The organism is Arthrobacter sp. S39 (assembly GCF_004320525.1).
Classification (GTDB): Bacteria; Actinomycetota; Actinomycetes; order Actinomycetales; family Micrococcaceae; genus Arthrobacter.
The window spans coordinates 224,754-391,678 of the sequence record NZ_SIHX01000005.1; the positions used below are offsets into that span (position 1 = coordinate 224,754).

Below are 166,925 nucleotides of genomic sequence, written 5' to 3' on the forward strand. Positions count from 1 at the left end.
GATAGGCGTGGTTGACCCGGTTTTTCCGCAGGGCCGTCATCAGCGGCTCCGTGACATGTTCCTGCCCGATAACGTCTGCGAAGGAATCCGGACGGTATCTGCGGTAAAGGGCGGTTGTAACAGTCACAGAGGAAACCCTACCAATCCGGGCTGACAGTTTGCCGCCCTGTGGGGGAATAGTAAAGACCCCCCATGCACCCGCCAGAGCCCGTCTACCCTTGCTACCTTCCGGTCCTGGGGGAGTTCAACAGGATGACGCCACATGAGGGGCCGCAGATAAGTTTACCCGAAGATTTGAGGAGGTTGGCACGCGGCGGTGACCGCCCCGGCACCCCGATGGTTTACCCGCGCCAGCCGTCCACCGGCCAGCTCATGAACGCGGGCTCCTCATAGGGGTGGGCGGCCCGCAGGGCCAGCACTACGGCGCCGAGCAGATCCTCCTCGACCACGCATTCGATCCTGTCCTCGGCCACCTCCGTGGCCCGGTTCGCGTCTCCGATGAAGGGCGCCGCCCCGTCCAACGCTGTGAAACGCCCGGTTCCGGCTGTGACGAACGAGCAGTGCGAATAGTTGCCGATCCGGCCGGCCCCGGCGTCGCCGACGGCGGCGAGGACTGCCTGCGTGCGGGTCCGGGGAACGTAGGCCACCAGTGTGTGCAGCTGTGTCATGGCTTCATCGTCCCAAAGCCGCCGCATTAAGGAGGAGGTAACGGGGGCGCTTTTCATTGCTAATCCGGCGGACAGGCCTGATCATGGGTATGTACACCGATTGGGGCAATCTCAAGGTTGTGAGCTGCAGGGCCTGGCTGGAGGGCCGGACCCGGCAGCTCAACGGTGTTCCGTAGGAATGGACGCATTGGGGGCGTCCATTTTGACGTTAACGGCACCCTCCTGAGGCCAATTGGGCGTTGCTGAAAAGTTCAGGTAGTCTAGTATCTGCTTTTGATTCAGAAGCAGCTGGAGAATTCGCCTAGCGGCCTATGGCGCACGCCTGGAACGCGTGTTGGGTTAACGCCCTCGGGGGTTCAAATCCCCCATTCTCCGCCAGCCAGAAACCCGGTCCTGACCTTGTCAGGGCCGGGTTTCTGCATTCCATCCCGGTCACAACGGGGTATGCCCAAGCCTGCGGAGCCGCTGCCGGGCCGCCTGCTCACTGGGTCCCGGGCCGCGCCCAAGAGCGAGATGCACGACGCCGAGAGTCACCCTGGTTGCCAGCCTCACCGGGAGGGGCAACGGGCCAATCCGTGGCGTCCGGAGTCCCAGCATCCGGCGGTACTTCGGCTCGAGGCTGTAGACGGCGGCAGCGAAAATGATCCGGTAGCCCGGGCGCAACAGCGGGTGCAGGGGAGGGTTGCGGATAAATTCGACTGTCTCGGCGACCCTGCTGTCCGCCAGGAGCTCCCCGCTGTTGTACCAACGGTCCAGCTGCCGGCGCATGTCGGCTTCGGTGAGCGGCGGATCCTGTACGCCCATCAACAGCCCGGCCTGGGCCCACTCGCGGACGTAGGCGTCGGGGCCGCCGGGGATGGTGCCGCCCCAGATTTTGTGGGCTGTGAGGAAGGCGTCCACGAAGGCCAGATGGACCCAGCGGGCCGCCTCGGGATCATTGGCCGAGTACCTCCGTTCGCTGCCGCGCCCGTCGCTGTAGCTGCCGTGGACGGGCTCGTGCAGCCGGCGCACCCGGGCGGAGGCTTCGTCGGCGTCGGCTTTTGACCCGTAGGTGACGGTGAAGATCCACTGGATGGTGCGTGCCAGGCGGCGGAGCGGATCCTCGCGGAAGTCGGAGTGCTCAAGGATTCCCGCCAGCGCAGCGGGGTGAAGCGCCTGCATGAGCAGCGCACGGATCCCGGCCACGATGGGCGTCATGGAACCGTGCACCGCCCAGACGGCCGAGCCTGGCAGGTGATAGCCGGCGTCGTTCCCCTCCGCCAGCCGCGGCACCCAGCCGGGCAGCACATCAGGACTCCCAGTGAACACGCGTTTGAGTTCGCCCTGCCATTCCCGGAGGAGATTGCGCATAGGACCATTGTTGCCCACGCCTGGCGTGCAGCGGACCCCCCACGCAGATCCACATAATGTCCGCAGTGGTGCTGAGCCGGGGTTCACAGGCCCCCGGCTTTGTGGTCCCATGGGAGGGTAAGTCCGTCCGGAGACCTGGGGTCTGACGGGCCAACCCGGGAGTCAACTAGTGGGCAATCATTGGGGAGCCGGCCGCGACAAGGCGCCTGCCGGCGCCTGCGCGGCAGCCGTTCGCGCACTGGCCGCGACCGGCGTTGCCGCCACGGCCTTTTTTGCCCTGGAATTCCCCGGAACTTCCGCGCGGCCGGCCGCACCCGCGTCACCTGCCGGGAGTGTCAGCCTTCCCGGCCTGGCCGGTGGCTTCCTGACGGACGGCCGGGCGCTGGTCCCGTTCAGCCGGACGATCGTCACCACTGTCGCCAAGGACGGGCACGCCCAGCTCAACGTCGCCTCCGCCGAGCTTCAGCGCCCGCCGGAAGGGTCACTGATGGCACCCCTGGAAGTGCTGAGGCCAAGCTCGCCGTTCGGATACCGGGTCAGCCCACTCTCCGGCTCCGCAGGGGACTTCCATCTCGGCCAGGACTATGCCGCGGCCTGCGGCACGAGGGTATATTCGGCCGACGCCGGCGTGGTGCGGGCCGCCGGCTGGCACCCGTGGGGCGGCGGGAACCGGGTGGAAATCGACCACGGCAACGGGCTGATCACCACGTACAACCATTTGGAGGCCATCGCCGTCCGGGCGGGCGACTCCGTGCAGGTGGGCCAGGTCATCGCCCGGGTGGGCACCACCGGCTGGTCCACCGGCTGTCACCTGCATTTCGAAACCATCCTCCACGGCAAGCACACCAGCCCCCTGAACTGGACGCTGCTCGCCATCCGCCAGGTGGACGAGCTGAAGGACCTGGTGATGGTCAGTTACGACGGCACGGCCCCGGATGCGTCGGCGGCGCAGCGCTGGGCCATCCCGGTGGCCACAGACAACAGCCACGCCGTCCTGAACGGCGAAGCGGAACTGTCCCAGGCGCCGGAGCCTGCTGTCCCAGCTCCCTCCACTCCGGGGACGGACCCAACTGGAGTGCCGTCGTCGGACCCCACAGCATCCGCGACCGGGACACTGACGGCATCCCCGACAGCAACCCCGACGGCAACGCCGACGGCAACCCCGACGGCAACGCCGACAGCAACCCCGACAGCAACCCCGACAGCAACCCCGACAGACAGTTCGACGGCGTCGCCCTCACCGACGTCCGCGTCGCCCGCCGCAACCACCTCGCCGACGGGCACCCCAACGGCTGAGCCCACGACGGCGTCGCCGACGCCCGTGTCCACCCTCACGTCCCCATCGCCCACCCCGTTGCCGACGTCGCCGTCCTTGCCAACCCTGACAACCACCGCGGTGCCCGAGCCGGCGCCAACTGTCACCGAATCCACGACGGCAACGTCCACGGCAGCACCCACGGCGACGGAACCCACGCCCACGGTGACGGAGCCCGCGCCCTAAGGACTGACAGAAAACTCCCAGACTGCACCCGTACCCTTGATGGTTGGCAACGAATCACCTGCATAACCAACCTTTCAAGGACGGCGCTGTGACCAATCTGTACACGATCCCGCTCACGCTCAACGACGGCACAGAGACCGACTTCGGCCGGTTCACCGGAAACGTGGTGTTGGTGGTGAACGTGGCGTCGAACTGCGGGTTCACGCCTCAGTACACGGGACTGGAGACGCTGTACGAGAAGTTCCGGGACCGGGGCTTTGAAGTTCTTGGAGTGCCATGCAACCAGTTCGCCGGCCAGGAACCCGGCAGCGACAGCGAGATCGCCGAGTTCTGCGAGCGCAATTTCGGCGTGACCTTCCCGCTTACCGCTAAGGCCAACGTGCGGGGCAAGGACCAGCATCCGCTGTATGCGGAGCTGACCAGGTTCAAGACCGGCGTGCTGCCGGGGCTTGTGAAATGGAACTTCGAGAAGTTCCTGGTGAACCGCGCGGGCCAGGTGGTGGCACGCTTCGCCCCAACCGTCGAACCCGACTCCGCAGAAGTCATTGATGCCATCGAATCGGCATTGGCGGCGCCTGCCGGGCCGGCCGGTCAACTTGGATTTTCCGGCGAATAAAAACTTCTACCTTTTTCCAACTTGGCCGCGGCAATTTACCCAAAATTTGCCAATTATCTGGTTTGATAAAGGTTACTGAAGGGTAGAAGGGAAACGCCGTTTCCCACCGACCAACTGAGGCAGCAATGGAGCACATCGAGGCCGAACATCCCCGGCCACGCCACTTCCTTCTACACCTGAGCGACCCCCACATGATGGGGGGTCCAGATCCCCTTTACGGCGCTGTAGACAGCGAAGCCAGGCTCATTCAGCTTTTCGAAGAAGTCAGGGCGTCCGGGGCGCGGCCCGAGGCCGTGATCTTCACGGGTGACCTCGCCGACCAGGGAGATCCCGACGCCTACGCAAAATTGCGGGCCATCGTGGAACCTGCGTGCGAAGACATGGGCGCCAAAGTCATCTGGGCCATGGGCAATCACGACAACCGTGCCAATTTCCGGACCGGTCTGCTCGATGAGCCTGCCAATGACGCTCCCGTGGACCGCAGCTACTTCATCAATGGCCTGCGCGTGATCACCCTGGACACCTCCGTTCCCGGGTACCATCACGGCGAACTGAGCCAGGCGCAGCTTGAATGGCTGGCCAGGGAGCTGGAAACCCCTGCTCCCGACGGCACCATCCTGGCGCTGCACCACCCGCCGGTCCCGTCCGTCCTGGACCTGGCAGTGCTGGTGGAACTCCGCGACCAGGCCAAACTGGAGGCCGTTGTCCGCAACTCGGATGTCCGGACGATTCTCGCCGGGCACCTGCACTACTCAACCACCGCGAGTTTCGGCGGAATTCCGGTCTCCGTGGCTTCCGCGACGTGCTACACCCAGGACCTCAACGTGGCCGTCGGCGGTACCCGTGGCCGTGACGGCGGCCAGGCATTCAACCTGGTCCACGTCTACGAGCACACCATTGTCCACTCGGTTGTCCCGCTGGGCAGCGCACCCACCGTGGGGGAGTACGTGGCACCTGAGGAGTCCGCCGAGCGCCTGGCCGCCGCAGGCATCCGGATCCCCCAGAAGGCCAAGACTGTGGCAGCCGCAAAGATCGGACTCGGGTCCAGCATCTAGCCGGACCCGCGTCACTCAGATCCGGCAGGGCCGTAGGTCCTGCCGGGCCTCAGATCTCCCAGGGCGCCTTGATGGGGAAATACTTCTCCAGGAATCCGGTCACCAGCTGCGCCCTCTCGTCGGCGGGGACTTCCGGGAAGCTGCCGTCGTTGAGGCAGAAGAAGTCCATGTTCCGCTTGGCCAGCAGCTTGGGAAGGTAGTTCACCCCTGCCCGGGCGGTGGTGTCCACATAACGCACCTTGGCGGCCGTCTGGGTCACGGCCCGGCCGGTCAGCAGCGCGTAATAGTGGTAGAAGGAATTGGTCACGGAGATGTTGTCCGCCGCCCGGAACCTGCTGGCCGCCGTCTTGCGGAACTCTTCCGGGAACTCACGCTCCATCCGGGATACCACGCTGCGCCGCAGCGGCGCTGCGGTGTGCTCCAGGTGGCGTGTGGTGATCCGGCCGAAGCGGTTCCACAGCAGCTTCCGGTTCACGCGGGCGGCGTTCTCGAAGCCGCTGCGTTCGGCAGCGTTGTCGCCCAGCCCGATCCGGGTCTCGGCTTCAATGAACTTGGTGATGCCGCCGGGCGTGAAGAACATGTCCGGTCCGACGGGCCGTCCGAAGAACATGTCGTCATTGGAGTAGAGGAAGTGCTCTGAGAGCCCCTCGATGTTGTGGAGCTGGCATTCCACGGCCTGTGAGTTGTGCGTGGGCAGCACCGCCGGATCGGAGAAAAATTCCTCGCTCCGGACAATGGTGACGGACGGGTGCTCGGCGAGCCACTCCGGCGCGGGGGAGTCGGTGGCGATGAAGATGCGGCGGATCCAGGGAGCGAACATGTAGACCGAGCGCAGGGCGTACTTCAGTTCGTTGATCTGCCGGAACCGGGCTTCGTGGTCATCGCCTTCGCCGAGGACAACGCCCTGCTGCTGGGCGCGGCGGGCGGCGATGTACTCGGGCGAGCTGCCGTCAACCCAGGAGAACACCAGATCGATGTCGAAGCTGATGTCGCTGGCGTGGTCAGCAAACATGTTTTCGATGGTGGGCCAGGTGTGCCCGTACCTTTCAACGGTCCCGCGGACGGCGTCCTGCGTCAGCATGGTGCGGCGGGTGAGGGAATTTTCGATGGGCAGGATCAGCTGGTCGCCCTCGAAGCTCCACAGCTCAATCTGGACACCGGCCGAGGACCCGAATTCGAAGCCGCCGTCCGGCTCGACGCGCGGACGGTAAAGGCGGAAGATGCGCGCCTGGCGGTTGGGGGACAGCTCGCCGTCGGCCACCAGGACCGAGGACTTCTTCTTCGCATCCACGGTCATGGAATAGACCGGCTCATTGCGGCAGGCTTCAACGAGCGCCGCCCGCAGCTTCTTCCGGTCCTTCCAGTCCAGCGCGATGACCGGGCGGTCGCTGTTGCCGCGGACCAGAAGGTAGTCCAGCCCGGCACCTGCGAGCACGTTGCGCAGGAAGAGCAGGTCCTCCACCATCGCCTGGTACGGGGTGCGGTTGTGGTTGATCAGGGCAAACCTGCCCTTGTGCCTGACAACGTCCGGACGGTGTTTCAGGCGCGCCTCAGCCGCAGGCGAAGTCACCTCCGCATGGGCACCTGCCTCTACGGACGCCTGGCCGCCGTAATAAATTTCGTCCTGAACCGGTGTTTCTGTAATGGTTTTCTCCGCAGCTAAATGGTAAGCGTTCCTACTTGCATAATAGCCCTGCCACTGAAACAGCAGGTTTCAATCCGGCCGTACCGGGACGCATCCGCCCGGCAGGGACTCAGCTGCCCAGTGCCTCGCGCCAGCTGCGGAGGAAGGCCCCGCCGGCGTCGTCGTGGATCACATCATCCCCCAGGCCAAGGTCCGCTGCCGTCAGGACCGGGTAGGGCTTCTGCGGAATTCCGTCCGCAGGGCGGACATCCACATGCTTCACTTCATGATCGTTGTGGTGCAGCCAGTCTGCCATGGCGTAGTCGGTGCGGGAGTCCCCCACTGTCCGCCAGGCCTGCGGCGTGATGCCCTGGGCGGCGAGGAGTTCAACCGCGCGGCTTGCCCCGAGGTCCTTGCCCAGCCGGACCGACTCGATGTCCGTGGAGATGATGGTGGGGTCCACGCGGTAGTCCACCTCGTCGTCGGAATTCGGCGCATGGTGGTCCAGCCGGACCACGCCCAGGCCGTGGCGGGCCATCAGCCCCATGGCGTCGGCGTCGAAAAGCCTCTGCTCGGCCAGGTAGTCGGTGCTGGCCACCTCGATGTGCTGCTCCACGGACACCATGGCCCGCTTGGTTTCGTCGAAGAACATGTGTGCCGAGTAGTCCTCTGCAACCAGCCGGCGGACGTCGTCGCCATAGGCTGCCGGAACAGCCAGCTCATGGTCCACATGGATGGGCCCCGGGCCGGCGGCGGTGTAGCTGAACCAGACGGCCCCCTTCTCGCAGACGGCGTGGATGACGGTCCCGGCCGGTATCCCGGCGGCAATCATCGGCTCCATGACCTGTTCCCGGATGAAGGCGTCGGAGCGGCCGGTGTTAAAGATGACGGGAATTCCGGCGGTGGCCAGCGCAACCAGGTCGGCGATGATCCCGGGCTGCACGTCCCGGGTGACGGGACTCGCCACCGGGCCGTCGACGTCGAGCAGGAGGGCCAGTGGCGGGGCGGACGGCAGGCGGACGCCTGGCGCGGTGCCGGCAGGGAATTCGGTTGCAGTCATGGCTCCATTGTGTCAGCAGGGCGCTCTGCGGCCCGCGACGTCGGCTAAAGATCACCGCATGTGACACATGGTCACTGTTTGGCTACAACCTTGGGAGGGCGCGGTGCAGGCACTTCTCATGGGCCGCCAAGGTGCCTAGGGTGGCATGGTGATATTCAAAGCTGTGGGCGAGGGACGCCCTTACCCCGACCATGGTTTCAACACGCCCAAGGAGTGGGCATCGCTCCCGCCCCGGCCCGTCCGCCTCGACGAGCTGGTGACCACCAAGCGGACCCTGGACCTGGAAGCGCTCCTGGCCGAGGACTCCACGTTCTTCGGCGACCTGTTCCCGCACGTTGTGCAGTACAAGGGGATTCTGTACCTGGAGGACGGCCTGCACCGCGCCGTCCGCACCGCACTGCACCAGCGCACCGCCATCCACGCCCGCGTGCTGGTCATAGATGGCTAGGAAACCCAAGGACGTCAGCGTCCTTCACGGCCACCACGTTGTTACTGGCCCCGAACTGCGGGCCACCTTTGAAGCGGCGGAGCCCGACAATCCTGTCCGGCTCCGCCGCCGCGTGGTCCATGGAGTGGTGCTTGTCGTGCTGCTGGGACTGATCGTGGCCGCGATCATCACCGCCCTGGCGATCATGAGCGGCCAGCTCAGGATTCCGACGACGGAAGCCAGTGACAAACCGGCGGCCGTCTGTCCCGCGGCCACCTTCGACTACACCCCCAACGACCAGATCAACCTCAACGTCTATAACTCCACCAGCCGGCCCGGCCTGGCCAGGTCGGTTGCGGACGAGTTCCTCGCACGGAAGTTTGTGGTGGGCGCCGTGGCCAACACCGACGCGGCGTACCGGGGTGTCGCCGCCGTGGTGTCCGGGGCCGCCGGACAGTCTGCGGCGTTCAGTGTCCAGCGCAACCTGCCGGGCTCGGACTACTTCCAGGACGGCCGGACGGATGCCAGCGTGGACGTGATCCTGGCCGGGGACTACGAAGCCCTCGCCGCGCCGGAACTCGTTGACCAGACGCCCGGCCAGCTCAGCTGCCCGCGCGAAAGCCGCCGGATCGCCGACGACGACAAATGGCCGGTCATCCCGACTGCGGGCGCCACGCCCTGAGGTGCGCTGCCGTCGTTGCCCTATCAGGCACGGTCGCTAAACCGGCCTGTTAGCGACCGGGAGTGATAGGGCAAATCAGCCGGCCACGGCGGGGAGCGGGCTGACGCGCACTGGCTGGCCGTCGCCGTCGAACTGTGCCCCGGCACCGAGCTGGATAAAGCGCACCGTGCGGGAAATCCGCGCTTCGAGTTCCGCCGGCTCATCGCTTCCGCGGGCCGCACTGGAAGACAGGGTCCCGTGGATCAGTTGCGCCTGCTGCCCGATGTCCGCGGCGGGGAGGTAGCCCTGGTCCATGCCGTCGCGGAGGATTCCCTGCAGCAGGATGCTGAGGTCACCCACGTGGTCCGCCAGTTTGGCAAAGGACGACGGCGACAGCACCGCAGCCATCGCCGGCCCCGGGGGGAGGTGGCGGCGGGAGAGGTCCTCCACCTGGGCGCGCACGTACAGCGCAAGCCGCTCCACCGGGTTGTCCAGCCTGCCCAGTGACTCGCGCAGTTCCGAGAGGAACCGCTCGGTCTCGTCCAGGGCGTAGGAGATGAGGAGCTCTTCGATGTCGGCGTAATAGTTGTACACCGCCGTGCGCCCGACGCCGGCATGCCGGGCAACGTCGGTCATGGTCAGGCCGGGCAGGCCATGGGTAAACAGCAGCTCGCCGAAAGCCGTGAGGACACGGCGCTGGGTATCTGCGCGTTGCGCGGCATTGCTGGCCGCCGAAATCCTGGGCATGCAGACACTTTACCGCGATGTGTCAGTAAAACGCGTGCGCGCCGGGCTGACCTGCCACGGAAATCAGACGGCGCAGCCGTCCGGGCCGCAGGTTTCACCGTCGGCGGCGTTGACAAGGACCAGTGGGTGCGTCTCCTGCCAGGCCTGGTCCAGGGCGGCGGTGAAGGTTTCGGACGGCTGCGCGCCCGAGAGCCCAAACTTCCGGTCAATCACAAAGAACGGGACGCCGCTGATGCCGAGGGCGCGGGCTTCCTCGAAGTCGAAGCGGACGTCATCGGCGTACTTGTCGGTGGAAAACAGTTCGGCCACCTCGGCAGCGTCGAGGCCGAGGTCCTTGCCGAGGGCGGTGAGGTATTCCTGGCTGCCGATGTCCTTGCCGTGCTCGAAGTGGTCGCTGAGCAGCCGCTCCTTGGCGGCATCCTGCTGTCCGTGCGCGGCGGCAAGGTGGATCAGGCGGTGGGCGGTGAAGCTGTTGGCCACCACTACCTTGTCGAAGCGGTAGTCCAGGCCTTCGCCCTTGGCCTGCGCGGCAACGTGCTCGAACATCTGGGTGACCTGCTGCGGCGCCATTCCCTTGCGCGTGCTCAGGTAGTCCAGTTCGGTGCCGTCGTAGTGTTCGGGAAGGCTGGGATCCAGCTGGTAGCTGCGCCACTGCACCTCGACGGAATCGCGGTGCGGGAAGTCTGCCAGCGCGGCCTCGAACCGGCGCTTGCCGATATAGCACCACGGGCACGCAACGTCTGACCAGATCTCAATCTTCATGCTTGCCACAACCCTGCCGGTCCCGGGGCCATTCCCCGGCGGGGTGTTGGCTTGGTCACCCTTAAAGCGCGAACGTACACTTGGGGCCCTTGTTTTAAGGGCCTCAAGTGTACGTTCGCGCTGGGTGGGCTCGGGCCGGGTGGATCAGACGGGGCCCTCCAGGACGAAGTCATGTTCCACCGTGGTTCCCAGCCGGAAGGACTTTGAGCCGACCTTCCTGAACCCTGATTTCTCGTAGAAACGGATGGCCCGGGCGTTCTGGCTGTTCACACCCAGCCAGATCCCGGCCCCACCGGCCGCTGCGGCAGACTCGAGGCTCGCGTGCATCAACTCAGCCGCGGCGCCCAGCCCGTGATGCTCCGGGTGGACGTAGCACTTGCTCAGTTCCACCGAGGGCAGCAGCGTCAAAGCCGAGGCCACGTCAGGGTCCTGGGCCGGCCGGTTCACCAGCAGGCTGTAGCCGCGAAGGTCGCCGCCGACGTCGATCACCAGGACGGTGACGTCCGGGTCAGCCAGATAGCCCTGGAAATGCTTTTCGCTGAGCGTATTGGCCAGGTGCGTGGCGATGTCCTCAGGGGACGACGACGGCGGGCACGCCAGCGGGAAGGTGACGGCCGCCAGCGCGGCGAGGCGGCCGGCGTCGTCCGCTGTTGCTTTCCGAATGGTGGAGGTCATGCAGGGATTCTATTTGGCTACTGCTTGAAGGCCGCGTCGAAGGAGGTGTTCGAGGCGGGGTAGTCGAACTTTTTGAGGGCGGCGAGGGCTTCGGGGGCGCCGTGCAGGCGGTCCATGCCGGCGTCTTCCCATTCGATGCTGATGGGTCCGTTGTAGCCGATCGCGGTGAGGGCGCGGAAGGAGGATTCCCAGGGGACGTCGCCGCGGCCGGCGGAGACGAAGTCCCAGCCGCGGCGGGGGTCGCCCCAGGGCAGGTGGGAGCCGAGGACGGTGTTCCGGCCGGTGGGGCGGAGCTTGGTGTCCTTGCAGTCGACGTGGTAGATCCGGTCCTTGAAGTCCCAGATGAACGAGACGGGGTCGATGCCCTGCCACATGAAGTGTGAGGGGTCCCAGTTCAGGCCGAACGCTTCCCGGTGGCCGATGGCTTCGAGGGTGCGGACGGTGGTCCAGTAGTCGTAGGCGATTTCGGAGGGGTGGACTTCGTGGGCGAAGCGGACGCCGCATTCGTCGAAGACGTCCAGGATGGGGTTCCAGCGGTCGGCGAAGTCCTGGTAGCCGGCGTCGATGACTTTTTCCGGGACGGGCGGGAACATGGCCACGTACTGCCAGATTGAGGAGCCGGTGAAGCCGACGACGGTGTCCACGCCGAGGGCTTTGGCGAGCCGGGCGGTGTGTTGCATTTCCTCGGCGGCGCGGGTGCGGACGCCTTCGGGGTCGCCGTCGCCCCAGACCTTGGACCCGACGATCGCTTCGTGGCGGAAGTCGATGGGGTCATCGCAGACGGCCTGGCCCTTGAGGTGGTTGGAGATGGCCCAGACCTTGAGGTGGTATTTGTCCAGGATGGCGAGTTTGGATTCGACGTAGCCGGGTTCGTCCCAGCGCCAGGCGTCCAGGTGGTCCCCGGACACGGCGATTTCCAGGCCGTCGTAGCCCCAGCCGGAGGCGAGCTTGGCGACTTCCTCGAACGGGAGGTCGGCCCACTGGCCGGTGAACAGGGTATAAGGGCGGGGCATGTCAGGCTCCTTCAGGGACAGTAACGGGGGTGGCGGACGCGGTGCCGGCGGTGGCAGCGGTGCTGTCTTCGAGGTGGATGGTCGAGCTTTTCGTGGCGCCGGATTCCTCGATGGCGTTCAGGATCCGCTGGACCTCCAGTCCGTCTTCGAACGACGGCGAAGGCTCGGTTCCGCCGTCGACCGCGAGCAGGAAGTCGCGGATTTCGTGCGTGAAGGTGTGTTCCCAGCCGATGATGTGGCCCTGCGGCCACCAGGCGTCCAGGTAGGGGTGTTCGGGTTCGCTGACCAGGATCCGGCGGTAGCCCTGTTCGCGGGCGGGGGCGGTGGCGTCCAGGAAGCGGAGTTCGTTCAGGTTTTCCAGGTCAAAGAGGATGGAGCCTTTGTCGCCGTAGATTTCCAGCTGCAGGGAGTTTTTCCGGCCGGTGGCCACCCGGGAGGCCTCCACCGAGGCGATTGCGCCGGAGGCGAGGGACAGCGTGGCCCAAGCGGCGTCGTCGACCGTGACGTCCTCCAGCCCCGAGGCGCCGGGGCGGCGGGTGGTGAAGGTGTGGGTCCGGCCGGAGACTTCGGTGACCTTGTCCCCGAGCAGGAACAGGACCTGGTCGATCGCGTGCGAGGCGATGTCCCCGAGGGCGCCGGATCCGGCGGTTTCCTTGGTCAGGCGCCAGGTCATCGGAGCGGTTTCGTCGGCCAGCCAGTCCTGCAGGTACGCGGCGCGGACCTGCCGGACGGTTCCCACCCGGCCTTCGGCGATGAGGTCCCTGGCCAGGGCGAGGGCCGGGACGCGGCGGTAGTTGAATCCCACCATCGACTGCACGCCCTTCGCCCGGGCCGTCACGGCAGCGGCCGTCATGGCTTCGGCCTCAGCCAGGGTGTTGGCCAGCGGCTTCTCCAGCAGCACGTGCTTGCCGGCTTCGAGGGCGGCGGTCGCGATCTCGGCGTGCATCCAGCCCGGCGCGCAAATATCCACGATGTGGATGTCGTCGCGCTCCAGGACGGTGCGCCAGTCCGTGGCGGTCTCGGCCCAGCCGTACTTCGCCGCGGCTTCCTTCACGCCGGCGGCGTTGCGGCCCACGAGGACCTTCTGCTCAAAGAGCGGCACGTCGAAGTAGGACGCCACGTTCCGCCACGCGTTGGAGTGGGCCTTGCCCATAAAGGCATAGCCGATCATGGCCACGCCCAGGGGGCGCCGGCTGTTTGTTGGGGTCATGGTTGTGTTCCTAGAGCGTGGCGGTTTCGGGTGCCCAGTCCTCGGGGAGGGCCGGGGACGCGGGGGCGGAGCTTGCGACGTCCACGAACGTGCCGGAGTCCACGGACTCGGAGATCGAGACCATGCTGTCCAGGACGTGGTAGGCCAGGTTGCCGGTGGCGCGGTGCGGAACGTTGGCGCGGATGGAACGGGCCATGTCCAGGACGCCCATGCCGCGGCCGTTGGCCGGTCCGGTGGCGGGAATGGTGGTCCAGTCCTCGTCGCCTGCCCGCCAGAGCTTCAAGTCGCCGTCGAAATTGTTGGGGTCCGGCAGCGAGAGGGTGGCCTCGGTTCCGGTGATCTCCACGAAGCCCATCCGGGAGCGGGGGGACTCGAAGGAGAACACGCTGTGGGACGAGGCTCCGTTCTCGAACTGGGCCATCGCGGACACATGGGTGGGCACCTCGACGGTGAACTCCTCGCCGGCCTTGGGACCGGAGCCGATGACGCGGACCTCCTTGGCCTTGGAGCCGACGGCGGCGACCCTGCGGATGGAGCCGAAGGTCTGGACCAGTGCGGTGAGGTAGTACGGGCCCATGTCGAAGAGCGGGCCGGCCCCGTGCTGGAAGAGGAACGCGGGGTTGGGGTGCCAGGATTCCGGACCGGCGGTCTGGAATGTGGTCATGGCGGTCAGCGGCGTGCCGATGTCGCCGCGTTCGATGATCCGGCGGGCGGTCTGCAGGCCGGCGCCCAGGAAGGTGTCCGGTGCGGTGCCGAGCCGGATCCCGGCGGCGTCGGCGGTCTTGAGCAGGCCGAGCCCGGATTCGCGGTCCAGGGAGAAGGGCTTCTCGGTCCAAACGTGCTTGCCGGCGTTGACCGCGGCCGTGGCCACCTCCACGTGGGCGGCCGGGATGGTCAGGTTGACGATGATTTCGACGTCGGGATGGTTCAGTGCCGCGTCAACGCCGCCCCACTCCGCGATGCCGTATTCCTTGGCGCGGGCTTCGGCGGCTTCCTCGAAGAGGTCGGCGATGACGTGGACCTTGAGGTCCGGGAAGGTGGTGAGGTTGTCCAGGTACGCCTTCGAGATGTTGCCTGCGCCGATGACGGCGACGCCGACCGGGCCGGTGCCGGTGGTTGCCGGGCTCATGCCTTGGCGCCTTCGGTTGCTGCTGCGGCGTCGGCTGCGTTCAGGTAGGCGAGGCTTTCTGCGATGCCTTCGAAAATATCCCCGGCGTAGTCGTCGAACTCGACTACTCCGACCTCGAGGGATTTCGCTGCGGCGACAACGTCCAGGACCGCCACCTTGCCCTTGCCTGCCGGCAACTGGGCCTTGGTGTCCGTGTTCAGCGGGCCGTCCTTGATGTGGATGAGCTTCACCCGGTCCCCAAGCTTGGCGAGGATGTCCACGGGGTCCTGGCCGCCAACGGCCACCCAGTAGGTGTCCACCTCAAGGACGAGTTCGGGGTCGAGGAGGTCCGCGAAGTACTCCAGGGCGGTGCGGCCCTCGATGGTGGACTCCAGCTCCCAGGCGTGGTTGTGGTAGCCCACGCGGATGCCGTATTCGGCGCCCTTCTTGGCGGCAGCGTTGAGCGCGGCGGCGGTGGCCTGGATGTCCTCAGCGGACTGCCAGCGATCAGCCGCGATGAACGGGTCGATCACCGTGGTGATGCCAAGTTCCCTGGCCGCGGCGAAGATTTCGTCCTGGTCCTGGCTGAGCAGCGGGGCGTGTCCGGACGGCGCGGTCAGGCCGTTTTCCTTCAGCGCGGCGCCGAGCTCTTTGGCCGTGGCCACGAAGTTGTAGGGCTCCACCTGGGTGAAGCCGATGTCCGCGACCTTGCGGATGGTGCCGGGCAGATCTTCCTGGATGGCGTTGCGCAGGGTGTAGAGCTGGATCGAGTACGTCATGGGTTCTCCTGAGCTGAAGAGGGTTTCCACTAAAGCTAGAACTACTTTTGACGAGCGTCAAGCAAAAGTTGGATGTTGGTCGCCGATCTTTGTTCAGGGTGACAGGCAGAAGCGTGGTGTGTTATTCATAATCCATGAGCCTCACCCCCGATAAGTCGCCCGCCAACCCTGACAGCGGTGGCGGCCTGGCGCGCGCCGGGGACCTGTTCCAGCTGCTGCGGGACGGCCAGGCGCGGACCCGCGCGGAACTGGCCCTGACAACCGGGCTGGCGCGTTCCACCGTCGCCGCCCGGATCGACGCCCTGATCGCGTCCGGCCTGGTGGGCGCAGCGGGGGAGGCTAACTCAAGTGGCGGCAGGCCGCCCTCGCGCTTTGCCTTCAACCCGGCCGCACGCGCCGTCCTTGCTGTGGACGTCGGGGCCACCCACGTGATTGTTGCCGTGACTGATCTCAGCGGACGGGTCCTGGCGGAGCAGCGGCTTGCCCAGGATGTGGCCGACGGCCCGGAGCCGGTGCTGGACAGTGTGGTGGAGGAGGGCCTCGCGCTGCTCGATCAGGCCGGCCGGGGGCCCCAGGATCTTGCCGGCGTGGGAATCGGCCTGCCCGGTCCGGTGGAACATGCCACCGGCAGGCCCGTGAAGCCCCCCATCATGCCGGGCTGGGACGGGTTTGACGTCGTCCGTTACGTACAGCGCGCCCTGCCGGTGCCGGTGCTGGTGGACAACGACGTCAACATCATGGCGCTGGGGGAGCGGACGGCACACTGGCCGGACCACCAGAATTTTCTGTTCATCAAGGTTGCCACCGGCATCGGCTCAGGGATCATCAGCAACGGGGAGCTGCAGCGCGGCGCCAACGGGACGGCGGGCGACCTCGGCCACGTCCGGGTTCCACGCGGCGATGACGTGCTGTGCCGCTGCGGGAACTACGGCTGCCTCGAAGCGCTCGCCTCCGGGCCGGCTATCGCCGCGGAACTAACGCGCCAGGGAGTGCCGGCCACGAAGGGCAGCGACGTGCTGCGGCTGGTGGCCGGCGGAAACGTGCAGGCTGTCCAGGCCCTCCGCCAGGCCGGACGGGACGTGGGCGATGTGCTGGCCACCGTGGTGAACCTGCTCAACCCGTCAGTCATCGTCATCGGCGGAAGCCTGGGCCAGGCAGGCGAACACCTGATGGCAGGTGTCCGTGAGGTCGTGTACCGGCGGTCCCTTCCGCTGGCCACCTCACACCTGCGGATAGCGCTGTCGGTGGCCGGTGACCAGGCCGCCATCCTCGGCGCCAGCCAGCTGGTCACCCAGTATGTGCTGTCCCCGGCAGCCATTGAGGCCACTCTCCAGGCCGCCGGCTAGTTCCTTAGGGGGTGGCAGGCACTTAAGGGGTGATCACCCGGACGGGCGCTCCGGCCAGCCATGCCCTGACGTCCTCGACCGCTCCGCCGTAGAACTGCCGGTAGCTTTCGGCCGTCACGTAGCCCAGGTGCGGGGACAGCACGGTGTTTGGCGCGGTCAGCAGAGGGTGGCCAGCGGGGAGCGGCTCATGGTCGAAGACGTCCAGGGCAGCCCCGCGGATCCACCCCTCGGCCAGTGCTCGGACCAGCGCGTCCTGGTCAACCAGCGGCCCACGGGCGGTGTTCACCAGGATGCCTTCGGGGCCAAGGAGCCGCAGCTCGGGTTCGCCCACTATTCCCTCGGAACGGGGAGACAGCCGCAGATGGAGGGTGGCGACGTCGGAATTCCTGAAAAGCTCCTCCTTGCTGACCTTCCGGACACCGGCCTCGGCGGCGGCCTCAGCGGTGAGGTTCTGGCTCCAGGCGAGCACCTCCATCCCAAAGGCCTGGCCGTAGGTGGCAATCCTGCGGCCGATCTTGCCGAGCCCCACAATGCCCAGGGTCTTGCCGGCGAGTTCAAATCCCACCGTGGTCTGCCACGTGCCTGCCCGCAGCGAGTTTTCCTCGGCGGGGATGTGGCGGGCGGCGGCAAGGAGCAGTGCCCAGGTCAATTCCGGTGCCGCGGCAGGGGACCCGGCCGTGCCGCAGACGGTGATGCCCAGTTCGGCGGCAGCACCGACGTCGATGGACGCGTTCGCCATGCCGGTGGTGACCAGCAGTTTCAGGGCGGGCAGCCTTTCCAGCACCGAACGCGGAAACGGAGTCCGCTCCCGCATGGCGATGACGATCCCGACGCCGGCGAGGGCAGCCACCAGGGCGTCTTCGCCGGTGAACGGTTCACGGAAGGCCGTGACGGAGACGCCGTCGTCCGCGAGCGCGGCCCAGTCGGCGAAGCCGTGGGCCACACCCTGGTAGTCGTCCAGGATGGCAAGCCGGTGCTGCATGTCTGTTACCTTCGTCCCATTCTTGGCGCGTTCCCCTCGGGGGCTAGGGCCTATCGTAGCTTTGGCGCTTCCGGCAGCGGTCGACCGGGGCGCGCGGCGTGATAGCAATGGAAGTGATGAAATCACTTTTAATGCCAACGGGCGCCCCATGAGCGGCCGGCTTTTGGCCAAGGTTCCGGGCGCGTGGATCCTGCTTGCCTGCATCGGCCTGCTCGCGCTCAACCTGCGTGGTCCGTTTGTGGCGGTGGCCCCCGTTGTCGACATCATGCAGGCTGACCTGGGATTCTCCCCGGTGGTGCTGGGGCTCCTGACCAGCATCCCGGTGCTCTGCTTCTCGCTGTCTGCGCCGCTGGCATCCATGGCTGCGCGCCGGCTCGGGGCGGAGTTCGCCGTCACGCTCACCATTCTTGGTGTTTTCGCCGGGGTGGTTGTCCGCTCGGCCGGTGGGCCTGCCCTGGTGGTGGCGGGCACGGTCCTGATCGGTCTCGCGATCACGGTGGGAAACATCGCCGTTCCGCTGATCATCCGGCGCGACTTTTCACCGCTGCGCCAGGGGACCGCCATGGGCGTGTACACCGCTGCGCTGAATATCGGTTCCTTCCTGACCTCCGTGGTCACCGCGCCGCTGGCCGAGCTGGCCGGCTGGCGGACGGCGCTCGCGGCCGTGGGAATCCTGGCCGTGGCGGCGATCGCCTTCTGGACCGCCGCCGTCGGGGTCCGCAGCGCCTTTGTGCCGACAAACGTGGAAGTGGCGGGCGGCCAGGAGCGGCCCGCAGTCAAGGGCTCCGGCTGGATCACCGCGGGGCTCACGGCCGGATTCGCAGGCCAGGCCTTCTCCTACTACGCCGTGACCGCCTGGCTTCCGAGTTACCTTAACGACGAACTGGGCATGTCCGCCTCGGCGGCCGGCGCCGGTTCGTCCATCTTCCAGATCCTCGCCATTGTGGGCGGCCTGGGCGTCCCGTTCGCTGCCAAATACTCCAGTACGACGGCGGTGGCGGTCACCCTGGGCGTGCTGTGGACGGCCGTGCCGGCCGGGCTGCTGCTGGCGCCGGGCCTGTGGTGGCTGTGGTCCGTGTGCGGCGGCATCGCCCAGGGCGGAGGGATCACGCTGATCTTCATCGCCATTATCAAGCTGGCCCGGGACCAGGCGTCCGCGGGACGGATGTCCGCCATCGTCCAGGGCGTGGGTTACTGCTTCGCGGCGGTGGCCCCGCCGCTGGTGGGATTTGTGCACGACACGTCGGATTCCTGGACCCCGGCGCTGCTGGTGGTCCTGGCATCAGTCCTGACGTTCTTCCTGAGCACAACCCTCGCCGTGCGGCTGGTACCGAAGGGCCGCTGAGGCGACGTCCCGCCGTCGTCGTCCGTTTTCTCCTGTCTGCCCCCACCCGCCGCCAATCTCCGGCGCGAACGTACAGTTGAGGCCCTGAAATCCTTCGATTTTGGGGCCTCAACTGTACGTTCGCGTCGTATGGAGGGTGTTCCGTCGCCGGGCCGGCCCCCGGATTTCGGGGTTCCTGTTGCGAAGGGTGTGCCTGCCCGGCGGACGGAAATCGGTTACGCCGCCGCGAGTTCCTCCTCGGTGGCCTTTTCGCGGGCCTCCGTCAGGTACCTGGCGTAGGCGGGGAGGGTCAGGAAGGACGGGAAGTCCTGGGCCAGGGTGACTTCTTCGAAGATGTCGCGGGCGTCGTCGAAGCGGTCGCCGTCAAAGCGTTCCAGGCGTGCGAATTCTTCGTCGAGGAGTTCCTCGATCCAGTGGTGGGTGATGATTTCGCCGTGGTCGGTGATGGCCCGGGCGTACATCCACTGCCAGATCTGGGAGCGGGAGATTTCGGCGGTGGCGGCGTCTTCCATGAGGTTGTGGATGGCGACGGCGCCGTTGCCGCGGAGCCAGGACTCGATGTAGCGGATCCCGACTTCGATGTTGTTCCGGATGCCCTGTTCGGTGATGGTCCCTTCCGTGGCGGCCACGTTGATCAGTGCCCGGTCATCCGGCGTGACGTCCTCGCGGAGCTTCTCGAGCTGGTTGGGGCGGTCGCCGAGGATGGTGTCGAACACCTCGCGGCATACCGGCACGAGGTCCGGGTGGGCCACCCAGGAGCCGTCGAAGCCGTCGTTGGCTTCACGGGTCTTGTCCGCACGGACTTTCTCGAAGGCGTTGGTGTTGGCAGCCTCGTCCTTGCGGTTGGGCACGGCTGCGGCCATCCCGCCGATGGCCATGGCGCCGCGCTTGTGGCAGGCACGGACCAGCTGTTCGGTGTAGGCGCGCATGAACGGCTGCGTCATGGTCACCTGGGCGCGGTCCGGCAGGACGAACCGGGGCCCGCGGGTGCGGAAGTTCTTGATCAGGGAGAAGATGTAGTCCCAGCGGCCGGCGTTCAGGCCCGAAGCGTGATCGCGCAGCTCGTAGAGGATCTCCTCCATTTCGAAGGCCGCGGTGATGGTTTCGATCAGCACGGTGGCTCGGATGGTGCCCTGCGGGATGCCGAGCAGGTCCTGGGCGAGGATGAAGATGTCGTTCCAGAGCCGGGCTTCGCGGTGGTTTTCGATCTTGGGCAGGTAGAAGTACGGGCCTTTGCCCTGGGCCAGGAGGCGGCGGGCGTTGTGGAAGAAGAACAGGCCGAAGTCCACGATGCCGCCGGCCACGGGGGTCCCGTCGATGAGCATGTGCTTCTCGGGCAGGTGCCAGCCGCGGGGGCGGACCACGATGGTGGGCAGTTCCGCGGCTGGGCGGAGCCGGTATTCCTTGCCCTCTTCGGTGGTGAAGTCGATCCGGCGCTCCAGCGCATCGGTCAGGTTCAGCTGGCCTTTGATCACGTTCCGCCATGTCGGGGTGGAGGAGTCCTCCATGTCCGCGAGCCAGACCTTCGCGCCGGAGTTCAGGGCGTTGATGGTCATTTTCTTGTCCACCGGCCCGGTGATCTCCACCCGCCGGTCCTCCAGGCCCGGCGCCGGGGGAGCGACCCGCCACGACGGGTCATTGCGGATGTCCTCGGTCTCCCGCAGGAACCGCGGATCCTGGCCGCCGGCAATGTCAGCCCGCCGGGTCCGGCGTGCCTGCAGCAGCTCCTGCCGCCGCTCGGCGGTGGCCCGGTGCAGTTTGGCCACGAACTCCAAAGCATCCGGAGTCAGAACCTCGTTCTGCCGGCAAATAGGCTGCGCGGTCAACGTAATGCCATTGATAGTGAAGTTGTCAGTGAAGCTGTTCATCTCAGTCTCCTTAAAGACGAAAGGGAAGTTCGACGGCGGCTGCCGGGCATTAGGTGAGATACGCACGAGGCCGAAAGGAGCCGGTAACGCGGCAGCCTGCGTAAAAGGGGCCCTGTGCCCGCCCCCGACCGAGTTCTACGAGGTCATGGGGCGGGCATGGGGAATAGCAGGCAGAGCGATGCCGGTCCGAAGGCCGGACGCAAGCGCCGCCGTCGGAAGTTGCTAGTGGAACTGGCCTTCTTCGGTGGATCCCACCAGGGCCAGCGTGGATGCGTTCGGGTTGAGCGCAGTTGCGATGTCGTCGAAGTAGCCGGTGCCGACTTCGCGCTGGTGCTTGGTCGCGGTGTAGCCGCGGGACTCGGAGGCGAATTCCTTTTCCTGGAGCTCGACGTAGGCACTCATGCCTTCACGGGCGTAGCCGTGGGCGAGGTCGAACATCGAGTAGTTCAGGGCGTGGAAGCCGGCCAGGGTGATGAACTGGAACGTGAAGCCCATGGCGCCCAGTTCACGCTGGAACTTCGCGATCGTGGCGTCGTCCAGGTGCTTGCGCCAGTTGAACGACGGCGAGCAGTTGTAGGAGAGCATCTGGTCCGGGAAGTCGGCCTTGACCGCCTCGGCGAACTTGCGGGCCAGTTCGAGGTCCGGAGTGCCCGTTTCCATCCAGATGAGGTCGGAGTACGGGGCGTAGGCCTTGGCGCGGGCGATGCAGGGTTCGATGCCGTTGCGGACCTTGTAGAAGCCTTCCGGGGTGCGTTCGCCGGTGACGAATTCCTGGTCGCGGGGATCGACGTCGGAGGTGATCAGGGTGGCTGCCTCGGCGTCGGTACGGGCGATGACCACCGAGGGGGTGCCGGCGACGTCGGCGGCCAGGCGGGCAGCGTTCAAGGTTCGAACGTGCTGCTGGGTGGGGATCAGGACCTTGCCGCCGAGGTGGCCGCACTTCTTCTCCGAGGCGAGCTGGTCTTCCCAGTGCACGCCCGAGGCGCCGGCCTGGATCATGGATTTCATGAGTTCGTAGGCGTTCAGCGGGCCGCCGAAGCCGGCCTCGGCGTCGGCGACGATCGGGACCATCCAGTCCTCAACAGTCTGGATGCCTTCGGAGAACTCGATCTGGTCGGCCCGGAGCAGCGCGTTGTTGATGCGGCGCACCACGGTGGGGACCGAGTTGGCCGGGTACAGCGACTGGTCCGGGTACGTGTGGCCGGAATTGTTGGCATCGGCTGCAACCTGCCAGCCCGAAAGGTAGATGGCGCGAAGGCCGGCCTTGACCTGCTGCACGGCCTGGTTGCCGGTCAGCGCGCCCAATGCGTTGGTGTATCCGCCGGTCTTGTGCTCCTCCGTCAGCTGCTTCCACAGCTTCTCCGAGCCGCGGCGGGCCAGGGTGTGCTCTTCGGAGACACGGCCGCGGAGCCGGACGACATCCGAGGCCTTGTAGTCACGGGTCACACCTTCCCAGCGGGGATTGGCGGCCCACTCGAGCTCCAGGGCGGCGGCCTGCTCTTCGGGCGTCTGCTGGGTGGGCTCAAATGCTGCAGTCATCGTTGTCTCCTTGATTGAGCTCCGGGGTGGTAATCCGCCGGCCGGGGCTGCTTCCTTGCAGTCCCGGCCGGCTACCCCGGTGCGGTGTTTCTTTCCGTGATCACTACTTTTCAGCACTTCCAAATACTTCTCTAGAGCAAAACCATGGAAAGAAACGCACTTCTTCGCGTATCCTCAAGAAATGCCCCCTTCAAGCTGGAACCGCAAAGCCGCCGCACCGCCGTCGTCCGCCGCCGCCCCGGAACTGGACGTCATCAGCCTGGGCCGCCGGGTCCGCCACCTGCGCAAGGCGGCCGGCATGACGCTCGATGACCTGAGTGCCGCCGTCGGGACCGCGCCCAGCCAGCTGAGCCTGATCGAGAACGGCAAGCGCGAGCCCAAACTGGGGCTGCTGCAGCAGCTCGCCGCGTCGCTCAACGTGGGCATTGACCAGCTGCTGGGCGCGGAGCCGCCCAACCGGAGGGCTGCGCTGGAAATCGAGCTGGAACGGTACCAGCGGAGCCCCATCTACGAATCCCTGAACCTGCCGAAAATCCGCATCAGCTCGCGGCTCCCCATGGATGTGCTTGAGTCCATGGTGGGACTGCAGCATGAGCTGGAGCGCAAGCTGAACGAGCAGATCGCGACGCCGGAGGAGGCCCGCCGCGCCAACGGTGAACTGCGTGCCATGATGCGGGAGCGGAACAACTACTTCCCCGAGTATGAGGCGGAGGCCCAGAAGGTACTGACGAGCGTGGGGCACACCACCGGCCCGCTGTCCCAGCACGTCATCGCCGACATCGCTGCCCACCTCGGATTCAGCCTCCACCACGTGGGCGACCTGCCGCATTCAACGCGGTCGGTGACCGATCTTAAGAACCACAGAATTTATCTCACGCAGAACCAGCGGACGGACCACGACCCCCGTTCCGTGCTCCTGCAGGCGTTGGGGCACTACGTCCTGGGCCACCAGACGCCCAAGAATTACGGCGATTTCCTGATGCAGCGCGTGGCCACGAACTATTTCGCGGCTGCCCTGATGCTGCCGGAGAAGGCCACCGTGGAGTTCCTGCAGCACGCCAAGCAGGCCAAGGAAATCGCGGTGGAGGACATCCGGGACGCGTTCGCGGTCTCCTACGAAACCGCCGCGCACCGCTTCACGAACCTCGCCACCGAGCACCTGGACATCCGGACCCACTTCCAGAAGACCCACCAGAGCGGGATCATCTACAAGGCCTACGAGAACGACGGCGTGACGTTCCCGCAGGACCATACCGGCGCCATCGAGGGCCAACCGTCGTGCAAACAGTGGACCTCCCGGGTGGTGTTCGACGTCGCCGACAAGTTCCGTGCGTACAACCAGTACACCGACACCCCGGCCGGGACCTACTGGTGCACTGCGCGGACCGAACGCTCAGCCAACGGTGAGTTTTCGCTCTCGGTCGGCGTCCCGTACGCGCACGTGAAGTGGTTCCGCGGGCGGGACACCACGGAGCGGTCAAAGTCCACGTGCCCGGACGAAAACTGCTGCAAGCGGCCGCCGGCGGAGCTGGCTTCGGAGTGGGCCGGCAACGCGTGGCCGTCTGCGCGGGCCCATTCGCACCTGCTGGCCGCCATGCCGCCCGGGGCGTTTCCCGGCGTCGACGAAACCGAGGTCTACAGCTTCCTGCAGGCGCATTCGGGGAGTTGACCCCGGACGCTCGTTACCTAACGCAGGTTTTTGACCGACGCTCTATCACTCTCCCAAGGAAAGTGAGAAAGCGTTCGCGCATTTCTTGCGTTAAGTGAGCGAGCGTTTCCGTCACCCATGGAGTTCGCGGTAGGCGGCTGCGGCGGCCGGGTGCAGCGGCAGCCCGGCCGTGTTGATCAGCGATTCCGGGCTCAGGAACTGCACCCCCAGACTGGAACGTGGAATCAGTTCGTCGGCGTGCCCCACCAGCAATTCGACGGTCCTCTTCACTGTCCGCCCGTCCAGGTCGTTCCGGCACAGGAGGAGATTCGCCACGCCCACGGTCCAGACTGCCGGAACGCCCTCGTAGCTGCCGGCGGGGATGAGCACGCGGTCGTAGTAGGGGCCGTACCGGCTCCGGATCGACGGAATCAACGACGAAAGGTCGAGGAATACCAGCGCGGCTGCCTTGTTGCTGTCGGCAATTGCCGCTGTGGGGACACCTCCGGACCAGAACAGGGCATCCACTGACCCGTCCTGCAGCGCGGCGAGGCCATCGTTGAGCCCGAGGTTCAGCACGGTGACTGTCTTCTCCGTGGCCGGGGCAGGTGCCGCGCCAACAGCCGCCGAGCTGAGCCCGGCCGCCTCAATCAGGCGCGGGGTGGTCAGCGACGTTCCCGAACCGGCCTCGCCCACAGCGACTGTCCGGCCGGCCAGCCCGGCGAGATCCCTGATGCCGCTGTCCTTCCGCACAACGCAGTGGACATAGTTCTCGTAGACCCGTCCGAGGGCCTTGATTCCGTTGGCCGAGATGCTGTCTGCCCCGATCTTTTGGGCCGCAGCATCGGCCAGCGCGACGGCGAAGGTCGCCTGTCCGGTCAGCAGCTGTCCCAGGTTGTCCAGGCTGCCCCCGGTTGTCAGTGCCGTCGCCTGGTCCGCCACGCCATGACGCTGGAGGGACGACGCCAGCAAGGTGGCGAACTCAAGATAGAACCCGCCGGGCTCACCCCCGGCCACGGTCACCGTGCCGGGACGGTCGCCGGGAGTGCAGGCGCTGACAGCCTGCAAGAACAGCCCCGCCAGTCCGGCGGCCAGTCCTGCCTTGAGCGCGGTCCGCCGCGGCGGAAGGCCTCCGGACAGGCCGGTCATGCCGGTAAGCCCAGTCATGCCGGGGCTTCCTCTCCCGGGTGGACCACGGCATGTGGAAACTCGATGCGCGCGATCAAGCCGTGCGGCGAGGCTTCCGTAAGCAGCAGTCGGCCCCCGTTGGCTGCGGCAAGTTTGTCCACAATGGTCATGCCCAGGCCGTTGCCGCGGATCTCCCGGTGCTCCGGGGAGCGCCAGAAACGGGCTGTGGCAGCAGCCCGTCCTTCGGCGGAAAGTCCGGGACCGTCGTCGGAAATCACGACGGCGACCGCCTCCTTGCGTACGCGGACCGCCACTGTGATGCCGGCGCCGGCCGCGTATTTGACGGCGTTGTTGATCAGCTCGCCCACCATCTGGGCCAGCTCGGCGGCGTTGCAGGCGATGTGCACCGCAGGGTCCGGCGGGCCCGCCAGCACGATCGAGGACCCGCTACGCCGCGCCGCAGGGCCGGCGCGTTCGGTTTCCTCCTGCAGGACCGGGTAGGGATCAATGACGGCAGCGAGTCCGTGCGTAGGGGTCCCCGGCGGGCTCCCGGCCGAGTCTTCGAACGCCCGGTGCTCGGCCGCCGCCAGCCGCAGCACTCCGTCAAGGATCTCTTCCACACGTTCGAGTTCCGCGAGAACCCCACCCGCCGCCTTCCGTTCCCGGGCTGTCTGGAGTTCCAGCTGCAGCAAATCGATCCTCAACCGCAGGGCCCCGACAGGATTGCGTAACTGATGGGACGTGTCGGCAATCAGCTGGCGCTGGGAGTCGATGCTCTCGCTGACCGTCCGGGCCATCCTGGTGAAGGAACGGCTCAGTTCGCGCAGCTCCGGCGGGCCGGCCTCCGGAAGGTTGCCGGCCTTGCCCGTTGCCTCGAGCTCCGTTACTGCCGAATTCAGCCGGTGCACGGGACGGAGCACCCATCCCGTCACGCGGGCGGCACCGACGAGGAGCACCGCAGCAAGGACGGCCGCCGCCACTGCGACCAGGAGCCAGCGCTCCCGCAGTTTCTGCCGCGCCGCGTCGGAATTTACCTCCAGCACAGCCTCGCCCAGGACCTGGCTGGCGCTGCCGAACGACCGCTCGATCACCTCAGAACCCGTTCCGAACGGCTGCAGCGGAGCGAGCGTTGTGTCGCTGAGGTTGAGGTTAGCCCTGGCTACCGCGTCCCTCACATCGGGCCTGTCCTCGCTCAGGCCGCCCGAGCGCAGCGTGCCCGTCTGGAGGCGGACCAGGACCCCCTCCCCGTACAGTTCCGAATATCTGTCCATCTCGGTCTGCAGTTGCGTGGCATCGCCTCCGTCCGTCGCGGCGTCGAACGCCACTTGCGCGAGGCGGTTGAGCGAAGCGGCCCGGTTGATCTGGAGTTCCTGGGTGAGCTCCCGGCTGGCCGAGGTCAGGATCGCGGTGGAGGCGAAGACGACGATGAGGACGGACAGGACGCTCAAGACGCCGAGGACACGCAGCCTCATGCAGGATCGGCCTCGATCCGGTAGCCCACGCCGCGGACGTTGATGATGAAGCCCGGCATCTGGAGTTTCGCCCTGAGGCCCGTCAGGTGCACGTCAAGGGAGCGGGAGGAGGCAAGGAACGCGTCGCCCCACAGCGCGTCCAGGATCTGCTCCCGGGTGACCACCGAACCGGCATGGCTCGCCAGGAGGGCCAGCAGGTCGAATTCGGTGGCGGTCAGAGGCAGGACTTTGGGGCCGATGGCGGCCACGCGCCGTTCGAGGTCCACTTCGAGTCCGCCCAGCACGATGTTCCGCGGCCTGTTGTCCTTGGCGCGGCCTGCCCGCCGGGTGACGGCTTCGATGCGGGCGAGCAGCTCAACGAGTTTCACCGGCTTGACGAGGTAGTCGTCGGCGCCGGACCGTAGCCCAAGCACCACGCTGCGTTCGTCGTCGCGCGCTGTGAGGATCAGGATCGGGACCGGTGTGACCTGGCGAAGCTTCCGCAGGACGTCGAGGCCGTCCATATCGGGGAGCCCCAGGTCCAACAGAATGACCTCAAAGCGCCGGTGTTCCAGGAGCGCGTCGGCCCCGCGGGCAACCCGGAAGGCTGTGTGTCCGGCGGAAACGACTGCCGCGTCGAGGGCGGACGCCATGGCGTCGTCGTCCTCGACGATGAGCACATCCATGGCCTTTTCCTGTTCCGTTTGAGCGGTGTTTCTTTCCCCATCCCGCCTTTGGAGATTACCCCGTCCGCCGGTTTTCCGCCCTGCACCGGTCCCTGCGCCGGGCCCTGCATGGGAAAGACCTCGGGTGCGGGGCGCCGGCCGGAGCAAAACCTAAGGAAGTGTTAGGACTTCCCCCTTCGCGTTGGTTGTGCGGTGGATCACGAATAGCTTGGATGGGTCCCCGGCTTTCCGGGGACCGTCAATGTCGAGGAGGAACCATGGGCAACGTAGCCGTGGACAGCAAGGAAGTATGCCGGGGACCCGTGGCGACCCCGGCCAGGAAGGTTCAGCGATGAGCACCCAGGAAACCGAAGTCCAGAGCGAGTCAGCACAGACCCGCCGGGCCGTGAGCAACATCCTCAAGGGCTCGGCCGGCAACCTCGTGGAGTGGTACGACCTCTACGTCTACACAGTCTTCGCCGCCTACTTCCAGGCGCACTTCTTCAACTCCAAGGACGAGCTGCAGGCCGGCCTTGAGGCGATGGCCGTCTTCTCGACGTCGTTCCTGATGCGCCCCATCGGCGCCTGGTTCTTCGGCCGGTACGCGGACCGCAAGGGCCGCAAGGCCGCGCTGACCCTTAGTGTGACGCTGATGTCCGCAGGCTCCTTTGCCATCGCGATCCTGCCCACCACCCAGCAGGTCGGCGTCTGGGCTTTGGTGCTGCTGATCCTTATCCGCCTGGTCCAGGGCTTCTCCGTGGGCGGCGAATACGGCACCAGCGCCACGTACATGTCCGAGGCCGCCACGTCCAAGCGCCGCGGCTTCTTCTCCAGCTTCCAGTACGTCACCCTGATCGGCGGCCAGATGATGGCCCTGCTGGTGCTGGTGATCCTGCAGAACTTCATGCCCAAGAGCGACCTGACCGAGTGGGGCTGGCGTATCCCGTTCGCCATCGGCGGCGTCGCGGCGCTGGTGGTCCTGTGGCTGCGGCGTTCGATGGAGGAAACCGTCTCCGACGAGCAGGTCCGTGCCGCCAAGGCGCCGCTGGCTCCCGGCGAAGCCCAGCCGGGCACCATGAAGCTGCTGTTCACGCACTACTGGAAGCCCCTGCTGATCTGCATCGGCGTTACGCTGGGCGGCACGGTGGCGTTCTACACGTACACCAACTTCATCCTGAAGTTCATGAACGATACCTCCGGCATCGCCAAGACCGACACCTCGGTCATCAACTTCTGGGCACTGTTCATCTTTATGCTGCTCCAGCCCGTCTACGGCATCATCTCGGACAAGGTCGGCCGCAAGCCGTTGCTCCTGTGGTTCGGCATCACCGGCGTCCTGTTCACCTGGCCGCTGCTGTCCACGCTCTCCAACACCAAGGATCCCTTCACCGCGTTCCTGCTGATGATGGGCGGCCTCCTGGTCGTTGGCGGCTACACCTCCATCAACGCCCTGGTGAAGGCTGAGCTGTTCCCCGCCTCCATCCGCGCCCTCGGTGTGGGTCTTGGCTACGCGGTGGCCAACTCGCTCTTTGGCGGCACGGTGCCGCTGATCGGCGCCGCGTTCCAGAAGGCCGAGCGCGTGGACCTGTTCTTCACCTACGTCACCGTCGCCATCGCCATCTCGCTGGTGGTCTACATCTTCGCGCTGCGGAACAAGAAGGCCACCCACCTCGACCGCGAGCAGGGCGACGCCTGGAACCGGCCGGCCAAGGACGACGACAAGGACAAGGACCTCGTGGACGCCTAGCGTCCAGCGGCAGAGGCACCCAGGGAGTACGACGGCGGGTGCCCGGCAATGCGGTTCCGTCCGGGACCGTGCCGGGCACCCGCCGTCGTACCCGCCCACGACGCTCTCGCAGATCCTGCAGGAAAAACCCGGATGCTCTCTCACTCTCCTCAAGAAAGTGATAGAGCGTGCCGGGTTTTCCTGCATTAAATGAGAGAGCGTCCTGGTGGGGGAGGGGCCCGGTGGCGACCGGCAACCCATACAACCGCGCCGGTCCGGCGAGACCAAAATGAGTGCAAAGCGTGACCGTACAGGCATCGTGTGCCGCCGCCGTCGCTGTTTCACTGGGAGCAGGCGGATTCCCGCCCTGGTGTGCCGGGGGAGGCAACAGAGTGTTTCGTTTTCAGCGGGCGATGGCGTTGGGTGCGGTGATGGGACTGGCGGCGTGTGCCGCCCCGGCGCCGCCTGGGTTGCTCACGGCCGACGGCGTCGAACGGGTTTCGGTGGACCGCACGGCCTTCCCGGACGAGATGGCCACGTTCCGGGACTCCGCCCTGAGGCTGGGCGACGCCCTCCTCGCCAGCGGAGACGGGAACGTCATCGCGTCGCCGGGCAGCCTGCTGATTGCCCTGGCCATGTTGCGGGCCGGCGCCTCGGGGGAGGCCGCCGCAGAAATGGATGCCGTACTGGGGCTTCCGGACGCGGACCGGGACGAGGCCATGAACGCACTGCTCGCGTCCCTGGAAGAGTACGACGGCGACCCCGGCTCAGTGGACGAGGACAACCCGCCTGCCAAACCGCTGGTCCACACTGCCAACGGACTGTTTGTGGATAAGAACGTCCCTGCCGGCCCGGGCTACCTGGACACCCTGGCGGCGAATTACGGCACCGGCGTGTATCCAGTGGACTTCCGTGACGAGGCTGTCACCAAACCGGCGATCGATGCGTGGGTCAACAAAAACACCGGCGGCCGGATCGAGAAAGCGCCGGCGCCCTACGACCCAGACAACACTTTCAGCCTGCTCAACGCCGTCTATTTCGCCGCCGCCTGGGACGTTCCGTTCGACGCCAACGACACGTCGGATGAGCCGTTCACCACGGCAGGCGCCGGAACGGTTGATGTGCCGATGATGCACGGCCTGCAGGAGATGGCCTACGCCGAGGGCCCGGGCTGGCAGGCCGTGGACCTGCCCTACGGTGAGGGCTTCGTGATGCGGCTGGTGCTCCCGGCTGGAGATTCCGACGGCGGTGCTGCCGCCCTCACAGCGGACCGGCTGGCGGAGGTGGCGCGTGCCCTCGACGCCGCTGGCACTGAGGACATTGACCTTGCGTTGCCCACCTGGGATCACAAGAGCCACTTTGATGTGCGGGCCATTCTTGAGCAGCTGGGGCTGGCGAGGACGTTGACCACCACCAGCGACTTTGACGCGATCCAGCCGGGACTGATGATCACCCAGGCCGCACAGGACGCCAACATCACCGTGGCGGAGAAGGGGACGGTGGCCGCAGCCGTGACCCAGATCAACGGCATGGCGACGAGCGTCCAGCCACAGCCGGCGCGGTCCATCAGCTTCGACCGGCCGTTCCAGTACCAGATCGTGCACGTCGGGACGGGCCTGCCGCTGTTTATGGGGAAGGTCGCCGACCCGCGGTAGGCGCCGCCCGGCCGCATGAAGTTAGGAGCCGGAGCCTAGCGCGCCGTCGTGCGGAAACTGCGGCGGCGTACCAGGGCACCGTAGCCGGCGAAGAGGCGCGGCAACACCAGGTAGACCGCCACCGGGACCACCACGAGCGTCAGAACCAACGCGCGGAGTACCGGGTGCCAGCCCTCTGTAAGGGGCGCCACGCCGATCATGCCGACGGCGACCAGCGGGAAGATGGCCAGCCAGGTGATGACGGCCCGGACGTGGATGGACGGGGCAGGCGGCCCCTGAACAGGGACCGGGGCGGGAGCCGGAGCCTGAACCGGGGCATCGGACGCGGGAGCAGTCGTAAGGGGGTCGAGCGTGCTGTTCATGGCTAACTCCAACTGTTTAGTTGCTTTTGATAAAACGAGACTAATGCGGGCTCTGCAAAAGTGCAACTACTTAGTTGGAAACGGGTAGAATCGTGGCATGGCCTGGAACACTGACCGCACCAAAGCCCTGCTGCTGACTGCCGCCACCGAGGAGTTCAGCGACAAAGGCCTTGCCGGTGCCCGGGTGGACCGCATTGCCGCGGCGGCCGGCGTGAACAAGGAACGCATCTACCAGTACTTCGGCAAGAAGGACGACCTCTTCGACGCCGTGCTGGCCGCGGAACTGGTCCGGGTGATGTCCGAGGTCCCCATCGAGGGGCATGGCGCTGCGGACGTCGGAGAATACGCCGGCAGGCTTTTTGACCGTCACACGAAAGACGGTGCCCTGGCCCGGCTCCTGTTCTGGGAAGGCCTGGAGCGGGGGAGGAACACCGTGGACCGGGCCACGCGTGCGGACCACTGCGCCGCAAAAGTGGAGCAGATGCTGACAGTCCTGCCCGGTATCGGCCGCACGGACGCAGCCGACCTGGTTCTCACCATCGTGACCCTGTGTGACGGCTGGACGGTGCTGCCCCAGATCGAAGCACTTTTGGCGGGGTCCGCCCCGGACCGTCTGGACCGCCGTCGGGCTTTCATCGTGCGGACCGCCACACTCGTGGCCGAGGACTTGCTGGAAGCGGCCCGGGCGGAAGACTCGCCGCTGGAAGACTCAAAACGCTAGCGCGGACCGCCCTGCCAGAGCGCGTCGAACGGAGCTCCTGAGGCCACCCGGTTGCGGATCCCCGCCGTGACAAAGTCCTTGGCCGCCCGGGCCGCTTCCAACGGAGTGGAGCCCTTGGCAAGTTCCGCCGTTACGGCCGCAGCGAGCGAGCAGCCGGCGCCCGACACCGCCACCTCGCCCACCTTGGGGGCGCTGAGGACTTCGAGCGTCTCGCCGTCGTAGTAAACGTCGACGGCGTCCGGACCTTCCAGCCGTACACCGCCCTTGGCCAGGACCGCGGCGCCGCTGAGCTCATGGATACGGACGGCCGCGGCCTTCAGTGACTCGACGTCGGTGATCGCCAGGCCGGACAGCGACTCCGCCTCGAACTGGTTGGGCGTGACGAAAGTTGCCAGCGGCAGGATCTGCGACTTCAGGGCCTGGTCGGTGTCCAGGGCATGGCCCGGCTCCTGGCCTTTGCAGATCAGCACGGGGTCCAACACCACGTTGCGGAACCGGCCGTTTTTCAGTGCCGCCGCCACCGTGCCGATAGTGGCGGGGCTGCCGAGCATGCCGATCTTCACGGTGTCCAGGACGGGCCGCTCCGGCACTGACGCTTCGTCCGCAGGTACGCCCGACGCCGGACCGTACGCCGCCGTCGTGGCCTCCAACTGGTCCGCGATCACCTGCTGGTCCACCGGCACAAAACGGTGGTTCCAGCTGTCGTTCGGGTCGAAGGAGACGATGCATGTCAGGTTGGCGATGCCAAACACGCCCAGTTCCTGGAACGTCTTCAGGTCGGCCTGCGCGCCGGCACCGCCCGTTGCTTCGGAGCCCGCGATCGTCAGGACAACGGCGGGAGCGGCAGCGGGGGACTGGACATCAGCTGAAACGGGAGTCATGGCACTATCCTGCCATCCGGCCTCGGCCGCCCGCTTTGTGTTCCTGAACAGCGGAACCCACCGGGCAGCGGTCAGGTCCACAACACGTGGGAGAATTTGCGGTGACAGTGCTAATACAGCCGGCGTCCCGCGAAAGTGCCCTTCAGGCAGCGGAAGGCCGAGCGAACCACTACGAACGGACACTCCCATGCCTTCCCCCTCAGGCCCTGATTCCCTGCCCCTGACCCATGCCGGAACGGCGCCGAAATTCGCCTCCATCGGTTCGCCCTACTTCGGCATCATGCTCGCGTTTATGGCCGTGGTGCTGATCCTCTCCAACATCGGCGCATCCAAGGGCGTGGCGATCGGCCCCATCATCACCGACGGCGGCTTCTTCCTCTTCCCGCTGGCGTACATCCTGGGCGACGTCATCAGCGAGGTCTACGGGTTCAAAGTGGCGCGCAAGGCCATTTTCACCACCTTCGCGCTGTCTGTCTTCGCCTCAATCTGTTACTGGGTGATCATCGCGCTGCCCGGCTTCGACGACGAGTTCGGCACATCCAAGCAGGCAGCACTGGAAGGCGCGCTGGGCCCGGTTCCGCAGATCGTCCTCGCCTCCCTGCTGGCGTTCCTGGCCGGCCAGACCATCAACTCCTGGATCCTGGTGAAGATGAAGGCCCGTTCCGGGGAGAAGTCCCTGTGGGCGCGGCTGATGGGGTCCTCAGGTGCCGGCGAATTCGTGGACACGCTGATCTTCTGCAGCATAGCTGCGTCCGTCATCGGCATCACGGACTTCGGCACGTTCCTGAACTACGTGGTGGTGGGCTTTGTGTACAAGACGCTCGTGGAGTTCCTGTTTGTGCCGGTGACGTCCCTGGTGATCGGCTGGATCAAGAAGCGCGAGCCGAGCTACGGCGTCGTATAGCGGACGCCGTTTCGACGGTTCCCTGCGCACACGATGTTCGATGTCGTCGAGTGGGCAGGGAACCCTCTAAATGGAGCCCACCTCTACGCGGCCGATTGCTTCTTCAGTGCCTGGAGGACGGTCATCTTGAACTCCTGCTCGCGGAAAAGGTGTTTCCACTCGACCCGGATGAATGTCCAGCCAAGGGCCATCAACGCCTTTTCGCGCTGCCGTTCGGCGAAGATGGCCTCATCAGTAGGCTGGAAGTCGAAGTACTTCACCCTGCCGTCGAATTCCAGGGCCACTTTCTTGTCCCGCCAAGCGAAGTCGAGCCGGTGCTGGCCTTCTACGGACCAGATGACCACTTGGAGCTCAGGGGACTCGATGCAGAGCCGGTGGAGCAGTTCGCGGGAGAGCGTTTCGCCGGGAGATTCAGATCGGGAATCGCTGTCTTCGATGGCCCGGCGAAGCGCCACGACTCCGTTTCTTCCAGTCAAGGCAGAGCACATCTTCCGGAGTTTCTCCACATCCGCACCCCTCCGCAGGGCATGGTCCATCAAAACCAAGGACTGCCTGTAGCTCAGCATCAGGCAGCAATCCACCACCGTCCGCTCCAGCGAAGTGCAGGGTAGGCCGTCCACGAAAGTGACGTCCCCAGCATCCAAAACGCGGGTGTGAGCCACGACGTCCTTGCCGTGGGATATCCGCGATGGACAGGTCTGCTGTGTGACGTGAACCAGATCGTCCACGTCCCAGAGGAACAGGCCATGGAGCCGGGCACCCGAGGTGTGGCTGTAGACAAAGCCACCGGCCGACGTCGTCAGCGTTCCATGGGCATGGGCGGCGATCAGTTGCCGGCTGCGCACCCATGGCTTTTGCCTCGCCCAGATAGTGCCTCGGATGTAGCAGCCGCGTCTGAGCCGGACCAAGGCTCCGGAGCGTACCGAAGCGGCTATGGCGCGGGAATTCAGGCCGGCTTCCAGAAGCTCCTCGGTTCGCCACAGGTCCACTCCAACCGGAAGACCGCGGCGCGATGCATTTGACATAGGTTCAGCCTTTGCGAGGTGCGTCGCCGCGACAAGACAGAGGTGTAGCTATGTGGACAATCCCGTTTCGACGGTTCCCTGCGCACTAGAGGGTTCCAAACATCGAGTGCGCAGGGAACCGTCGAAACGGCGCGAAGGACGCGGTCCGGCGGGTCAGGAGTAGTACTGCGCCAGGGTCTCGGCCTTGAACTCGAAGAACCTGCCGGACTCGATGGCAAGCCTGGCGTCGTCCACCATCTTCACCACAAAGCGTTCGTTGTGGATGGAGATCAGCGTGGCCGAGAGCATCTCCTTGGCCTTGAACAGGTGGTGGATGTACGCCCGCGAGTAGTTGGCGCAGGCATAGCAGTCACAGCCGTCCTGCAGCGGCCCGAAGTCGCGCTTGTACTTGGCACCGGAGAGGTTGTACCGGCCGGTGGGGGTGTAGAACGCGGAGTTGCGGGCCACCCGGGTGGGGGAGACGCAGTCGAAGGTATCCGCGCCGTTCTCAATGGCAGTGAAGATATCGTCCGGTTCCGAGATGCCCAGCAGGTGCCGCGGCTTGTCCTCCGGCAGCTCCTCGTTGCACCAGCGCACGATGGTCCCGAGGTTCTCCTTCTCCAGCGCCCCGCCGATGCCGTAGCCGTCGAAATCCATGGCTCCCAGGTCCCGGCAGGCCTTCCGGCGCAGGTCTTCATACTGCGCACCCTGGATCACGCCGAACAGGGCCTGGTACGGCTTGCCAACCCGGGAAGCGGTGAGCCGGAAATGCTCGTCCAGGCACCGCAGGGCCCAGAGCCTGGTCCGCTCCAGCGACTCCTCCTGGTAGCCGCGGGAGTTCTGCAGCGTGGTCAGCTCGTCGAAGGCGAACATGATGTCCGAGCCGATCTGGTGCTGGACCTGCATCGAAATTTCGGGGGAGAACCGGTGCCGGTCCCCATTCAGGTGAGATTTGAACCAGACACCGTCGTCGTCGATGTGGGCCAGCCGCTCCTTGCCGGGGGCGACGGCGTCGTCCGGCCCGGAGGTGTCCACCGATTTCATGTCGATGACCTTCTTGAACCCCGAGCCCAGGCTCATCACCTGGAACCCGCCTGAGTCCGTGAACGTGGGCCCGGACCAGTTCATAAAAGCCCCCAGCCCGCCGGCTTCGTCCAGGATGTCGGCGCCCGGCTGCAGGTACAGGTGGTAAGCGTTGGCCAGGAGCGCCTGCGCACCGAGGTCCGCCATGGATTCGGGCAGCACGGACTTCACGGTGGCTTTGGTTCCGACGGCGATGAAGGCCGGCGTCCGGATCTCGCCGTGCGGGGTGGTGATGGTGCCGGTCCGGCCGAGGAATTCGCCGCCGTTGTCCAGGACCTGCGCGGCCGACGGCGGGCAGCTGTCGGCGAGGCGGGTGCCAACCGTGAAGCCGAACTGCGACTGCTCGGCGGGCGTACCGGTGGCGGGCGCAGACAAAGGCAGGGCGGAGGCGGGGTTGGCTGGCACGGTACCAGTGTGCCAGCTGTCAGCCCGGATGCTTCAGTTCAGCGCCTCTGATGTGGGGTAGTTCTCAGCCCGCCAGCCGTCCCACAGCGCCCGGACGGACTCAAGCTTGGACGCACCCAGATCGTACGTGGAGATGATCACCAGCGATCCGCCGTCGGGCCTGATCTCCTCGCTGACGGGCTGGTCGGCCACAATCAGCAGCCCGTCGCCGTGTTCGGCGTAGCCGTGGACCGTGAGCCCCACCTGGTGGTTGCTGCGGAACCAGACCCTCCCGGCGATTTCCTCACCGGTGCCGAGCGTCAGCTCGTAGGTCTCGCCGGGTTTGGGCACGTTGGAGAGGCCGAGCTTCTCGATGGCGGAGCCATGCTTCCCGGGTACCTGGAAGGACGACGTATGCCGTTTGCCGTGCGGGTGCCGCTCCAACGCGAACCGGAGCTGCTGCAGGAAGGTCAGCCAGCCCTGGGTGATGTCCTCATCCCAGGCGGCCCACTCGGAATTGTGGTCCATCGCCGCACGCGTCACGCTGACCAGGGTCCCCGTTGGCACGGGTTTCAGATCGAAGATGTCCCCGCCATCGGTGGTCAGGCTGGTGTGGTCCGGGGCCTCGGCAACGTTGTCGCCAAAATAGATTTTGTCGATCTCGTCGGCCAGCTCATCGGTGTCCCAGCCGTGCCACTGGGCTACCTTGGACGGTTCGCGCAGCATGGTCCAGACCTGCGGCGCGTCGGCATTGATTACCACGCTCAGATTGTTCGTCATAGCCCGAATGTACAACTGACGGGCACGGCCGGGTAGGGGGAATTTTCCCCCGTCCCCAGGAAGGGCAGCCTCAGGCGCGGACGGCCTCGAGCTCGTTGCTGATCCGGCGCTGCAGCTCGCCCGCGCCGATGGTCTCCGAGCCCCCGTGTGCCCGCAAGAACAGCAGGGATTCGAGCCGCAGCAGCCGCCATTCGCGCTCGGCCTCGTGGTTGGAGTTATCGATCGAGCGGAAAATCTCTTTGTCGTAGAGGTTGGGCTCATTGAGTGAACGCTGGCGGACCTTGGCGTTCATCCGGGCCTTGAAAGGATCCGTCTCCTGGCTCTCCGGCGTGCGCAGCAGCTTCTCGTACACCTCCGCGCGGTCCACCTGGCCCTCCTGCCGGCAGATGTAGCTGGACAGCGCCAGCGACGCCTCCACCGATCCCCACCGGCCGGGGTTGCCGTCGTACGGCAGGACGTTGAGCAGGTCGGCCACGGCCAGCGAGCCTTCGGGGTCCTTGAGGGTGATGAACAGCTCGTGGGCGAGGTCGCTGAGGTCCTTCAGGCAGCTGCCGGATTTGACGTTGATTCCCTTGGCCAGCCTGTCGGCCAGCAGCATCACGCCCTCGGAGTCCGGGTGCGATTCGGCAGCGGCTTCCACCACGGCCTCCGGCGTTCCCTTCGGCGCGGGAATCAGCGCGAGCTCCTCCTCTGACGGGCCGCTCACCGCCGGCGGGATGGCGGGCAGGGGAGGTACGACGACGGCGGGAGCCTCCGCGGCTGCCTCCGCCGCTTCTGCGGCCTTCCCGGCGACGGGAAGCTGGGCGACGGCGTCGGGCGCGGTGTCCAGCACCTTGACCGACGAGCCGGCGGCGATGCGCACGGTGCCGCCGCCGGAGAGGCTGGCGAGGACGATCGCGGGGGTGCCGAAATCGTCGGACTCGACCTCCACATGCTGGATTTCGGCGGTGCGCTCGCCGTCGGGCAGCAGGAGTTCATCACCGGTGGTCAGGGATCCAGCCTGCTGTTCGCTGTAGTGCCGGGCGGCTGGGGTTTCGGTCATGGGAGTCCTTAAGTTCTCTTGCGGTCCGCCCTACAGTCTACAAAGGCGGGCGCCGGAAGTTGGGGACGCCGGGATATCCGAGAGGGTCAGAAGCCCACGCCGGCGAACGCGAGTGCCTGGCGGATCAGGGCGCCGCGACCCCCGCTGAATTCGAGCTGGACACCCGGGCTGAGCACTTCCTCGGGGGTCATCCAGGTCAGTTCCAGGGCGTCCTGGCGGGGCTCGCATTCACCGGTCACCGGGATGACGTAGGCCAGCGACACGGCGTGTTGGCGGTCGTCGGTGAAACCGGTCTGGGACGGGGCAGGGAAGTATTCGGCCACGGTGAAGGGCACGGGGCTGATGGGCAGCTGCGGGAAGGCCAGCGGGCCGAGGTCCTTCTCCATGTGGCGCAGGAGTGCCGCGCGGATGGTTTCGCGGTAGATCACGCGGCCCGAGACCAGCGAGCGGATCATGGTGCCGTCTTCGTCGGCCTGCAGCAGGGTGCCCACTTCGTTCACGAATCCCAAAGGATCCAGCCTGACCGGAACTGCCTCCACGTAAACCATGGGGAGCCTCCCGCGGGCCTCAAAGAGGTCCTCTTCGGAGAGCCAGCCGGGATTGGGGTCAGGTGTGCGAACGTTCATGGTTAAGTTCTACCCCATCGGAGCGCCGTGGACCGGCGAGGACCGGCGGGGAGTGAGCTCTCGGCGTAAAGCGTCGTCCGAAACGCCGAAACCTCACCCCCTCGATTCAGCGCTTCGAGACCCAGATGGTGGCAGGCGCTGAGGACGCTCCGCCCTCCGCGTCCGGTCCAGCATCCGGGCTGGCCACGTGCAGCGTCCGCCCGAACGCCTCCTCCGTCAGCCGGACCTGAAGCCCCGCCTCGGTGAGGCGGCCGTGTAAGGCGGCGAGGTCGCCGTCGTACTCAAAGCCCAGGCCGGCCCGCGGCGCTCCCTCGGCGGGTCGCACCATCAGCACTCCGCCGTTCTTGGCCGCGAAGTCGGCCGTTTCGTCGTCATCCGGGAAAGGGCGGAAGCGGGCGCCGATATCGCGCAGCGTCTGGGCCGCGGATCCCGGATCCTCGGTGAACCAGACCTCGACGACGGCGAGTCCCGGGTCCGCGTCGGGCGAGGTCGCCCAGGTGCCGTCGGCAGCCCGGGCGGCGGGATCGGCGAGGAAGCTGAAACCGTCGCGGCCGGTGATCCGGCACGACTCGCCGTGGTCCGCCTGGACGAGTTCGGCCGGAACGGTGCCCGATTCCTCGCCGGCCAGGTTGGTGCGCCGGGCAAACTCCGCCAGGTCGCCCACCTCCACGCCGAAAACGGTGGTCCCGTCCTCCGCGGAGCCCGGCGCTGCCTCGTGCAGCGCCAGCCGCCCCGAACCGGCATCAAACTCGCGCCAGGAGCCGTGATCCGCGGTCTTGGCCAGTCCCAGTCCGGTGAGCAGCCGCTCCCAGGAGTCCAGCCGGGACGTGAAATGGACAGGGCGCGAACGCAGCATGTGATTCTCCTGGACGGAAGGAAACGGCGCAGATACGGCCATCATGCCATGACTTGCTTCGGGTGGCACCGGGGGCAGAATGGGTCCATGGCCATTGAACTGGAGGAACTGCTGGTGCCGGACGCTGCCGCGTGGCGGACCTGGCTGGAAGCGAACCACACCGACAGCCCGGGCGTGTGGCTGGTGCTGCATAAGAAAGGCGGCGGCGTCACCGAACTGGACTACGAGGCAGCCCTTCTTGAGGCGCTTTGTTTCGGCTGGATCGACGGCCAGGCCAGGAAACGCGACGCCGAAAGCTCCTTCCAGCGCATGACCCGCCGCGGTCCCAAAAGCCCCTGGTCTGAACGGAACGTGGCGCGGATTGCGCGGCTGGAGGACGCCGGGAGGATGACCGACGCCGGCCGGGCCGCCGTCGGCAGTGCCAAGGCGGACGGCCGCTGGGAAGCCGCGTACGCCGGGCCGGCCACAGCTGAAATGCCGGCGGACCTGACCGCTGCCATCGCCGCCGTTCCAGCGGCCCAGGCCATGTTCGACGTCCTCACCTCCGTGAACCGCTTCGCCCTGATCTACCGGACAAATTCGGCCAAACGGCCGGAAACCCGGAGCAAGCGGATTGCCGGTTTTGTGGACATGCTGGCCCGCGGCGAGACGCCGTATCCGCAGAAAAAACGCCCTGCAGACACTCCGTGACTGCAGCAGGCTGATGGTTCGGATCCCGCCGCCGTTTTAGGGCGGCCCCGCAGAAGCCTGTAGAATTGATGGTTCCGTAGCGCTGGTGCCGTCTCCCGACATGGGGGACGGCACTTGTGCGTTTACCGACCGATTGGCTCAACATGGTCCGCATGTTCCCGAAAATCAGCCCCCGCCTCAGCCTGCGCCGCCCGCTTCCGTGGGTGCTCGCCGCCGCCGTGGCTGTCCTCGCCCTGGTGGTTTCCGTCCTGGTGGTCTCCAACACCAGGACCGGATCCGCGGCCACTGCCCACGGCGTACTGGACGAGGTCTCAGCAGCCCAGGACACCGCCCGCGGGAACCACGGCACCTACGCGTCCCTGTGGCTCAAGGGCAACGACCGGACCCTCGAACAGCGGGCCGGGACGCTCCGCGCCGAGGGCGCCGACGACGTCCGCGTCATCGAGTGCGGCGCCGGCTGGCTGGCCGGGACACGGGTGGACGGGCAGGTCTTCCTCCGCAGCAGCGAGGCACGCGACGCCATCGAACAGGACCCCGCGAAGGTCCGGCTGCCGGACTGCATCAGCGCCGAAGCCCGTGACTCACTGCTGGCAGACCTGGGCGTGCCGCGGGAATGGCCCGAACCGGATGCCGCCCGGCTGGCGGCGCCCGCTGAGGACCCCGGCTATCGGCCCGCCTACCACCTGACCCCCGAGCAGCGTTGGATGAACGATCCGCAGCGGCCGTTTTTCCTCGACGGCGCCTGGCACTATTACTACCTCTACAACGCCGATTACCCCGAAGGGAACGGCACCGAGTGGTTCCACGCCACCAGCACAGACCTCGTCCATTGGAAGGATGAGGGCGTGGCCATCGGGAAGTTCCGGAACGGCCTGGGCGACATCGAAACCGGCACCGCCGTCGTCGACACCGAAGGGACCGCGGGCTTCGGCAAGGGCGCCGTAATCGCCGTCCTCACCCAGCAGGACGCCGGTGTCCAGCGCCAGTCAATGTTCTATTCCACGGATCAGGGCCACACGTTCACCAGCTACGAACAGAACCCCGTCATGGACAACCCGGGGGAGGAGCACTGGCGGGATCCCCGTATCCTCCGCGACGAGGACCACAACCAGTGGGTCATGCTGCTCGCGGAGGGCCACAAAATCGGTTTCTACACGTCCACCGACCTCAAGGCCTGGACGTACGCCTCCAGCTTTGAACGGGACGGGCTGGGCATCCTGGAATGCCCGGATTTCTTCCAGCTGGACGTAGACGGCGATCCCGCCAAACGCACCTGGGTGCTGGCCGCCGGCGCCAACGGTGCCGCGGAAGACCGGACCACGGGAACGGCCTATTGGACCGGATCCTGGGACGGCAAGGCCTTCACAACGTCAAATGAACAGCATCAGTGGCTCGACGCCGGCGCGGACTTCTACGCGGCCGTGACCTGGGACGATCCGCGGCTCACGGACGGGCAGCGCAAAGCATCCCGGCATGCCATCGGCTGGATGAACAACTGGGCGTATGCCCGCCAGCTGCCAACCGAAGGCTGGTACGGCGCCGATTCGGTGGTGCGGGACATCCGGCTGCAGTCCGACGGCGGCCGGCCCACCCTGGTTTCGGTCCCGACGCCGGCCCTCGGGTCCCTGGAGGGACCGCCCGAGCAAGTGCCCGCGCAGGAACTGGACGACGGCGCCGGCGCACCGCTTCCGGTTCCGGAGACCGGGGCCTTTAAAATCGACGTCGAACTTGAGAACAGCGGAGCCGACGCCGAGGCGCGGGTCCAGCTGCAAAACGGCGAAGGGACGTACGCCAGCGTGGGCTACGACTTCCGGAACGGAACCGCGTTTGTGGTCCGGGACGGGGATGCGGCGTCCACGGGCGAGGGCGCGAAACGGTCGGCACGCGCCGAGGCCGCTCCCAACAATGCGCGGGCCGCCGGCAAGACGCAGGAAAAGGTGGACGACGCCTACCGCCAGGTCCGCTCGGTGGCGAGTCCCGCCGTCGACGGAAAAGTGAAGCTGACCATTTATGTTGACCGGTCCTCCGTGGAGGTTTTCGTCAATGGCGGGCAGCGGACCCTGACGTCACTCGTGTTCCCGCAGGAGGGCCCGGCCGGCGCCAGGCTGGCTGGGGTGGGCGGCACCGTTTCACTGACCGCAGCGACGGTCACGCCGCTGGCCGCCACCAGATAGCCGCCACCGGGTAGCGGCCACCCGTCAGCGCAGCCCGCCCAGCGCCTGCGCCAGGACCACGGCCGACGCCGAGGACCACGCCTGGGGGTGGCAGGATGCCGGGTAGGGCACGGCCAGACTCGACTCGGTGGCGGTGACGCCGGCAAAAAGCTCCGGCAGGCGGTACCCGAAAGCAGCCGACGCTGCCAGCAGGCCGTCGGCGAGGGCCTTGGCTTCGGACGTGAAGCCTTCGGCCAGCAGGCCGCGGACGGCAATGGCCGTGTCATGGCTCCAGACCGAACCGCAGTGGTAGCTGAAAGGCCAGAAACCGGCCGCCCGGTGCGAGAGGGTGTGCAGGCCAAACCCGGAAAACAGCTCGGGGCTGAGCAGCCGGGCGGCAACATGGCGGGCTTCGGTCGGGCCGAGGATGCCGGTACCCAGCAGGTGGCCCATGTTGGAGCCGGGGATGTCCAAAGGCGTGCCCCGGCCGTCGAGGGCCATCGCCGGGTAGGGGCCCTGGGCGTCCTCCACCCAAAAGTGCTCACGGAACCGCTGCGCCAGGGCAGCGGCAAAGTCCCGCAACTCACCGGCCCCCGGTTCGCCCAGCGCGTCCAGCAGCTCGGCCATCGAGGTGGCCGCCTGGTGTGCGTACCCCTGCACTTCGGCGAGGGCGATCGGGCCCGCCGCCAGCCGTCCGTCCCGGAACTGCATGGCGTCGCCGGAATCTTTCCAGCCCTGGTTGCTCAGGCCGTGACCGCTGACATCCTGGTATCTGAGGAGCCCGTCGCCGTCTGCCGGGCCGGCGGAGGCGAGCAGGCATTGTGCTGCCCGCTGCGCGGCGGGCAGTAGGGCGCGGACGGCGTCGTCCGCCTTCCCCGTGCGCCACAGCTCGCCCAGCAGGCACAGCCACAGCGAGGTCGAGTCAACGGCACCGTAGTAGACCGGGGGCAGGCGCAGGCCTTCGCTTTCGAGGACCAGTTCCTTGGCCCGCAGTTCATGCAGGATCTTGCCGGGCTCCTCCGCCGAGTCCGGCACTGTGGCCGAGCCCTGGAACTCCGCAAGCGTACGCAGCGTCCCGGTGGCCAGGCCGGCATCCAGGGGCAGCAGGAACCGCGCCGCCCACAGGGAATCCCGGCCAAAGAGCGTGAAATACCAGGGGGCGCCGGCCGCCATGAAGGGCGCATCGGGCAGCCGCCGCGTTGCCATGCGCAGGCCGTCCAGCTCGTCGAGCGAGTTCTTCAGTAGCGTTCGCAGGGGCCCCGCCGGGAGGGCCATGGCGGGAACGGCCAGGGACGACGGCGCGGCGGCCACCACAGCGCTCTCCGTCTCGTCCAGCACGGCCTGCCACTCGGCGTCGAAGGGCCGTCCCCGGCCGGCGGTGCCGTGCCACACGAGGCGCGTGACGTCACCGCGCGCATCGCCCGAAGTCCCGGCCGCAGCGCCGGCCGCCGAGGCGGACGCTCCGCCGTTCCTCCCCGGCGCGGAAACGGAGAGGGTGCGGCCGTCGTTGTGCCAGCGCAGGGAGTGGTCGTCGGCCGGCTCCGGGCGCTGCGGCTTCGCGAACCGGCTGAGGCGGATCGCCGCCATGTCGGTGAAATCGGCGGCCAGGTCCACGGCCAGTTCCAGGTCCAGTGAGTCCAGCGAGGTGCCCACCTTCAGCGAATGGCGGACCACGCCCGGGGTTACGGTCCAGGTCTGGAGGACCTCGACGGCGGGATCGGCCGTGTGCCCTTCGATGCCGCGGATGAGTCCCCGGACGCGGAGGACGCCGCCGGGAGCGGATTCCACCGTGACTTCCTCGGGACTGAAACCGTTGACGGTCACGGTGGCCTGGCACAGCATGCGGGTGTCGCCGTGGAGGAGGCCGCTGAAGCCACCGTCCTGGGCCAGCCGGCCGTTGGCGTCCAGCCAGAGCTGCGTGGGTGCGGCGACGGTGCAGTGCTGGCGGTGGAGGCCGGGCTGAACACTCATGCGCCCCACCTTACGCCCGGCCGACTCCCGCGCTGCGGACCCGTCCGGGCCAGTCGCCGGGCGGAAACCCGGCGGCCGGGCGGCACGCGGCTCCCCGGTGGACTTTCAGTCGTCCAGCGGGAAGGCCACGGCCTCGCCGACCACGCGCAGGCAGAGCTCCATGCCCGGCCGCGCAATGGATGCGTTCCAGTGGCGGATGGTGATGACCTCGCCGCCACCGGGGTAGCGGTGGTCGGCACCGGACGCCAGTTCGGGAGGAACGGCCAGCTTGAGGCGCACGGTGGTCTCGGGGCCGAAGTAGTCGGTATCCACCACCACGCCGCGGATGGGGCCGTCCTCGGCGATGCGGATCTGTTCGGGCCGCAGCATCAGCTGGACACGTCCCTGGGCCGGCGGCCTGCGGACAGGGATGCCGCCCAGGGAACACGTGGCCAGGGAGCCTTCCAGCCAGGCATCCAGGATGACGGCGTCGCCCAGGAACTCGGCGGTGGCCCGGTCCGCCGGACGGGTGTAGACCACAAAAGGGTTGCCGATCTGGGCCAGCTTGCCGCCGCGCATCACGGCGACCTGGTCAGCGAAGGACAGGGCTTCGGCCTGGTCGTGGGTTACCAGGATGGTGGTGACGCCTGCCTGGTTGAGAACCTTGGCCACCGCCCGCCGGGTGGCCACGCGCAGGCCTGCGTCAAGGGCGGAGAAGGGCTCGTCCAGCAGCATCAGCTCAGGTTCGCGGGCCAGGGCGCGGGCCAGGGCAACCCGCTGCTGCTGGCCGCCGGAGAGCTGGTGCGGCCGCCGCTTGGCCATGGCCGGATCCAGGGAGACCATTTCCAGCAGTTCGCTGATCCGGCCCGCCACCGCGCGGCGCCCGCCGTCGAGCTTTCCTGCGTCCAGGCCGAACGCAACGTTCTGGCCTACCGTCAGGTGGGGGAAGAGGGCGCCGTCCTGGGCCACGTACCCCACCTGGCGTTTATGCGCGGGCAGCCAGACGCCGTCGCCCGCCACCTTTGCCCCGTTCAGCGAGATGCTGCCCGTCGCGGGGTGCTCAAAGCCGGCGATGAGCCGCAGCAGGGTGGTCTTGCCGGATCCGGACGGACCCACGATCGCGGTGGTTCCGCCCTTGGCAACGGACAGGTTCACGCCCTTGAGGACGGCCTGGGAGGCGAAATTCTTGGTGACGTCCGTGATCTGCAGGTGGCTGTTGGTGGTGGGCGCCACCGACGCCGCGATCCGCGGTTCCGGGAGCCGGGAAGGGGATTGTTCGGTCACTGTCCGGCCACTTTCTTGGACTGCTGGAAGAGGAGGTAGGTCATGGGGGCGGAGAGCAGGATCATCAGCAGGGCGTAGGGTGCCGCGCCCGCGTAGTCGATCTCGCTGCTTTTGCTCCAGAATTCGGTGGCGAGCGTCCGCGTGCCGTTGGGGGAGAGCAGCAGCGTGGCGGTCAGCTCGTTGGCGATGGCCAGGAACACCAGGGCCGCGCCGCCCGCCGCGGCCGGTGCCGTGAGCCGCAGCGTCACCCTGACGAAGGACAGGAGCGGCGGTTTGCCCAGGGCCTGCGCGGCTTCGTCCAGCTCCTTCGGGGCCTGGGCCAGGCCGGCGCGCAGGTTCACCAGCGCCCGCGGCAGGAACAGCAGGACGTAAGCGGCCACCAGCACCCCGCTCGTCTGGTAGATGCCCGGGACCACCCGGATGCTGACGGTGACGAACGCCAGCCCCACCACGATCCCCGGAAGGGAACTGGTGACGTAATTGGAGAGCTCCAGGGCCTTGCTGAACCACCCGGGGTGCCGCACGGCCAGGTAGGCCATGGGGAACGCGACGGCGGTGGTGGCCAACGCGCCGGCCAGGCCGTACCCGAGGGTGGTCAGGAGGGCCGGCAGGAATTCGTCGGCCGCCCAGATTGCGGTTCCTCCGGCGGTGATCCAGCGCAGGACAAAGAACACCGGCAGCCCGAAGGCCAGGGCCGTCAGTGCCAGCAGGGACAGCTGCGCCGGGACCTGGTACGCGTGCAGCGGCAGGCGCAGGGCCCTGGCCTGGGCTCCGGAGCCGATCCGGGCGTAGCGGGCGGTGCCGCGGCTCCGCACCTCCATAACCAGCAGGACCAGGCAGAAGAACACCAGGACGCTGGCGAGCATGTTCCCCGCCGTGCCGTTGAAGGTGGACTGGTACTGGACCATGATCGCGGTGGTGAAAGTGTCAAAGCGGATCATGGCGAAGGCGCCGTATTCGGCCAGGAGGTGGAGAGATACCAGCAGCGCGCCGCCGGACATGGCGATCCTGAGCTGGGGGAGGACCACCCGGAAGAACACCCGCCAGGCACCGAGCCCCAGCGCGGCGGCGGACTGTTCGATGGCCGGGTCCAGCCGGCTGAGCGTGGCCGCGGCAGGGATGTAGACCAGCGGGAAGTAGGACAGTGTGGCGATCAGCACGCCGGAGCCCAGCCCCTCGAGTGACGGAATGGCGGACACCCAGGCGTAGCTGTTCACAAAGGCCGGGATGGCCAGGGGCGCGGCCAGCAGGACGGCCCAGATCTTGTGCCCGTGCAGTTTGGTGCGTTCCACCAGCCAGGCACCGCCCACCCCCAGGACGAGGCAGAGGGGCACCGTCACCAGCGTCAGCAGCACCGTGTTGAGCAGCAGTTCGCCCACCCGGGGCCGGAAGATCAGGCCGACGGCGGTGTCCCACCCGGTTGCCGCCGTCATGTAGATGACGTACCCCAGTGGGACGAGCGAAAACAGCGCGATCAGCACCGCGAGGATGGACACCGCGGAAACGCCGAAAGGCGGGCGGGGGCTGTTGCCCCGGCCCGCCGTCGTCGTGCTCTTCCTTGAAGGAGGAGCCGATAGATCAGATGTCACAGAATTACAGGAGTCCTGCCTTGGTCATCAGCTCGGTGACCTTTTCGGAGTTCAGCTTGGCCGGATCAACGGTGGGAGCCTGCAGTTCCTTGAGGGGAACCAGCTTCTCGTTGGCCGGAACGTCAGAGGCGATGGCGTACTCGAAGGACGTGCCCTTCTGCAGGACTTCCTGGCCCTTCTTGCCGGTGATGAACTTCAGGAACGACTGGGCCGCCGCAGCGTTCTTGGACGTCTTCAGGACGCCGCCGCCGGAAACGGACACAAACGCGCCCGGATCCTGGTTCTTGAAGTAGTACGGCGTGACGTTCTTGGAGTTTTCGCCGGTCTTGGCCTGGTCGCCGTAGTAGTAGTAGTGGTAGATCAGGGCGGCGTCGACTTCGCCGGCGTTGACTGCCTTCATGGCGGTGCTGTTGCCCTTGTAGGCCTTGAAGTTTTCCTTCATGCCCTTGAGCCATTCCTCGGTGGCGGCCTCGCCCTTGAGTTCCAGCAGTGCGGAGACGATGGCCTGGAAGTCGGCGCCGGACGGTGAAGCGGCCCACTTGCCCTTCCACTCCGGGTTGGCCAGGTCCAGCATGGACTTGGGCAGCTTGTCCTCGGTCAGCTTGGCCTTGTCATAGACCAGGACGGTGGAACGGGCGGCGATGCCTGTCCACTTTCCGGTGGAGGGGCGGAACTCGGCCGGAACCTGCTCAACGGTTGCCTTGTCGACGTCTGCGAACAGTCCGGCGTTTTCCACCTGCGCCATCGCGGGCGAATTCTCGGTGAGGAAAACGTCGGCAGGCGATGCGGCGCCTTCCTGGACGATCTGGTTGGACAGTTCGGTGTCCGACCCCTGGCGCATGGTGACCTTGATGCCGGTCTCGGCCGTGAAGGCGTCGATCCATTCCTTGGTCAGGCTTTCGTGCTGGGCGTTGTAGACCGTGATCTCGCCGGCGGCGGCGGCGCCTGCCGAGGAGGAGCCGGTGGCTGCCGGCGTGGTGCTGCCGCCGCAGGCGGTCAGTCCGAGGGCTGCGGTGGCGGCGAGTGCGATGCCGGCCAGCGCGCTGTTGCGGATCTTCATTGAGGGCTGCTTTCTGGGGAAAAGTCTGCTGGACCGGAGGGTCCGCATGGGCCGGGATCGGGGGGAGTGCCCACCCGAGAAACTGTAGGTTAGCCAAACCTAAGCGTCCAAGCCCACAAGGGCTTAAGTGAGCAGGATCACATCAATTACGGAACTGTTGCATGACTTAATTACCCGGTGGCTGTTGGCGGACTGTCGCGGCCGCTTCCAGCACCATCCATGCCTGGAGCTGGGTGGAGAGTTCGACGGCGGCACCGGGCGGATACGTGTCGGCTGCCGATGTTTCCGGCAGGGACGAAAAGACCAGCTTCCCCGCGTGCCCCGCCAGCGGTTCGGCGTCATTGATGGGGCGGCGGCCGTTCCAGAAGGCGTCCGCAGTGTCCAGGACCAGCCGGGCTGCGGTGGCCCGGACGGCCGCTGGGAGGCGGGCGTCGGCGGAGGCGAGTGCCAGGTAGCGGGCCAGGATCCCGGTGAAGAGTCCGCCGTCGCCCGTTCCGTCACAGCGGAGGACCTGCGTTCCGGGCCTGTCCGGGGATGGGCGGGTCAGGTGCTGTTCCACCGCCTCCACCACCGTGGCTGCGCGGGCCAGGTTTGCCTCACCGCCGAGCTCCAGCAGCGCGCCCAAAACCGGGCCCTGATTATACGTGTACACGGCGCTCTCCACCATGACCTCGCCGGTGCTGCTGATCCGCACGCCGTCCAGGTAGAGGCCCTGGTCCGTGTCGAAGAGCCTGGCATCCAGCCAGTCCAGCAGGTCCTGGGCCTTCGCCGGGCTGCCGGTGCGGGCGTAGTACAGGGCCACGGGCGCGGTGGCGGGGGTGTTCTTGAAGTCCCGCTTTTTGCTCCAGAACGTGCCGCCGCCAAGGTCGTCCGTGGAGGCGGAATCAAACTGCAGGGTGAGGGTCCTGCGGATACGGGCGTTGCGCCGCCGGCCGGGCCTGCGCGTCTCCTCGGCCAGTTTCTCCAGCCGGAGCGTGGACAGGGCCAGCCAGGCCATGTCGTCGTAATAGTTGTTGACGAACGTGAGCAGGTTCCGGAGCCGGATGCCTGTCACCAGCCGCGAAGCCAGCCGTCCTGCGCTGGGGCGGTCCGGTCCGTCAAAGCGGGCAGCGGGTGTGGCGCCGTTGCCCAGTTCGCGGCGGCCGGTGTCCACCAGGCAGTCAACGTAGTGCGCCTGCCACCAGTAATGCCAGGGGCGGAAGAGGTTTTCCACCCGCTTTGACGGCCGCTGGATGGCGGCGATGTGGGTGCCGGGCAGGAAAAACAGCCGCTGCCCGAAGATGGCGGTGACCGAGCGCGCGGCCTCATTGGCCCGGTAGGCGCGGTCGGCCGGCCCGTCGGCGGGCGGAACTTCGGCATCCGGCGGCGTCATGCCCTTCAGCCTAGCCGGGCCGCGGGTCCGCCCGGGTAGGCGGCCGATAGTGCGCCGCGTCACAATTTCAGTTAACATTCACTAACTAATGTTCCCAGTCCGGCGGGTATGCCCGCCGCTCGCATCAAGGAGGATGGATGGACATCAACGGTACTGTCGCGCTGATTACGGGCGGGGCTTCCGGGCTGGGCGCGGCCACGGCCCGGCGCCTGTTCGACGCCGGCGCCTCAGTGGTGCTGATCGACCTGCCGTCCTCCGCGGGCGCGGCGTTTGCCGCCGAGCTGAACGGAGCCGGCGGTTCCGGGGGTGGCGGTGGTGACCGTGCCGGCAGGACCGCCGTCTTTGTCCCCGCGGACGTCACCAGCGAAACAGACGTCCAGGCCGCCGTCGACACCGCCGTCGCCCTCGGGCCGCTGCGAATTGTGGTGAACTGTGCCGGCGTAGCCACGCCCGGCAAGGTGCTGGGGCGTGACGGGGTCCTTCCGCTGGATGCATTCAGCCGGGTGATCCAGGTGAACCTCATCGGCACGTTCAACGTGCTGCGGCTGGCCGCCGCAGCCATGGCCGCCACGGAACCCGCCAGCACGGAACTCGGTGGCCCGGAACGCGGTGTCATCATCAACACGGCGTCAGTCGCCGCCTTCGACGGGCAGATCGGCCAGCCCGCCTACGCAGCCTCCAAGGGCGCCGTCGCCGCCATGACCCTGCCCATCGCGCGGGAACTGGCGCGCTCGCTGGTGCGCGTGGTGACCATCGCCCCTGGCATTTTCGAGACGCCCATGATGGCCGGGCTGCCGCAGGATGCACAGGAATCGCTGGGCCGGCAGGTCCCGCATCCCTCCAGGCTCGGCAAGCCGGCCGAATACGCAAACCTTGTGGCCCACATTGTGGAAAACGCGATGCTCAACGGCGAAACCATCCGGCTGGACGGCGCCATCAGGATGGGCCCGAAATGAGCCTCGCTCCCACGGCCGCGCAGCTGCCCTCGCCTGAGGCCCTTCCCACGGCAGACTTTTTCGACTTCGAAGCGCTCCTCAGCCCTGCCGAACGCAGCAAGCTGGCGGAGCTCCGGGAGCTCCTGGCCACGGAAATCGCCCCCTACGCGACCGACTGGTGGAACAACGCGGAATTCCCGGCCCATATCCTCCCCAAGCTCGCTGCGCTTGAACTGAGCACACCCGCCCAGCGCGGCTACAGCCACCTGTTCGCGGGGCTGGTCATCGCCGAGATGACCCGCGTTGACACGTCCATCGCCACGTTTTTCCTGGTCCACCACGACCTCTTTGTGGAGTCCCTCTACGCCTTCGGTTCGCAGGAACAGAAGGACCGGCTGCTCGCGGACGCATCGGGCCTTCGCACCACGGGTGCGTTCGCGCTCACCGAGCCCGGCCACGGGTCCGACGTCGCCGGCGGCATGGAGACCCGGGCCCGGCGCGTTTCCCGGGCCACCGGACAACCCGACGACGACGGCGACACCTGGGTGCTCAACGGCGCCAAACGCTGGATCGGCAACGGGACGTTCTGCGACTACCTGCTGGTGTGGGCCCGCGACGAGGCGGACGGCGCCGTGCGCGGTTTCATCGTGGATGCCGCACTGCCCGGAGTCAGCCGGAGCCGGATCGAACACAAAATCGCCCTGCGGACCGTCCAGAACGCCGACATTGTCTTCGAGGACGTCCGCGTCGCCGAAGCTGACCGCTTCGCCGGAATCAATGGCTTCGAGGACACCAACCAGCTCCTCAAGGGGTCGCGGATCATGGTGGCCTGGCAGGCGGTGGGGCAGCAGCTGGCGGCGTTCGACGTCGCCCGGCAGTACGCCGTCGAACGCCAGCAGTTCGGCCGGCCGCTGGCGAAGTTCCAGCTCATCCAGCAGCAGCTGGTCACGATGCTGGGCAACGCCGTGGCCAGCATGGGCATGATGGCCCGGCTCGCCCAGCTCCAGGACGACGGCGGCGCGGACATGGCCCAGGTGGCGCTCGCGAAGGCGTACTGCAGCGCCCGGATGCGGGAGACCGTGGCGATGGGCCGGTCCATCCTGGGCGGAAACGGCATCGTCACCGACTACCGGATGGCGAAGATTTTCGCGGACGCCGAGGCCATCTACACCTACGAGGGCTCGTTCGAAATCAACACCCTCATTGTGGGCCGGGCCATCACCGGGGTCTCCGCCATCGTCTGACCCCCGGCCCGCTCACCCCCCGCGAACTGGCAGCTAATACCCTCAAAACGCGATTTTGCGGGTATTACCTGCACGTTCGCGCTCAGTCGGTGAGCATAGGGTCCTTCTCACCGGCTTCGATCCGGTAGTCCAGGCTGTTGTTCTTCACCGGCATGGGGCACGTCCCGTACGGGGTAAACGCGCTGGGGTAGTTGATGGCGCGGTTGAAGTCCAGGACCACCGAGCCATCCGGCCTGGGCCGGGCTGTGGACACCTTCCGCCAGTCGTCGGTGGAGTCGCCGTTGGTCTCGTCGTGGAACGTGACGGTGAGGGCGCCGAGCTTCTCCTCCTCCGCCTGCAGGTGGAACTCGTGGTCCTTGCCGGGCAGCCGGAACACCAGTTCCCCCACGGACCGGTGCACGCCGTCCACCAGCGGGTTTGCCGTGCTGATGGGTACGTCCACCGGCTCGGGATAGGGCCGGAAGCTGGCCTCCACCACCAGGTCCGGCCGGTGTTCGAAGGCGGGTACGCCGTCGAACCCGGTGAAGACCGGCGAGCCGGCGTCCCTGGTGCGGATGGCATACTTCCCGGCACGCATGGCCAGCTCCACCACCACCTGCCTGCCGTCAGCACCGCCAAACTGCACCCACATCAGCGATTCCTCGTCCTGGAGTGCCGCCGTCACCGTGCCGTCAACCGGCTGCCCTGTCTCCACGAACGTCAGTCCGTCCTCCGCGGAGGCGGTGAGTGCCGCCGTCGTACCGTCCGTTGACCACAGGCCAGGGACGAGTTCGACGCCGGCGGGCCGGGTTTCGAGCCACTGGAACGACGTGAGGGTCAGCCAGCCGTGCGGTGCCGCGAGTGCCTTGTTGCGGTTGGCGCGGAAACGCTGCCAGCGTTCCAGCTGGGCGGCGGGTGCGGTGTTCATGGTGCCTCCTGGACGTCGTGGCCCCGGCTACAACCCCGGCGGCCAACGATTCATTCCATCACTGACCGGGCCGTTTGCCTTGCGGCGCGGGCGGAGTAACGTCGGAACCGGAAGCGGCTTCGCGCCACGCCGAAACGGAGGAACCATGAAGATCGCGGTCCTGGGAACGGGCACCGTTGGCCGGGCCCTGGCGGGGGCGCTGGCCGGGCTGGGGCACAGCGTGGTCATGGGCACGCGGGATCCCCAGGCAACGTTCGCGCGGTCCCGCCCGGATGCGATGGGCGCCGCGCCGTTCAGCGAATGGCACGCCGCCAACCAGGAGATTCCGCTGGAAACGTACGCCGACGCGGCCGCCGCCAGCGAGCTGGTGGTCAACGCCACCAACGGGGCCGGTGCCCTGAATGCCTTGGGCCTGGCCGGGTCTGCCAACCTCTCCCGCAAAGTGCTGATGGATGTATCCAACGCGCTCGATTTCTCCCAGGGCAGGCCACCGGTGTTGAACCCGGTCAACACCGACAGCCTCGGCGAAAGGATCCAGCACTCCTTCCCGGATGCCCGCGTGGTCAAGACACTCAATACGATGAACGCAGGCCTGATGGTTGATCCCATGCGGTTGGACGGCGGGGACCACTCGGTGTTTGTGTCAGGCGACGACGCGGAAGCCAAAGCGGTGGTCAGTGGCCTCCTGCAGGAGCTGGGGCACCAGGACATCATCGACCTTGGCGACATCAAGTCCGCCCGCGGCGCCGAAATGATGCTGCCGGTGTGGTTGCGCCTTTCCGGAGCCCTGGGGACCTTTGATTTCAACTTCAAGATCGTGCGCTGAAACACCAGGAACGGCAGTGACACTATCTGAGACGGATTCCCCGGAGGCGGCCCCGTGCGGGTAGCATCTTTAGCTAGTAACGTGGCTCACAGGTATCCAGCGCAGTGTACGAGCCAAGTCCGAACCCTCGAAAGATAGTTTCCATGGCTGACACTGCAATAAATTCTGAAACTGACCTCGCTGCCGAGCTGCGGGCAGACGTCCGGCGCGTCTCCACGCTGCTGGGCGAATCCCTGGTGCGCCAGCACGGGCCCGAGCTCCTGGACCTGGTGGAGCAGGTGCGCCTCCTCACCAAGGAATCCAAGGAAGCCGCCCGCGGCGGCGCGGATGCCACCGGACCGTGGAGCGCGCACGACGTCGTCGCCCAGGTCCGCGAACTGCTCGGCTCCCTGCCGATCGAGCAGGCAACCGACCTCGTGCGGGCGTTTGCCTTCTACTTCCACCTCGCCAACGCGGCCGAGCAGGTCCACCGCGTCCGCGGCCTCCGGACCCGGGCGGAGAAGGACGGCTGGCTCGCGAAGGCGGTATCCGACATCGCCGGCCAGGCCGGACCGGCCGTGCTGCAGGAAGTGGTGAACGGACTCGACGTCCGCCCCATCTTCACCGCCCACCCCACCGAGGCGTCGCGCCGCTCCGTGCTGGACAAGATCCGCAAGCTGTCCGACGTGCTGGCCCAGCCCACCCACGAGGGCACCACCGCCCGCCGCCGGCAGGACCGTCAGCTGGCCGAAATCATTGACCAGATGTGGCAGACGGACGAGCTCCGCCAGGTCCGGCCCACCCCCGTGGACGAGGCCCGCAACGCCATCTACTACCTCGGCAGCATCCTCACCGACGCCATGCCCGAGATGCTCACCGAGCTCTCGGAACTGCTCGGCGAACACGGCGTCACCCTCGCACACCAGAACGCGCCCATCCGCTTCGGTTCCTGGATCGGCGGCGACAGGGACGGCAACCCCAACGTCACGGCGGCCGTCACCCGCGAAATCCTGCAGATCCAGAACCAGCACGCGGTGCGCATCAGCATCGGCATGATCGACGAACTGATCTCCATCCTCTCCAACTCCACCGCGCTCGCCGGCGCCGACAAGGAGCTGCTGGAATCAATCGACGTCGACCTGAAGAAACTCCCGGGCCTGGACCGCCGCGTGCTGGAGCTCAACGCACAGGAGCCCTACCGGCTGAAGCTGACCTGCATCAAGGCCAAGCTGATCAACACGGGCAAGCGTGTGGCCTCCGGCGCCGTGCACGAGCACGGCCGGGACTACAGCGCCACCGACGAACTCCTGGCCGACCTCGAACTGCTGGAACTCTCGCTCCGGAACCACTCGGCGTCGCTCGCTGCCGACGGCGCCCTGGCCCGCGTCCGCCGCGCCGTGGCGTCCTTCGGCCTGCACCTGGCCACCCTCGACATCCGCGAACACGCCGACCACCACCACGACGCCGTCGGCCAGCTGATGGACCGGCTCGGCGGCCCGGGCCTGCGCTACGCGGAACTGAGCCGGGAGGAGCGCTTCGAGGTGCTGGGGTCTGAGCTTGCCTCACGCCGACCGTTGTCCGGGCACCCGATCAAGCTCGACGGCGTGGCCGACGGCACGTACGACGTCTTCCGCGAGATCCGCCGCGCCCTGCGCATCTACGGCCCCGACGTCATCGAGACCTACATCATTTCCATGACCCGCGGCGCGGACGACGTCCTGGCCGCCGCCGTCCTGGCCCGCGAGGCCGGCCTGGTGAACCTGTTCGGTGAGAACCCGCACGCCAAGATCGGGTTCGCCCCGCTGCTGGAAACAGTTGAGGAACTCCGGGCCTCGGCGGAGATCGTGGACCAGCTGCTGTCCGATCCGTCCTACCGCGAACTGGTGCGGCTGCGCGGAGACGTCCAGGAAATCATGCTCGGCTACTCGGACTCCAACAAGGAATCCGGTGTGATGACCAGCCAGTGGGAGATCCATAAGACGCAACGGAAACTCCGCGACGTCGCCGCCAAGCACGGGGTCCGGGTCCGCCTGTTCCACGGCCGCGGCGGTTCCGTGGGCCGGGGCGGCGGACCCACCTACGACGCCATCATGGCCCAGCCCAACGGCGTGCTCGAGGGCGAGATCAAGTTCACCGAACAGGGTGAGGTCATCTCGGACAAGTACTCGCTGCCGGAACTGGCCCGCGAAAACCTTGAGCTGTCCCTCGCGGCCGTGCTGCAGGGTTCGGCCCTGCACCGTGACCCGCGCACGTCCGATGACCAGCGCGAACGGTACGGGCACGTGATGGAGACCATCTCCGACGCCGCCTTTGACCGGTACCGGAAGCTGATCGACGACCCGGACCTGCCCGCATATTTCATGGCCTCGACCCCGGTGGAGCAGCTGGGCTCCCTGAACATCGGCTCCCGCCCGTCCAAGCGCCCGGATTCCGGCGCCGGCCTCGGCGGCCTGCGCGCCATCCCGTGGGTGTTCGGCTGGACCCAGTCGCGGCAGATTGTGCCGGGCTGGTTCGGTGTGGGCTCCGGCCTGAGGGCTGCCCGCGAGGCTGGAAACTCCGCCCAGCTGGTGGAGATGATGGAGAACTGGCACTTCTTCCGCTCGGTCCTCTCGAACGTGGAAATGACGCTGGCCAAGACGGACCTGGATATCGCCGGGTACTACGTGGCCACCCTGGTCCCCGAGGAGCTGCACCACCTCTTCCGTGCCATCCGCGAGGAGTACGACCTCACGGTCTCCGAGATCCAGAACCTGACCGGCGAAAACGTGCTCCTCGACGCCCAGCCCACCCTCAAGCGGTCCCTCGAGATCCGCGACCAGTACCTTGACCCCATCAGCTACCTGCAGGTGGAGCTCCTCCGCCGCGTGCGGGCCGGCCAGGGTGCCGAGGGCGAAACCATCAGCGGTGCCGAGATCGACGAACGCCTCCAGCGGGCCATGCTGATCACCGTCAACGGCGTCGCCGCTGGCCTGCGCAACACCGGCTAAACCCGGTTGCGCTATCACTTGTGGTCCTTCTGAGTCCTGGGAACGACCATAAGTGATAGCGCATCGGGGATTTGGATAAGGTTGACGGCATGCCTTCATTCCAGACCCGCCTGAAAATTACCGGACTGAAGCCTGGCAATCCGCCGGAATCAGTGATGGCGGCCGCCGTCGAGGCACTGGAGACCCGCCACCATGTGGAGTCCAACCAGCTGGAGCTTGCCGGCGGCGTTCCGCAGCTGAACCTCCGCTTCCTGGTGGAGGCCACCGAGTACCACGGTGAGAACCAGCAGGCGCGGGAGTCGGCAGCGATGATGCGCGACGCCGTCGAACGGGTTGCGCTGACAGGTTCGCTGATGGTGCTCCGCCGGAACCGCGGCCGCTGGGCGCCGCTCTAAACTCAGGCGCCGGGGGCTTCAGTCGCCGGGCGCTGGCTCGTCCACGGGGGAGCGGGTGCCGCGCCGCCGGGTCACAATGATGCCGACGACGATGCCGATCAGCAGGCCAAGCACCACGCCGATCAGGGAGCTGGCCCAGAACGGCAGCTTCGTGGTCGACCCCGTGAAATAGCCCAGCCCCACCAGCCAGCACGCCCAAAGGACTGCCCCGAGGCCCGCGCAGAGGCTGAAGCCCCGGACCGAAACATCAGCGATGCCCGCGGCTGCCGACGTCGCCAGCCGTCCGCCGGGGATGAAGCGGGCGCCGATGATGGTCCCGTAGGTGGAGGAGCGGCCGGCTTTGGCGATGCCCGCATGGATGCCGGCGTGGACTTTGCGGCCCCAGGGCCACCGGTCCAGCACATGGCTGAGGCGGCGTTTGAAGAGCTGGAACACCACCATGTCGCCGAGCCAGGAGGCCAGCGCGGACAGTGCACCCACGAGGAAGACGTTGGCCCGGCCGTCGGCGGAGAGGGCTCCGCCGGTAATCACCACCATCTCGGACGGGATGGGCGGGAAGATGGCATCGCCGAGGACCACGGGGATGATCCAGAAGTAGATCGCCGCCCCCCAGCTGTCCGCGTTGCCAAAGTCCATGGCCACAAAGTACCGCACTTTCGGGGCGCGGGACCGTGCGGGGCTTCCCGTTAGTGGCGGTGGCTGAGGTGCCGGGCGGCCAGGTAGTACCAGTAAGGCCAGACGGCCCACGCAGTGGCGCCTACTGCTATTCCGGCGCCTCCGATGCCCCAGCGGAACCATTTCGGTGCCCGCCCGACGACGGCCACGCCAGCCACCGGGAGGGCTGCCATCAGGGCGCCGCCGATGAACTGTCCCAGTTTTGCCAGGTCCCGCGGGTAGCCGCCCGCCTTGTACAGCGCACGGTTGGCCAGCAGGAACCAGGCGGCCTGGACCACCATGGCCCCGACGCTGATGCCGGTGGATGGGGCGAAATCGAGTTTCTTGAAGACCAGCAGGAACGAGCTCGCAGCCCCGGCGCCCGACGCAACAACGACCAGCCATTTGGCCGCCTCGGAGCCGGGCGTCCGGCGAAGGCGCCGGTGGACCTGGACCACCACGGGGATGATCGCCAGGTTGAAGACGCCCCCGGTGGCGTCGTTGATAGTGCCGAAGATATAGGGGCCATCCTTGGGGACTTCGACGGCATACATGGCGCCTAGCGTTGCCACGCCCACGACGCCGAGGCCTGCGGCGGCGTAGGCGAACTTGGCGGCCGTCCGGTCCCCGGGGATCTCGATGAGCGTTTCCATGGGGTCTCCTCACCCTGGCGCGGATACCCACAGGATATTCCCGCTTCCGCCTGTCATCCAGAGGTTTCCGGTGGGACACTGGCGGCATGCGGATCCAGGTTCTCGAGGGCGACATCACCACCCGCTCCGTGGACGCGATCGTGAACGTGGCGAACTCCACGCTGCTGGGCGGCGGGGGAGTGGACGGGGCCATCCACCGGGCTGCCGGGCCCGAACTGCTGGCTGCCTGCCGCGAACTCCGGACCAGGGAACTGCCGCACGGGCTTCCGGTGGGGGCCGCCGTCGCCACCCCCGGTTTCCGGCTCCCGGCGCGCTGGGTCATCCACACCGTGGGACCCAACCGCCACGCCGGGCAGACCAACCCGGCGCTGCTGGTGTCCTGCTTCAGCGAAAGTCTGCGCGTGGCGGATTCGGTGGGGGCCGGTTCGGTTGCTTTCCCGGCGGTGGGTGGCGGGGTCTATGGCTGGCATGGGCGCGACGTCGCCGGAGCAGCGTTCGACGCCGTCCGAGGGTTTGGTGCCTCACACCCGTCCAGCGTGCTGGAATTGGTGGAGTTTGTGCTGTTCGGCCCCGAGATGGAGCAGGCGTTCAGCGCCGTGTTTGAACAGCCTCGCTGAGTTCCAGCCGGCTGCGGTACTCCACGGGCTTCTGGCTGATGGGGTCCACGAACCTGATGCCGCGGGCCAGCAGCTGCAGCGGTTTGGTGTAGTCGTCCGGGGCCTTGTCCAGCAGGTCGGGGTAAAACGCGTCGTTCACGATGCCCAGGCCCAGCGAAGCCATGTGAACCCGGAGCTGGTGCGTTTTCCCGGAGTGCGGCTCCAGCCGGTAGCGCGCCAGCCGGAGCGCCGGACTGGTGACAGGGGCACCTGCGCGAGCGCCGCCGTCGAACGTTTCCAGCCGTTCGATCCGGGTCTCCGCGTTGGGCTCTCCCTCGATCACTTCGGCCAGCAGGTAGCTGCGGGACTTGGTCATCCGGTTCCGCACCACCACCGGGAAATCGACGGCGGGATACCCGGGGGCCGGCTCGGCGGCGGAGATGCACTCGTATTCCTTTTGCACCTGGCGCTTCTCGAAGAGCACCTGGTACCTGCCGCGGGTTTCCGGGTTGGTGGACAGCAGCAGGACGCCGGCGGTCATCCGGTCCAGGCGGTGCATGGGGATCAGGTCGGGCAGGTCCAGCTGGTTCCGGAGCCGGACCAGCGCTGATTCCTGGATATACGTCCCGCCGGGGGTGGTGGGCAGGAAGTGCGGCTTGTCCACTACCAAGAGATGTTCGTCCTGGTGCAGGATGCTGATTTCCACCGGAATGCGGGTCTCCGGCGGCAGGGTGCGGTAGTACCAGATGAAGGTGTGGTCCTCGAGCAGGGTGGCCCGGTCCAACGGGATGCCGCCCTCGCCCACGATCTCGCCGGCGTCGAACCTGTCCTCGATGCCCTGCGGATCGATGTGGCCCCAGCGGTGCATCATGTAGTCCATCGCGGTGTCCCAGGGCCCCTCGTCCGGGAGTCGCAGGCGGGTCGCGTTGACGCCGTCGCGCACGGGGAGGGGGGATTGCATCACCGGTCCATTCTACTTGCCCCGCAAATGGCTGCCCAACCGACGGAAAAAAAGTTCTTGACAATAAAAGTTGTCGGTTGCATGATGGAACCATGTTGGACATCGAAGTGATCGAGGACCCCGCTGCGGCGGAGGCGTCGCTGGACCCGATCCGGACGCGCATCCTCCGGGAGCTCGCCGAACCGGGATCTGCCACGCAGCTTGCCGCCAAGGTGGGCCTGCCGCGGCAGAAGGTCAACTACCACCTCAAAGCCCTGGAGCGGCACGGCCTGGTGGAGCTCGTGGAGGAGCGGCGCAAGGGCAACGTCACCGAACGCGTTCTCCAGGCGACGGCGGCCTCCTACCTGATTTCGCCCGTGGCCCTCGCGTCGGTGGCCCCGGATCCGCATCGGTTCTCGGACCGCTTCTCGGCGTTCTGGCTGCTGGCGCTCGCGGGCCGGATGGTCCAGGAGGTGGGCAAGCTCATCGCCGGGGCCGCCGCCGCAAGGCAGAAGCTCGCCACGTTCGCGATCGACGGCGAAATCACCTTCCGCAGCGCAGCTGACCGGGCCGCCTTTGCCGAGGAGCTCGGCGTCGCCGTCACCCGCCTGGTGGACAAGTATCACGACGGCGGCGGCACACCCGACCCGGGTGGCACCCCGGCGGGCGGCGGACGAAAACACCGGCTCGTCGTCGCGCTTCACCCCGTTCTCAAGACCCCCATCAAATCCCTTTCAGTGAAGGAACAGGACAATGACTGACAAGCGTGAATTCGAGATAGTCGTCGACACCGAACTGCCGGGCACCCCCGAGCGCGTCTGGGAAGCCGTGACCAGCGGTACTCCGGCGTGGATGTTCCCCACGGACCAGTGGCCGGACGTCAAGACCGTGCAGGAGTACCCCGGCCACCTCGTGTCCCGGATGGACGGGCCGGACGGCTGGTTCAACCAGCTGGAGCACGTCCTGGAACCGCTCGACGGCGGCCGCGCCCGGCTGCACTACGTCCACAGCGGCATCTTCGCCGACAACTGGGACGAGCAGTACGACGGCGCCAGCAAGCATACCGGGTTCTATCTCCACACCTTGGGCCAGTACCTCCAGTACTTCGACGGCAAGCCCGTGGTGTTCACGGACATCCAGTCTCCCGCGGCATCGCAGACCCCGGACGGATTTGAGCGGCTGAAGAAGGCGCTGGGCGTGGATGCCGCGGAGCAGGGCGCCGCTGTTGAGCTGGAGCTCGACGGCGTGGGGCGGCTTTCCGGCGAAGTGGACTTCTCCAATGAGAACTTCCTGGGGCTGCGGACGTCGGACGCGATGTACCGGTTCTTCGGCCGCAACGCCTTTGGCGCTCCCGTCGGTATGACCGTGCACGACTTCAGTGGCAGCGGTGACTCGGCCGCAACCGCGGAGGCCTGGGGCGGCTTCCTCGCCAAGGTCTACGCGTAAGGCGGCACCTCAGGCGGCCCAGCCGCGGGCGACGGCGTCGAGGGCGGCGCTGTATACGGCAGCCCAGTCAGCGTCCGGCGGCCCCACCTGCGCCAGTTCCAGGCTGACCAGGCCGTGGACCTGGCCCCAGATGGCGACGGCGACCATCTCCGCGGGTGCCGGCAGTAACGTTCCAGCGGACTGGGCGGCAGCGACTGCGTTGATCAGGGGCACCATGGCGTCGGCGGCGACGTCCGGGGTGGGCTGGCAATCGACGTAGGCGGCCAGGGCGCCACCGAACATCAGCCGGTAGAGGGCCTGGTGCTCCAGCGCCCAGGCCCGGTAGGCCACACCCAGTCCCTGAAGTCCGCCCCCGGCCGCGGCCACCTGTGACTCATGGAATGACCGGAATCCGTCATCCACCACGGCGGTCAGGAGCTGGGATTTGCCGCCGAACAGCGAATAGACGGCGGTAGTGGACGTGTGGGCAGCCGCCGCCACATCCCGCAGCGTCACCCGCGCCGGGCCGTCGCGGTCCACCAGGTCGGCGGTGACGGCCAGCAGCTCCTGCCTCAGGGAATCGGTATGCACTACAGGTCTTGCCATGGGGTCCATTGTTTCATAACATTGTTTCATAACAGTGTTATGCAACAAGGTTATGAAACAAGGAACCCAAGGAGCTCCGATGGCGCAGAAGGTATTTCCGGGCCGCTACACAGCTGACCCCGAACGTGAATCCGTGACGGTCTTCCTGATCGGGATGCGGGCAAACCGGTGGTGGAAGGTCGGAACCGTCGGCAAGGTCGCTGCCGCCATGCCCCGCATGCTTCAGCACCTGGCCGCAGACCCGGCGGCGGGAATGCTCGGCTATGAGCAGTGGTTTGGGCGCACCACCATGCTGCTCAGCTACTGGGAAAGCCCCGAGCACCTGCGGAAGTTCGCCGCGGACCGTGAATCTCCGCATCTGGAACCGTGGCGCCGGTTTATGAAGCAACTCTCGGGGACCGGCGACGTCGGCGTCTGGCATGAGACGTACCAGGTGCCTGCCGCGGGGATCGAGGTTGTCTACAACGGTATGCCGGAGTTCGGGCTGGCCAAGGCCACGGCGCATGTCCCGGTCGGTGCCGGAACCAATACGGCAAAGCAGCGGATGGGCGGGGCGGCAGGGCGGGCCGGCGCCGGCTCCCGAAAGGGCCCGGTGTCCTAACGGGCCCGGTGTGTCACGCGATGGCCACGGCGGGCGCGTTCTTGAGTGTCCGGCGGAGCTGCGGGGCTGCGTCGAGCCTGTCCTGGGCTGAGCGCAGGGCCAGAACCGCGGTTTCCAGCTGCTCCGGCGGCAGGGTGAACGGCACCCGGAGGTAACGTTCAAAGGCCCCGCCGATCCCGAACCGTGGCCCCGCTGCCAGCCGGATGCCGAAGTCGGGGGCGATGACAGTCAGGGCCGTGCTCACCGGCGCGGGCAGCCTGCACCAGACCGACAGGCCTCCGGCCGGACGCCCCGTTTCCCACTCCGGGAGGTGTCCGGCGAGCAGTTCCAGCAGGGCAGCGCGGTTGTCCCGGAGGGCGGTAAGCCGTGCGGGGAGCGGCTCGTCCAGGGCGCGGACGAGATGGGCCGCCGCCAGTTGTTCCATGACCGGTCCGCCCAGGTCCAGGGACGTCCGCGCCGCCGCAAAGCGCTGGATCATGGCTTCGGAGGCGCGGATCCAGCCTGTCCGGAGCCCGCCCCAGTGGGACTTGCTGAGCGAGCCGATGGTCACCACCGCGGGACTGAAGGCTGCGACGGGAGTGGTCTCGGCGCCGTCGAGGTTCAGCTCACGGAGCGTCTCGTCAACCACCAGGACCGTTCCGGCGGCAGCGGCCGCCCGGACCAGCTGGCGGCGCTGGGCATCGGGCATCAGCTGCCCGGTGGGATTGTGGAAGTCCGGCACCACATAGGCAACCTTGGGACGTTGCTGCATCATGGCGGTCCGCAGCGCGTGCATGTCCCACACCAAGGCGGGCGGGCCGCCGTCGGCATGGGTGCCGTGGGCGGCAGTGAACGCGACCGGGATGGCCCGGCAGCCGGCCCCACGGATGGCATCGAGCGCGTTCGGGTAGCTCGGGTGTTCCACCAGCACCCTGTCCTGCCGGCCTGCCAGGGCCCGGATGATGATGTTCAGGGCGTGCTGTGCTCCCGATGTCACCAGGATCTGTTCGGCGGTAGTGGGCGCGCCGGCGGCCGTGTAACGTGCCGCCACCGCCTCACGCAGGGGGAGCAGGCCCATGGCGTCGTACCCGAATCCGGGCAGCAGCGCCGGAAGCTCGGTCAGGGCCGCCGCGAACGCGCGGTGCACCACCTCGCCGCTGGCGGGCAATGACGCGTACGCGAGGTCGATCAGCCCCGCCGGCGCCGCAAGCCCGGGGGCCGCAAGCCCCGGCGCGGCGACGGCGGGTGCCCCGGATCCGCCCGTGGCCGCGAGGCCCAGGCCGGTCAGGACGGTGGTGCCCAGCGGTGTCACGCGCGGAATCCGGGTCCGGCCCCTGCTGCCTTGTCCGCTGCTCAGGAACCCTTGCTCCCGGAGGTGGCCGTATGCCGCGGTCACGGTGGTCCGGCTGACGCCGAGCGCCTCAGACAGTGCCCGCTCGCTGGGCAGGGCGGTGTCCAGGGCCACCCGGCCGTCCAGGACCAGGAGGCGTACGACGTCGGCAAGCTCACGGTAGGCGGGCGCGGCGCCGAGGTTCCATGCGCCCAGGAGCCGGGCCAGTGCGGAGGCGTTCAGTGATGCGGACATAAAAGCCAGTATCTCAAACTGGCTATGTAATTCAATGCCAGTTCTCTGCCAGAGTTGTCGTTATGTTGACCCGCAGACTCCTCCAGCTCTTTATCGGCCTCGCCATGTACGGCATCTCCCTGGCCATGTTCATCCGCGCCGGCCTCGGCCTGGACCCCTGGGATGTGTTCCATCAGGGTGTGGCCGGCAGGACCGGACTGAGCATCGGTGTGGTGGTCATCATTGTGAGCTTCCTGGTGCTGCTCCTCTGGATCCCGTTGCGGCAGTGGCCTGGCTTCGGCACGCTCTGCAACGCCGTGCTGGTAGGCGTCTTCGCGGACATCGGCTTGGCCCTGATCCCGTCGTTCTCGCACCTGGGAGGCCAGATCGGCATGCTCACCGGCGCCGTGGTGCTCAACGGCATCGCGTCCGCCTGCTACATCGGCGCACGGTTCGGTCCGGGCGCCAGGGACGGCCTGATGACAGGACTGGCGCGGCGCACCGGCTGGTCCGTCCGGGTGTCCCGCACCCTGATCGAAGTGGTCGTGCTGGGAGTGGGCTGGCTGCTGGGCGGTTCCGTGGGTGTTGGCACGGTGGTCTATGCGCTTGCCATCGGACCGCTGGTCCAGCTGCTGCTCCCGCGGTTTATGGTGCCCGCCAAACTGCCTGCGGAAGAGGCCATCGGTAAGCCGGGCAACCACGGGCCGGCCGCCGTCGAACCCTCTCTGGAGGAACCGCTGGCCCGGAACGCCTAGGACAACGACTAGGACACCGGCGAGGGCAGCACGGGCTGGCACTGCGGGCAGAAATAGATGTCGCGTTCCTCTTCACCGTTGGGTTTGCCCAGCACGCCGCGGCGGACGGGGGTCCGGCATTTCAGGCACGGCTGGTGTTCGCGCCCGTAAACCCAGTAGCCTGGCCGGCCCGCCATCCGCCCGACAGGCATGCCGCGGGGATTGAGGATGGTCACCCGGCGCCCCGGGCCCAGGTTGGCTTCCAGCAGCTGCTTGGCGTCCGTCATCAAGGTCCGGAGGTCCGGCACGGCCGATACCGGCGATGCCGGGTGCACGCCGGACAGGAAGCAGGCCTCGCAGCGGTAGATGTTGCCGATGCCTGCCAGGTTGCGCTGGTCCAGCAGGGCGACGCCGATGGGTACCTCGGGTGCAGCGCGGATTCGCTGCTCGGCTTCGGCGAGGTCCCAGTCCGGACCCAGCAGGTCCGGGCCCAGGTGGCCCACGATGGTGTCCTCGTCCGCGGTGCGGACCACCTCCACGATGCCCAGGGAAAATCCGACGGCGTCGGCTGCTGCCGTCCGGAGCACGCAGCGGGCGGTGAATCCCGGCTTCCGCCAGCGTCCTCCCGGGGGATAGACCTGCCAGGTGCCTTCCATTTTCAGGTGCGAATGGATGGTGAGTTTCCGCTCGTCCGGTCCCACGACGCGCATCAGGAGGTGCTTTCCGCGCGGAACCACCTCTTCCACCGTCCAGCCGGCCAAATTGAGGGTGGCGAACCGGGGCACGCGGAAGTCCGAGGCGGTGAGTGTCTGACCCGCCAGGGCCTCGTGCAGCTGGCGCGCGGCCCGCCAGACGGAATCACCCTCAGGCACGGATCCTCAATCCCTTGGGTGTGGAGTATGCCCCGGCCGCCGCCAGCGCGGCAGCCACCGGGGTATCCAGGATGCCGTGGCCGTTGACCTTCTCCATAATGAGCTTGTCCACCGCGCCCCGGGTGACCACACCCACCAGTGCCGAGCCGGCGGCGGACAGCACGGCTTCGTTATCGCTGAAAGCCAGCAGTGTTTTCCCGCCGCGTTCCACGTAGAGGACCAGGGCGCCGTCCACCAGCACTACCAGGGCACCTGCCTTGCGTCCGGGCCGGTGTCCCGTTCCGGCCTCCTCGTTGACCGCGGGCCAGGACAAGGCGGCACCGTACGGGTTCGCTGGATCGGTGGCCGCCAGTGCCAGGGCCACAGGTTCGGGCTTCGCCAGCTGGGTGTCCTCGGAGTACGAGCGCAGCCGGTCCACGGTGGCCGGTACCGCGAACTGCGCGGCCCCGAGATGTTCGATGAAGTATCCGCGGCGGCACCGGCCGGCCTCCTCCAGCCGGGCCAGGACCTTGTACATCAGGCCGAAGCCGCCCAGGATCTGCTCGGCCATGACCGAGCCCCTGGTGACAACACCGTACCTGTCCAGCAGCAGCTCCGCGGTGGCCCGGGCATGGATGGTGGCGTCCAGCTCAGGCGAGGGCAGGGCTGACCACCGGCCCGCGGCCATGGGCGGCGTGGCGGCCGCCCCGGACGCTGAGCCGTAGCGTCCGCCGCCCAGGCCGGGCGACCCCATGAGACCGGTACCGTGGGAGCGGCCCAGCCGGCTCATCCTTGGGGCACGCAGCCGCGGCGCTTTGGAAACCTGGCGGTGGGCCGTGTGGCCCCCGGCGATGAGGGCCCGTACCGGCGCGAAGGTGTCCCCGGTGATCCGCCCGGCCCACGCCAGGTCCCAGAGAGCGGACACCACGTCCTGGTCGCTCAGCACCGAGTCCATGCCCCCGGCGACCTCCGTCAGCTGGCGGAAGAAGTAGCCGCCGCCGTTGTTCCGGAGGTGGTCCAGGAGCCGCTGCTGTGCATCACCCGGTTCATATTCGACGGCGGGGTTCAGCGTCAGCTCGGCGGAATCGGCCAGGTGCATGCTGACCCAGCCGTCGTTGCCGGGGAGCCCGCCGGCGCCGGACCAGAGGACTTCCCCGGCGGCCATCAGCTCGTCCAGCATGGCGGGCTGGTAGTTGGAAACCCGGCTGGCCAGCACCAGCGGTTCCCAGGCCGACGCCGGAACGGGCACCCCTGAGAGCTGGTCGATCGCGGTGATGATGCCATCCAGGCCGCGCAGTGAAGGCTGGCCACGGCTGGCGCCGGGCGTCCTGACGTGCTGCCATGCGGGCAGGAACCGGCCGTAGGCCGCGGCGTCCACCGGTTCCACTTCGGCGCGCAGTGCCGCCAGCGACCGGCGGCGAAGCCTCCGGAGGACTTCGGCGTCGCACCATTCGCTGCTGGTGGCCGGTGCAACGACTGTCTGGGAGGATTCTGCCGGCTGTGCTTCGTCCGGTGGCCCGTCGATGCGTGAGCTGTCCCGGGCCGGCGTGGCATGCGGCCGGAACTCGCCTTCCACCACGCGGCCGTCCGCGGCGAGCCGCTTCAGCGCAGTACTGACAACCGCGACACCAAGGCCCAGCCGCGCCGCGGCCTCGGAGGCGGTGAAGGGTCCGTGCGTGCGGGCATACCGGGACACCAGGTCGCCGAGGGGATCACCCACCGGCTCGATGAATGCCAGCGGCACACCCATGGGAAGTGGAACGCCGATGGCATCGCGCAGGCGGGCTGCGTCCTCGACGGCGGCAAACCGTTCCGCTCCGCCGATATTGACCTTGATGGCACGGTTGGCCCGCTGCAGGGCGGCCAGATGGGCCGCTGCCAGGACGGTGTCGGCATGCGGGGTTTCGGCAGCCTCCACCACGGTTTCGGTGGGCTCGCCGGTTTCGGCGGGCTCAACCACCGGGGTTTCGACAGGCTCAACCGCCGGTTCCAGCCGGGCGGCGACCTCCTCGGGTGCCAGCGGACCCAGCAGCCGCAGCAGGTCAGCTACCCCCTCCATGCCGCGGGCACGGCGGTCAGGGGCCAGGCGCTGCAGCTCGAGCTCGGTGGCCTCGATGACCTTCGCGTCCAGCAGTTCACGGAGCTCCACACGGCCCAGCAGCTCATTCAGGAGCGTCGAGTCCAGTGCCAGGGCCGCAGCTCTGCGTTCGGCGAGCGGGGAGTCGCCCTCATACAGGAACTGCGCCACGTACCCGAACAGCAGGGACTTGGCGAAGGGCGACGGCTGCTGGGTGGTGGTCTGCACAATCCGCAGCTCCCGGCGTTCCACGGACGCCGCAATGTCCTTCAGCGCCGGGAGGTCGTAGACGTCCTGCAGGCACTCGCGGACAGTTTCCAGCACGATCGGGAACGTGGGGTATTTCCGCGCGACGTCCAGGAGCTGGGCGGACCGCTGGCGCTGCTGCCACAGCGGCTGCCGCTTCCCTGGAGTCTGGCGCGGGAGCAGCAGGGCGCGGGCTGCGCACTCGCGGAAGCGTGAGGCGAACAGTGCGCTGCCGCCCACCTCCGCGGTGACAATCTGCTCCAGCTCTTCGGGGTCGAAGAGGAAAAGCTCCGCCCCGGGCGGTTCGTCCTCCATCATGGGGACGCGCAGCACAATCCCGTCATCGGCTGCCATCGCGGACCCGTCCAGGCCGTACCGCTGGTGCAGGCGCTGTCCGACGGCGAGGGCCCAGGGAGCGTGCACCGGCATGCCGAAGGGGCTGTGCAGGATCACCCGCCAGTCGCCGAGTTCGTCATGGAACCGCTCCACCACCAGCGTGGTGTCGTTGGGGACCACCTCGGTGGCGAGTTTCTGCTCAGCCAGGTACTGGAGCAGGTTGTTCGCGGCGAAGTCGTCCAGGCCGCTGGCCTTGCAGCGTTCGGTGGCAGGGCCGACGTCGGACGCGGACAGTTCACGCACGAAGGCGCCCAGCGCGCGGCCCAGGTCCACGGGCCGTCCCAGCGAGTCGCCTTTCCAGAACGGGAGCTTGCCCGGCTGGCCGAAGGCGGGCGATACCAGCACCCGGTCGTGGGTGATGTCCTCGATTTTCCAGCTCGTGGCACCAAGGGCAAAGATGTCGCCGACCCGGGACTCGTACACCATCTCCTCGTCGAGCTCGCCCACGCGCCGGCCGCCCTTGGCCGGGGACGGAGTGGCCGTCTTGCCGTCTCCGGCCGGCGAGGCCGAACCTTCAACCTCGGTGCCGATGATGTAGACGCCGAACAGTCCCCGGTCCGGGATGGTGCCGCCCGAGGTCACGGCCAGCCGCTGGGCTCCGGGCCGGCCTTCGATGGTGCCGGCGTTGCGGTCCCAGATGATCCTTGGCCGGAGCTCGGCGAATTCGTCGGACGGGTAGCGGCCTGCGAGGAGGTCAAGGGTGGCCTCGAACGCTGACCGGGGGAGGGACGCGAAGGGCGCGGACCGGCGGACCGTGGCGAACCATTCCTCCACGTCGATGCTGCCCAGGGCGGTGGCCGCGACGGTCTGCTGGGCCAGGATGTCCAGCGGGTTCGCAGGCACAAAGAGCCGTTCGATCTTTCCTTCGAGCATCCGTTCGACCGTGATGGCGGTATGCACGAGGTCGGCCCGGTGCTTGGGGAAGAGCACACCCTGCGAAACTTCGCCCACCTGGTGGCCAGCACGGCCTACGCGTTGCAGGCCGCTGGCCACCGACGGCGGGGACTCCACCTGGACCACGAGGTCCACGGCGCCCATGTCGATGCCGAGTTCCAGGGACGAGGTGGCCACAACGCAGCGCAGCCGGCCTGACTTGAGGTCGTCCTCGATCAGGGCACGCTGGTCCTTGGAGACAGAGCCGTGGTGGGCGCGGGCGAGCACCAGATCGGCGCCGGCTGTGCTGCCGGCCTGCGCCATCATGTGCGCCGGCGTCGCAGTGGAGGCCGGAACTCGCGATGCCGGAACACCCGCCGGCGCTTCCAAGGGGCCTCCAGGCTCCCAGCCGCCGCCGACGGCCACCAGTTGCCGCTCGGCGTAGATCTCGTTGAGCCGCGCGGTGAGCCGCTCGGCAAGGCGGCGGGAGTTGGCGAAGACGATGGTGGACTGGTTGGCCAGCACCAGGTCAACAATCTTCTCCTCCACGTGCGGCCAGATGGAGGCCTGCGGCTGCAGCCCGGACGCCGGCCCGGAATCGAAGGCCCCTGCCGCGCCCTGGAGGTCGGACATGTCCTCCACCGGAACGGACACGGTGAGGTCCCAGTTCTTGCGCGACGGCGGCGCCACGATCTGCACCGGCGCGGCGCCGGCCAGGAACTGCGCCACCAGCTCGCGGGGCTCAACCGTAGCCGACAGCCCGATCCGCTGGGCGGGCTTCGGCAGCAGGGCGTCGAGCCGTTCCAGCGAAACTGCAAGGTGGGCGCCCCGCTTGCTGCCTGCCACAGCGTGGACCTCGTCAATGATGATGGTGTCCACCTCCGTCAGGGTCTCCCGGGCCCTGGAGGTCAGCATCAGGAACAGCGATTCCGGCGTGGTGATGAGGATGTCCGGCGGGTTGCTGAGCAGCGCCCGGCGGTCCGCCGTCGTGGTGTCCCCGGACCTGACGCCCACGGTGATCAGCGGGGCCGGCAGCCCCAACCGCTTGGCTGTCTGGGTGATGCCGATCAGGGGTGAGCGGAGGTTGCGTTCGACGTCGACGCCGAGGGCCTTCAGCGGCGAGATGTACAGGACGCGGGTCTTGCGTTTGGGAGCACGCGGGCGGCGGCCTTTCCCGGCCGGAGCGTCCAACCCGGGCAGCTCAGGAGGCGGGGCAGGCGCCGACACCAGCAGCCGGTCCAGCGCCCAAAGAAAAGCGGCGAGTGTTTTGCCGGATCCCGTGGGTGCCACCACCAGGGCATGGGAACCCGAAGAGATGGCGTTCCAGGCGCCGTCCTGGGCAGGAGTGGGCTCCGAGAAGGCGCCCAGGAACCAGTCCCGGGTAGGGCGGCTGAACCGGCCCATGGGAGTGCCGGGAAGGGCGTCCGGACCCGCTCCCGGCGGTTGCTGCTCCTGCATTCCTCCATCATGCCCTACCCCACCGACAGGACCGCCTGCCCCGGCGGGCAAGGGAATTCCGGGGCCAATGTCCCCGGTTCCGGCCCCTCCGTCCGGCGGAATCAAGCCTTGTCCGCCGCGGGAAGATCCTTCGTGGCAGGGCCTTCGAGGAGTGAGCCGTCGCTGCTGAACCGGGAGCCGTGGAGCGGGCAGTCCCAGGTCAGTTCGCTGTCGTTCCAGTGGACGATTCCGCCCAGGTGCGTGCAGACGGCGGAGAGCCTGCACGTGGTTCCCCCGACGGTGGAGACCGCCACCGGACGGGCGCCGTCGCGGTACGCCATCCCGCCGCCGTCGGCCGGTGTACGCTACGTCCGGCGGTGGGGCCTGAAGCCCCGGTTCCGGCCGGCTCAACCACCGGCCGGTCAGCCGCCACTTTGCCCCAGCCCGTGGCCAGCTTCGCGGCCACCTGGGCGTTGAGTTTGACGGCGGAGAACGCGCCCGACGGGGACGTGACCCGGTGATGGATGGTGTCAGCCCAGGGGAGCTGCCCGCCCAGGATGTCTGCGGAAATTCCGAGGGCAACGGCGACGGCATTCGTCATGCCCCACTTGTTGTAGCCCGTGCCAAAAAGGATCCGCCCCCGTCCCCGCGGCAATTTGCCAAAGAAGGGCATGAGGTTGGTGGCCTGGTAGTCCTGGGCTGACCACGTGTGGGTGGCCGTGGCTCCGGGGAAATGCATGCCTGCCCAGGCGAGCAGCCCCGCCAGGTGTGCCTTTTCCGACGCCGTCCGCCCCACATGGTGCCCATGCCCGCCCACGAGCAGGAGCCGGTGGCCGTCCGTTTCGTAGTCCCGCAGCGAATGCGTCGGTTCCTCGGCCGAAAGGTACATCCCCGGCGGCGGCGCCAGCCCCGCCGGCAGTTCCAGCGCCGCGGCGTAGGAACGGAGCGGCTTCAGCTTCGCGAAGTAGAGGCCGCGGTCCAGCACGGGGATTCCGGTGGCCAGCACCACATGATCCGCAATGACGTTGCCCCGGTCCGTGAGGACTGTCAATGGGCCGCTCCCCGAGACGTCCCGCAGCCGGGTGCCGCCCACCACTGTCCCCCCGCGGCTGCGGAGGTCCGCCAGCAGGGTGTCCAGCGCGTCCATGGGGTTGATCTGGGCCTGGCCGCCCAGCCGCAAGGCGCCTTGCACCGGGAAAGGGAGGCCTGCGTCGCCCGTGTAGTCAACGTCCAGGCCTGCGGTGGAAGCAGCGGTGAGTTCCTCACGGATCCGTTCCATTCCCTGGCCCGTGGTGGCGTAGGTGTAGGCGTCCCGGCGCTGGAAAGGCACGCGGTGCTCATCGAGGTAGCGCAGCAGCCAGGCCTGGCCCTCCCGGTTGGCCTCCACATAGGCCCGGACCTGCTTCGCCGAATACTGGCGGGCGAGCGCGGACAGCACCGTTCCCTGCAGGAGGCTGACCTTGGCCGTGGTGTTGCCGGTGGTCACCCCGCCAGGATGCCGGGCCTCCAGCACGAGGACGTTCTGCCCGGACCTCGCGAGCAATAACGCGGAGACGAGCCCCGTCAGTCCCGCCCCGGCTACCACGGTGTCGTACCTGCTGCCGGGCTGGAAGCGGTCAGAACTGAAGGATTGTTCGCGGTCCAGCCAAATCGACGCCATCCAACCCCACCCTGCTTCCGCTGTGCAGGCCGTTCAACGCGGCCACTGCCGGGACCCGGAAACAGTCCGATCCCCGACAATGATCAGTGTACTTAGGATGGCGTGGAATTGGGTTCCGTTAGGAGGCCTGGAAGGCCCCAATGGTCAGCAGTTCGACGGCGGCGTTGCTGCAGGCCTGCGTGGGCTGTGCCAGGAAGAGCGATGTCGTGTCTTCGGGGGGATAGATGCGGTACCCGGCTGCAGGCACGATGGTGCAGTCGGGGTAGTTGCCGGCCTGGGTGTAGCGCAGGACCGCCGCGCCGGCTTTGCCGGGGGCCAGCAGCACGTCCACCGCGGGCGTGGTCTCGTCGCGTTTCGCGGGTGCTCCGATGGGTGCTCCGTTGGCGTCAGCAGCAAGGGAGACGCCGGGGAATCCCTTGAGGACGCACGGTTGGGCGCCTGTGTTGGTCAGGGTGAGCGTCATGTAGACGCTGCCCGCAGCCCCGCCTCCGGTGGAATCGGTGGCGGCGGACAGCGTGGCCGCCTTGCAGAGGGCCGGCCCGGTGGCCGTAGGAGCAGTGCTCGACGGCGGCGCGGACGTGCCCGGCGCGGCTGAGGACGTGGCGGGGCTGCCAGACGAAGTGCCGGGTTCCGTGGTTCCCTGCGTCTGCGGCTGGCTTGGACCGCAGGCGGTGAGCAGCAGTGCTGCCGCGGCAGCCGCCGTCGAAATGGCAAAGCCCTGTGACAAAAGTTGAGACCTCATGGCTCAACCATTGTGGCTGGTGTGACAGGAGTCAATGATGCCGGTGCGGGTGCCCCGATTTGATGCCCGGATCGTGATGATCCGGGCATCAAATCGGGGGTTACTGGCTGGACGGATCCCGCCGGAGGGCTACTGGCCGGGCGTCCCGGCTTCCTGCTTGCGCCTGGCCCCGCTGCGGGCGAGGGCAATGCCGCCCAGGGCCAGCCCGCCGACGCCCGCCGCCAGGCCGGCCCAGCTGCGCGCCTGGGCGCCGCTGTCCGTCACGGCGGAGGCCTGCTCGGTGGACTGTTCGGTTGAGTGCGCCGTGGGGGCTGCTGCGCCGTGGCCGTCAGCGTCAGCGCTGGCTGCTTCGGTGATGGTGATGGACGGCGCCGGGGCCTTCAGCGAGTGCGGGTCCTGGCCGTCCTTGGCGATCTCCGACCAGTCAGTCTGGCCCGTTTCGCAGGTCTGGAGCGTGGGGAAGTAGAGCGTCGTGCCGGCTGCGTCGGGCAGTTTTAGGGACAGCACCAGGGCGTCCCGGAGGTCGTGCGCGAGGGGCGCCTTGGCCGTGTAGACGATCTGGCTGGTGCGTTTGGTGATGGATGTTCCGTCGGCCAGCTTCTTGGGCTCAGCCAGCTGTTCCGTGACCTTTTCCACGGTCCAGTTGGGGTTGACCGTGGGCTGGGCGTCGTTGAGCTCGGCGGGCAGGGTGATGGCCACTTTGGTGGTGCCGGACTCCTCGCAGCCGTGCGGGATGCCGAAGGTCAGCAGCGCGTACGAGTTGGCTGCCGTTTTGTCCGGCGTGACGCCGACGTGTGCGGAAGCACCGGTTGCGGCGGTGAGCAGGAGCGCCGCGGTTCCGGCAGCGGCGGCCGCGGTGGTGAGGGTACGGCGAAGGGTGGTGGTGTTCATGGGGTTGCCTTTCGGACGCACGCGCCGGAATCGGGCGTGCGGAAGTACGGGTGAAGGCCCGTCAGCTGGGGAGCAGGTGCGGGCAGAGTCAGGGAAGCACGACGGCGGAAGGCGGGCCGCGCCGGCTGTCTTGCCTGAGGTTCCTCCAGGGACGGAACGGGGAAGCCGGCGGCGGGCCGGGCACCGCCGGTGCCGCACCGGCGTCGGGCGCTGTTGCTTCCGGAAGGTGAACCAGCGGCCTGAGCCACGCGGCAAGTGCCCAGAGGGCGTCCTCGCCTTTGGCGAGGAGCAGGGCGCACGCTGCGGTCGCCGCGATGTGCGCGGCGAGCATGATGTTGCCGGCTGCAGTGTCGAGGCCGTGCAGGTGCGAAGCGGCTCCGATCACGGGGACCGCTGCACCGGAAAGGTGGTGGATGTCGGCAGATGCCGCGCCGGTGGCTACAGCGCCGGCGGCAAGGCCTGGGGCGCTGAAGGCCGTGAAGACTTCGTGCAGCGCAATCTGTCCGGCCCCCAGCAGGGCTGTCATTGCCGCCACATTGAGCTTGAGTCGGGTGGCCGTCGTGGCGGCCAGGCCGGTTAGCGCAAGCACGGCCAGCAGGATCCCCGGGGCGGGGAGGACTCCGCCGCCCAGCACATGCGCGCCGGCAGCGAGGGTCAGGATTCCCGCGGACACAGCGGCGGCGCGAACGGCGTGGAAAGGGGGCCGGGCATGGTGCATTCGCACGGATCCTCCCTCGTTGCGCTTTGCGTCTGCCGACGCTGATTAGCTGCCGGGCGCCGCTGAGTGGGCGCGGCCTTCCGATTCTACCGGTGCTTCGGTGCACTCCCGGAGCTGCGGATGGGGATGACGTTGGCCGGAGTATCGCCGTCGTCGTAATCATCGCCGGCGTCGGAGAAGAGTTCTTGGCCTTCGATGATTTTCAGTGCCGACGCAACGCACTGAATGGCTACCTTCGCCACGCGGTAGCTTGTGTCGGCTTCCACGATGCCGAGTTTCGCCAGGGCGGCGAGTTTGTTCCCGGCACGCAGGGCCAAGTAGGAATAGTGGGGGTCCTCATCGTCAGCGGCGAGCTGTTCGAGCTGGGCCACGGGCATCGGGTTAAGGTCTGTGCCCCGGGCCAGAACGATCAGCAGGAGGGGGTCCATGTCCTCCGGACTCCACGGCTCGTCGGGGTTGGCTATGTTCGCGAGCAGCAAAGAAAGGGTCAGCCGCCGCCTGGTCCGGACCCTTTCGCCGGCGTCGGTGCTGTTCCAGGAGCCAATCTCGGGGCCAACCACGGCACGGGTAGAACCCAGGGTAAGCAGGCCCGCCCGCACCAAGGCTGCCCAGATGTCGCGCAGCAGCGGAACGTCGTACATGGTGCCCACTTCGAGCGGTGCATCCTGGTCACCGTGCACGCCCTCGGGGTCCACGGGCCCGCCCGCTCCACGTTTTCCGCGGGCGTTGACTCCCACGGCAGCGGCAGCCGCTTCAATGTCCTTCAGCCGCAGTGCGCCGGTTGTGGTCACGTCCTTTCCTTCGCCGATCCATTCAAGGAGCGAAGAGGCATGCTGGATCAGGGGCAGGGCGCTGAACGCGGTGTCCTGTTCCTCGGTACTGAGGTGAGGAACGTCGATGGGCCTCCCGCCCGGGACGTCCTCCGGTCCGCCGGGGGTGGCGAGAAAAGACTGCAGTTCGTCGTAGGCGGCATCCGTCCCGCTCCAGCGGCCGGATTCGTCCAGGAATTCGATATAGACGGCGAGGGCGCCGAAGATGTCTTCCGCGGCGTCGGCGATCTCATCTTCCTCCAGCGCTGCCAGGATGGTCTCGGCCGCCGCGTCCACGCCGTCGAGGTCAAAGGCAGTGGCTGAGCTGGAACCCTGGGTTGCATGCTGGGTTGTCAGGAGGAGCTTGACCAGTTCGAGGATTTCAACGGCGTCGGACGCGCCAGCCCCGTCCGCTCCCAGCCACTGAATGAACTCCATCGTCAGGGAATCCACCACACGATGGTTCAGCACGAGTTGCAGGGGCATCTTGGGCGCCGCGGGCACGGACCTCAGATGCCCCTTGCCCTTTGATTTGCCGCTCTTCTTGGCCATGGATTTTCCTCCAGTCTGCGGGCCATCGCCCTGGGTTCGCTCCCCGGAACGGCCACGGATGTATCGAGCTTACAAAACACGGCTGCCGGCGAGGAGTTCGGCCAGGACATCCGCCGCGGACTCGTGCCGGATCAGCGATGTGGCCTGGCCGGCCCACAATGACATGAGTTCGGTGTTTCCCTGCACTGCTGCCTGCGGGCGGAAGCGGCCGGTGAGCCAGTTCTGCACGGGGAACGGGGCCGTTCCTCCGGCGTCCGACAGTTCGGTGATGATGCGGTTGGGGATGCCGCGGGCCAGCCGCCCGCTGAGGGTCCGGGTGAGGACCGTTTCGCCGGCGGCGGGGCTGTGGAGGACAGCACGGTACTCCGGAACCGCGGCCGACTCCCGGGTGGCCAGGAACGCCGAACCAACCTGCACGCCGTCCGCGCCAAGCGCCATGGCGGCGACGTACCCGCGGCGGTCCGCGATGCCGCCGGCGGCGATCACCGGAATGCCGACGGCGTCCCGCACCTGCGGGACCAGAGCGAACGTTCCAACCAGGGACTGTTCCGCGGGCTTGAGGAAGGAGACCCGGTGGCCGCCGGATTCCATTCCGCTCGCAACCAGGGCATCCACACCGCCGGCCTCCAGGGCAACGGCCTCAGCAACGGTGGTGGCGGTGCCCACCACCACGATTCCGCGCCGGTGTGCCTCCTCAACCAGCTCCGGGGAGGGCACGCCAAACACAAAACTGACGACGGCGGGACTCGCCTCGAGCGTTGCCTCCACCTGCTCGTCATAGTCGGGCAGGTAGCGGTCCGGCATTTCCGGGAGCGGCAGTCCCACTTCGTCGAAGTAGGGCCGCAGGGTCTCGACGTAGGTGTCGAAGTCCTGCTGGGGGAGCGAAGTGGTTTCGTCGCCCGTGGGGATCCACAGGTTCAGGGCGAACGGCTTGGGGGTGGCCGCCCTGAGTTCAGCCGCGGTGTTCCGGATGGCGTCCGCGCCGTAACCGTACAGGCCGTAGGAACCCAGCCCGCCGCCGTCGCTCACGGCAGCCGTCAGCTTCACAGAGGAGACGCCGCCGAACGGGCCCAGGACCACCGGAACGTCCGTACCGAACAGCTTGGTGATGCGGTTTGGCGGTGCGGAGGCGGCGTGGGCGGGCGTCATGGGGTGGCTCCTCGAGGTCGCTGGTGGCTTCAGGACCCAGTCTTGCAGTGGTTGCTGCTGCGCCCCAACTTAATCGCGCCGGCCATTAATCCGTTTCCGGTCCTGTGCAGAAGTGGCAGTCATCGGGGCACGTGTCGGTCACGGCTGGCTCCCGGTGAGTTCGAAGCCGTCGCTGACATGAAAGAGCCTGCGGCCGCCTACAGGGGTCCGAACCCAGATGGTCTCGCCGTCGGCCGTCCTGGTGTCCACCTCGCCGGAGTACTCGGTGTGGGTGCCCCGGGTGAGCACTACAGCGTCCCCCACCTGGACGTCCTCCCAGATGCCGGGGGCTTTGACGCGATTCGTCCTTGAAGTCACGGGTGTTCCTTAGGTCCTTGGGTGCCCGGCAGGTTAGCGGGTCCACTTCATCCAACCCGAATGCCTTGCGCAGGCCAATGGAGGAACTAACCAGCCTTGCGGCCGTCATTTGTGCAGGCATCCAGTGGCCTATGTACCGCGACTTTGGGCGGGGCTAGACTGCTGGCGTAAGTCGCCGACTACCTCAGGGAGAACAGCATGAACTACTCAGGGACTGGCAACGAGAAAGCCACCGCGGCCCACGAGCTCAACAGGACCCATGTGGGGCAGACAGTCAGCTTCGAGCCTGATGAGTTCACTGTGGTGTTCGGGAAAATCGCCGCCATTGCGCGCAAGGAAGGCGGCGTGACCATAGCCCTGCAGGGCGTTGAAGGAAGCGGCGGCCTGCAATCGAGCTACAGCATTCCGGGAAGCCAGTTCGTGTATCTGCAGCCGGACATGCTCACCAACACCGAATCCACCATCAAGGATCTGTTCGGCAAGGTCCAGGAAAACCTTCGCGGCAGCGGCCACCGGGGTGAGGACAAGACGGACAGGCTCTAAGCGGGAGTTTCTCGAAGATATTCCGACCGGGAGGGCCGGAATTGGGCTGGGCGTAGGGTGGAAGCCGGACGAAAGGAGCACGTCATGAAGAAAATCCTCATGGTTCTGACCAGCGTTTCCGAGCTCGGCGATACGGGCGAGAAGACCGGCTACAACGTGGCCGAAGCTGCACATCCCTGGAAGGTCTTCAAGGATTCCGGGCATTTCGTCGACTTTGCCTCCATCCAGGGCGGCCAGCCCCCGCGCGACGAGGTGGACTCAAAGGATCTCCTCCAGGTCGCCTTCACGGAGGACGAAACCACGCGCGCCGGCCTCTACAACACTGCCCGCGTCGATGTCGTTGATCCCGAACAGTACGACGCCGTCTACCTCGTAGGTGGCCACGGTGCCATGTGGGACTTCCCGGACAGCGAAGGGTTACAGAATCTGGTGGCCAGCGTTTACAACGCCGGTGGCCTCGTGGGCGCGGTCTGCCACGGACCAGCCGGCCTGCTGAACGTGGAATTGAAGAACGGACTTCGTCTCGTCGAGGGCCGGAAGGTCGCCGCCTTCACCAACGACGAGGAGGTTGCCGCGGGGAAGGACAAGGTCATCCCGTTCTTTTTGGCAGACCGGCTTGAGGAACAGGGTGCCACGCACGTCTCCGCAGGTGTCTTTGAGGAAAAGGTCGTGGTCGACGACCGTCTGGTGACCGGCCAGAACCCGGCCTCAGCCGCCGGCGTGGCCAAGGAGATGGAGAAACTCTTCGCAGCCGTTATCCACCAGGAAAAAGCCGAGGAACAGCACGAGACGGAGGCTCTGCGTGCCGAGAAGGACGCCGAGAAGAACGCCAAGAAGGCAGCTGCGGCAGGCGGTGAGCACTAACGCCGGAAGTGCCGCTCGAAGGCCACAGGATTAACCGGGCGGGACCCGTTGATCCCGAGGCAAAGCAAAACCCCTGTTTCCCTTATCAGTAAAGGGAAACAGGGGTTTTGCTATTTGGCGGTGACGGTGGGATTTGAACCCACGTTGGCTTTGACACCAAACAACATTTCGAGTGTTGCACCTTCGGCCGCTCGGACACGTCACCAACCTGAATAGGTTACCGGAGCATGCCGTGCATCCCCAAAACGGCGTGTCCTTTCCCCCTCCCTTGGGACCACAGAGTTATCCACATAGGCCCTCTGGTTCGCCGTTTTTGTCGGTCCTTCGCGGGATGATTTGGGTATGGAAAACGTGGCAGTGGACGAGGCGGTGGAGGCCTTTTTGGCGTCCGCTGCGGAGTTGGCTGACTGTGTGCGGCGCGGGGTAGGCAGTCCTGGTTCCGGGGTTTCTGGCTCTGGCGGTTCGGATCCGCTGCGGGAGCAGGCGGATGCGTGCCTGGACGGGCTTGGCGTATCGGCGCGGGTTGGTGCCATGGTGGCCGGTCTGACGGTGCGCCTGGTTTCCGGGTTCGCGGATAAGTCCGAGGCCATGGCAGCGCCGGCCACGAGTCCGGGCCAGCACACGGCCCAGGAGATGGGCGTTGTCTCGGAGGTGGCGTGTGCCCTGACGGTGAGCGAACGCTCGGCTTCCGCCCTGCTGGCCCAATCCCGCGAACTCTCCACCACGCTGCCGCTGACGCTCGCCGCGTTGCACTCCGGGAACATTTCGTGGCAGCACGCCCGGGTCATGGTGGACGAAACGGCCAGCCTAGACCCCGCCGGGGCCGCAGCGTTGGAGGCGCATTTCCTGGACCCTGACGCGCCGCACCCCGCCCGGTGGTGCCCGGCCGGGGACATGGTCCCTTCCCGGTTCCGGCACAAAGCCCGGACCTGGCGGGAACGCCACCACCCGGTCAGCATCGAAGTTCGCCACGCCAAAAGCTTCCTGGACCGTCGGCTCGAGTACGCCCCGGACCGTGACGGGATGGCCTGGCTCTCCGCCAACCTGCCTGCGGACCAGGCCGCCGGGATCTGGAACGGCGTCACCGCCACCGCCCGGGCCCTCCAAGGCCCCACCGAGGACCGGACACTGACCCAGCTCCGGGCAGACGTCGCCGCCAAACTACTCCTCAGCGCCGGCTTCACCACCAGCAACCCAACGGCCGGCAGCACAGACGCAGTGGCCGGCACGGGCAGCGCCGGTGATGGCGTGGCTGGCCGCGTTCCAGCCACGGACGGGATCGATGATGCCGTGACCGGCCTGCTTCCGGCCCCTGACGGGGTCAATGCGGGCCGGGTGCCCTCGCCGGCGGCGCAGGTCCTCGTGACCGTCCCGGTCTTCGCCCTGATGGGCCTCACCGACGAACCCGCCGACCTCGACGGCTACGGACCCATCCCCGCCTCGATGGCCCGCAAACTCGTGGCCGACGGGGCATCCTCATTCCGCCGGGTCCTTATTGATCCGCGCGATGGGGCGCCGCTGGAGACCGGACGGGCCAGCTACCGCATCCCCGCCTCCATGCGGCAATGGCTGCGCATGCGCGACGGGAAGTGTTCCTTCCCCGGCTGCAACAACCAATCCCTGGACAACGAAGCCGACCACATCCTCGCCTGGGCCGACGGCGGCACTACCGGTATATCCAATCTCGGGTCATTGTGCCGCAAACACCATAGGCTGAAACACTCCACGGCGTGGAGACCCAACGAAGCCACCAAAGACGAACCACCCGGCTGGACCTCACCCACCGGCCGCCACTACAAAAGCGAACACCAGGACTGGGAAACACCACAATGGCCACCCCACATCCTGGACCAACTCAGCCGCCGGGAACGTGGCCCAGTCGTGCCCGAACACATCCAGTCGGAATATCTATTGCCTGCAGACCCGCCGGCTGAAGTAGCAGTGCCCGAAGACGTCCTGCCCGGTCAGCCGCCGCCCGAAGAACTGCTTCCCGAAGAACCGCTGCCGGAGTGGGTCCGGCTGCCGTGGCCCATCGGCGAACAGCACTCATCCCGCTAGGAGGCGGGGCCGCGAGCACTGGCCCCATCATCCCAAAGTGCCTCATCGCGGCGGGCACCTATCGCAACGGGTAGCTATCGCCGCGGGCACAGGACTAGATTCATCAGCAAGATGACTAATGCAGGCAAAGCACCGCAGGCAACTGCGTATTGGACCACGGGACCGGAACACGGCGAGCTCCGGGCCGAGGACCTGCCTGCCCCTGGCCCGGGGGAGGCACTCATCCGCACCCTCTACTCGGGCATCAGCAAGGGCACCGAAATTGTGGTCCATAAAGGGTCGGTGCCACTCCGGGTTGCCCGCGAAATGCGTGCGCCGCACCAGGAAGGCTCCTTCCCTTCGCCGGTGAAGTTCGGCTACCTCTCTGTCGGCGTCGTTGAGCAGGGACCTGAAGACTGGATAGGCCAGAAGGTCTTCTGCCTCAACCCGCATCAGGACCGCTACGTGACCCCCACCGATCAGCTGACCAGAATCCCCGACGGCGTTCCCGCCCGCCGCGCCGTCCTCACCGGCACCGTGGAAACCGCCGTCAACGCCCTCTGGGAAGCCGGTCCCCGGCTGGGGGACCGGATCGCTGTGGTGGGCTCCGGGCTGGTGGGCGGCATGGTGGCCACGCTCCTGCGCAGCTTCCCGCTGGCCCGCCTCGAACTGGTGGATCTGGATCCGGCGCGCAGGAAGCTGGCCGACACGCTCGGCATCGATTTCGCCCACCCCGATGATGCCAAGCCGGACTGCGACATCGTGTTCCACTGCTCCGCCTCCCAGCACGGCCTGGAACGCAGCCTGCAGCTGACCGGCGACGAGGGAGTCGTCATCGAGATGTCCTGGTACGCCAACCGCGAGGTTACCCTCCCTCTCGGCGAGGACTTCCACGCCCGCCGGCTGTCCATCCGCTCCAGCCAGGTGGGGGTTGTGGCCAGGGCACGGCGGCACCGGCGCACCAACGCGGACCGGCTCGACCTGGCCGTTTCGCTCCTTAAGGATCCGGTTTTTGACGTATTCCTTACCGGAGTATCGCCGTTCATACAGCTCCCTGAAGTGGTCCAGCACCTGGCCGACGGCACGCTCGAAGCCCTGTGCCATGTGATCGAATATCCCCCGAGCCCCGGCGCGGAAAACAGCCCCGCAAACACCAACCCCGAAGACACGAGGTAACCAGTGTTCAGCCTGACCGTCCGCCGCCACTTTATGATCGCCCACAGCCTCCCGCGTGAGGCCTTCGGCCCGGCCCAGGCCCTGCACGGGGCAACGTTCGTGGCGGAGGTGACGTTCCGCCGTCGTGCCTTGAATCAGGACGCAATCGTCCTGGACATCGGGGCTGCCGGCGGAATCATCGAGGATGTGCTGGCCGGGCTCAACTACCGCAACCTGGATGAACACCCGGACTTCGGCGGCAAGCTCACTACTACCGAGGCCCTGGCCGAGTACATCGCCCAGTCCGTCGCCGCAAAGCTCAAGGGCAACGACGACGGCCGCGAACTCACTGCTATTGACGTCACCCTGCGCGAAAATCCCGACGCCTGGGCCACCTACTCGCTGGACCTGACCGCCTGACGTCCGTGCACATCAGGCTCCTGGTCCCGGCAAACATCACCCACAACTCGGGCGGCAACGTCTACAATGCACGGCTCGCCGATGGACTGGGGGCTTTGGGCATGGACGTCGAAGTCCTGGCCGTGGACGGTTCCTGGCCGGACGCCAGCGCGAAGGAACGACGGCGGCTCGGCAGCCTTCTCGGCGCCTGGGAACCGGAGGCGGAAACCACCCCAGAAACGGTCACCGTGGTCGACGGTCTGATCGCGTGCGGCGCTCCTGACGAAATTGAGTACGCTGCGGCCGCAGGCCAGCGCACCTGGGTCCTGCTGCACATGCCCTCACCCAGCCATCCCGACGGCGAGAGCCGTGCCCTGCACGCGGCCACCGGCGTGATCTGCACGAGTTCGTCGGCCGCGGGAGCCACAAAGGACAAACATGGGTTTGCTTCGAGCCGGGTAGCCCTGCCGGGAACAGAACCCGCACCCGTGGCAGCAGGTTCGGACCCGCCGCACATCATCGCCGTGGCAGCACTCCTGCCGAACAAGGACCAGCTGCTGGCCGTGGCTGCACTCGCCAGGCTCCAGAACCTCGCCTGGACGGCATCCCTGGTGGGAACGGACGACGCCGATCCCGCCTATGCGGCGCAGGTCCGGGCTGCCGTTTCCTCCTTTGGAATAAAAGACCGTGTGCGGCTCACCGGCCAGCTCGACGGGAGGGAACTGGAGGACGAATGGGGCCGGTCGGACCTGAGCTTGCTCGTTTCCCGGGCCGAAACGTTCGGGCTGGTGGTCACCGAATCGCTGGCCCGCGGCATCCCGGTCATCGTCCGGAAGGGGACCGGCGCCGTCGAGGCACTGGGCCTGTCCGGCGGGCCGGCGGTCAGGACTGAGCGTGACGACGGCGCAACACCAGGTCCCGCCGCAGGACTGCCTGGTGCCGCCGTCGGACTCGAGGGTCCAGAAAACGATCAAGCGGACGTGCTCGCCGCCGTGATCCGGCAATGGCTGTCGGAACCTCCGCTCCGTGCCCGTTGGCGCGCGGCGGCACTTGACGCCCGGGACAGGTTGCCCGGGTGGGATTCCACTGCCCGGACTGTCCTGGACATGCTCGGGGGATCAGCTGACGGGAAGCCTACCGCCGCAGGGACCACCGGTGCACAATGGGGCATGACCACGCACGCGTCCTCCGCCACCGGCCTGAGCGTCCAGGCTCCGGCCCCGCAGCTGCTCACGCCCGAGCTGCTCCGGGCCTGGGCTTGGCACAAACAGGGCCTCGACGGTACGCTGCAGGGCGCGGACCCCGCCGACGTCTTCACCACGGCAGGCTGGGCCCGTTCAGTCGGCGGCGCCAACCCCTACCTCACGCTCTTTGCCCGCGCCGGAACCAGCCGCGCGGAGGCGGACGCCGCCGTCCTGTCCCTGAAGATCCATGAGCTGCCCGCCGCCCGCGGCTGCACCTACGTGCTGGGCCACGAGGACTTCGCCTGGGGCCTCCAGATCGGCAGGGACGCCGCCGTGGCGCCGTTCCGGGTGCTTGCCAGGATGGGTGTGGAGCGCGGTGAAATCACCCTGCTTGAGGAGCAGATCGTGCACGCCCTCGGCGACGCCGCCAGCCCCCTGGACCCCAAACAGCTCAAGGACCTGCTCGGCGATTCCGTCCGGAACCTCGGCGACGAAGGCAAAAAGAAGGGCGCCGCCACAACCCTTCCCACGGCCCTGGGCCTCCTGCAGGCGGACGGCCGGATCCGGCGCGTGCCGGTCAACGGACGCCTCGATCAGCAGCGGTACGCCTACACCCTGTGGGGACTGCAGCCCACCGCCATGGACGACGACGCCGCCCGCAGCCTCCTCCTGGAGCGCTACCTCGGCTGGACCGGTGGCGCCACAGTTAAACAGTCGCAGTGGTTCACGGGGTTCACCCTCGCGCACACGAAGGCGGGGCTCGCCGCGACCGGGGCTGTGGAGGTTCCGGCAACGAACGGTGAGGTGCTGTGGATGCTTCCCGACGACGTCGAGCGCCTCGCCGCTTTCGAGGCACCGGCTGAGGAGCAGATCCAGTTGCTCGCCGGCACCGACTCCCTTGTCCTGCTCCGGCGGAATTCAGCGGACATGTTCGCGGAGCAGGACAGGGACAAGAACGTGCTGGGCTCCACCCTGGCGTTGCAGGCCGACCTTCCGGACCACCCCATCCTGGACCGCGGCCGGATCATCGGCCTCTGGCAGTTCGATCCCGCGGAGGCGCGGATCGCTCACTGGTTGTTTGACGGCCCCACCCCGGCAGCAAGCCGGCGAATAGCAGAAGTGGAGGCGTGGATCCGGGACGAGCTGGGCGATTTCCGCTCGTTCAGCCTGGACTCGCCCGCCTCCCGGCAGGACCGGATCGACGCGCTTGATGCCGCCGGCCAAGGTTCCTAGGCGCGGCTACGGTGCGCGGCGAAGAAATCCCGGAGGAGGTCACCGCATTCCTCTTCCCTGATACCGCCGTAGACCTCCACCCAGTGGTTGAGGCGGCGCTCGCGGAGGACATCAAAGACGGAACCCGCGGCGCCGGCTTTCTCATCCCAGGCCCCGAACACCACGCGCGGAATCCTGGCCAGGACAACAGCACCGGCGCACATGGCGCACGGCTCCAGGGTCACCACCAGGGTGCAGTCCGCCAGCCGCCAGCCATCATCGCTGCCGCCGTCCAGCCTCGACAGTTCCCGCAGCCTGTCCGCGGCCTCGCGGATGGCGACCACTTCGGCGTGGGCAGTGGGGTCTCCCAGTTCCTCCCGCTGGTTCCGTCCGGAACCCAGCACGGCGCCGTCGGGCCCTATCACCACAGCCCCGATGGGCACATCCGCCGTGGCCAGCGCGCGCCGGGCTTCGTCCAGGGCAAGACCCATCCAAGCAAGGTGGTTCTTTTCAGCGGGGACCATAGCTCAATGATAGTTTCGATGGATATCCAGCCTTGCAAAGCAATAACGCCGGGGAGGCAACATGGACGTGGACACCCTCAGGGACCGCCTGGGCCGATGGTTCAAGCCATACGCTGCGCTGTGGACCACACTGCTGGTGGGCGGCACGCTGGTGATCATCATGGCGCTAATGGGTGCCGAGGTGTACGGCGACGTGGTGGATGAACAGGGCCTGGCGTCCCTGGATCTGCCCGCTTTGCAGCTGTCCCAGGACCTCCGGAACCCTGCCCTGGACACTGCGGTGACGGCCTTTACCAACATCGGCGGGGGCATAGGCATGCCCATCCTGGCCAGCATCATCACGGCCTGGCTCACCTTCCTGAGCAGAACCTGGCGGCCCATCATCCTGGTGGGCGGAGCGGCCGCCGTCTCCACGTTTGCAACCACTGTCGGCAAAAGGCTGGTAGGCCGAGCCCGCCCGGACCACTCCGAAGCCGTCCCGCCGTACGAATCCTCGCCCTCCTTTCCCAGCGGCCACACCCTCAACACCACGGTGGTCATCGGGGTCCTGGTGTACATCATGTGCCTGCAGTTCGAGATCCTCTGGGCCCGCATCACGGCCATCGCCGCCGGAGTGATCTTCATCATCGCGATGGGCCTGAGCCGGGTGTTCCTGGGCCACCACTGGCTGACGGACGTGATGGCGGGCTGGTTCCTGGGGCTGGCCTGGGTAGGCGTGGTGATCCTGGCGCACCGGCTGTTCCATCTGCTGCGCAAACGCGAGCACGCCGGCCCCGCACCCACGTTCGAACACCCTGTCCTCCGGGACGACCAGACGGGCTGAATCCGGGCCCGGGCCGCCCTGCCCTGATGGTAGTTTTGACCCATGCGCACTCTCGTTGTGGACCACCCGCTGGTCGCCCATAAGCTCACCGTCCTGCGGGACAAAAACACCCCGTCCCCGGTCTTCCGGCAGTTGACGGAAGAGCTGGTGACGCTGCTTGCATACGAGGCCACGCGCGAGGTCCGCACCCAGCCCGTCACCATCGAGACGCCGGTGAGCACCACGGTGGGTACGGCCTTCACCAAACCCACACCCCTGGTGGTCCCCATCCTGCGAGCCGGCCTGGGAATGCTCGAAGGCATGACCAAACTGGTCCCCACCGCCGAAGTCGGCTTCCTGGGCATGGCCCGGGACGAGGAAACCCTGGACATCATCACGTACGCCGAACGGCTCCCAGAAGACCTCACGGACCGGCAGATCTTTGTGCTGGACCCCATGCTGGCCACCGGCGGCACGCTGCGTGAAGCCATCAAGTTCCTGTTCAAACGCGGCGCATCCGACGTCACCTGCATCTGCCTCCTGGCCGCCCCGGAAGGGCTGGCCAAGCTGGAGGAGGAACTCGCCGACGCCAACGTGACGATCGTCCTGGCGTCCATCGACGAGAAGCTCAACGAGAAGTCCTATATTGTCCCCGGCCTGGGTGACGCGGGCGACCGCCTGTACGGGATCGCGGGCTAGGCCCGGCTGAGCCCGGGACCGCAGCCGGACTGAGCCCGGACGGCCCGCGGTAGCAACCCGGACCGCCCGCGGTTTTCGGGGGTTCCGGATTCACCGCCGCCCGGTTAGCCTGTGCGGATGGACTGGAAACTTGAACTTGTTTTTGTGCCTGTATCCGACGTCGACCGCGCCAAGGACTTTTATGTCAACAAGGTGGGGTTCAACCCGGATTTCGACGAGCGGCCCATGGACGGCATCCGCTTCGTCCAGCTGACGCCGCCAGGCTCGGCCTGCTCTATCTGCATCGGCGAGGGCCTCAATGACGCCCCTCCGGGCACGGCCCCGAGCCTGCAGATGGTGGTCAGCGACATCCAGGCCGCCCACGACCACCTCAAGGGCAACGGCGTGGATGTGAGCGATATTGACATTCAGGACTGGGGGCACTTCGTCTACTTTGCCGACCCCGACGGGAACAAGTGGGCCGTGCAGTACATCCCGGGACGCGAAGCCTAGGTCAAAACCTGGGGCAAAATGGGGAGCATGAACCTCCCCGCGCCTGCTGCCTCCCGCACGCTTACCTGCCGCGCCGTCCTTTTTGACATGGACGGCACCCTGGTGGACTCGACGGCGGTGGTGGAGCAGGTCTGGGGCGAGTTCGCCGGCCGCTACGGCCTGGACATTGCCGAAATCCTCCGCACGTCCCACGGGATCCAGGCGGCCGATACCGTGCGCCGGTTCGCTCCGGCGGGGGCCGACGTCGTGGCACTCACGGAGGAACTCGGCGCCATGGAGCGGGTGCGGACCGCCGGCATCGTTGCGGTGCCCGGCGCCGCCGCACTGCTCCGGAGCCTGCCCGCCGAGGCAGTGGCGCTGGTGACGTCGGCGGACCGGGTCCTGGCTGAGATCCGCATGGACGCCGCTGGGCTCGCCATGCCGGCCGCTGCCGTGACGGCAGAAATGGTGAGCCGGGGTAAGCCGCACCCGGAAGGGTACCTGACTGCGGCAGGCCTGCTCGGCGTGGAGCCGGCGGACGCCGTGGTGTTCGAGGATGCGCCGGCCGGAATCGCGGCCGGGGTGGCCGCGGGCATCCGGACGGTGGCCGTCGGTCCCAACACGGGCCCGCTGCCGGACGGCGTCCTCCATATCCCGGACTACAGGGCGGTCACTGCCGCCGTGGAAACGGACGCGGCGGGCAAACGGGTCATTTCTTTCCGGCTTTGAGGTCCGTCACCACCTTCGCGATCCGCCTGGCCCGGGTTTCCGCCGTTTTGGCATCCCCCAGCGGCTCCACGTACCGGCGCTGCGAGCTGTAGTTCAGCGTGGCATAGAACGCCTGGGCGTCAGGTTCCGCAGCCAGCGCTGCTGCCAGGTCGTCCGGAACCTCGATGATGCGGGGCTGGGTATCCAGTTCCACGTCCACCTCGACGGTGTCGCCGGCCGCAACGCCCGTGATTTCCCGGTTGGCGGTGCTCACGCCGACCATGTTCTGCCCGCCCATCACCGCGATGCTGCTCCGGTAGCTCTTGCCATTGATGGTCACGACAACGGGCGGACGCTTGCCCGCGCCGAGGGCGGCGACCACCTCTTCCGGAACCTCAATGCCTGCCTTGTTGCCGCTGCCCAGGATGGTGGTGGTGAATTTCATGGGCCCAAGTATGGCCCGGAGCCGCAGGCCAGGGAAGCCCGCACCGCGGGCACCGGGATCCGGCCGGACCGCAGGTCGCGCCGGAGCCGCCCTGCGTCGCGGAGATAGGCAAAGGCAGTCCGGCTGTAATCGACGGTGGAATCCGACGCGTCGGTCCATTCCACGGGCACCTCGAGTACGCGCAGGCCGCAGGTGTTGGCCAGGACCAGCAGTTCGGTGTCGAAGAACCAGGAGTTGTTGGCGGTGTGGGGGAGGAGGCGCCGGGCGGCTTCGGACCGGATGGCCTTCGCGCCGCATTGCGGATCACTGAACCGTGCGCCGGACACGGACCGCAGCACCAGGCTGAGGCACCGGGGGAGGAACCCGCGCCGCAGCGGGCCCGACGCCGGATGGCCGCTGCGGGCACCGGTCGCCACATCTGCCTGCCCCGCGAGCAGGGGAGCCAGCAGCGGGTCCAGCGCCGACGGCTCGAAGTCCAGGTCAAGATACGCCAGAACCGGCGACGGCGACGCGAGCCAGACAGTGCGCAGGGCATTTCCACGCCCCGCCTCGCTCAGCCGGATAACGGTCACTTCGCGCAGTTCCCGGGCTATCCGTTCGGCAATCCTCAAGGTCCCGTCCGTGCTGGCGTTATCAGCGACCGTGATCCGGAACGACTGCGGGAAGGATCTGCTGAGGTGTCCGTGGAGGCGCCGGAGCGCAGCCTCGAGGCTTTGTTCGGCGTTATAGACAGGGACGGCCACTTCAAGGACCGGTGCTCCGGGCAGGATCTCAACAGGGCGGCAGCGGGAGTCGGCTGCCGGCGTCGCGGGCAAGGGAGCGGTCCGCTGCGGTGCGGGGTGCGCCTGGCCTATAGGTGTCATGCATCAAGGATGGCGTCCGGTGTTGTGAGGGCTTTAGGCCACGGCTGTGAAGCTGCTGTGGAGGCGGCGACACCAAAAGCAGCAGGCCCTGAACCGGGGGATTCAGGGCCTGCTGCTTTTCGTTGGCGGAAGCCGGCGACGCCGGCTTAGTACCAGTTGTGCGACAAGTGGAAGTTCAGGGCACCGCACGGCGACTGGTAACGCTCCTGGATGTAGTTCAGGCCCCAGTTGATCTGCGTGCGGTAGTTGGTGAGGTAGTCCGCACCGGCGCTGGCCATCTTTTCGGCGGGCAGCGACTGGACGATGCCGTAGGCACCGCTGCTCGCATTGGTGGCCGTGGTGGTCCATTCTGATTCCTTGGTCCACAGCGTCTGCAGGCACTGCATCTGGTCAGCGGACCAGCCATAGCTGGCTAGCTGGCCGGCAGCGTACGCCTGGGCTCCGGCCGGATCGTTGACGGCCACCACGGGGGCAGGCGCCGGTTCCGGGGCAGGAGCCGGTGCGGGTGCCGGTGCCGGCTCGGCGGCCTGCGGGGCAACGCTGATCTCAGCCGGGGCGGGTGCCGGGGCGGGCTGCGCCTGGATTTCGGCCTTTTCGAAGCTCAAATTGGACTGGATATCGGCGGCAGCCGAGGCAGCGGGCGACGGCTGGGTTTCGCTGGCCGCCACCGGAAGGCTGGACTCGGAGGCCTGGCCGGCCGCGCCCACTCCGATCAGCAGGGCGCATGCAGCGGTGAACACGGCTGCGCGTCGGCCCAGGGACGGGATTTTAGCCAGCCGGGATGTGGCCGTTGCAGGTGCCGGCGCTTCCGCTTCAGCGAGCCTGCGGCGGCCGTGAGGTTTGGTTGGCCCGCTGCGCGGGCGTGTTTCTACCTTAAATTCAGACATGATGGATCGCCTCTCACACCTGCGGAGTTAGCTGTCGGGTTCGGATGAGGGCATCCGGCCACACGGAAAAATCACGTGCTGGCTTCACCCCAAGGGCATCAAATGCCCGGGACTCTGGGTCCCCCGCCTCTGCCTGGTCAAGCGGAATCCGGGAAGCGGCAGAGCTTGGCGTCATCCGGACATGCGGCCCAAAAGGGAACCGCACCTAGTCGACGGTACAGGAGCTTGGCGCTTAAGTCACATTTTGGTAACAGAGATCACGACGGCGGTGCGTTGCCTTGCATTGATCACGCAACCACTGGCAGGCGCAGCGCGAACTCGGTCCGGCCCGGCCGGGACGTCACCTCCACGCTCCCGCCGTGGGCCTCCACGATGGACTGGACAATGGACAGGCCCAGGCCGGACGTGCCTTCCGACGCCGCGGCTCCGGCAGACGGTGCCGCGCCTGTGCGCGCCGCGTCTGCGCGGGCAAACCGGGCGAAAACATGCTCCACGAATTCGGCCGGGATCCCGCCGCCGTCGTCCGTCACAGTCACCACGGCACTGCCGTCAGCCGACCTCATCACGGCCGTGGTCACCGTAGTGCCCGGAGCTGTGTGCTTGCGGGCGTTGGAGAGCAGGTTGACCAGCACCTGGCGCAGCTGCGAGGCGTCGCCGTTGACCGCCAGTGGCTCGTCCGGAAGTTCCAGGTGCCAGTTGTGGCCCGGTGCGATGACTTTCTCGTCGCTGACCGTCTCGACCACCAGTTGCGTGAGGTCCACTTCGCTGAGTTTCAGTGGCTGGCCCTCATCCAGCCGGGCGAGCAGGAGCAGGTCCTCCACCAGGGTGGTCATGCGCTCGGACTGGCTTTGAACCCGGGCCAGCGACTTCCGGCCGTCCGGGGTGAAATTCTCCGTCATCCGCATCAGCTCGGTGTAGCCGCGGATCGCCGTCAGCGGGGTACGCAGCTCGTGCGATGCATCGGCAACGAACTGCCGAACCTTGGTCTCGCTCCGCTGCCTCGCCTGCAGCGCGCTGGCCACGTTGTCAAGCATCAGGTTCAGCGCATGGCCTACGCTGCCCACCTCGGTTCCGGGATTGGAGTTCGACGGCGGGACGCGCACCGCGAGTGCCACCTCGCCGGCGTCCAGCGGGAGCCGCGAAACGCGGGTAGCGACTTCGGACAGCTGCTCCAGCGGTTGCATGGTGCGCCGGATCAGGATGGTCCCGGCCAGGCCGATCAGCACCAGCCCGCCGAGGGAAACAAACACAAACGTCCACACCAGGGAGGTGAGCGTGCTGTCCTTCCCGGCGAGCGGAAGCCCGGTCACCAGGACATCGCCGTAGTTGGTCTGCACCGCCACCAGCCGGTAATCGCCGTTGGAAAGTGTCCGGTCCACCGGGATGGAGTCCTTCTTGAGGGCCAGAAGGATCTCTTTATCCTGGGCAGACAGGGGGGAACGGGTGGTGTCGGAGGCCAGGAACCCGGCGCTGTTGACCTGGCTGTCCAGGATCCGGGCGTTGAGAGTGCCCACGCTCTGGCCGCGGGAATCGAGCGGATCAGGCCGGCCGTTGAAGCCGCCCAGCGGCGGACGGCCGGGGTCGTTGGAACGGGATGCGGCCTGGCTGAGCTGTTCGTCGAGCTGGCGGGTCAGGAACGAATCCATGGACGCGTAGCTGAACAGGCCCACCGCCCCGCAAATGGCCACCAGCAGGGCCATGGCCACCAGGACGAGGCGGGTGCGCAGGTGCCACGTGGACGGCTTGAGCCAGCTCCGGCCGTGCGTGCGCGCAACACCGGAAAGGGACACGGCCTAGTCCGCCGGCTTGATGACGTATCCGGCGCCGCGCACGGTGTGGATCATGGGCGGATGCACGGCATCCACCTTCTTGCGGAGGTAGGAGATGTACAGTTCCACGATGTTGGCCTGCCCGCCGAAGTCGTAGTCCCAGACGCGGTCCAGGATCTGTGCCTTGCTGATAACCCGTTTGGGGTTCTCCATGAGGTACCGGAGCAGCTCGAACTGGGTGGCGGTCAGCTGGAGCTGGTCGCCTGCCCTGGTCACTTCGCGGGTATCGATGTTGAGGACGAGGTCGCCCACCACCAGTTCGGCGGTGTCCATTGCAGCCACGCCGGAGCGCTGCACCAGCCGGTGCAGCCGGAGCAGGACTTCCTCCATGCTGAACGGTTTGGTCACGTAGTCGTCGCCGCCGGCGGCCAGGCCCACGATCCGGTCCTGGACAGCGTCCTTGGCAGTCAGGAAGAGCGCAGGTACCTCCGGCGCGAAGGCGCGGATCCTGGTCAGCAGCTCAACGCCGTCGAACCCGGGAAGCATCACGTCAAGGACCAGGACGTCCGGGCGGAACTCCTTGGCGAGCTTCACCGCCTCGGGGCCGTCCGCGGCCACGGCTACCGACCAGCCGGCCATGCGCAGGCCCATGCTCATCAGTTCGGAAAGGCTGGGTTCGTCGTCGACCACCAGGGCGCGGATGGGGGAACCGTCCGGGTGGGTGAGCTGGGGAAGGTTGTTGGTCATGGAGTGCGAAGTGGCCATGGGACAACTCTCCGATCTGTCGGTTAGCCCGCGCTATGGGCTTCCTGTGCGCGGGCTGTGAATCCCAGCCTAGCGAGCTGGAAGGTCCGCAGCGGCCTTCTGCCTGCACGTCTGTTTAAAGGTCGCGGCCCTTCCGGCGACAGATCGGCGGGAAAATTTTTGTCCGGATGGCGGAGGAGCTGGACATGGCGCTAAACCAGGGGGCGTGTTTCAGCAATTCCATCGTTGGTGAATCCCGATGGCACATTCGGAGTCTTTGGCGAATATTATTCGGGAAAAGTGGTTTTCCAACCAATCGTTCTAGAAAACACCTGTTATTTTATTGGTCTCCCAGAATCGTGATCTGAACCACATTCTCTGAATTTGTCTCACTATGCGGAACGTTGCGCCCATTGTTACTTGCAAGTTGTCATTGTTACGTTGCACACTTCAATTGTGAACAAGAACTCAACAGCACCTGCAGCCGCAGAATATTGGCCCAGCACACCCGCTGCTGCCGACATGCGCTGTTGTCGAATGCACGCCTGACCTTCATTACCCCACGAAGTTCCTAGGCATTCGCCCCCCAGCCCAGCGTCGGGCGCCCCTCCCCAGAACTCATTGCGGGGAAACCAAGCATTCGAGCCGCGATGACGGCCATTCACATTGAGGTAAGCAATCCATGTCAGTTGCATCCGGATACGTCCACATCTCTGTCCGTAACGCCAGCAAGGCCGCCCAGCCCTCCGGCCTCCGCCAGGGTTTCGGCGCCCGCCCGGCGTTCGCTCCTGCCGCACCCGGCACCAGCTTCCCTGCCCCCGGGTATGCCCCCCAAGGCTACAACCCCAACTCCTACGGCCAGCTCCGCGCTGTCCAGCCCGCCGACGCGGCGCCGGTCACGGCGCCCACTCCGGTGGTGGCGGGCCCGAACACCGTCCGCCCGGTGGCCAATGACAATGTTGCCCGCGGCTTCGTCCTCTACATGGGCATCGACGAGGAAACCGCAGCTGCGGCCGGGACCTCCATCGCCAAGCTCGCCCAGGAAATCCGCGCCTACGCCCAGTCCCTGGTGACCGGAGCTGAAAGCTACGCGGCAGTGGCCGTGGCCCCGGCCAGTACCCCCGGTTCCGCGCTCGACGTCGTCCGTTCCACCTTCGGTGACCCCACGGTGAACGCACGCCAGCGCACCGAAACCGCACGCCAGCAGCAGGCCCAGGATCCGCGCCCGTCCGGCGTGCTGATCGACCTCGCCCGCCGCGAAGTCCACCTGGACGGCGAATCCCTGAACCTGACCTTCAAGGAGTTCGAACTCCTGAACTACCTCGTCGAGAACGGCACCCGCACCGTGGGCCGCGACGAACTGCTCGAAGGCCTGTGGCGCAACGCCGAGGAAGTCCCCAACGAGCGGACCATCGACGTCCACATCCGCCGCCTCCGCTCCAAGCTGGGACGCCTCGCCAACACCGTGCGCACCGTCCGCGGCCAGGGCTACCGCTTCTACGAGCACCCGGAAGTTGTTGTCTGGGCCGCTCCGGAATACTCGATCTAGCCAAACTTCAGCACCGCCAAATGGCGGCACGATCCCTCTGCGCCTGCGCTCGTACCTCACGCAACAACGGCGCTTTCGGGATGTGCCGCCTTTTTGCGTTCAGTCCGGCTCGTGAGCATTGGCCTCCGCGCTGAAGTGGGACGCCTGCGGTGTCACGGGGAGCATGCTTTTGCCTTCCCCTGCGCAGGCCGGGCCTGGCATTGCGGGTGTCCGGGCCTTTGGTGCCGCCGAAACCGTGCTCTGCGTGACGCGTTCGCTGATGTTCGACGGCGGAGCGGCCTACCTGCGTGGGCGCTAGGCTTGGGGGCATGAGTGACCACCACATCAAACGCCTGGTGATTATGCGCCATTCCAAGGCTGACTGGCCGGGCGGGGTTGCCGATCACGAACGGCCGCTGGAGGAACGCGGGCACCGCGAGGCACCGCTGGCGGGTAAGTGGCTCCTCAAGCACGGCATCGTCCCCGACTTCATCCTGTGTTCCAGCGCCCTCAGGACGCGCCAGACCTGCACGTGGGTGTGTTCCGAACTGGGGGACAAGGCCCCGACGCCGAAGCTCGAGGATGGCCTGTACGCCGCCTCTGCGCTGCGCATGCTCACAGTGGTCAACCATGTGCCGGACACCGTTACCACGCTGATGCTCATCTCGCACATGCCCGGGGTCCAGGACCTCGCCATGCACCTGGCCTCGCGGGACTCCGACCACGATGCCTACATGGACGCAGCCACCAGGTATCCCACCAGTGCGCTCACCGTCCTGGAAACCGAAAAATCCTGGGCGGAACTCGACGGGCAGGACGCCCGGATCACCAGGTTCAAGGTTCCCCGCGCCCACTGACCTCACGCAGCAGCCCGGCCACGTATTGGATGCCCGGACTCGCCGTCATGGTCCGGCGGTAAACCATCCCCACCTGCCTGATCTGTGCGGGGTTAACCACGGGCACAGTGACCACGTCCTGGGGCAGTGCGGGCCGGCCGAGCCGGGGGACCAGCGCCACCACGGCTCCCTGCTCCACCAGGGCAATGTGAGTTGCGAAGTCGGGATCGTAGACCCGGATGTCCGGGACCCGGCCAAGATCGGCGAAAATCCGCAGCAGTGCCTCGTTGCAGATGGCTCCGTGCGGCGTACTGATCCACCGTTCGTCCACCAGGTCCGCCGGTTCCACTTGGCTGCGTCCAGCCAAAGGATGGCTGGCGTGCACCAGCAGGTCCGCAATGTCCTCGCACAACCACTCGAGCGTCATATGCTCCGGAATCACCAGCGGGACGGAGTTCCAGTTGTGCACCACCCCCAGGTCCGCTTCACCGTTGGCTACCCGCGCCACGGCTTCCCGCGGATCCTCGGCCAGCACGCTGACCTCAAGGTCCGCTCCGGATGAAGCCAGCCGTCCGAGCAGTGGCCCCACGAGGCCCCGGCAGGCCGTGGAAAAGGAAACAATCTTCAGGTGCCCGGTCGGTTTGGCCGGATCCGCCAGCAGCGTGGATTCCAGTTCCTCGAGCTCCGACAGGATGCGCCGGCCGTAGGCCGCCAGGGTCAGTCCCCGCTCAGTCAGCAGCACTCCGCGGCCGCGGCGTTCCAGTACCGCGAATCCGGTCTGCTTTTCCAGCTTCTTGATCTGCTGCGAGACTGCGGAGGGGCTGAAGCCCATGATCTCGGACGCGGCGATGACGGATCCGTGCTGTTCAATGGCCGCCAGGGCCCGGAGTGAGCCGATCTCAATCATGAAGCAAATGTACATGATGATGCGTTGAATTCAACGCTGGTGCTTCATTGGCAGTTCTGCCAGAGTGGGACCGTGAACCTCCGCCACTCCCTCCTTGCCGCCCTGGTCGCCGTCCTTTGGGGCCTGAACTTCGTAGCCATCGACTTCGGCCTGCATGCCAACGGCCGCGAGGTTCCCCCGCTGCTGTTTGTGGCCATGCGGTTCGTCCTGGTGGTGTTTCCCTGGATCTTTTTCATCCGGAAACCGGACATCAGCTGGAAGGCGATCATCGGCGTCGGGCTCTTTATGAGCGCAGGCCAGTTCGGCCTCCTGTACCTGGCCATGGCTCTCGGCATGCCGGCAGGCCTGGCCTCCCTCGTCCTCCAGGCGCAGGTGCTGCTCACCGTGCTCCTGGCCGCCGGGTTCCTGGGGGAGCGGCCCAGCCGCCGCCAGCTGGCCGGCGTGGTCCTCGGCGTCGCGGGACTGGCCGTGGTGGCTGTGGGCCGCAGCGCTGTGGCCCCGCTGCTGCCGCTCATCATCGTTCTTGGAGCTGCGCTGTCCTGGGCTGCCGGCAATGTCATCGCCCGCCAGGCCAAAGCCGCCTCAGGGCTGGGGCTGGTGGTCTGGTCCGGGGCAGTGGTGCCATTGCCCCTTGCCGCCCTGTCGTTGCTGGTGGACGGTCCGGACGCCGTGCTTGGCACGCTGGCCGACCTGCAGCCTGCCACGATCCTCAGCGCGCTGTACACCGCCATCTTCGCGTCGCTGGTGGGGTACGGAATCTGGAACCGGCTGCTGGCCAGCTACCCGTCGTCGGCCGTGGTTCCGTTCACCCTGCTGGTGCCCGTCGTGGGGATGAGTGCTGCCTGGCTGGCGCTCGGGGAGGTGCCAACCCCTGCCGAGCTGGCTGGCGGGCTCCTTCTCCTGGGCGGGGTGGCGACGGCGGTCCTCACCGTCAGGGCCACGCCGCGTCAGCGCCGGGACGCTGTCCTGGTGCCCGGTTTGGGTGCCGGCTTGCGGACCGCGGACTCGGACGACGGCGGCCGCTTGGCTGCAGTGGCAGGCAGCCGGGCAGGTGCGCGGGAACCGGATGCGCCCTGACCGGAAGCGCCCTGACCGGCAGCCCGCGCGGCGGGTGTTCGCTGGGTGGCAGCGCGTTGCGCAGCTGCACGTTGCTGGGCTGTGCCCCCAGCCGCGGTGCGCCCGGTAGCTGTGCCCCTGGCGGCTGTGCCCCTGGCGGCCGGCCGGCGGGCAGGGGACGAGGGCGGGCGTTTGGCCGCGGGTCTGCGCCGCACCGGCCCCAGACGCCGGCCTGAGGGCCACACCGCGCCCAGGAACAGGACCACCAGCGTGGCCACGGCGGATGCTGCGGCCCAGTAGAAGTAGTTGTCCGGATCCCCGGTGGGGAGCGGTGTCCCCAGGAACGAGGACTGGTTGGCAAAGGCCAGCTCCCAGGTGCTGAGGAAGGCCAGGGAGAAGGCGATCGTGAGGCTGGTTCCCGCCCCGGTGGCCAGCAGTGCCAGGCGGCGTCCCCGGACGAGGACCTCCGCAACCGCCGAGACGTAGGCCAGGGCAAGGAGCCCAAGGAAGGTGACCATCACGGCCTCTTCGAGGGTGATGGCGGTCAGCACGAGCATGCCCAGTGCGGCGACGGCCGCTATCACGGCAAACTTCCCGCTGTTACCCATGTGGCGCATGGGATCAATCATCCCCGAGGCCGGCGCTACTTCACCACGTAGCCGCGCATGATTGCCATGATTGCTGCAACGCTTTGGTCACGGGTGCGTTCGGGGTTGTAGGTCTGCCGGTCCAGCCCCACCACGAAGCACGCGCCAAAGATGGCAGTCTCAAGGCTGCCCCGGGAGATGGACCGGTCCACCGGGTAGACGGCAGCAACTGATTCGATGGCACCGCCGATCACTGCCAGCAGTTCGGCCCGGAGGACGGCGAACGTGTCGCGCCACTCGCTGGGCGTGCGCCAGTTTTCGCTGACCCACAGCCGGGCGAAGGACGGGTATTCGGCCATGAAGTCCATGGCCTGGCCGATCATCTGCTCCATCGCCAGGAGCGGATCAGTGGCCGGAGGCCCAGATGCGCCCGATAGTGCGTCAGCAGCCCCGCCAGCGCTCATCAGGCGTGCTTTCAGGATGTCCACGCCGTGCCGCAGCAGCTGCGCGATCAGGTCCGATTTGCTCCCGAAGTTGTAATAAACCGTGCCCTTGGAGACGCCGGCCGCGGCGGCGATCTCATCCACGGTGACCCCGGCGGCCCCGCGCTCGCCGATCAGCTCCATGGAGGCGTCAAAGAGCTTCTGCCGGGTGGCGTTGGTCCGCGCCGGCCGGAGCTTCTTCTCGGCAGTACCATGGCCTCCAGGAGCGTGGCCGGAAGGACCGCGCCGGGCCGGACCGTGCGCCGGAACCTCCACGGACTGGCTCATACCGCGATCTCGGGCTTCAGTGTTTTGAGCGTCCAGTATTTGCGCTTCCGGACCGCCAGCGTGGACATTACCGTGCCCAGCACGGTGTAACCCAGCAGGCCAAGGACAGTGGGCACGATCATGGACAGGTCTGCGCCATAAATCAGGTGCCGCATGCCGGTCACCACGTAGCCCATGGGCAGGACCTCATGCACCACGTGGAGGGGCTCGGGAGTGGTCTGCCACGGGAAGGTGCCGCCGGAGGAGACGAGCTGCAGGACCAGCAGGATCAGCACCACCAGTTTCCCGGGGGATCCCAGCAGGGCAACCACGCCCTGGATGATCGCACTGAAGGCCATCGCCGCGGCCAGCATGAACAGCCACATCAGCACAGGGTGCGCAGGGTTCAGTCCCAGCCCCAGGTTCACCACCAGGGTCAGCAGCGTAGCCTGCACCACGGATACGGCCAGGAACGGCAGCCAGCCTCCGACGGCGATCTTCCACGCCGGGGCGTTCGACGCCAGGGCGCGCTGCGTGATGGGGCGCATGGCCTGGATGAGCATAAAGATGCCGATCCACAGGGCCAGTGTCAGGAAGAACGGCGCCAGTCCCGCACCGTAGGAGTCAGCCTTGGCCTGGGACACGTTGGTCACCGCCACGGGGTCGGCAATAACCTCGGAGAGGCTGCTCTTCTGCTGGTCGTCGGGATTGGGCACCTGGCCCGCGCCCTTCGAGATTTCGTCAGCCAGGGTCCGGGAGCCGTCCGCCGCGGTGACCGCGCCTGCCTCGAGCTGCCCCACGCCGGCGTCGAGCGCCTGCGCGCCTGAGGAGAGCCGGCCGGCCCCGTCAAGTGCCGACTGCTGGCCCGTGGCGAGCGTGGCCGCCCCGGTGTGGAGCTGGTCGGCGCCCCCCGAGGCCTGCGCCACGGCGTCCCTCAGGGCAGGGGTGCCTGCGGCGAGCTGGGCAGCGCCCACACTGACGGCTTCGGAGCCAGCGGCCAGCTGCTGGATCTGTGCGGCGTCGGTCTGGATCCTGGTCTTTGCCGCAGCCACCGGGCTGGAGGCTGCCACGGCGTCGAAGTCGGCCAGGATGCTGTCAGCCTGCTCCTGGGTCAGAACTCCGGAGGCGATCAGGCGGCTGTTGGATTCGACCACCCGGGTCCGGAGCCCCTGGTCGGCGGCGTCGAGCTGGGCCACCATGTCCTGGACCCTGGCGTTCAGCTGGGCGTTCCCGGCGGCCACTTGGGCGGCGCCGTTCGCCAGGGTCTGCGAGTCGGTGGGCAGGGTGGCGGTCTTGTCCTTTAGCAGGGACAGCCCGCTGCTCAGCTGGCCGGCGCCGTCGGTGAGCTGGTTGGCGCCGTCGCGCAGTTTCACCTGCCCCGCGTACAGCTCACCGGCCCCGTTGCTCAGCTCCGTGGTGCCCGTGTGGAGGGTCACGGTCCCGTCGCGAAGAGTGGCGACGCCGTCGGCCAGCTGACCGGCGCCATCCGCGGCCTTGAGCATTTGCGAATGGATGGTGCCGAAGCCTGTCAGGAGCTGGTTGGCGGTTTCCTCGCCCACTTCCTTGGCCACCGTGGTGTGGACGGAGGTGGTCAGTTTGTCCACGATGGTGCTCAGCAGGTAGTTGTTGGCGTCGTTGGTGGTGACATTCAGCATGGCCTGGCTGGCCGAGTCAAAGCTGCCGGGAGACACCAGGTTCGCGGAGAAATCCTTGGGGATTTTTAGGGCGAAGGCGTACTTTCCGTCGCTGACACCTTGGTCTGCTTCCTCTGCCGTGGGGACGGTCTGCCAGTTGAAGACGTTGCCCTCCACCAGGCTGTCTCCCACCTTGGTCCCGGCCTGCAGCGCGGATCCGTCGCTGGACGTGGCGCCGGCGTCCTCCACCACCAAGGCGGCGTCGATCCGGTCCAGGTTGCCGTACGGATCCCAGTTGGCGTAGAGGTACACGGCGCCGTAAAGCAGCGGCACCATAACCAGTGCCAGGATAGTCAGCTTGGGCAGGAGCCCGCCGGTCATCCGCTTGAGTTCGGAGCGGGCCAGCCGCAGCACAGTCACTTGGCGTCCTCTGTTTCGCGTAGGAGGTCTCTGTCATCCGCTTCCGCAGGCCCGACGTCGTCCGCCTGGGTGTCGGGCCGCCCGGCATCCCGCACATTGGAGTCGCCGCCGTCGGCTTCGGTGGTCGCTGCAGCGTTGCCGACAGCTGCCGCGGGTCCCGTCCACCCGGTCGGGATGGCAGCCACGGTGGCGACGACGGCGAGCGGCCGGCCGCCGTCGGACGCCAACTGCTCAAGGCGGGGCAGCCATTCGGAGGTGTCGGCAGTGTGCCGGTCCGGGGAATCGAGCACCAGGAGGTCGGTGTGCGGGTTGGCGAGGGCCAGGGCGGTGAGCAGTTCGATGCGCTTGTCCGGCGCCAGCTGTTCGGTCCACAGGTCCGCGATGTCCTCGAAGCTGTTGACCTTGAGCCACGGCGTGCTGAGCAGGGCGCCACGGTAGCGGCGCGGGATCAGCGCCAGGTCCTCGGTGACAAGGTCGCGGACGCTCAGGTGCTGCTCAGGTTCATTAACGCCGGGGGAGTCAACCAGGGCGCTGGCCAGCCGGCGGCGCTTGATCCCGGCGTCCCCGTCCCAGCTGATGCTTCCCTCCGTGGGCTTCATCCGGCCGCTCAGCGTCAGGGCCAGGGCTGTCCGATGGTCCTGGCGGTCAGCTGAGACCAGGAGCAACTCACCCCTGCCGGCCTGCAGTGAGGTGGGCGGGAGCAGATCGTCCCGCCGTCCTTTTGCATGGAGGTGGTGTACGGAGAGCAAAGATGGCCTTTCGCAGGGAAATGGTCTGCCGCCAGTCTAACCGAACTGACTGGTCAGTTCAAATAAAGTCGGCCCGGGTGCTCAGAGGCCGTAGCGCTCCAGCAGCCGCAACCAGACCTCGCTGATGGTGGGGAAGGAGGGGACTGCGTGCCACAAGCGGTCCAGCGGCACTTCGCCCACCACCGCGATGGTGGCGGCATGGAGCAGCTCGGCCACGTCGGGGCCCGCGAAGGTGGCACCCAGGAGCACTTTCCGGTCCTCGTCCACCACCAGTTGGGCCCATCCTTCATAGTGCTCGGAATGCAGGGAGGACCCGGATACGCTGATGGGCAGTTCCACCGAGGTGGCGTTGTAGCCGTCCTTCATGGCCTGTTCCAGGGTCCGGCCCACTGAAGCCAGTTCCGGATCCGTGAACACCACGTTGGGTACGGCGTGCTGGTTGGCAGTCTGCGCGTAGCGGCTCCACGGCGCAGGCTCGCCGTTCAGCTCACCCTTGGCGCGGGCGGCGATGGCGTCGCCGGTGGCGCGAGCCTCGTACTTGCCCTGGTGGGTGAGGAGGTTGTTTCCGGCGGCGTCGCCTACGGCGTAAAGCCACGGGTCGCCGTCGGGCATGCCGGTCACCAGTCCGGTGGAATCGGCGGTCAGCGCCAGCGGGTTGCCGTCCGCGGCGCCGAGGCCGATGCTTTCCAGTCCGAGGCCTTCCAGCGCCGGGTGGCGGCCGGTGGATACCAGGACCTTCTCGGCGACGACGGAAGCCCCGTCGCCGAGGGTCAGCGTGAAGGTGCCGTTCCCGTCGTCGCTGACGCTCTCGGTGGACGTGTGGAGGCGGACCTCCACGCCGTCCGCGCGCAGGCCTGCCAGCACCAGCTGGGCGGCTTCCTCGGGGAAGTTGCGCAACAGCCGGCTCCGGGCCACGAGGGTGACCTCCGAGCCGAGCCTGGCGAAGGCCTGTGCCAGCTCCACGCCCGCGACCCCGCCACCGATGACCGCGAGGCGATCTGGCACCTCCTTGGCCGACGTGGCCTCGCGGGTGCCCCACACCTCTTGATCGGCCAGCCCCTCGATCGGAGGCGTGTTGGGCGTGGAGCCGGTGGCCAGGACGACGGCGTGCCGCGCCGCCAGGGTGTAGGTGTTGCCGTCGAGTCCGGCTACTTCCACGGCGCGCGGGCCGGTGATCCAGCCGTGGCCGCGGATGAGTTCGATCCCGGTGTCCTCCACCCACTTCACCTGGCTGTCGTCCTGCCAGTTCGCGGTGAAGTAGTCGCGCCGCTTGAGGACCGCGGCGGCATCCAGGGTGCGGGTGACGGCTTCCTCTGCGCCTGGCGCCGTCTGGGCCCCATGGAGGGCGGTTCCGGAGCGGAGCAGCGCCTTGGACGGGATGCAGGCCCAGTAGGAACATTCGCCGCCCACCAGCTCCGCCTCAACGAGGACCGCCGTCAGCCCGGCTTGGACCACCCGGTCCGCCACGTTTTCGCCGGCGGCGCCTGCGCCGATCACGACGACATCGAATTCGCGTTCAAAGGGCCCGGGCGTCATGGCACCAGCCTACGCCGGGAGCGGTTAACGCAAGAGGTCCGCACCGGCGAACCGGTGCGGACCTCTTCATTTGTGCGCCCAAAGGGATTCGAACCCCTGACCTTCTGTTCCGTAGACAGACGCTCTATCCAGCTGAGCTATGGGCGCATCTTGTTTCTTGAAGAACATCTCTGCTCTCCCCGAACCTCGAATTACTCTACGCGAGGGTTGGCCGTAGTACCAAATCGAAACGTGTGTAATCTGCGCGACTAGACCGGTCTAGGTGACCTTCGTCACTTAATTGCCCTGTTTTACAGACCTTTTTGTTGAATTTACGCGGTTTCCGCTCCAAACGATCAGCATCGAGCAGTCCGGGCCCAAAAACCATAGCCCTCCCGGCCCATAGCATTTAGCTCACACCGATGAACCCGAGGAAGGGAACCGCAATGGGCGATCTGGCACAACAGCCGCTGCTTGAGAAAGCACCCACCACGCATGCTGCACTGCTGGCATGGGTCGAAGAGGTTGCTGAGCTAACGCAGCCCGACCGGATCTACTGGGTTGACGGATCCGAAGAGGAAAACACGCGTCTCACGGATGAACTCGTGGCAGCGGGCACCCTGACCCGGCTGAACCAGGAGATCTTCCCCAACTCCTTCGCCGCGTTCTCCGATCCCGCGGACGTTGCCCGTGTGGAAGAGCAGACGTTCATCTGCTCCGAGAAGGAGCACGACGCCGGCTTCACCAACAACTGGATGGCCCCGGCCGAGATGAAGCAGAAGCTGCGCGGACTGTTCGCCGGCTCCATGCGCGGCCGCACCATGTACGTCATCCCGTTCGTTATGGGCCACCTGGACGCCGAGGATCCCAAGTTCGGCGTCGAGATCACCGACAGCGCCTACGTGGTTGCCTCCATGCGCATCATGGCCCGCATCGGCACCGACGTGCTGAACCGCATCACCGAGACCAACGCATTCTTCGTGCCGGCACTGCACTCCCTGGGTGCGCCGCTCGAAGCCGGCCAGGCTGACGTGCCGTGGCCGTGCAACCCGGACAAGTGGATCGTGCACTTCCCGGAAGAGCGCTCCATCTGGTCCTTCGGCTCCGGCTACGGCGGAAACGCGCTGCTGGGAAAGAAGTGCTACGCCCTCCGCATCGCCTCCGTGATGGCACGCGACGAAGGCTGGCTGGCCGAGCACATGCTCATCCTGAAGCTGACCTCCCCCGAGCAGAAGACCTACTACGTCTCGGCTGCCTTCCCGTCCGCCTGCGGCAAGACCAACCTCGCGCTGCTCGATCCCACCATCGAAGGCTGGAAGGTGGAGACCCTGGGTGACGACATCACCTGGATGCGCTTCGGAAAGGAAGGCGAACTCCGCGCCGTTAACCCTGAAGCCGGTCTCTTCGGCGTGGCCCCCGGCACCGGCTGGGGCACCAACCCCAACGCCATGCGCGCCATCGCCAAGGGCAACAGCATCTTCACCAACGTCGCACTGACCGACGACGGCGGGGTGTGGTGGGAGGGCATGACCGAGGAAGTGCCTGCACACCTCACCGACTGGCAGGGCAACTCCTGGACCCCTGATTCGGACAAGCCTGCGGCGCACCCGAACTCGCGCTTCTGCACGCCGATCGACCAGATCGACATGCTGGCCGAGGAATACCACAGCCCGAACGGTGTGGAACTGTCCGCAATCCTGTTCGGCGGCCGCCGCAAGACCACCATCCCGCTGGTCACCGAAGCGCGCAGCTGGTCCAACGGCATCTTCATGGGTTCCACCCTGTCCTCCGAAACCACCGCCGCGGCGGCCGGAGCGGTCGGCGTGGTCCGCCGCGACCCCATGGCCATGCTGCCGTTCATCGGCTACGACGCAGGCGACTACCTGAACCACTGGGTCAACCTGTCCGCCAAGGCCAACCCGGAGCGGCTGCCCAAGATCTTCCTGGTCAACTGGTTCCGCCGCAACGCCCAGGGCGGATTCGCCTGGCCCGGCTTCGGCGACAACGCCCGTGTCCTGAAGTGGGCCATCGAACGCCTCGAAGGCAAAGCGGACGCCGTCGAAACGCCCATCGGCTTTGTTCCCACCGGTGACTCCATCGACCTCAAGGGCTTGGACATGACTCCGGCACAGGTTGAGGAAGCTGTCCGCGTGGACCCGGCCGAGTGGGAAACCGAGCTCGCGTCCATCGAGGACTGGTTCGCGAACTTCGGCGGCTCCCTGCCTGACGCGCTGCAGGCTGAGCTCGCCGGCCTGAAGTCCCGCCTGGGCTGAGTCTTTCGCCCAAGCACGACGGCGGCCCCGCACCTTTTGCAGAAAAGGTGCGGGGCCGCCGTCGTAGTATTTCGGGGAGGCAGTGGGGATTAGCTTGCCAGCCAGATGTCCGGGCCGAAGACCTCATAGTGGATCTTCGTGGCGGGGATTCCGGCATTGATGGCCTCGTTGCGGATGTGCTTCATAAACGGCAGTGGCCCGCACAGGTACAGGGACGCGTTGGCCGGCAGGTCCACTTCACGCAGCGACATAAAGCCCTCCCGCGTTCCGGGCTCGGGCTGCTCAAGCCACAGCTGGAGGTCGGCACCCGCCAGCCGTTCGACGTCGTCCGTCATCTGACTGCGCAGCGCCCAGCTGTCCAGCGTGCTTTCCGCATGCAGCACCAGCACCTGCCGGTCGGAGCCTGATTCGGCGAGGGACCGGAGGATCGACGCCGTGGGCGTGCAGCCGATGCCGGCCGAAGCGAGGACAACCGGGCCGTCGCCGTCCTTGAGCGTGATCTCGCCGTAGGGGTTGGAGATCTCCAGGATGTCGCCACCCTCGACGGCGTTGTGCAGCACGGGGGAGACCTCGCCGCCGTCGTCGAGCTTGGTGGTGAAGGACCGGCTGGTGCCTGTGTTGCCGGACAGTGAGTACTGCCGGACCTGGCGGAGTCCGTCGGGGAGCTGGACCTTGACGCTGACGTACTGGCCGGGCAGGGCGGGCGTGACCGGGGTGTCATCGGAAGGTTCCAGGGTAAAGGTGATGGAACCGGTGCCGGCAGGGGTCTTGGCGGCAACCTTCCATGGCGTCCACATCTTGCCGTTGGCCTGGGCTGCGTAGAGGCCCTTTTCGAGCTTGATGAGCGCGTCGGCCATCAGCCAGTACACTTCGGTCCAGGCTTCCGCGATTTCGGGGGTGATGACCTCGGCCAGGTCTTCGGCGATGGCCGCGAAGAGGTGCTCGTAGACCACCTGGTACTGGGGTTCGGTGATGCCGAGGGACGCGTGCCGGTGGGCGATGCGGGACAGCACGGTTTCGGGGAGGGTGCCCGGGTTGTTGACCAGGTGCGTGGCGAAAGCGGCGATGCTTCCGGCCAGCGCCTGCTGCTGGTCGCCCGAGCGCTGGTTGGAGCGGCTGAACAGGCCGTCCAGGAGTTCCGGGTGGGCGGCGAACAGCCGTGCATAGAACTTGGGAGTGATGGCGCCGATCCGGGAACCGACAAGCGGCAGCGTGGCCTCAATGACGGGGCGGGATTTGTCCGAGAGCATGTGTACTCCTGAGGTAGGGGGACCGGGGCCTTCGTCCGGCCGGGCAAATACTCATATGTGAAATACAAGTATTCATGCCCCAAGTTCTACACCTTGTAGAAAATGGAATCAAATCGGACGGTGCCCAGGGCCCCGATCATAGCCCAGGGCGCAGGCCGATCATTTGGAATACCGGAGCCATCTGGGCGGAGCCCGGAAGTTCCGCCACCACCACCGAATCGAGTTCGCGGTAGAACGCCTCACGGGCGCGGGCCAATGCGGCCCGGAGCTTGCATTCGTTGATCAGCGGGCATGGGCCGCCGGGCGCGACGCACTCGGCCGCATCTGAGCGCGTGTCCAGCTGTCGCAGGATCTGGCCCACGGTCGCCCGGCTGCCGACAGCGCTCAACCGTGATCCTCCGGCCCGGCCGCGCTCCACCTCGATCAGGCCGAGGCTGCGCAGCTTCGCCATCGCCTTGCTGACGTGGTTGTAGGGCGTGCCCACTGCGTCGGCGATGTTCTGCGTGGTGAGGAGGATGCCGTCCGGTGCAGCGGCCAGCACCATGACGGCCCGCAGGCTGACATCTGCAAATGCGTTGATCTTCATGGCCGGGCCGGTCTAGTCCACCCAGATGGAGGGTTCGTTGGTGTCAGCTGCGAGCTGGCCAAATGCCCATTCGGATGTCGAGGTGTTGGCCGAGTAGGGCAGGACTGCGGCGAAAACTGACCCGTCCCGGTGTTCTGTGGCGACGTGGATAGCGTCCGACTCCTCCTCCACCAGGAGGATGTCGCACACGATCGCAGTGGCCCGGAATTCGGAACGGTTCTGCCGGAGGGCGTCGGTAAGGTCGCTGATCATGGCGTCGGCGTCGAAGTCGGCGTCCGAGTCGTCTTCGATGTCAGCCGGAGTCACTGCCACCAGCCGGACCTCGCCGTCGTTCTCCACCACGAGGGCGAACGGCAGGAAGCCGCCGTTGCGCTGGAGTTGCTCCTGCGCCGCACCCACCCCGGTACCCAGCAGGTTCTCCAGGTCGGTGGCCGTTGCCTCCGGGACGGAGTCCCGCCACGAACCCGCCGTATCGCCGCTGGGAGCCTGGGAGTCAGCCACTGCTGCCCTAGCCCCGGACAAGGGACAGAACGCGGTCGCGCACGCGTTCCATCGTTGCCTGGTCGGTTGCTTCAGCGTTCAGGCGAAGGAACGGCTCGGTGTTGGAAGGACGGAGGTTGAACCAGTAGCTGCCGTCATTTGCCGTGAACGTGCTGCCGTCCAGGGAGTCGATCGTGACGTCCTCAGCGCTGAAGTCCACGCGGACACGCTCAACGGCGCCGGCCTTGTCCTCGATTTCCGAGTTAATCTCGCCGGAGGACACATAGGGCTCATACTCGCGGCCAAGCTCGGAGAGCGGGCCGGCCTGCTCGCCGAGGGCGGCCAGGACGTGCATGGCGGCAAGCATGCCGGTGTCAGCGTTCCAGAAATCGCGGAAGTAGAAGTGGGCGGAGTGTTCGCCGCCAAACACGGCGCCTTCCTCTGCCATGACTGCCTTGATGAATGAGTGGCCCACGCGCGTGCGGACGGCGCGTCCGCCGTCGTGCTCCACCAGCTCCGGCACCGCACGGGAGGTCAGCAGGTTGTGGATGATCGTGGGGGTGGCCTCACCCTGTGCCTGGGCGCGGGCGATCTCGCGGCGCGCCACCATGCCGGTGATGGCCGACGGCGAGACGGGCTCGCCCTTTTCGTCGATCACGAAGCAGCGGTCGGCATCGCCGTCGAACGCGAGGCCGATGTCCGCGCCGTGCTTGATCACGGCAGCCTGCAGGTCACGGAGGTTTTCCGGCTCCAGCGGGTTCGCGGGGTGGTTGGGGAAGGACCCGTCCAGCTCGAAGTACAGCGGGATGATCTCAAACGGGAGCTTCGGCAGGAGCGTGTCGCCCAGGACTGCAGGGGTGGTGAGGCCGGCCATGCCGTTGCCGGCGTCCACCACGACCTTCAGGGGCCGGGAACCGGACAGGTCAACCAGCTGGCGAAGGTACTCGGCGTAGTCCTTGAGGACATCATGGACGCCGATCAGGCCACGGGTGGGGGCAGCCGGGATGGAACCGGTGTTCAGGTACTGCTCGGCCAGCGCCTGGATCTCTTTGAGTCCGGATTCGGACGAGATGGGCTGTGCGCCCGGCTTGGACATCTTGATGCCGTTGTACTCGGCAGGGTTGTGGCTTGCGGTGAAGGTGGCGCCGGCCGCGTTGAGCGAACCGCAGGCGAAGTAGAGTTCGTCGGTGGAAATCAGGTCCAAGAGCTGGACGTTGGCTCCGCGGGTTGCCGCACCGTCGGCAAAGGCCTTGCTGAATTCGGGTGAGGAGGGGCGCATGTCGCCGCCAACCAGGACCGTCTGGCCTTCAAGCTGCAGGACATCAACGAACGCGGCCCCCACGGCTTCGACGATTTCGGCCGTGATGGAGTCACCTACGATGCCCCGGACGTCGTAAGCCTTGAAGGATGCCGAGAGGTCAAAAGTCTTTGTCTGTTCGCTAGTCACGGGTTTTATCTTACGTTGACGTGCGGGATGACTGTGGAGGGGAAGTCGGACACTGGCCTGTGTGACGGCCGGGCCCTACGTCCCCGGCGGGACACGTGGGATTGTCCACATAGGGAGCTGCCGGCTTCCTGGCTGTCAGTGGCGGCTGGGATACTGAATCAATGGTCGATAACCAGCACGCCACAGTTCTTGCCGATGCAGTCCTTTCCGCTCCGCAGCCGCAGTCCGCTTCAGGCACGCACCCCCAGGCCCTGGAAGTTCTCCGCGAACTGGTGGGGCACCCGGCAGCAGATTTCCACGACGGGCAGTATGAAGCGATTGAGGCCCTGGTCGACGGCGGGCGGCGGGCCCTGGTGGTCCAGCGCACCGGCTGGGGGAAGTCGGCTGTCTACTTTGTCGCGTCCCTGCTGCTGCGGCGGCGCGGCGCCGGGCCCACGCTGATCGTTTCGCCGTTGCTCGCCCTCATGCGGGACCAGGTGGCTGCGGCGGCGCGGGCAGGCGTCCGGGCCGTGGCCATCAACTCCGCCAACCAGCTGGAGTGGGACACAGTCCGTGAACAGCTCGCGGCGGACGAAGTGGACGTGCTCCTTGTATCTCCGGAGCGGCTCACCAACCCTTCATTCCGGGAGAACCAGCTGCCGGAACTTATCCGTCGTACGGGCCTCCTGGTCATCGACGAGGCCCACTGCATCTCCGACTGGGGCCACGATTTCCGGCCGGATTACCGACGGATCGCGGACCTGATCACCCAGCTGCCGGAGACCGTCCCCGTGCTGGCCACCACGGCAACGGCCAACTCGCGGGTGGTCCACGATATCGAGGAACAGCTCGGCGTTGGGGTTCTGACCATCCGCGGCGCACTGGGCCGTGACTCCCTGCGCCTGGGCGTGCTGACGCTGCCCGACTCCAGGCAGCGGCTGGGCTGGCTCCTGACGCACCTGGGCGACCTTCCCGGCAGCGGCATCATCTACACCCTGACAGTGTCCGCCGCGGAGGACACCGCCCGGCTCCTGGCCGAGGCAGGGCACAAAGTCCTGGCGTACACGGGCCGCACCGACCCCGCGGACCGTGAACGAGCCGAGCAGCTGCTCAAGGACAACGAGGTCAAGGCCCTGGTGGCCACCTCGGCCCTGGGGATGGGTTTCGACAAACCTGACCTTGGCTTTGTGGTGCACCTCGGCGCGCCGTCGTCACCGGTGGCGTATTACCAGCAGGTGGGCCGCGCCGGGCGAGGTGCGGCCAACGCCGATGTGCTCCTGCTGCCGGGCTCGGAGGACCGCGACATCTGGCAGTATTTTGCCACCGCATCCATGCCTTCGGAAGAAAAGGCCAGCGGCGTCCTCACCGCCCTGGCCGAAGCCGGCGCTGCTGTTTCAACCGTGGCGCTGGAAGCCAGGGTCGACCTCCGGCGCACCCCGCTGGAGCTGCTGCTCAAGGTACTCGCAGTGGACGGTGCCGTGGAGCGGGTGGGCGGGGGCTGGCGGTCCACCGGCCAGCCGTGGATCTACGACGCCGAGCGCTACCAGCGCATCGCGGAGGCCCGGGTGGACGAACAGGATTCCATGGTGATCTACCAGGACACCGCCGGATGCCGGATGGAGTACATCACCTCCGTCCTCGACGACGAAACAGCGCATGCCTGCGGCCGCTGTGACAACTGCGCCGGCCAGTGGTTCCGGGCGGACATCGCGGCCGAAGCCACCGAAGCGGCCGGCCAGACCCTCAGCAGGGCAGGCGGGGTCCTTGAAGCCAGGCTGCAGTGGCCCAGCGGGATGGACCGCCTCGGCGTCCCGGTCAAAGGCAAGATCAAGCCGGCCGAAGGGCTGGCAGACGGCCGCATCCTCGCCCGGCTCACCGACCTCGGCTGGGGCGGGGCGCTGCGTGAGCTGTTTGCCTCCGGAGCGGCCGACCGGGCCATCGACCCCGGCATGCTCCAGGCCTGTGTCCAGGTATTGCGCGAATGGGCCACCGCTGACGGACGCAACCCGGCATGGAGCGGAGTAGGCCGCCCTGCGGCCATCGTGAGCATCCCGTCCCGAAGCAGGCCAGAGCTGGTGCAATCACTTGCCCGGGGGATTTCGGAGATCGGCCGCATCCCCTACCTGGGACAGCTCGATTTGGGCCACGGCGGCCCCACCGGCGGCCGGGGCGGCAACAGCGCCTACCGGCTGGCCGGAGTCTGGGACCGGCTGGTGGTCGGCCCGGAGCTTGAGGCGTCGCTGGCGTCCATGCAGGGGCAGAGCATCATGCTGATCGACGACCTCGTGGACAGCCGCTGGACCGTCACCGTCGCCGGGCGTGCCCTCCGGCAGGCGGGTGCGGGGGCGGTGCTTCCGCTGGTGCTTGGCCAGGCCGGCTGACCTCTGCACCGGCATGCCGGTGCAGTGAAAGGCTGTCGGCGGTGCTGAACAGCATCAGGAAGGCCATGGCCAGGAAGGCCCCACGGAACGGTCCGGCCGGGTCCTGGGGGAACACCTCAATACCGTCAAAAATTCGGATCAGCAGCGCCGCCACGGCGATCCCGGCACCGGTGGCCAACTGCACCAGCGTGGCTGACACGGCATTCGCCGACGTGAGCTGCGCCGGGACGATGTCCGCATACTGCACCGAGGCGTAGGCGGAAAAGCCGATCGAGCGGAACGCCCCGCTGCACACCAGCAGGGCAAAGGTGATGGCCTGCGGCGTGTCGGGGGTCAGCAGTGCGCACAGCGCGAAAGTCACTGCGGAGGCAACGGACGCGAAGACGAGCATCGGCTTGAAACCGAAGCGCCTGATCAAGGGCGTGGTCGCCGGTTTGATGCCGATGTTGCCGATGAACACGGCCGCCACCATGATGCCGGCGTGCAGGGGCGTCCAGCCGAAGCCGGCCTGGAACATCAGGGGCAGCAGGAACGGCACGGAACTGATGGTCAGGCGGTACACGAACCCGCCGGTGGCCATGGCCCGGAACGTCCGCGTGGCAAAAACGCTGAGGTCAAACAGGGGATTCCGTGCGCGCAGCATCCAGGCTGCCGCACCGGCCAGGAAACCAACGCCGGCGGCCGCGGACACGGCACCCCAGGGTCCGTCGGGGTGGGCCGTGGAAAGTTCCAGGCCAACCACCAGTGCACCCACGCCGGCTGTGGTCAGGAACAGGCCCAGCCAGTCCAGCCTGCGTTGACGGTCGCCTGCCCCGGATGGAACCAGCCGCAAAGCCGCAATGAACGCCGCAAGGCCCAGCGGCAGGTTGATCAGGAAGATCCAGTGCCAGGAGAGATAAGTGGTCAGCGCGCCACCAACCAAGGGCGCCAGCACCGGGGCCAACAGGCCAGGCCACACCAGGAAAGCGGTGGCACGCAACAGTTCGGATTTCGGCGTTCCGCGGAGCACCACCAGTGTGCCGACCGGAACCATCATGGCCCCGCCCGCGCCTTGCAGGATACGGGCCAGCGTCAGCATGGTGAGATCCGTGCTCAGCGCGCAGGCCAGCGAAGCAGCAGTGAACACCGCAATGGCCAGGCAAAAGACGCGCCTTGCCCCGAGGCGTTCCGCGAGCCAGCCGCTGAAGGGGATGCCCATGGCCACCGTCATGAGGTAGGCCGTCATGGTGATGTTCACATCGGCTGCGGGCACCCGGAAGTCCGCCGCGATGCTGGGAATGGCGGTGGTGAGGACGGTGCCGTCGAGGAACTCCATAAAGAACGTGGCAGCCACCAGCAGCGCCAGGCGCGGGTTCCATGCCTGCCCGCTGCCCGGATCCGCGTTCACCTGGTTGCTTTGTGCCATCCGTTAATCCTGCCACCGCAGGCAGGTTCCGAGCCCGTTGTGTCCGCACCGCGGATACGCCCTGCCTCAGTTTGGTCCGGGAACGCAAAAGGCCCCGGTCCAGGGACCGGGGCCAAACGCGGAGACGGGGGGATTTGAACCCCCGGTGGAGTTGTGCCCCACACTTCATTAGCAGTGAAGCCCATTCGGCCGCTCTGGCACGTCTCCAATTGCTATTCCTAGCCCACCAAGGATACGCAGAACGGGGCATGCAGCGCAAAACGGCTTTGCGCGGCCCCGTTCAGGCCCCTGGCAGCGCGGCTACGAAGCGTCGCCGGCGAGGGTGCGCCACAGGAAATGCTGGCTCCGCGCCTGCAGCGCGGCAGCCTGCCGGTTGTCTGATGCTCCGGCGTGGCCGCCTTCCAGCGCTTCGTGGAACCAGACATTCGGAATGCCCATGGCCTCCATCCTGGCTGCCATCTTCCGGGCCTGCACCGGGCCCACCCTGTCATCGGACGTGGCTGTCCAGATGAACGTTTCCGGGTACTCCACCCCGTCCTTGAGCAGGTGGTAGGGCGAAAATGTCTTGATGTAGTCCCACTGTTCCGGCACGTCCGGGTCGCCGTACTCGGCGATCCACGAGTGTCCGGCAGAGAGCCGGGTGTAGCGCCGCATGTCCAGCAGCGGAACGCCGCACGACACGGCACCGAAAAGTTCCGGGTAGCTGGTGAGCATGTTGCCCACCAGGAGGCCGCCGTTGGAGCCGCCCACGCAGCCGAGGCGTTCACGCGACGTCACGCCGCGGGAAATCAGGTCCCGCGCCACGGCAGCGAAATCCTCGTAGGCGCGGTGCCGGTTCTGCTGCAGGGCAGCCCGGTGCCAGCCGGGGCCGTATTCGCCGCCGCCGCGGATGTTCGCCACCACGTACACGCCGCCCCGGGCATGCGCAGCCACCCGGGGCCCGCCGGACGCTGCACCGTTGGATCCACCTGTCCGGCGCTCCAGCCAGGCCCTGCCCACGGTCCCGCTGTAGGCAGGGGTGCGGGACACTTCGAACCCGCCGTAACCGGAGAGCTGGGTGGGGTTCTGGCCGTCCAGCACCAGGTCGCGGGATGCAACCTGGAAGTACGGGACCCGCGTGCCGTCCGCGGACACGGCGAAGTGCTGCTGCACCTCGTACTGGGAGTCGTTGAAGAACGACGGCGAGGCCTTGACGGCCGCATGGCGGCTCACCACGCCTGCCGTCCCGGCGTCGGAAGCGGCACTCTCGGAAGCGGCACTGTTGGACGAAGCGGAACCCCGCTCCAGCGTCCCCCGCATCAGCGTGCTGGGGGTGGTGAAGCCGGTGGCGACCAGCCAGAAGTCGTCGCCGGCGCCGCCGTCGGACGGGCTGTCATCCTCGTCGTCCACGGCGTAGGCGTTCACGTCGTGCAGCGGCGGGCAGGCGTCCAGCAGCGTTGTAGCCCACGCACCGGATTCTTTGCTTGCCGCCTGCACCGACGGATCGAGCACGCGGATCTCCGACGAGACGTCACGCAGCAGGTTCAGCAGCAGGAAGTTCCGGGTCCAGCTCCAGGACTGCAGCGACGTGTGCGCATCGGAGGTGAACAGCACCGACAGCTCCCGGGACCCGGCCAGATAATCATCAAACCGTGCCGCCAGCAGGGCACCGCCGGGATAGACCGTTCCGTCCACCGTCCAGTCCTGGCGCGGACGGAACAGCAGCCACTCGCGGTGCGCGCTGATGTTCACGTCGGTGGGGACGTCGACCTCCACCCAGGATCCGTCTTCCAGGACGGACGTGCGCTGGTTGAAGAAATCGATGTAGTCCACGGCAAACGTGCGCTCAAAGCCGGGGGTGGAGTCGTGCGCCACCACGGCCAGCATGTGGTTCTCGGCCACTTCGAACAGGAGGGGCGCGGTGGCAAGGGGTTCACCGCGGCGCAGGGTCACGGCCGTGCGGGCGTAGGAGGAGGCCGTCCGCGGCAGCCCCTCGGCGGTGGAGGCGACCAGCAGCGTATCGCGGTCCAGCCACGAGACGTTGCCCTTCGCCGTCGGCAGGTCGAAGCCGCCGTCAGCCGGGGCAATAAAGCCGCGCGCCTCGACGTCGTACTCCCGGTACCGGTTCGCGTCGCCGCCGTCGGGGGAGAGTGCCAGCAGGGCGTGCCGGTGCGGCTCGCCCTCGGCGGGCCGGAGGAACGTTGCTCCGTGGAACACCCACTCGACTCCCTCGGCGGCCGCCAGGGCGTCCACGTCCAGCAGCACATCCCACTCCGGGGCCTGGGTGCAGTAGCTATCCCACGTGGTGCGCCGCCACAGGCCCTTGGGGTTCGCCTGGTCCTTCCAGAAGTTGTAGTACCAGTCGCCGCGCTTGCCCACCATGGCGATCCGGTCCGTGGAGTCCAGCACCTCAAGGATGCTGCCTTCCAGGGCGGCATAGTCGGCGTCCTCCAGCAGGTCCTCCGTGCGGGCGTTCTGCTCGCGGACCCAGGCCAGCTGTTCCTCGCCGTAGATCTCCTCGAGCCAGATGTTTTCGTCGGTGGGTTCGGGGGAAATGGCTGGGGGAGTGGAACCGGGCGCTGAGTCAGCTTCAGTGGTGGTCATGCGCCCCATCCAAACAACATCTGTGCGCGGCTAGCAAGTCAAGCGTCCAAGTCACGAGCCGATACTCTGGATGCCGTGGGTACATCGCAGCTAATCCGGACCGCCATCATCGGCGCCGGCCCTCGGGGTACCAGCGTGCTGGAGCGCCTCCTGGCGCACGCCGCAGCCCGTCCCGGTGCAGCTGCCCTCCAGATCGACGTGATCGACCCCTACCCCGCCGGGTCCGGCCACGTGTGGCAGCCCGGCCAATCGCGGCTGTACCTGATGAACACCCAGTCGTTCTACCCCACCCTCATTCCGGAGGACCCTGCCATGGCCCCTCCGGTCGCCGGCACCACCTTCAATGGCTGGCGGGCGCGGCAGCTGCGCACTCCGGTGCCGTCGCTGACAGAAGACGAACGGTCCGAGCTGGCCACCCTGGGCCCCGGCGACTTTCCCAGCCGCGCCATTTACGGCCGCTACCTGCGCTGCACCCTTGAGGATCTGCTGAAGCGGCTGCCCGACGGCGTGACCGTCCGGTTCCACGAAACGTCCGCGGAGTCGGTGGTTCCGTCGGGGGACGGAACGTTCGACGTCGGCCTGGCCGGAGGCGGGTCCCTGCAGGCTGATTCGGTGGTGCTGGCACTGGGCCACATCCCCTCCCGGCTTAATCCTGAACAGCGGGAGCTTCAGTCATCCGCCGCACGGATGGGCCTGCGCTACCTTCCGCCGGCGGTTCCCGCGGATGTGGACTGGGACGCGGTCCCGGCCGGTGAGCCCGTCCTGGTCCGGGGCATGGGCCTGAACTTCTTTGACGCCATGGGCCAGCTCACCGAGGGACGCGGCGGCAAGTTCGTCGACGCCGGCCACAGGCTGGACTACCGCCCCTCCGGCCGGGAACCCCTGATCATTGCCGCCTCCCGCCGCGGCACCCCCTACCGCACCAAGGCTGCCCTGAGGGGGTACTACCCGGGGTCCGTCCGGCTGCGGTACCTGACCGGAGCCGCGCTGCAAAGGTTCGGCGCCGCCGGGATCCGTCCCGGCTTCGACCACGACCTCTGGCCGCTGCTCCACCGGGACACGCTCTGGGCCTACTACTCCACGCTGGTGCGCTCGCAGCCCGGCGCCGTAGCGGAGCCGGCAGCGTTCCTGGACTCCCTCGACCATGCGCTGCACCCGCACAGCCACAGTGCGGCCAACTGGGAGGACGCCATGGCCAGCGTCCTCGCCATCCACGTCGCGCCGCGCCACCGGCTGGACCTCCGCGGCCTCGCCGCACCACTGGCGGGCCGGACCTTCGCCTCCCGCTCCGAACTGGACGCCGCCGTCGTCGAGTACCTGATGGATGACGCCCGCCGCTCCGCCCTGGGTGAGGACGACCCCGTGAAGATGGCCATCGGCGCGCTCCACCACGGCCGTGCAGTCCTGAAGACCGCCGTGGCGGACGGCGGCATCACCGACGAATCGTGGGTGGCCGGGCTCCGTGGCTGGTTCGAGTCCTTCGTTGAGGGTCTGGCCAGCGGTCCGCCAGCGTTGCGTGCCGAACAACTGGCCGCGCTCGCCCGCGCCGGCGTGGTCAGCTTTGTGGGGCCGGACCCCAAGTTCGGGCTGGACCGCCGGACGGGAATGTTCACGGCGGCCTCACCCTGGGTGAACGGTCCACCGGCTGCGGCAAAGACCATGGTGGAGGCGCTCGCTCCCGCCAACAGGGTTTCTGCCAACGATTCCCCGCTGCTGACCCAGCTCCTCGCAGCCGGGCTGGTGCGGCCGCGGCTCATGATGACGGCAGAGGGCGCGCCCGTGCAGGCCAGCGGCCTGGACGTCAGCCCGCACCCCTACCGGCCCGTGGCAGCCAACGGGTCAGTCACCGGCGGCCTCTATGTGCTGGGCCTCCAGCTCTCGGCGGCGCAGTGGGGCACCGCCATCGCCGCGGAGGCAGTCCAGCCGGGCGGCCCCACGTACCCCAGCGGGCAGCGGACACTCCGCGATGCCGACGAAATCGCACAGGCCATTCTGGGGCGCTGACCATCCACCCCGGACGCTCTATCACTTGCTGCAGGATTTTCCGGAACGCTCTTTCACCCTGCGGCGCTGACCGGCGGCCACGTAACAACCGCACGTCCTGCGCAGAAATATTTGCGGGCCTCACCGGCGGCCCCGTGCGGCGGTGAGTCATCCCACGTGACGCCCCATGCTGAAGTGGCGCCGACATAGCCCGCCGAAGCCGCCGGGTGTTGCGCCGCCGCGGCCCTGTGCGTCGCCATGTGGACGGTCATGACGACGCGTTACCTGGTTGCCTTACGCCGGATTGCCCCACGTTTCGCGGGGAGTCACCGCATGCAGCGCTGTGTCGGCGCACTACGCCGCGGGGACGCCTGTTACCCCGGATGGCCTGCCGTTGCGTGCGGTTTCGCGCTGTGAACGCACCTCTTCTGCCGCCGATCCTTCTCTGCTCTAGTGGTTCCCACGAGCCAGCCGGCCCGGATCCAGACCTGATCTGCAGAAAGAACCACCACCATGAAAAACCGACTCCTGCCCGCCCGAACTCTCCCCGCCGCAGGCATGGCAGCCGCCATGGCCGCGGCCGTGGCAGTCTCGCTGGTGCTGTCCGGTTGTGGCGGTGCTGCAACGGCACAGCCAAACGGGAGCGACGGCGGAACTGAAGTGAAAACCGTCCGTTACCAGGGTTCGCCCAACACCGTCGCCTTGGTGGAAGTGGCGGAGGACCTCGGCTACCTGGGGGACGTGAAGCTGGAGTGGGTCAGCAACACCACCAGTGGACCGCAGAGCATCCAGTCCGTGGCCACCGACCAGACTGACATCGGCGGAGCGTTCACCGGTGCCGTGATCAAGCTGATAGAGGCCGGCGCCCCCGTCCAGGCCGTCATCAACTACTACGGCGAGGACAAGGAAACCTTCACGGGGTACTACGTGGAAGAGGGCAGCCCCATCAGGACTGCCCGGGACCTCATCGGCAAGAAGATCGCCGTGAACACCCTGGGCGCCCACCACGAAGCGGTCATCACCACACACCTGAAGAACAGCGGCCTGACGCCGGAGGAGATCAAGCAGGTGCAGCTCGTGGTGGTCCCGCCGAACGAGACCGAGGTGGCCCTCCGTAAGAAGCAGGTGGACGTCGGGACCCTGGGCGGGGTGCTCCAGGACCGGGCGCTCGCCGAGGGCGGCATCCGGGCCCTGTTCACCGACGTCGGCGTGATCGGCGGACCCTTCGACGCCGGCCAGTACGTGCTGCGGAAGGACTTCCTGGCGAAGAATCCGGAAACCAGCCGCACCCTGGTGACTGGCGTCGCCAAGGCGATCGAGTGGGAGCGCACCACCCCGCGGGAGCAGGTCATCGCCAAGTTCGAGGAAATCATCGCCAAGCGGGGCCGCAACGAGAGCGCCGAGGCCCTGAAGTACTGGAAGAGCGTTGGCGTGGCCTCGCCCGGCGGCCGGATCCAGGACCAGGACTTCACCCGCTGGGCCGACTACCTCAAGTCCGCGGGAATCATCACCGGCGACCTGGACACCAACAAGCTCTACACCAACGAGTTCAACCTGCTCGGAACCCCTGCACCGGCAGCAACCTCGAAAGGATAGAAGATGACACCCAAGATCAGTCTTCAAAACGTCACCAAGGAATTCACCGTCCGGCCGGGTAAGGGCAAAGGCAAAAGCATCCGGCGCCAGGCGGAAACCTCCGTCCTCACGGCTCTCGATGACCTCACCCTGGACGTGGCTCCCGGCGAGTTCCTCACTCTGGTAGGCCCCAGCGGCTCCGGGAAGACCACCCTCCTGGACCTGCTCGCCGGGCTGTCCCGGCCCACGTCAGGAAAAGTCCTCGTGGACGGCAAGGAAGTGACAGGTCCGGGCCAGGACCGCGCCGTGGTCTTCCAGCAGTACGCGCTGTTCCCCTGGCGGACGGCCTCAGCCAATGTCTCCATCGGCCTGGAGAACACCGGCCTGACCAGGAAGGAAAGGGCGGCCAAAGCCAGCGAGTTCCTCGACCTGGTGGGCCTGGCCGGGTTCGAGGACCGGTACCCGCACGAACTGTCCGGCGGTATGAAGCAGCGCGTGGCCATCGCCAGAAGCCTCGCCTATGAGCCGGACGTTTTGTTGATGGACGAGCCGTTCGCGGCCCTGGATGCGCAGACCCGCGAACAACTCCAGGACGAGCTCCTGCGGATCTGGAAAGCCACGGGCAAGACCATCGTTTTCATCACCCACGGAATCGACGAAGCGGTCTACCTCGGCCAGCGGGTGGCAGTGCTCAGCGCCCGGCCAGGCAAGCTCAAGGAAATCGTGGACATCAACATCCCGGACCGCGACGGCGACGCGGACATCCGCTCGCATCCGGCCTTTGTGGAACACCGGCACCAGGTCTGGTCCCTTCTCCACGACGAGGTCCGGCTCGCCCAGGGCTCCGGCCACCGGAAGATCCTCCCGGACGGAACAGCACCCGATGAACAGCCCCTTGAAAGGAGCGCCGCCTGATGACCGCTGTGCTGACCCGACCGCCTGAGGCGGCTGCCGCCGTCGGACATTCCGCCCCGCCGGAAACGCGGCACCAGACCGGCAGGCTGTCCGTCCTGGCAGGCTACGCCGGCCGGGCAGGCTGGAAATCCCTGGCCGTCCTGCTGTTCCTGGCCCTCTGGGAATTCGGCCCGCAATACCTGGCGGGACCGTCCACCCGGGTGTTCCTGCCCCCGCTCCACGAGGTGCTCGCGGCCGGAGCCAAACTGGTCGAATCCGGCCAGCTGCAGAGCCATCTGCAGGCCAGCCTGACGCGCTCGGTCTCCGGTTTCGGAATCGCCGTGGTGTCCGCCGTTGTGCTGGGGCTCCTGATCGCCTGGTACGGCTGGCTGAACTCGTTCCTGAACCCGCTCCTGGAGCTCTTCCGCAACACAGCCACCCTGGCCCTGCTGCCGGTGTTCACCCTGCTGCTGGGCATCGGCGAGGAATCCAAGATCACCATCGTCGCCTACGCCGCGTTCTTCCCGGTCCTGCTTAACACCATCGCCGGTGTCCGGACCGTGGACCCGCTGCTGATCCGGGCCGCCAAATCCCTGGGGCTGAACAGCTTCCGGCTCTTCCAGAAAGTGATCCTGCCGTCGGCAGTGCCAACCATCTTCACCGGAATCAGGATGGCCGGAACATCATCCATCCTGGTGCTGATCGCGGCCGAAATGGTGGGCGCCAAAGCCGGGCTGGGCTACCTGATCGTCAATTCGCAGATGAGCTTCCTCATCCCGGACATGTACGCCGGCATCCTGACCGTCTCCGTGCTGGGCCTGCTCGTCAACGTCCTGCTCGTGGCACTGGAACGGCATTTCTCCCGCTGGCGCACCGCCGTCGGCTCCGGCACCTGACACACCGACTCTCCGCACCACTGACCAGTAAGGAAAAAGCACATGACCACCATCACCGAAACCAAGCTCGAATTCACCAAGCTGGGCTCCCGCATCGGCGCCGAAATCCGCGGACTGGACCTCAGCGCAGACCTCAGCGCGGACACCGTGGCGCAGATCCGTGCCGCACTGAACGTCCACAAAGCCCTGGTGTTCCGCAACGCCAACGTCCGCACCGACGAGGACCAGGTGCGTTTCGCCAGCCACTTCGGCCCGCTCACCAAGGCCCACCCCACGGTGGCCTCCGTGGACGGAAAGCCCGCGGTCCTGCCGGTGGACAGCGAAAACGGCAGTGCCAACAACTGGCACACCGACGTCACCTTTGTGGTCAATCCGCCCCAGGCCTCCACGCTTCGCAGCATCACCCTGCCGGCCTATGGCGGGGAAACTCTCATCGCCTCCTCGGCCGGCGCCTACCAGGACCTGCCGGACGAACTGCGGAATTTCGCCGACACCCTCTGGGCCATCCACACCAACGATTACGACTACTCCGTGCCCAAGAACCTGGAACACGCCAACGCCGAAGAACGGCGCAAGGAATTTACCAGGATCCATTTCGAATCCGCCCACCCGGTGGTCCGCGTCCACCCCCTGACGGGCGAGCGGGGCCTCTTCATCGGCGGCTTCGCGCAGCGGCTGCGGATCGTGGGGCTGTCCAACACCGAGTCCAAGGACATCCTGCGCCTCCTGCAGGCGTACGTGACCCGCCCGGAGAACGTGGTCCGGGTGAACTGGGAGCCGGACCAGCTGGTCCTCTTCGACAACCGCATCACCCAGCACTACGCCCCGGACAACTACGACGGCCAGCCCCGCACGCTGAACCGCGTGACCATCGCCGGCGACATTCCCCGCGGCGTCGACGGCCGCAGCAGCAGCTCCATCAAAGGCGACTCGTCCACCTACTCCGAGACCGTGGTGGTCGCTTAGCGGAAAAGTGCCCTTCCCCGGCGGCTTCTGCCGGGGAATGGCACTTTCAGCGTGGAGAGCCTGGAGTAATGCTTTCTAAGACTTCCTGGGCTGCGAACCTGCCGCTTCTGTTCAGTTTTCCGCGACGATCTTGAACATGGCACCCGTGGGGTCCGCCAGGGTGGCCAGCCTGCCGAAGGAGGAATCGTCCGGTCCGTCAACGAGTGTCGCTCCGAGGGAGACGGCTTTCCCGATCGAGGCGTCGGCGTCCTCCACCGAGAAGTAGATCTGCCAGTTGGACGGGACCTCCGCCGGAAGGTAGCCGGAGGCGTCCATGATTCCCGCCTTGGCCGAGTCCCCGGCGCCGAGGGTGGTGTACCGGAACTCCGGAGTGTCACTCATGACGTCCGTCTCCCAGCCGAAGACCTTCTGGTAGAAGGCCACAGCGCCGTCATAGTCCTTGGCGTGGAGCTCGTGCCACGCGGCAGCGCCGGGCTCCGCCACCAGCTCATACCCCCGCATTTCGCGGGGCTGCCAGACGCCAATCGCCGCGCCAGTTGCGTCGCCGAAGATGGCCATGTGGCCCTGTTCCGGAACATCCATGGGCGGCATGTGGACCTGGCCGCCGTTTGCGGTGACCGCCGCAGCGGTGGCCGCGGCGTCGTCCGAGCGGAGGTACGTGGACCAGACGTCGGGCATGCCTGCCTGGTCCGCATCCTTCTGCATCAGCCCGGCCACGGTCTTGCCGTTCTTCCGCGCAGTGGTGTAGCCGCCGTACTTCTCCTCGTCCCCGGTCTCGTATTCCCAGCCAAAGAGTTCGCCGTAGAACTGGCGGGCCTGGGCGATGTCGGATGTCATCAGGTCGATCCAGCAGGGTGCGCCGGGCGTGATCTCGGGTGCAGGCATAGTTGACTCATTTCTGTCGAAGGATGGCAACAGGAACGAGACTATGCGCGGGCACTGACAGATTCAATGGCCCGGGGCCGGCGGCGCTCCTGCCCGCGGAGTTCCCCAGGAAACGAAGGAACCCCGGTTCACCAGAAACTGGTGAACCGGGGTTCCATTCGCGGAAGGTAAGAGATTCGAACTCTTGGTACGGGGTTACCGCACACTAGTTTTCAAGACTAGCTCCTTCGGCCGCTCGGACAACCTTCCCTAACGAGTAGTGTTTCATAGGCAGTTGGCTGCAACAAAACAGAGTCTGGCGTGCGTCCGGTGCACACTGGTTTTGGGGCACGAATCAGCAAGAAACGGGAGTTTTCCATGAAAGCCGTCTACATTTCAGAACCTGGCGGCCCGGAGGTGCTGGAAGTCCGTGACGTGGACGCTCCAATTCCGGGGCAGGGCGAGGTGCTGATCGACGTCATCGCAGCCGGCCTCAACCGCGCAGACGTGCAGCAGCGCAGGGGTTTCTACCCGCCGCCGCCCGGCGCTTCCGAAATCCCGGGCCTGGAAGTCTCCGGCAGGATCGCCGGTTTCGGCCCCGGCGTCAGCAAGCCCTTCTCCGTGGGCGACAAAGTGGTGGCGCTCCTGGCCGGCGGGGGCTATGCCCAGCAGGTCGCTGTTCCGGCGGAGCAGGTCCTGCGGATTCCCGACGGCGTCGACGTGGTCACTGCCGCATCCCTGCCAGAGGTGGCGGCCACCGTCTATTCGAACCTGGTCATGACGGCGCAGCTGCAGGCCGGCGAAACCGTGCTCATCCACGGGGCCACCGGCGGTATCGGCACCATGGCCATCCAACTGGCGAAGGCGCTGGGTGCCCGGGTTGCCACCACGGCCGGGAACGACGAAAAAGTGGGCACCGCAAAGGCGTTCCTCGGGGCGGACATCGCCATCAACTACGTCGACGAGGACTTTCCGGAGAGCCTGAGGCGCCAGAACGGCGGCAAGGGCGCCGACGTGATCCTCGACGTCGTGGGAGCGAAGTACCTGCCCCAAAACGTGGACGCGCTTGCCGACTACGGACGGCTGATAGTGATCGGCCTTCAGGGTGGGACCAAGGGCGAGCTTGATCTTGGCCAGCTGCTCAGGAAGCGCGCGGCCGTGGTGGCCACCGCGCTGCGGCCCCGTCCCGTGGCGGAAAAGGGTGCCATCATGAACGCCGTCCGGGAGTCTGTGTGGCCGCTCATTACCAACGGACAGATCCGGCCGCTGGTGGCCAAGACCTTCCCGCTGGACCAGGTCCGGGCAGCCCACCGTTATTTCGACAGCGGCGAGCACGTGGGCAAGGTCCTGCTGGTCATGTAGCGGGCACTGGCGGGGGCGCGCCAGTAAATACTCAGTATTGCTTCGCGGCGGCAAGTGGGTTAGTCTCGCTCCATACGCGGTATGCACGGGTCTTGGGGGTCCGTGCATACCGACGCTGACGCCACCGCTAGGAGCATCATGTCAATCCGCCACAGCCTCCTCGCCCTGCTCCAGGACCAGCCGCGTTACGGCTACCAGCTCAGGGTTGAGTTCGAGAACCGCACGGGAGCCACCTGGCCCCTGAACATCGGGCAGGTGTACACCACGCTGGACCGGCTGGAACGTGATGGCCTGGTCAGCAATGACGGCGGCGACGGCGAAGGCCATGTGGTCTACAGCATCACCGCCCCAGGGAAGGCTGAAGTGCAGGGCTGGTTCGCGGCCCCCGTGGAGCGCAACAACCCGCCGCGGAATGAGCTCGCGATCAAGCTGGCGCTCGCCGTGACGCTCCCGGGGGTGGATGTGCAGGCCATCATCCAGGCCCAGCGGGTGGCGTCCATCCGGGCCCTGCAGGACTATACGAAGTCACGCCGGGACACTGCAGCGAACCAGCGCACGGCGGATACGGCCTGGCTGCTGGTCCTGGATTCACTGATCTTCCAGACGGAAGCGGAGGTCCGCTGGCTCGACCTCTGCGAGGCACGCATGGTGCAGCAGGCGCAGTCCGCCGGCCAGGGAGCAGCACGGAAAACGTCCACCGGGGTCACTGTGGAAGAGGCTGCCCCGCTCATCGCGGATAGCCGCCGGTGAGCGTCCGCGGGCCGCAGCAGGTCCTGGAACTCGCCAAGGTCAGCAGGACGTTCGGTGAAGGAGCGACGGCGGTCGCTGCCCTCCGGGAGGTTGACCTCACCGTCAGTGCCGGCGAGTTCGTCGCCGTGATGGGACCGTCAGGTTCGGGGAAATCGTCCCTCCTGGCGCTGGCCGGGGGACTGGACCGGCCGACGTCGGGCGGTGTCTTTGTGGAGTCCACGCCCCTGGGCGGGCTGGGACTGAATGAACTGGCGCGGCTGCGCCGCCGCGCCGTCGGCTACGTCTTCCAGGACTTCAACCTGGTCCCCACCCTGACCGCCTCCGAAAACGTGGCACTTCCGCTGGAACTGGACGGAACCGCCGCGAAGAAGGCACAGCGGCAGGCACTCGATGCCCTGCGGCAGGTAGGCATCCCGGAACTCGCCGACCGTTACATGGACCAGATGTCCGGCGGCCAGCAGCAGCGGGTGGCCATCGCCCGTGCCATTGTGGGTGACCGCCGGCTGATCCTGGCCGACGAACCTACCGGAGCCCTGGACTCCACTACCGGCCAGGGCGTGATGGAGGTGCTGCGCGGCCGGGCGGACGCCGGGGCAGCGGTCATGCTCGTGACCCACGAAGCGCGGCACGCCGCCTGGGCTGACCGCGTGGTTTTCCTCCGGGATGGCCGGATCGTGGACCAGGCAGCTGCCATGCACGATCCCGCCATGCTGTTGGCGCAGGCCGGATACTGACGTGGCGCTGGACCTGAAGCCGGCGCCCGGGGCGCGCCGGCAGGCTTTCCGTGTCGCCGTCCGGATGGCGCGGCGCGACATCCGCCGCCACACAGGGCGTTCCCTCCTCATCATCCTGCTGATCATGCTGCCGGTGGCGGCCATGACCGGTGCCCTGACACTCTTCCAGAGCAGCCAGGAGACCGTTGCGGAGCGCGTGCAGTACCAGCTCGGCGGCACGCAGGCCCGCTTCCGGCCGATGGCCATGGCCAACGGCCATATGGTCCAGGACCCAATCAACGAAACCCGGATCTCCTCCAGCAACTGGGACCGCGACCCTGACTTCGTGCCGAAGGATCCGCAGGACGTACTGCCCGATGGCTATGCCGTGCTGCCCGAAACCACCCTGGACCTGACCGCTGAGTCGGGCGCCGCCGAGGTGTCGCTCATCGGGCGGGCCGTGGACGCCCTGGCCCCTGCCTTTGCAGGCAAGTACACATTGCTCCAGGGCCGGGCGCCTGCGACCGGCGCCGAGATGCTGGTATCGCCGGGGCTGCTGGAACGGTTCGGGCTGGGACTGGGGGAGGAGCTGTCGACGTCGGCCGGGACGTTTGCGGTGGTTGGGACTCTTCGTGACGCCGGCTATTCAGACAGCAACTCGATCGTGTACCTCAAACCCGGGCAAGGGGGCCTGGGTGGCCAGGCGCCGGCGCAATCCGCACCTTCCGAGGTACCCCAGCCGGCGGTGGTCAAGGGCACGATGTATTACCTGGTGGGCCCGGAACCCGTGACCTGGAGCCAGGTCCGGGAGGCCAACGCCGCCGGGGTAGCCGTGCTGTCCAGGTCGGTGGCCTTGAACCCGCCGCCGGAGGACCAGCGCGGCACGGACGGCACATCGATGGGGAACAACAGCTCAACACCCTTCTCCGCATACGTGACGGGGGCGTTCCTCGGCGCGCTGGCGCTTCTCGAAGTGGGGCTGCTCGCCGGCGCCGCGTTTGCCGTCGGCGCCAAAGGCCAGGTCCGCGAACTGGCGCTGCTGGCGGCGTCGGGAGCCGAAACCACCACTATCCGCTCGGTGGTGATGGCCGCGGCACTCTGGTTGGGCGGCATCGCCGTTGCCGCCGGTGCGGCCACCGGACTGGCGGCGGCCGCCGCCGTCGTTTTTGTGGCGCGCATGAATGGATCGGTCCGTTTCCCGGGATTCCATCCGGACACGCTCCTGACCGTGGTGGCCATGGCCATGGGCTTCGCCGCCTGCCTGCTGGCCGCACTGGCACCCGCGCGGCAGGTGGCCCACCAGGCTGTCCTCGGCGCGCTCAAATCGGGACGGGCACCTCTCGCCGCAGGCAAGCGGCCTGCGGTCCTTGGCGCCGTCCTGCTCGGCGTGGCCGCCGCCGCACTGGCAACGGGCAGCTGGCTTGCCCTCTCCAGCGAAGACCCGGATGTTTTCATCTCGCGGACGCCGGTCATCGCCTGGTTCCTGCTGGGAGGCGCCGTCCTGGGTGTGGTGTCCCTGGTCCTGCTGACCGGGAGCGTGGTGGCGTTCCTCGCCCGGCGGGCCGGGCGGCTGCCACTCGCGGCACGCATGGCCGCCCGGGATTCTTCACGCAACCGTAGCCGGACGGTGCCCGCGGTGGCTGCCGTCCTCGCGGCCGCCACCCTCGCCAGTGCCGGCATGGTGCTGGCTTCCAGCCAGCAGGCGAACGAACAGGAGAACCACTACTGGTCAGCCCTGCTGAACCAGGCGGCCGTGCCGCTGCTGGCCGGACAGGCCATGCAGGCCGACGGAACCGTACCGGAACCTAAACAGATGGACCCAGCCGCGGTGGCATCAGCACTGGACGGTGCCCTGGACACGGTTGAATGGACCCGTGTGCTGCGCACGCCCGGTATCCGGAACTGCGAGATGCGCCCGGAACTCATGGACGCCGCACCTGCCCGGACACCCACATCGAGCTGCCTGCAATACTCCCTGGCCGTTCCCGAAGGCAACGAGTGCCCGAAGACTGCCGGCCAGCGTGTCCTCGACCCCGACGACTGGCGCTGCCAGGGCCCGATGCGCCCGTATGCATCCCAGGGCAGTGTCGGCTCGATCGTGGTGGGGACAGCGGATGACGTGGAAAAAGTCCTTGGAAAGGCGCCGACGGCGGAAGCGCGCGATGTGCTGGCCGCCGGCGGGATGGTGGTGACCAATCCCGTGTTCGTCCGCGACGGGCGCGTCGCCCTGGTGGCGCAGGACGTGCGGAAACCCTCGCCCGGGGTTGCCAATGCCGATGCCTTCCAGGGATACCAGGAAGAAGGCAGGACGGACCTGGCCGCGGCGGTGCTGGAGCCGGACGTCAACGTGCCCTACTACGGAATCGTTTCCCCTGAGGCTGCGGCTGCGGCGGGAATGCTCCTGGAAGACGGGGCCCTGCTGGTGCAGCTCAGTGCCTTCCCCGATGCCGCCCAGACGGACAAGGCGTCCTCCGCCCTCGCCGTCGTCTACGGGAACCAGTACACGTCGCTGCGTGTGGAGCGCGGGGCGGAACGGGATTCCTCGCTGATTCTCTGGTCCATTGTTGGACTGGGTGCGCTGATCACCCTGAGCGCGGCGGGCATCACCACGGGGCTGTCCATGGCGGACGCCCGCAAAGACCACGTGACCCTGGCCGGCGTGGGCGCGGCCCCGCGGCTTCGGAAAGCGCTCGCAGGTTCGCAGGCCCTGATGACGGCGGGTCTGGGAACTTTGTTGGGAAGTGTTGCCGGCACCGTGCCCGGGGTGCTGGTGGTGACCGCCACCGGGCTGGCGCGCACCGCCGTCGTGCCCTGGCTCCAGCTGGCCGCCCTGCTGGTCGCCGTGCCGCTGACCGGTGCCGCACTGGCCTGGCTGTTTACCCGGGCGAGGTTGCCGATGTCCCGCCGGGAGGTCGGGACCTGATCCACACTCAGCACAAGGCCCGATGTTAGGGGAATTACGTCACACGGTTGGGTCTTTTTGATTGGACCGATCGGGCCTACGGTGGGAGGCAGGACGCTGTCCAGCCCGGGCAGCCGGATACGGAGGAACCTCTTATGACAACGCATGTTGCCGATTGCAGTGTTACCCGTTGCTCCTTCAACGACCACGAAGGCTGCACAGCCCATGCCATCACGGTCGCGGGGAGTACTGACCACGCCAGCTGCGCCACGTTCATTGACACCGGAACGCACGGTGGGCTGCCCAAGGTCCTGGCAGATGTTGGGGCGTGCCAGCGCTCCGAGTGTGTCCACAACGACCATTTGATGTGCAATGCCCCTGAAGTCCATGTGGGACCGGGTGCTGACAACGCGGATTGCCTCACCTACTCGCACGCGTAGTTGCGGCTCCCCTCCGGGACCAGACATCCAGAAGGCCTCCGCCCGGGAAACCCCGGACGGAGGCCTTCCGTGCGCTCAGCAGGGGGAACTTCCCGCCGGCGCCCGGCGGGACCCTCGCTTGGCGCCCGGCGCCCGCCGTTCATCGCAGGGACACGCAGGCCGGCCACAAAGCGGGCCTCTTGTTGGCCCCGCATTGGTAGGGTGCCTTGGAGCAAATCACTGACGCAGTAAATCTCAAGGAGGAGACATGGCCGGAATGCCAGACGAACTGAGTGGCCCGCGGCCCGGGGGTGGCCAACTGGCCACCGACCCGAAGCTGCCGGCAACTGCCGTGGACGACGCCGTCCGGGAGGCCGAAGACAAAAAATGGACCCCCGCCAAGATTGCGCTCTGGGCAGCCATCGCCCTGCTCGGCGGCGTTGCCTGGTTCATGGTCGCCATTATCCGGGGCGAGACGGTCAACGCGATCTGGTTTGTGTTCGCTTCGGTTTGTACGTACCTGATCGGATACCGCTTCTATTCGAAGGTTATCGAGCGCTACATCACCAAGCCCGATGACCGGCGCGCCACCCCCGCCGAGTACAAGGCTGATGGCAGGGACTATGTCCGCACCGACCGCAACGTCCTGTTCGGCCATCACTTTGCAGCCATCGCCGGTGCCGGTCCCTTGGTAGGACCCATCCTCGCCGCCCAGATGGGGTACCTCCCCGGAACCATCTGGATCATCATCGGCGTGGTGTTCGCCGGAGCAGTCCAGGACTACGTCGTGATGTTCTTCTCCATGCGCCGCGGTGGCCGTTCCCTCGGCCAGATGGCCCGCGAGGAACTCGGCGTCGTGGGCGGTACGGCAGCGCTGATAGCCACCCTGCTCATCATGGTCATCATCGTGGCGATCCTGGCGCTTGTTGTCGTCAACGCCCTGGCGGAAAGCCCCTGGGGTGTCTTTTCCGTCGGCATGACCATTCCCATCGCACTCTTTATGGGCGTTTACCTTCGGTTCCTCAGGCCAGGCAAGGTCATGGAAGTGTCGCTGATCGGTTTCGTGCTGCTCATGGCAGCCATCATCGGCGGCGGCCTCGTGGCGGACACGGAATGGGGCGCGGCGTTTTTCACCCTGGACAAGATCACCATCGCCTGGGGTCTCATCGTGTACGGCTTCATCGCCGCCATCCTCCCCGTCTGGCTCCTGCTGGCACCCCGTGACTACCTCTCCACGTTTATGAAGATCGGCGTGATCGTGATGCTCGCGCTGGCCATCATCGTGGTCCGGCCGGAAATCACTGTCCCGGCCTTCAGCGAGTTCGCCAGCAGGGAGAACGGACCGGTCTTCCCGGGGGCCTTGTTCCCGTTCCTCTTTGTCACCATTGCCTGCGGCGCGTTATCCGGATTCCATGCCCTGATCTCCTCCGGAACAACGCCCAAGCTCATAGAGAAAGAGCGGCAGACCCGCTACATCGGTTACGGCGGCATGCTGATGGAGTCCTTCGTGGCCATTATGGCCCTCGTCGCTGCGATCTCCATTGACCGCGGACTTTACTTCGCCATGAATGCCCCCGCCGCCCTGACTGGCGGAACCGTGGAAACGGCCGCCACCTGGGTCAACAGCCTGGGTCTGGCCGGCGTGAACATCGGGCCGGAGTTGCTTTCCGAGACGGCTAGGAACGTCGGTGAGGAAAGCATCGTCTCACGCACCGGCGGCGCACCCACCTTGGCGGTTGGCCTGGCCCACATCATGCAGCAGTTCATCGGCGGCACCGCGATGATGGCGTTCTGGTACCACTTCGCCATCATGTTCGAGGCCCTGTTCATCCTCACCGCAGTCGACGCCGGAACCCGCGTTGCGCGTTTCATGCTCCAGGACTCCATCGGCAACTTCGCCCCCAAGTTCAAGGAACACTCCTGGCGCCCCGGTGCCTGGCTGTGCACCGCCGTCATGGTGGGCGCCTGGGGTCTGGTGCTCCTGATGGGCGTGACTGATCCGCTGGGCGGGATCAACACACTGTTCCCGCTGTTCGGCATCGCCAACCAGTTGTTGGCTGCCATAGCCTTGTCGGTCTGCCTGGCCATCGTCGCCAAACGCGGGACCTTCAAATACTTGTGGATTGTTGCCCTGCCGTTGGCCTTTGCCGCGGTGGTCACCATTACGGCCAGCTTCCAGAAGATCTTCTCCCCGGTCCCGGCCGTGGGCTACTTCGCCAACAACGCAGCCTTCTCTAAGGCGCTTGCCGACGGAAAGACCGAATTCGGCTCCGCCAAGTCTGTGGTCGCAATGGAAGCCGTGGTCCGGAACACGGCAATCCAGGGCTGGCTGTCCATTATCTTCGTGGTGCTGAGCATCATCGTTATTGCCACCGCGATCCTGGCCACCTACAAGGCCTTCCGCAACCAGCAGGCGGGAATCGCAAACAGGGACCACGAGGATGAGGCACGGCCGTCCAGGGTCTTCGCACCAGCCGGGCTTATTCCCACGCCGGCGGAACGGGAGTTGGCAGCCGAGTGGAACAAGCTGCCGGCAGACCTCCGGTTCGAAAAGGCACGGCACCACTGATGAGCGCGGGATTAGCCGCCATTTCCACCGGGTTCCGGGGGATCGCCCGGTACCTGGGCGGTGTCCTTGGCGCGGACGCGTACTCCAAGTATGTGGAGTTCCACCGGGAGGCAGGGCACCAGGAGCCTCCATTGACCGAACGGGAGTTTTGGCGGGACCGCACGGACCGCCAGGACTCAAACCCGCAGGGCCGGTGCTGCTGAATTGACGGGCTTGCAGGCCGGGGTCGCGATCCGCAGGCTCGGTCCGGAGGACGCGGAGCTTTTCAACAGGCTGTCCGAGGCTGACAACCTGTTTGACGAGGACCCTTCCGGGGCGCCGTCGGGGGCATTAACGCCCGACGGCGCCCGCGCCTTCCTTGCCGATCCGTCCGTGCTGTTCTGGGTCGCCGAGTCCGGCCCGCTGACAGTGGGCTTCCTCCATTGCATCGTGCAGCGCAGGCGCACCGCCGGACCCTGGGCAGAGCTGCTGCTGATGGAGATGGGTGTCCACACCGAGTGGCGGCGCCAGGGAGTCGGCACTGCCCTCGTCTCGACCATGGAGCTCTGGATGGCCGGCCACGACGTCTTGGAGGTGTGGGTTCCGGCGAATACCTATGCGGTGGGTTTCTACCTGAAATCCGGTTTCACGCCGGACGAGGGCGCGATTCTGGTCAAGCAGCTTCATTGACTGGCTTGGGTGCCGCCGGCTCGTGAGAGTATGAACGCATGAGCGATCCGAAAGACACTCAGCCATCAGACGACCTCCCTGTGGAGGGCACAACCCTCGAGTCCGCGGGGCCCACTGTCCCGGGTGCTGACCGAGGGGCGGCCGGCGGGAAGCCCAGGCCAAGCAGCCTGCAGGACCTCGTGGACGAACCCGCGAAAGTCATGCGGATCGGCACCATGATCCGCCAGCTGCTGGAGGAAGTTAAGGCTGCGCCACTGGACGACGCCGCCCGGGGACGCCTGGCAGAGATCCACGAGCGGTCCATCAAGGAACTCGAAGACGGGCTTGCGCCTGAGCTGGTGGCGGAACTGGAACGGATCAGCCTCCCTTTCCCTGACGACGCCACCCCTTCGGATGCCGAGCTCCGTATCGCCCAGGCCCAGCTGGTGGGTTGGCTGGAAGGTCTCTTCCACGGAATCCAGACGGCCATCGCAGCCCAGCACGCCGCCAGGGAACATGCGGCAGCCCAGCTCCAGCTCAGGCAGCTTCCACCAGGAACAGTGATTGCTCCCGGGGTGGTTATCGGCGAGAACGGCGAGCCGCAGCGCGCCTCCGCGGCAGGCCAGGGGCACGCCCCGGGCAAGTCCGGACAGCCGCAGGATCCGGACCACGGTCCCGGCCAGTACCTGTAGGTTATTTTTGGGATTCTTTACCGCCGCCCGCCAAGGGCGAAAAGACGACGCCGAACTCGGCCAGGGCCTGTGGCGCCGGGCCCACGACAGGTTCCACCGTGGCCTGGACCGGTACCACCAGGTGCTGGAGGGCGTCGAGGACGATCAGCTGTACGCCGAACTGGTTGATATCGCCAACGAACTGGCCGGACTCCTGGACCGCGTCCGCGAGATCTGCGTGGAGGCCCAGCGCCGGTCGCCCAGCGACGGCCTGGACATTCCGGGACCCCTTGCCGGCGTCCACCGGTCGCTGTCCAAGGCCGGAAATTCGTTGGCAACTACGGCAGAGGCGGCCGCGATGCTGCGGCTTGCCGTGGGGCCGGTCCCGGTGGGCGCGGCCTCCGTCCGGAGGCGCGCCGAATCGGTGTTCGAACAGGTGGCAGACGCCGAACGCCGCCTCGCCGAGGACACCGCCGGCCGATAGCCCGGGAGTATTCCCGGTTAAGCGTGTGGCTTAGCGGGGCCGTTTCGTTTCGGCCACCGGCGATCGTTTGGCACGATGGCGGAATGACTTCTTCTACCCCCACACTCACTTTTAACGATGGACACACCATTCCCCAGCTTGGATATGGTGTGTGGCAGGTTGAGGACGGCGTCGCGGAGAAGGTGGTCCGCCAGGCATTCGAGGCCGGCTTCCGCCACATCGACACCGCCAAGATCTATGGCAACGAGGCAGGCGTCGGCCGCGCGATTGCATCTTCCGGCCTTTCCGCCGAGGAAATCTTCATCACCACCAAGCTGTGGAACGCCGACCAGGGCTACGAGGCCACCCTCGCGGCCTTCGAGGAATCCCTGGACCGTCTGGGCCTCGAAACCCTGGATCTGTACCTGATCCACTGGATGCAGCCTCAGCAGGACAAGTACGTGGACACCTGGAAGGCCCTGATTGAGCTCCAGAAGCGCGGCCGGGTCCGGTCCATCGGTGTTTCGAACTTTACCGTCGAGGGCCTGCAGCGCCTGATCGACGAAACCGGCGTGGTTCCGGCCATCCACCAGATCGAGCTGCACCCGTACTTCAGCCAGCGTGAACTGCGCGAGTTCGGTGCGTCCCAGGGCATCATCACCCAGGCGTGGTCCCCGCTGGGACAGGGCGGCGAGCTCCTGGAGGATGCAACCGTGGCTGCCATTGCCGCCAAGCACCAGGCGACGCCCGCCCAGGTGGTCATTGCCTGGCACCTGGCCGTAGGCAACGTCGTCATCCCGAAGTCGGTCACCGAGTCCCGCATCCGGGAGAACTTCGCGGCTCTGGACATCGCCCTCGACTCCGGCGACGTCGAAGCCATCAACGGCCTGGACCGGACCGCCAGCGGCGAGGGCCGGATCGGCCCGGATCCCGCCGTCTCCGACTTTGCTTAAAGCCCATTGACAGGCCCGGCGCTCCCTGACGGGGTGCTGTCAGCCCCGCCCTTCCCGGTTTATCCGGGCCGGGCGGGGCTGCCTGCTTTAAGCGGCGATGCGTACCTGCTCGACGGCGACGGTATCGATGACGGCCCACGACTCCTCGCCGGAGCAGGAACGGTCAGCGAAGCGCTCGGCTTCGGCTTGTGTGTCAAAGCTCTCGGCCCGGATCCTGCCGGAATCGGCATCGAAGTACGTGACGTGAAATTCCTGAACCAGTTGGTTTTCCATAAATCCAGTGTGCAACCAGGGTCTGACAATAACGGTGCATCAGCTCCGCGTGTTGCCCAGCCGGAGGACCCGTTCACTCGCCAGCATGGCTGAGCGCTGCGCTTTGTCTGCCGCGCGGGCGGCCTGTTTGGCCTCCGCGGCGGCCGTTTCCTTCAGCTTCCGGGTGCGTTCCAGCTGCTCCTCGGTTGACTTGAGCGAGGCCCTGAGTTCCCGTGCCTTTTGAGCCAGGCGCGCAAAGTCGGCCTCCGCCGCCGTCAGCTCGTCAAGCCTTTCCTGTGCGTGCCGCACTGCCTCGTCGGCGGCTTCGGAGGCCGCTTGTTCCGCCGCTTGGGCTTTTTCCAGGGCCGACGGCGATGCCGGCCGGGGTTCCTGCCGCACCGCCTGCAGGCGCGGCTTAGCCGGGCTGCTGGCCGGAGACGTCGTCGCCGTGGTTGGCAGGTCCGGCTCCGGGGTTGGTGCCGGGGCTGCGGTCCGTGGCGCGGCGACGGCACCCGGAACGGCTACGGCGCCGTCGAGGTCCACGGTGTCCACACCGTCGGCGGACAGGACCTGCAGCAGGCGGCCGCTCTGCACCGCTGCGGCTGCCCCCTGGTCGGCTGTCACAGCCCGCAGTGTCTCTTCGACGGCCGTTGCCACGGCGCCGCTGATCCGTCTCCCGTGCTGCTCAGCGACCGAACAGGCGGCGTCAACCGCGGAGGCCAGCAGCGTCCGGCGCTCCCGCCCCAGGTCCCGCATGCCCGCAGCGTCCAGGGAGGACTGGGCGGCGCGCATCCGGCCGCCAAGCTCGTTCAGCTGGGTCAGGATATCCGGCTGGTGCGTGGCCAGCATGTTGACGGCCCAGGCTGCCACGGAAGGCTTGGGCAGGGCGCGGACGGCGGCCGGCAGCCCCTCGGCAGCTCCTGCCACCTCCTTCGCTGCCGCCGTTCGGGCTGCTATGAACCCGTCGAGCGGCAGTGCGTACAGTGCATTGGCGATGCGTGCCAGCTCCTGGTCGTCCATGACGCCATCATAGGGTGGCGTCAGAGGGCGATCCGGTAGACATGATGGGTGTATTCGTGCGGAAAGGCGTCCGAGAAGGCGCCGTCCTTCACCTCGATTGTCCGTCCTTCGTCCACGACGTCCACCAACCTGCCGGGAATCGAGGAGGGCAAAGTGAAGGTCCTGCCGCCCGGCTCAGTGGCCAGGGCGATTTCAGCGAAAATGTAGGCCGAACCGTTCCATGCCTTCAGCATGGTGTCGGTGTCCGGCCCGAAGTCCCATTCGTACGACTGGGTGTTGATGATCGGAGCCAGGGAGGTGATCTTGGCGTTTGATGCCCGGATGAGTTCCTTGCGTTCCGCGCTGCACTCCACCAGGGAGTAACCACCGTTGACCCCATCATTGTTGTGCTGAAAAAACATGATGCCCCGCGCCTCGTGGATGATGGCGGACCAGCACGCGCCTTCGATTTCCTCCGGACTGATGGTGCGGGCGCCGTCGTCGTTGAGGAAGGGCATTGCGGTCTCCACAAACATCCAGTTCGGCTTGTTGCCGGGCTCCGTCTGGAAGGCGCGCATCCGGTCCACCAGCCAGCCATAGGTAGCCGAGCGCATGGTGGGCGTGCCGATGGGCCAATACTGTGACTGGGTGATCGCGTAGCCGGTGTCCGGGGAGGTGTACGCGTAGTTGTCTACGCTGGCGACGTCCACCACGGCCATGAAGTCGTCCATAGTGCCCAGCGCCCAGTAGGACTCCAGCACGCCCTTTGAGTAGTTGGCATTGATGAACCGGCCGTCGTTCCGTTGGCGGAGCCCAACCACCTGAAGGTGCATGTTCGCAAGGTTTGTATCGGTGTCGTCGCCTCCACATCCCAAACCCATGTCGCATTCGTCGTAGGCGAACAAGCCCACCGCGAGTGGATCGTCGCCGATCTCGTCAGCGGTGAATTCATCCTGGACAATGCAGAAGATGCCCTTTGAGGTGGCGACACTCAAGGGGTCGTTGTGCTCCACCGCCTGGAAGGTGTTGATGCCCACCGATTTCAGCTGCTCGGCGTGGGCCGGCCGTCCGAAGAAAACGGCGAGCGGAAAGAAGGACGGATCGGTCCAGCCTGCTGCCGCCGCCTTCGGGAATGCCTGCCAGTACCGGGGCCCGCCCTCCCAGGCGATGAGGGGCAGGCCAAGCCTGGTGGGCGACCCCGTCTGTGCTTTGCCCGCCCGCTCCCAGGTGCCCGCGGCTATGCCGGCTGCCCCGGCAGCAACGGCCGCGGCGCCGACTCCGATGAAGAAATTTCTGCGCCCCATGGGCGTATCCGGTAGCTTTTCGTGCGTCATGGTGAGGCCCCTCAATCCAGCTGGGTCAATTCTGGGCCTGCCCCGTCCTGTGGTCTACGGGTATGGAGGGATGCTGCGGGAATTGTGTGGATCCACCGGCGGATGCCTGGCAGCTGTTTACCTTTGGATACCGAGCGTGGCGATGAGGTCTTCGTGCAGCTCGAACCAAATGCGGTGGAAGGAGTCGCGGTCGGTGGCCACGAGCCAGGCCGGGTCCGAGGCAGCGCTTTCCAAGGCTCTGCTGAGGCGTTTCGCGTAGCCGCCGAACCGCGGCAGCACGGCGGTCAAGCGGGCCTCCATGCCGGTGAGGGATGCCAGAGCATGGGCGAAGGCTTCCAGTGTTGGCGCATTAATCCCGGGGGCCGGACGGTGTCCGACGGAGAGCCATTCGAGTTGAAGCCGGCTACAGGCGGCCACAACCTGCTCGTTGAGCTCTCCAAAATCCCCGAGGACACCGGTGACCGCTGCCTGGCCGCCAGCGCTGTTCATTTCCTCGGCCAGGAGCCGTTCGTTTTCGGTCCTGCCGGCGACAGTCAGGGACCACCCCCGGCACCCGCCGAAGGAGGATCGCACAGCCCACCCCTGGGTGCCTGCGCCAATCAGAAGCTGTTCGACGTCGTCGGCATCCTGACGTAACCGTTGGGCCACTGACACGGTGTCAGCGAAGCCGAGCAGCCTGACGGCGTGGAGCGTGAGCAGCATGGATGGCTGTTGGGGGTCCGTCACGGAGTTGCTCCCGGATGTGCCGGCTGCGGACGGACGGTTCCATTGGTTCCGTTGACCTCCAGCACTGTTCCGCTCCGGATCCGGGTGAGGGCGCCGGTGACGCCCAGGACGGCGGGAATGCCGAATTCGCGGGCGACTATGGCTGCATGCGAAAGCATCCCGCCTGTCTCCGTGATGATCGCCGCGGCCACCCCGAACAGCGGAGTCCACGCAGGATCTGTAGTGCGGCAGACCAGGATGTCTCCTGGCTTCACGGAGGAGAATTCATCGATGCTGTGGACCGTTCGTGCGGGGCCGCAGGCGTTGCCCGGACTGGCGCCCATTCCCGTCAGTACCTCGTCCGCGCGATCCGGCTTTTCCAATCCGGTTTGTGTCCGGGAGGCAGGTTCCATGTCAGTCCGCCTCCGGCCTGCCGGAGAGCCGGTCAAATCTCTGCTGCGCGGCCTGGGCAGAACGGAGACCAAGGCTTTGGGAAATCTGCGGCCAGGTCAGCCCCTCCGCCCGTGCCAGGAAAAGAAGGGCAGTTTCCAGCCCGTTCATCTCTTCGCGGGCGGCGGAAATGAGTGTCAGGCCCGCCTGCACGTCAGAGGCATCCACCGACGCTCCGCTGCCGTTGGCCCGCCACAGGAGGTGCTGGATGAGGTCTCCCGCGGAAGGTGGTTGCTGCTCATGCAGCCAGGGCCGCTGCGGCAGTTCGGACGCGCCCCTGCCCAGCAGCAGCCGTGTTGCCTCGACTTGTCGGGCGGCTGCAGCTGCGTCGCTGATAGCGGTGCCCGTCCCGGTTTCGTTCGTGCTGGCCCGATTCCAGGCCGTCCTTCGCCCGCTCATACCGCCCAGTGTGGGGCATCAACATTTTGTTGTCAACAAAATGTTGATGCCGCAAAATGGCAGCTTAACCAGCAAAAAACCCCGCACCATCGTCGAAATCAACGACAATACGGGGTTTTTCCCGAGCTTCCTATCAGAATCGAACTGATGACCTTTTCATTACGAGTGAAACGCTCTACCGACTGAGCTAAGGAAGCACCGCATGATCTGACCGGTTGAACCGGCTGGTTCATGCAAGAGTCAACTGTAATAGAGTCCCTGCGCCCGGGTCAAAATGGGCGCCGCGGTGGGCTCAGCAGACGGTGTTGTCGGCGGGGGCCTTGCCGTCCACGAGGTAGCTGTCCACGGCGTCCCCGATGCAGCTGTTGGACCGGCCGTAGGCCGTGTGTCCCTCACCCTTCCAGGTCAGCAGGGAGGCGTTGCCCAGCTGCTTCCGCAGCGACGCGGCCCATTCCACCGGGGTGGCGGGGTCGCCCGTGGTTCCGATGACCACGATGGGGGACTCGCCGGAGTACTCCACGGGGGCCGGCGTCCGCACGCTCTGGTACGGCCAGTCCACGCAGTTCGTGCCTCCATAGGCGAAGAAGTATCCCAGGGTGGGGGAGTCTGCCATCAGCCGCTTCTGCTCGGCACGCATGCCGGCCGTGTCTGAAACCATCGGGTAGTCCAGGCAGTTGATGGCGTTGAACGCGAACGTTGAGTTGGACGAGTACGTCCCGTTCGACGTGCGGTCCGCGCCGAGGTCTGCGAGCCGGAGCATCAGGCTCACGTCACCGGTCATGGCAGCATCCAGGGCCTGGGTCAGCGCCGGCCAGCTCGCGTCGTTGTACAGCGGCGTGATGAGTCCGCTGACAAACATATTGGCGTTCACGAGGCGCCCGTCCTTGGCCGTGCGCGGAGTTTGCTGGACGGCGCCGATGAGGTCGCGGATCTGCTGGACGCCGTCGTCCACGCTGCCGCTCAGGGGGCAGCCGTCTTCCTGCTGGCAGTCGGCCACGTAGGTCCTGATGGCCTTTTCGAAGGCGCGGGCCTGGCCGCTGGTGAGCTCCTCGTTGCTGATCGACGGATCGAGTGCGCCGTCCAGGACCATGCGGCCCACGTTGTCGGGGAAGAGCGATGCGTAGGTTGACCCGAGGAAAGTGCCGTAGGAGTAGCCCAGGTAGTTCAGCTTGTCGTCGTTGACCACTGCGCGCAGGATGTCCAGGTCCTTGGCCGAGCTGACAGTGTCGATGAGGCCCAGGGCCGGACCGGTCTGCTCGGCGCACTGGGCGGCGATGGCCTTGTTGTCCGCCAGGGCTGCGGCCAACCCGGCGTCGGTGTCGAGGGCATAGACCTTGGCGCGGGCAGCGTCCCGTTCAGCGTCCGTCATGCAGGTGACAGGTGAGGACCGCTTCACACCCCGGGGATCGAAGCCCACGAGGTCGTAGGTGTCCCGTACCGGCTTGGAAAAATGGGTGCCCGCGGCATCCTTGACGAAGTCGTAGCCCGACGCGCCCGGTCCGCCCGGATTGACCAGGAGGGTTCCGGTTTTTTTGCCTGTGCTCGCAGCCTTGAGGGCGGCAATCTGGATGGTCCCGCCGTCGGGTTTTGAATAGTCCAGCGGCACCGTCACCTTGGCGCACTGGAAGCCGTTCTCGCACGGCTCCCAGACGACCTCCTGCGAGTAGAACGAATCAAGTCCTTCCGGCGCCGTGGCAACGATCGACGGATCCGCCTTGGCTGTCGCGGTGCCCTGCTCCTGCTTTCCGCTGCCAAGGAGGGTGCACGAGGCCAGCACCATGGCCAGGACCAGGGCGCCGGCGGCCCGCACTCCAGTCCCCAGGGATCGGGGGCGAACGGGCAGGGGGCGAGCAGTCATCGAGAGGTCTCCTTGTGAGGGGCTAGATCAGGCTGGCTGCCATGGACTCAATAGTCAACAGCGGGGCAACGTTGGTGGTGGTGATGCGTTGTCGGGCTTTATTGATTGCATCCATGCGGGCGAGGGTGGTCTCCGGGGTGGACCGGGAGGCGAATTCCTCCAGTTCACCCCTAAGCTCAACGTTCACCAGCTCCACGGCATTCCCGAGCTGGATAATCAGTACGTCACGGTAGAAGGACAGCAGGTCCGTCAGTGTCCGGTCCAGGGAATCGGTGATGGAGCGTTTGGCCCGCCGCTTCTGGTCGTCTTCGAGCTGTTTGACCTGGCTTCGCATGGCCGGCGGCAGCGTGCCTGATTCGGGCGCGCCCAGCGTCGCGAGCAGCGCCACCTTCTCGGCGGCGTCGCGCTCGTCGTTGGAACTGCTGGCCTCGGCTGTGGCGATCTTCACCAGCTTTTCGGCCATCATGACGGCGGCCGTGACACCGCGCAGGCCCAGCGGGAACTTCACGGTTTCCAGCCGGCGCTCCCGGGCCTCCGGGTCCCGGGCCAGCCGGCGGGCGATCCCTACATGGCTTTGCGCCGCCCGGGCCGCCTGTTCGGCGAGAGCCGGGTCCACGCCGTCGCGCTTCACCAGCAGGGCCGCCACGTCAGCAGCAGGAGGCAGCCGGAGCGCCACGGCGCGGCAGCGCGAGCGGATGGTCACCAGCACGTCCGCCGGCGACGGTGCGCACAGCATCCAGATGGTGCGCGGCGTGGGCTCTTCGATGGCTTTCAGCAGCACGTTCGTGGTGCGTTCAGCCATCCGGTCCGCGTCCTCCACCACGATGATCCGCCACCGCCCGGACGATGGCCTGTTTCCCGCCGTCGACACCAGTTCCCGTGCCTGGTCAATGGTGATGGTTACTTTTTCGGTGCGGACGAAGGTCACGTCGGAGTGCGTCTCGCCCAGGATGGTCAGGCACGCGGGACACGTTCCGCAGCCGCGCCGGGTCACGTCCTCCTGGTCGCAGTTCAGCGCGGCGGCGAACGCCTTGGCGGCGTTGGAACGCCCCGAGCCGGGCGGGCCGGTGAACAGCCAGGCATGCGTCAGCCCCTCACCGAGGGACGCCTGCCGGAGCTGTTCGACGACGGCGGTCTGGCCCTGGAGGTCGTCCCAGACCGTCATGCCGCGCCTTGGCCGGAGGTCGCAAGCAGGGCGTCCACCCGTGCCAGGATCTGTGCGGCCAGCTCGGCAACGGCCAGGTGGGCGGGCAGTACAAGGTACGTGTCCGGGCGGGCCGCCGCGAGCTGAAGGAACGCCTCCCGGATCAGGGCATGGAATTCATCGGCCTCGGATTCCAGCCGGTCCTCCGCTGCGTCCCCGGCGGTGCGGCGGCGGCGGCCATCCGCCGGGTCCACATCCAGCAGCACTGTCAGGTCAGGCTGAAGGCCGTCGGTGGCCCATTCGTTGAGTGTGCGGACCGCCTCGGTGCCGAGGTCACGGCCGGCACCCTGGTACGCCACCGAGGAATCGATGTAGCGGTCGGTGAGGACAATGTCGCCGCGGTCCAGCGCGGGACGGATGACCTGGCCGGCGTGGGCCGCGCGTGAAGCCGCGAAGATGAGTGCCTCGGTGTGGGCGTCGATGTGGCCGTGGCCGTGGTCCAGCACCAGCGAACGGAGCTTCTCGCCGATGGGGGTACCGCCAGGCTCCCGGGTCCGCAACACTTTCAGGCCGCGGGATTCCAGGGCTTCGGCCAGCTTGGCAGCCTGCGTGGACTTGCCCGCGCCGTCGCCGCCTTCAAACGCAATAAAAAGCCCGGGGCTTTGGATAGTCACTTAACAAGCCTACCGATCCCCGCCGACATTCACCGACTGGACGCCGCCCCGCTGCTTCCCCAGCACACGTAACGGCTTTCTGGCGAGGCCGCGCTCCAAAGTACGCTTTCCCCATGAGCCTCACCGAACAGCATGCCGCGTCCCTTTCAGCCGAGACGGTGGTTGTCGCGGCCGGCCGGCCGGCACGGGAGCGGGACGAACCGGTGAACCCGCCTATCGTGCTCTCTTCGACCTACTTCGGTACCGGACCGCTGGCCGACGGCGACCGCGGCTACGGCAGGTACGCCAACCCCACCTGGGACCCCTTTGAAGAGGCCCTCGGCCAGCTCGAAGGGTCCCACCTGCCGGGGCTGCTGTACGCGTCCGGACTCGCGGCCGTCAGTTCCGCGCTGTCCCTCGTGCCCGCCGGCGGTGTCCTGGTGATGCCGTCGCACAGCTACTCGGGATCCCTGGTGATGGCCGCTGAGCTTGCCCAGAAGGGATTCCTCGAACTCCGGACCGTGGACATCGCAGACACGGAAGCCGTACTGGAACAGATCGCCCCGAAGGGTCCCGACGCCAGGCCGGCCAGCATGCTGTGGCTGGAAAGTCCCACCAACCCCATGCTGGGCATCGCCGATATTCCCGTCCTCGCCGAGGCCGCGCACCGGGCCGGGGCGATCGTCGTCACCGACAACACGTTCTCCACCCCCTTGGTCCAGCAGCCGCTGTCCCTGGGGTCGGATGTGGTCCTCCACTCGGTGACCAAGTACCTCGCCGGGCACTCCGACGTGGTCCTGGGCGCCTTGGTGACACCCAACCCGGACATCCGTTCGGCGCTCCTGCACCACCGCACCATCCACGGGGCAATTGCCGGGCCGTTCGAAGCCTGGCTCGCCCTGCGCGGCCTGCGGACCCTGGCCCTGCGCATCGAACGCTCGCAGGAATCGGCAGCGGTCCTGGCCAACCGGCTGGGCGCGAACCCGCGGATCGAAAGCATCCATTTCCCCGGGCTTGCCAGTGATCCCGGGCATGAACGGGCGAAGACCCAGATGAAGGGCTTCGGGTCGATTGTCTGCATCCGGATCGCACCGGCGGGGGAACTCAGCGGCGCCGACGCCGCGGACAAGTTGGTCCGCGCGCTGCAGCTGTGGCTGCCGGCCACATCCCTGGGCGGCGTGGAGTCCCTGATCGAACGGCGCCGCCGCCACGCAGCCGAACCGGTCAGCGTTCCGGAGAACCTGGTGCGCCTCAGCGTGGGAATCGAAAATGTCGAGGACCTCTGGGCCGATTTGAAGCAGGCGCTCGACTCGCTGGAAGGCTAGGCTGGGATGGTGGACGGTCAACTGATGATTTTTTATGTGGAGCGGGCAGTGTTCTTTGTCCTTGCCGTGGTGGCCCTGGGGCTTGAACTCTGGGCCCTGGTTGACTGCGCACGCCACCGGGCGAACGCTTTTGAAGCCACGGGCAAGCGGACCAAGACCTTCTGGCTGGCACTCACCGGCGGTGCCACCCTGGTGGGCGTCATCTCGCTGTTCGGCAGCGGAGGCGGCCTGTTCGGCACCCTGGGCCTCTTTGGCCTGGCAGCCGTGGTGGCAGCTTCGGTCTACCTCGCCGATGTGCGCCCTGCCGTGAAGGACGCCGGCCGCGGAGGCAGCCGCAACACGGGCCCCTACGGCCCCTGGTGATCCCCACCGGCTCCCTCAGCTCGCAAGCTCGCTAGGGAACCCTGCCGGCGTGGGCCCACCACCGGCTCCCTCAGCTCGCAAGCTCGCTAGGGAACCCTGCCGGCGTGGGCCCACCACCGGCTCCCTCAGCTCGCAAGCTCGCTAGGGAACCCTGCCGGCGTGGGCCCAGCCTAAACACCCGGCGCCACGGCGTCCCAGCCCACCGTCAGTTCACCCAGGCGCCACCGTGAGGGACCGTCCTGGACCGGCCAGCCGCCGTCGAGCAGTGCCTTGCACATGGCGTGCCAGCGCTGCCGGTTTCCGAACGACGCCAGCGGCGCCGACTCCAGCCACGCCCGGTCCATCGCCGCCAACAGGCCGTGGATGCGTTCGCCCGGCACATTCCGGTGGATCAGCGCCTTGGGCAGCCGCTCCGCAACCTCCGACGGCAGCGCAAAACTTCCGAACCGCATTGACATGCTCAAGGACAGCGGCCGCTCACTGTCGAGGGCAATCCACGTCACGCGCCGGCCGATCTCGTCGCAGGTCCCGTCGATGAACAGGCCGCCGGGGGAGAGCCGGCCCTGGACCAGCCGCCAGATCCCCTCCACATCCGCTTCCTCGTATTGGCGCAGCACATTGAAGGCGCGGACCAGGACCGGACGCCCGGGCACGGGCAGTTCGAAGCCGCCCACCTGGAAGCTCAGGCCGGGCTGTTCCAGGGTCTTGGCCAGGCGGACCCGCTCGGGTTCGATCTCGATCCCGCACACGCGGACGTCCGGCCGGACAGTGCGCAGGCGTTCAAAAAGTTCAACGGCGGTGGCCGGCGTTGCGCCGTAGCCCAGGTCGACGGCCAGGGGATCCGCCGCCCTGCGCAGGCGCCAGGCCTGCGGTCCGGTCAACCAGCGGTCCACCCGCCGCATGCGGTTGGGGTTGGTGGTGCCGCGGGTAATGTTCCCCACCGGTTTGGCGGCCCTGTTCCTGCCGGACATCTGCGGGGCGGCCACCCGTTCAGCTTTTTGAACCACCGCCCAACCCTATCCAACGTGACGCCTCAAACGTGACCCCGCGGTGTAACGCTGGGCGGGCGGCAGCGGCGCTCGGCTAGGATAAAAATCATGACTTACAAGCTGATTCTGCTGCGCCACGGCCACAGCGAATGGAACGCCAAGAACCTGTTCACCGGCTGGGTGGACGTTGACCTCAACGACCAGGGCCGCGAGGAAGCAGCACGCGGCGGCGAGCTCCTGGTTGAGAATGATCTTCTCCCGGATGTCCTCTACACCTCGCTCCTGAAGCGGGCCATCAACACGGCCAACATCTCCCTGGACAAGGCCGACCGCGGCTGGATCCCCGTCAAGCGCGACTGGCGCCTGAACGAACGCCACTACGGCGCCCTGCAGGGCAAGGACAAGGCGCAGACCCTGGCCGAATACGGCGAGGAGCAGTTCATGGAATGGCGCCGGTCCTACGACACCCCGCCGCCGCCCCTGGCCGACGACTCCGAGTTCTCCCAGGCCCACGACCCCCGTTACGCGGACCTCGGCGACGCACTGCCCCGCACCGAGTGCCTCAAGGATGTCCTGGTCCGCCTGCTTCCCTACTGGGAATCGGACATCAAGGACGACCTCAAGGCCGGCAAGACCGTCCTGGTCACCGCGCACGGCAACTCGCTGCGCGCCCTGGTCAAGCACCTGGACGGCATCAGCGACGACGCCATCGCCAGCCTGAACATCCCCACCGGCATCCCGCTGGTCTACGACCTGGACGAGGACTTCCAGCCGGTCAAGCCGGGCGGCACGTACCTGGATCCGGACGCTGCTGCCGAGGCCATCCTGGCCGTAGCCAACCAGGGCAAGAAGTAGCGCCTGCGCTAACCCGGCACATTACGACGGCGGGCCGGTCACCCCAGGTGACCGGCCCGCCGTCGTTGTTGCTGCAGAACCTCCGGCTCAGCTGTGTTCGGTGCCGTTCGGCTGCCAGGCACCGGTGACGAGGTAGGTGACCTTCTGGGCCACCGACACGCCGTGGTCCGCGAAACGCTCAAAGTAGCGGCTCGCGAGGGCCACGTCCACGGTGGTGGCGGGAGATTCCTGCCAGTCCGGGCTGGCGATCGCCTTGAACACGCTCAGGTGCAGGTCGTTGATCTCGCTGTTTGCCTTCAGGATGTCGCGGGCCACTTCGAGGTTGCGGGTTTCGAGCAACACCGTCAGCTTTGCTGCGATCAGCTGGTCCAACTCGGCCAGCTGCTTGAAGGTATCGGTCATCGAGGCCGGGATCACGGTGGAGGGGAACCGCAGACGCGCCAGCTGGGCAATGTGGCGGGCCAGGTCGCCCATCCGCTCCAGGGACGCGCTCATGCGCAGCGAGCCCACCAGCATGCGGAGGTCGCTGGCCACCGGACCCTGCAGGGCCAGGATGTCGATGGCACGCTCGTCGAGGCTGTTCTGGAGGAAATCGATGCGGGCGTCGGCTGCGATCACGTCCTGGGCCAAATCCACGTCTGCCACCTGGAAGGACGTTGTGGCCTTTCCGATCGCTTCGCTGACCAGCTGTGAGATCTCCACCAGCTGCTCGCCGACCTGGGCCAGTTCTTCCTGAAAAACCTTACGCACGTTGGCGTCCTTTCCTTGGAACCCCCGCCTGCGCTGTCCGCCGGCGGCAGTTCGTGTCGCCGTTCGGCAGTCCAACTCCATACTCTGCCAGCGGCCGGTGAACGGTTGGCGGTCGGCAGGTGAACGTTAGTTGAACCGTCCCCGCAGGTGGGCCGGATGCGGCAAAACCGCGTTTCCCACAGCATAAGCTGGGAACGTGGATCCTATGCTCATCGGTGTCATCGCAGGCCTCATAGGCCTGTCGTTCGGCACCTTCGGCGTGCTTGCGTTCAGGGTGAGCGAAAAGCAGCGCCAGCTGGTGGACATCGCGGTCGAGGAACTCGCCCTGCCGGCGGGCGCCGCCGAGGTGCTGGCCGTCGTCGGACGTGCCTTTGTGGTGGTGGACGCCGTCGACGGCGTGGTCAGGGCCAGCCCCGCCGCCTACGCCTACGGCCTGGTCCGGGGCCACACGGTGGTCCACAAGCAGCTGCTGGACATGACGGCGGGTGTCCGCCGCGACGGCGTGATCATCGAGAAACAGCTGGAGCTGCCCCGTGGCCCGCTCGGCCAGGGGACCATCATTGTGCAGGTGCGTGCAGCCATGCTCGGTGAGGAATACATCCTCCTGCTGGCCGACGACCGGACGGAAATCACCCGGACCGAAGAGATCCGCAACGACTTTGTGGCCAACGTGTCCCATGAACTGAAGACCCCGGTGGGGGCCATCTCCCTCCTCGCCGAGGCGCTCGAGTCCTCGGCCGACGACGAGCAGGCAGTCCGCCGCTTCGCCAAACGCATGCACAAGGAGTCCGGCCGCCTGGCAGCACTGGTCCAGGACATCATTGAACTCTCACGCCTGCAGGGGGCCAGTGTGGCCCAGCAGGGCAGGCCTGTGGACATCAACGCTGTGATCAGCGAGGCCGTTGACCGGTCCCAGCTGCCAGCCGAGAGCAAGAACATCACGATTGTTGTGGGCGGACACGCGGACGGAATGGTCTACGGCGATCCCGACCTGCTGGTCACGGCACTGCGCAACCTCATTGACAATGCCATCCGGTACTCGCCGGAGAACACGCGGGTGGGTGTGGGCGTCCGCGCCAAGGAGGGACTGATCGCGATATCTGTCACCGACCAGGGCGAAGGACTCTCCCCTGAGGACCAGGAACGCGTCTTTGAGCGTTTCTACCGGGTGGACGCCGCCCGCTCCCGCCACACCGGCGGGACAGGCCTCGGGCTGAGCATCGTCAAGCATGTCGTCTCAAACCACGGAGGCGAGGTGACCCTGTGGTCCCAGCCCGGCCAGGGTTCGACTTTCACCCTTCGGCTGCCGGAAATGGAGGGGCCCGACGTCGAGGAAGAACCTGCCGCCGGCCCGAAGTCCGCACCGCCCAAGCACCATGCCGCCCGTCAATCCCACGAATCCCGCGCCGCCGGCGCACACGAACAAGGAGCTAGCGCTTGAGCAGGATCTTGATAGTTGAGGACGAGGAGTCGTTCAGCGACCCGCTGTCCTATTTGCTGGGCAAGGAAGGGTTCGAAGTGGAGGTGGTGGACAACGGCCTTGACGCCATCACCGAGTTCGACCGCAACGGCGCCGACCTGGTCCTGCTGGACCTGCAGCTCCCGGGCCTGTCCGGAACCGAAGTGTGCCGCCAGCTCCGGCAACGGTCCGGCGTTCCGGTCATCATGCTGACCGCCAAGGATTCCGAGATCGACAAAGTGGTGGGCCTGGAACTCGGCGCCGACGACTACGTGACCAAGCCGTATTCCTCGCGCGAACTGGTTGCCAGGGTACGGGCTGTGCTCCGCCGCCAGGGCGAGCCGGAAGAACTGATCTCAGCCACGGTGCAGGCCGGACCTGTCCGGATGGACATCGAGCGGCACGTGGTAAGCGTGGGCGGCGAGCAGGTGCTGCTCCCGCTGAAGGAATTTGAACTGCTCGAGATGCTGCTCCGGAACTCGGGGCGGGTGCTGACCCGGGGCCAGCTCATCGACAGGGTGTGGGGATCCGACTATGTGGGCGACACGAAGACCCTCGATGTCCACGTCAAGCGGCTGCGGAGCAAGATCGAGCCGGACCCGTCGGCGCCACGGTTCCTGGTGACGGTGCGGGGCCTCGGCTACAAGTTCGAACCCTAGGCAGCGGCCCGGTATGCCCGGGCGCCAACCCCGCAACGCAGAAGGAGGGGCTCCCCGCGGGGAGCCCCTCCTTCTGCGTTGCGTCGTGGTCCGCTGAGGCGCCTAGTGGGCTGCGGCGGCAGAAGACGTCGACGGCGACGGCGTCGGTGAGCTGGTGCCGGTCGGCTCGCTGCCAGCCGGCACATACTCTTTGTACTCTTCCAGGGTTGCGTCCAGAACCGGAACGTCGATGGTCTTGTTCAGGTTGGTGCCGTTTTCGGTGATCTTAACCGGCACCAGGGAGCCGGCGATGCCGCCGCTGGTGCTAAGGATCGCTTCGTCGGTGGAGTCGTTGAGCAGCGTGTAGGAGTTTGCCTTCACAGACACCTGCGTCTGGGAGCCTTCGGCGCCGTTGACCGTCAGCTTGACGTCCTGCGACGAGGAGTTGTAGACGGCGCCGAGCAGGCGGCCCGGCTTGTCCTCGCCGGCGGAAACAATCATGAAGTTGCGCAGCTGCAGGGGGCCCAGGTCCGCGCGGATGCCATCCGATGCGGAGTACTGGTGAGAAGTCTGCTGGGGGGTGATGTAGCCGCAGCCGGTCACCGTCACCAGGCCGAGGCCCAGGGCAGCTGCCGCCAATGCCAGTTTGCCGCGCTGGGCCCGGTTCATCGCAGTGAAACGCACGTCACGTACTCCTCAAGAGTCTTGGAACATTATTCAGCCCATAGCCTATCCGCAAACCTGCCCAAACGCGGATTCCGGGCGGTCACATTGCCCTTGGCAAGGCCTCTCCGATGCACTATTATCCGCATCCGTCAAGGGGTCCAAGGGGGTCGATTCTGCCCATTTTCCGCGTATTCATGCGGTTCCGGGGCCCTTTCGCGGCCAGTCATATGCCCGAATCGTGATAAACTGGTCTGCGGGAAAGGGGAATGTCCACATGGTATTTGAGGTCGGCGAGACAGTAGTTTACCCTCACCACGGTGCTGCAAAAATTGAAGAAATCAAGATGCGCACCGTCAAGGGCGAAGAGAAAATGTATCTCAAGCTCAAGGTGGCTCAGGGTGATCTGACCATTGAAGTTCCAGCAGAAAACGTTGACCTTGTTGGGGTCCGGGATGTAGTGGGCAAGGAAGGCCTGGAGCACGTATTCGATGTGCTCCGTGCCGAGTTCACTGAAGAACCCACCAACTGGTCACGCAGATACAAGGCAAATCTGGAGAAGCTTGCTTCCGGTGACGTCATCAAGGTAGCAGAGGTCGTCCGCGACCTGTGGCGCCGAGATCACGACCGGGGCCTTTCCGCAGGTGAGAAGCGAATGCTGGCCAAGGCCCGGCAGATTCTGATTTCAGAGTTGGCGCTGGCTGAAAAGACCGACGAAGAGAAGGCGGCCAGCGTTCTCGACGAGGTCCTGGCTTCCTAAGAATTGAACCCCGGCGGCACGCAAGTGCCGCCGGGGTTTCTTTTTGCCCGGATTCAGGTCCGGGCGGGGCAGCCTGCGTGGACGTAGGCTAGTCCGCATGAGTGAAACACCCACCCGCCTTGTCACCGCCGTGATCCTGGTGGCCGCAGGTTCAGGGCAGCGGCTTGGCTACGGCATGCCCAAGGCCGCTGTTCCGCTGGGCGGCGAACCCCTTCTGACCCATGCCCTGCGCGGCATCGTCGCGTCCGGCATCAGCAGCCAGGTCTGCGTCGCCCTGCCGGCAGGAGACGACGGCCTCCGCCAGCTTTGCGAGGACTTCCGGGAGGAACTGGCCGACGGCGGCCCCATCCTGACCATCGTCGACGGCGGCGCCACCCGGGCTGATTCCGTCCGGGCCGGCATCGCTGCCCTGATGGACGGCATTGAAGCGGTGCTGGTGCACGACGCCGCGCGTGCCCTCACACCCGAATCCGTTTTCCACCGCGTCGCCGATGCCCTGGCTGCAGGCGCCGCAGCGGTGATCCCCGCCGTCGCGGTGGTGGACACCGTCAAAACGGTCGCCGCGACCACGGGAACGGACAGTGCCCTGGCGCCGGAGATCGTCACCGGGACCGCGCCGCGGGAGGAACTCCGTGCGGTGCAGACACCGCAGGGCTTCCGGCTCGGAACCCTCCTGAAGGCGCATGAGGCCGCCCAGGCCCTGGACGGGAAGCAGTCGGCGGCTGTCACCGACGACGCCATGCTCGTGGAAATGCTCGGTACGCCGGTCTTTGCAGTCCGAGGCTCCACGCAATCCCTGAAAATCACGACGCCCCTTGACCTGATCCTCGCCGAAGGGCTCCTGGAAGGGCCGCTGGGCGCCCGCTGGGTGGAGGGCTGAACATGGGGCCGGAGAACATGATCCTGCCCCGCACGGGAATCGGCGTGGACGTCCACGCCTTCGCCGCCGCGGACAAGCCCCGCCCGTTGTGGCTGGGAGGACTCCATTGGGAGGGCGAGCGTGGCCTGGCCGGCCACTCCGATGCTGACCCCGTGGCGCACGCCGCGGCAGACGCCCTGTTCTCCGCGGCCGGGGTCGGCGACCTTGGAACACACTTCGGCACAGACCGGCCCGAATTCGCCGGCGCTTCAGGTGCCACCCTCCTGGCAGAAGCGGCAAGGATCGTGCGGGCTGCCGGATTCGAGATCGGCAACGTCGCCGTGCAGTTTGTGGGCAACCGGCCCAAGTTCGGGCCGCGGCGGGAAGAATCCCAGCGCGTCCTCAGCGAGGCCGCCGGTGCCCCGGTCAGCGTCACCGCCACCACCAGCGACGGGCTGGGCTTCACCGGGAGGGGTGAGGGAATCTCCGCCGTGGCCACCGCACTGGTGTATCCCACAGCCAACATGCGCCCGTCGGCTAATCTGGAGCGGTGACCCTGCGCTTTTACGACACAGCATCCGCCGAAGTCCGCGACTTCGTCCCCCTCGAACCGGGCAAGGCAAGCGTCTATTACTGCGGCGCTACCGTCCAGGGGATGCCCCATGTGGGACACATCCGCTCCGCCATCGCGTTTGACCAGCTCACCCGCTGGCTGACGTACCGGGGGTACCGCGTCACGGTGGTCCGGAACGTCACGGACATCGATGACAAGATCCTCGCCAAGTCTGAAGCGTCCTTCGCCCCCGGGTTCCGGCCCGAACCGGGGGAGGTCCGTGAGGAAGAGTGGTGGGCGCTGGCCTACCGCTATGAACAGGAGTTCCTGAAGGCCTACGACACCCTTGGCGTGTCCAGGCCCACGTATGAACCCCGCGCCACCGGGCACATTCCCGAAATGCATGCCCTTATCCAGCAGTTGATCGACCGTGGCCACGCGTATCCGGCCCTGGACGACTCGGGCGACGTCTACTTCGACGTGCGGTCGTGGGACAAGTACGGGTCGCTGACGCGCCAGAACATCGATGACATGCAGGGTGCCCAGGACGCGGATCCGCGCGGCAAGAAAGATGCCCGGGACTTCGCGCTCTGGAAGGGCTCCAAAGAGGGGGAGCCGACGACGGCGAGCTGGGCCTCGCCGTGGGGTGCCGGCCGCCCGGGCTGGCACCTGGAATGCTCCGCCATGGTCACCAAGTACCTCGGCACCGAGTTCGATATCCACGGCGGCGGGCTGGACCTGCGTTTCCCGCACCACGAGAACGAGATGGCCCAGTCCCAGGCGGCGGGCCACGGCTTCGCGAACTTCTGGATGCACAACGGCATGGTCACCTACCAGGGCGAAAAGATGTCCAAGTCCATCGGCAACACGGTCAGCCCCGCCGAAATGCTTGAACTGGCCCCGCCGCGGGTGGTCCGGTACTACCTGGGCCAGGCGCACTACCGTTCCATACTCGACTACCGCCCCACGTCGCTGGAGGAGGCTGCTGCCGCCGTCGAACGTATTGACGGGTTCCAGGCCAAAGCCGCCGCCCGCCTGGGTACCGACTTCGGCTTCGTGGCAGGCAACTTCGGCCCGTCCACCGAGTCTGTGCAGGCTTTTTCGGACGCCATGGACGACGACCTCAACGTCCCGCGCGCGTTGGCTGCCCTGCACGAGACCGTGCGGGCCGGCAACACCGCCCTTGCCGAGGGCGATGACGAAGCCGCGCGGCATGCACGGAACGCGGTCATGATCATGACCAGGGCCCTGGGGCTCGACGCCGTCGCAAGCTCAGATGCCGCGAACACCAAGGAAGCGGCTGCGCTGGGCGTGCTGGTTGAGGCCCAGCTGGTGGCCCGCGCCGAGGCCCGGGCAGCCAAGGACTGGGCGGCGTCGGACGCCATCCGGGACACGCTGAAGGCCGCCGGCGTCGCCGTCGAGGACAGTGCCGAAGGCGCCACCTGGAGCCTGCAGCGGGACTGAACCGGCGATTTAACTTGATTCAGTAGACTGGTAAGCAGACTCAGTCAAACAATCAAGGGTGGAACACAATGGCCAACAATGGTCGCCGATCGGTTAAAGCGAAGAAGGGCCCAACCATCGGAACCGGTGGTCATGGCCGCAAGGCTCTTGAAGGCAAGGGTCCCACACCCAAGGCGGAGGACCGCCCGTACCACAAGGCGCACAAGAGCAAGCAGCTGGCCGAACGGTCTGCTGCCAAGCGCGGAACAGGCGCCCGCAGCGCCGGTGCCGCACGCACCGGCCCCAAGGGGCGGGCAACCGAAGAGGTCGTCACGGGCCGCAACTCCGTGGTGGAGGCACTGCGCGCGGGCATCCCCGCCAAGGCACTGCACATCGCCATCCGGATCGAAATGGATGACCGGGTCAAGGAGTCGCTGAAGATCGCGGCCGAGCGCGGCATTCCGCTGCTCGAGACCGGCAAGCCGGAGCTGGACCGCATGACCGACGACGCCGTCCACCAGGGCCTGGTCCTGCAGATCCCGCCTTACGAATACCAGGATGCGTATGACCTGGCAGAGGAAACCGTTGACCGGTGGAAAAAGGGCCACGTAGCCAACGCCCCGCTGTTCGTTGCGCTGGACGGCATCACCGACCCCCGCAACCTCGGCGCGATCATCCGCTCCGTCTCCGCATTCAGCGGCCACGGCGTCATCGTCCCGGAACGGCGCTCCGTAGGCGTCACGGCCTCGGCCTGGAAGACCAGCGCCGGCGCGGCCGTACGCGTCCCGGTGGCACGCGCCGCCAACCTGAACAGCGCCCTGAAGCAGTTCAAGAACATGGGCATCTTTGTCCTCGGGCTCGACGGCGACGGCGACGTTTCGCTGCCGGACCTTACGCTCGCCACCGAACCCGTATGCATTGTGGTCGGATCCGAAGGGAAGGGCCTCAGCCGCCTGGTCCGGGAAAACTGCGACCAGATCGTCTCCATTCCGATCGATTCCGCCATGGAATCGCTGAACGCCTCCATGGCCGTAGGCATCTCCCTCTACGAGGTCTCCAGGCAGCGCGCCACCAAGTAGAACCGCAGGGCGCGGATGAAGGGTGGCGGCTGGCTTGCGGGCGGCGTCACATAACCGGAAGCACTGGTGTTTTCACGCCGGCGGCTAATATTTAGGTGATGGTCATGCCGCTTTTCGACACTGCTTCCACCATGGACGCCTCCACGGCGCTTCCCCTCGGTGTCAGCGTTCCGCGCCCCGATTCCGGGGGCGGACACGCTTCGCAGTCCCGCGCGAACGTGGCCGTGTATGCGCCGGGCGTGGCCAGCCTGGAGATCGCCTACAAGGCGCCGGGCGGCGAATGGCAGCTGAAGGCGCTGCCCAACGTCACCCACGGCGTCCACCACGGAATCGTCGAGGGTTTCCCGGTTGGCTCAAGGTATGGCTTCCGGCCGACGTCCAAAGAGGAATCGCTGCCGCTGTCAGTGCCCACCCTTGATTTGGACGACGACGGCGGCCAGCCGCTGCTGCTCGATCCCTACGGTCGGGCCGTGGACCAGCGGGAAGGGTTCCTGACGAACGTCAGGATGGCCACCGATTTTGACTGGGGCAGCGACGCGCGTCCGCGGACGCAATGGCGCAACACGATCATTTACGAGGCACACGTCCGCGGCCAGAGCATGCTGCACCCGGACGTCCCTGAGGAACTCCGCGGCACGTATGCCGGCATGGCGCACCCGGCCATCATCGAGCACCTCAAGAGCCTGGGCGTTACATCCGTCCAGCTGCTCCCGGTGCATTTCCACCTTGACGAACCCCATCTGCAGAACCTTGGCCTGACCAACTACTGGGGCTACAACACCGCCGCATTCTTTGCGCCGCATCCCAGCTACGCCACCGAGGCCGCGCAGGGCGCGGGCCCGCAGGCCATCCAGGACGAATTCAAAGGCATGGTCAAACTCCTCCATGCCGCCGGGATTGAAGTGATCCTGGACGTTGTCTACAACCACACAGCAGAAGGCGGACCTGACCGGCCTGCACTGAGCTTCCGCGGCCTTGGCGAGGACAAGTACTACCGGACCGATGGCCACGGCAGGTACCTTGACACCACCGGCTGCGGCAACAGCCTGAATTTCGGCGAACCTCGGGTAGTGCAGCTGGTGCTGGACTCGCTCCGGTACTGGGTGGATGAATTCCACATTGACGGGTTCCGCTTCGACCTCGCCGTGACGCTCTGCCGGAACGCTGCCAACGAATTCGATCCCCGGCATCCCTTCCTTGTTGCCATCGCGGCGGATCCGGTGTTGTCGGACGTGAAGCTGATCGCCGAGCCGTGGGACGTGGGCTACGGCGGCTGGCAGACCGGGCGCTTCCCCGGCGGCTGGGTGGACTGGAACGACCACTTCCGCGACGGTGTCAGGTCGTTCTGGCTCTCCGACCGCGCCGCCATCGAAGGCGGCGGCCACGGAGGATCCGTGGCCAAGCTCGCGGACGCCCTGTCAGGTTCGGCCGGACTCTTCGAAGGCTCCGGCCGCTCCAGGCTGGCCTCGCTCAATTTCGTTACGTCGCACGACGGCTTCACGCTGGCCGACCTCGTCTCCTACGACCGCAAGCACAACGAGGCCAACGGCGAGCAGAACCGGGACGGGCACGGCGATAACCGCAGCTACAACCACGGCTTCGAGGGGCGGACCGAGGACGAAGCAATCCTGGCCGAGCGCGCCCAGTCCCGCCGCAACCTCATGGCCTCGTTGATGATCTCGATGGGCGTGCCCATGATCACCGCCGGGGATGAGCTGGCGCGTACCCAGCAGGGAAACAACAACGCCTACTGCCAGGACAACCCGCTCGCGTGGATCGACTGGACCCGGACGCCCGAGTCGCACGAGATGCTGCGCAGCACCAAGCGCTACGTCCGGCTCCGCAAGGAATTCCTCGCCAGCCAGCCCCACGATTTCCCGGTCCGCGACGAACAGTCCTACCTTTACTGGTTTGACGAGTCGGGTGAGCCGATGTCCATGGACCGCTGGAACGATCCCCAGCACCGGGTCATGCAACTCCTGCTGGGCTCCGATGACGGCACCCTGGCCGGCCTGGTGGTGGTCAACGGCAGCACCTCCGACGTGAAGATCACGTTGCCGCAGCTCACCAACGACGACGGAACGCCGCACCGCATGTTCGAGTTGAGGCTCACCACCTCGCCGCTGCACGAACTGCGCCAGGGCGGGATCGTCGCCTCGGGGGAGACGGACCTCGTCGAGGCCAACTCGATCAACATCTACCGCACCTAGGCCTCCGGGGGACCATAAATGCGCAACCGCCCTGCTGTTGCCCTGGTGCTGTCCGTTCTGGTGGCGGTCGCCCTGCTGGCCTTCGGCTACACCGGACTGTTTGAACCGCTCACAGGAAATCCGACGCCGGGAGCTACTTCGAGCGAGGCCCCGGCCCCGCCGGGTGCCGGACCGGGCCCGGCCGGTGCCGTCGTGGAGAATCCGTCCGGACTGCCGGCTGTCCGCGAATCGGAGCTGCCAGCGGACGCACGCCAGACCCTGGCGTTGATCCGGGCGGGCGGTCCCTATCGGTACAGCCAGGACGACGCAACGTTCGGGAACCTGGAGCGCATCCTGCCGCTGAGGGACAGAGGCTACTACCGGGAATACACCGTTCCCACGCCCGGTGAGTCGGACCGCGGAGCCCGCCGCATCGTCACCGGCACCGCGGGCGAGAAGTACTACACGGCGGACCACTACGATTCGTTCTCATTCATTGCAGAAGGCAGCTAAACAACCCATGAAGATCTACTCAGCCGACACCTGGACCCTGGAAGAACTGCAGGAGCAGGTCGCAGACGCGGGCCGCCGCAGCCTGGTGGTGCCGGCAGCAGACAGCAAGAAGGCAGTCCTCGAAACCTTCGGGGAAGTCCTGGATTTCCCGGAGCACTATGGAATCAACCTGGATGCCCTCAACGATTCACTGCACGACTTTGCGGACACCATCACGGACGACGGCCACCTGCCCGTGACCGTCCTGTGGCAGGTGGCCGCGGCCTTCCGGGGCGACAGGGCGTTTGGCATCATCTGCGAGATCCTCCAGGACGCCGAAAGCTACGCGGGCAAAGACCTGAACGTCACGGCCATCCTCCTCTAACCTACGTCGTCAACCGCCTCGGACGGTTCCACAAAGCAACGCCGGATGTCAGTTATCCGGAAGCGTGCGTCAAAGCAACGGAGGAGCAGCACGCGGAGGATGACTGACATCCGGCGAATGTCTGTAAACGGCTCAGGCGTTGACGATCAACCCCAGCTCCGCCTTGGAAGCCAGCGCCTCGTGCCGTGGCAGGACGCGGACGGTGTAGCCGAAGGACCCGGCCCGGTCGATCAGCAGCGACCCGCTGAACAGGTGGCGGCCGCCGCCGAGGTCCTCCTGTATCTGGAGTTCCATCACCGTGACGTCGGCGAGCGTGTCGTTTTCCTCGGCCCGCCCATAGGCCACCTCAACCGACACGTCGTCGGGGGACAGGATATGCAGGGCCACATACGCGTTGACCTGCAGGGTGTCGCCGATCTGCGGGTCTTCGGAGACACCGACGGAGTCCACGTGCTCGACATGGATCAGCGGCCAGGCGGCGCGGACCTGTCCGGTCCAGGCAGCCAGGGCCCGGGCCTGGGCATAGGAGTCCTGGACCGCCCGCCGGCCGGCCTCGGCCGCCGGGCGGTACAGGATGTTCACGTAGTCGCGGAGCATCCGGTCAGCCGAGACAGCCGGGCCCAGGTGCGAGAGCGTGTGCTTGATCATCGAGACCCAGTGGGTGGGCACCTTTTCCGTGCCCGATTCCGACGGTCCGGCCGCGCCGGCGCTTTCGGAGACGGTGCTGCCGTAGAAACGCGGCGCCACCTGGGTTTCCAGCAGTTCATAGAGGGCAGCGGCCTCGATGTCGTCGCGTTCCTCGGGGGACGCACCGTTGTTGGCGGTGGGGATCGCCCAGCCGTTCTCGCCGTCGTACATCTCATCCCACCAGCCATCGAGCACCGAAAGGTTCAGCGAGCCGTTGATGGCGGCCTTCATCCCGGACGTGCCGCAGGCCTCCAGAGGCCGGAGGGGATTGTTGAGCCAGACATCGCAGCCGGGGAAAAGCGTCCGGGCCATGGCGATGTCATAGTTCGGCAGGAACGCGATCCGGTGCCGGACCTCAGGATCGTCAGTGAAGCGGACCAGGTCCTGGATCATCTTCTTACCGGCGTCATCCGCGGGGTGGGACTTGCCGGCAATGACCAGCTGGATGGGGTGGTCCTTGTGCAGCAGCAGCGCCTTGAGCCGGGCCGGTTCGCGCAGCATCAGCGTCAGCCGCTTGTACGTGGGGACGCGGCGTGCAAAGCCGATTGTCAGCACATCCGGATCCAGCACGCTGTCTGTCCAGCCGAGCTCCGCGTCCGCGGCGCCACGCTTCTTCCAGGCGGCGCGGAGGCGGCGCCGGACATCCTCCACCAGCGCCGTACGCATCGCGCGGCGCAGCGCCCAGACATCGGCGTCGCTGACGTTGTAGGCAAGGTCCCAGCGGCCGTTGGCCTCAGCCTCCGTGCCGAACTGCTCCCGCGCCAGCTTGGAAATCCGCCCGTCCACCCAGGTGGGCACGTGCACGCCGTTGGTCACCGACGTAATAGGCACCTCGGAATGGTCGAAGCCCGGCCACAGGGCCGAGAACATGCCGCGGGAGACCTCACCGTGGAGTTTGGCCACCCCGTTGGCACGCTGCGCGAGCCGGAGGCCCATCACGGCCATGTTGAACACGGACGGATTGCCGTCCGCGTAGTTCTCCCGGCCCAGTTCAAGGATCCTGTCCACCGGGACCGCCGGAGCGAGGCCGGCCTGGAAGAAGTGCTGGATCTGCGAAATTTCGAACCGGTCGATGCCGGCCGGGACCGGCGTGTGCGTGGTGAAGACCGTGGAGGCGCGGCCTGCCGCAAGGGCCTCGTCGAAGCTCAGGGCGTCGTCGCCTGCCATCAGTTCCTGGATGCGTTCGATACCCAGGAATCCGGCATGGCCCTCGTTGGTGTGGAACACCTCGGGGGCATCCCGGCCCGTGAGCCGCTGGTAGGCACGCAGCGCCTTCACGCCGCCCATGCCCAGGAGGAGCTCCTGCTGGAGCCGGTGGTCCCCGCCGCCGCCGTACAGGCGGTCGGTGATCCCGCGGGCGGCGTCGTCGTTGCCCGGAACGTTGGAGTCCAGGAGCAGGAGCGGAACACGTCCGACGTCGGCACGCCAGATGTGTGCCAGGAGCCGGCGGCCGTTGGGCAGGGGCAGGGAGATCTGCAGCGGCCGGCCGTTGCCGTCCCGCGACGGTTCGCGCAGCAGGGTCAGGGGAAGTCCGTCGGGGTCCAGCACCGGATACGTCTCCTGCTGCCAGGCATCCCGCGACAGTGACTGCTTGAAGTACCCCGCCTGGTAGAGCAGGCCAACGCCGATCAGCGGCACACCAAGGTCCGATGCCGCCTTCAGGTGGTCGCCGGCCAGGATGCCAAGGCCGCCCGAGTACTGGGGCAGCACCTCGGTGATGCCGAACTCGGGCGAAAAGTAGGCAATGGAGGACGGAGCGCCGTCACCCAGGCCCTGGTACCAGCGCGGCTCTTCAAGGTATCGGTCGAGGTCCTGCTCGGCGGAGCGGACCCGCTCCACCACCGACTGGTCAGCTGCAAGGACCTGGAACTCCTCGCGGCTGACCAGGCCCAGGAAGCTCACCGGATCCTGGCCGCTTTCCTCCCAGACACGGGGGTTCAACGCCGCGAAAAGTTCGCGGGTGGGCCGGTGCCAGGACCAGCGCAGGTTGGTCGCCAACCGGGCCAGCGGCCTGATCGGTTCCGGGAGAACGGTTCGGACGGTAAATCTGCGGATTGCCTTCACCTGCGCCACACTAACCGACAACATGGGCGGCTGGAACCGGTTTAGCTTTCTTTTAGGTAAATGACAGATGAGGCCCCGGAAAAGACGAATCACCGCCGGGAAAAAGTGCGTGGCCTTAGCAATCTCGGTGATTTCTCGCTAACGTCGAGCATGTGACGACTAAATCAGGAACCAGTGCAGCAGCAAAGCAAAAGCCGAAGGGCCGAATCACTGACGGCCTGCGGTTTGGCCGTTTTCCCATCACCGCGGTGCAGCCCGTGGTGGAGGGTGGAAAGTTTCCCGCCAAGGCGTTGCCGGGCGAGGGAATTGTGGTCGGAGCCACCGCATTCCGCGAAGGACATGACCAGCTCGGCGTCAGCGCCGTCCTCCTGGACCCCAAGGGAAAGGAACGCCAGCGCGTCAGGCTGGCCCCCGCGCGTGGGGAACGCGGACTGGGAACCGACCGCTGGGAAGGCGTCATCACGCCGTCGGGCACGGGAAACTGGACGTTCCTCATTGAAGCCTGGCACGACCGCTACGGGACCTGGCACCACAACGCCGAAGTGAAAGTGGCCGCCGGGATCGACGTCGAACTGATGCTGGCAGAAGGCTCAGCGCTGCTTTCGGACGCCGCCGCCGACGCCTCCCGGAACGCGTCGGACCGGCGCACCCTGCGCCTTGCTGCTTCCATTCTGGCCAACACAGCACTCACCGATGAGGAACGCCTCGCCGCCGGATTCGGCCCCGACGTCGCCGACGTTGTGCAGCGCCAGCCGATCCGTGAACTGATCGCCGCCTCGGAACAGTACCCCCTGTTTGTCGAACGCGACCTCGCAGGACGCGGTGCCTGGTATGAGTTCTTCCCCCGGTCCGAAGGGGCGGTCCGGGACCACTCCACGGGCGCCTGGACCTCGGGTAACTTCCGGACGGCAGCCAAGCGGCTGGACGCGGTGGCCGCCATGGGCTTTGATGTCCTCTACATGCCGCCGATCCACCCCATCGGCGTGCAGCACCGCAAGGGACCCAACAACACGCTGATCGCCGGGCCCCACGATCCCGGTTCGCCCTGGGCCATCGGCGCCAAGGAAGGCGGCCACGACGCCATCCACCCGGACCTGGGCACTTTCGAGGACTTCGACGCCTTCGTCGCCCGGGCGAACGAGTTGGGGCTGGAAGTGGCGCTGGACCTGGCCCTCCAGGCGGCACCGGACCACCCCTGGGTGGAGACTAATCCGGAATGGTTTACCACCCGCGTTGACGGCAGCATCGCCTACGCGGAAAACCCGCCGAAAAAATACCAGGATATCTATCCCCTGAATTTCGACAATGATCCGGAGGGCCTCTCAAAGGAAATCCTCCGGATTGTCCTGTTGTGGGTCAGCCACGGTGTCAGGATTTTCCGGGTGGATAATCCGCACACCAAGCCCGTCTGGTTCTGGGAATGGCTCATTGCGCAGGTCAACAAAAAAGCCCCCGGAGTTGTGTTCCTCGCTGAGGCCTTCACCCGTCCGGCCATGATGCACGCGCTGGGCCGCGCCGGATTCCAGCAGTCCTACACGTACTTCACGTGGCGGAACACGAAGAAGGAACTCGAAACCTACTTCCACGAAGTCAGCCACGAGTCCGCTGCTTTCTTCCGCCCCAACTTTTTCGTCAACACCCCGGACATCCTGACCGAGTACCTCCAGTTCGGCGGCCCGGCCGCTTTCAAGATCCGTGCCGCCCTGGCTTCCACCGCCAGCCCGCTGTGGGGCGTCTACGCCGGCTACGAACTGTACGAACACGTGGCCCGCCCCGGCGCGGAAGAGTACATCGACAACGAAAAGTTCGAGTTCAAGGCCCGCGACTGGGACGCCGCCGCCGAATCCGGCCGCACGCTGGCGCCGTACATCACCCGGCTTAACGGCATCCGGCATGCGCATCCGGCCCTGCAGGACCTGCAGAACCTGACGGTCCACCACAGCACGGACGACGCCACGGTGGTGTACTCCAAGCACAAGACCCTCCCGGACGGCACCAAGGACACCATCATCGTGGTGGTCAACGTTGATCCGCACGGCACCAGGGAAAGCACCGTCTCCCTTGACCTGGCCGCCCTGGAACTCGATCCCCAGGACCTGTCACCCAACGGAGGCTTCACGGTGGATGACCTCATTTCCGGCGAAAGCTGGGAGTGGGGCGAATACAACTACGTCCGCCTGGATTCGCACCTCGAACCCGCCCACATCCTGAGCGTGAGGAGAATGCCTAAGTGAGTTTCAACCCGCAAAGCTCTAGCCAGCATTTCACCCCTAAGAGCACGTTCGAACTGAACGCGCCAGGACTTCAGCATGACCCGTTGTGGTACCGGAAGGCCGTCTTCTATGAGGTGCTGGTCAGGGCCTTCGCGGATGCCAACGGCGACGGCTCCGGTGACTTCCACGGGCTGATCGACAGGCTCGACTACCTGCAGTGGCTTGGCGTGGACTGCCTGTGGCTGCCGCCGTTCTTCCAGTCCCCGCTCCGTGATGGCGGGTACGACATCTCGGACTACAACTCCGTGCTGGACGAGTTCGGAACCATCAGCGACTTCAAGCGGCTCGTGGCGGAGGCGCATGCACGCGGCGTCCGGGTCATCATCGACCTCCCGCTCAACCACACCTCGGACCAGCACCCGTGGTTCCAGGAATCACGCAAGGATCCCGACGGCCCGTTCGGCGACTTCTACGTCTGGAGCGATACCGACGAAAAGTACCAGGACGCGCGCATCATTTTTGTGGACACCGAGGAATCCAACTGGACCTTCGATCCCATCCGGCGGCAGTTCTTCTGGCACCGCTTCTTCAGCCACCAGCCCGACCTGAACTTCGAAAACCCAAAGGTCATCGACGCGCTCTTCGACGTGGTCCGGTTCTGGCTGGACCAGGGCATCGACGGGTTCCGGGCCGACGCCATTCCCTACCTCTTCGAAGAGGAAGGGACCAACTGCGAGAACCTCCCCGCCACGCACGATTTCCTGCGGAAGCTGCGGACCATGGTCGATGAGAGCTATCCCGGCCGGGTAATCATCGCCGAAGCGAACCAGCCGCCCAACGAGGTGGTGGAGTACTTCGGCACGGAGGAGGAGCCCGAATGCCATATGGCCTTCCACTTCCCCATCATGCCCCGCCTGTACTACGCGCTCCGCGACCAGAAGGCCGCGCCCATCATCGAGACCATGCACGACACCCCGGAGATCCCGGAAGGGGCCCAATGGGGGACTTTCCTGCGCAACCACGATGAACTGACCCTGGAAATGGTCACCGCGGATGAACGCGCCGCGATGCTCGGCTGGTACGCACCGGACCCGCGCATGCGGGCAAACATCGGCATCCGGCGCCGGCTGGCGCCGTTGCTGGACAACTCCAGGGCTGAGATCGAACTGATCAACGCGCTCCTGTTGTCCCTGCCGGGCAGCCCGTTCCTGTACTACGGCGACGAGATCGGCATGGGGGACAACATCTGGCTGGAGGACCGGGACGCGGTCCGCACGCCCATGCAGTGGAACCCGGACCGAAACGCCGGATTCTCCAACGCCGACCCCGGGAAACTGTACCTACCGGTGATCCAGTCGCTTGTGTATAACTACAGCATGGCCAACGTCGAGGCGGAGGCGGCCCACTCGGGATCCCTGCTCCGCTGGACCCGGCAGATCCTGAGCGTCCGCAAGAACCACCCCGCGTTCGGGCTGGGCGCGTTCAAGCACGTGGAGGCTGACCATGATGCCGTGGTGGCCTACCTTCGGGAACTCTCGGATGACAACACCGCGGGGGAGGTCGGCGAAACGATCCTCTGCGCCTTCAACCTTTCCCAGCATCCCGTGGCGGCCAAACTCCGTGTTCCGCAGTTCGCGGGCCGCGGACTGCGTGACGTCTTCGGCGGGCAGCCGTTCCCCGGAATCGACGGGGACGGCACGCTGACGCTGACCCTGGGCAGCCACGATTTCTTCTGGCTGCGGATCCGTTCGGCGGCCTCCAACCCGGCGTCCCCCTATACACAAGCGCTCCCGATCCTGTCCATCGAGAACTGATATGGGCGAGCCGATCCTCACTCCGGCCCTGGCCGCGCTGCTGCGGGAATGGCTCCCGAGCCAGCGCTGGTTCCCGGTCAAGTCAGCCGATTTCTCCCTCGAACAGGTGGGCGGCCTGGGCCTGGCAGACCGGTCACCGATGGCCCGGCTGGAGGTCTTTCTCCTGGCGGTCACGTCGGTGACGGCCGACGGCGGTCAGCGGACCGACGTCGTCCAGGTTCCGCTGAGCCGGCGTGCGGCACCGGCCGGCGAACTTGAGCGCGCCCTCGTCGGCCAGGACGCCGCGGATTCCGAGCGGCCCTGGGTCTACGACGCCGTGCACGATCCCGACTTTGTCGCTGCCTGGCTGGAACTGATCCGCAACGCCGGTACGGCCGGTGCCGCGGCTGCGGGCGGCTACCGTTCGCCGTCGGAATACCGCCTGCCTACCGCGCACGGTGTGGTGAAGGTGTTGTCCGGTGAGCAGTCCAACAGTTCAGTCATAGTCGACGACGGCGAGTCGGCGGCTATCGTGAAGTTCTTCCGTGTACTGTCCCAGGGGACAAACCCCGAGGTCGAGGTGGGTGCGGCGCTGACCGCCGCCGGCACCTCCGAGGTTCCGGCCACCCTGGGCTGGGTCCGCGGCGAGTGGCATGTTCCCGACGGGGGCCACACTGGCACCCTTGCCGGAGGCGAACTCGCCGTGGCGCATGAGTTCCTGGACGGTGGGCGCGACGCGTGGCGCCTCGCAGTGGACGCCGCCCGCACGGGAGCGGATTTCACCGCAGAAGCACGCGCACTCGGTGCTGCCACGGCAACCGTCCACCGCCGCCTCGCCGGGGCGCTGGGCGTGTCCGAAGAAGCAGTCCCCGGAGAGGTCATTGCTCCGGGAGTAGCCCAGCGGGTCCGGCAGACATGGGCTGAGGCGGGCGCCGCCGTCGGGCCTTACGATCATGCGCTCGGCGCCCTGCTCAGCGCCCTCGACGGCGTCCCTGCCGGTCCGCTGCAGCGGATCCATGGGGACCTCCACCTTGGGCAGATCCTCCAGGTGCCCGGACGCGGCGCCGAACCGGCGCGTTGGGCGATCCTGGACTTCGAAGGTGAACCCCTGCGGCCGATCGCCGAGCGCAATTTTCCGGACGTCCCACTGCGCGATGTGGTGGGCATGCTGCGCTCGTTCGACTATGCCGCGGGAGCCGCGGACCGCGAGCAGGAAGGTGCCCGGGTCCCGGAATCGTGGGTCGATGACTGCGCGGAGGCATTCCTCACCGGGTACACGTCTGTCACACCCGGCACGATCGACCGCCACTCGCCCCTGTTTGTGGCATTGTGGCTGGACAAAGCGCTGTATGAAGTTGTTTATGAATTGCGGAACAGGCCCGACTGGCTGGCGATTCCAGTCAACGCATCCAGGCGGCTGCTCAGCGGTAAAGGCTCCGGCGATCAGGCCGGAGCGGCATCGGAAGGTAACAAAATGACAGGCTCAGCACGTACCGATCGGCCCCGTGTGCCGCTGCATGTGGACCCGGACACCCTCGGCAGGGTAGCGAACGGGGAGCACCATGCGCCGCACTCCATCCTGGGTGCGCACCTCGATGACCACGGGCACGTGACAGTGCGCACGATCAAGCACCTGGCTGAAGCCGTGTCGGTCGCGACAGCGTCCGGCACGGAGCCCATGACCCACGAGGCCCATGGCGTGTGGGTTGCCGTCCTCGAACCGGAACAGCCGGGCCATGTGCCGGACTACCGCCTGGAGGTCACCTACCCGGGAGCCGCGCCGCTCACTATGGACGAGCCGTACCGGTACCTGCCCACCGTGGGGGAAGTGGACCTGCACCTCATCAGTGAGGGCCGGCACGAGAAACTGTGGGAAGTACTGGGCGCCCATGTCCAGCACTACAAGTCCTCGCTGGGGGACGTGGACGGCGTGTCCTTTGCCGTGTGGGCACCGAACGCCCAGGCAGTCCGGGTCAAGGGCGACTTCAACGCCTGGGACGGCCGCGAAAACTCCCTGCGTTCCCTGGGTTCCTCCGGTGTCTGGGAAGTGTTCCTGCCCGGCGTTTTAGCAGGGGCGTGCTACAAATTTGAGATCAAAACCAAGGCCGGCCACTGGGTGGAAAAGGCCGATCCGCTGGCCTTCGGCACCGAGGTCCCGCCGCTGACAGCTTCCCGCGTGGTGGAACCCTCCTACGCGTTCAAGGACGCCGAATGGATGGAGGCCCGCGCCCAGCGGGACCCGCACAATTCGCCCATGAGCGTCTACGAAGTCCACCTCGGCTCGTGGCGGCTTGGCCTTGGCTACCGTGAGCTGGCCAAGGAACTGGTGGAGTACGTCAAATGGCTGGGGTTCACCCACGTCGAATTCATGCCGGTGGCAGAACACCCGTTCGGCGGGTCCTGGGGGTACCAGGTCACGTCCTACTTCGCTCCCACCTCACGCTTCGGACACCCCGATGAATTCCGATTCCTGGTGGACACGCTGCACCAGGAAGGCATCGGCGTCCTGCTGGACTGGGTTCCGGCCCACTTCCCCAAGGACGCCTGGGCCCTCGCCCAGTTCGACGGCGAACCCCTCTACGAGCACGCCGACCCCAACCTGGGCGAGCACCCCGACTGGGGAACGCTGATCTTCGACTTCGGCCGAACCGAGGTACGGAACTTCCTGGTGGCCAATGCGCTGTACTGGCTCGACGAGTTCCACATCGACGGACTTCGCGTGGACGCCGTCGCTTCCATGCTGTACCTGGACTACTCCCGCGAAGACGGCCAGTGGTCGCCCAACCGCTTCGGCGGGCGGGAAAACCTGGAGGCCATCTCCTTCCTCCAGGAAGTCAACGCCACGGTGTACAAGACCCACCCCGGTGCGGTCATGATTGCCGAGGAATCCACGGCATTCCCCGGCGTGACCGCGCCGACCAGCCACAGCGGCCTCGGCTTCGGGCTGAAGTGGAACATGGGCTGGATGCACGACTCGCTGAAGTACGCCTCCGAAGACCCGGTAAACCGCAAATGGCACCACGGGACGGTCACGTTCTCGATGGTGTACGCCTTCACTGAGAACTTCCTCCTGCCCATCAGCCACGATGAGGTTGTGCACGGTAAGGGCTCCATGCTGCGCAAGATGCCGGGGGACCGGTGGCAGCAGCTCGCGAACCTGCGCGCGTTCCTCGCCTACCAGTGGGCGCATCCGGGCAAGCAGCTCATCTTCATGGGTACCGAGTTCGGCCAGGAAGCCGAATGGTCCGAGCAGCATGGCCTGGACTGGTGGCTTGCCGACATTCCGGCGCACCGCGGCGTGCAGCTGCTGACCAAGGACCTGAACGAGCTGTACAGCTCAACGCCCCCGCTCTACGAGAGGGACAACGAGCCGGGCGGCTTCCAATGGATCAACGGCGGAGACGCGGACCGCAACGTCCTGACCTTCGTCCGATGGGACAAAGACGCTAATCCGCTGGTTGTCGCCATCAACTTCTCCGGAGGCCCGCATGTGGGCTTCACACTTGGCGTGCCTGCTGTGGGGGCATGGACGGAAGTGCTGAACACGGATGCCGCGGCCTATGGCGGTTCAGGTGTCCTCAATGGTGGTGAACTGATTGCCCTGGACGAGGGGCTTGATGGCCAGCCGGCATCGCTGACCGTAACGTTGCCGCCCCTGGGTGCGGCGTACTTCAAGCCCGTTCCGCCAGCGGCCGGCTGACCGTTTGGTTGTGAACCGGCTCTCTTAACTGCGCGGCTGAAAGCCCGGAAATCCTTGAGATTCCGGGCTTTCAGCTGCGTCGAGGGAGGGGCTGCGGGGACTGCCTTGGGGCTCGGGTGGCCATCCCGGCAAAGTGGTGGTAAAGTTTATTTCCGCGCTGCTCCACGGAGTCAGACCGAAAAAACCGACACGAAAGCCTCAGGCTGATGAAGGTCGCGGACGCCGGTTTGACAAGAGTGAAGCTAGCGGGTAAGTTTGAGAGGTTGCTCCGGAGCGATCCACGGCCGATTGAAATGGTTGTGGTGGTGCCGGGTGTGTCTGTTGTTTGAGAACTCAATAGTGTGCCAAGTTTGTTGATACCAATTTATTGTATTGAATTGGTTGAATTGACTGGATTATGCCACCCCGTGGTGTGGTCTGGTTTTTACAGCTGGTTTCAA

149 protein-coding genes, 6 tRNA genes, 1 other RNA gene, 1 pseudogene and 1 riboswitch (1 of these 158 only partly in view) are annotated in these 166,925 nt (G+C 66.8%); of the genes and pseudogenes, 73 read left to right on the forward strand and 84 right to left on the reverse strand.

Annotation, left to right across the window (positions count from 1 at the left end):
- The 3 genes from EYS21_RS12285 to EYS21_RS12295 all read right to left on the reverse strand — a co-directional run.
- Positions 1-127: the beginning of a DNA polymerase III subunit gamma and tau gene (locus tag EYS21_RS12285; RefSeq protein ID WP_131133486.1), read on the reverse strand. 3,146 nt of this gene lie to the left of the window's left edge; the window shows 127 of its 3,273 coding nt (coding positions 1-127); its start codon is at positions 125-127; its stop codon lies beyond the left edge, outside the window.
- Between the two features lie 51 nt (positions 128-178).
- Positions 179-275: signal recognition particle sRNA small type (gene ffs / locus EYS21_RS12290), an RNA gene on the reverse strand.
- A 66-nt stretch (positions 276-341) separates the two neighbouring features.
- Complete coding sequence (locus EYS21_RS12295) at positions 342-668, reverse strand: hypothetical protein (RefSeq protein WP_131133487.1); 327 nt, start codon at positions 666-668, stop codon at positions 342-344.
- Positions 669-958: 290 nt separating this feature from the next.
- Here EYS21_RS12295 and EYS21_RS12300 point away from each other — a divergent pair.
- A tRNA-Ser gene (locus EYS21_RS12300) sits at positions 959-1,046 on the forward strand.
- Positions 1,047-1,100: 54 nt separating this feature from the next.
- Here the strand turns inward: EYS21_RS12300 and EYS21_RS12305 are convergent.
- The gene (locus tag EYS21_RS12305; protein ID WP_131133488.1) at positions 1,101-2,018 is read right to left on the reverse strand and encodes an oxygenase MpaB family protein; all 918 of its coding nucleotides are present in this window, start codon (positions 2,016-2,018) and stop codon (positions 1,101-1,103) included.
- 169 nt (positions 2,019-2,187) lie between these two features.
- On the opposite strand from EYS21_RS12305, the gene EYS21_RS12310 reads away from it, so the two are divergent.
- From EYS21_RS12310 to EYS21_RS12320, 3 genes are all read left to right on the forward strand, one after another.
- A complete protein-coding gene (locus tag EYS21_RS12310) occupies positions 2,188-3,519 on the forward strand; it encodes a M23 family metallopeptidase (protein ID WP_242633401.1) in 1,332 nt (443 codons plus the stop codon).
- 88 nt (positions 3,520-3,607) lie between these two features.
- A complete protein-coding gene (locus EYS21_RS12315; RefSeq protein WP_131133489.1) occupies positions 3,608-4,135 on the forward strand; it encodes a glutathione peroxidase in 528 nt (175 codons plus the stop codon).
- 125 nt (positions 4,136-4,260) lie between these two features.
- Positions 4,261-5,190 carry a phosphodiesterase gene (locus tag EYS21_RS12320; RefSeq protein WP_131133490.1) on the forward strand — a complete coding sequence of 310 codons (930 nt, stop codon included), beginning with the start codon at positions 4,261-4,263 and terminating at the stop codon, positions 5,188-5,190.
- Between the two features lie 49 nt (positions 5,191-5,239).
- Here the strand turns inward: EYS21_RS12320 and EYS21_RS12325 are convergent, their stop codons facing one another.
- Entirely contained in the window at positions 5,240-6,760 is a 1,521-nt protein-coding gene (locus EYS21_RS12325) for a stealth family protein (protein ID WP_242633402.1), read from the reverse strand.
- 184 nt (positions 6,761-6,944) lie between these two features.
- Positions 6,945-7,874 (reverse strand): hypothetical protein, encoded by a 930-nt coding sequence (locus tag EYS21_RS12330; RefSeq protein WP_131133491.1) that lies wholly within the window; start codon positions 7,872-7,874, stop codon positions 6,945-6,947.
- 148 nt (positions 7,875-8,022) lie between these two features.
- On the opposite strand from EYS21_RS12330, the gene EYS21_RS12335 reads away from it, so the two are divergent.
- Complete coding sequence (locus tag EYS21_RS12335) at positions 8,023-8,322, forward strand: type II toxin-antitoxin system VapB family antitoxin (RefSeq protein WP_207307761.1); 300 nt, start codon at positions 8,023-8,025, stop codon at positions 8,320-8,322.
- Positions 8,315-8,983, forward strand: coding sequence for a LytR C-terminal domain-containing protein (locus tag EYS21_RS12340; protein ID WP_131133493.1), 669 nt, complete (start codon positions 8,315-8,317; stop codon positions 8,981-8,983). Before EYS21_RS12335 ends, EYS21_RS12340 begins: the two co-directional genes overlap by 8 nt.
- A gap of 75 nt (positions 8,984-9,058) precedes the next feature.
- Here the strand turns inward: EYS21_RS12340 and EYS21_RS12345 are convergent, their stop codons facing one another.
- The 7 genes from EYS21_RS12345 to EYS21_RS12375 form a co-directional block, all read right to left on the reverse strand.
- Positions 9,059-9,709, reverse strand: coding sequence for a TetR/AcrR family transcriptional regulator (locus EYS21_RS12345; RefSeq protein WP_131133494.1), 651 nt, complete (start codon positions 9,707-9,709; stop codon positions 9,059-9,061).
- Positions 9,710-9,772: 63 nt separating this feature from the next.
- On the reverse strand, positions 9,773-10,471 hold the full coding sequence (locus EYS21_RS12350; RefSeq protein ID WP_131133495.1) for a DsbA family oxidoreductase: 699 nt from the start codon (positions 10,469-10,471) through the stop codon (positions 9,773-9,775).
- Positions 10,472-10,615: 144 nt separating this feature from the next.
- On the reverse strand, positions 10,616-11,146 hold the full coding sequence (locus EYS21_RS12355; protein ID WP_131133496.1) for a GNAT family N-acetyltransferase: 531 nt from the start codon (positions 11,144-11,146) through the stop codon (positions 10,616-10,618).
- Positions 11,147-11,163: 17 nt separating this feature from the next.
- Positions 11,164-12,159, reverse strand: a complete 996-nt coding sequence (locus EYS21_RS12360) for a sugar phosphate isomerase/epimerase (protein ID WP_131133497.1) — start codon at positions 12,157-12,159, stop codon at positions 11,164-11,166.
- Position 12,160: 1 nt separating this feature from the next.
- Positions 12,161-13,369: a Gfo/Idh/MocA family oxidoreductase gene (locus tag EYS21_RS12365; protein ID WP_131133498.1), complete on the reverse strand. Its 1,209-nt coding sequence runs from the start codon at positions 13,367-13,369 to the stop codon at positions 12,161-12,163.
- A gap of 10 nt (positions 13,370-13,379) precedes the next feature.
- A complete protein-coding gene (locus EYS21_RS12370; RefSeq protein WP_131133499.1) occupies positions 13,380-14,498 on the reverse strand; it encodes a Gfo/Idh/MocA family oxidoreductase in 1,119 nt (372 codons plus the stop codon).
- Complete coding sequence (locus tag EYS21_RS12375) at positions 14,495-15,256, reverse strand: sugar phosphate isomerase/epimerase (RefSeq protein ID WP_131133500.1); 762 nt, start codon at positions 15,254-15,256, stop codon at positions 14,495-14,497. The genes EYS21_RS12370 and EYS21_RS12375 overlap by 4 nt, the downstream gene beginning before the upstream one ends.
- Before the next feature lie 134 nt (positions 15,257-15,390).
- On the opposite strand from EYS21_RS12375, the gene EYS21_RS12380 reads away from it, so the two are divergent.
- Positions 15,391-16,602, forward strand: a complete 1,212-nt coding sequence (locus tag EYS21_RS12380; protein WP_131133501.1) for an ROK family transcriptional regulator — start codon at positions 15,391-15,393, stop codon at positions 16,600-16,602.
- Positions 16,603-16,624: 22 nt separating this feature from the next.
- On the opposite strand, the gene EYS21_RS12385 is transcribed toward EYS21_RS12380, so the two are convergent.
- The gene (locus tag EYS21_RS12385; protein WP_131133502.1) at positions 16,625-17,584 is read right to left on the reverse strand and encodes a D-2-hydroxyacid dehydrogenase family protein; all 960 of its coding nucleotides are present in this window, start codon (positions 17,582-17,584) and stop codon (positions 16,625-16,627) included.
- A 148-nt stretch (positions 17,585-17,732) separates the two neighbouring features.
- Here EYS21_RS12385 and EYS21_RS12390 point away from each other — a divergent pair, with 148 nt between their 5' ends.
- Entirely contained in the window at positions 17,733-18,929 is a 1,197-nt protein-coding gene (locus tag EYS21_RS12390) for an MFS transporter (protein ID WP_131133503.1), read from the forward strand.
- A 215-nt stretch (positions 18,930-19,144) separates the two neighbouring features.
- Here EYS21_RS12390 and aceB read toward each other — a convergent pair whose 3' ends face one another.
- Positions 19,145-20,797: a malate synthase A gene (gene aceB / locus EYS21_RS12395; protein WP_131133504.1), complete on the reverse strand. Its 1,653-nt coding sequence runs from the start codon at positions 20,795-20,797 to the stop codon at positions 19,145-19,147.
- A 222-nt stretch (positions 20,798-21,019) separates the two neighbouring features.
- Positions 21,020-22,336, reverse strand: a complete 1,317-nt coding sequence (gene aceA, locus EYS21_RS12400) for an isocitrate lyase (RefSeq protein ID WP_131133505.1) — start codon at positions 22,334-22,336, stop codon at positions 21,020-21,022.
- A 181-nt stretch (positions 22,337-22,517) separates the two neighbouring features.
- Between aceA and EYS21_RS12405 the strand changes: the two genes are divergently transcribed.
- Positions 22,518-24,005, forward strand: coding sequence for a helix-turn-helix transcriptional regulator (locus EYS21_RS12405; protein WP_131133506.1), 1,488 nt, complete (start codon positions 22,518-22,520; stop codon positions 24,003-24,005).
- A 111-nt stretch (positions 24,006-24,116) separates the two neighbouring features.
- Here EYS21_RS12405 and EYS21_RS12410 read toward each other — a convergent pair whose 3' ends face one another.
- The 3 genes from EYS21_RS12410 to EYS21_RS12420 are packed head-to-tail and all read right to left on the reverse strand — an operon-like array spanning position 24,117 to position 27,249.
- Positions 24,117-25,151, reverse strand: a complete 1,035-nt coding sequence (locus EYS21_RS12410; protein ID WP_131133507.1) for a TAXI family TRAP transporter solute-binding subunit — start codon at positions 25,149-25,151, stop codon at positions 24,117-24,119.
- Positions 25,148-26,584: a HAMP domain-containing sensor histidine kinase gene (locus EYS21_RS12415; RefSeq protein ID WP_131133508.1), complete on the reverse strand. Its 1,437-nt coding sequence runs from the start codon at positions 26,582-26,584 to the stop codon at positions 25,148-25,150. Before EYS21_RS12415 ends, EYS21_RS12410 begins: the two co-directional genes overlap by 4 nt.
- On the reverse strand, positions 26,581-27,249 hold the full coding sequence (locus tag EYS21_RS12420; RefSeq protein ID WP_131133509.1) for a response regulator transcription factor: 669 nt from the start codon (positions 27,247-27,249) through the stop codon (positions 26,581-26,583). The genes EYS21_RS12415 and EYS21_RS12420 overlap by 4 nt, the downstream gene beginning before the upstream one ends.
- Before the next feature lie 331 nt (positions 27,250-27,580).
- On the opposite strand from EYS21_RS12420, the gene EYS21_RS12425 reads away from it, so the two are divergent.
- Positions 27,581-28,975, forward strand: a complete 1,395-nt coding sequence (locus EYS21_RS12425) for an MFS transporter (protein ID WP_131133510.1) — start codon at positions 27,581-27,583, stop codon at positions 28,973-28,975.
- A 410-nt stretch (positions 28,976-29,385) separates the two neighbouring features.
- A complete protein-coding gene (locus EYS21_RS12430) occupies positions 29,386-30,609 on the forward strand; it encodes a serpin family protein (protein ID WP_131133635.1) in 1,224 nt (407 codons plus the stop codon).
- Between the two features lie 35 nt (positions 30,610-30,644).
- Here the strand turns inward: EYS21_RS12430 and EYS21_RS23740 are convergent, their stop codons facing one another.
- Complete coding sequence (locus EYS21_RS23740; RefSeq protein WP_131133511.1) at positions 30,645-30,971, reverse strand: hypothetical protein; 327 nt, start codon at positions 30,969-30,971, stop codon at positions 30,645-30,647.
- A 97-nt stretch (positions 30,972-31,068) separates the two neighbouring features.
- Here EYS21_RS23740 and EYS21_RS12440 point away from each other — a divergent pair, with 97 nt between their 5' ends.
- The gene (locus tag EYS21_RS12440) at positions 31,069-31,692 is read left to right on the forward strand and encodes a TetR family transcriptional regulator (protein WP_131133512.1); all 624 of its coding nucleotides are present in this window, start codon (positions 31,069-31,071) and stop codon (positions 31,690-31,692) included.
- Here the strand turns inward: EYS21_RS12440 and EYS21_RS12445 are convergent.
- Positions 31,689-32,573, reverse strand: a complete 885-nt coding sequence (locus tag EYS21_RS12445; RefSeq protein ID WP_131133513.1) for a hydroxymethylpyrimidine/phosphomethylpyrimidine kinase — start codon at positions 32,571-32,573, stop codon at positions 31,689-31,691. The two genes, EYS21_RS12440 and EYS21_RS12445, sit on opposite strands and share 4 nt — an antisense overlap.
- Positions 32,574-32,760: 187 nt before the next feature.
- Here EYS21_RS12445 and EYS21_RS12450 point away from each other — a divergent pair, with 187 nt between their 5' ends.
- Positions 32,761-33,477: a queuosine precursor transporter gene (locus tag EYS21_RS12450; RefSeq protein WP_131133514.1), complete on the forward strand. Its 717-nt coding sequence runs from the start codon at positions 32,761-32,763 to the stop codon at positions 33,475-33,477.
- 83 nt (positions 33,478-33,560) lie between these two features.
- Here EYS21_RS12450 and EYS21_RS12455 read toward each other — a convergent pair whose 3' ends face one another.
- The 6 genes from EYS21_RS12455 to EYS21_RS12480 form a co-directional block, all read right to left on the reverse strand.
- Positions 33,561-34,502: a type IV toxin-antitoxin system AbiEi family antitoxin domain-containing protein gene (locus tag EYS21_RS12455; protein ID WP_131133515.1), complete on the reverse strand. Its 942-nt coding sequence runs from the start codon at positions 34,500-34,502 to the stop codon at positions 33,561-33,563.
- 153 nt (positions 34,503-34,655) lie between these two features.
- Positions 34,656-35,969 (reverse strand): tRNA guanosine(34) transglycosylase Tgt, encoded by a 1,314-nt coding sequence (gene tgt, locus EYS21_RS12460; protein WP_131133516.1) that lies wholly within the window; start codon positions 35,967-35,969, stop codon positions 34,656-34,658.
- 33 nt (positions 35,970-36,002) lie between these two features.
- Positions 36,003-36,728, reverse strand: a complete 726-nt coding sequence (locus tag EYS21_RS12465; RefSeq protein WP_131133517.1) for an SRPBCC domain-containing protein — start codon at positions 36,726-36,728, stop codon at positions 36,003-36,005.
- A 70-nt stretch (positions 36,729-36,798) separates the two neighbouring features.
- A complete protein-coding gene (locus tag EYS21_RS12470) occupies positions 36,799-37,770 on the reverse strand; it encodes a DUF6707 family protein (protein ID WP_131133518.1) in 972 nt (323 codons plus the stop codon).
- 86 nt (positions 37,771-37,856) lie between these two features.
- On the reverse strand, positions 37,857-38,396 hold the full coding sequence (locus EYS21_RS12475; protein WP_131133519.1) for an NUDIX hydrolase family protein: 540 nt from the start codon (positions 38,394-38,396) through the stop codon (positions 37,857-37,859).
- A 106-nt stretch (positions 38,397-38,502) separates the two neighbouring features.
- A complete protein-coding gene (locus tag EYS21_RS12480; protein ID WP_131133520.1) occupies positions 38,503-39,252 on the reverse strand; it encodes a VOC family protein in 750 nt (249 codons plus the stop codon).
- Positions 39,253-39,339: 87 nt separating this feature from the next.
- Between EYS21_RS12480 and EYS21_RS12485 the strand changes: the two genes are divergently transcribed.
- A complete protein-coding gene (locus EYS21_RS12485) occupies positions 39,340-39,942 on the forward strand; it encodes a YdeI/OmpD-associated family protein (protein ID WP_131133521.1) in 603 nt (200 codons plus the stop codon).
- 152 nt (positions 39,943-40,094) lie between these two features.
- A complete protein-coding gene (locus EYS21_RS12490) occupies positions 40,095-42,116 on the forward strand; it encodes a glycoside hydrolase family 32 protein (protein WP_131133522.1) in 2,022 nt (673 codons plus the stop codon).
- 24 nt (positions 42,117-42,140) lie between these two features.
- Here EYS21_RS12490 and EYS21_RS12495 read toward each other — a convergent pair whose 3' ends face one another.
- The 5 genes from EYS21_RS12495 to EYS21_RS12515 form a co-directional block, all read right to left on the reverse strand.
- Positions 42,141-44,066, reverse strand: coding sequence for a glycogen debranching N-terminal domain-containing protein (locus EYS21_RS12495; protein ID WP_131133523.1), 1,926 nt, complete (start codon positions 44,064-44,066; stop codon positions 42,141-42,143).
- Between the two features lie 105 nt (positions 44,067-44,171).
- Entirely contained in the window at positions 44,172-45,329 is a 1,158-nt protein-coding gene (locus tag EYS21_RS12500; protein WP_207307752.1) for an ABC transporter ATP-binding protein, read from the reverse strand.
- On the reverse strand, positions 45,326-46,918 hold the full coding sequence (locus EYS21_RS12505) for an iron ABC transporter permease (protein WP_207307753.1): 1,593 nt from the start codon (positions 46,916-46,918) through the stop codon (positions 45,326-45,328). Before EYS21_RS12505 ends, EYS21_RS12500 begins: the two co-directional genes overlap by 4 nt.
- Before the next feature lie 4 nt (positions 46,919-46,922).
- On the reverse strand, positions 46,923-47,978 hold the full coding sequence (locus tag EYS21_RS12510; protein WP_131133525.1) for an iron ABC transporter substrate-binding protein: 1,056 nt from the start codon (positions 47,976-47,978) through the stop codon (positions 46,923-46,925).
- Between the two features lie 166 nt (positions 47,979-48,144).
- Positions 48,145-49,350, reverse strand: coding sequence for a glycoside hydrolase family 76 protein (locus EYS21_RS12515; RefSeq protein WP_131133526.1), 1,206 nt, complete (start codon positions 49,348-49,350; stop codon positions 48,145-48,147).
- 137 nt (positions 49,351-49,487) lie between these two features.
- On the opposite strand from EYS21_RS12515, the gene EYS21_RS12520 reads away from it, so the two are divergent.
- Positions 49,488-50,306: an SDR family NAD(P)-dependent oxidoreductase gene (locus EYS21_RS12520; protein ID WP_131133527.1), complete on the forward strand. Its 819-nt coding sequence runs from the start codon at positions 49,488-49,490 to the stop codon at positions 50,304-50,306.
- Positions 50,303-51,529: an acyl-CoA dehydrogenase family protein gene (locus EYS21_RS12525; RefSeq protein ID WP_131133528.1), complete on the forward strand. Its 1,227-nt coding sequence runs from the start codon at positions 50,303-50,305 to the stop codon at positions 51,527-51,529. Before EYS21_RS12520 ends, EYS21_RS12525 begins: the two co-directional genes overlap by 4 nt.
- An 82-nt stretch (positions 51,530-51,611) precedes the next feature.
- On the opposite strand, the gene EYS21_RS12530 is transcribed toward EYS21_RS12525, so the two are convergent.
- Positions 51,612-52,436 carry a DUF1684 domain-containing protein gene (locus tag EYS21_RS12530; protein WP_131133529.1) on the reverse strand — a complete coding sequence of 275 codons (825 nt, stop codon included), beginning with the start codon at positions 52,434-52,436 and terminating at the stop codon, positions 51,612-51,614.
- 145 nt (positions 52,437-52,581) lie between these two features.
- On the opposite strand from EYS21_RS12530, the gene EYS21_RS12535 reads away from it, so the two are divergent.
- From EYS21_RS12535 to EYS21_RS12545, 3 genes are all read left to right on the forward strand, one after another.
- The gene (locus EYS21_RS12535; protein ID WP_131133530.1) at positions 52,582-53,262 is read left to right on the forward strand and encodes an NAD(P)-binding domain-containing protein; all 681 of its coding nucleotides are present in this window, start codon (positions 52,582-52,584) and stop codon (positions 53,260-53,262) included.
- A gap of 143 nt (positions 53,263-53,405) precedes the next feature.
- Positions 53,406-56,228, forward strand: coding sequence for a phosphoenolpyruvate carboxylase (gene ppc, locus EYS21_RS12540; RefSeq protein WP_131133531.1), 2,823 nt, complete (start codon positions 53,406-53,408; stop codon positions 56,226-56,228).
- An 89-nt stretch (positions 56,229-56,317) separates the two neighbouring features.
- Positions 56,318-56,623 carry a hypothetical protein gene (locus tag EYS21_RS12545; protein WP_131133532.1) on the forward strand — a complete coding sequence of 102 codons (306 nt, stop codon included), beginning with the start codon at positions 56,318-56,320 and terminating at the stop codon, positions 56,621-56,623.
- 18 nt (positions 56,624-56,641) lie between these two features.
- On the opposite strand, the gene EYS21_RS12550 is transcribed toward EYS21_RS12545, so the two are convergent.
- Positions 56,642-57,259, reverse strand: coding sequence for a VTT domain-containing protein (locus tag EYS21_RS12550; RefSeq protein ID WP_131133533.1), 618 nt, complete (start codon positions 57,257-57,259; stop codon positions 56,642-56,644).
- A gap of 50 nt (positions 57,260-57,309) precedes the next feature.
- Positions 57,310-57,930, reverse strand: a complete 621-nt coding sequence (locus EYS21_RS12555) for a hypothetical protein (RefSeq protein WP_131133534.1) — start codon at positions 57,928-57,930, stop codon at positions 57,310-57,312.
- 86 nt (positions 57,931-58,016) lie between these two features.
- On the opposite strand from EYS21_RS12555, the gene EYS21_RS12560 reads away from it, so the two are divergent.
- Positions 58,017-58,547: an O-acetyl-ADP-ribose deacetylase gene (locus tag EYS21_RS12560; protein ID WP_131133535.1), complete on the forward strand. Its 531-nt coding sequence runs from the start codon at positions 58,017-58,019 to the stop codon at positions 58,545-58,547.
- Here EYS21_RS12560 and EYS21_RS12565 read toward each other — a convergent pair.
- Positions 58,519-59,487 carry an RluA family pseudouridine synthase gene (locus EYS21_RS12565; RefSeq protein WP_131133637.1) on the reverse strand — a complete coding sequence of 323 codons (969 nt, stop codon included), beginning with the start codon at positions 59,485-59,487 and terminating at the stop codon, positions 58,519-58,521. The two genes, EYS21_RS12560 and EYS21_RS12565, sit on opposite strands and share 29 nt — an antisense overlap.
- Before the next feature lie 92 nt (positions 59,488-59,579).
- Between EYS21_RS12565 and EYS21_RS12570 the strand changes: the two genes are divergently transcribed.
- Both EYS21_RS12570 and EYS21_RS12575 read left to right on the forward strand, forming a co-directional pair.
- The gene (locus tag EYS21_RS12570; protein ID WP_131133536.1) at positions 59,580-60,227 is read left to right on the forward strand and encodes a helix-turn-helix domain-containing protein; all 648 of its coding nucleotides are present in this window, start codon (positions 59,580-59,582) and stop codon (positions 60,225-60,227) included.
- Positions 60,220-60,912: an SRPBCC domain-containing protein gene (locus EYS21_RS12575; protein WP_131133537.1), complete on the forward strand. Its 693-nt coding sequence runs from the start codon at positions 60,220-60,222 to the stop codon at positions 60,910-60,912. Before EYS21_RS12570 ends, EYS21_RS12575 begins: the two co-directional genes overlap by 8 nt.
- A 9-nt stretch (positions 60,913-60,921) precedes the next feature.
- Here the strand turns inward: EYS21_RS12575 and EYS21_RS12580 are convergent, their stop codons facing one another.
- On the reverse strand, positions 60,922-61,497 hold the full coding sequence (locus EYS21_RS12580) for a TetR-like C-terminal domain-containing protein (protein WP_242633403.1): 576 nt from the start codon (positions 61,495-61,497) through the stop codon (positions 60,922-60,924).
- A 79-nt stretch (positions 61,498-61,576) separates the two neighbouring features.
- On the opposite strand from EYS21_RS12580, the gene EYS21_RS12585 reads away from it, so the two are divergent.
- Positions 61,577-62,098, forward strand: coding sequence for a DUF4188 domain-containing protein (locus EYS21_RS12585; protein WP_131133538.1), 522 nt, complete (start codon positions 61,577-61,579; stop codon positions 62,096-62,098).
- 13 nt (positions 62,099-62,111) lie between these two features.
- On the opposite strand, the gene EYS21_RS12590 is transcribed toward EYS21_RS12585, so the two are convergent.
- Entirely contained in the window at positions 62,112-63,662 is a 1,551-nt protein-coding gene (locus tag EYS21_RS12590) for a PLP-dependent aminotransferase family protein (protein ID WP_131133539.1), read from the reverse strand.
- Positions 63,663-63,724: 62 nt separating this feature from the next.
- On the opposite strand from EYS21_RS12590, the gene EYS21_RS12595 reads away from it, so the two are divergent.
- Positions 63,725-64,396, forward strand: coding sequence for a hypothetical protein (locus EYS21_RS12595; RefSeq protein ID WP_242633404.1), 672 nt, complete (start codon positions 63,725-63,727; stop codon positions 64,394-64,396).
- 8 nt (positions 64,397-64,404) lie between these two features.
- On the opposite strand, the gene EYS21_RS12600 is transcribed toward EYS21_RS12595, so the two are convergent.
- The 10 genes and pseudogenes from EYS21_RS12600 to EYS21_RS12640 form a co-directional block, all read right to left on the reverse strand.
- On the reverse strand, positions 64,405-65,247 hold the full coding sequence (locus tag EYS21_RS12600; protein WP_131133540.1) for a DNA-formamidopyrimidine glycosylase family protein: 843 nt from the start codon (positions 65,245-65,247) through the stop codon (positions 64,405-64,407).
- Positions 65,240-70,276 carry a DEAD/DEAH box helicase gene (locus EYS21_RS12605; RefSeq protein ID WP_207307755.1) on the reverse strand — a complete coding sequence of 1,679 codons (5,037 nt, stop codon included), beginning with the start codon at positions 70,274-70,276 and terminating at the stop codon, positions 65,240-65,242. The genes EYS21_RS12600 and EYS21_RS12605 overlap by 8 nt, the downstream gene beginning before the upstream one ends.
- Before the next feature lie 101 nt (positions 70,277-70,377).
- Positions 70,378-70,596 (reverse strand): Rieske 2Fe-2S domain-containing protein, encoded by a 219-nt coding sequence (locus EYS21_RS23745; RefSeq protein ID WP_242633405.1) that lies wholly within the window; start codon positions 70,594-70,596, stop codon positions 70,378-70,380.
- Positions 70,597-70,892: 296 nt separating this feature from the next.
- Positions 70,893-71,915, reverse strand: a pseudogene (locus tag EYS21_RS12610) (FAD-binding oxidoreductase); the annotation flags it as partial.
- Positions 71,916-72,033: 118 nt separating this feature from the next.
- Positions 72,034-72,657 (reverse strand): DUF4232 domain-containing protein, encoded by a 624-nt coding sequence (locus EYS21_RS12615; RefSeq protein WP_131133541.1) that lies wholly within the window; start codon positions 72,655-72,657, stop codon positions 72,034-72,036.
- 129 nt (positions 72,658-72,786) lie between these two features.
- Positions 72,787-73,548 carry a YcnI family protein gene (locus tag EYS21_RS12620; RefSeq protein ID WP_131133542.1) on the reverse strand — a complete coding sequence of 254 codons (762 nt, stop codon included), beginning with the start codon at positions 73,546-73,548 and terminating at the stop codon, positions 72,787-72,789.
- An 88-nt stretch (positions 73,549-73,636) separates the two neighbouring features.
- Positions 73,637-74,266, reverse strand: a complete 630-nt coding sequence (locus EYS21_RS12625; RefSeq protein WP_207307763.1) for a hypothetical protein — start codon at positions 74,264-74,266, stop codon at positions 73,637-73,639.
- A gap of 86 nt (positions 74,267-74,352) precedes the next feature.
- Positions 74,353-75,627: a hypothetical protein gene (locus EYS21_RS12630; protein WP_131133544.1), complete on the reverse strand. Its 1,275-nt coding sequence runs from the start codon at positions 75,625-75,627 to the stop codon at positions 74,353-74,355.
- A 69-nt stretch (positions 75,628-75,696) separates the two neighbouring features.
- On the reverse strand, positions 75,697-76,776 hold the full coding sequence (locus tag EYS21_RS12635) for a nitronate monooxygenase (RefSeq protein ID WP_131133545.1): 1,080 nt from the start codon (positions 76,774-76,776) through the stop codon (positions 75,697-75,699).
- A 138-nt stretch (positions 76,777-76,914) separates the two neighbouring features.
- Positions 76,915-77,133 carry a hypothetical protein gene (locus tag EYS21_RS12640; RefSeq protein WP_131133546.1) on the reverse strand — a complete coding sequence of 73 codons (219 nt, stop codon included), beginning with the start codon at positions 77,131-77,133 and terminating at the stop codon, positions 76,915-76,917.
- A gap of 198 nt (positions 77,134-77,331) precedes the next feature.
- Here EYS21_RS12640 and EYS21_RS12645 point away from each other — a divergent pair, with 198 nt between their 5' ends.
- Both EYS21_RS12645 and EYS21_RS12650 read left to right on the forward strand, forming a co-directional pair.
- Positions 77,332-77,676: a hypothetical protein gene (locus tag EYS21_RS12645; RefSeq protein ID WP_131133547.1), complete on the forward strand. Its 345-nt coding sequence runs from the start codon at positions 77,332-77,334 to the stop codon at positions 77,674-77,676.
- A gap of 84 nt (positions 77,677-77,760) precedes the next feature.
- Entirely contained in the window at positions 77,761-78,540 is a 780-nt protein-coding gene (locus EYS21_RS12650) for a type 1 glutamine amidotransferase domain-containing protein (protein ID WP_131133548.1), read from the forward strand.
- 115 nt (positions 78,541-78,655) lie between these two features.
- Here EYS21_RS12650 and EYS21_RS12655 read toward each other — a convergent pair.
- A tRNA-Ser gene (locus tag EYS21_RS12655) sits at positions 78,656-78,745 on the reverse strand.
- Between the two features lie 137 nt (positions 78,746-78,882).
- On the opposite strand from EYS21_RS12655, the gene EYS21_RS12660 reads away from it, so the two are divergent.
- The 4 genes from EYS21_RS12660 to EYS21_RS23965 all read left to right on the forward strand — a co-directional run bounded on the left by EYS21_RS12660 (position 78,883) and on the right by EYS21_RS23965 (position 84,548).
- Positions 78,883-80,598, forward strand: coding sequence for an HNH endonuclease signature motif containing protein (locus EYS21_RS12660; protein WP_131133549.1), 1,716 nt, complete (start codon positions 78,883-78,885; stop codon positions 80,596-80,598).
- A 111-nt stretch (positions 80,599-80,709) separates the two neighbouring features.
- Complete coding sequence (locus tag EYS21_RS12665; RefSeq protein ID WP_131133550.1) at positions 80,710-81,753, forward strand: zinc-binding alcohol dehydrogenase; 1,044 nt, start codon at positions 80,710-80,712, stop codon at positions 81,751-81,753.
- Between the two features lie 3 nt (positions 81,754-81,756).
- Positions 81,757-82,152: a 6-carboxytetrahydropterin synthase gene (locus tag EYS21_RS12670; protein WP_131133551.1), complete on the forward strand. Its 396-nt coding sequence runs from the start codon at positions 81,757-81,759 to the stop codon at positions 82,150-82,152.
- 5 nt (positions 82,153-82,157) lie between these two features.
- Positions 82,158-84,548, forward strand: a complete 2,391-nt coding sequence (locus tag EYS21_RS23965; protein ID WP_347559562.1) for a glycosyltransferase — start codon at positions 82,158-82,160, stop codon at positions 84,546-84,548.
- Here EYS21_RS23965 and EYS21_RS12685 read toward each other — a convergent pair.
- Complete coding sequence (locus tag EYS21_RS12685; protein WP_131133552.1) at positions 84,545-85,051, reverse strand: nucleoside deaminase; 507 nt, start codon at positions 85,049-85,051, stop codon at positions 84,545-84,547. The two genes, EYS21_RS23965 and EYS21_RS12685, sit on opposite strands and share 4 nt — an antisense overlap.
- A gap of 61 nt (positions 85,052-85,112) precedes the next feature.
- Here EYS21_RS12685 and EYS21_RS12690 point away from each other — a divergent pair, with 61 nt between their 5' ends.
- The 4 genes from EYS21_RS12690 (at position 85,113) to EYS21_RS12705 (ending at position 87,752) form a co-directional block, all read left to right on the forward strand.
- Positions 85,113-85,874 carry a phosphatase PAP2 family protein gene (locus EYS21_RS12690; RefSeq protein WP_131133553.1) on the forward strand — a complete coding sequence of 254 codons (762 nt, stop codon included), beginning with the start codon at positions 85,113-85,115 and terminating at the stop codon, positions 85,872-85,874.
- A gap of 42 nt (positions 85,875-85,916) precedes the next feature.
- The gene (gene upp, locus EYS21_RS12695) at positions 85,917-86,552 is read left to right on the forward strand and encodes a uracil phosphoribosyltransferase (protein ID WP_131133554.1); all 636 of its coding nucleotides are present in this window, start codon (positions 85,917-85,919) and stop codon (positions 86,550-86,552) included.
- Between the two features lie 117 nt (positions 86,553-86,669).
- Positions 86,670-87,044: a VOC family protein gene (locus EYS21_RS12700; protein WP_131133555.1), complete on the forward strand. Its 375-nt coding sequence runs from the start codon at positions 86,670-86,672 to the stop codon at positions 87,042-87,044.
- A gap of 27 nt (positions 87,045-87,071) precedes the next feature.
- Positions 87,072-87,752, forward strand: a complete 681-nt coding sequence (locus EYS21_RS12705; protein ID WP_131133556.1) for an HAD-IA family hydrolase — start codon at positions 87,072-87,074, stop codon at positions 87,750-87,752.
- On the opposite strand, the gene EYS21_RS12710 is transcribed toward EYS21_RS12705, so the two are convergent.
- The 5 genes from EYS21_RS12710 to EYS21_RS12735 form a co-directional block, all read right to left on the reverse strand.
- Complete coding sequence (locus EYS21_RS12710) at positions 87,733-88,176, reverse strand: YdeI/OmpD-associated family protein (protein ID WP_131133557.1); 444 nt, start codon at positions 88,174-88,176, stop codon at positions 87,733-87,735. The two genes, EYS21_RS12705 and EYS21_RS12710, sit on opposite strands and share 20 nt — an antisense overlap.
- On the reverse strand, positions 88,173-89,039 hold the full coding sequence (locus EYS21_RS12715) for a glycosyltransferase (RefSeq protein ID WP_131133558.1): 867 nt from the start codon (positions 89,037-89,039) through the stop codon (positions 88,173-88,175). The genes EYS21_RS12710 and EYS21_RS12715 overlap by 4 nt, the downstream gene beginning before the upstream one ends.
- Before the next feature lie 146 nt (positions 89,040-89,185).
- The gene (locus tag EYS21_RS23410; protein ID WP_165478305.1) at positions 89,186-89,926 is read right to left on the reverse strand and encodes a hypothetical protein; all 741 of its coding nucleotides are present in this window, start codon (positions 89,924-89,926) and stop codon (positions 89,186-89,188) included.
- Positions 89,927-89,931: 5 nt separating this feature from the next.
- A riboswitch (cyclic di-AMP (ydaO/yuaA leader) is annotated at positions 89,932-90,090 on the reverse strand.
- 123 nt (positions 90,091-90,213) lie between these two features.
- Entirely contained in the window at positions 90,214-91,716 is a 1,503-nt protein-coding gene (locus EYS21_RS12730; RefSeq protein WP_242633406.1) for a HAMP domain-containing sensor histidine kinase, read from the reverse strand.
- A gap of 3 nt (positions 91,717-91,719) precedes the next feature.
- Positions 91,720-92,460 (reverse strand): response regulator transcription factor, encoded by a 741-nt coding sequence (locus EYS21_RS12735; protein WP_131133561.1) that lies wholly within the window; start codon positions 92,458-92,460, stop codon positions 91,720-91,722.
- A 661-nt stretch (positions 92,461-93,121) separates the two neighbouring features.
- On the opposite strand from EYS21_RS12735, the gene EYS21_RS12740 reads away from it, so the two are divergent.
- The 3 genes from EYS21_RS12740 (at position 93,122) to EYS21_RS12745 (ending at position 94,824) form a co-directional block, all read left to right on the forward strand.
- Positions 93,122-93,988, forward strand: coding sequence for a winged helix-turn-helix domain-containing protein (locus EYS21_RS12740; RefSeq protein ID WP_131133562.1), 867 nt, complete (start codon positions 93,122-93,124; stop codon positions 93,986-93,988).
- A gap of 169 nt (positions 93,989-94,157) precedes the next feature.
- The gene (locus EYS21_RS23915; RefSeq protein WP_278184734.1) at positions 94,158-94,286 is read left to right on the forward strand and encodes a hypothetical protein; all 129 of its coding nucleotides are present in this window, start codon (positions 94,158-94,160) and stop codon (positions 94,284-94,286) included.
- A 10-nt stretch (positions 94,287-94,296) separates the two neighbouring features.
- On the forward strand, positions 94,297-94,824 hold the full coding sequence (locus EYS21_RS12745) for a histidine phosphatase family protein (RefSeq protein WP_131133563.1): 528 nt from the start codon (positions 94,297-94,299) through the stop codon (positions 94,822-94,824).
- Here EYS21_RS12745 and EYS21_RS12750 read toward each other — a convergent pair.
- On the reverse strand, positions 94,802-95,710 hold the full coding sequence (locus EYS21_RS12750; protein ID WP_131133564.1) for a LysR family transcriptional regulator: 909 nt from the start codon (positions 95,708-95,710) through the stop codon (positions 94,802-94,804). The genes EYS21_RS12745 and EYS21_RS12750 overlap by 23 nt on opposite strands.
- A gap of 72 nt (positions 95,711-95,782) precedes the next feature.
- Between EYS21_RS12750 and EYS21_RS12755 the strand changes: the two genes are divergently transcribed.
- Complete coding sequence (locus tag EYS21_RS12755) at positions 95,783-96,787, forward strand: EamA family transporter (protein WP_131133565.1); 1,005 nt, start codon at positions 95,783-95,785, stop codon at positions 96,785-96,787.
- Positions 96,788-97,409: 622 nt separating this feature from the next.
- Here the strand turns inward: EYS21_RS12755 and EYS21_RS12765 are convergent.
- The 5 genes from EYS21_RS12765 to EYS21_RS12785 form a co-directional block, all read right to left on the reverse strand.
- Positions 97,410-98,123 (reverse strand): TetR/AcrR family transcriptional regulator, encoded by a 714-nt coding sequence (locus EYS21_RS12765; protein ID WP_131133566.1) that lies wholly within the window; start codon positions 98,121-98,123, stop codon positions 97,410-97,412.
- Entirely contained in the window at positions 98,120-100,156 is a 2,037-nt protein-coding gene (locus EYS21_RS12770) for a YhgE/Pip domain-containing protein (RefSeq protein WP_131133567.1), read from the reverse strand. The genes EYS21_RS12765 and EYS21_RS12770 overlap by 4 nt, the downstream gene beginning before the upstream one ends.
- A complete protein-coding gene (locus tag EYS21_RS12775) occupies positions 100,153-100,905 on the reverse strand; it encodes an ABC transporter ATP-binding protein (protein ID WP_242633407.1) in 753 nt (250 codons plus the stop codon). Before EYS21_RS12775 ends, EYS21_RS12770 begins: the two co-directional genes overlap by 4 nt.
- A gap of 81 nt (positions 100,906-100,986) precedes the next feature.
- Positions 100,987-102,441: an NAD(P)/FAD-dependent oxidoreductase gene (locus EYS21_RS12780; protein WP_131133568.1), complete on the reverse strand. Its 1,455-nt coding sequence runs from the start codon at positions 102,439-102,441 to the stop codon at positions 100,987-100,989.
- A gap of 73 nt (positions 102,442-102,514) precedes the next feature.
- Positions 102,515-102,588, reverse strand: a tRNA-Arg gene (locus EYS21_RS12785).
- Positions 102,589-102,866: 278 nt separating this feature from the next.
- On the opposite strand from EYS21_RS12785, the gene EYS21_RS12790 reads away from it, so the two are divergent.
- Positions 102,867-104,693 carry a phosphoenolpyruvate carboxykinase (GTP) gene (locus EYS21_RS12790; protein WP_131133569.1) on the forward strand — a complete coding sequence of 609 codons (1,827 nt, stop codon included), beginning with the start codon at positions 102,867-102,869 and terminating at the stop codon, positions 104,691-104,693.
- 89 nt (positions 104,694-104,782) lie between these two features.
- Here EYS21_RS12790 and EYS21_RS12795 read toward each other — a convergent pair whose 3' ends face one another.
- From EYS21_RS12795 to EYS21_RS12810, 4 genes are all read right to left on the reverse strand, one after another.
- A complete protein-coding gene (locus EYS21_RS12795) occupies positions 104,783-105,943 on the reverse strand; it encodes a globin domain-containing protein (RefSeq protein WP_131133570.1) in 1,161 nt (386 codons plus the stop codon).
- A gap of 136 nt (positions 105,944-106,079) precedes the next feature.
- On the reverse strand, positions 106,080-106,529 hold the full coding sequence (locus EYS21_RS12800; RefSeq protein WP_131133571.1) for an Rrf2 family transcriptional regulator: 450 nt from the start codon (positions 106,527-106,529) through the stop codon (positions 106,080-106,082).
- Positions 106,530-106,541: 12 nt separating this feature from the next.
- Complete coding sequence (locus EYS21_RS12805) at positions 106,542-107,030, reverse strand: hypothetical protein (protein ID WP_131133572.1); 489 nt, start codon at positions 107,028-107,030, stop codon at positions 106,542-106,544.
- 7 nt (positions 107,031-107,037) lie between these two features.
- On the reverse strand, positions 107,038-108,456 hold the full coding sequence (locus EYS21_RS12810; protein ID WP_131133573.1) for a phosphomannomutase/phosphoglucomutase: 1,419 nt from the start codon (positions 108,454-108,456) through the stop codon (positions 107,038-107,040).
- Positions 108,457-108,617: 161 nt separating this feature from the next.
- Between EYS21_RS12810 and EYS21_RS12815 the strand changes: the two genes are divergently transcribed.
- Positions 108,618-110,816 (forward strand): RecQ family ATP-dependent DNA helicase, encoded by a 2,199-nt coding sequence (locus tag EYS21_RS12815; protein WP_131133574.1) that lies wholly within the window; start codon positions 108,618-108,620, stop codon positions 110,814-110,816.
- Here the strand turns inward: EYS21_RS12815 and EYS21_RS12820 are convergent.
- From EYS21_RS12820 to EYS21_RS12830, 3 genes are all read right to left on the reverse strand, one after another.
- Positions 110,740-112,221, reverse strand: a complete 1,482-nt coding sequence (locus EYS21_RS12820) for an MFS transporter (RefSeq protein ID WP_131133575.1) — start codon at positions 112,219-112,221, stop codon at positions 110,740-110,742. The genes EYS21_RS12815 and EYS21_RS12820 overlap by 77 nt on opposite strands.
- Positions 112,222-112,340: 119 nt before the next feature.
- Positions 112,341-112,428: transfer RNA gene (locus EYS21_RS12825), tRNA-Ser, on the reverse strand.
- A 93-nt stretch (positions 112,429-112,521) separates the two neighbouring features.
- Positions 112,522-114,804: a prolyl oligopeptidase family serine peptidase gene (locus EYS21_RS12830; protein ID WP_131133576.1), complete on the reverse strand. Its 2,283-nt coding sequence runs from the start codon at positions 114,802-114,804 to the stop codon at positions 112,522-112,524.
- Between the two features lie 75 nt (positions 114,805-114,879).
- Between EYS21_RS12830 and EYS21_RS12835 the strand changes: the two genes are divergently transcribed.
- The 5 genes from EYS21_RS12835 to EYS21_RS12855 all read left to right on the forward strand — a co-directional run bounded on the left by EYS21_RS12835 (position 114,880) and on the right by EYS21_RS12855 (position 121,118).
- A complete protein-coding gene (locus tag EYS21_RS12835) occupies positions 114,880-116,808 on the forward strand; it encodes an FAD/NAD(P)-binding protein (RefSeq protein WP_131133577.1) in 1,929 nt (642 codons plus the stop codon).
- A gap of 492 nt (positions 116,809-117,300) precedes the next feature.
- A complete protein-coding gene (locus EYS21_RS12840; protein ID WP_165478306.1) occupies positions 117,301-118,383 on the forward strand; it encodes an ABC transporter substrate-binding protein in 1,083 nt (360 codons plus the stop codon).
- A gap of 3 nt (positions 118,384-118,386) precedes the next feature.
- On the forward strand, positions 118,387-119,277 hold the full coding sequence (locus tag EYS21_RS12845; protein ID WP_131133578.1) for an ABC transporter ATP-binding protein: 891 nt from the start codon (positions 118,387-118,389) through the stop codon (positions 119,275-119,277).
- Positions 119,277-120,152: an ABC transporter permease gene (locus EYS21_RS12850; RefSeq protein ID WP_131133579.1), complete on the forward strand. Its 876-nt coding sequence runs from the start codon at positions 119,277-119,279 to the stop codon at positions 120,150-120,152. The genes EYS21_RS12845 and EYS21_RS12850 overlap by 1 nt, the downstream gene beginning before the upstream one ends.
- 42 nt (positions 120,153-120,194) lie before the next feature.
- The gene (locus EYS21_RS12855) at positions 120,195-121,118 is read left to right on the forward strand and encodes a TauD/TfdA family dioxygenase (protein ID WP_131133580.1); all 924 of its coding nucleotides are present in this window, start codon (positions 120,195-120,197) and stop codon (positions 121,116-121,118) included.
- A 111-nt stretch (positions 121,119-121,229) separates the two neighbouring features.
- On the opposite strand, the gene EYS21_RS12860 is transcribed toward EYS21_RS12855, so the two are convergent.
- A complete protein-coding gene (locus tag EYS21_RS12860) occupies positions 121,230-122,003 on the reverse strand; it encodes a VOC family protein (protein WP_131133581.1) in 774 nt (257 codons plus the stop codon).
- Positions 122,004-122,164: 161 nt separating this feature from the next.
- Positions 122,165-122,252: transfer RNA gene (locus EYS21_RS12865), tRNA-Ser, on the reverse strand.
- 108 nt (positions 122,253-122,360) lie between these two features.
- On the opposite strand from EYS21_RS12865, the gene EYS21_RS12870 reads away from it, so the two are divergent.
- The 11 genes from EYS21_RS12870 (at position 122,361) to EYS21_RS12920 (ending at position 133,432) form a co-directional block, all read left to right on the forward strand.
- On the forward strand, positions 122,361-123,344 hold the full coding sequence (locus EYS21_RS12870; RefSeq protein WP_131133582.1) for an NAD(P)H-quinone oxidoreductase: 984 nt from the start codon (positions 122,361-122,363) through the stop codon (positions 123,342-123,344).
- 138 nt (positions 123,345-123,482) lie between these two features.
- On the forward strand, positions 123,483-124,094 hold the full coding sequence (locus EYS21_RS12875) for a PadR family transcriptional regulator (RefSeq protein ID WP_131133583.1): 612 nt from the start codon (positions 123,483-123,485) through the stop codon (positions 124,092-124,094).
- Positions 124,091-124,828, forward strand: coding sequence for an ABC transporter ATP-binding protein (locus tag EYS21_RS12880; protein WP_131133584.1), 738 nt, complete (start codon positions 124,091-124,093; stop codon positions 124,826-124,828). The genes EYS21_RS12875 and EYS21_RS12880 overlap by 4 nt, the downstream gene beginning before the upstream one ends.
- Position 124,829: 1 nt before the next feature.
- Positions 124,830-127,730, forward strand: a complete 2,901-nt coding sequence (locus EYS21_RS12885) for an FtsX-like permease family protein (RefSeq protein ID WP_131133585.1) — start codon at positions 124,830-124,832, stop codon at positions 127,728-127,730.
- A gap of 134 nt (positions 127,731-127,864) precedes the next feature.
- Complete coding sequence (locus EYS21_RS12890; protein ID WP_131133586.1) at positions 127,865-128,149, forward strand: DUF1540 domain-containing protein; 285 nt, start codon at positions 127,865-127,867, stop codon at positions 128,147-128,149.
- A gap of 247 nt (positions 128,150-128,396) precedes the next feature.
- Positions 128,397-130,697: a carbon starvation CstA family protein gene (locus EYS21_RS12895; RefSeq protein WP_131133587.1), complete on the forward strand. Its 2,301-nt coding sequence runs from the start codon at positions 128,397-128,399 to the stop codon at positions 130,695-130,697.
- Complete coding sequence (locus EYS21_RS12900; protein ID WP_131133588.1) at positions 130,697-130,900, forward strand: YbdD/YjiX family protein; 204 nt, start codon at positions 130,697-130,699, stop codon at positions 130,898-130,900. The genes EYS21_RS12895 and EYS21_RS12900 overlap by 1 nt, the downstream gene beginning before the upstream one ends.
- A 1-nt stretch (position 130,901) precedes the next feature.
- On the forward strand, positions 130,902-131,366 hold the full coding sequence (locus tag EYS21_RS12905) for a GNAT family N-acetyltransferase (RefSeq protein WP_131133589.1): 465 nt from the start codon (positions 130,902-130,904) through the stop codon (positions 131,364-131,366).
- A 38-nt stretch (positions 131,367-131,404) separates the two neighbouring features.
- Entirely contained in the window at positions 131,405-132,037 is a 633-nt protein-coding gene (locus EYS21_RS12910; protein WP_131133590.1) for a bacterial proteasome activator family protein, read from the forward strand.
- Positions 132,038-132,044: 7 nt separating this feature from the next.
- Positions 132,045-132,500 (forward strand): hypothetical protein, encoded by a 456-nt coding sequence (locus EYS21_RS12915; RefSeq protein ID WP_131133591.1) that lies wholly within the window; start codon positions 132,045-132,047, stop codon positions 132,498-132,500.
- Positions 132,501-132,583: 83 nt separating this feature from the next.
- A complete protein-coding gene (locus tag EYS21_RS12920; protein ID WP_131133592.1) occupies positions 132,584-133,432 on the forward strand; it encodes an aldo/keto reductase in 849 nt (282 codons plus the stop codon).
- 87 nt (positions 133,433-133,519) lie between these two features.
- On the opposite strand, the gene EYS21_RS12925 is transcribed toward EYS21_RS12920, so the two are convergent.
- The 10 genes from EYS21_RS12925 to tmk form a co-directional block, all read right to left on the reverse strand.
- Positions 133,520-133,705: a hypothetical protein gene (locus tag EYS21_RS12925; protein WP_131133593.1), complete on the reverse strand. Its 186-nt coding sequence runs from the start codon at positions 133,703-133,705 to the stop codon at positions 133,520-133,522.
- Between the two features lie 39 nt (positions 133,706-133,744).
- Positions 133,745-134,704 (reverse strand): hypothetical protein, encoded by a 960-nt coding sequence (locus EYS21_RS12930; protein WP_131133594.1) that lies wholly within the window; start codon positions 134,702-134,704, stop codon positions 133,745-133,747.
- Positions 134,705-134,724: 20 nt separating this feature from the next.
- On the reverse strand, positions 134,725-135,987 hold the full coding sequence (locus EYS21_RS12935) for a hypothetical protein (protein WP_242633408.1): 1,263 nt from the start codon (positions 135,985-135,987) through the stop codon (positions 134,725-134,727).
- Positions 135,988-136,134: 147 nt separating this feature from the next.
- Positions 136,135-136,743 (reverse strand): hypothetical protein, encoded by a 609-nt coding sequence (locus EYS21_RS12940; protein WP_242633409.1) that lies wholly within the window; start codon positions 136,741-136,743, stop codon positions 136,135-136,137.
- Complete coding sequence (locus EYS21_RS12945; protein ID WP_242633410.1) at positions 136,740-137,105, reverse strand: PEP-utilizing enzyme; 366 nt, start codon at positions 137,103-137,105, stop codon at positions 136,740-136,742. Before EYS21_RS12945 ends, EYS21_RS12940 begins: the two co-directional genes overlap by 4 nt.
- A 31-nt stretch (positions 137,106-137,136) precedes the next feature.
- Entirely contained in the window at positions 137,137-137,571 is a 435-nt protein-coding gene (locus EYS21_RS12950) for a hypothetical protein (RefSeq protein ID WP_131133596.1), read from the reverse strand.
- Positions 137,572-137,695: 124 nt separating this feature from the next.
- Positions 137,696-137,768 (reverse strand) — tRNA-Thr (locus EYS21_RS12955).
- A 95-nt stretch (positions 137,769-137,863) separates the two neighbouring features.
- The gene (locus EYS21_RS12960) at positions 137,864-139,429 is read right to left on the reverse strand and encodes an alpha/beta hydrolase (RefSeq protein WP_131133597.1); all 1,566 of its coding nucleotides are present in this window, start codon (positions 139,427-139,429) and stop codon (positions 137,864-137,866) included.
- Positions 139,430-139,451: 22 nt separating this feature from the next.
- Positions 139,452-140,594: a DNA polymerase III subunit delta' gene (locus EYS21_RS12965; RefSeq protein ID WP_131133598.1), complete on the reverse strand. Its 1,143-nt coding sequence runs from the start codon at positions 140,592-140,594 to the stop codon at positions 139,452-139,454.
- Positions 140,591-141,247: a dTMP kinase gene (tmk, locus tag EYS21_RS12970; RefSeq protein ID WP_131133599.1), complete on the reverse strand. Its 657-nt coding sequence runs from the start codon at positions 141,245-141,247 to the stop codon at positions 140,591-140,593. Before tmk ends, EYS21_RS12965 begins: the two co-directional genes overlap by 4 nt.
- A gap of 113 nt (positions 141,248-141,360) precedes the next feature.
- Between tmk and EYS21_RS12975 the strand changes: the two genes are divergently transcribed.
- A complete protein-coding gene (locus tag EYS21_RS12975; protein ID WP_131133600.1) occupies positions 141,361-142,551 on the forward strand; it encodes an aminotransferase class I/II-fold pyridoxal phosphate-dependent enzyme in 1,191 nt (396 codons plus the stop codon).
- 9 nt (positions 142,552-142,560) lie between these two features.
- Positions 142,561-142,914, forward strand: a complete 354-nt coding sequence (locus tag EYS21_RS12980; RefSeq protein ID WP_131133645.1) for a DUF2516 family protein — start codon at positions 142,561-142,563, stop codon at positions 142,912-142,914.
- A gap of 170 nt (positions 142,915-143,084) precedes the next feature.
- On the opposite strand, the gene EYS21_RS12985 is transcribed toward EYS21_RS12980, so the two are convergent.
- Positions 143,085-143,921 (reverse strand): class I SAM-dependent methyltransferase, encoded by an 837-nt coding sequence (locus tag EYS21_RS12985; RefSeq protein ID WP_242633411.1) that lies wholly within the window; start codon positions 143,919-143,921, stop codon positions 143,085-143,087.
- Positions 143,922-144,011: 90 nt separating this feature from the next.
- Between EYS21_RS12985 and EYS21_RS12990 the strand changes: the two genes are divergently transcribed.
- Positions 144,012-144,758, forward strand: coding sequence for a phosphoglyceromutase (locus EYS21_RS12990; protein WP_131133601.1), 747 nt, complete (start codon positions 144,012-144,014; stop codon positions 144,756-144,758).
- 87 nt (positions 144,759-144,845) lie between these two features.
- Here EYS21_RS12990 and phoU read toward each other — a convergent pair whose 3' ends face one another.
- Positions 144,846-145,508 carry a phosphate signaling complex protein PhoU gene (gene phoU, locus EYS21_RS12995; protein ID WP_131133602.1) on the reverse strand — a complete coding sequence of 221 codons (663 nt, stop codon included), beginning with the start codon at positions 145,506-145,508 and terminating at the stop codon, positions 144,846-144,848.
- A gap of 205 nt (positions 145,509-145,713) precedes the next feature.
- Between phoU and EYS21_RS13000 the strand changes: the two genes are divergently transcribed.
- On the forward strand, positions 145,714-146,949 hold the full coding sequence (locus EYS21_RS13000) for an ATP-binding protein (RefSeq protein ID WP_131133647.1): 1,236 nt from the start codon (positions 145,714-145,716) through the stop codon (positions 146,947-146,949).
- Entirely contained in the window at positions 146,946-147,626 is a 681-nt protein-coding gene (locus EYS21_RS13005) for a response regulator transcription factor (RefSeq protein WP_131133603.1), read from the forward strand. Before EYS21_RS13000 ends, EYS21_RS13005 begins: the two co-directional genes overlap by 4 nt.
- 102 nt (positions 147,627-147,728) lie before the next feature.
- Here EYS21_RS13005 and EYS21_RS13010 read toward each other — a convergent pair whose 3' ends face one another.
- A complete protein-coding gene (locus tag EYS21_RS13010) occupies positions 147,729-148,274 on the reverse strand; it encodes a hypothetical protein (protein WP_131133648.1) in 546 nt (181 codons plus the stop codon).
- Between the two features lie 271 nt (positions 148,275-148,545).
- Between EYS21_RS13010 and EYS21_RS13015 the strand changes: the two genes are divergently transcribed.
- From EYS21_RS13015 to EYS21_RS13050, 8 genes are all read left to right on the forward strand, one after another.
- Positions 148,546-149,028 carry a CarD family transcriptional regulator gene (locus EYS21_RS13015; RefSeq protein WP_026266570.1) on the forward strand — a complete coding sequence of 161 codons (483 nt, stop codon included), beginning with the start codon at positions 148,546-148,548 and terminating at the stop codon, positions 149,026-149,028.
- Positions 149,029-149,125: 97 nt separating this feature from the next.
- Complete coding sequence (gene ispD / locus EYS21_RS13020) at positions 149,126-149,908, forward strand: 2-C-methyl-D-erythritol 4-phosphate cytidylyltransferase (RefSeq protein ID WP_131133604.1); 783 nt, start codon at positions 149,126-149,128, stop codon at positions 149,906-149,908.
- Positions 149,909-149,910: 2 nt separating this feature from the next.
- Positions 149,911-150,441 carry a 2-C-methyl-D-erythritol 2,4-cyclodiphosphate synthase gene (ispF, locus tag EYS21_RS13025; RefSeq protein WP_131133605.1) on the forward strand — a complete coding sequence of 177 codons (531 nt, stop codon included), beginning with the start codon at positions 149,911-149,913 and terminating at the stop codon, positions 150,439-150,441.
- Positions 150,438-151,904 carry a cysteine--tRNA ligase gene (gene cysS / locus EYS21_RS13030; RefSeq protein ID WP_131133606.1) on the forward strand — a complete coding sequence of 489 codons (1,467 nt, stop codon included), beginning with the start codon at positions 150,438-150,440 and terminating at the stop codon, positions 151,902-151,904. The genes ispF and cysS overlap by 4 nt, the downstream gene beginning before the upstream one ends.
- 68 nt (positions 151,905-151,972) lie before the next feature.
- On the forward strand, positions 151,973-152,962 hold the full coding sequence (gene rlmB / locus EYS21_RS13035) for a 23S rRNA (guanosine(2251)-2'-O)-methyltransferase RlmB (protein WP_066286985.1): 990 nt from the start codon (positions 151,973-151,975) through the stop codon (positions 152,960-152,962).
- A gap of 98 nt (positions 152,963-153,060) precedes the next feature.
- Complete coding sequence (glgX, locus tag EYS21_RS13040) at positions 153,061-155,172, forward strand: glycogen debranching protein GlgX (RefSeq protein WP_131133607.1); 2,112 nt, start codon at positions 153,061-153,063, stop codon at positions 155,170-155,172.
- 18 nt (positions 155,173-155,190) lie between these two features.
- A complete protein-coding gene (locus tag EYS21_RS13045) occupies positions 155,191-155,664 on the forward strand; it encodes a ribonuclease domain-containing protein (protein ID WP_131133608.1) in 474 nt (157 codons plus the stop codon).
- A 7-nt stretch (positions 155,665-155,671) separates the two neighbouring features.
- Complete coding sequence (locus EYS21_RS13050; protein ID WP_131133609.1) at positions 155,672-156,028, forward strand: barstar family protein; 357 nt, start codon at positions 155,672-155,674, stop codon at positions 156,026-156,028.
- 132 nt (positions 156,029-156,160) lie between these two features.
- On the opposite strand, the gene glgP is transcribed toward EYS21_RS13050, so the two are convergent.
- Positions 156,161-158,779 carry an alpha-glucan family phosphorylase gene (gene glgP / locus EYS21_RS13055; protein WP_207307757.1) on the reverse strand — a complete coding sequence of 873 codons (2,619 nt, stop codon included), beginning with the start codon at positions 158,777-158,779 and terminating at the stop codon, positions 156,161-156,163.
- A 152-nt stretch (positions 158,780-158,931) separates the two neighbouring features.
- Between glgP and EYS21_RS13060 the strand changes: the two genes are divergently transcribed.
- The 3 genes from EYS21_RS13060 to EYS21_RS13070 are packed head-to-tail and all read left to right on the forward strand — an operon-like array spanning position 158,932 to position 166,485.
- A complete protein-coding gene (locus EYS21_RS13060; RefSeq protein WP_131133610.1) occupies positions 158,932-161,013 on the forward strand; it encodes an alpha-1,4-glucan--maltose-1-phosphate maltosyltransferase in 2,082 nt (693 codons plus the stop codon).
- Positions 161,010-162,806, forward strand: coding sequence for a maltose alpha-D-glucosyltransferase (gene treS, locus EYS21_RS13065; protein ID WP_131133611.1), 1,797 nt, complete (start codon positions 161,010-161,012; stop codon positions 162,804-162,806). Before EYS21_RS13060 ends, treS begins: the two co-directional genes overlap by 4 nt.
- Before the next feature lies 1 nt (position 162,807).
- Entirely contained in the window at positions 162,808-166,485 is a 3,678-nt protein-coding gene (locus EYS21_RS13070) for a 1,4-alpha-glucan branching enzyme (protein WP_131133612.1), read from the forward strand.
- Positions 166,486-166,925 lie beyond the last annotated feature (440 nt).

Excerpts from the sequence above, each read along its gene's own strand:
- EYS21_RS12295 (WP_131133487.1), bottom strand. The coding sequence starts at position 668 with ATGACACAGCTGCACACACTGGTGGCCTACGTTCCCCGGACCCGCACG.
- EYS21_RS12305 (WP_131133488.1), bottom strand. The coding sequence starts at position 2,018 with ATGCGCAATCTCCTCCGGGAATGGCAGGGCGAACTCAAACGCGTGTTC.
- EYS21_RS12320 (WP_131133490.1), top strand. The coding sequence starts at position 4,261 with ATGGAGCACATCGAGGCCGAACATCCCCGGCCACGCCACTTCCTTCTA.
- EYS21_RS12330 (WP_131133491.1), bottom strand. The coding sequence starts at position 7,874 with ATGACTGCAACCGAATTCCCTGCCGGCACCGCGCCAGGCGTCCGCCTG.
- EYS21_RS12340 (WP_131133493.1), top strand. The coding sequence starts at position 8,315 with ATGGCTAGGAAACCCAAGGACGTCAGCGTCCTTCACGGCCACCACGTT.
- EYS21_RS12345 (WP_131133494.1), bottom strand. The coding sequence starts at position 9,709 with ATGCCCAGGATTTCGGCGGCCAGCAATGCCGCGCAACGCGCAGATACC.
- EYS21_RS12350 (WP_131133495.1), bottom strand. The coding sequence starts at position 10,471 with ATGAAGATTGAGATCTGGTCAGACGTTGCGTGCCCGTGGTGCTATATC.
- EYS21_RS12355 (WP_131133496.1), bottom strand. The coding sequence starts at position 11,146 with ATGACCTCCACCATTCGGAAAGCAACAGCGGACGACGCCGGCCGCCTC.
- EYS21_RS12360 (WP_131133497.1), bottom strand. The coding sequence starts at position 12,159 with ATGCCCCGCCCTTATACCCTGTTCACCGGCCAGTGGGCCGACCTCCCG.
- EYS21_RS12365 (WP_131133498.1), bottom strand. The coding sequence starts at position 13,369 with ATGACCCCAACAAACAGCCGGCGCCCCCTGGGCGTGGCCATGATCGGC.
- EYS21_RS12370 (WP_131133499.1), bottom strand. The coding sequence starts at position 14,498 with ATGAGCCCGGCAACCACCGGCACCGGCCCGGTCGGCGTCGCCGTCATC.
- EYS21_RS12375 (WP_131133500.1), bottom strand. The coding sequence starts at position 15,256 with ATGACGTACTCGATCCAGCTCTACACCCTGCGCAACGCCATCCAGGAA.
- EYS21_RS12380 (WP_131133501.1), top strand. The coding sequence starts at position 15,391 with ATGAGCCTCACCCCCGATAAGTCGCCCGCCAACCCTGACAGCGGTGGC.
- EYS21_RS12385 (WP_131133502.1), bottom strand. The coding sequence starts at position 17,584 with ATGCAGCACCGGCTTGCCATCCTGGACGACTACCAGGGTGTGGCCCAC.
- EYS21_RS12390 (WP_131133503.1), top strand. The coding sequence starts at position 17,733 with ATGAGCGGCCGGCTTTTGGCCAAGGTTCCGGGCGCGTGGATCCTGCTT.
- aceB (WP_131133504.1), bottom strand. The coding sequence starts at position 20,797 with ATGAACAGCTTCACTGACAACTTCACTATCAATGGCATTACGTTGACC.
- aceA (WP_131133505.1), bottom strand. The coding sequence starts at position 22,336 with ATGACTGCAGCATTTGAGCCCACCCAGCAGACGCCCGAAGAGCAGGCC.
- EYS21_RS12405 (WP_131133506.1), top strand. The coding sequence starts at position 22,518 with ATGCCCCCTTCAAGCTGGAACCGCAAAGCCGCCGCACCGCCGTCGTCC.
- EYS21_RS12410 (WP_131133507.1), bottom strand. The coding sequence starts at position 25,151 with ATGACTGGGCTTACCGGCATGACCGGCCTGTCCGGAGGCCTTCCGCCG.
- EYS21_RS12415 (WP_131133508.1), bottom strand. The coding sequence starts at position 26,584 with ATGAGGCTGCGTGTCCTCGGCGTCTTGAGCGTCCTGTCCGTCCTCATC.
- EYS21_RS12420 (WP_131133509.1), bottom strand. The coding sequence starts at position 27,249 with ATGGATGTGCTCATCGTCGAGGACGACGACGCCATGGCGTCCGCCCTC.
- EYS21_RS12425 (WP_131133510.1), top strand. The coding sequence starts at position 27,581 with ATGAGCACCCAGGAAACCGAAGTCCAGAGCGAGTCAGCACAGACCCGC.
- EYS21_RS12430 (WP_131133635.1), top strand. The coding sequence starts at position 29,386 with ATGGGACTGGCGGCGTGTGCCGCCCCGGCGCCGCCTGGGTTGCTCACG.
- EYS21_RS23740 (WP_131133511.1), bottom strand. The coding sequence starts at position 30,971 with ATGAACAGCACGCTCGACCCCCTTACGACTGCTCCCGCGTCCGATGCC.
- EYS21_RS12440 (WP_131133512.1), top strand. The coding sequence starts at position 31,069 with ATGGCCTGGAACACTGACCGCACCAAAGCCCTGCTGCTGACTGCCGCC.
- EYS21_RS12445 (WP_131133513.1), bottom strand. The coding sequence starts at position 32,573 with ATGACTCCCGTTTCAGCTGATGTCCAGTCCCCCGCTGCCGCTCCCGCC.
- EYS21_RS12450 (WP_131133514.1), top strand. The coding sequence starts at position 32,761 with ATGCCTTCCCCCTCAGGCCCTGATTCCCTGCCCCTGACCCATGCCGGA.
- EYS21_RS12455 (WP_131133515.1), bottom strand. The coding sequence starts at position 34,502 with ATGTCAAATGCATCGCGCCGCGGTCTTCCGGTTGGAGTGGACCTGTGG.
- EYS21_RS12465 (WP_131133517.1), bottom strand. The coding sequence starts at position 36,728 with ATGACGAACAATCTGAGCGTGGTAATCAATGCCGACGCGCCGCAGGTC.
- EYS21_RS12470 (WP_131133518.1), bottom strand. The coding sequence starts at position 37,770 with ATGACCGAAACCCCAGCCGCCCGGCACTACAGCGAACAGCAGGCTGGA.
- EYS21_RS12475 (WP_131133519.1), bottom strand. The coding sequence starts at position 38,396 with ATGAACGTTCGCACACCTGACCCCAATCCCGGCTGGCTCTCCGAAGAG.
- EYS21_RS12480 (WP_131133520.1), bottom strand. The coding sequence starts at position 39,252 with ATGCTGCGTTCGCGCCCTGTCCATTTCACGTCCCGGCTGGACTCCTGG.
- EYS21_RS12485 (WP_131133521.1), top strand. The coding sequence starts at position 39,340 with ATGGCCATTGAACTGGAGGAACTGCTGGTGCCGGACGCTGCCGCGTGG.
- EYS21_RS12490 (WP_131133522.1), top strand. The coding sequence starts at position 40,095 with ATGTTCCCGAAAATCAGCCCCCGCCTCAGCCTGCGCCGCCCGCTTCCG.
- EYS21_RS12495 (WP_131133523.1), bottom strand. The coding sequence starts at position 44,066 with ATGAGTGTTCAGCCCGGCCTCCACCGCCAGCACTGCACCGTCGCCGCA.
- EYS21_RS12510 (WP_131133525.1), bottom strand. The coding sequence starts at position 47,978 with ATGAAGATCCGCAACAGCGCGCTGGCCGGCATCGCACTCGCCGCCACC.
- EYS21_RS12515 (WP_131133526.1), bottom strand. The coding sequence starts at position 49,350 with ATGACGCCGCCGGATGCCGAAGTTCCGCCCGCCGACGGGCCGGCCGAC.
- EYS21_RS12520 (WP_131133527.1), top strand. The coding sequence starts at position 49,488 with ATGGACATCAACGGTACTGTCGCGCTGATTACGGGCGGGGCTTCCGGG.
- EYS21_RS12525 (WP_131133528.1), top strand. The coding sequence starts at position 50,303 with ATGAGCCTCGCTCCCACGGCCGCGCAGCTGCCCTCGCCTGAGGCCCTT.
- EYS21_RS12530 (WP_131133529.1), bottom strand. The coding sequence starts at position 52,436 with ATGAACACCGCACCCGCCGCCCAGCTGGAACGCTGGCAGCGTTTCCGC.
- EYS21_RS12535 (WP_131133530.1), top strand. The coding sequence starts at position 52,582 with ATGAAGATCGCGGTCCTGGGAACGGGCACCGTTGGCCGGGCCCTGGCG.
- ppc (WP_131133531.1), top strand. The coding sequence starts at position 53,406 with ATGGCTGACACTGCAATAAATTCTGAAACTGACCTCGCTGCCGAGCTG.
- EYS21_RS12545 (WP_131133532.1), top strand. The coding sequence starts at position 56,318 with ATGCCTTCATTCCAGACCCGCCTGAAAATTACCGGACTGAAGCCTGGC.
- EYS21_RS12550 (WP_131133533.1), bottom strand. The coding sequence starts at position 57,259 with ATGGACTTTGGCAACGCGGACAGCTGGGGGGCGGCGATCTACTTCTGG.
- EYS21_RS12555 (WP_131133534.1), bottom strand. The coding sequence starts at position 57,930 with ATGGAAACGCTCATCGAGATCCCCGGGGACCGGACGGCCGCCAAGTTC.
- EYS21_RS12560 (WP_131133535.1), top strand. The coding sequence starts at position 58,017 with ATGCGGATCCAGGTTCTCGAGGGCGACATCACCACCCGCTCCGTGGAC.
- EYS21_RS12565 (WP_131133637.1), bottom strand. The coding sequence starts at position 59,487 with ATGCAATCCCCCCTCCCCGTGCGCGACGGCGTCAACGCGACCCGCCTG.
- EYS21_RS12570 (WP_131133536.1), top strand. The coding sequence starts at position 59,580 with ATGTTGGACATCGAAGTGATCGAGGACCCCGCTGCGGCGGAGGCGTCG.
- EYS21_RS12575 (WP_131133537.1), top strand. The coding sequence starts at position 60,220 with ATGACTGACAAGCGTGAATTCGAGATAGTCGTCGACACCGAACTGCCG.
- EYS21_RS12580 (WP_242633403.1), bottom strand. The coding sequence starts at position 61,497 with ATGGCAAGACCTGTAGTGCATACCGATTCCCTGAGGCAGGAGCTGCTG.
- EYS21_RS12585 (WP_131133538.1), top strand. The coding sequence starts at position 61,577 with ATGGCGCAGAAGGTATTTCCGGGCCGCTACACAGCTGACCCCGAACGT.
- EYS21_RS12590 (WP_131133539.1), bottom strand. The coding sequence starts at position 63,662 with ATGTCCGCATCACTGAACGCCTCCGCACTGGCCCGGCTCCTGGGCGCA.
- EYS21_RS12595 (WP_242633404.1), top strand. The coding sequence starts at position 63,725 with ATGTTGACCCGCAGACTCCTCCAGCTCTTTATCGGCCTCGCCATGTAC.
- EYS21_RS12605 (WP_207307755.1), bottom strand. The coding sequence starts at position 70,276 with ATGCAGGAGCAGCAACCGCCGGGAGCGGGTCCGGACGCCCTTCCCGGC.
- EYS21_RS23745 (WP_242633405.1), bottom strand. The coding sequence starts at position 70,596 with ATGGCGTACCGCGACGGCGCCCGTCCGGTGGCGGTCTCCACCGTCGGG.
- EYS21_RS12615 (WP_131133541.1), bottom strand. The coding sequence starts at position 72,657 with ATGAGGTCTCAACTTTTGTCACAGGGCTTTGCCATTTCGACGGCGGCT.
- EYS21_RS12620 (WP_131133542.1), bottom strand. The coding sequence starts at position 73,548 with ATGAACACCACCACCCTTCGCCGTACCCTCACCACCGCGGCCGCCGCT.
- EYS21_RS12625 (WP_207307763.1), bottom strand. The coding sequence starts at position 74,266 with ATGCACCATGCCCGGCCCCCTTTCCACGCCGTTCGCGCCGCCGCTGTG.
- EYS21_RS12630 (WP_131133544.1), bottom strand. The coding sequence starts at position 75,627 with ATGGCCAAGAAGAGCGGCAAATCAAAGGGCAAGGGGCATCTGAGGTCC.
- EYS21_RS12635 (WP_131133545.1), bottom strand. The coding sequence starts at position 76,776 with ATGACGCCCGCCCACGCCGCCTCCGCACCGCCAAACCGCATCACCAAG.
- EYS21_RS12645 (WP_131133547.1), top strand. The coding sequence starts at position 77,332 with ATGAACTACTCAGGGACTGGCAACGAGAAAGCCACCGCGGCCCACGAG.
- EYS21_RS12650 (WP_131133548.1), top strand. The coding sequence starts at position 77,761 with ATGAAGAAAATCCTCATGGTTCTGACCAGCGTTTCCGAGCTCGGCGAT.
- EYS21_RS12660 (WP_131133549.1), top strand. The coding sequence starts at position 78,883 with ATGGAAAACGTGGCAGTGGACGAGGCGGTGGAGGCCTTTTTGGCGTCC.
- EYS21_RS12665 (WP_131133550.1), top strand. The coding sequence starts at position 80,710 with ATGACTAATGCAGGCAAAGCACCGCAGGCAACTGCGTATTGGACCACG.
- EYS21_RS12685 (WP_131133552.1), bottom strand. The coding sequence starts at position 85,051 with ATGGTCCCCGCTGAAAAGAACCACCTTGCTTGGATGGGTCTTGCCCTG.
- EYS21_RS12690 (WP_131133553.1), top strand. The coding sequence starts at position 85,113 with ATGGACGTGGACACCCTCAGGGACCGCCTGGGCCGATGGTTCAAGCCA.
- upp (WP_131133554.1), top strand. The coding sequence starts at position 85,917 with ATGCGCACTCTCGTTGTGGACCACCCGCTGGTCGCCCATAAGCTCACC.
- EYS21_RS12700 (WP_131133555.1), top strand. The coding sequence starts at position 86,670 with ATGGACTGGAAACTTGAACTTGTTTTTGTGCCTGTATCCGACGTCGAC.
- EYS21_RS12705 (WP_131133556.1), top strand. The coding sequence starts at position 87,072 with ATGAACCTCCCCGCGCCTGCTGCCTCCCGCACGCTTACCTGCCGCGCC.
- EYS21_RS12710 (WP_131133557.1), bottom strand. The coding sequence starts at position 88,176 with ATGAAATTCACCACCACCATCCTGGGCAGCGGCAACAAGGCAGGCATT.
- EYS21_RS12715 (WP_131133558.1), bottom strand. The coding sequence starts at position 89,039 with ATGACACCTATAGGCCAGGCGCACCCCGCACCGCAGCGGACCGCTCCC.
- EYS21_RS23410 (WP_165478305.1), bottom strand. The coding sequence starts at position 89,926 with ATGTCTGAATTTAAGGTAGAAACACGCCCGCGCAGCGGGCCAACCAAA.
- EYS21_RS12735 (WP_131133561.1), bottom strand. The coding sequence starts at position 92,460 with ATGGCCACTTCGCACTCCATGACCAACAACCTTCCCCAGCTCACCCAC.
- EYS21_RS12740 (WP_131133562.1), top strand. The coding sequence starts at position 93,122 with ATGTCAGTTGCATCCGGATACGTCCACATCTCTGTCCGTAACGCCAGC.
- EYS21_RS12745 (WP_131133563.1), top strand. The coding sequence starts at position 94,297 with ATGAGTGACCACCACATCAAACGCCTGGTGATTATGCGCCATTCCAAG.
- EYS21_RS12750 (WP_131133564.1), bottom strand. The coding sequence starts at position 95,710 with ATGATTGAGATCGGCTCACTCCGGGCCCTGGCGGCCATTGAACAGCAC.
- EYS21_RS12765 (WP_131133566.1), bottom strand. The coding sequence starts at position 98,123 with ATGAGCCAGTCCGTGGAGGTTCCGGCGCACGGTCCGGCCCGGCGCGGT.
- EYS21_RS12780 (WP_131133568.1), bottom strand. The coding sequence starts at position 102,441 with ATGACGCCCGGGCCCTTTGAACGCGAATTCGATGTCGTCGTGATCGGC.
- EYS21_RS12790 (WP_131133569.1), top strand. The coding sequence starts at position 102,867 with ATGGGCGATCTGGCACAACAGCCGCTGCTTGAGAAAGCACCCACCACG.
- EYS21_RS12795 (WP_131133570.1), bottom strand. The coding sequence starts at position 105,943 with ATGCTCTCGGACAAATCCCGCCCCGTCATTGAGGCCACGCTGCCGCTT.
- EYS21_RS12800 (WP_131133571.1), bottom strand. The coding sequence starts at position 106,529 with ATGAAGATCAACGCATTTGCAGATGTCAGCCTGCGGGCCGTCATGGTG.
- EYS21_RS12815 (WP_131133574.1), top strand. The coding sequence starts at position 108,618 with ATGGTCGATAACCAGCACGCCACAGTTCTTGCCGATGCAGTCCTTTCC.
- EYS21_RS12820 (WP_131133575.1), bottom strand. The coding sequence starts at position 112,221 with ATGGCACAAAGCAACCAGGTGAACGCGGATCCGGGCAGCGGGCAGGCA.
- EYS21_RS12830 (WP_131133576.1), bottom strand. The coding sequence starts at position 114,804 with ATGACCACCACTGAAGCTGACTCAGCGCCCGGTTCCACTCCCCCAGCC.
- EYS21_RS12840 (WP_165478306.1), top strand. The coding sequence starts at position 117,301 with ATGAAAAACCGACTCCTGCCCGCCCGAACTCTCCCCGCCGCAGGCATG.
- EYS21_RS12845 (WP_131133578.1), top strand. The coding sequence starts at position 118,387 with ATGACACCCAAGATCAGTCTTCAAAACGTCACCAAGGAATTCACCGTC.
- EYS21_RS12850 (WP_131133579.1), top strand. The coding sequence starts at position 119,277 with ATGACCGCTGTGCTGACCCGACCGCCTGAGGCGGCTGCCGCCGTCGGA.
- EYS21_RS12855 (WP_131133580.1), top strand. The coding sequence starts at position 120,195 with ATGACCACCATCACCGAAACCAAGCTCGAATTCACCAAGCTGGGCTCC.
- EYS21_RS12860 (WP_131133581.1), bottom strand. The coding sequence starts at position 122,003 with ATGCCTGCACCCGAGATCACGCCCGGCGCACCCTGCTGGATCGACCTG.
- EYS21_RS12870 (WP_131133582.1), top strand. The coding sequence starts at position 122,361 with ATGAAAGCCGTCTACATTTCAGAACCTGGCGGCCCGGAGGTGCTGGAA.
- EYS21_RS12875 (WP_131133583.1), top strand. The coding sequence starts at position 123,483 with ATGTCAATCCGCCACAGCCTCCTCGCCCTGCTCCAGGACCAGCCGCGT.
- EYS21_RS12890 (WP_131133586.1), top strand. The coding sequence starts at position 127,865 with ATGACAACGCATGTTGCCGATTGCAGTGTTACCCGTTGCTCCTTCAAC.
- EYS21_RS12895 (WP_131133587.1), top strand. The coding sequence starts at position 128,397 with ATGGCCGGAATGCCAGACGAACTGAGTGGCCCGCGGCCCGGGGGTGGC.
- EYS21_RS12900 (WP_131133588.1), top strand. The coding sequence starts at position 130,697 with ATGAGCGCGGGATTAGCCGCCATTTCCACCGGGTTCCGGGGGATCGCC.
- EYS21_RS12910 (WP_131133590.1), top strand. The coding sequence starts at position 131,405 with ATGAGCGATCCGAAAGACACTCAGCCATCAGACGACCTCCCTGTGGAG.
- EYS21_RS12920 (WP_131133592.1), top strand. The coding sequence starts at position 132,584 with ATGACTTCTTCTACCCCCACACTCACTTTTAACGATGGACACACCATT.
- EYS21_RS12925 (WP_131133593.1), bottom strand. The coding sequence starts at position 133,705 with ATGGAAAACCAACTGGTTCAGGAATTTCACGTCACGTACTTCGATGCC.
- EYS21_RS12930 (WP_131133594.1), bottom strand. The coding sequence starts at position 134,704 with ATGGACGACCAGGAGCTGGCACGCATCGCCAATGCACTGTACGCACTG.
- EYS21_RS12935 (WP_242633408.1), bottom strand. The coding sequence starts at position 135,987 with ATGGGGCGCAGAAATTTCTTCATCGGAGTCGGCGCCGCGGCCGTTGCT.
- EYS21_RS12950 (WP_131133596.1), bottom strand. The coding sequence starts at position 137,571 with ATGAGCGGGCGAAGGACGGCCTGGAATCGGGCCAGCACGAACGAAACC.
- EYS21_RS12960 (WP_131133597.1), bottom strand. The coding sequence starts at position 139,429 with ATGACTGCTCGCCCCCTGCCCGTTCGCCCCCGATCCCTGGGGACTGGA.
- EYS21_RS12965 (WP_131133598.1), bottom strand. The coding sequence starts at position 140,594 with ATGACGGTCTGGGACGACCTCCAGGGCCAGACCGCCGTCGTCGAACAG.
- EYS21_RS12975 (WP_131133600.1), top strand. The coding sequence starts at position 141,361 with ATGAGCCTCACCGAACAGCATGCCGCGTCCCTTTCAGCCGAGACGGTG.
- EYS21_RS12990 (WP_131133601.1), top strand. The coding sequence starts at position 144,012 with ATGACTTACAAGCTGATTCTGCTGCGCCACGGCCACAGCGAATGGAAC.
- EYS21_RS13000 (WP_131133647.1), top strand. The coding sequence starts at position 145,714 with ATGCTCATCGGTGTCATCGCAGGCCTCATAGGCCTGTCGTTCGGCACC.
- EYS21_RS13010 (WP_131133648.1), bottom strand. The coding sequence starts at position 148,274 with ATGAACCGGGCCCAGCGCGGCAAACTGGCATTGGCGGCAGCTGCCCTG.
- EYS21_RS13015 (WP_026266570.1), top strand. The coding sequence starts at position 148,546 with ATGGTATTTGAGGTCGGCGAGACAGTAGTTTACCCTCACCACGGTGCT.
- ispD (WP_131133604.1), top strand. The coding sequence starts at position 149,126 with ATGAGTGAAACACCCACCCGCCTTGTCACCGCCGTGATCCTGGTGGCC.
- ispF (WP_131133605.1), top strand. The coding sequence starts at position 149,911 with ATGGGGCCGGAGAACATGATCCTGCCCCGCACGGGAATCGGCGTGGAC.
- rlmB (WP_066286985.1), top strand. The coding sequence starts at position 151,973 with ATGGCCAACAATGGTCGCCGATCGGTTAAAGCGAAGAAGGGCCCAACC.
- glgX (WP_131133607.1), top strand. The coding sequence starts at position 153,061 with ATGGTCATGCCGCTTTTCGACACTGCTTCCACCATGGACGCCTCCACG.
- EYS21_RS13045 (WP_131133608.1), top strand. The coding sequence starts at position 155,191 with ATGCGCAACCGCCCTGCTGTTGCCCTGGTGCTGTCCGTTCTGGTGGCG.
- EYS21_RS13050 (WP_131133609.1), top strand. The coding sequence starts at position 155,672 with ATGAAGATCTACTCAGCCGACACCTGGACCCTGGAAGAACTGCAGGAG.
- EYS21_RS13070 (WP_131133612.1), top strand. The coding sequence starts at position 162,808 with ATGGGCGAGCCGATCCTCACTCCGGCCCTGGCCGCGCTGCTGCGGGAA.